The sequence below is a fragment of the Collimonas humicola genome (assembly GCF_018304945.1).
Taxonomy (GTDB): Bacteria; Pseudomonadota; Gammaproteobacteria; order Burkholderiales; family Burkholderiaceae_D; genus Collimonas; species Collimonas humicola.
This window is the reverse complement of the sequence record NZ_JAGQEE010000002.1, coordinates 341,394-572,079: the sequence shown is the minus strand read 5'-3', so window position 1 is coordinate 572,079 and position 230,686 is coordinate 341,394. Positions and strand designations below refer to the sequence as shown.

General features: G+C 58.9%; 196 protein-coding genes, 3 tRNA genes and 5 pseudogenes (2 of these 204 only partly in view). 125 read left to right on the top strand and 79 right to left on the bottom strand.

What is annotated here, in order from left to right:
• The 6 genes from KHU30_RS11255 to KHU30_RS11230 all read left to right on the top strand — a co-directional run.
• Window positions 1–1,507: the 3' portion of a vWA domain-containing protein gene (locus KHU30_RS11255; protein ID WP_211442719.1), read on the top strand. 47 nt of this gene lie to the left of the window's left edge; 1,507 of the gene's 1,554 nt are visible here — the last part of the coding sequence; its start codon lies beyond the left edge, outside the window; the stop codon is at window positions 1,505–1,507.
• A gap of 600 nt (window positions 1,508–2,107) precedes the next feature.
• The gene (locus tag KHU30_RS11250; RefSeq protein ID WP_211442718.1) at window positions 2,108–3,343 is read left to right on the top strand and encodes an RtcB family protein; all 1,236 of its coding nucleotides are present in this window, start codon (window positions 2,108–2,110) and stop codon (window positions 3,341–3,343) included.
• 80 nt (window positions 3,344–3,423) lie between these two features.
• Window positions 3,424–4,443: an RNA 3'-terminal phosphate cyclase gene (gene rtcA, locus KHU30_RS11245; protein WP_211442717.1), complete on the top strand. Its 1,020-nt coding sequence runs from the start codon at window positions 3,424–3,426 to the stop codon at window positions 4,441–4,443.
• Window positions 4,444–4,723: 280 nt separating this feature from the next.
• Window positions 4,724–5,296: an HNH endonuclease gene (locus KHU30_RS11240; protein ID WP_211442716.1), complete on the top strand. Its 573-nt coding sequence runs from the start codon at window positions 4,724–4,726 to the stop codon at window positions 5,294–5,296.
• 361 nt (window positions 5,297–5,657) lie between these two features.
• Window positions 5,658–6,866: an RtcB family protein gene (locus tag KHU30_RS11235; RefSeq protein WP_211442715.1), complete on the top strand. Its 1,209-nt coding sequence runs from the start codon at window positions 5,658–5,660 to the stop codon at window positions 6,864–6,866.
• Between the two features lie 2 nt (window positions 6,867–6,868).
• Window positions 6,869–7,045 carry a hypothetical protein gene (locus tag KHU30_RS11230; RefSeq protein WP_230427321.1) on the top strand — a complete coding sequence of 59 codons (177 nt, stop codon included), beginning with the start codon at window positions 6,869–6,871 and terminating at the stop codon, window positions 7,043–7,045.
• Between the two features lie 90 nt (window positions 7,046–7,135).
• Here KHU30_RS11230 and KHU30_RS11225 read toward each other — a convergent pair whose 3' ends face one another.
• The 3 genes from KHU30_RS11225 to KHU30_RS11215 form a co-directional block, all read right to left on the bottom strand.
• The gene (locus KHU30_RS11225; protein WP_211442713.1) at window positions 7,136–10,132 is read right to left on the bottom strand and encodes an FAD-binding and (Fe-S)-binding domain-containing protein; all 2,997 of its coding nucleotides are present in this window, start codon (window positions 10,130–10,132) and stop codon (window positions 7,136–7,138) included.
• 47 nt (window positions 10,133–10,179) lie between these two features.
• Window positions 10,180–11,463 (bottom strand): MFS transporter, encoded by a 1,284-nt coding sequence (locus KHU30_RS11220; protein WP_211442712.1) that lies wholly within the window; start codon window positions 11,461–11,463, stop codon window positions 10,180–10,182.
• A 105-nt stretch (window positions 11,464–11,568) separates the two neighbouring features.
• A complete protein-coding gene (locus KHU30_RS11215) occupies window positions 11,569–12,786 on the bottom strand; it encodes a pyridoxal-phosphate-dependent aminotransferase family protein (RefSeq protein WP_211442711.1) in 1,218 nt (405 codons plus the stop codon).
• A gap of 262 nt (window positions 12,787–13,048) precedes the next feature.
• Here KHU30_RS11215 and KHU30_RS11210 point away from each other — a divergent pair, with 262 nt between their 5' ends.
• Together KHU30_RS11210 and KHU30_RS11205 are read left to right on the top strand one after the other, a co-directional pair.
• Window positions 13,049–13,774, top strand: coding sequence for a GntR family transcriptional regulator (locus KHU30_RS11210; protein ID WP_211442710.1), 726 nt, complete (start codon window positions 13,049–13,051; stop codon window positions 13,772–13,774).
• 49 nt (window positions 13,775–13,823) lie between these two features.
• Entirely contained in the window at window positions 13,824–14,192 is a 369-nt protein-coding gene (locus tag KHU30_RS11205; protein WP_407928058.1) for a 2OG-Fe(II) oxygenase family protein, read from the top strand.
• Window positions 14,193–14,226: 34 nt separating this feature from the next.
• Here the strand turns inward: KHU30_RS11205 and KHU30_RS11200 are convergent, their stop codons facing one another.
• The 6 genes from KHU30_RS11200 to KHU30_RS11175 form a co-directional block, all read right to left on the bottom strand.
• Window positions 14,227–14,823, bottom strand: coding sequence for an SIS domain-containing protein (locus KHU30_RS11200; protein ID WP_211442709.1), 597 nt, complete (start codon window positions 14,821–14,823; stop codon window positions 14,227–14,229).
• A 35-nt stretch (window positions 14,824–14,858) separates the two neighbouring features.
• Entirely contained in the window at window positions 14,859–15,017 is a 159-nt protein-coding gene (locus KHU30_RS11195) for a hypothetical protein (protein WP_211442708.1), read from the bottom strand.
• A 172-nt stretch (window positions 15,018–15,189) separates the two neighbouring features.
• The gene (locus KHU30_RS11190) at window positions 15,190–15,918 is read right to left on the bottom strand and encodes an alpha/beta fold hydrolase (RefSeq protein WP_211442707.1); all 729 of its coding nucleotides are present in this window, start codon (window positions 15,916–15,918) and stop codon (window positions 15,190–15,192) included.
• Window positions 15,919–16,350: 432 nt separating this feature from the next.
• Window positions 16,351–16,545: a hypothetical protein gene (locus KHU30_RS11185; RefSeq protein ID WP_061935368.1), complete on the bottom strand. Its 195-nt coding sequence runs from the start codon at window positions 16,543–16,545 to the stop codon at window positions 16,351–16,353.
• A gap of 164 nt (window positions 16,546–16,709) precedes the next feature.
• Entirely contained in the window at window positions 16,710–17,060 is a 351-nt protein-coding gene (locus KHU30_RS11180) for a hypothetical protein (RefSeq protein ID WP_211442706.1), read from the bottom strand.
• Between the two features lie 421 nt (window positions 17,061–17,481).
• The gene (locus KHU30_RS11175) at window positions 17,482–17,718 is read right to left on the bottom strand and encodes a hypothetical protein (RefSeq protein ID WP_211442705.1); all 237 of its coding nucleotides are present in this window, start codon (window positions 17,716–17,718) and stop codon (window positions 17,482–17,484) included.
• A 759-nt stretch (window positions 17,719–18,477) separates the two neighbouring features.
• On the opposite strand from KHU30_RS11175, the pseudogene KHU30_RS25385 reads away from it, so the two are divergent.
• From KHU30_RS25385 to KHU30_RS11165, 4 genes and pseudogenes are all read left to right on the top strand, one after another.
• Window positions 18,478–18,609, top strand: a pseudogene (locus KHU30_RS25385) (ESPR domain-containing protein); the annotation flags it as partial.
• A gap of 156 nt (window positions 18,610–18,765) precedes the next feature.
• Window positions 18,766–25,710: pseudogene (locus KHU30_RS25730) on the top strand (ESPR-type extended signal peptide-containing protein); the annotation flags it as partial.
• 675 nt (window positions 25,711–26,385) lie between these two features.
• Window positions 26,386–27,342 (top strand): YadA family autotransporter adhesin, encoded by a 957-nt coding sequence (locus KHU30_RS25165; RefSeq protein WP_230427343.1) that lies wholly within the window; start codon window positions 26,386–26,388, stop codon window positions 27,340–27,342.
• 312 nt (window positions 27,343–27,654) lie between these two features.
• A complete protein-coding gene (locus KHU30_RS11165) occupies window positions 27,655–28,683 on the top strand; it encodes an aldo/keto reductase (protein WP_211442704.1) in 1,029 nt (342 codons plus the stop codon).
• Window positions 28,684–28,707: 24 nt separating this feature from the next.
• On the opposite strand, the gene KHU30_RS11160 is transcribed toward KHU30_RS11165, so the two are convergent.
• Window positions 28,708–30,156 (bottom strand): aldehyde dehydrogenase family protein, encoded by a 1,449-nt coding sequence (locus KHU30_RS11160; RefSeq protein ID WP_211442703.1) that lies wholly within the window; start codon window positions 30,154–30,156, stop codon window positions 28,708–28,710.
• Window positions 30,157–30,445: 289 nt separating this feature from the next.
• Between KHU30_RS11160 and KHU30_RS11155 the strand changes: the two genes are divergently transcribed.
• The 8 genes from KHU30_RS11155 (at window position 30,446) to KHU30_RS11120 (ending at window position 40,618) form a co-directional block, all read left to right on the top strand.
• A complete protein-coding gene (locus tag KHU30_RS11155; RefSeq protein WP_211442702.1) occupies window positions 30,446–31,894 on the top strand; it encodes a phytoene desaturase family protein in 1,449 nt (482 codons plus the stop codon).
• 392 nt (window positions 31,895–32,286) lie between these two features.
• Entirely contained in the window at window positions 32,287–35,067 is a 2,781-nt protein-coding gene (locus KHU30_RS11150; protein WP_211442701.1) for a type VI secretion system Vgr family protein, read from the top strand.
• Between the two features lie 124 nt (window positions 35,068–35,191).
• Window positions 35,192–37,159, top strand: coding sequence for a phospholipase D-like domain-containing protein (locus KHU30_RS11145; RefSeq protein ID WP_230427320.1), 1,968 nt, complete (start codon window positions 35,192–35,194; stop codon window positions 37,157–37,159).
• 179 nt (window positions 37,160–37,338) lie between these two features.
• Window positions 37,339–38,190: an SEL1-like repeat protein gene (locus KHU30_RS11140; RefSeq protein ID WP_230427319.1), complete on the top strand. Its 852-nt coding sequence runs from the start codon at window positions 37,339–37,341 to the stop codon at window positions 38,188–38,190.
• A 191-nt stretch (window positions 38,191–38,381) separates the two neighbouring features.
• Complete coding sequence (locus KHU30_RS11135; RefSeq protein ID WP_211442699.1) at window positions 38,382–39,413, top strand: SEL1-like repeat protein; 1,032 nt, start codon at window positions 38,382–38,384, stop codon at window positions 39,411–39,413.
• Window positions 39,414–39,453: 40 nt separating this feature from the next.
• Window positions 39,454–39,669 (top strand): DUF6396 domain-containing protein, encoded by a 216-nt coding sequence (locus tag KHU30_RS11130; protein WP_211442818.1) that lies wholly within the window; start codon window positions 39,454–39,456, stop codon window positions 39,667–39,669.
• A gap of 2 nt (window positions 39,670–39,671) precedes the next feature.
• Window positions 39,672–39,950, top strand: coding sequence for a PAAR domain-containing protein (locus KHU30_RS11125; RefSeq protein WP_211442698.1), 279 nt, complete (start codon window positions 39,672–39,674; stop codon window positions 39,948–39,950).
• Between the two features lie 35 nt (window positions 39,951–39,985).
• Window positions 39,986–40,618, top strand: a complete 633-nt coding sequence (locus KHU30_RS11120) for an ABC transporter ATP-binding protein (protein ID WP_211442697.1) — start codon at window positions 39,986–39,988, stop codon at window positions 40,616–40,618.
• Window positions 40,619–40,713: 95 nt separating this feature from the next.
• Here KHU30_RS11120 and KHU30_RS11115 read toward each other — a convergent pair whose 3' ends face one another.
• Both KHU30_RS11115 and KHU30_RS11110 read right to left on the bottom strand, forming a co-directional pair.
• Entirely contained in the window at window positions 40,714–41,424 is a 711-nt protein-coding gene (locus KHU30_RS11115) for a phosphoribosyltransferase (RefSeq protein ID WP_230427318.1), read from the bottom strand.
• Window positions 41,425–41,963: 539 nt separating this feature from the next.
• Window positions 41,964–42,707 (bottom strand): SDR family oxidoreductase, encoded by a 744-nt coding sequence (locus KHU30_RS11110; protein ID WP_211442696.1) that lies wholly within the window; start codon window positions 42,705–42,707, stop codon window positions 41,964–41,966.
• Between the two features lie 99 nt (window positions 42,708–42,806).
• Between KHU30_RS11110 and KHU30_RS11105 the strand changes: the two genes are divergently transcribed.
• Both KHU30_RS11105 and KHU30_RS11100 read left to right on the top strand, forming a co-directional pair.
• Window positions 42,807–43,742: an AraC family transcriptional regulator gene (locus tag KHU30_RS11105; protein WP_211442695.1), complete on the top strand. Its 936-nt coding sequence runs from the start codon at window positions 42,807–42,809 to the stop codon at window positions 43,740–43,742.
• Between the two features lie 194 nt (window positions 43,743–43,936).
• A complete protein-coding gene (locus KHU30_RS11100; protein ID WP_211442694.1) occupies window positions 43,937–45,778 on the top strand; it encodes a 3'-5' exonuclease in 1,842 nt (613 codons plus the stop codon).
• A 191-nt stretch (window positions 45,779–45,969) separates the two neighbouring features.
• Here the strand turns inward: KHU30_RS11100 and KHU30_RS11095 are convergent, their stop codons facing one another.
• The 8 genes from KHU30_RS11095 to dnaA all read right to left on the bottom strand — a co-directional run bounded on the left by KHU30_RS11095 (window position 45,970) and on the right by dnaA (window position 60,872).
• Complete coding sequence (locus KHU30_RS11095) at window positions 45,970–46,896, bottom strand: DUF5655 domain-containing protein (protein WP_211442693.1); 927 nt, start codon at window positions 46,894–46,896, stop codon at window positions 45,970–45,972.
• 37 nt (window positions 46,897–46,933) lie between these two features.
• Entirely contained in the window at window positions 46,934–50,185 is a 3,252-nt protein-coding gene (locus KHU30_RS11090) for a type I restriction endonuclease subunit R (protein ID WP_211442692.1), read from the bottom strand.
• Window positions 50,186–50,221: 36 nt separating this feature from the next.
• On the bottom strand, window positions 50,222–51,595 hold the full coding sequence (locus KHU30_RS11085) for a restriction endonuclease subunit S (protein WP_211442691.1): 1,374 nt from the start codon (window positions 51,593–51,595) through the stop codon (window positions 50,222–50,224).
• Window positions 51,592–52,617, bottom strand: a complete 1,026-nt coding sequence (locus KHU30_RS11080) for a PDDEXK nuclease domain-containing protein (protein ID WP_211442690.1) — start codon at window positions 52,615–52,617, stop codon at window positions 51,592–51,594. Before KHU30_RS11080 ends, KHU30_RS11085 begins: the two co-directional genes overlap by 4 nt.
• Window positions 52,614–54,947 (bottom strand): type I restriction-modification system subunit M, encoded by a 2,334-nt coding sequence (locus KHU30_RS11075; RefSeq protein WP_211442689.1) that lies wholly within the window; start codon window positions 54,945–54,947, stop codon window positions 52,614–52,616. The genes KHU30_RS11080 and KHU30_RS11075 overlap by 4 nt, the downstream gene beginning before the upstream one ends.
• Window positions 54,948–55,281: 334 nt before the next feature.
• On the bottom strand, window positions 55,282–57,765 hold the full coding sequence (gene gyrB, locus KHU30_RS11070) for a DNA topoisomerase (ATP-hydrolyzing) subunit B (protein ID WP_211442688.1): 2,484 nt from the start codon (window positions 57,763–57,765) through the stop codon (window positions 55,282–55,284).
• 214 nt (window positions 57,766–57,979) lie between these two features.
• Window positions 57,980–59,086 carry a DNA polymerase III subunit beta gene (gene dnaN / locus KHU30_RS11065; RefSeq protein WP_038483788.1) on the bottom strand — a complete coding sequence of 369 codons (1,107 nt, stop codon included), beginning with the start codon at window positions 59,084–59,086 and terminating at the stop codon, window positions 57,980–57,982.
• Between the two features lie 346 nt (window positions 59,087–59,432).
• Window positions 59,433–60,872: a chromosomal replication initiator protein DnaA gene (gene dnaA, locus KHU30_RS11060; protein ID WP_211442687.1), complete on the bottom strand. Its 1,440-nt coding sequence runs from the start codon at window positions 60,870–60,872 to the stop codon at window positions 59,433–59,435.
• Between the two features lie 468 nt (window positions 60,873–61,340).
• Here dnaA and rpmH point away from each other — a divergent pair, with 468 nt between their 5' ends.
• The 5 genes from rpmH (at window position 61,341) to mnmE (ending at window position 65,503) form a co-directional block, all read left to right on the top strand.
• The gene (gene rpmH / locus KHU30_RS11055; RefSeq protein ID WP_061535510.1) at window positions 61,341–61,475 is read left to right on the top strand and encodes a 50S ribosomal protein L34; all 135 of its coding nucleotides are present in this window, start codon (window positions 61,341–61,343) and stop codon (window positions 61,473–61,475) included.
• Window positions 61,476–61,503: 28 nt separating this feature from the next.
• A complete protein-coding gene (rnpA, locus tag KHU30_RS25160; RefSeq protein ID WP_082793270.1) occupies window positions 61,504–61,911 on the top strand; it encodes a ribonuclease P protein component in 408 nt (135 codons plus the stop codon).
• Window positions 61,912–61,993: 82 nt separating this feature from the next.
• A complete protein-coding gene (yidD, locus tag KHU30_RS11045) occupies window positions 61,994–62,278 on the top strand; it encodes a membrane protein insertion efficiency factor YidD (protein WP_211442686.1) in 285 nt (94 codons plus the stop codon).
• A 19-nt stretch (window positions 62,279–62,297) separates the two neighbouring features.
• Complete coding sequence (yidC, locus tag KHU30_RS11040; RefSeq protein ID WP_211442685.1) at window positions 62,298–63,980, top strand: membrane protein insertase YidC; 1,683 nt, start codon at window positions 62,298–62,300, stop codon at window positions 63,978–63,980.
• 125 nt (window positions 63,981–64,105) lie between these two features.
• Entirely contained in the window at window positions 64,106–65,503 is a 1,398-nt protein-coding gene (gene mnmE / locus KHU30_RS11035; RefSeq protein WP_211442684.1) for a tRNA uridine-5-carboxymethylaminomethyl(34) synthesis GTPase MnmE, read from the top strand.
• Window positions 65,504–66,010: 507 nt separating this feature from the next.
• On the opposite strand, the gene KHU30_RS11030 is transcribed toward mnmE, so the two are convergent.
• The gene (locus tag KHU30_RS11030) at window positions 66,011–66,997 is read right to left on the bottom strand and encodes a Kelch repeat-containing protein (RefSeq protein ID WP_230427317.1); all 987 of its coding nucleotides are present in this window, start codon (window positions 66,995–66,997) and stop codon (window positions 66,011–66,013) included.
• 75 nt (window positions 66,998–67,072) lie between these two features.
• Window positions 67,073–67,348 (bottom strand): annotated as a pseudogene (locus KHU30_RS25725) (Ig-like domain-containing protein); the annotation flags it as partial.
• A gap of 913 nt (window positions 67,349–68,261) precedes the next feature.
• Between KHU30_RS25725 and KHU30_RS25155 the strand changes: the two are divergent.
• Window positions 68,262–68,378, top strand: a pseudogene (locus KHU30_RS25155) (cold shock domain-containing protein); the annotation flags it as partial.
• 36 nt (window positions 68,379–68,414) lie between these two features.
• The gene (locus KHU30_RS11025; RefSeq protein ID WP_230427342.1) at window positions 68,415–68,873 is read left to right on the top strand and encodes a DUF1294 domain-containing protein; all 459 of its coding nucleotides are present in this window, start codon (window positions 68,415–68,417) and stop codon (window positions 68,871–68,873) included.
• A gap of 28 nt (window positions 68,874–68,901) precedes the next feature.
• On the opposite strand, the gene KHU30_RS11020 is transcribed toward KHU30_RS11025, so the two are convergent.
• The 3 genes from KHU30_RS11020 to KHU30_RS11010 all read right to left on the bottom strand — a co-directional run bounded on the left by KHU30_RS11020 (window position 68,902) and on the right by KHU30_RS11010 (window position 71,715).
• Window positions 68,902–69,975 (bottom strand): AI-2E family transporter, encoded by a 1,074-nt coding sequence (locus tag KHU30_RS11020; protein WP_211442681.1) that lies wholly within the window; start codon window positions 69,973–69,975, stop codon window positions 68,902–68,904.
• Window positions 69,976–69,992: 17 nt separating this feature from the next.
• Entirely contained in the window at window positions 69,993–70,622 is a 630-nt protein-coding gene (locus KHU30_RS11015; RefSeq protein WP_211442680.1) for a histidine phosphatase family protein, read from the bottom strand.
• 517 nt (window positions 70,623–71,139) lie between these two features.
• The gene (locus KHU30_RS11010; RefSeq protein ID WP_211442679.1) at window positions 71,140–71,715 is read right to left on the bottom strand and encodes a TMEM175 family protein; all 576 of its coding nucleotides are present in this window, start codon (window positions 71,713–71,715) and stop codon (window positions 71,140–71,142) included.
• Between the two features lie 275 nt (window positions 71,716–71,990).
• Here KHU30_RS11010 and KHU30_RS11005 point away from each other — a divergent pair, with 275 nt between their 5' ends.
• Window positions 71,991–72,308, top strand: a complete 318-nt coding sequence (locus KHU30_RS11005) for a hypothetical protein (RefSeq protein WP_211442678.1) — start codon at window positions 71,991–71,993, stop codon at window positions 72,306–72,308.
• A gap of 80 nt (window positions 72,309–72,388) precedes the next feature.
• On the opposite strand, the gene KHU30_RS11000 is transcribed toward KHU30_RS11005, so the two are convergent.
• The 6 genes from KHU30_RS11000 to KHU30_RS10975 form a co-directional block, all read right to left on the bottom strand.
• Complete coding sequence (locus KHU30_RS11000; protein ID WP_211442677.1) at window positions 72,389–74,230, bottom strand: pilus assembly protein; 1,842 nt, start codon at window positions 74,228–74,230, stop codon at window positions 72,389–72,391.
• A gap of 11 nt (window positions 74,231–74,241) precedes the next feature.
• Window positions 74,242–74,754 carry a pilus assembly PilX family protein gene (locus KHU30_RS10995; protein ID WP_211442676.1) on the bottom strand — a complete coding sequence of 171 codons (513 nt, stop codon included), beginning with the start codon at window positions 74,752–74,754 and terminating at the stop codon, window positions 74,242–74,244.
• A complete protein-coding gene (gene pilV / locus KHU30_RS10990) occupies window positions 74,751–75,290 on the bottom strand; it encodes a type IV pilus modification protein PilV (RefSeq protein WP_211442675.1) in 540 nt (179 codons plus the stop codon). The genes KHU30_RS10995 and pilV overlap by 4 nt, the downstream gene beginning before the upstream one ends.
• Window positions 75,291–75,403: 113 nt before the next feature.
• A complete protein-coding gene (locus tag KHU30_RS10985) occupies window positions 75,404–75,715 on the bottom strand; it encodes a metal-sensitive transcriptional regulator (RefSeq protein WP_211442674.1) in 312 nt (103 codons plus the stop codon).
• A 66-nt stretch (window positions 75,716–75,781) separates the two neighbouring features.
• Window positions 75,782–77,275, bottom strand: a complete 1,494-nt coding sequence (locus tag KHU30_RS10980) for a sensor histidine kinase (protein WP_211442673.1) — start codon at window positions 77,273–77,275, stop codon at window positions 75,782–75,784.
• Window positions 77,272–77,955 carry a response regulator gene (locus tag KHU30_RS10975; protein ID WP_211442672.1) on the bottom strand — a complete coding sequence of 228 codons (684 nt, stop codon included), beginning with the start codon at window positions 77,953–77,955 and terminating at the stop codon, window positions 77,272–77,274. Before KHU30_RS10975 ends, KHU30_RS10980 begins: the two co-directional genes overlap by 4 nt.
• A gap of 192 nt (window positions 77,956–78,147) precedes the next feature.
• Here KHU30_RS10975 and KHU30_RS10970 point away from each other — a divergent pair, with 192 nt between their 5' ends.
• The 6 genes from KHU30_RS10970 to KHU30_RS10945 all read left to right on the top strand — a co-directional run bounded on the left by KHU30_RS10970 (window position 78,148) and on the right by KHU30_RS10945 (window position 86,954).
• Window positions 78,148–79,128 (top strand): Bug family tripartite tricarboxylate transporter substrate binding protein, encoded by a 981-nt coding sequence (locus tag KHU30_RS10970; protein WP_211442671.1) that lies wholly within the window; start codon window positions 78,148–78,150, stop codon window positions 79,126–79,128.
• Window positions 79,129–79,285: 157 nt separating this feature from the next.
• The gene (locus KHU30_RS10965) at window positions 79,286–80,395 is read left to right on the top strand and encodes an ABC transporter substrate-binding protein (RefSeq protein WP_211442670.1); all 1,110 of its coding nucleotides are present in this window, start codon (window positions 79,286–79,288) and stop codon (window positions 80,393–80,395) included.
• An 84-nt stretch (window positions 80,396–80,479) separates the two neighbouring features.
• Window positions 80,480–82,285 (top strand): ABC transporter permease, encoded by a 1,806-nt coding sequence (locus tag KHU30_RS10960; RefSeq protein WP_211442669.1) that lies wholly within the window; start codon window positions 80,480–80,482, stop codon window positions 82,283–82,285.
• Between the two features lie 49 nt (window positions 82,286–82,334).
• Window positions 82,335–83,414, top strand: coding sequence for an ABC transporter ATP-binding protein (locus KHU30_RS10955; protein ID WP_211442668.1), 1,080 nt, complete (start codon window positions 82,335–82,337; stop codon window positions 83,412–83,414).
• Window positions 83,415–83,520: 106 nt separating this feature from the next.
• Window positions 83,521–84,597: a porin gene (locus KHU30_RS10950; protein WP_211442667.1), complete on the top strand. Its 1,077-nt coding sequence runs from the start codon at window positions 83,521–83,523 to the stop codon at window positions 84,595–84,597.
• Between the two features lie 170 nt (window positions 84,598–84,767).
• Complete coding sequence (locus KHU30_RS10945; protein ID WP_230427316.1) at window positions 84,768–86,954, top strand: M3 family metallopeptidase; 2,187 nt, start codon at window positions 84,768–84,770, stop codon at window positions 86,952–86,954.
• 88 nt (window positions 86,955–87,042) lie between these two features.
• Here KHU30_RS10945 and darG read toward each other — a convergent pair whose 3' ends face one another.
• The 6 genes from darG to KHU30_RS10915 all read right to left on the bottom strand — a co-directional run bounded on the left by darG (window position 87,043) and on the right by KHU30_RS10915 (window position 93,004).
• Window positions 87,043–88,119: a type II toxin-antitoxin system antitoxin DNA ADP-ribosyl glycohydrolase DarG gene (gene darG, locus KHU30_RS10940; protein WP_211442666.1), complete on the bottom strand. Its 1,077-nt coding sequence runs from the start codon at window positions 88,117–88,119 to the stop codon at window positions 87,043–87,045.
• The gene (gene darT / locus KHU30_RS10935; protein WP_211442665.1) at window positions 88,119–88,760 is read right to left on the bottom strand and encodes a type II toxin-antitoxin system toxin DNA ADP-ribosyl transferase DarT; all 642 of its coding nucleotides are present in this window, start codon (window positions 88,758–88,760) and stop codon (window positions 88,119–88,121) included. Before darT ends, darG begins: the two co-directional genes overlap by 1 nt.
• A gap of 102 nt (window positions 88,761–88,862) precedes the next feature.
• Window positions 88,863–89,348, bottom strand: coding sequence for an asparaginase domain-containing protein (locus KHU30_RS10930; RefSeq protein ID WP_211442664.1), 486 nt, complete (start codon window positions 89,346–89,348; stop codon window positions 88,863–88,865).
• A gap of 34 nt (window positions 89,349–89,382) precedes the next feature.
• A complete protein-coding gene (locus KHU30_RS10925; protein ID WP_211442663.1) occupies window positions 89,383–90,789 on the bottom strand; it encodes a c-type cytochrome in 1,407 nt (468 codons plus the stop codon).
• Window positions 90,786–92,387, bottom strand: coding sequence for a GMC family oxidoreductase (locus KHU30_RS10920; RefSeq protein ID WP_211442662.1), 1,602 nt, complete (start codon window positions 92,385–92,387; stop codon window positions 90,786–90,788). The genes KHU30_RS10925 and KHU30_RS10920 overlap by 4 nt, the downstream gene beginning before the upstream one ends.
• A gap of 2 nt (window positions 92,388–92,389) precedes the next feature.
• Window positions 92,390–93,004, bottom strand: coding sequence for a sorbitol dehydrogenase family protein (locus tag KHU30_RS10915; protein WP_211442661.1), 615 nt, complete (start codon window positions 93,002–93,004; stop codon window positions 92,390–92,392).
• 154 nt (window positions 93,005–93,158) lie between these two features.
• On the opposite strand from KHU30_RS10915, the gene KHU30_RS10910 reads away from it, so the two are divergent.
• On the top strand, window positions 93,159–93,917 hold the full coding sequence (locus KHU30_RS10910; protein WP_211442660.1) for an L-asparaginase: 759 nt from the start codon (window positions 93,159–93,161) through the stop codon (window positions 93,915–93,917).
• On the opposite strand, the gene KHU30_RS10905 is transcribed toward KHU30_RS10910, so the two are convergent.
• Window positions 93,914–94,906: a D-2-hydroxyacid dehydrogenase family protein gene (locus KHU30_RS10905; RefSeq protein WP_211442659.1), complete on the bottom strand. Its 993-nt coding sequence runs from the start codon at window positions 94,904–94,906 to the stop codon at window positions 93,914–93,916. The two genes, KHU30_RS10910 and KHU30_RS10905, sit on opposite strands and share 4 nt — an antisense overlap.
• Before the next feature lie 361 nt (window positions 94,907–95,267).
• Here KHU30_RS10905 and KHU30_RS10900 point away from each other — a divergent pair, with 361 nt between their 5' ends.
• Window positions 95,268–97,139 carry a phosphoenolpyruvate carboxykinase (GTP) gene (locus KHU30_RS10900; RefSeq protein WP_211442658.1) on the top strand — a complete coding sequence of 624 codons (1,872 nt, stop codon included), beginning with the start codon at window positions 95,268–95,270 and terminating at the stop codon, window positions 97,137–97,139.
• Between the two features lie 303 nt (window positions 97,140–97,442).
• On the opposite strand, the gene KHU30_RS10895 is transcribed toward KHU30_RS10900, so the two are convergent.
• Window positions 97,443–97,760: a hypothetical protein gene (locus KHU30_RS10895; RefSeq protein WP_211442657.1), complete on the bottom strand. Its 318-nt coding sequence runs from the start codon at window positions 97,758–97,760 to the stop codon at window positions 97,443–97,445.
• A 404-nt stretch (window positions 97,761–98,164) separates the two neighbouring features.
• Here KHU30_RS10895 and KHU30_RS10890 point away from each other — a divergent pair, with 404 nt between their 5' ends.
• Window positions 98,165–99,130, top strand: a complete 966-nt coding sequence (locus tag KHU30_RS10890) for a LysR family transcriptional regulator (protein ID WP_211442656.1) — start codon at window positions 98,165–98,167, stop codon at window positions 99,128–99,130.
• A 68-nt stretch (window positions 99,131–99,198) separates the two neighbouring features.
• On the opposite strand, the gene gntK is transcribed toward KHU30_RS10890, so the two are convergent.
• Window positions 99,199–100,755: a gluconokinase gene (gene gntK, locus KHU30_RS10885; RefSeq protein WP_211442655.1), complete on the bottom strand. Its 1,557-nt coding sequence runs from the start codon at window positions 100,753–100,755 to the stop codon at window positions 99,199–99,201.
• A gap of 394 nt (window positions 100,756–101,149) precedes the next feature.
• Here gntK and gntR point away from each other — a divergent pair, with 394 nt between their 5' ends.
• Window positions 101,150–102,184, top strand: coding sequence for an HTH-type transcriptional regulator GntR (gntR, locus tag KHU30_RS10880; RefSeq protein ID WP_211442654.1), 1,035 nt, complete (start codon window positions 101,150–101,152; stop codon window positions 102,182–102,184).
• A gap of 18 nt (window positions 102,185–102,202) precedes the next feature.
• Here the strand turns inward: gntR and KHU30_RS10875 are convergent, their stop codons facing one another.
• From KHU30_RS10875 to KHU30_RS10865, 3 genes are all read right to left on the bottom strand, one after another.
• Complete coding sequence (locus tag KHU30_RS10875) at window positions 102,203–103,924, bottom strand: alkaline phosphatase family protein (protein ID WP_230427315.1); 1,722 nt, start codon at window positions 103,922–103,924, stop codon at window positions 102,203–102,205.
• Window positions 103,925–104,218: 294 nt separating this feature from the next.
• Entirely contained in the window at window positions 104,219–104,530 is a 312-nt protein-coding gene (locus KHU30_RS10870) for a hypothetical protein (RefSeq protein ID WP_230427314.1), read from the bottom strand.
• Between the two features lie 44 nt (window positions 104,531–104,574).
• Window positions 104,575–105,033 (bottom strand): Lrp/AsnC ligand binding domain-containing protein, encoded by a 459-nt coding sequence (locus KHU30_RS10865; protein ID WP_014008389.1) that lies wholly within the window; start codon window positions 105,031–105,033, stop codon window positions 104,575–104,577.
• Between the two features lie 291 nt (window positions 105,034–105,324).
• On the opposite strand from KHU30_RS10865, the pseudogene putA reads away from it, so the two are divergent.
• A pseudogene (gene putA, locus KHU30_RS10860) lies at window positions 105,325–109,074 on the top strand (trifunctional transcriptional regulator/proline dehydrogenase/L-glutamate gamma-semialdehyde dehydrogenase); the annotation flags it as partial.
• A 129-nt stretch (window positions 109,075–109,203) separates the two neighbouring features.
• On the opposite strand, the gene KHU30_RS25150 reads toward putA, so the two are convergent.
• Window positions 109,204–111,180, bottom strand: coding sequence for a DUF3300 domain-containing protein (locus tag KHU30_RS25150; RefSeq protein ID WP_230427313.1), 1,977 nt, complete (start codon window positions 111,178–111,180; stop codon window positions 109,204–109,206).
• A 282-nt stretch (window positions 111,181–111,462) separates the two neighbouring features.
• Between KHU30_RS25150 and KHU30_RS10850 the strand changes: the two genes are divergently transcribed.
• Entirely contained in the window at window positions 111,463–113,490 is a 2,028-nt protein-coding gene (locus KHU30_RS10850) for an AsmA family protein (RefSeq protein ID WP_211442651.1), read from the top strand.
• A 180-nt stretch (window positions 113,491–113,670) separates the two neighbouring features.
• On the opposite strand, the gene KHU30_RS10845 is transcribed toward KHU30_RS10850, so the two are convergent.
• Both KHU30_RS10845 and KHU30_RS10840 read right to left on the bottom strand, forming a co-directional pair.
• Window positions 113,671–114,972 (bottom strand): aspartate carbamoyltransferase, encoded by a 1,302-nt coding sequence (locus KHU30_RS10845; protein ID WP_211442650.1) that lies wholly within the window; start codon window positions 114,970–114,972, stop codon window positions 113,671–113,673.
• 846 nt (window positions 114,973–115,818) lie between these two features.
• Window positions 115,819–116,706 carry a LysR family transcriptional regulator gene (locus tag KHU30_RS10840; protein ID WP_211442649.1) on the bottom strand — a complete coding sequence of 296 codons (888 nt, stop codon included), beginning with the start codon at window positions 116,704–116,706 and terminating at the stop codon, window positions 115,819–115,821.
• A 151-nt stretch (window positions 116,707–116,857) separates the two neighbouring features.
• Here KHU30_RS10840 and KHU30_RS10835 point away from each other — a divergent pair, with 151 nt between their 5' ends.
• The 27 genes from KHU30_RS10835 to KHU30_RS10705 all read left to right on the top strand — a co-directional run bounded on the left by KHU30_RS10835 (window position 116,858) and on the right by KHU30_RS10705 (window position 143,082).
• Entirely contained in the window at window positions 116,858–118,384 is a 1,527-nt protein-coding gene (locus KHU30_RS10835; RefSeq protein WP_211442648.1) for a CoA-acylating methylmalonate-semialdehyde dehydrogenase, read from the top strand.
• Between the two features lie 158 nt (window positions 118,385–118,542).
• The gene (locus tag KHU30_RS10830; protein WP_211442647.1) at window positions 118,543–120,168 is read left to right on the top strand and encodes a GMC family oxidoreductase; all 1,626 of its coding nucleotides are present in this window, start codon (window positions 118,543–118,545) and stop codon (window positions 120,166–120,168) included.
• 201 nt (window positions 120,169–120,369) lie between these two features.
• On the top strand, window positions 120,370–121,140 hold the full coding sequence (locus tag KHU30_RS10825) for an ABC transporter ATP-binding protein (protein ID WP_211442646.1): 771 nt from the start codon (window positions 120,370–120,372) through the stop codon (window positions 121,138–121,140).
• The gene (locus tag KHU30_RS10820; protein ID WP_211442645.1) at window positions 121,140–121,895 is read left to right on the top strand and encodes an ABC transporter ATP-binding protein; all 756 of its coding nucleotides are present in this window, start codon (window positions 121,140–121,142) and stop codon (window positions 121,893–121,895) included. Before KHU30_RS10825 ends, KHU30_RS10820 begins: the two co-directional genes overlap by 1 nt.
• A 74-nt stretch (window positions 121,896–121,969) precedes the next feature.
• A complete protein-coding gene (locus KHU30_RS10815) occupies window positions 121,970–123,178 on the top strand; it encodes an ABC transporter substrate-binding protein (RefSeq protein ID WP_211442806.1) in 1,209 nt (402 codons plus the stop codon).
• Between the two features lie 135 nt (window positions 123,179–123,313).
• A complete protein-coding gene (locus KHU30_RS10810; RefSeq protein ID WP_211442644.1) occupies window positions 123,314–124,198 on the top strand; it encodes a branched-chain amino acid ABC transporter permease in 885 nt (294 codons plus the stop codon).
• A gap of 17 nt (window positions 124,199–124,215) precedes the next feature.
• Window positions 124,216–125,196 carry a branched-chain amino acid ABC transporter permease gene (locus tag KHU30_RS10805; protein WP_211442643.1) on the top strand — a complete coding sequence of 327 codons (981 nt, stop codon included), beginning with the start codon at window positions 124,216–124,218 and terminating at the stop codon, window positions 125,194–125,196.
• Window positions 125,197–125,501: 305 nt separating this feature from the next.
• Window positions 125,502–126,275: a sulfite exporter TauE/SafE family protein gene (locus KHU30_RS10800; protein WP_211442805.1), complete on the top strand. Its 774-nt coding sequence runs from the start codon at window positions 125,502–125,504 to the stop codon at window positions 126,273–126,275.
• 191 nt (window positions 126,276–126,466) lie between these two features.
• Complete coding sequence (gene mnmG, locus KHU30_RS10795) at window positions 126,467–128,389, top strand: tRNA uridine-5-carboxymethylaminomethyl(34) synthesis enzyme MnmG (protein WP_211442642.1); 1,923 nt, start codon at window positions 126,467–126,469, stop codon at window positions 128,387–128,389.
• 67 nt (window positions 128,390–128,456) lie between these two features.
• On the top strand, window positions 128,457–129,116 hold the full coding sequence (rsmG, locus tag KHU30_RS10790; RefSeq protein ID WP_211442641.1) for a 16S rRNA (guanine(527)-N(7))-methyltransferase RsmG: 660 nt from the start codon (window positions 128,457–128,459) through the stop codon (window positions 129,114–129,116).
• A gap of 23 nt (window positions 129,117–129,139) precedes the next feature.
• Entirely contained in the window at window positions 129,140–129,781 is a 642-nt protein-coding gene (gene leuE / locus KHU30_RS10785; protein ID WP_211442640.1) for a leucine efflux protein LeuE, read from the top strand.
• Window positions 129,782–129,798: 17 nt separating this feature from the next.
• The gene (locus tag KHU30_RS10780; protein ID WP_211442639.1) at window positions 129,799–130,569 is read left to right on the top strand and encodes a ParA family protein; all 771 of its coding nucleotides are present in this window, start codon (window positions 129,799–129,801) and stop codon (window positions 130,567–130,569) included.
• 150 nt (window positions 130,570–130,719) lie between these two features.
• A complete protein-coding gene (locus KHU30_RS10775; protein WP_211442638.1) occupies window positions 130,720–131,616 on the top strand; it encodes a ParB/RepB/Spo0J family partition protein in 897 nt (298 codons plus the stop codon).
• A 324-nt stretch (window positions 131,617–131,940) separates the two neighbouring features.
• Entirely contained in the window at window positions 131,941–132,285 is a 345-nt protein-coding gene (locus tag KHU30_RS10770; protein WP_211442637.1) for an ATP synthase subunit I, read from the top strand.
• Window positions 132,282–133,106, top strand: coding sequence for a F0F1 ATP synthase subunit A (atpB, locus tag KHU30_RS10765; protein WP_211442636.1), 825 nt, complete (start codon window positions 132,282–132,284; stop codon window positions 133,104–133,106). Before KHU30_RS10770 ends, atpB begins: the two co-directional genes overlap by 4 nt.
• Window positions 133,107–133,219: 113 nt before the next feature.
• Window positions 133,220–133,465 carry a F0F1 ATP synthase subunit C gene (gene atpE, locus KHU30_RS10760; protein WP_011872763.1) on the top strand — a complete coding sequence of 82 codons (246 nt, stop codon included), beginning with the start codon at window positions 133,220–133,222 and terminating at the stop codon, window positions 133,463–133,465.
• Between the two features lie 67 nt (window positions 133,466–133,532).
• Entirely contained in the window at window positions 133,533–134,003 is a 471-nt protein-coding gene (locus KHU30_RS10755; protein WP_211442635.1) for a F0F1 ATP synthase subunit B, read from the top strand.
• Between the two features lie 2 nt (window positions 134,004–134,005).
• Window positions 134,006–134,545 (top strand): F0F1 ATP synthase subunit delta, encoded by a 540-nt coding sequence (locus KHU30_RS10750; protein WP_211442634.1) that lies wholly within the window; start codon window positions 134,006–134,008, stop codon window positions 134,543–134,545.
• 51 nt (window positions 134,546–134,596) lie between these two features.
• On the top strand, window positions 134,597–136,138 hold the full coding sequence (gene atpA / locus KHU30_RS10745) for a F0F1 ATP synthase subunit alpha (RefSeq protein ID WP_211442633.1): 1,542 nt from the start codon (window positions 134,597–134,599) through the stop codon (window positions 136,136–136,138).
• 17 nt (window positions 136,139–136,155) lie between these two features.
• The gene (gene atpG / locus KHU30_RS10740) at window positions 136,156–137,028 is read left to right on the top strand and encodes a F0F1 ATP synthase subunit gamma (RefSeq protein ID WP_211442632.1); all 873 of its coding nucleotides are present in this window, start codon (window positions 136,156–136,158) and stop codon (window positions 137,026–137,028) included.
• Window positions 137,029–137,077: 49 nt separating this feature from the next.
• Window positions 137,078–138,478 (top strand): F0F1 ATP synthase subunit beta, encoded by a 1,401-nt coding sequence (gene atpD / locus KHU30_RS10735; RefSeq protein ID WP_061535033.1) that lies wholly within the window; start codon window positions 137,078–137,080, stop codon window positions 138,476–138,478.
• 80 nt (window positions 138,479–138,558) lie between these two features.
• Window positions 138,559–138,984 carry a F0F1 ATP synthase subunit epsilon gene (locus KHU30_RS10730; RefSeq protein WP_211442631.1) on the top strand — a complete coding sequence of 142 codons (426 nt, stop codon included), beginning with the start codon at window positions 138,559–138,561 and terminating at the stop codon, window positions 138,982–138,984.
• Window positions 138,985–139,225: 241 nt separating this feature from the next.
• The gene (locus tag KHU30_RS10725) at window positions 139,226–139,996 is read left to right on the top strand and encodes a basic amino acid ABC transporter substrate-binding protein (RefSeq protein WP_211442630.1); all 771 of its coding nucleotides are present in this window, start codon (window positions 139,226–139,228) and stop codon (window positions 139,994–139,996) included.
• A 140-nt stretch (window positions 139,997–140,136) separates the two neighbouring features.
• On the top strand, window positions 140,137–140,577 hold the full coding sequence (locus KHU30_RS10720; protein WP_211442629.1) for a CoA-binding protein: 441 nt from the start codon (window positions 140,137–140,139) through the stop codon (window positions 140,575–140,577).
• Window positions 140,578–140,634: 57 nt separating this feature from the next.
• Window positions 140,635–141,441, top strand: a complete 807-nt coding sequence (locus tag KHU30_RS10715; protein WP_211442628.1) for a PPK2 family polyphosphate kinase — start codon at window positions 140,635–140,637, stop codon at window positions 141,439–141,441.
• A gap of 92 nt (window positions 141,442–141,533) precedes the next feature.
• The gene (locus tag KHU30_RS10710; RefSeq protein WP_211442627.1) at window positions 141,534–142,352 is read left to right on the top strand and encodes an SGNH/GDSL hydrolase family protein; all 819 of its coding nucleotides are present in this window, start codon (window positions 141,534–141,536) and stop codon (window positions 142,350–142,352) included.
• Window positions 142,353–142,434: 82 nt separating this feature from the next.
• Complete coding sequence (locus KHU30_RS10705; RefSeq protein ID WP_211442626.1) at window positions 142,435–143,082, top strand: LysE family translocator; 648 nt, start codon at window positions 142,435–142,437, stop codon at window positions 143,080–143,082.
• Between the two features lie 9 nt (window positions 143,083–143,091).
• Here the strand turns inward: KHU30_RS10705 and KHU30_RS10700 are convergent, their stop codons facing one another.
• Both KHU30_RS10700 and pdxR read right to left on the bottom strand, forming a co-directional pair.
• Window positions 143,092–143,865, bottom strand: coding sequence for a transporter substrate-binding domain-containing protein (locus tag KHU30_RS10700; protein WP_211442625.1), 774 nt, complete (start codon window positions 143,863–143,865; stop codon window positions 143,092–143,094).
• Window positions 143,866–143,915: 50 nt separating this feature from the next.
• Window positions 143,916–145,427 carry a MocR-like pyridoxine biosynthesis transcription factor PdxR gene (pdxR, locus tag KHU30_RS10695; RefSeq protein WP_407928056.1) on the bottom strand — a complete coding sequence of 504 codons (1,512 nt, stop codon included), beginning with the start codon at window positions 145,425–145,427 and terminating at the stop codon, window positions 143,916–143,918.
• Between the two features lie 104 nt (window positions 145,428–145,531).
• Between pdxR and gabT the strand changes: the two genes are divergently transcribed.
• The 7 genes from gabT to KHU30_RS10660 all read left to right on the top strand — a co-directional run bounded on the left by gabT (window position 145,532) and on the right by KHU30_RS10660 (window position 155,687).
• Window positions 145,532–146,869 (top strand): 4-aminobutyrate--2-oxoglutarate transaminase, encoded by a 1,338-nt coding sequence (gene gabT / locus KHU30_RS10690; protein WP_211442624.1) that lies wholly within the window; start codon window positions 145,532–145,534, stop codon window positions 146,867–146,869.
• A gap of 35 nt (window positions 146,870–146,904) precedes the next feature.
• Window positions 146,905–148,032, top strand: coding sequence for an ABC transporter ATP-binding protein (locus KHU30_RS10685; RefSeq protein ID WP_211442803.1), 1,128 nt, complete (start codon window positions 146,905–146,907; stop codon window positions 148,030–148,032).
• Between the two features lie 52 nt (window positions 148,033–148,084).
• On the top strand, window positions 148,085–149,125 hold the full coding sequence (locus KHU30_RS10680) for an ABC transporter substrate-binding protein (protein WP_211442623.1): 1,041 nt from the start codon (window positions 148,085–148,087) through the stop codon (window positions 149,123–149,125).
• A 96-nt stretch (window positions 149,126–149,221) separates the two neighbouring features.
• Window positions 149,222–150,505, top strand: a complete 1,284-nt coding sequence (locus tag KHU30_RS10675; RefSeq protein ID WP_211442622.1) for an ABC transporter permease — start codon at window positions 149,222–149,224, stop codon at window positions 150,503–150,505.
• Between the two features lie 4 nt (window positions 150,506–150,509).
• Complete coding sequence (locus tag KHU30_RS10670) at window positions 150,510–151,349, top strand: ABC transporter permease (protein ID WP_211442621.1); 840 nt, start codon at window positions 150,510–150,512, stop codon at window positions 151,347–151,349.
• A 78-nt stretch (window positions 151,350–151,427) separates the two neighbouring features.
• Window positions 151,428–152,882 (top strand): NADP-dependent succinate-semialdehyde dehydrogenase, encoded by a 1,455-nt coding sequence (gene gabD / locus KHU30_RS10665; protein ID WP_329956669.1) that lies wholly within the window; start codon window positions 151,428–151,430, stop codon window positions 152,880–152,882.
• 918 nt (window positions 152,883–153,800) lie between these two features.
• Window positions 153,801–155,687, top strand: a complete 1,887-nt coding sequence (locus KHU30_RS10660; RefSeq protein ID WP_211442620.1) for a S53 family peptidase — start codon at window positions 153,801–153,803, stop codon at window positions 155,685–155,687.
• Between the two features lie 59 nt (window positions 155,688–155,746).
• Here the strand turns inward: KHU30_RS10660 and KHU30_RS10655 are convergent, their stop codons facing one another.
• The gene (locus KHU30_RS10655) at window positions 155,747–156,055 is read right to left on the bottom strand and encodes a hypothetical protein (RefSeq protein WP_211442619.1); all 309 of its coding nucleotides are present in this window, start codon (window positions 156,053–156,055) and stop codon (window positions 155,747–155,749) included.
• Window position 156,056: 1 nt separating this feature from the next.
• On the opposite strand from KHU30_RS10655, the gene KHU30_RS10650 reads away from it, so the two are divergent.
• The gene (locus KHU30_RS10650; RefSeq protein ID WP_211442801.1) at window positions 156,057–157,226 is read left to right on the top strand and encodes an MFS transporter; all 1,170 of its coding nucleotides are present in this window, start codon (window positions 156,057–156,059) and stop codon (window positions 157,224–157,226) included.
• Between the two features lie 399 nt (window positions 157,227–157,625).
• Window positions 157,626–159,014, top strand: coding sequence for a sensor histidine kinase (locus KHU30_RS10645; RefSeq protein WP_211442618.1), 1,389 nt, complete (start codon window positions 157,626–157,628; stop codon window positions 159,012–159,014).
• A gap of 43 nt (window positions 159,015–159,057) precedes the next feature.
• On the opposite strand, the gene KHU30_RS10640 is transcribed toward KHU30_RS10645, so the two are convergent.
• Both KHU30_RS10640 and KHU30_RS10635 read right to left on the bottom strand, forming a co-directional pair.
• On the bottom strand, window positions 159,058–159,525 hold the full coding sequence (locus KHU30_RS10640) for an acyl-CoA thioesterase (RefSeq protein WP_211442800.1): 468 nt from the start codon (window positions 159,523–159,525) through the stop codon (window positions 159,058–159,060).
• 164 nt (window positions 159,526–159,689) lie between these two features.
• On the bottom strand, window positions 159,690–160,676 hold the full coding sequence (locus tag KHU30_RS10635; RefSeq protein WP_211442617.1) for a phytanoyl-CoA dioxygenase family protein: 987 nt from the start codon (window positions 160,674–160,676) through the stop codon (window positions 159,690–159,692).
• Between the two features lie 125 nt (window positions 160,677–160,801).
• Between KHU30_RS10635 and KHU30_RS10630 the strand changes: the two genes are divergently transcribed.
• A complete protein-coding gene (locus KHU30_RS10630; protein WP_211442616.1) occupies window positions 160,802–161,656 on the top strand; it encodes an AraC family transcriptional regulator in 855 nt (284 codons plus the stop codon).
• 49 nt (window positions 161,657–161,705) lie between these two features.
• Here the strand turns inward: KHU30_RS10630 and speB are convergent, their stop codons facing one another.
• A complete protein-coding gene (speB, locus tag KHU30_RS10625; RefSeq protein WP_211442615.1) occupies window positions 161,706–162,659 on the bottom strand; it encodes an agmatinase in 954 nt (317 codons plus the stop codon).
• A gap of 157 nt (window positions 162,660–162,816) precedes the next feature.
• Between speB and KHU30_RS10620 the strand changes: the two genes are divergently transcribed.
• Together KHU30_RS10620 and hemE are read left to right on the top strand one after the other, a co-directional pair.
• Window positions 162,817–163,746: a LysR family transcriptional regulator gene (locus KHU30_RS10620; protein WP_211442614.1), complete on the top strand. Its 930-nt coding sequence runs from the start codon at window positions 162,817–162,819 to the stop codon at window positions 163,744–163,746.
• 86 nt (window positions 163,747–163,832) lie between these two features.
• Window positions 163,833–164,912: a uroporphyrinogen decarboxylase gene (gene hemE, locus KHU30_RS10615; protein WP_211442613.1), complete on the top strand. Its 1,080-nt coding sequence runs from the start codon at window positions 163,833–163,835 to the stop codon at window positions 164,910–164,912.
• Window positions 164,913–165,014: 102 nt separating this feature from the next.
• Here the strand turns inward: hemE and KHU30_RS10610 are convergent, their stop codons facing one another.
• Complete coding sequence (locus KHU30_RS10610; protein ID WP_211442612.1) at window positions 165,015–165,197, bottom strand: hypothetical protein; 183 nt, start codon at window positions 165,195–165,197, stop codon at window positions 165,015–165,017.
• A 530-nt stretch (window positions 165,198–165,727) separates the two neighbouring features.
• Between KHU30_RS10610 and KHU30_RS10605 the strand changes: the two genes are divergently transcribed.
• Complete coding sequence (locus tag KHU30_RS10605) at window positions 165,728–167,770, top strand: primosomal protein N' (RefSeq protein ID WP_211442611.1); 2,043 nt, start codon at window positions 165,728–165,730, stop codon at window positions 167,768–167,770.
• On the opposite strand, the gene KHU30_RS10600 is transcribed toward KHU30_RS10605, so the two are convergent.
• Entirely contained in the window at window positions 167,721–168,557 is an 837-nt protein-coding gene (locus tag KHU30_RS10600) for a FadR/GntR family transcriptional regulator (protein WP_211442610.1), read from the bottom strand. The two genes, KHU30_RS10605 and KHU30_RS10600, sit on opposite strands and share 50 nt — an antisense overlap.
• A 247-nt stretch (window positions 168,558–168,804) precedes the next feature.
• Between KHU30_RS10600 and KHU30_RS10595 the strand changes: the two genes are divergently transcribed.
• Entirely contained in the window at window positions 168,805–169,146 is a 342-nt protein-coding gene (locus KHU30_RS10595) for an L-rhamnose mutarotase (protein WP_211442609.1), read from the top strand.
• 3 nt (window positions 169,147–169,149) lie between these two features.
• On the opposite strand, the gene KHU30_RS10590 is transcribed toward KHU30_RS10595, so the two are convergent.
• Complete coding sequence (locus KHU30_RS10590) at window positions 169,150–169,848, bottom strand: response regulator (RefSeq protein ID WP_211442608.1); 699 nt, start codon at window positions 169,846–169,848, stop codon at window positions 169,150–169,152.
• 248 nt (window positions 169,849–170,096) lie between these two features.
• Between KHU30_RS10590 and KHU30_RS10585 the strand changes: the two genes are divergently transcribed.
• From KHU30_RS10585 to KHU30_RS10575, 3 genes are all read left to right on the top strand, one after another.
• Window positions 170,097–170,729, top strand: coding sequence for a response regulator transcription factor (locus tag KHU30_RS10585; RefSeq protein ID WP_211442607.1), 633 nt, complete (start codon window positions 170,097–170,099; stop codon window positions 170,727–170,729).
• Window positions 170,730–170,827: 98 nt separating this feature from the next.
• The gene (locus tag KHU30_RS10580) at window positions 170,828–171,697 is read left to right on the top strand and encodes a class I SAM-dependent methyltransferase (protein WP_211442606.1); all 870 of its coding nucleotides are present in this window, start codon (window positions 170,828–170,830) and stop codon (window positions 171,695–171,697) included.
• A 109-nt stretch (window positions 171,698–171,806) separates the two neighbouring features.
• Entirely contained in the window at window positions 171,807–172,166 is a 360-nt protein-coding gene (locus tag KHU30_RS10575; RefSeq protein WP_211442605.1) for a hypothetical protein, read from the top strand.
• On the opposite strand, the gene KHU30_RS10570 is transcribed toward KHU30_RS10575, so the two are convergent.
• Window positions 172,140–172,457 carry a hypothetical protein gene (locus KHU30_RS10570; RefSeq protein ID WP_211442604.1) on the bottom strand — a complete coding sequence of 106 codons (318 nt, stop codon included), beginning with the start codon at window positions 172,455–172,457 and terminating at the stop codon, window positions 172,140–172,142. The two genes, KHU30_RS10575 and KHU30_RS10570, sit on opposite strands and share 27 nt — an antisense overlap.
• Before the next feature lie 54 nt (window positions 172,458–172,511).
• On the opposite strand from KHU30_RS10570, the gene KHU30_RS10565 reads away from it, so the two are divergent.
• Together KHU30_RS10565 and KHU30_RS10560 are read left to right on the top strand one after the other, a co-directional pair.
• Window positions 172,512–173,990 (top strand): AlkA N-terminal domain-containing protein, encoded by a 1,479-nt coding sequence (locus KHU30_RS10565; RefSeq protein WP_211442603.1) that lies wholly within the window; start codon window positions 172,512–172,514, stop codon window positions 173,988–173,990.
• A gap of 191 nt (window positions 173,991–174,181) precedes the next feature.
• Window positions 174,182–174,664, top strand: coding sequence for a nuclear transport factor 2 family protein (locus tag KHU30_RS10560; RefSeq protein ID WP_211442602.1), 483 nt, complete (start codon window positions 174,182–174,184; stop codon window positions 174,662–174,664).
• Window positions 174,665–174,800: 136 nt separating this feature from the next.
• On the opposite strand, the gene KHU30_RS10555 is transcribed toward KHU30_RS10560, so the two are convergent.
• A tRNA-Arg gene (locus KHU30_RS10555) sits at window positions 174,801–174,876 on the bottom strand.
• A gap of 200 nt (window positions 174,877–175,076) precedes the next feature.
• Here KHU30_RS10555 and KHU30_RS10550 point away from each other — a divergent pair.
• Complete coding sequence (locus tag KHU30_RS10550) at window positions 175,077–175,673, top strand: c-type cytochrome (protein ID WP_211442601.1); 597 nt, start codon at window positions 175,077–175,079, stop codon at window positions 175,671–175,673.
• Between the two features lie 74 nt (window positions 175,674–175,747).
• On the opposite strand, the gene KHU30_RS10545 is transcribed toward KHU30_RS10550, so the two are convergent.
• The 9 genes from KHU30_RS10545 to KHU30_RS10505 all read right to left on the bottom strand — a co-directional run bounded on the left by KHU30_RS10545 (window position 175,748) and on the right by KHU30_RS10505 (window position 180,865).
• Complete coding sequence (locus KHU30_RS10545; RefSeq protein ID WP_211442600.1) at window positions 175,748–176,437, bottom strand: OmpA family protein; 690 nt, start codon at window positions 176,435–176,437, stop codon at window positions 175,748–175,750.
• 59 nt (window positions 176,438–176,496) lie between these two features.
• Entirely contained in the window at window positions 176,497–176,880 is a 384-nt protein-coding gene (locus tag KHU30_RS10540; protein WP_211442599.1) for a hypothetical protein, read from the bottom strand.
• A gap of 14 nt (window positions 176,881–176,894) precedes the next feature.
• Window positions 176,895–177,281, bottom strand: a complete 387-nt coding sequence (locus tag KHU30_RS10535) for a phage holin family protein (RefSeq protein ID WP_211442598.1) — start codon at window positions 177,279–177,281, stop codon at window positions 176,895–176,897.
• A gap of 24 nt (window positions 177,282–177,305) precedes the next feature.
• Window positions 177,306–177,608, bottom strand: a complete 303-nt coding sequence (locus KHU30_RS10530; protein ID WP_211442597.1) for a DUF883 family protein — start codon at window positions 177,606–177,608, stop codon at window positions 177,306–177,308.
• Between the two features lie 202 nt (window positions 177,609–177,810).
• Window positions 177,811–178,320 carry a hypothetical protein gene (locus KHU30_RS10525; RefSeq protein WP_211442596.1) on the bottom strand — a complete coding sequence of 170 codons (510 nt, stop codon included), beginning with the start codon at window positions 178,318–178,320 and terminating at the stop codon, window positions 177,811–177,813.
• A gap of 107 nt (window positions 178,321–178,427) precedes the next feature.
• Window positions 178,428–178,838: a nucleoside diphosphate kinase regulator gene (gene rnk / locus KHU30_RS10520; RefSeq protein WP_211442595.1), complete on the bottom strand. Its 411-nt coding sequence runs from the start codon at window positions 178,836–178,838 to the stop codon at window positions 178,428–178,430.
• A gap of 175 nt (window positions 178,839–179,013) precedes the next feature.
• Entirely contained in the window at window positions 179,014–179,487 is a 474-nt protein-coding gene (locus KHU30_RS10515; RefSeq protein ID WP_211442594.1) for an energy transducer TonB family protein, read from the bottom strand.
• A 128-nt stretch (window positions 179,488–179,615) separates the two neighbouring features.
• Window positions 179,616–180,125: a carboxymuconolactone decarboxylase family protein gene (locus KHU30_RS10510; RefSeq protein WP_211442593.1), complete on the bottom strand. Its 510-nt coding sequence runs from the start codon at window positions 180,123–180,125 to the stop codon at window positions 179,616–179,618.
• A 194-nt stretch (window positions 180,126–180,319) separates the two neighbouring features.
• Window positions 180,320–180,865, bottom strand: coding sequence for a peroxiredoxin (locus KHU30_RS10505; protein WP_211442592.1), 546 nt, complete (start codon window positions 180,863–180,865; stop codon window positions 180,320–180,322).
• A 433-nt stretch (window positions 180,866–181,298) separates the two neighbouring features.
• Between KHU30_RS10505 and KHU30_RS10500 the strand changes: the two genes are divergently transcribed.
• Both KHU30_RS10500 and KHU30_RS10495 read left to right on the top strand, forming a co-directional pair.
• Window positions 181,299–181,374 (top strand) — tRNA-Val (locus tag KHU30_RS10500).
• 34 nt (window positions 181,375–181,408) lie between these two features.
• Window positions 181,409–181,485: transfer RNA gene (locus tag KHU30_RS10495), tRNA-Asp, on the top strand.
• Window positions 181,486–181,643: 158 nt separating this feature from the next.
• Here the strand turns inward: KHU30_RS10495 and KHU30_RS10490 are convergent.
• On the bottom strand, window positions 181,644–182,156 hold the full coding sequence (locus KHU30_RS10490) for a hypothetical protein (protein WP_211442591.1): 513 nt from the start codon (window positions 182,154–182,156) through the stop codon (window positions 181,644–181,646).
• 331 nt (window positions 182,157–182,487) lie between these two features.
• Here KHU30_RS10490 and KHU30_RS10485 point away from each other — a divergent pair, with 331 nt between their 5' ends.
• On the top strand, window positions 182,488–183,618 hold the full coding sequence (locus KHU30_RS10485) for a GGDEF domain-containing protein (RefSeq protein ID WP_211442590.1): 1,131 nt from the start codon (window positions 182,488–182,490) through the stop codon (window positions 183,616–183,618).
• A gap of 63 nt (window positions 183,619–183,681) precedes the next feature.
• Here KHU30_RS10485 and KHU30_RS10480 read toward each other — a convergent pair whose 3' ends face one another.
• The 3 genes from KHU30_RS10480 to KHU30_RS10470 all read right to left on the bottom strand — a co-directional run bounded on the left by KHU30_RS10480 (window position 183,682) and on the right by KHU30_RS10470 (window position 187,136).
• Complete coding sequence (locus tag KHU30_RS10480) at window positions 183,682–184,581, bottom strand: recombination-associated protein RdgC (RefSeq protein ID WP_211442589.1); 900 nt, start codon at window positions 184,579–184,581, stop codon at window positions 183,682–183,684.
• A 164-nt stretch (window positions 184,582–184,745) separates the two neighbouring features.
• Window positions 184,746–185,033 (bottom strand): DUF4404 family protein, encoded by a 288-nt coding sequence (locus KHU30_RS10475; RefSeq protein ID WP_230427310.1) that lies wholly within the window; start codon window positions 185,031–185,033, stop codon window positions 184,746–184,748.
• Between the two features lie 39 nt (window positions 185,034–185,072).
• On the bottom strand, window positions 185,073–187,136 hold the full coding sequence (locus tag KHU30_RS10470) for a UvrD-helicase domain-containing protein (RefSeq protein WP_211442588.1): 2,064 nt from the start codon (window positions 187,134–187,136) through the stop codon (window positions 185,073–185,075).
• Window positions 187,137–187,270: 134 nt separating this feature from the next.
• On the opposite strand from KHU30_RS10470, the gene KHU30_RS10465 reads away from it, so the two are divergent.
• On the top strand, window positions 187,271–187,750 hold the full coding sequence (locus KHU30_RS10465; RefSeq protein ID WP_211442587.1) for an SRPBCC family protein: 480 nt from the start codon (window positions 187,271–187,273) through the stop codon (window positions 187,748–187,750).
• Window positions 187,751–187,787: 37 nt separating this feature from the next.
• On the opposite strand, the gene KHU30_RS10460 is transcribed toward KHU30_RS10465, so the two are convergent.
• Both KHU30_RS10460 and KHU30_RS10455 read right to left on the bottom strand, forming a co-directional pair.
• On the bottom strand, window positions 187,788–188,426 hold the full coding sequence (locus KHU30_RS10460) for a response regulator (RefSeq protein WP_211442586.1): 639 nt from the start codon (window positions 188,424–188,426) through the stop codon (window positions 187,788–187,790).
• Window positions 188,427–188,428: 2 nt separating this feature from the next.
• On the bottom strand, window positions 188,429–189,793 hold the full coding sequence (locus tag KHU30_RS10455; protein ID WP_211442585.1) for a cache domain-containing protein: 1,365 nt from the start codon (window positions 189,791–189,793) through the stop codon (window positions 188,429–188,431).
• Window positions 189,794–190,024: 231 nt separating this feature from the next.
• Here KHU30_RS10455 and KHU30_RS10450 point away from each other — a divergent pair, with 231 nt between their 5' ends.
• Together KHU30_RS10450 and KHU30_RS10445 are read left to right on the top strand one after the other, a co-directional pair.
• The gene (locus KHU30_RS10450; protein ID WP_211442584.1) at window positions 190,025–192,097 is read left to right on the top strand and encodes a carbon starvation CstA family protein; all 2,073 of its coding nucleotides are present in this window, start codon (window positions 190,025–190,027) and stop codon (window positions 192,095–192,097) included.
• 10 nt (window positions 192,098–192,107) lie between these two features.
• Entirely contained in the window at window positions 192,108–192,308 is a 201-nt protein-coding gene (locus KHU30_RS10445) for a YbdD/YjiX family protein (RefSeq protein ID WP_041742732.1), read from the top strand.
• 84 nt (window positions 192,309–192,392) lie between these two features.
• On the opposite strand, the gene KHU30_RS10440 is transcribed toward KHU30_RS10445, so the two are convergent.
• The 4 genes from KHU30_RS10440 to KHU30_RS10425 all read right to left on the bottom strand — a co-directional run bounded on the left by KHU30_RS10440 (window position 192,393) and on the right by KHU30_RS10425 (window position 195,656).
• Window positions 192,393–192,920, bottom strand: a complete 528-nt coding sequence (locus tag KHU30_RS10440) for a DUF6622 family protein (RefSeq protein WP_211442583.1) — start codon at window positions 192,918–192,920, stop codon at window positions 192,393–192,395.
• Between the two features lie 148 nt (window positions 192,921–193,068).
• Window positions 193,069–193,938 carry a GntR family transcriptional regulator gene (locus KHU30_RS10435; RefSeq protein WP_268907177.1) on the bottom strand — a complete coding sequence of 290 codons (870 nt, stop codon included), beginning with the start codon at window positions 193,936–193,938 and terminating at the stop codon, window positions 193,069–193,071.
• A gap of 111 nt (window positions 193,939–194,049) precedes the next feature.
• A complete protein-coding gene (locus KHU30_RS10430) occupies window positions 194,050–194,556 on the bottom strand; it encodes a hypothetical protein (RefSeq protein ID WP_211442581.1) in 507 nt (168 codons plus the stop codon).
• Window positions 194,553–195,656, bottom strand: coding sequence for an MGDG synthase family glycosyltransferase (locus tag KHU30_RS10425; protein ID WP_211442580.1), 1,104 nt, complete (start codon window positions 195,654–195,656; stop codon window positions 194,553–194,555). The genes KHU30_RS10430 and KHU30_RS10425 overlap by 4 nt, the downstream gene beginning before the upstream one ends.
• 320 nt (window positions 195,657–195,976) lie before the next feature.
• Between KHU30_RS10425 and KHU30_RS10420 the strand changes: the two genes are divergently transcribed.
• From KHU30_RS10420 to KHU30_RS10380, 9 genes are all read left to right on the top strand, one after another.
• Window positions 195,977–196,876, top strand: coding sequence for a DMT family transporter (locus KHU30_RS10420; RefSeq protein ID WP_211442579.1), 900 nt, complete (start codon window positions 195,977–195,979; stop codon window positions 196,874–196,876).
• Window positions 196,877–196,903: 27 nt separating this feature from the next.
• Window positions 196,904–197,209, top strand: coding sequence for an NIPSNAP family protein (locus tag KHU30_RS10415; RefSeq protein WP_211442578.1), 306 nt, complete (start codon window positions 196,904–196,906; stop codon window positions 197,207–197,209).
• Between the two features lie 179 nt (window positions 197,210–197,388).
• A complete protein-coding gene (locus KHU30_RS10410; RefSeq protein ID WP_230427309.1) occupies window positions 197,389–200,235 on the top strand; it encodes a type VI secretion system Vgr family protein in 2,847 nt (948 codons plus the stop codon).
• Window positions 200,177–200,767, top strand: a complete 591-nt coding sequence (locus tag KHU30_RS10405; RefSeq protein WP_230427308.1) for a hypothetical protein — start codon at window positions 200,177–200,179, stop codon at window positions 200,765–200,767. Before KHU30_RS10410 ends, KHU30_RS10405 begins: the two co-directional genes overlap by 59 nt.
• Complete coding sequence (locus tag KHU30_RS10400) at window positions 200,757–201,266, top strand: hypothetical protein (protein ID WP_211442577.1); 510 nt, start codon at window positions 200,757–200,759, stop codon at window positions 201,264–201,266. The genes KHU30_RS10405 and KHU30_RS10400 overlap by 11 nt, the downstream gene beginning before the upstream one ends.
• Window positions 201,267–201,363: 97 nt before the next feature.
• Window positions 201,364–202,368 (top strand): hypothetical protein, encoded by a 1,005-nt coding sequence (locus tag KHU30_RS10395; protein ID WP_211442576.1) that lies wholly within the window; start codon window positions 201,364–201,366, stop codon window positions 202,366–202,368.
• A gap of 76 nt (window positions 202,369–202,444) precedes the next feature.
• Complete coding sequence (locus tag KHU30_RS10390) at window positions 202,445–202,966, top strand: hypothetical protein (protein WP_211442575.1); 522 nt, start codon at window positions 202,445–202,447, stop codon at window positions 202,964–202,966.
• Entirely contained in the window at window positions 202,966–203,535 is a 570-nt protein-coding gene (locus KHU30_RS10385; RefSeq protein WP_211442574.1) for a hypothetical protein, read from the top strand. Before KHU30_RS10390 ends, KHU30_RS10385 begins: the two co-directional genes overlap by 1 nt.
• 178 nt (window positions 203,536–203,713) lie before the next feature.
• The gene (locus KHU30_RS10380; protein ID WP_211442573.1) at window positions 203,714–204,304 is read left to right on the top strand and encodes a hypothetical protein; all 591 of its coding nucleotides are present in this window, start codon (window positions 203,714–203,716) and stop codon (window positions 204,302–204,304) included.
• Window positions 204,305–204,440: 136 nt separating this feature from the next.
• Here the strand turns inward: KHU30_RS10380 and KHU30_RS10375 are convergent, their stop codons facing one another.
• Entirely contained in the window at window positions 204,441–205,037 is a 597-nt protein-coding gene (locus KHU30_RS10375; RefSeq protein ID WP_211442572.1) for a nitroreductase family protein, read from the bottom strand.
• 309 nt (window positions 205,038–205,346) lie between these two features.
• Here KHU30_RS10375 and argS point away from each other — a divergent pair, with 309 nt between their 5' ends.
• From argS to KHU30_RS10350, 5 genes are all read left to right on the top strand, one after another.
• On the top strand, window positions 205,347–207,089 hold the full coding sequence (gene argS / locus KHU30_RS10370; RefSeq protein WP_211442571.1) for an arginine--tRNA ligase: 1,743 nt from the start codon (window positions 205,347–205,349) through the stop codon (window positions 207,087–207,089).
• 102 nt (window positions 207,090–207,191) lie between these two features.
• Window positions 207,192–207,911: an SPOR domain-containing protein gene (locus KHU30_RS10365; protein WP_211442570.1), complete on the top strand. Its 720-nt coding sequence runs from the start codon at window positions 207,192–207,194 to the stop codon at window positions 207,909–207,911.
• A 104-nt stretch (window positions 207,912–208,015) separates the two neighbouring features.
• On the top strand, window positions 208,016–208,729 hold the full coding sequence (locus KHU30_RS10360) for a thiol:disulfide interchange protein DsbA/DsbL (protein ID WP_211442569.1): 714 nt from the start codon (window positions 208,016–208,018) through the stop codon (window positions 208,727–208,729).
• 147 nt (window positions 208,730–208,876) lie between these two features.
• Entirely contained in the window at window positions 208,877–209,662 is a 786-nt protein-coding gene (locus KHU30_RS10355; protein ID WP_211442568.1) for an SDR family oxidoreductase, read from the top strand.
• 27 nt (window positions 209,663–209,689) lie between these two features.
• Window positions 209,690–210,313, top strand: a complete 624-nt coding sequence (locus tag KHU30_RS10350) for a LysE family translocator (RefSeq protein WP_211442567.1) — start codon at window positions 209,690–209,692, stop codon at window positions 210,311–210,313.
• 20 nt (window positions 210,314–210,333) lie between these two features.
• Here the strand turns inward: KHU30_RS10350 and KHU30_RS10345 are convergent, their stop codons facing one another.
• Window positions 210,334–211,401: an MBL fold metallo-hydrolase gene (locus tag KHU30_RS10345; RefSeq protein ID WP_211442566.1), complete on the bottom strand. Its 1,068-nt coding sequence runs from the start codon at window positions 211,399–211,401 to the stop codon at window positions 210,334–210,336.
• 167 nt (window positions 211,402–211,568) lie between these two features.
• Between KHU30_RS10345 and KHU30_RS10340 the strand changes: the two genes are divergently transcribed.
• The 4 genes from KHU30_RS10340 (at window position 211,569) to KHU30_RS10325 (ending at window position 216,063) form a co-directional block, all read left to right on the top strand.
• The gene (locus KHU30_RS10340) at window positions 211,569–211,724 is read left to right on the top strand and encodes a hypothetical protein (protein ID WP_211442565.1); all 156 of its coding nucleotides are present in this window, start codon (window positions 211,569–211,571) and stop codon (window positions 211,722–211,724) included.
• Between the two features lie 456 nt (window positions 211,725–212,180).
• Window positions 212,181–214,256 (top strand): ferritin-like protein, encoded by a 2,076-nt coding sequence (locus KHU30_RS10335; RefSeq protein ID WP_211442564.1) that lies wholly within the window; start codon window positions 212,181–212,183, stop codon window positions 214,254–214,256.
• A 44-nt stretch (window positions 214,257–214,300) separates the two neighbouring features.
• Window positions 214,301–215,227: an MNIO family bufferin maturase gene (bufB, locus tag KHU30_RS10330; RefSeq protein ID WP_211442563.1), complete on the top strand. Its 927-nt coding sequence runs from the start codon at window positions 214,301–214,303 to the stop codon at window positions 215,225–215,227.
• Complete coding sequence (locus KHU30_RS10325) at window positions 215,224–216,063, top strand: HvfC/BufC N-terminal domain-containing protein (RefSeq protein WP_211442562.1); 840 nt, start codon at window positions 215,224–215,226, stop codon at window positions 216,061–216,063. Before bufB ends, KHU30_RS10325 begins: the two co-directional genes overlap by 4 nt.
• Before the next feature lie 56 nt (window positions 216,064–216,119).
• Here KHU30_RS10325 and KHU30_RS10320 read toward each other — a convergent pair whose 3' ends face one another.
• Window positions 216,120–217,532 carry a heme-binding protein gene (locus KHU30_RS10320; RefSeq protein WP_211442561.1) on the bottom strand — a complete coding sequence of 471 codons (1,413 nt, stop codon included), beginning with the start codon at window positions 217,530–217,532 and terminating at the stop codon, window positions 216,120–216,122.
• 426 nt (window positions 217,533–217,958) lie between these two features.
• Between KHU30_RS10320 and KHU30_RS10315 the strand changes: the two genes are divergently transcribed.
• The 12 genes from KHU30_RS10315 to KHU30_RS10260 form a co-directional block, all read left to right on the top strand.
• Window positions 217,959–218,384: a MerR family transcriptional regulator gene (locus KHU30_RS10315; protein ID WP_211442797.1), complete on the top strand. Its 426-nt coding sequence runs from the start codon at window positions 217,959–217,961 to the stop codon at window positions 218,382–218,384.
• Window positions 218,385–218,451: 67 nt separating this feature from the next.
• Window positions 218,452–219,636: an isovaleryl-CoA dehydrogenase gene (locus tag KHU30_RS10310; RefSeq protein ID WP_211442560.1), complete on the top strand. Its 1,185-nt coding sequence runs from the start codon at window positions 218,452–218,454 to the stop codon at window positions 219,634–219,636.
• A gap of 285 nt (window positions 219,637–219,921) precedes the next feature.
• Window positions 219,922–220,863 carry a pyridoxal-phosphate dependent enzyme gene (locus KHU30_RS10305; RefSeq protein WP_211442559.1) on the top strand — a complete coding sequence of 314 codons (942 nt, stop codon included), beginning with the start codon at window positions 219,922–219,924 and terminating at the stop codon, window positions 220,861–220,863.
• The gene (gene aceK, locus KHU30_RS10300) at window positions 220,863–222,680 is read left to right on the top strand and encodes a bifunctional isocitrate dehydrogenase kinase/phosphatase (RefSeq protein ID WP_211442796.1); all 1,818 of its coding nucleotides are present in this window, start codon (window positions 220,863–220,865) and stop codon (window positions 222,678–222,680) included. Before KHU30_RS10305 ends, aceK begins: the two co-directional genes overlap by 1 nt.
• Before the next feature lie 108 nt (window positions 222,681–222,788).
• A complete protein-coding gene (locus KHU30_RS10295) occupies window positions 222,789–223,985 on the top strand; it encodes an acetyl-CoA C-acetyltransferase (RefSeq protein WP_211442558.1) in 1,197 nt (398 codons plus the stop codon).
• Between the two features lie 155 nt (window positions 223,986–224,140).
• A complete protein-coding gene (locus KHU30_RS10290) occupies window positions 224,141–224,746 on the top strand; it encodes a 2-hydroxychromene-2-carboxylate isomerase (RefSeq protein WP_211442557.1) in 606 nt (201 codons plus the stop codon).
• On the top strand, window positions 224,743–225,144 hold the full coding sequence (locus tag KHU30_RS10285) for a YchJ family protein (RefSeq protein WP_230427307.1): 402 nt from the start codon (window positions 224,743–224,745) through the stop codon (window positions 225,142–225,144). Before KHU30_RS10290 ends, KHU30_RS10285 begins: the two co-directional genes overlap by 4 nt.
• A 46-nt stretch (window positions 225,145–225,190) precedes the next feature.
• Window positions 225,191–226,885, top strand: coding sequence for an AMP-binding protein (locus KHU30_RS10280; RefSeq protein ID WP_211442556.1), 1,695 nt, complete (start codon window positions 225,191–225,193; stop codon window positions 226,883–226,885).
• A 65-nt stretch (window positions 226,886–226,950) separates the two neighbouring features.
• Window positions 226,951–228,573 (top strand): carboxyl transferase domain-containing protein, encoded by a 1,623-nt coding sequence (locus tag KHU30_RS10275; protein WP_211442555.1) that lies wholly within the window; start codon window positions 226,951–226,953, stop codon window positions 228,571–228,573.
• Window positions 228,574–228,619: 46 nt separating this feature from the next.
• Window positions 228,620–229,477, top strand: coding sequence for a hypothetical protein (locus KHU30_RS10270; RefSeq protein WP_211442554.1), 858 nt, complete (start codon window positions 228,620–228,622; stop codon window positions 229,475–229,477).
• Between the two features lie 21 nt (window positions 229,478–229,498).
• Entirely contained in the window at window positions 229,499–230,422 is a 924-nt protein-coding gene (locus KHU30_RS10265) for an alpha/beta hydrolase family protein (protein WP_211442553.1), read from the top strand.
• A gap of 97 nt (window positions 230,423–230,519) precedes the next feature.
• Window positions 230,520–230,686, top strand: partial view of an enoyl-CoA hydratase/isomerase family protein gene (locus tag KHU30_RS10260; RefSeq protein WP_211442552.1) — the beginning only. Its footprint extends 619 nt past the window's final position; 167 of the gene's 786 nt are visible here — the first part of the coding sequence; its start codon is at window positions 230,520–230,522; the stop codon falls past the right edge of the window.

The following is a 230,686-nucleotide window of genomic DNA, read 5'->3' as shown; positions in this document are numbered from 1 at the left end:
GCCAGCGAATGCAATCAATGCTGCTGGCGCTGCGGCCTATGCAATGTCGCCGCGCCACCGGCTGGCGCAGTACGCCGCTACCGGCTGCCTGAATACTACCTTTTACACCAGCGCCGAAGCACAGCTGGAAACGGTCTTGGACCTGTGCCAGGACATCGATGCATGCTTCATTGCGCAGACCGCCGTGTATTGCCGCGAACGCGGCTACATGAAGGACATGCCAGCGCTGTTGACGGCCATCCTGGCCGCCAAAGGAGCGCCCGAGCTGCCGCGCACTTTCAAGCGCGTCATCGATAACGGCAAGATGCTGCGGAATTTTGTGCAGATCCTGCGCTCCGGCGCGGTCGGCCGCAAATCGCTGGGCACCCGTCCGAAGAAACTGGTGCAGACGTGGCTGAACCAGGCCTCGGAAAAGGAATTGCTGGCGGCCGCAGTCGGTAACGCGCCGTCGCTGGCCGACGTGGTGAAGATGGTCCATCCCAAGCCGGTGGAAGCCTGGCGCGAAGCATTTTTTGCATGGCTGATCGGCAAGGCCTATGACGCTGAAGCGCTGCCGCCTTTATTGAAAGCGTTCGAAGCCTACAAAGCCGACCGCACGCAAGCTTTGCCGAATGTGCCGTTCCAGATGCTGACAGCGCTGGAACTGACAGATGTTGAATGGGCACAGATAGCGCGCCAGGCCGGATGGCAGATGTTGCGCATGAACCTGAATACGTTTGCACGCCACGGCGTGTATGCGCTGCCGGGCATGACAGCAGTCATCGCGGAAAAGCTGCGCGACGCCGAAGCGATAGCCAAGGCCCGAGTGTTTCCGTATCAGTTGATGGCCGCCTGCGGAGCGGCGAATGAAGAGGTCCCCGTGGAAATTATTGAAGCATTGCAGGACGCGATGGAAATTGCGCTGAACAACGTTCCGGAAATTGCTGGAAAAGTAGTAGTTTGTCCTGACGTATCGGGTTCCATGCAGTCGCCAGCGACCGGTTACCGTGGTTCTGCCACATCGGCCATCCGCTGCATCGATATTGCGGCATTGATGGCTGCTGCGATGTTGCGCAAGAATCCGGGCAGCGTCGTGCTGCCGTTTGAGGTTGATGTAGTCGCCTGCAAACTGAATCCGCGCGATTCGGTGATGACAAATGCCAGCAAGCTGGCGGCCATCCGCGGCGGCGGCACCAATTGCAGCGCACCGCTGGCAAGGCTGAACAAGGACAAGGCGAAGGCGGATCTGGTGATTTTTGTGTCGGACAACGAATCCTGGGTCGATGCGGCGCGGCGCGGTGCAACGGCAACGATGCGCGAATGGGAAACATTCAAGCAGCGCAACCCGAACGCCAGACTGGTGTGCATCGATGTCATGCCTTACGGCACGACGCAGGCGGCGGAACGGGAAGACATCTTGAACATCGGCGGCTTTTCTGACGATGTATTCCGGATTGTCGCCGACTTTGCCGCCGGTCAGCTGAGTGCTGCACAGTGGGTGGGTGAAATTCAATCCATCTCTATTTAATAGTTTGATACGCTCTCTCTTGATACAGAGAGCGCTGATAAAGGAGCTCGCCGTGAGCTGGATCATCAGGATCAGCAGTACAGGTTTTGAGCGCAGTATGAATACCGGTGTGATTACATCCGATAAATGTCTCGTCACATCGACCTCTTGTCATACTGTCGCTCAATGGTGCGCATCCCCGAATGCAGGCAAGACTACATTCAGAATAGCCGGTGCGAATCCGGCCTGCCAGGCTGAACAGCTTTGGCAGAATGTCTTGTCAACTCTTGTCGGGATTTAAATACGCGCAGCAGCAGGTTTTAGGCGAATGCTGGTGGAACTACATCATTCAAACTGGGGAGATACGGGTTCAAATCCCGTCGGCGGCAAAGCAGCGTCGCCGTAGCTCAACCGAAAGAGCGCCGTGCGGGCAACCGCACACCGTTTCACCACCCCTTGTCGCCGACTTTTTTTGATGAATGCCGATGGAATTACATGGATAGAGCAGCGAAGCTTGCTTCGAAGGTCCCCGGTTCAAGTCCCGGGTCGGCGCCAGCCGATAGCTCAGTAAAACATTTCATCATCACTTGTCATCCCCTTAATTTTTAAAAGAAGAAAATCATGAAACACGAAGAATACGATGTAATGAATGTCGAAGGCGGAAGCCACGTCAAGATGTGGACCCGCGGCGTACCGGTGGAAGCGGAGGCGCGCAAGCAGCTGAGCAACACCGCGAAGATGCCGTTCATCTACAAGCACCTGGCTGTGATGCCTGACGTCCACGTCGGCAAGGGTTCGACCATCGGCAGCGTGATTCCTACCCTGGGAGCGGTGATACCTGCCGCGGTGGGAGTGGATATCGGCTGCGGCATGATGGCGGCCAAGACCACCTTGAATGCGCGCGACCTGCCTGACAATCTCCACCCTTTGCGCAGCGCGATCGAAAAAGCCATTCCGCACGGGATGTCTCCGAAGACGCGCGGTTTCAAGGGACGCGACAAAGGTTCGTGGGAAACCCCGCCGACGCCGGTGGACGCCGCCTGGGCGCAGCTGAAGGACGAATTCGACCTGGTTTGCCTGAAGACGCCAAAGTTGAAGAATACGAATAACTACCGGCACCTTGGAACGTTGGGATCCGGCAACCACTTCGTTGAAATCTGCCTGGACGAGAGCAACGCCGTCTGGTTCATGCTGCACTCCGGTTCGCGCGGCGTGGGCAACGCCATCGGCTCGCATTTCATCGAACTGGCCAAACAGGACATGCGCACCCATTTCATCAACCTGCCGGACCAGGACCTGGCGTATTTGCCGGAAGGCACGCAGCACTATGACGACTATATCGAGGCAGTGAGCTGGGCGCAGAAATTCGCGCGCATGAACCGGGAAGTGATGATGCAGAACCTGATTGCAGCAGTGCGGTCGGTGATCAGCAAGCCTTTCGAAACACACGTGGAAGCGGTGAATTGCCACCACAACTATGTGCAGAAGGAAAACCACTTCGGCAAGGATGTGCTGGTGACCCGCAAAGGCGCGGTATCGGCGCGGGCAGGCGAACTGGGGATCATTCCGGGTTCGATGGGGGCGAAAAGCTTCATCGTCCGCGGTAAAGGCGATGCCGACAGCTTCCACAGCTGCAGCCACGGCGCCGGCCGCACCATGAGCCGGACCGAGGCCAAGAAGCGTTTCACGCTGGACGACCAGATCAAGGCGACGCAGGGCGTGGAATGCCGTAAGGATGCCGACGTCATCGACGAAATCCCGATGGCTTACAAGGATATCGATGCGGTGATGGAAGCGCAGCGCGCCCTGGTGGAAGTGGTGCATACCCTGAAACAAGTGGTGTGCGTGAAAGGCTAAGCGCTGGCTTTTCCTGGAGCAGGCCATGGTTCCGGCGGGACCATGGCCGTAACGACGATAACAATAAAGAATAGAAGAACATGATTGAACTAGATGGAGCAACAGGGGAAGGCGGCGGCCAGGTTTTGCGGACCGCGCTGACCTTGTCGATGATTACCGGACAGCCGTTCCGGATTGTGAATATCCGGGCTAACCGCCCCAAGCCTGGATTGATGCGGCAGCATCTGGTGGCGGTGCAAGCCGCCGCCGGGATCAGCAATGCCGATATCGGTTCGGCGGCGGTCGGCGCGCAAACGCTGCAATTCACGCCGGGCAAGATCAAAGGCGGCGCCTACCAGTTTGCCATCGGCACCGCCGGCAGCTGCACCCTGGTGCTGCAAACCCTGCTGCCGGCCTTGCTGTATGCGGATGCGCCATCGGTGGTGAAGATCACCGGCGGCACGCATAACGCGATGGCGCCGCCAGCCCATTTCCTGCAGCGCGCGTACGGCCGCGTGCTGGCGGCCATGGGCGCGGACCTGGAAATCGAACTGAAACGTTTTGGCTTTTATCCCGCCGGCGGCGGCGAGATCGAGGCGAAAGTGTCGCCATGCCGGCAGCTGCAGCCGCTGGAACTGATGAGCCGCGGCGAGCGCGTCGCCGGTTATGCCGAGAGTTTCATCGCCGGCGTGCCGGCCGACGTCGCCAAGCGCGAGCTGGCTTGCGTCAAGACCGCGATGGGCTGGGACGATGCGCAACTGGCGATCCGCGGCTTGCCGCATGACCAGGGGCCGGGCAACGCCTTGCTGGTGACGCTGGAATCGCAGCATGTGACGGAAGTGTTTTGCGCGTTCGGCGAGAAGATGGTGCGCTCCGAAGTGGTTGCAAAAAAGGCAATTTCGCAGGTACGGCAATATATCGCCTCCGGCGCCGCGGTCGGCGAACACTTGGCCGATCAGATCATGTTGCCGCTGGCGTTGGCGGGCAGCGGCCGGTTTACGGTCGATTGCGTGTCACAGCATGCGCTCACCAACGCCGAAGTCATCGAACAATTCTTGCCGGTAAGGATCACGTTTGCAGAACAAGGGCTGTCCAGCGTCTGCGAAATTGCAACAAAATGAAACAGGAATAAAACGGCGCAGGGGCGAGTCCCTGCGCCGGCTGCGGCAATACTTACCAGCCGCCTCTTTCCAAACAGGCCGGCGCACCCAATATAGATCTCAATGGCGGCTTTAGCTTAGCCGTAGCTGGCGCGCTGAAGCGCGCGGCTGCGACCCCGACGATATCGCATCATTCCCGATAGGCCACCCCGCCAGCACCGCCAGTCTTCACGCCAAAAAGCAACAAACGAAGGACGAAACACAAAAATGCTGGTTATAATCAACCGCAAAGGTGATGCAAATGATCTCCCATATCCTGACCCTCGATATCGCGGGTAATCCGTTTGACTGGATTTCGCCGCAAGACGCTGTGCTCTATTACGCGAGCGGGAAGGTGGCTTGGGAAATCGGCGACGGCGACATCGTTTTCCGCGGCGGTTATTCCCGCGCCGGCATCCAGTCCCGCATCGCCGTCAAACCCATCATCGCCATCGCCGGCAGCGCCATCATGGCGCGCATGCTGCACATGGAACTGCCGCTGGGCCATCACAACGATCTGCTGTTCCGCCGCGACCGCTACACCTGCGCCTACTGCGGCGGCCGTTTCCCGCACAATGAACTGTCGCGCGACCACGTGCTGGCGCGCTCGCGCGGCGGCAAGGATACCTGGACCAATTGCGTCACGGCGTGCAAGGACTGCAATCAGGAAAAAGGCAGCAAAGCGCTGGAAAGTTTCCGTCCGCTGCTGTATGTGCCGTACGTGCCATGCCGCGCCGAACACTATCTGCTGAGCGGCCGCAACGTCCTGGCCGACCAGCACGACTACCTGGCGGCGCGCTTGCCCAAGCACAGCCGCATGCGCGAACTCAACTAGTCCCGCCAGATATTTGAGCGCCGGGTTCGCCCCTTCGTTTCGCGCCAAAAACAACAGAATCGCGCCGCGCGGCGGCGAAGTGTTTGACACTGCGATTTCATCGGGTGCAGAATCGCAGCTCGGTATTTTCGACTAACGCATTTTTACAGGAAAGGAACGGCCATGCCACGGACGGCTATCAACAATTCAAACGATAAATAGCCCCGCGCATGACTGCTCGGGGTCTGCGGCGATATTGCCGACCCGAGCCGGTCGTTCCAACCAGAACCCCGGTGAGGAAACTCGCCGGGGTTTTTGTTTTCTTGCGGGCACGGCATGGCCGGCCCGCGGCAAAGACGCCGGCATCACGAAGAAAAACGTTATGCCAATCAAACAGAGCTTGCACAAGGGCCTGGTGCCCGTGCACATATTTACCGACGATATCGACCACAGCGCGCTTCAGCAATTGCTGAACATCGCCAGCCTCCCTATCGTCCATCCGCACGTAGCGGCCATGCCGGATGTCCACGCCGGCATCGGCGCCACCGTCGGCAGCGTGATTCCGACGCGCGCCGCCATCATCCCGGCCGCGGTCGGCGTCGATATCGGCTGCGGCATGAACGCGGTGCGCACCACGCTCACCGCCAGCCAGCTGCCGGACAACCTGGCGCGCCTGCGCAGCGCTATCGAAGCATCGATCCCGGTCGGCTTCGAGCAGCACGAATGGGACAAGGTGCGCGGTTCGGCCCATGCGCGCGTCGGCCGTCCGCTGAACGACCGCCTGGACCGCATCGTCGCCAGGCACAAGGGCATCATGAAGATGCAGCACAAGTTCGCCCAGACCTGGATCTGCCAGATCGGCACGCTGGGCGGCGGCAACCACTTCATCGAAATCTGCCTGGATGAAGAACAACGGGTCTGGATCATGCTGCACTCCGGCTCGCGCGGCATCGGCAATGTGATCGGCCGCTATTTCATCTCGGCTGCAAAAAAGGATATGGCGCGCAACCGCATCAACCTGCCGGACAAGGACCTGTCCTACTTCAGCGAAGGATCGGCACTGTTCGACGATTATGTCGACGCCGTGGACTGGGCGCAGGACTATGCCCTGATCAACCGCCGCGAAATGATGCGGCGCGCTGTCGACGTCCTGGTCCAGCAGCTGCCGCCGTTCAAGCTGGACGGCGAAGCGATCAACTGCCATCACAACTATGTGACGCAGGAAATGCACGGCAATGAAAAGCTGTTCATCACCCGCAAGGGTGCGATCTCGGCGCGCGAGGGTGAGCTGGGCATCATTCCCGGCAGCATGGGCGCCAAGAGCTATATCGTGCGCGGCAAGGGCAATCCGGATTCGTTCTGCTCCTGCTCCCACGGCGCCGGACGGCGCATGAGCCGCAGCGAAGCCAAGCGCCGCTTCAACCGCTTCGACCTGGCCGACCAGACCCAGGGCATCGAATGCCGCAAGGACGGCGGCGTGGTCGACGAGATCCCGGCGGCCTACAAGGATATCGACCAGGTGATGGCGCACCAGACCGACCTGGTCGAGGTGGTGCACACGCTGCGCCAGGTCATTTGCGTGAAAGGATGATCATGAAAGTAACGATTAAATTGCCGAAGCCGCGCAATCCGCTGGTGGCGCCAGCCAGGGCCAGGAAAGCCGGAGCGCATGCTTCGCACAACCCGGCGCGCAGGGTGCGGCGGCTGGAAAAACAGAAGCTGAACCAGGTGCTGTCCGTCCGCAAGACCGACAGCGATTGCGATGTGTGAGGAACAGCGTTCGCACAGAGCGTCGGTAACCAGCACTTGAACCAACACAAAAGACCTTTGCGGGTCTTTTGTTTTTTGTCGCAGTCCGATCTATCCGCCGGCTGCCAAAGACATGGCCAAAACGCGCGCCACATGCAGTGCCGCTGCATCCGCGCCGTCCCGGATCTGATGCCGGCAGCTGGTACCGTCGGCGACCACGATGCTGTCCTTGCCAGCCTTGCGCACCGCCGGCAACAGCGCGAGTTCGGCCATCGCCATCGATGCCTCATAGTGCTCGGCCTCGTAACCGAAGCTGCCAGCCATGCCGCAGCAGGAAGATTCAACCGTGGACAACTCGATCTGCGGGATCCATTCCAGCACAACTTGCACCGGACGCAAGGCATCGAAGGCTTTTTGGTGGCAATGCCCGTGCAGCAAGACCTTGTTGCCCGGCAGCGGCTTCAGATCCAGCTGCAGACGGCCCGCTTTTTTTTCCCGCACAAGGAATTCTTCAAGCAGATAGGCCGACTGCGCCAGTTTTTTGGCCTCGTCGCCGTAGCCGTAATCGAGGAATTCATCGCGCAAGGACAGCAGGCAGGACGGTTCCAGTCCGACGATGGCGATGCCGCGCTCGACATAGGGCAGCAAGGCGTCCAGCGTCCTGCGCGCCTCGGCTTTTGCCTGGCCCACCAGGCCGGCGGACAGATAGGTGCGGCCGCAGCACAGGGGCCGGTCGCCGGCGGCCGTGTTGAAATGCACTTTGTAGCCGGCGGCTTCGAGCACTTGCTGGGCAGCGCGTGCATTTTCCGGTTCCATGTAATTGTTGAAAGTGTCGACGAACAACAGCACTTCGCGTTCGCTCGTCACAGCCGATTGTGCGCTAGCCAGGAAAGAGCGCTTGAACTGCGGGAAAGCGCGTTGCGGCGCCAAACCGATGCGCCGCTTGACCCAGTTCGACAGCAGCGGGAGCTTGTCGGCCACGGCGATCAGGCCACTCAGCCTGCTTGCGTAAGGCGCGTATTTCGGCATGAAGCCGACCATGCGCTCGCGCAGGCCGAGGCCGTGCTTGCCGACCCAGGCGGCGCGTGCTTCGATCTTGATCTTGGCCATGTCGACGCCGGTCGGGCAATCGCGCTTGCAACCCTTGCAGGAGACGCACAGGTCCAGCACTTCCTTGACTTCCACGCTGGCCAGGCCCTCGCTGCCTAGCTGGCCCGAAAGCGCCAGGCGCAAGGTGTTGGCGCGGCCGCGCGTGACGTGCTTTTCATCCTTGGTGATGCGGTAGCTGGGGCACATGGTGCCGGCGTCGAACTTGCGGCAGTGGCCGTTGTTGTTGCACATTTCCACCAGCTTGGCGAGGCCGCCGCTGCGGTCGCCGCCGCTGCCGGCCGCGCTTTCCTCGCCGCTGAGTGGATCGCGTTTGACGTTCCAGGCGGACCAGTCCAGCAAGGGCTGGTGCGGCAGTTCGGCATAGCCGGGTTTAAAGCGGAAATTGGCAGCGTCGTCCATCTTGGGCGGGCGCACGATCTTGTCCGGATTGAAGCGGTTGTCGGGATCGAACAAGGTCTTGATTTCGCTGAAGGCGGCGTTGATCTTCGGACCGTACTGCCAGGCCACCCATTCGCCGCGGCACAGGCCGTCGCCGTGTTCGCCGGAGTAGGCGCCCTTGTATCTGCGCACCAGCGCCGAGGCGGCTTCGGCGATTTCCCGCATGTCCTTGGCGCCGCCGCGGCGCATGTCGAGTATCGGCCGCACGTGCAGGGTGCCGACGCTGGCGTGGGCGTACCAGGTGCCTTCGGTGCCGTATTGGTGGAATACCTCGGTCAGCTGGCTGGTGTATTCCGCCAGATGTTCGAGCGGCACCGCGCAATCCTCGATGAAGGACACCGGCTTGCCGTCGCCCTTCATGCTCATCATGATGTTGAGGCCGGCCTTGCGCACATCCCACAGGGCTTTCTGCTCGGCGGCGCCGGACATCTGCACCACCGCGCCGGGCAGCTGCAGGTCGGCCATCAGTTCATCCAGGCTGGCCAGCTTTTGCAGCAGCGCAGCTAGCTGTTCGCCGGCGAACTCGACCAGCAGGATCGCTTGCGGCTGGCCTCTCAGGGCCTTTTCGATGACCGGCTTGAAAGCCGGATTGCTCATCGACAGGTCGATCATGGTGCGGTCGACCAGTTCGACCGCGGTCGGGCCGAGTTTGACGATGTGCTGGGTCAGGTCCATCGCCTGGTAGAAGGTCGGGAAATTCACCACGCCCAGCACCTTGTGCGCCGGCAGCGGCGCCAGCGCCAGGGTGATCTGGCGGCTGTAGGCCAGCGTGCCTTCCGAACCGACCAGGATGTGCGCCAGGTTGGCCGTGCCGTCGTCGGTATAGGCGCGCGGATTCTGGCAATCGAAGAGATCGATGTTGTAGCCCCCGACGCGGCGCAAGACCTTGGGCACGCGCTCGGCAATCTCGCTCCGTTCGCGCGCGGCGATGTGCTGCAATCCTGCGACGATATCGCCGATGCGGCCGCCGCTTGCCATCTGCTGCAGGCGCCCGAAGCGCCCCTGCGTGCCATCCGCCATCACCGCGTCGATGGCAACGACGTTGTGCACCATGTTGCCGTATTCGATAGAGCGCGAGCCGCAGGAATTGTTGCCGGCCATGCCGCCTATGGTGCACTGGGCCGCGGTCGAGACGTCCACCGGGAACCACAAGCCGTGCGGCTTGAGCCAGGCGTTGAGATGGTCGAGCACCATGCCGGGCTCCACCGTCACGGTGCGTGCCGCGGCATCGAAATCGATGACTTGATTCAGCCATTTACTGTTGTCGAGCACCAGCGCCTCACCCACGGTCTGGCCGCACTGGCTGGTGCCGGCGCCGCGCGCCAGCACCGGAATGCGGTGGTTGCGGGCGATGTCCAGCGCCAGCAGCAGGTCGTCCTGGTCGTGCGGCACCACTACGCCGAGCGGCATGATCTGGTAGATCGAAGCATCGGTGGCGTAGCGGCCGCGGTCGGCCCGGCCAAACAGTACTTCGCCTTTCAGTTCGCGCCGCAGCTGCGCGGCCAGCGGCGTCACCAGTGTCGGGCTGCGGGGAACCAGGTGGATGGGCTTGAGCAGCATGATGGAGTCCTGTCAAAAACTTGGAAAATTGCCGATGCATGGCGCAATTAAGCGCCGGCTTTCATCGGACTGGCTGCGCCATCCGCCACGCCATGCTCGAACTTGCTGTCGGGCTGCATGCGGAACGCCAGCAGCACGCCGAATCCCATCAGGATCATGCTGCCGACGAACGGCAGTTCCCAGCTGCCGAAGCGGTCGATCAGGTAGCCGGACAGCACCGGCGAGATGATCGCCGCCAGCGCCGAGCCGGTGTTCATCATGCCGCTGGCGGTGCCCGAGTACTGCGGCGCGATATCCATCGGGATCGCCCACATCGGACCTATCGTCATTTCGGCAAAGAAGAAGCCGGCGCTCAGGCAAAGTATCGAGATATAGACATTGTGGGTGACGAGCAATGGCAGCAGCGACAACAGCGTCAGCAGCATGCAGACCGACACCATCTGGCTGCGCGCCCGCTTCAGGTTGCCGGTGCGTTTCAGGATTTTGTCGCTGACGATGCCGCCCATGGTATCGCCGACCACGCCGGCGAAGAACACGCTGGAAGCGAACAAAGCCGATTTCTTGATATCGAGGTCGTAGCTGTGCAGGAAATATTGCGGAATCCAGCTCAGGAACAGCCACAAGGTCCAGCCGTAGCAGAAATAGACGATGGTCACCGGCAGCATGCGCTTGAACAGCGGTCCCCATGGGATCTTCGGCGTGTTTTTCTTGACTGCCGGCAGTATCGCCAGCTCTTCCTTGGTGATGCGCGGGTGTTGCTCCGGATGTTCGGTAAACACAAATGCCCACACCAGTACCCAGACCAGGCTGATCACCCCGCAGATATAGAAGGATTCGCGCCAGCCGTGGGTGGCCATGACGAACACCACCAGGGCGGGTGCGACCGCATTGCCAATGCGGGCGAAAGCATGGGTGACGCCCTGCGCGAAGCCGCGGTTTTCCTTGGTCACCCAGCGCGACATGGCGCTGGTGGCGGCGGGGAAAGTGGCGCCTTCGCCCAGGCCCAGCAGCAGGCGCGCCATCAGCAGCGAAAACAGGCCGCCGGCGAAACCGGTCAGGATGGTGGCGATGCCCCACAGGATGCCGCAATAGATCAGGGTGCGCTTGGCGCCGAACTTGTCGCTGACCCAGCCGCCGATGATCTGGAACACCAGGTAGGGATAGGCGAAAGCGGAAAACACCAGGCCGATCTGGGTTTTCGACAGATCGAATTCTTTGGCGAATCCCGCCGCGGCGGTGCTGACGTTGACGCGGTCCAGATAGGTAATGAAGTACATCAGGCATAACATGATCAGCACGACCGTGGTCGCGCGCAAACGCAGGTATTTCATTGTTGTCTCCAATATTATGGTGATCAGGCGCCGCAGGACGTCTTTATCCTTGCTCCGCCCATCCTCTGAGGGACGGTGCCGGAGCGGTTTCCGCTGTTTCGCTTGCTATGCTGCTTTCAATGCCGGTTTGCTCTTTTGCGCGGCCAGGTTGTCCATCGCCGCCGCCACGCCGCTGCCGGCCAGCGGCACGCCCGCCAGCTTCAGTCCCATCTCGCAGCCGGCCAGCGTCGCCATCAGGGTCAGGTCGTTGGCTTCGCCCAGGTGGCCGATGCGGAACATGCCGCCCTTCATTTTTCCCAGGCCGGTGCCGAGCGACATGTTGAAGTTTTCATAGATGGTCTTGCGGATCGCATCGGCGTCGAAGCCGGGCGGCGTCATGACGCCGGTCAGCACCGGCGAGTAAAGGGCTGGATCGGCGCACTGGATTTCCAGGCCCCAGGCGCGCACCGCATCGCGGCAGGCGCCCGCCAGACGCTGGTGGCGCGCGAATACATTGTCCAGGCCTTCGCCCAGGATCATCTCCAGTGCTTCCGACAAGCCATACAGCAGATTGGTGTTGGGGGTATAAGGCCAGTAGCCGCCGGCGTTCATTTCAATGATTTCGGTCCAGCCCCAGAACGCGCGCGGCAGCGTCGCGCGCTTGCTGGCTTCGACGGCCTTCTTCGACACCGCGTTGAAGCTGATGCCGGGCGGCAGCATCAAGCCTTTCTGCGAACCGGAGACGGTGACGTCGACGCCCCATTCGTCATGGCGGTAATCGGCCGACGCCAGGCCGGAAATGGTATCGACGATCAGCAAGGCCGGATGGCCGGCGGCGTCGATCGCCCGGCGTACAGCTGCGATATCGGAGGTGACGCCGGTCGACGTTTCGTTATGTACCACGCACACCGCCTTGATCTGGTGCTCGCGGTCCAGGCGCAGGCGCGCTTCGATGCGATCCGCCTGGACGCCGTGGCGCCAGCCTTCGATGCCCGGCAAGCCTAGGAACTCCGGCTTCAGGCCCAGCGCTTCCGCCATCTTTTTCCAGAGCGTGGCGAAATGGCCGGTTTCGTACATCAGCACCGTATCGCCCGCGCTCAAGGTATTGGTCAGCGCCGCTTCCCAGGCGCCGGTGCCGGAGGCCGGGTAGATCACCACCGGCTGCTCGGTCTTGAAAATCTGCTTGATACCGGCCAGCACCCGCAGGCCGAGCGCACCGAATTCCGGGCCGCGGTGGTCGATGGTGGGATAGCTCATGGCCCGCAAAATCCGGTCCGGCACCGGGCTGGGACCCGGGATCTGCAGGAAATGACGGCCGGCCGGATGGAAGTCTAGTGTCAACATTTAGGTCTCCTTTTTGAACGAATTGTATTTTGCATTCAAAATACTTTAGCAGTCGACATTCCGGCCGTAAAGTACTTTTTGCGATTACCCGACTCCATCGAATGGCTTCAAAGCGATCAAAACCCATGAAAAATGGCGTTATTTGCTAAAATATTGGCCGTTTTTGCATATTTACATTCAGATTAAGACGTATAGACAGACGGATTCTTAGGCGCCATGTTTGATGTTAAAATAGAGAAAAATGCGTAAAAAAGGATTTTGAATGCAAAATGCGATAACTGGCGAAGAGACGAAAACCGCGCCGCTGGTGCCGAAACTGGAACGTCAGCGTTTGCATGACACGGTGGTGGATCACTTGCGCAACCTGATCGTCGAAGCGGTGCTGACGCCGGGCACCAAGCTGAATGAACGGGAGTTGTGCGAAACCCTGGGCATTTCACGGACGCCGCTGCGCGAAGCCCTGAAAGTGCTGGCAGCCGAAGGCCTGATAGAGATCTCGCCGAACCGCGGCGCTTCGGTGTCGAAGATGTCGGAAACGGAAATCTGGGAAACCTTTGAACTGATGAGCGGGCTGGAAGCCATGTCGGGCGAACTGGCCTGCGACCGCATCACGCCGGTCGAACTGGCCGAGATCAAGGCCTTGCACTATGCGATGCTGGCCTGCAAGGCGCAAAACGATTTGCCCGGCTACTACAGCCGCAACCAGGCGATCCACGACAAGATCAATGACGCTGCCCGCAACTCGGTGCTGCGCCAGACTTACCTGACCCTCAACCGGCGCCTGCAAGCCTTGCGCTTCAAGTCCAACTTCCAGCCGCACAAATGGGACAGCGCGGCGCACGACCATGACGAAATGGTGAAAGCGCTGGAAGCGCGCGACGGCAAGCGCCTGGCAGCGGTGCTGCGCCAGCATTTGCTGGACAAGCGCGACGCCGTGCTGAGTGCGGCGGCCTTGCCGAGCGCCGGCAAAGCGGAAACGCTGCCTTGACATAGAATGCCAGGCAAGGGCCGAGCGGCCACACAGGATACGGGGAAACATGCTGAACAACTTGCGCGACTATCTTGCAATCGCATTCAAATGGCAACGGGGGAGGCAGGGCACCGGCTACGACAAGATGCTGTTGCTGACGGCGCGCTGGCCGCTGCCTTTCGACAGCTACCTGATCCGCTATCCGGCCGGCGCGGAGATTCCGCCGCATACCGACGCGGTCGCACACGGCAGGCATTACCGCCTGAACCTGGTGCTCAAACGCTCCCCGCGCGGCGGCGAGTTTGTCTGCAGTGCACCCATCCTGTCGACTTCACGCATCAAGCTGTTCCGTCCCGATCAATGCGAGCACAGCGTGACCCGGGTGGAAGGCGGCAGCCGCTATGTGCTGTCGATAGGCTGGATTCGCGGGAAGTAGAAAGCGGGCTATAGCAACGATCAGCGGCCAGGAACTATTGGCCGTCTGCGTAATTCTCCGGGAAGAAATGACGCTCGACCAGTTCGATCAGGATGTGCAGCACCTTGATGTGCAGCTCCTGCACGCGGTCCGCAAACTTGCCGCCTGGAGTACAGATGTAGACACTGCTGAGCGCCTCCAAGGTTGCGCTCCGTTTGCCGGACAGGATGATCACGCTCATGCCCTGCGCCTGCGCCGCCTGTGCTGCGCGGATGATGTTCTTGCTGGTGCCGCTGGTGCTGAGCGCCAGCAGGCAGTCGCCGGCGCGGCCGTGGCCTTCGATGTAGCGCGAGAATACTTGTTCGTAGCCATGATCGTTGCCGACGCAAGTCAGGTGGCCTGCATCGCTGATGGCGGTGGCGCCCAGGGCGGCGCGGTCGAGCCGGTAACGGCCGGTCAGTTCCTCGGCAAAATGCATGGCGTCGCACATCGAGCCGCCGTTGCCGCATGAGTACACCCGGCCCTTGCGCCGGAACACATCGATCAAGAGCTGGCCCGCCTGTTCAATCGCGTCCAGCGCCGTCGGATTGGCGAGCAAGGCATTCAGTGATTGCTGTGCTTCGACCAGGCTTGCGTTGATGTGTTGCTTCACTTTGAAAACTCCGTTCGCGTATTGGCGTTTGATGATTAGCGGTTGATGGTGCGGGTAACGCCGGTATCGATCACGCCGTAGGGCGTGACGCTGCTGCCGCTGATGTTGCCATTGCTGCCGCCGTCGCTGTTCGGCGACACGTGGCCGCAGGCAACAAGGAGGAAGCTGGCGGTAACGAAAAAGAATAGGCGCATCGTGGTCTCAAGAATTGAATGGGTACCCTGACTGACAGGCTGGCGGGCGAAACGTTCCGGACCGGCCGGTGCGCCTGCTTGCCTGAATCATACTATTTATTGATATTTTCTTAGATCATGACAAATCCTGCTTATCCGCCGCTCTCGCGGAGCGGGCATCCGCGGATAGACCTCAGTGCTGCCGGCCGCAATCAGCCAACAGCGTCATCAGCTCTTCGAATTCCGCCGGGCGTTCTGCCGCCAGCAAGGGAAACAAATGATGATGGTCGGTGTCCGCCACCACCCGCAGCCGGCGCGAACGCGCCTGGCGCGCGGACAGCACCAGCCGCTCCGGTATCTCCAAAGGGATGACGGCATCGCGCTCGGCGGCGATCACCAGCAGGTCGCCCTTGAATTGCCGGAGGATTTCCCAGGCGTCGCTGCCGGCCCAGCTGCGATGGCGGCGGATAACCTCTGAAAACAGCGGTCCGAACGGCAAGTCGTAGGCGGCGGGTGTATAGACCCCAGGCACGATCAGAATCAACCCGGCGACCTGCTGCGTCTGCGTCAGCCGGATGGCGTTGTAGGCGCCCATGCTGGCGCCGCATATCACCAGCGGGCCGGCCGGCGGGTCGACCAGTTTCCTGGCGGCGATCACAGCCTCGGCCTGGCGCGTGCGGCTGTGCAGCGAAGACGTAGAGAGGGCGCCGCCGGTGTCGCCATGGCCGATGCAGTCGAAGGAGGTGGTGGCGATCCCGCGCTGCTGCAACGCCGGCCGCAGGCCGGAACGGCTAGCGGTCGCCCGCGAACTGACGCCGGCGCCGTGCAGCAGCAGGATGTGCTGCGATGAAGCGGCGGGCTGGAAATCGCCCTTCAGGATGGCATTTTCGTAAGAGACGTCAAAGGACTCGGTGGCTTGCATGATCGGGTAGGGAACGAGGATGGACAGGTCGCGCTGCGCTACCTTACCTCAACTCGGATCGTCTGCGTTATTTTTTGCTTGACCTCAAGTTAACTTGAGATTTTACACTCATCTCCGGTATCTGAAATCCTCTCGCCGCACTCTCACCAGACGCAGTGCGTCGCTACCCCAGCCCGTCGGAGAGACAGCTCCGACTTCCATCCGCAGGAAATGTGCAACCAGCTTGGCATCCAGGCCGATCTTGGCAACTGCCGGGCGATCGATCTCGCCGCCTGAGTCCAGGCAGGCGCGCCGTGGAGCGACAGGCTGGCTAAGGGAAGAGAAATGGGAAAGCGCAATACGGGAGATGAATGCGAAAAATGGAATTTTCCCGGGCGGGAAAATTCCATCCTTTTAGATTTGCCGCAATTCGTTCAGCGGCCAATCAGCCGCTCAGGCAGGCTGATCAGGGACATCGCCCTCTTTGTTTTCTGCTTCCTTGTTTTCCAGGTGTTCGGTAACCGCTTCCACACCTTTGTAGCCGGCGACGGCTGCAATGCCTTCCGTCAGGATGGATGCGTTCGGATCCAATTTCTTGACACCTTCAACGGCCACCACAGCGCCAATGACTTCTTCCAGAATACCCATGACCAACTCCTTGAAAAATATCGAACAACGGAATTTTTAACTGCGCAATCAATTGCGCAAAACAGCTTCGCCCCACGCCGGAACGCACCATGGCGGCACGACTGCGTTACCGCAATCATGCCGCCATGCTCATCATAGTCGTGGAGCGCACGACATGCCGTACTTTATTTAGCGGCGGGAGCGACAGGGGCAACTGCCTTGGCTTCTACCTTGGTGTCTGCCTTTGCCTCTGTCTTTGCTTCTGCCTTCGCTGCAGGCGCCTTGGCTTTTACCTTGGCCGCTTTACGGGCAACCTTGGTTTTTTCAGCTTTTGCAGTCTTGACTTTGGCTGCTGCTGGAGCTGCCTTGGTTTCGGTCTTGGCATCCGCCTTGACATCGGCCTTCACATCAGCCTTTACAGCCTGGGTGGTCGTTGCGGCGGCAGCAGGTGCAGCTGGAGCAGCAGGTGCGGCGGCTTGCGCGAAAACGGAAGTAGCGAACAGGCCAGCGATCAGAGTAGCGATTAATTTGTTCATTTGTGCACCTTAAAGTTATCTTGATTAACTCAGGTAATTCCCGAGGTCCTGAGCAATTAACGAGTGGTGCCGGCGGGATGTTGACGGCTATTACATGCCGTTACAACTTCGGACATTTGCGAAGTATTGCAGAGCACGGCATCGATTCCGGCACAAAAAGATTTTCAGAATACCGCTTCGCAAAAACAGAACGCTCCCGGCCGGTTCATTTTTGTTGAGGCGGAAGCGGAAGAACCTCGATCGCGAAACCAAGGTAGCAATGCAGGGTAGGGGAAGAGAAATTCCGGCTGTAGCGCAGGCCGCTCTGCGGAAAAAACCAATTCGTCGCGCCAAATGCCAGAAGGCCATGAATGCGGTGTATCCGCGTTCATGGCCTTCTGTGGTTTATGCGCGTGCCAGGCACGGCATAAGGTACTGCGATTTACTTAGGAGCGGCTTCTGTAGCAGCGTCCTTGGCTTCAGCGGCTTTCGCCTTGGCTTTAGCAGCCTTGTGGTGAGCCTTGGCCTTCACGTGCTTGGCTGGAGCAGCGGCAGCTTCGACAGCAGTGCGGTCATTGCGTGCGTCCGGATGGCTAGCCAGGACACCGCTGGAGTCTTGAGCTTGGGCGAATGGGGCAAATGCGATGAGGAGTGCGGCAACACCTAGCAGCTTTTTCATTTTTCAATCCTTTAAATGGTTGAGGTTAACATCCGCGTTTGCTGCGGCATAAGCTTAAAAACGCGGCTGGCGGAATTTGGTTGACCGCTTTCTTGCTTATCTCCCCGATCCGCCGCTTTCTTCGACTACGCCGGTCGATGCCCTTGCGCCGCCGGCCGGCTCCTGCGCTCCTCGAAATGCTAAGTGGCTGAGCGCAAGTCCTTGATTTCGCAAGGCATCTATCTGCAATGCGATTTTTACAAACACAAGGTTTTGCCGCAAGCAAACAGCTTTCCCGAAGGCATCCGTGTGGACACGGAACAACAAAAGTTTCCCCACGTCATCGCTATAAAGGCCCCCGGTGTCATCAAATGTTAATTATTGTCACAATTCCAAAAAGTTATCAGTCAATTATTGTTTCAGTGTACAAAACCCAATAGAGTCTGCTGAAAAATTCAGCACCTTCTAGGCGTTACCTGATTTATCGGCTGCACATTGGGCTAAACGCGTCACTTTATTGCCCCGCACCAGGGTCCTTGGAGATGCCGGATTTTCAGGGGAAATTGAATACATCGCATACGGCAGGCCATACCGCCAAATGCCGATGCTGTCACCAGCGCCTCATTCAGAGAGCGCTCATTTCACCAATCCTGCCTTACCGTTTTCACGCAAGAGAAGTTTTACCGCGCTGCCTCGTTTAGTACCGTGTGTTTGTTGTTTTCAGCGCGATCCGTTTGATTTGATGCCTCAAGCCCTACTCAATTTTTATTAGAGCCAACCATGAATAAAATTTATCGCACGGTCTACAACGAGGCCCTCGGCACCTGGATCGCCGTCTCTGAAAACACCAAGGCACGCGGCAAGCGCAGCAGCGCGAAAGCAGCGGCGATAGCAACGGCGTCGCTGCTTGCGGCGGGCGGGCTGCTGCCCGGCGCCGCCTACGCCGGCGGCGGCATCTACGTCAATGATAATAACGACACCTCCTGCAGCCAGGTTGCGGATGGGGGAACAGTCCAGGTCACCAATGCGAACTGCAGTATCAGCAACGCGGCGACGCAAACCAACCGCGTGCTGTTCTACACTCCGGGTGCGTCCGCCACTGCTACCGACCCTACAAGCGTGTCGGTTGGCGGACAGATCAACGTCAATGGCACAGGGTCTGTCATCAATGGCCTGAGCCTGAATACTCAAAAGCTGACCAATGTACTGGCGGGCACGGCCAGCACTGATGGCGTCAATGTCGGCCAGTTGAATTCATTGTCGACTTCCACTTCGACAGGTTTGAGCACGGTCACCAGCAATGTCACTTCACTGTCCAGCGGTCTCAGCACGACCAACAGCAATGTGACGTCGTTATCGACTTCAACCTCGACCGGGTTGAGCACGGTCACCAGCAACGTCACTTCGCTGTCCAGCGGCCTCAGTACTACCAACAGCAATGTGACGTCGCTATCGACTTCAACCTCGACCGGGTTGAGCACAGTCACCAGCAACGTTACTTCGCTGTCCAGCGGACTCAGTACTACCAACAGCAATGTGACATCGTTGTCGACTTCAACCTCGACCGGGCTGAGCACGGTCACCAGCAACGTTACTTCGCTATCCAGCGGCCTCAGTACTACCAACAGCAATGTGACGTCGCTATCGACTTCAACCTCGACCGGTTTGAGCACGGTCACCAGCAACGTCACTTCGCTGTCTAGCGGTGTCAGCACGACCAACAGCAATGTTTCTTCGCTATCGACTTCAGCCTCGACCGGGTTGAGCACGACTAACAGCAGCGTTTCGTCCTTGTCGACTTCGACTTCAACCGGTTTATCCAGCCACACCAGCAGCATCAATTCTTTATCGACTGGTTTGAGTACGACCAACAGCAATGTTTCTTCGTTATCGACTTCAGCTTCGACCGGGTTGAGCACCGCCAACAGCAATGTGACATCACTGTCGACCTCCACGTCAACCGGCCTGAGTACAGTCACCAGCAACGTCACTTCACTGTCCAGCGGTCTCAGCACGACTAACAGCAATGTGTCGTCACTGTCGACGTCAACCTCGACCGGGTTGAGCACAGTCACCAACAACGTTACTTCGCTGTCCAGCGGACTCAGTACTACCAACAGCAATGTGTCTTCACTGTCGACATCAACCTCGACCGGTCTAAGTACGACGAACAGCAGCGTGTCTTCGCTGTCGACCTCGACTTCCACAGGCATCAGCACTAACACCAGCAACATCGGTTCGCTTTCCACCGGCCTGAGCACGACCAACAGCAACGTCACTTCGCTGTCTAGTGGTCTCAGCACCACTAACAGCAATGTATCTTCGTTGTCGACTTCCGCATCGACTGGCCTGAGCACAACTAACAGCAGTGTTTCATCACTGTCGACGTCGACCTCGACCGGCTTGAGCACAACAAACAGCAGCGTGAGTTCTTTGTCGACTTCGACTTCCACGGGCATCAGCAGCAACACCAGCAACATCGGTTCGCTGTCTACTGGCCTGAGTACAACAAATAGCAACGTCACTTCGCTGTCCAGCGGACTCAGCACGACTAACAGTAATGTATCTTCGCTGTCGACTTCTGCATCCACTGGCCTGAGTACAACGAATAGCAGCGTGTCGTCACTGTCGACATCGACCTCGACTGGCCTGAGTTCGACTAACAGCAACGTTACTTCGCTGTCCAGCGGACTGAGCACCACCAACAGCAATGTGTCGTCGCTGTCGACTTCGACCTCGACCGGCTTGAGCAGCACGAACAGTAACGTCACGTCGTTGTCCAGCGGCCTCAGCACGACAAACAGCAATGTGTCGTCATTGTCGACTTCGACATCGACTGGCCTGAGCAGCGCCAACAGCAACATCACATCGTTGTCCAGTGGACTGAGCACGGCAAATAGCAACGTGTCGTCGTTGTCGACCTCGACCTCGACGGGTCTAAGCACAACAAATAGCAATGTCACCTCACTGTCCAGCGGACTCAGTACCACAAACAGCAGCGTGTCCTCGCTATCGACATCCACTTCGACCGGTCTGAGTACGACGAACAGCAATGTGTCTTCACTGTCGACCTCGACTTCTACTGGGATCAGCACCAACACCAGCAACATCGGTTCGCTGTCTACCGGCCTAAGCACGACCAACAGCAGTGTCTCCTCGCTGTCGACGTCGACCTCGACTGGCTTGAGCAGCACGAACAGTAACGTCACTTCATTATCCAGCGGCCTCAGCACGACAAACAGTAATGTGTCGTCATTGTCGACTTCGACCTCTACTGGTCTGAGCAGCGCCAACAGCAACATCACATCGTTGTCCAGCGGTCTCAGTACCACAAACAGCAGTGTGTCCTCGCTATCGACATCAACTTCGACCGGTCTGAGTACGACGAACAGCAATGTGTCTTCACTGTCGACCTCGACTTCCACTGGAATCAGCACTAACACCAGCAACGTTGGCTCGCTGTCTACCGGCCTGAGCACCACCAACAGCAGTGTCTCTTCGCTGTCGACGTCGACCTCCACTGGTCTGAGCACAACGAACAGCAGCGTGTCGTCACTGTCGACCTCGACTTCCACTGGGATCAGCACTAACACCAGTAACATTGGTTCGCTGTCTACCGGCTTGAGCACAACAAATAGCAGTGTGAGCTCCTTGTCGACCTCGACCTCAACAGGCATCAGCACCAACACCAGCAACATCGGTTCGCTGTCTACCGGTCTGAGCACCACCAACAGCAGTGTGTCCTCGTTGTCGACGTCCACCTCGACCGGCTTGAGCACAACGAATAGCAGTGTGAGCTCTTTGTCGACTTCGACCTCAACGGGCATCAGCACCAACACCAGCAATATCGGTTCGCTGTCCACCGGCCTGAGTACAACCAACAGCAACGTCTCCTCGCTGTCGACGTCGACCTCCACAGGTCTGAGCACAACGAACAGCAGCGTGTCGTCACTGTCGACATCAGCCTCGACTGGTTTGAGTACGACGAACAGCAATGTGTCTTCGTTGTCGACTTCCGCATCGACTGGCCTGAGCACAACTAACAGCAACGTCACTTCACTGTCCAGCGGACTTAGTACCACCAACAGCAGTGTGTCGTCGCTGTCGACTTCGACTTCCACAGGTATCAGCACCAATACCAGCAACATCAGTTCGCTGTCTACCGGCCTGAGCACCACCAACAGCAGTGTATCCTCGTTGTCGACGTCCACCTCGACCGGTCTGAGCACAACGAACAGCAGCGTGTCGTCACTGTCGACCTCGACTTCCACTGGGATCAGCACTAACACCAGTAACATTGGTTCGCTGTCTACCGGCTTGAGCACAACAAATAGCAGTGTGAGCTCCTTGTCGACCTCGACCTCAACAGGCATCAGCACCAACACCAGCAACATCGGTTCGCTGTCTACCGGTCTGAGCACCACCAACAGCAGTGTGTCCTCGTTGTCGACGTCCACCTCGACCGGCTTGAGCACAACGAATAGCAGTGTGAGCTCTCTGTCGACTTCGACCTCAACGGGCATCAGCACCAACACCAGCAATATCGATTCGCTGTCCACCGGCCTGAGCACCACCAACAGCAGTGTGTCCTCGTTGTCGACGTCCACCTCGACCGGTCTGAGCACAACGAATAGCAGTGTGAGCTCTTTGTCGACTTCGACCTCAACGGGCATCAGCACTAACATCAGCAATATCGGTTCGCTGTCCACCGGCCTGAGCACCACCAACAGCAGTGTGTCCTCGTTGTCGACGTCCACCTCGACCGGCTTGAGCACAACGAATAGTAGTGTGAGTTCCTTGTCGACTTCGACTTCCACAGGTATCAGCACCAACACCAGCAACATCGGTTCGCTGTCTACCGGCCTGAGTACGACCAACAGCAGTGTGTCTTCGCTGTCGACGTCGGCCTCGACCGGCATCAGCACGGCGCAAAGCGGCGTGAGTTCGCTTTCTACCGGCCTGAGCTCGACCATCAGCTCGCTCTCGACCGGCATCACTACCGGCGGCTTGGTCGTTACCGGATCAACTATTACCAACGGCATCGATAACAGCGGGCAAAAAATTACCAATCTGGCTGCCGGCACGGCCGCAACGGACGCCGTCAACTACGGCCAATTGACGTCGCTGTCGACTGCAACCTCAAGCGGCTTGAGCTCCTTGTCGACGTCGACTTCTACAGGCATCAGCACCAACGCCAGCAATATCGGTTCGCTGTCCACCGGCCTGAGCACCACCAATAGCAGCGTGTCGTCCTTGTCTACCTCGACTTCCACAGGGATCAGCACCAACACCAGCAACATCGGTTCGCTGTCTACCGGCCTGAGCACCACCAACAGCAGCGTCTCATCGCTGTCGACGTCGACCTCGACAGGACTGAGCACAACAAACAGTAACGTCACTTCACTGTCCACCGGACTCAGTACGACCAACAGCAGTGTCTCCTCGCTGTCGACGTCGACCTCCACAGGTCTGAGCACAACCAACAGCAACGTCACTTCGCTGTCCAGCGGCCTCAGTACGACCAATAGCAATGTCTCCTCGCTGTCGACGTCGACCTCCACAGGTCTGAGTACAACAAACAGTAACGTCACTTCACTGTCCAGCGGACTCAGTACGACCAACAGCAGTGTCTCTTCGCTGTCGACGTCGACATCCACAGGTCTGAGCACAACGAATAGCAACGTGTCGTCACTATCGACCTCGACTTCGACGGGATTGAGCACAACAAACAGCAACGTCACTTCACTGTCCAGCGGACTCAGTACGACCAACAGCAATGTGTCTTCACTGTCGACCTCAACTTCCACAGGGATCAGCACTAACACCAGTAGCATTGGTTCGTTGTCTACCGGCTTGAGCACAACAAATAGCAGTGTGAGCTCCTTGTCGACTTCGACCTCAACAGGCATCAGCACCAACGCCAGCAACATCAGTACGCTGTCCACCGGCCTGAGTACAACCAACAGCAGCGTCTCCTCGCTGTCGACCTCGACTTCCACAGGGATCAGCACCAACACCAGCAATATCGGTTCGCTGTCTACTGGTCTGAGCACAACAAACAGCAACGTCACTTCACTATCCAGCGGTCTGAGCACCACCAACAGCAGTGTGAGTTCCTTGTCGACTTCGACTTCAACAGGCATCAGCACCAACACCAGCAATATCGGTTCGCTGTCCACCGGCCTGAGTACAACCAACAGCAGCGTCTCCTCGCTGTCGATCTCGACCTCGACAGGTCTGAGCACAACAAACAGCAACGTTACTTCGCTGTCCAGCGGACTCAGTACCACCAACAGCAATGTGTCTTCACTGTCGACCTCGACTTCCACTGGGATCAGCACTAACACCAGCAACATTGGTTCGCTGTCTACCGGCCTGAGTACGACCAACAGCAATGTCGATTCCTTGTCGACGTCCACGTCCACCGGGCTGAGCACAACCAATAGCACCGTGAACTCCCTGTCGACCTCCACCTCGACCGGCTTGAGCACCGCCAACAGCAGCGTGAGCTCCTTGTCGACCTCGACTTCGACCGGCCTGAGCACGACGAACAGCAGCGTGTCGTCGCTCTCTACGTCCACCTCGACGGGCATCAGCACCAACGCCAGCAATATCGGCTCGCTGTCCACCGGTCTCAGCACCACCAACAGCAATGTGGATTCCTTGTCGACTTCCACCTCAACCGGGCTGAGCACGACCAACAGCACCGTATCGTCGCTATCGACATCAACCTCAACCGGCTTGAGCACAACCAACAGCAACGTATCTTCGCTGTCGACGTCGACTTCGACCGGCTTGAGCACGACGAACAGCAGTGTGTCTTCACTGTCGACCTCGACTTCCACAGGCATCAGCACCAACGCCAGCAACATCAGTACGCTGTCTACCGGCCTAAGCACCACCAATAGCAGCGTGTCGTCCTTGTCTACATCGACTTCCACAGGGATCAGCACCAACACCAGCAACATCGGTTCGCTGTCTACCGGTCTGAGCACGACCAACAGCAGCGTGTCGTCCTTATCGACCTCAACTTCTACTGGTCTGAGCACAACAAACAGCAACGTCACTTCACTGTCCAGCGGTCTGAGTACCACCAACAGCAGTGTGTCTTCGCTGTCGACGTCGGCCTCTACCGGCATCAGCACGGCGCAAAGCGGCGTGAGTTCGCTTTCTACCGGCCTGAGCTCGACCATCAGCTCGCTCTCGACCGGCATTACTACCGGCGGCCTGGTCGTTACCGGATCAACGATTACCAACGGCATCGACAACAGCGGGCAAAAAATTACCAATCTGGCTGCCGGCACGGCCGCGACGGATGCTGTCAACTACGGCCAATTGACGTCGCTGTCGACTGCAACCTCAAGCGGCTTGAGCTCCTTGTCGACGTCGACTTCTACAGGCATCAGCACCAACGCCAGCAATATCGGCTCGCTGTCCACCGGTCTCAGCACCACCAACAGCAATGTGGATTCCTTGTCGACTTCCACCTCAACCGGACTGAGCACGACCAACAGCACCGTATCATCGCTGTCGACATCAACCTCAACCGGCTTGAGCACGACCAACAGCACCGTATCGTCGCTGTCGACGTCGACCTCAACCGGCTTGAGTACAACCAACAGCACCGTATCTTCGCTGTCGACGTCAACCTCGACCGGCTTGAGCACGACGAACAGCAGTGTGTCGTCACTCTCGACGTCGACCTCGACCGGACTGAGTACAACGAACAGCAGCGTATCGTCGTTGTCGACCTCAACCTCGACTGGCTTGAGCACGACCAACAGCAGCGTGAGCTCCTTGTCGACTTCAACCTCGACCGGGCTGAGCACCACCAACAGCAGTGTGTCGTCGCTTTCGACATCGACATCGACCGGCATCAGCACCAACGCCAGCAACATCGGCTCGCTGTCCACCGGTCTCAGCACCACCAACAGCAATGTCGATTCCCTGTCGACTTCCACGTCCACCGGACTGAGCACCACCAATAGCACCGTGAACTCCCTGTCGACCTCCACCTCGACCGGCTTGAGCACTACCAACAGCAGCGTAAGCTCCTTGTCGACCTCGACTTCGACCGGCCTGAGCACGACGAACAGCAGCGTGTCGTCGCTCTCGACATCCACCTCGACGGGCATCAGCACCAACGCCAGCAATATCGGCTCGCTGTCCACCGGCCTCAGCACCACCAACAGCAACGTCGCTTCCTTGTCGAGCGGCCTGAGTTCAACCACCAGCGGCATCGCTTCGCTGTCGACCTCGGCCTCGACCGGCCTGAGCACGGTCAACAGCAGCGTGAATTCACTGTCGGCGTCAACTTCAACCGGCCTGAGCACCACCAACAGCAGCGTGCATTCGCTGTCGACCTCGACTTCGACCGGGCTGAGCACTACCAACAGCAGCGTGAGCTCCTTGTCGACTTCAACCTCGACCGGCCTGAGCACCACCAACAGCAACGTAAGTTCGCTGTCGACCTCGACTTCAACCGGCTTGAGCACCACCAACAGCAGCGTAAGTTCGCTGTCGACGTCAACGTCAACCGGCCTGAGCACCGCCAACAGCAGTGTCAACTCGCTGTCGACTTCCACTTCGACCGGCCTGAGCAGCACCAACAGCAACGTCAATTCGCTGTCGACCGGCATTTCCAGCAACACTTCGAACATCACCTCGCTGTCGACCGGGATCTCGTCCTTGTCCACCGGCCTGAGCCAGATCACCTCGCTGTCTACCGGCATCACCAATATCGTCAACGGCGCCAATTCCTTGTCGACCTCGCTGAAGCCGCTGGTGGATGCTTCCAATGCAGCGGCGGCCAACGGCGCCACGGTGGGCGCGACAACGATAGGCGGCGCCAATAGCGACGGCACGGTGCAAACCCGCGGCACCAGCGGCACGGTCATCAAGAACGTGAACGCGGCCACCTGCACCACCGCCAACGGCGTCGACGCCACCGCCAACGGCTTGTGCACCCAGGCGACCAAGGACGGCGCCACCGCGCTGGGTTCGAATGCGCAGGCGACCGACACCAACACCACCGCGGTCGGCTTCCGCGCCCTGGCTTCGCAAGCCGGCTCGGTCGCCATCGGTAACGATGCCCAGGCCACCGGCGATCCTACCGTGGCCATCGGCCAGAGTTCGCGCGCTACCGGCAACCAGGCGGTAGCCGTGGGCGCCACCGCGCAGGCGACCGCGAACAACTCGACGGCGATCGGCACCAACGCCCAGGCCACCGCGGATAATTCCGTGGCGGTGGGCGCCAATTCGGTGGCCAACCAGGCCAACACGCTGTCGGTCGGTTCCGCCGGCAGCGAGCGCAGGATCACGAACGTGGCGCCAGGCATCAATCCGACCGATGCGGTCAACGTCTCGCAGCTGAACAACTCGATCGGCAACCTGAACAATTCGATCAACCAGGTCAGCCAGAAAGCCAACCAGGGGATTGCCGCAGCGACCGCGATCACGATGATTCCGCAAATGCCGGACAACAAGCACTATTCGGTCGGCCTGGGCGTCGCCAACTACGCCAACCAGGCCGCGATTGCAGCGGCGGTGCAAGGGCGCGCCAACGACAACCTGACCTTCAAGATCGGGGTCGGCGTCAGCGGCAACCAGGTCACCTACGGCGCAGGCGGCAACTTCTCGTGGTAAGCACTATGCAGTAGCGCGTCCGGCCGGCAGCCGGCGCCTTGCAATGAAGAGCGTGTCGATGGCTTTGCGGCTGCCGGCACGCTCTTTTCTTTGGCCCGTCCATGTCCCTTCGGCCCGCGCTTTACTGCTGGCTTGCTGCTGGCTTGCTGCCGACTGCGGCTGCAAGATACAGCCCGAAAACCCGTCCGCGCGCCCGCCGGTGCCGCGGGCGAGAATGTCGTACAATCTTCGAAAGTTTCCCAAGAGATACTTTCACCTGTCCTTCTTGCCGTTTGTCGCAGCCCACTTCATTCGTCTGTCAGGAGACCCACCATGCAATACACCATGCTCGGCCAGACCGGCCTGTTGATTTCCCGCCTGGCGTTCGGCGCCATGACTTTCACTTCCGGCAATAAAGACATAGGCGCCATCTACAAGGTCGGCGCGCAGCTGGCCGACGAGCTGGTCGGCCATGCCCTGAGCGCCGGCGTCAACCTGTTCGACACCGCGGATGGCTATGCCGGCGGCGAATCGGAGACCCTGCTCGGGCAGGCGCTGAAATCGCGCCGCAACGACGTCCTGATCGCCACCAAGGTCGGCTTCCGCACCGGGCCGGCGCTGATGCAATCGGGGCTGTCGCGGCGGCATATCTTGTGGTCTATCGACCAGAGCCTGAAGCGCCTGAATACCGACTGGGTGGATATCTACATCGCCCACCGGGAAGACCCGCACACGCCGCTGGAAGAAACGCTGTGGGCGCTGGACGCCGTGGTGCGTTCCGGCAAGGCGCGCTATATCGGTTTCTCTAACTGGTCGGCCTGGAAGGTGGCGGCGGCGCTGGAAATCCAGAAGGCCAACGGCCTGGCGCCGTTCACCCACGGCCAGATGCACTATTCGCTGCTGGGCCGCGATGTCGAGCGCGACGTGGCGCCGATGATGCGCCGCTACGGTCTCGGCATGACGGTGTGGAGTCCGCTGTCTTCCGGTTTCCTGAGCGGCAAATACACCCCGCAAACCTTGTCCAGCCCGGACAACCGCTTCTCCGGCTTCGACCTGCTGCCGTTCGACAAGGAACACGGCTTCGCGGTGGTCGAGCGCATGCGCGGCATCGCCCGCCGCCACAACGCCAGCGTGGCGCAGGTTGCGCTGGCCTGGCTGCTGGCCAAGGATGCAGTCAGCAGCGTTTTGATCGGCGCTTCGAAACTGCCGCAGCTGGAAGATAACCTCGGCGCCGCCGGCATCAAGCTGAGCGCCGAAGAAGTCGCCGAACTGGACGCCGCCACGCCGTTGGCGCCGGTGTATCCGAACTGGTTCATCGACAACCTGGCCGACCGGCCGGCGGTGGAAGCCCTGGGCCGCTAGGCAGGCAGCGGCCCAGGTTGCGGATCAGACGGTCTTGATGAACAGCGAAATCAGCTTGCGCGTGGTGGCGGTGTAGGGCGGGTAAAACATCTTGGCCAGCATGATGCGGCCGCGCACCACCGCGCGCTCGTGAGAAAACGCCAGGAAGCCGTGGTGGCCATGGCCGCTGCCGATGCCGGAATTATTGACGCCGCCGAAGGGCAGGTTCCCGTGCAGGAACTGCACCACGCAATGGTTGATGCAGGCGCCGCCGGAAGTAGTCTGCTGCATCACCTTGTCGATGTTTGCCTGCTTGCGGCTCCAGACGTACAGCGCCAGCGGCTTGGGATCAGCATTGATGCGCGCGATCACCGCACTGAGCTCGGTGAAGCTGATGATAGGCAGCAGCGGTCCGAAGATTTCTTCGCTCATGATCTTGGCGTCATCCGGAATGCCATCGATCAGGGTCGGCGCGATGTAGCGCTGGCCGGCATCGGCCTGGCCGCCGGTCACCACCCGCGCGCCGCGCGCCTTGGCGTCGTCGAGCAGGGCCTTGACGCGCTCGGCGTGGCGCTCATTGACGATGCGCGCCAGGAACGGACTCTCGGCTTGCTGCACATCCTTGCCATAAGCCTGTTCCAGGGCGGCGATGCAATGCTGCAGGAAGGCGTCCTTGACGCTGGCATGCACATACACGTGATCGGGTGCGATGCAGGTCTGGCCGTTGTTGGTGAATTTGGCCCAGAGGATATTCTGGGCAGCCATCGCCAGGTCGGCGCTCTCGTCGACGATGGTCGGCGATTTGCCGCCCAGTTCCAGCGTGACGCTGGTCAGGTGTTTGGCCGCCGCCGCCATGACGATCTTGCCGACTGCCGGCGAACCGGTGAAGAAGATGTGGTCGAAGGGCAGTTCCAGCAGCGCCTGCGCCACCGGCGCCGGGCCCTCGAACAGCGCCACTTCGTCTTCCACGAACACTTCGCGCAGGATCTTGCCGATCACGGCGGAAGCGTGCGGCGTCATTTCCGAAGGCTTGACGATGGCCGTATTGCCGGCCGCCAGCGCCGACACCAGCGGCCCCAGGCTGAGGTTGACCGGATAGTTCCAGGGCGCCACGATCAGCACCCGGCCCTTGGGTTCGTACTGCATATAGCCTTGGGTACCGACCGACAGCCGCGACGGCCATACCTTCTTCGGCTTCATCCAGCTGCCCAGCTTGCGGATGGCGTCATTGGCTTCGGCGATCACAGGCAGGATTTCCGTCAGCTCGACCTCGGCCGCAGGCTTGCCGAAATCGGCAAAACCGGCAGCGATGATCGCCTCGCGGTTGGCCAGCACCGCCGCTTTCAATTTGCGGATCTTGGCGATGCGTTCGGCCTTGCCGGATTGCCGCAGGCGCAGCGCAGTAGCGCGCTGGCGTTCAAACACGCGCAGGATTTCACTCTTGATCTGGCCGAGCTCCAGCTCGGCGCCGGCTTCGTTCACGATGGTGTTCATAGTCTGCCTCTGATGTTTATTTTTATATACGTCAGCGAGGATTCCGCTGTCTCGGCCAGGCGCCGCAACGATAAGTGCAGTTTCCCGGCTACGTCGTTCTCATACGTGCCAATAACCCTTGCCGCCCCATCATATGCAACAAATGTGCGCTTGTAAAAACTAATCTCTAGAGGATTCATAGACAAATCTGAGCAGGGATCCAGCCGCGGCAGGCAAAAGCCTGGCGTGAAAAATTACGCTACCATGGCCGTCGAAAAGACAGCTCCCATCCATCTAAAAAAAGCACACGATGAATCCAAAACATGTCGCCATCATAGGCGGTGGCGTGTCCGGCCTTGCGGCCGGCATCCACCTGGCCCGCCAGGGCGCCCGCGTCAGTCTGTTCGAGGCCAACGAGGCCCTCGGCGGATGCTGTTCCACCACCGAGATGGACGGCTACACCTTCAACAACGGCGCCATGTTCATCGCCGTGCCGCGCCTGCTGGACCATGCCTTCGCCCGCCTCGGCCTGGACCGCGCCGCGCAACTGCCGCTGCGCCGCATCGCCGTACCGCAGGCGTCGCAGTTGCCGAGCGGCGCCCTGATCACCCTGGGCGACCGCCGCCACATCCGCATCGACGGCAAAGACAGCGCCGCCCGCACGGCGACGCTGCAGGCAGAGCTGGAACGCTGCATGGACAAATGGCTGCCGCTGCTGGATATTTTCACCGACCAGCTGCTGCCGCAGCCGCTGTCGCTGCCGCGCGTGATCGCCAAAGCCTGGCGCCATCTGCCCAAGCTGCGCGGCAGCCTGGCCGATGAACTCAAACGCAGCTTCAGCGACCCGGAAGCACGCGCCGCACTGGCCGCGGTGACGCTCTACGCCGGCCTGCCGATAGAACGCACGCCGGTATCCCTGATCGTCGGCCTGATCTCCATGCTGGAAGACGGCCTGCACCTGCCCGAAGGCGGCATGGGCAGCATCGGCGCGCTGCTCGCCGCCACCCTGCGCCAGCTTGGCGGCCAGATACATACCGGCGCCAAAGTCGCCAAGATCGCCATCAAGGACAAGCGCGCGCAAGGCCTGCTCCTGGCCGGCGGCGAACAGATCGCCTGCGACGCCGTGATCTCGACGGTCGGGGGCATGAACACCTTCAGCCACCTGGCCGACAGCGACCAGGTGCCGCGCGCCATGCGGCGGCGCGTGCAAGGCGCGCCGCTATCGCACCGCACGCTCAGCATCCAGCTCGGCCTTGCCAACCGCCTGCAGCCCGCCGCCCATTCCGTCAACCACATCCCGCTGATGGAAGAACAGAAGCGCATGCTGGCGCCGCAGGCGGGCGGCATCAAGTGGTTCAGCTACACCGTGCCGACCCTGCCCATGCCCGAACTGGCGCCGCCCGGCGGCAGCATCGTCGAGATGTTCGCCGCGGTCGATGAAAACCTGCCGCTGGAGGCCTGGACCGAACAAGCCAAGACAGCAGCCGCCGACGCCGCCATCGCTGCATTGGCGCAGCAGCAGCCGCTCGAAATCGTCACCAGGCGCATCACCAGCCCGAAAAACTACGCCGAGCGCATGCACCTGTTCGGCGGCGCCGTCTATGGCCTGTCGCCAGCGGCACGGCCGGACCAGCAGTTTCCGCACAAGACGCCGATAGACGGCTTGTACCTGGCAGGGCAGACCACTTATCCCGGATTCGGGGTGGCGACGGCGATGTTTTCAGGGGTGTTTGCGGCTGAGGCGCTGAACGGCAGATAAGGCTGGAACGAGGCCCAATATCGTTCAAGTTTTGAATCACACGGCACGGGCAGCCCGCACCGCAGCTCCGTCATCCCCGCGAACGCGGGGATCCACGTTGCTTAATAAGCTATTGAAAATGGATTCCCGCATTCGCGGGAATGACGGCTGCAACAAGCTCAAGCGCCCATTCCACGGCGCCGCCCGGCCAGCCTCACAACCGCCCGCCGCGTCTCAAAACGCCCACAACAGTGTTAATTCTTGCAAAATTCGCCTGCCATGGGCATTTCCTTTTGGCAATTAAAGCCGCCAGCGGGTATGATTGAATGAGATTTTACCAACTAGTACATCAGCAAAAAATATTGTTGAAATGATATTTTGCTGCTGGCAGTTCAATTCCCGGGGGCCCCCGCATGAGTAGCTTGTTTCAATCCCTGTCCGCCTTGATCCAAGGCCGGCAGAACAACCGTATTCTTCGGCTGTCCTTCCCCCACGACGACGGCCCGCACGCCCAGCTGCTGGTGAACAAGCTCAACGCCGTCGAAAGCCTGTCGCGCGATTTTGACTACACCGTGGAATTGCTGTCCGATGACGCCGAGCTGGCCCTGAAGGATCTGCAAGGTAAGCTGTTCTGCGTGGAGCTGGTGCGTGGCGATGGCAGCCTGCGTTATTTCACCGGCTACTGCTTCGAATTCCGCCTCGCGCGCACCGACGGCAATATCGCCTTCTACCAGGCCAAACTAGGACCCTGGACCCACTACCTGCGCCTGCGCAAGGACAACTACATCTTCCACGGCAAGACCCTGCGCGAGCAGATCGACAGCATCTGCGCCGACTACGGCACCTTGCCCGACTGGGATTTCCGCGTCAGCGGCGCAGACCCGGTCATGACGGACGCCATCCAGTTCGACGAAAGCGACCATAACTATCTCCATCGCCGGCTGGAAGCGGCCGGCCTGCTGTACTACTACGAACATACCGACAAGGGCCACAAGCTCATCATCACCGACGATTCCACCCAGGCCGCGCCCATCGACGGCGCAGAGGAAATCCGCTTCCAGCGCCATGGCGGCGCGATAGAGGAAGACGGCATCGGCGAATTCTCCCCGGTGCGCCAGATCGTTCCCGGTTCCGTGTCGCTGTCTGGCTTCAACTTCAAGAGCCCGGTGCCGATCCATGCCGGCGTGCCGACCCTGAACAAGCAGGGCAATGTGCTCGATGTCGAATCCTACGAATATGCCGGCGCCTATGGCGTCAAGGGCGTCCAGGATGCGGACAAGCTGTCGCGCTTGCGCATGGAAGAGATCGAAGCGGCAGGCAAGCACTTTACAGCGGCGGGCAACAACCGCTACGTGCTGCCGGGGCGCTGGTACCGCCTGAGCGGCCATTTTGCTTCCAGCCCGTTTGCCAGCCATGAAGACGCCGGCAAGAATGAATTCCTGATCATTTCCGTCCACCACATCGCCAGCAACAACTACCTGCAGCAGGCAAACGAGAAGGCCGAGTACCGTAATGAATTGACCTGCCTGCGCAAGACCATCCCCTGGCGTCCGGGCCGCAATTACCATAGCGTCAACACCAGGATCCTGTCGCCGCAAACGGTGACGGTGGTCGGCCCATCCGGCCAGGGCAGCATCCACACCGACGAATACGGCCGCATCCGCGTCCAGTTCCACTGGGACCGCATCGGCAACAACGATGAGCGCAGCTCGGCCTGGGTGCGCGTGGCTAGCTCCTGGGCCGGCGGCGAGCTGGGCGCGAAATCCATTCCGCGCGTCGGTTCGGAATGCCTGGTGCAATGGCTAGACGGCAATCCCGATCGCCCCATCGTCACCGGCAGCGTCTACAACCAGCGCAACATGCCGCCGTGGAAGCTGGCGACCCAGCAGTCCTTGATGGGTTTCAGGAGCCGAGAGCTCACGCCCAACGGCGGCAACCAGCCCGGCGGCAGGAGCAACCACCTGGTGCTGGACGACACCAACGGCAAGATCCAGGCACAGCTCAAAAGCGACCACCAGCACAGCCAGCTGAGCCTGGGCAGCATCAGCCGCATCGAAGACAATGCGGGGCGCAAGGATGCGCGCGGCGAGGGCTGGGAATTGCGCACGGATGGCCACGGCGTGGCGCGTGCGGCCAAGGGGATGCTGATCACCACCGAGGCAAGGAACAACGCTGCTGCGCATATCAAGGATATGGGCGAGACGGTCAGTCGCCTGACCTCTGCACGGGACCAGCATGAGTCGCTGGCCGATGCGGCGCAGCAGGCGGGGGCGCAGGAGAAGCAGGGGCAGCAGAGTGATGTCGCGCAAACCTTGAAGGCGCAGAATGATGCGATCAAGGGAGGTAGTGCAAGCGAGGAGGGCAGTTTCCCGGAGCTGTCGCAACCGCATCTTGTGCTGGCCAGTCCTGCCGGGATTGAGACTACGACCAGCGGCAGTACCCATATTGCCAGCACCCAGCATACGGCACTGACTACCGGCAAATCCCTGTCGATTGCCAATGGCGACAGCCTGTTTGCCAGCATTGCAAAAACCTTCCGCTTGTTTGTACAAAAGGCCGGGATGAAATGGACTGCAGGATCAGGCGACATTGACATGCAGGCACTGTCGGACAGCATCAACCTGCTGGCCAAATTGAATATTACGCATACCGCCAACCGCATCACGATCGCCGCCAAAGAGGAGTTGGTGATCAACGGCGGCGGCAGTTACGTCAAGCTCAATGCAGGCGGCATCGAGCACGGCACGAACGGCGCATATGTGGCGCATGCCGCTACGCACAGCATGCCTGGACCGCAGAACTTGAACATGAAGATAGCGATGCCGCCTAAAGGCGAACTCACCGGGAAAGGTGCTTTCCATCTCGGCAGTCACGCAGCCGCCAGCGGACGCGCGAGCGCCGGTTTGCCAGTCAAGCTTTATAAGGATGGCGCGCTGGTGGACCAGGCACCGCTGGATAAGCAGGGCAACGTAGTGTTCAAGCACGATATGGATTCGCAGGCCAAGTACAAACTTGAATTGCCGAACGGCCAGCACTACAACATCGATCCCAACGCACAATCCGAGCAGCACAAGACCAGCGCCGGCATGGGTTATCACGGTTACAGCAATCCGGGCGGCTCCCTGACTGACGATCATCAGCAGCTGGAGCAGGACAGATTGCAGGCAAATCCCGCCACACGTAAAGAACAGTAGAACGATAGCGTGATCCTCAATTTCATCCAATATGTCAGCGGCTCCTTGGGTTAGGGCTATCTGCAATGGGAAAAGCAGTGTCGACCAATAACTTTAATTCTTCTTATAGAAGCAAAATATAGCCATGTCCAATATGAATGACAACGCGCCGCTGTATGGCCTTGGGTCGTACTACGATGCCAACTCCAGTCCTTACCAGTGCATGGCTATCCCTTGGTGGGTACAGACTCCGCATCCGACCTATTATCCTCGGCATGGTTGTAAGATCGAACCATTGATTTGTGGCGAGAGAGTGTTCAGCCATATTTCGAGAGATATTAAAAAAGCCAAGCAAACCGTCGATATCATTACCTGGGGCTTCGATCCAGGCATGGTACTGGTGCGCGGTGCAGCGGGAGAGGTCGGGCAACGTTACGGAGAGTTACTGGAGGAAATCGCAACCCGCAAAGATAATCCGGTCATCGTCAGGCTGCTGGTATGGCACGACGACGTGATGTCCATGAAGCTCATGAAGAATATCCCTGGCTACTATGGATTACGACATCCGAGCGTAGGTTCTGCGGAAGGCGGTTATTACAGCGAGAGTCACCAAAACTACAATGCCAACTGGTTCGAAAGAGTCTGCCGTGGAGATATTCCCAATATCATTTTCCACGTACGCTCTGTTCCAAGCAGCCTGCTCAACCAGTCGCTATCAGGCGAGCCGTCAGTCCCGATAGGAGTAAAGGGTGCTCTGGCCGAGCTGTACGCGGCGCATCATCAGAAAATGGTGCTGATCGACTATGAAGTTCCAGCCAAGGCAGTTGGCTATGTGATGGGACATAACTCCATCACCGATTTCTGGGATAGCGACAAGCACGTATTCCGCGATCCTCGCCGCGAGACTTTTTACAAGGCCGATCCTGCGCGTGCCTGGGATCAAGGCCCCAGCCTGGATCCGGCCGGGGGGCTTTATGTGCCCGGCTATCAGCCTTCACAGAACGATCTGGATGCAAAGGCGCGTGCGGTACAAGCCTATTTGGATAGGAACAGCTACGTTACCAAACCCTATCAAGATGTATCCAGCCGTCTGCAGGGACCGATACTGTGCGACGTCAATCACAATTTCTGTGAAGCCTGGAAAGAATCAGAACGCCCTAGCTCACATTTCATGGACTGCTACTGGCTGGTGCAAGGGTTTTCATCAAGATTGAGCAGAACGCCCAACATGTTTCGCGGTGTGCTAAGCGACGTAAGTGATTTAGTGCACAGCGAGCTCGATTCAAAATTTATCGAACGCCGTAAAAAAATTCTCTCGAATGCCTTCAGCCTGCCCGGTGAAGACCATAGCGTGCAACTGCTTCGGACCCAGCCTATACACGGCGAAAAGGCGATCAAGGAATGCTACGCAAATCTGACACGGCAGATACACCACTACATTTTCATCCAGAATCAGTATATTCAGTATGATTCCTGGGCCGACCATCTCAAGGAATGTGTCCAGCGCTTGCGTACGACCGGCTATCAAGAGCAAATCTACGTATTCCTGCTGACCTCGACGCCTGAACGGGACGGCATGGATTTGCCGACCTATAGTGTGGTCAGCAAGCTTGGCACCAGTGAGACTATGACTGTAGAACATACGGAGGCTGTAACGAAAGCCAAGGAAGGCAAAGGAAAAATGCCGGTCAGTGTCAAAGAGATGCAGGATATGGGCATCAATGTTGTTATGGGTTCGCTGTGGACATGCGCCGAGACGCCGGCAAAAGAAACCGACTACGAGGAAATCTATATCCACGCCAAGGTTGCAGTTGTGGACGACGCAGCGTTCACGCTGGGTTCAGCCAACCTCAACCTACGAAGCATGGCAATCGACAGCGAACTCAATATACTCAGCCAAGCTATGGATGTCGCTTATCGGTTGCGCTCTGATTTGTTTGTGCAGTGTACTGGGGACCTTGGGCCTATGCAGTTTGGGGATATGGATAAAACATTTCAAAGTTGGGGGGATATGATGAAAAGCAACGTCAATCATAAAAAAAATATTGAGCCGTTGAAAAGTCAATTGCTTTCCTTTCATGTCGACCGTCCTTATGGTTCACCTGTTGTCTGACCATGAACCATACAAGTCGCCGTTGGTTAGTTATTTTCGTCTTGCTAGCTGCAGTCGCAGCTGGTGTTTTCTTCGCCGTTCACCATATACGTTATAAAGCCATGCACGCCATACCTCCTGGACTCACCCGATTTGATGTCAGCGCACCTCCTCCTGCTTGTGGACGCTGGAAGGACCACATGCCTGCTACACGCGATCCCGAGATTTATCGCTCTTATATCGAAGCACGAAAGATTTGGCGCAGCAAGATTGGATGGAAACTGACCCACGAGGAAGCGCTGCGAATTCTGAACGATGTGACTCAGGCGTCGCAGAAAGGCGACTGGGGTGCTCGTGCCCTATTAGCGTCTTTCTATCGTGAGGGACTCGGTGTCCTGCCGTCCAATCATGTTCTAGACCCCGATCCTGTCAAAGCGGTGGGGCTAACCCGCTTAGGTGTTGAAGCTGGCCAGCCTTGGGCCTTCTACGATATGGGTGTTGCGTATGAACATGGTGATGGCGGCGTTCCTTACGATGTGGATATCGCTTGGGCCTATTATCTGAAGGCAGCGGAACTCGGCAGCCCAGAAGCACAGATGGCTCTTGCTGATGCCTATAGCAACGTCAAGCGTTTTGATGCCGAAAAAATAATGTTGCAATGCGCTTATAAGCAAGGATATGGGGCAGCGGCTGATGCTCTTGCTGTCAAAGCACGGGGGAGCCGACTATATCAGGAGGCTATACAGCTATATCAAGATGGAGTGAAATTTGGTGGCTATGCCAGCGCGTCCTCCCTTTACCTATTGTTTGATGACGGCAATTGGTCTACTTCCGACAAAGATGAAAAAGAGGCTCTTAAAGCCTTGGGGATTACTGCGGACCCTGAGCGATCCCTGCGTTACAAAGCCATTGCGGAGGCATTAAAAATTAACCCTGACCTCAAACTGATCCGCCTTGACCAGGTGCTGCCATTACCTCCAGTCAAGCTGCCAAGCTGGAACGGTATTGAAGATGCGGTTGAGCCAACGTCTACAACGTCGCCTACTTATTGATTTCAATGTGACAGCATGAATACCCATCCATCTGCCACAGATGCATATCGTCGATGTACGAAAAAAATCGGCCTCGCGCTGTTTGGGGGTATGGAGAAGCAATGTAAATCATACGAAAACTCTGAGCCCATTCAAAGCCAATTGCAGCCCTTTAATGTGAATCGCCTACACAGTGCGTCCGTCATCTGACCATGCGCTATACAAGTCGCCACTGGGGAGCTATTTTCGTCTTGCTGGCTGCAATCGCAGCTGGCGCTTTCTTCGCCGTTCATCATTTACGTTATAAAGCCTTGCACGTCATACCTCCTGGATTTACTCGTTTTGACGTTAATGCTCCACCACCGGCCTGCGGGCGCTGGAAAGAACATATGCAAACCACCCGTGATCCCGAAACATATCGTCTTTATATCGAGGCACGTAAGGTTTGGCGCAGCAAGATTGGGGGGAAACTGAGCCACGACGAAGCACTGCGAATTCTGACCGATGTGACTCAGGCGTCCCAGAAGGGTGACTGGGGTGCCGTTGCCCTGCTAGCGTCTTTCTATCGTGAGGGATTAGGTGTCTTGCCGTCCAACCACGTACTGGACCCCGATCCGGTTAAAGCAATAGAGTTAACTCGGCGAGGTGTTGAAGCCGGTCAGCCTTGGGCCTTTTACGATATGGGTGTCGCTTATGAACATGGGGATGGCGGTGTTCCTTACGATGTAGATATCGCTTGGGCGTATTACCTCAAGGCGGCTGAACTTGGCAGCCCAGAAGCACAAATGGCATTAGCTGATGCTTATGGCAATGCAAAGCGGTTTGACTCACAAGAAATGATGGAGCAATGCGCCTACAAACAAGGAAGCGGAGCGGCAGCTCTGGCACTTGGCGTGGATAGACGAGCCTCGAAAAAAGACTTCAAGGAAGCTATAAAATATTTTCAAGACGGAGTGAAATTTGGAAATAAAGATTGTGCTGATGCTCTTTCCCAGCTATTTGAAGAGGGCTATTGGGTGACTTCCAATATGGAAGCGAAAACAATCCTTAGAGATCTGGGCATTGCGGCAGATACCGAGCGATTTCAGCGTTATGAAGCAATTGCCGATGCATTAGCGATCAATCCGGATCTCAAGCTGACACGTCTAGATCAAGTACTACCACTTCCTCCCGCAAAACTACCAAGCTGGAACGGATTTGAAGATGCCATAGAGCCGGCTTCAACAGCACCGCCGACTTATTGATGTCTCCTTAACTATAGGAAATGGGTTAGATGCAAACTATTTGCGTAGCGAATTTCGAGAGGTTGACGGCCTCGCTCCTAATGGCATAGACAATGCGCCCGCAGATGGCTATGAAGTATTTACCGATGCCTTGCAACACAACCCAGATCTGCGCTTCCCGAACCTGGATAAAGTCTTGCCGCTCCCACCTGCTAAACTGCCTCACTGGAACGGCAACAAGATTGATTTACTCAACGCCGCTAAACCGGCCTTATAACCATGCCCCTCACAATTATTACAGTCGGCGACGATACCGACCACGGCGGTAAAGTCATCAGTGGCTCGCCTACACACGACATCGGCGGCAAACCCATCGCACGCCTTGGCGATGAAGTTAACTGCCCGCAGCATTATCCGGACGGACGGCCGCATGGCGTCAATAAAATCATCACCGCGCATCCTACCTTTACGGTCGGCGGCGTTCCTGTCGCTGTCCAGGACTGCGTGACGGAGTGTGGCTGCAAGCTGATCGGCAATGCACACGCGTCTGTCGGCTAGCAGATAACGACCCCGTAAATCAGTAAACCCACGCCATGAATCAAGATCAACCAGCCATCCTGCAAGCCGCCAACCTGACTTTCCACTACCCCGGCCAGGAGCTGTTCAGCAACTGGTCAGCCGCCATCCCTGCCGGCGTCACGCTGGTGCGCGGCGGCGATGGGCGGGGCAAGAGTAGTTTGCTGCGTTTGCTGGCTGGCGATCTGGCGGCGCAGGGCGGCCGCCTGGAAATCGGCGGCGTGCGCCTGGATGAACAGCCGGATGCCTATCGGCGGCAGGTATTCTGGGTGGATCCGCGTTCGGAAGCGTTCGACCAGATGACGGCGCGCGAGTATTTTGCGTCCTTGCATGCCGCGTATCCCGTGTTTGACGATGCGCGGCTGCCGGCGCTGACGGAAGGGCTGTCGCTGACGCCGCACCTGGACAAGAAGCTTTACATGCTGTCTACCGGCAGCAAGCGCAAGATATGGCTGGCGGCGGCGTTCGCCGCCGGCGCCGCGGTCAATCTGCTGGATGATGCGTTTGCCGGGCTGGACAAGGCGTCTATCAATTTTGTCGTGAAAATGCTCAACCAGGTTGCCGGCGATCCGGCGCGGGCCTGGGTGATTGCGCTGTATGAGGCGCCGGAGGCGGTGGACTTGGCGGCTACGGTGGACTTGGGAGACTGAGGCGATCGTGGCGCCGGTGGCGCTGATCGTGAGCGGGATCGCCTGGCGCAGCAATTTACGATTTCAGGTTTGCACCGGCGTATGCGTTCGGCGGTCTACAGATGCCGGGCATGGTCCCGCAGCTTGCGTTGCGCCTGCAGCTTTGCAGCTTTGTCGAGCAGCCCTACTACTTCATCATCACCGGTTTGACGGAAGTCGTCATACCATACGCCGACCGCATAAAAGGGCTCGGGAGTCATCAGAAAAACGGCTTCGTCGGCCTGCGATTCAATCTGCCGCACTCCTTCCGACGCGGCGACGGGAACCGCAACGACAAGGCGCGCCGCTTTGGCCTGGCGCGCGGCATGGAGGGCGGCAAGCATGGTCGAGCCGGTCGCCAGGCCATCGTCAACGATGATGGCGACCCGGCCCGCCAATTGCGGTGCGGGACGGCTGGCCCGATACAGCTTTTCGCGCTCAGCCAATTCCTGGAGTTTGCGCTGCACCGTTGCTTCGACTACCTCCATCGAGATATCAAAATGCTTCAGTATGTCGGGCTGCATTACGCACAGGCCGCCGCTGGCAACAGCCCCCATCGCACACTCTTCGTTTCCGGGGACGCCGAGCTTGCGTACGAGCAGGACATCGAGCGGGATTCCCAATGCCTTGGCAATCGCAAAACCGACAGGAACGCCGCCGCGCGGCAGCGCCAGCACAATCGCATCCGCACGTCCGGAATAAGCACCCAGTTGCCGCGCCAAGCGCGCCCCGGCTTCCGTGCGATTCTTGAAACGCCTCGCTTCAAACATATGCGCTCCCGGTTTCATGGGCGACGCCGACGCCATCTTCCTCAACCACGCCCGGCTTGCATCCAACGACAACGCCGACCTGCGATTCGTTGTCAATCCGGCCTGCTCCAATGCTCAGACGGGATATCGTTGTGGATTGCCCCGCATTGATATTGAACGTAAGAACCCGCTGTCGCAGCAACGATCAAGGCGACTGCTATCACGTTCCAAAGTATCGATTTCATCTCCGCCACGCTTCGTCCTACTGGAAGCTTCATATTACGCCGCCCGGATCAATTGTTCGACAAGCGGCCACTAAGCGACGCCTGCCATCCGCCGGCGCCAGTCTGTTGCACCGGTAAACTCGATGTGGCGCCGATGTTTTTTTGGCAACATGTGTCGTCTGTTGCCATCTATTTCTCCACACCGGTTGCCCCCCCCCCCCAGCTTCTCATTTACTTGAGAATAAAGATTTGACCACCTGTTTTAAATTAAGAGGTGTAAGAACCTGTCGCCGCTGAGGGCGTTCGCGGCGAGTCATCGTCCGCCGCGTCCCGGTTAAGGCGCGGACGTTGAGTTCAACATGATTCGGCCAGCGCCACGGCGTCGGCGCCGGCAGCAATGCGGACAGGGCTCGACGGGTCATTCGCCGCCTGCCACACCGCTTCCGCCACATCCTGCGCCCGCGTAACTGCAGACGATTGCCCCCATCCCGCAAACACGCTCTTTGCCAAATCAGCATACGCCTCGGGGATGCCGTTCTGTATCCGGGGCTGGGCGTTTTCACCGAAGCGTGTCTCTGGCGCCCGTCCCGGCAGCACCAGGTTTACCCGCACATTGAATTGCTGCAGTTCCAGCGCCAGCGACTCGGTGAAGGCGTTGATGGCCACCTTGCTCGCGGTGTACACGGAGAGCAGGGGCAGCGGCCTTAGTGTCACGGTCGATGTGACGTTGACGATGACGCCAGCCTGGCGTTGCCGGAACTGCGGCAGCACCGCCTGGATCATCGCCATCGTACCGAGGGTGTTGGTCTCGAAGACGTCGCGGGCGGTTTCCATCGTGGTGCCTTCGAGAGCGCCCAGCATGCCGATGCCGGCGTTGTTGACCAGGACATCGATAGGTCCGGCGTCCGCCACGGCCCGGCGGATGCTGTCGGCATCGGTGACATCAAGGGCGAGCACGCGCAAACGCTCGGAGCACAGCAGCAGGTCCTCGCGTGGGGTGCGCATGGTGGCGATGACTTGCCAGTCGCGGGCCAGGAAGTATTGAGCGGTTGCAAGGCCGAAACCGGATGAGCAGCCGGTGATGAGGACGGTTTTCATGGGGACTCCTGTAGGTGGTTTGGTGTATTGAGACTGTAGCCCAGCGTATCCGGACGTACTACAATCAGGAGTCCAGGTTTCATTAGCAGGAGTCCAGTCATGGTCGATCCCCTCGCAGAAGTTGTCACGCTGCTGCAACCGCAAGCCCGGTTCTCGAAATACGTCAGCGCCGCCGGCCCCTGGCGGGTGCGCCGCTCGGAAGCCGGGCAACCGTTCTACGGCGTCATCCTCGGCGGCGGCTGCCGCCTGGCGACCGACGGCCAAGAGCCGATCCACCTGCAGCAGGGCGACTTTGTCCTGATCCCCGCGGCGTATGGCTTCACCATGTCCAGCCTCACGCCGGTAGCGGAGGACTGCGATAGCGCACCCATCATGCTACCCCACGGCGAATTCAGGCTTGGCGCGCAGAGCGGACCACCAGATGCGCAGATGCTGATCGGCTACTGCGTCTTCGGCTCGCCGGACGCGGCCTTGCTGGTGTCGCTGCTGCCGCAGCTGTTGCACGTGCGCGGCGAAGATAAACTTAGCAACAGACTAACCACATTGGTGCAGCTGGTAGGAGACGAATCCCGCGCGCAGCGGCCCGGGCGAGAAGTCATCCTGGCGCGCCTGCTGGAGGTGCTGCTCATCGAAGCCCTGCGCTCCGCGGCGGGGACGGGAGCCTCGCCCAGCCTGTTGCGCGGGCTGGCCGACGAGCGCCTCGCGGTGGCGATACGGCGCATGCACGAAAGCATGACCCGGCCCTGGACGGTGGCGCAGCTGGCGAAAGAGGCGGCGCTGTCGCGCTCGGCGTTCTTCGAGCGCTTCAGCCGCGCGGTAGGTATCGCGCCGATGGCCTATCTGCTGGCCTGGCGCATGGCGATGGCCAAGGATCTGCTGCGGCGGAAAGAGGGCGGCGTTGCTGAGGTGGCTGAGCGGGTTGGGTATGGTTCTGCGAGCGCGTTCAGCGTTGCGTTTACCCGGCATGTGGGATTGGCGCCGACGCGTTATGCGCGGGAGGTTGATGGAATCGTGGAGCCTGTTGCCGCGATATAACGAGTCGCGTTTTGCCAATCCAAGAATGCTGACAACGCGTTGCGGCTCACGAAATGGGCAGAAAATTGCAATCCCTGCACTAACAAACGACTAAATAAGGTGGATAAATCCTCCTTGTCTAAATAATATCGACCCGACGTGTCAATACTGCAATAACACGAGTAATATAGACGTTACCAAAAGGAAACGTTTATATGGCGACACTTATCCCCGCAATAGGCTCCTGTTCTTCCAGAATGACTTCAGGCGAAAGGCGCTTTGCGCGTCGGCTGGAGGAAAAGCTGGAGGCCGATTATCTGTGCTGGTATGACGTCTCCATCGGCGAGAAGACCAAACACCCGGATTTTGTCATCGTCCACCCCAGCCGCGGCTTGCTGGTGCTCGAAGTCAAAGACTGGAAACTCGACACCATTCAAAGCATCGACAAACAAACCACCTGCATCCTCACCGACCAGGGCACCAAGCATGTATTGAATCCGTTAAAGCAGGCGCGCGATTACATGTTCGCCGTCACCAATCGGCTTGAGCGCGATCCGCAACTCATATTTCCAAGCGGATCGCAAAAGGGCAAGCCAGCCTTCCCCTACGGCCATGGCGTAGTGCTGACCAACATCAGCCGCAGACAATTCGACGGCACCGACATCGGCGAAGTGATTCCGCCGCATCTGGTCATTTGCCAGGACGAGATGCTGGAAAACGTCGACGCCGAATCGTTTCAAAAACGCCTGTGGGATATGTTCCCGCTCAAATTCACCCGGCTTTTGTCCGTGCCGCAGCTTGACCGCATTCGCTGGCACATGTTTCCAGAAATCCGCATCCCGGCGCAGCAAGACATGTTTGAGGATGCCGGACAAAAGATGACTGAAATTCCGGACTTGTTGCAAGTCATGGATCTCCAACAGGAGCAGTTGGCCCGCAGCCTAGGCGAAGGTCATCGCGTCATTCATGGCGTCGCCGGATCAGGGAAGACACTGATATTGGGCTATCGCGCGGAACATCTTGCCAAGCTATGCCAACGTCCGATTCTGGTGCTTTGCTACAACAAGACTCTGGCGACAAAACTTGGCAGCATGATTGAAGCTAAAGGGCTGCAAGACAAAGTGCATGTCGTCAATTTTCACGCCTGGTGTGCTCGCCAAATAAAAACCTACAACGTCGGAATGCCGCCTCAGAATTTCAACAAGAACAGTTTCTTCGAGGCTTGCGTTGAGAAGGTCATTCAGTCCGTCGACAACAAACTCATCCCGTCTGCGCAATATGACGCTGTGTTGATCGATGAAGGGCACGATTTCAAACCTGAGTGGTTCAAGCTGGTGGTGCAGATGATTCATCCGGATTCCAACTCATTGTTGGTGCTTTACGATGATGCGCAGTCGATTTATGGGGGCAAGAGGAAGCTGCGGTTTTCATTCTCCAGCGTTGGTGTGCAAGCGCAGGGGCGCACCACCATTCTTAAACTGAATTATCGAAACACCGCTGAGATTTTATCGGTGGCACGTGCATTTGCCGACGATCTGCTATCGCAAAACGATGCTGAAGACGATCAGGCGCCAACTCTTCTTCCCATGAGCACTGGGCGCAGGGGACCCAAACCGCTGCTGGTCAAATTCCCGACTTTGAAAGACGAAGCAGACTATCTCGCCGAGAGGCTACTTGAAGCTAACAAGACAGGCACTGCCTGGAATGATATTGCGATCATCTGCAGGCACTATGCGACCGGCAGCACACTTGCAGATAGCCTGAAACGAAGAAGCATTCCATTTGAATCGCAAATGGATAAAAAGCATTCTTACAATCCCGCGGACAACAGCGTCAAGATCGTCACTATGCACAGCAGCAAAGGGCTCGAATTTCCGATGGTCTGCATTCCCGCTCTCGGCGCAGAGGCCATTGCGGATGAGGATCTTCATGACGAGGCGCGCTTAGTCTATGTTGCGATGACTCGGGCGACGCATGAATTAATCATGACGCATGGGGAGCAGACTTTGTTTGTTGAAAAAATGCGGAAAGCTATGCAGACGTTGCAATCTTTATGATTCATCAGGGTTTTCTGTGGGGCATTGAAACTGGATACAGGTCAAGTCCGCCGCAGTGGAAGTAGACAACGACCTTGAATTTGGTCCCGGTTCGATTTATACCTATAGCCACCTGCGATTGTGCAGACAGTGTCCGCACAATCTCCACTAGCCATTGCTGTTATTTCTCGTTTCGAAAATCAACAGTATCACTATGACGACCGCCCTTCGTAGGCCATTTGAATCAATGACTTTGCCAAATCGAACTCGCGAGAATTAGCAATACTCAACTCGATATCTCCTGTACCCCAGTGCCCGGTCTCACGTACATTCCGGGCGTTTTCGGGCAAGACACCTAGCTGATCAGGATCCAGATGTAGAAAGAGTAAGAAGCGATTTTTTTGGATGACTATCGTCGCAAAGTTTTTCAAACGAGTGAATGCAAGGTAAAGCTTAAGCTCTTTGCGTTGTACGTCATCACCAAGCGAGAGAACATAGTCCTCCATCGAAGCCAAGAGCTCGGCCATTTCGCGAGAAAGCTCCTGCAAAGATTCAGCCACATGCTTATCGGAGCTACGCGCTCTTATCGCTGTTGTAACTGGGGGTCGATCCGAGCCAGTCGTTGTACGCGTTGAGATTGGTGTATTGGCCGATTCAAGCAACAATAACTCAGAGCCGAACAAGCGATAACGCACCAACTCGATCTGACGATTGATCTGCTGTACCGCATGCCCGTCATATTTTGTGAAATCTGAAGCAACGCAAATCAGGCGTGGGGCACTCCAATCAATAAGATCCGCAGCTGGCTTCCCGAGCTTATCCATGACAAGTAATTTAAACTCAGCTTGGTGATCCATCAGCCAGTCCAGGTAGAACAACCCCTGGTTAATCACATTCTCTGAACTTGACCTTTTGTATTCAAGAATCACCGGACAGTGGTTCTCATCTAGACCAAGCGTATCGATGCGCCCAGCGTGGGTTTTACCGGTCGAATATTCAGTTGCCAGGAAGCGAATACCGAGCAAAGGTTCCAGATTGTTCTCTATCAGGATTTGCAATGGCTTTTCAAGACCAGAAGCATCTCCTTGGAACTCTTTGGCTTTACCATTTTGCAGACGAAAGAGCTTGATGTCGCTCATAGGCACAATAATTTACGTTTTTTTTCAGCACTCAAAATTAATTCTCCGATCTCCGAGTCAAAATATCAAAAATAACCTTAGAAAACATCTTCGCCTTACTAGGATCAGACAAGAGCTGCATCATCTGATTCTGATGTGCGGCGCTGCTGTCCATCACAGCATCGTCCACTGCCTTAGGGAAATCACCCAGCATCGCCTGCTCCGGACTGTTGGAAAGTAGCTGACGCATCACCAGTTCGTTCTCACGCACCTTGTCGCTGATAGTAGTGGCGTAATTCACCATATCCGCTTCTGTCAGTTGATCGGTGATGAATAGTTCGTTGAGGCGGTGCACGATCTGCGATAAAAATTCGACTTGCTTGTCTTTGGCCTTGGCCGTACCTACTGCATCGCCTGGTTCCAGCTTGTACTCATCCGACTCTTGCATGATTAAATGTTGCTGGCGAATTTTCGATACGCGGTAGTGGCTCAACACGATACTGCTGAGATCGATCTCATCTTCATCCATGATGGTTTCGCGCAGCATGGGGCGTAGATTGCGAGCGTAGAGGCTTAATTTTTCCAGGTCTTTGTCGTCGTAATCGACAATCTGCGACATGAATTCATAAAAGCGCACGAAGGTAGCTAGATCTTTTTTGAAAATTTCCAGCGCGTCCTTTTCTTTCTTGCATTCTTTCAAACTGCTCTCAGCGTTGGCAATCAACACTGCATCGGCGGTTTTCTTGGTGCGCTCAAACATATCGCGGGCGTGTTTGTAGGCCTCTACTGCTGATTTATAACGCTTCTGCCAGCGTTCGACGGCGGGTTTGCAGATATTCGCGATCGCCGCATTGCTCTTGCTCTTGACGAAGAAGGCGTCGCAAAACTGCTCTACCTCTGTCCAAGTAAAGATGCCGGAAGCACGCAGCTTGTCGTTCAGATCAAAAATCAAATCTGGATCAGACACATCGGCCAGCTCTGCTGTCTGGAAGTAAGGTTGGAAGGCGGTGAGGATATCTTCTGGCGCGTTAAAGAAATCCAGTATGAAAGTGCCGGTTTCCTTCTTGCTTGGGTAAATACGATTCAGGCGTGATAAGGTCTGCACACACTCCACCCCAGCTAGCTTTTTATCGACATACATGGCGCATAGTTTGGGTTGATCAAAGCCGGTCTGAAATTTATTCGCCACGATCATTACTTGATAATCATCGGTGTCAAAGGCTTTGCGCATGTCGCGCCCTTTTAACCGCGGGTTCATATTCATTTCAGTGTATTTATTACCTAGTACCGCTTCTGAATTTGGATCTTTGTCGCTAAATTCCACTTCGCCCGAGAACGCCACCATCGCATGGATCTTTTGATAGCCCTGCGTTGTGATGTAGTTGTCGAAAGCCAGCTTATAACGCACGGCCTCTTTGCGTGAGCTGGTCACCACCATCGCCTTGGCTTGGCCATTGAGCAAACCCATCACATGGGTTTTAAAATGCTCGACGATAACTTGTACCTTTTGGCTGACGTTGTAGTCGTGCAGGCGTACCCATTGGTTCAGCTTGACCTTGGCGCGCTTGCTCTCGACCTCTTGATCGGCATCCTTCATCTTCATCGCCAGGTTATAGGCGACTTTGTAATTGGTGTAGTTCTTCAGCACATCCAGAATAAAACCTTCCTCAATCGCCTGGCGCATGCTGTACACATGGAAGGCTGCGGGCTTATTGGTCTTGGACGGTGCTTCCTCCGGGCGCGGCAAGCGGCCGAATAGCTCTAAAGTCTTGGTTTTCGGCGTGGCGGTGAAGGCTAGATAACTCAGATTTTTCGAGGCGCGACGCGAAGCTACTGCGGCATCCAGAATATCGTCGGTGGTCAATTCGGCTTCATCATCGCCAGTGGCTTCCACCATCAGCACTTCTTTAAGCTGTCTTGCTGTAGAGCCGGTTTGTGAAGAATGCGCCTCGTCGGCAATTACAACGTAGTTACGTTCTTTCAGGCTGACGCTGTTTTCTATCGCCTTCAGCACAAATGGAAAGGTTTGTATCGTGACGATAATAATCGGCTGCGAGTTTTCTAAAGCCTTGGCGAGTTTTTCTGATTTAGAACCATCACCTTCCTGATTATTAATCCGCCCAACCACACCGTCGGTATGCTCAAACTGGGCGATGGTGTCCTGCAACTGCTCATCCAGCACGGTGCGGTCTGTGACCACAATCACGGAATGAAACTGCTTATTGCCGTTGCCGTCATACAAGGACGAAAGTTGATGTGCGGCCCAGGCGATGGAATTCGATTTGCCCGAGCCGGCGCTGTGCTGTATCAGATACTTCTGCCCCGGCCCTTCGGCACGCGTCGCCGCCAGCAGCTTGTTCACCACATCCCACTGGTGATAACGCGGGAAGATCAGGCTTTCTTTCTTATATTTTCGGCCTTCCCAGTCTTCTTTTTCTTCTATCTGCAAATGCACATAACGCGCCAGAATCATCAGCAGGTTTTTCGGCAATAAGACTTCATTCCACAGATAATCCGTCGCGTATTGCGTCAGTACTTCCGGCACATCATTGCCTGCGCCGCCCTCAGCCGTACCCTTATTAAACGGTAAGAAATAAGTGTCATCACCCTCCAGGCGCGTCGCCATGTACACCTCGTACTGGCTCACGGCAAAATGTACCAATGCACCGCGCTTAAAGCTAAGTAATGGTTCTGGCTTTTTGGCGATGGGGTCGATCGGCAAGCGTGTAGTGCGATACTGCTTCATTGCACTATGTACTGCCTGCTTGAACTCTGACTTCAGCTCCAGCGTAGCGACCGGAATGCCATTCACAAACAACACCAGATCAATCCGCCATGCCTTCGCTTTGGTACCCGTCTCAGCCAATTGCGCTGGTGTCGCCCGCGGGCTATACACCAGCTCAGGCACCACCCGCAGGCGGTTTTGCTGATAGCGTGCTAAGGTGTCCGGGTTCAAGTCATGCTCCGGTGCAAACTGACACATGGAGAAGCGCGTACCGCGATCCCGCAGCTCGTGGCGCAATACGCCCAGCGTGCCGAAGGTACGCATTTCTTTATTCGCTGCATTCGGGTCGGCTTTATTCAGTTGCGTAGCCAACCGTTCCAGAAATTTTTGTTCGGGGTTATTGGGGTAAAGCGCACAAAACTTTTGCCATTGCTCGTCTTGCGTGTCTTTGACAAAGCCAAGCGCATCTTCCGGATACAAGGCCAGTTCACGGTTGTAGTGTTCGGCCTTGCCGAGCAGCCAGCCATTGGCCAGCAGCTGCCGAACCATGTCGTTTTGAAAGGTGAGTTCGTTTGCTTTACTCATAGACTTTGTTTTTCTTGGTTTATCCGGGCAATCGCATCAAGCGCATGCAGGTTCTGCTGCTACGTCCTCTAATTCAGAAACCGGCACTGGCTGCCAGTCACGTACATCGATTTTTCCAGTGACTGCGGCGGAGATTAAAGCTGTGCGGCGTTCTTTAGAGAATTCAATCTGCCTATTTGCACAATCAATTGCTTTATCAAAGCCAGCACACTTTTCTAGCAATATTTTAGCAATTAACTTCGCCTCGCTAATCGGAGGTCTCGTCACATGAAGATTCTCTATCACACCCATACCTATATTTTGCTGAGTTCCGAAACTCCAATTGAGTTCAACGGCCTCCTTAAAATTTACGGATTTCAAAAAATTCAGAATAAAATATGGATCAGATGTTTTGTCGCATCGAATTACAGCTAATGGCGACCAAATATTGAATTGAGCATCAGTTTCATTAATTGCGGTTACACCCGTTGTGGCACCAGATTTCACCATATAAATGTCAAATTTTTTTGGTGAATATTTTTGTGAATATCTTTCGTTATCTTTTTGAGATATATGTGCCCTGATCTTTTCGAAATCAATTCGACCAGACGACACAGCTTCAGCCGAAATAAACGGCACACCACTATCCAAAAAATTCGGCGTTTCGTGTGGACCGTCTGTCACAGGAATGGCTACCATATGCTTTATAGCTAGAACGTCCCAATGCGCCGGTACTTCACCTAACCACTCCACACCTGAGTCCCGCATGGGGGCGTTGGGATTGAGGCCTTTGGTAACGGCATGACTAATCACTGCCTGCTGCTTTTCTTTGAGCAGTTTGATCAGCCCTTGCTGCTTCGCTATCAGGGCATCGATCTTGGCGGTTTCGTGATCGAGAAATTGAAATATTTTTATTTGTTCGCCTTTTTCCGGCAATAGTAATTCGATCCGCTGGAACTCTTCAGGATCTAAGTCCCATTGATTGACCCGAATACCTTTTGATTGTCGAAGATATTGAGCAATGTATATTGGATGCCGTAGTAAATAGTGAATGTATTTCGGATACGCAAACTCGAAAAGCTGTGGCGTTGGTTTGTATACGAAATATGCAGGGCTAACAATTCCTTCAAATTCTGATATTGCTATTGATCCTTGCCACGTCTTCATTTTATTCATCACCAGATCATTACGTTCAACCAATTGATACGGTGTTAGATCCTCTGACGGCTTATTGTTATTATCATCACGACTTGACGTTGGAATAACGCCATAATCTCTATAAACAGAGAGCATTTCTTTATCAATATGGTTTGTTCTCTTTATTCGTTTAAATAACCTCCCGACTGGAACTGTTTTCCAATGTTCAGGTGCGTCACCCAACCAATCTGTCGGGGTCTTTTTATATTTCTCATAAGCCTTATACCGACTCATAACCCGTCCCCCTGCGCAATATTCAACAGATAAAATTCATGCAGTTTCGCTTGCAGCAGTTTTTTATCTGGCAATTGGGTTTGGTATTCGGCGATCATGGCCGGTGACAGGCTGCGGCTTAGTGCATACTCAACCACTTCATCATCTTTGCTGGCGCACAGCAGCACGCCGATGGTGGGATTTTCATGCGGTTTGCGGTGATCACGATCCAGCGCTTCCAGGTAAAAATTGAGTTTGCCTAAATGCTCCGGCTCGAACCGATCTACTTTCAGCTCAATCGCTACCAAGGCATTTAAGCCACGATGAAAGAACAACAGATCTAGCGCAAAATCTTGTGTGCCGACCTGAATGGGGAATTCACTGCCGACAAAACAAAAGTCACGACCGAGTTCTAACAAAAAATGCTTCAACTTGGCCAACAGACTGTGATGCAAATCGGCTTCGCTATGATGTTCTTGCAAGTTTAAAAAATCGACAACATAACTGTCTTTAAATACGCTCAGTGCTTCAGGATGCGTTTGTGTCAGCACTGCTGACACTTTTGCCGGATTAAGTACCATCCGTTCAAACAATGCAGCCTTAAACTGGCGTTCGAGTTCACGACTAGACCACTTCTCCTTAATTGCCATCTTGATATAAAACTCGCGCTCCTCAGGATGTTTGCTACGGCTGAGGATGGTGAGATTGTGCGTCCAAGGCAATTGTGTCAGCAGCGCTGACACAATTTGATCGTGTTGATAGGCGTCATAAAACTGGCGCATACGGAATAGATTGCGACGGGTGAATCCCGTTAAATTTGGTTGCGTGGCGGCAAGATGATTGGCCAGCGCATCAACAACACCATCACCCCATTCTGCGGCTTGCAATTTACGACTGATATACGCGCCTATTTGCCAATATAGTTCAATGAGCGCGGTATTGACGGCCTGATACGCATGCTGGCGTGCCGCATCAATGAGTTGCACAACTTCAGCAAACTCTAGATGTTCCGCACTTTCCTGGACCTTGCTTACTTTCGTCATGAATGCACCTCTTGCAGCAACTTCATGATCTCGGCACTGACCGCATCGAGATCGGCATCAATTTCAGCCAGATCTCGCGGTGGCTGGTATTGGTAAAAATGGCGATTGAACGGAATCTCGTAACCGACGATACCGATTTGCTGGTCTTTGCTGTCCTTCTTGCTGGCGTCTATCCAGGCGTCTTGCACATGCGGTTGCACTTCTTTTTTGAAATAGGCCTCATTGATCTCGTTGACATTTTTACTCGGATCGAGCGCGACGTTTTCTGCATCACGTAGATCGCCGTCGGCCTTGTATTCGACAGTTTTACCAACGTTATCGCCTTCGCCGGCAAACAAACCGTAAATCGGGTCGGTTTTGCTTTTGTGGATTTTCTTGATGACTTTTTGCGCGTCGGGGTTCTTCCAGCTGACGGCCGCTTCGATGGCTTTTTTCTCTTTGGCATCCAGGCCGATACCTTGTTTTTTCGCAGCCTTGGCGAGTACATCGTCAAAGGCATTCATGTCATCAAACTGGGCGCTGCCAATGGTCACTTGCAATCTGTGTGTTTTGAGCATGATGACTAATTGATCGCACCATGTATGGCGATCCAGAAGGTCTTTGATTTGCTTCTCTTTGAGATCGGCAAAGTGCAGTTTGATGTAACGGCGTATGGCGTCCTGGTGGCTGCTGAGGTCGCCATAGTTTGCAGAGAGTTCTGCATCTATCCATGCCGCGCCGTATTCTGCATACGTCCATTGCATCACCGCATTGAGCGCACCCGACTCAAAACGTAAACTGGCTATGCGTTCATCGCTGAATTGGTAAGACATACGCAGCGGGCGTTCTATGGTGATACGCCGATAGCCAAACTCGTGGGTCTTAAAGATTTTGGCAGCAAAGGTTTTGGCTGCTTCAGTTTTGGGATTGGCAGATTGGCGGCCCCGACTGCTCTTTTGTTCGGCAGGTTTATCCAGCTCACGCGCATCGACCACTTCAAAATCGCCGAAGCATTTGGTGATGGTGGCGATGTCGCTGTCATCCATGACATTGCGCTTGCTGCCCAGCGATTTGCGCATTTTGCCACACAGGTTCACGCCATTGATCAATTGCACCAGCCCTTTGCGTGCCTTGGCTTTTTTATTCGATAGCACCCAGACATAGGTGGAGATGCCCGTGTTGTAGAACATGTCGGTAGGCAGCGCGACAATGGCTTCGAGTAAATCGGCTTCCAGAATATAGCGGCGGATTTCTGACTCGCCCGAACCGGCGCCGCCAGTAAACAAGGGCGAGCCATTGAGAATAATGCCGATACGCGCTCCGCCATCAGCTGAATCACGCAACTTGCTGATCAGATGCAGCAGAAACAGCAGCGAGCCGTCCGAAACCCGTGGCAAACCTGCGCCAAAGCGGCCGTCAAAACCTTTTTGACTATGTTCATCATTGATCTCTTGCTCGATCTTTTTCCAATCGACGCCAAATGGCGGATTCGACAGCATGTAATCAAACTTGTCGGCATACAACTGATCATTCGAGAGAGTATTGCCGAGTTTGATATTACTGACATCCTGCCCTTTGATGAGCATGTCGGCTTTACAAATGGCATAGCTTTCTGGATTCAGTTCTTGCCCATAGGCGCGCATGACAGCTTCGGGGTTGAGCTCATGGACGTATTCCATGCCTGATGACAAGAAGCCACCAGTCCCGGCCGTAGGGTCGTAAATGGTGCGAATAATACCGAGCTTGGTCAGCGCTTCATCATCTTCCATGAACACCAGTGAGGTGGTCAGGCGCACAATGTCGCGCGGGGTGAAGTGTTCGCCGGCAGTCTCGTTCGAGCCTTCAGCAAAGCGGCGGATGAGCTCTTCAAACACCAAACCCATATCGTGATTCGATACTGCCTTGGGGCTGAGATCAATGGTGCGCACTTTTTGCACAACCTTATAGAGCAAATTGGCGTCGTTCAACTGGCCGATGAATTCGGCGAAGTTAAAGTATTCAAATATCTGACGGGCGTCTTTGGAAAAGCTTTGGATATAACTTTCCAGATTGGCCTTGATGCCAGCTTCGCCCAACTTCGACAAATCCATCTTTGACGTATTGAAAAACGACAGACCACCCGCAGCACGCAAGATCATTTTCTCTTGCGCTTCTTCCGGCAGATTCATCGCCTGTATTTTTTGTTGCTCGGCGAGTACCGCCTCTTTAGTGGGTTCAAGCACACATTCCAGACGGCGTAATAGGCAAAACGGCAGAATAATGCGGCCATATTGGCTTTGCTTGAAGTCACCACGCAGAAGATCAGCGATTGCCCAAGAATCTGAGGCCAGGTTGTTGGTGGTTTGAGTCATGGATTATTGTTTGAGACAAATAGGGTGGATAAAGCAGGGCAGTAGTGGGTTTGCGGCGGTACATGCTGAATACGACTGGCAAACCCCGTATCACTGTCATTTTATGGTGAGGAATATATTACCCTATGGGCAACATAGAACATAAAGAATTGAAATAACGATTAGCCCGTTTATGTCGATACGCCCGGCGCGGAAGCGAATATGCGCAAAAAAATTGCCAATGCATCCCGAAAAAAAATTTAAGGTCAAATTCCAAAAATGAAAAAGGCCAATCCGAAGATTGGCCTAGGTCATTGATTCAATTGGTCGAGGCGAGAGAGAACAACATCGCAAATCAGACGTCAATATTCCCAGCCTGCAGCGCATTCAACTCAATAAACGCCCTACGCGGCTCAACATCATCCCCCATCAGTGTCATAAAGATCTGATCTGCGGCAATAGCATCCTCAATCTGCACCTTCAACAGCCGGCGTACAGTCGGATCCATCGTGGTTTCCCACAACTGCGAAGGATTCATCTCGCCCAGACCTTTATAGCGCTGCTTGCTGACGCCGCGTTCGGCTTCGTCGCGCAGCCAGGCCATGGCTTGGTGGAAGTCGATGATGGCTGATTCTTTGACTTTTTCGCCGGCGCCGCGGCGGATCAGGGCGCCTGGGCCGATCAGGCCTTTGAAGGTTTCTGCGGCGTTGACCAGCACTGTGTAATCCGGGCTGGCGACGAAGTCGCTGTCGATGGCGCTGACCTTGATGTTGCCGTGGTAGCGGCGCTGGATGCGCAGGGCGTGCTTGTCGGAGAGTTCGTCGGATTTGACGACGACCTGGACCGATGGCTCGTTGATCGATGCTTGCAGGGCCTGGGCCGAGGCTTCGGCGTCGGCCAGGGTGTCCAGCTTGAGGGTGACGCCGGTCATGATGGAGGTGAGGGCGGCGCCGTCGATCGCGCGCGTCAGGCGCGTGATGATGGAGTTGGCCATGTTGTACTGGCGCACCAGTTCGGCCAAGGCCGGGCCACTGATCGGCAGCGCGCCTTCGCTTGGCACCAGGGCGGCGTCGTTGAGGGCGACCTGCATCATGTAGGAGACTTCTTCGGCGTCGTCCTTGAGGTAGCGTTCGTCCTTGCCGTGCTTGACCTTGTACAGCGGCGGCTGGGCGATGTAGATGTGACCGCGCTCTACCAGTTGCGGCATCTGGCGGTAGAACAGGGTCAGCAGCAGGGTGCGGATGTGGGCGCCGTCGACGTCCGCATCGGTCATGATGATGATGCGGTGGTAGCGCAGCTTGTCGGCGTTGAACTCGTCGGCGCCGATGCTGGTGCCGAGGGTGGCGATCAGGGTGGTGATCTGTTCCGACGACAGCATCTTTTCGAAGCGGGCTTTTTCGACGTTGAGCACTTTACCGCGCAACGGCAGGATGGCCTGGAATTTACGGTCGCGGCCCTGCTTGGCGGAACCGCCCGCGGAGTCACCCTCGACGATGTAGAGTTCGCACAGGGCGGGGTCTTTTTCCTGGCAGTCGGCCAGCTTGGATGAGAGGCCGAGGCCGTCCATCACGCCTTTGCGGCGCGTCAGTTCGCGCGCCTTGCGGGCGGCGTCGCGGGCGCGGGCGGCTTCGACGATCTTGCCGCAGATGATCTTGGCGTCGTTCGGGCGTTCTTGCAGGTAGTCGTTGAGTGTCTTGGCGACGATTTCTTCGACCGGCAGGCGCACTTCGCTGGAGACCAGCTTGTCTTTGGTTTGCGAGCTGAATTTCGGCTCTGGCACTTTCACGGACAGCACGCAGGTCAGGCCTTCGCGCATGTCGTCGCCGCTGGTTTCTACCTTGGCTTTCTTGGCGAAATCATGTTCTTCGATGTACTTGTTGAGCACCCGGGTCATGGCGGCGCGCAGGCCGGTGAGGTGGGTGCCGCCGTCGCGTTGCGGGATGTTGTTGGTGAAGCAGAGTACTTGTTCGTTGTAGGCGTCGTTCCATTGCATGGAGACGTCGACGCTGACGCCGTCTTTTTCGCCGGTGGCCTGGAAAATCGTCGGGTGCAAAACGCTCTTGGCTTTGTTGATGTATTCGACGAAGCCGCGGGTGCCGCCTTCGAAGGCAAAACTTTCTTCCTTGCCGGTGCGCTGGTCGGTCAGCTTGATGTGCACGCCGTTGTTGAGGAAGGACAGTTCGCGGATGCGCTTGGCCAGGATTTCGTAGTGGAATTCGACGTGCGTGAAAATCTCTTCGTCGGCCCAGAAGTGGACTTCGGTGCCGCGCTTGTCGGTGTCGCCGGTGACTTTGATCGGGGAGACCAGCACGCCGTCCTGCATTTCGGTTTCGCGGTTTTGCGGTACGCCGCGGACGAATTCCATGTAATGCACTTTGCCGTCGCGGCGGATGGTCAGCTTGAGCAGCTTGGACAGGCCGTTAACGCAAGAGACGCCGACGCCGTGCAGGCCGCCGGATACTTTATAGGAGTTCTGGTCGAACTTGCCGCCGGCGTGCAGCTCGGTCATGACGATTTCGGCTGCGCTGCGCTTGGGTTCGTGCTTGTCGTCGAACTTGATGCCGGTCGGCACGCCGCGGCCGTTGTCGGTGATCGAGATCGAGTTGTCGGAATGGATGGTGACGTGGATTTCGGTGCAGTGGCCGGCCAGCGATTCATCGATGGAGTTGTCCAGCACTTCGAACACCAGGTGATGCAGGCCGGTGCCGTCAGAGGTGTCGCCGATGTACATCCCGGGGCGTTTGCGTACCGCTTCCAGGCCTTCGAGAATTTGGATCGAGGACGCTCCGTATGCATTGGGTTGCGGCTGATTGGTGTTGTCTTGAGGGGCTGATGACATGGCTACCTTCTGAAAAGCTTACTTCGGAACTACACATATTGGGGCTGATGCTACTTTTGCAAGCAAGCAGGGTGGGTGCGCACGGGCAAAGAAGCTTGCCCACCCTACGGCTTTTTCCGGTTGCCTGGTCCATAAAATGGATCCCCGCGTGCGCGGGGATGACCGGGGCGCGCAGCTGGGGTCGCCTGGACGACGCAACCGGCGGTGTGCTGGCTTAAATACGCATTGGCATTACTACGTACTTGAAATCGGCGTTTTCCGGCACGGTGATCAGTGCAGAGGAATTGGCGTCGCCGAGGGCGATGTTGACGTTGTCGCCCTTCAGGTTGTTGAGGACGTCGAGCAGGTAGGTAACGTTGAAACCGATGTCGACGCTATCGCCGCCGTAGTCGATTTCCAGTTCTTCGATCGCTTCTTCCTGGTCGGCATTGGTGGAGCTAATTTTCAGGCTGCCTGGCGTGACTACCCAGCGCACGCCCTTGAACTTGTCGCTGGTCATGATGGCGGCGCGCTGCAGCGAGCGCAGCAGCTGGTCGCGGCTGATGGTGAAGTCGTTCTTGTAGCCCTTCGGCACCACGCGGGTGTAGTCGGGGAACTTGCCTTCGACCAGCTTGGAGATCAGTTCGATATCGGCGAACGACAGCTTGACCTGGTTGTTGGCGATTTCAAGCTGGACCGGTTCGTCGGTTTCTTCCAGCAGGCGCTGCAGTTCGATGATGGTCTTGCGCGGGATGATGACTTCCTGGCGCGCGAACTCTTGCTCGGTGGCGACCTGGCAAAACGCCAGGCGGTGGCCGTCGGTCGCGACCGCGATGACGTTCTTGCCGTCGAGGACCAGCAGCAGGCCGTTCAGGTAGTAACGGATATCCTGTTGCGCCATCGAGAAGTGCACCATGTTGAACAGGTGCTTGAGCGTCTTTTGCGGCAGGGTGACGGTGGCGTTGTAGTGGTCTGCCTGGGCGACTGTAGGGAACTCTTCGGCGGCCAGGGTTTGCAGCGCAAAGCGCGACTTGCCGGACTGCACAGTCATGCGCTTGTTGCTCAGGGTCAGCGAGACTTCGCCGGTGTCCGGCAGGGCGCGCAGGATGTCCAGCAGCTTGCGCGCGGCCACCGTGGTTGCCGCAACTTCGCTGCCGCTGCCGACCTTGGCGTTGGTGGTGATTTGCACTTCGATGTCGGTCGACAGGAAAGAGACCTTTTCGCCGTCTTTGCGAATGAGGATATTGGCCAGAATCGGCAATGTGTGCCGACGCTCGACAATACCGCTCACGATCTGCAGTGGCCGGAGAAGGGTATCTCGGTTGGTTTTGACCAATTGCATAGCTATATCCTTGTTATTTAAAAATCAAATATTGCTGCTTGCTGTATGCCTAAGTATGCCTAAATGCGTACGGTTTAAATGCTTGGTAAGCAGTCTGTAAATGTAACTTAAATCGCCCCTCTACGGACCGGTCCGGGGCGGAAATCTGCGCCGCTTTGCGGATTTTTTCCGATTATTGGTTAATAAATCAACAAGCAGCCTGATTTAACCAAATCAGCAAAAAAACCACAGTTTCCGCACCAGGCCAAACTTACCCGAACTTACTTTATACAAACTTATCCACAGGCTGACAGGCAAAGTGCACAATCGCCCGAAATGTCAAAATCAAGCTGGAATCAACCCCGGATCAACCCTTGAGCGTCTGTTCCAGCACATGCAATTCGTGGTTGCATTCCGGATTCTTGGTGCGGTCGGCGGCGATCTTGCGGACGGCGTGCAGCACCGTGGTATGGTCGCGGCCGCCGAACAATTCACCGATTTCCGGCAAGCTTTTCTGGGTTAATTCTTTGGCAAGGTACATCGCAATCTGGCGCGGGCGGGCGATATTCGCCGGGCGCTTTTTCGAGTACATATCGGCAACTTTAATGTTAAAGAAGTCCGCCACCGTCTTCTGAATATTCTCTACCGAGATCTGGCGGTTCTGTACCGACAGCAAATCTTTCAATGCATCCTTGACAACATCGATGCTGATGTCTTTGCCATGGAAACGGGAGTAAGCAAGAATCTTGCGCAGGGCGCCTTCCAGTTCGCGGACGTTGGAACGTAGGTGTTTGGCAACAAAAAACGCCACATCATCGGAGAAAGTCACGCCTTCGGATGCCGCTTTTTTGAGCAGGATCGCGACCCGCATTTCCAGTTCCGGCGGTTCGATGGCGACCGTCAGGCCGGAATCGAAACGCGAAATCAGGCGGTCATCCATGCCGGTGATTTCTTTGGGATAGGTATCGCTGGTGATGATGATTTGTTTCTTTGCCGCAATCAATGCTTCGAATGCGTAAAAGAATTCTTCCTGGGTGCGGCTCTTGCCGCCGAAGAACTGGATGTCGTCAATCAGCAACAGATCGAGCGAATGGTAATAGCGCTTGAAATCGTCGAAACCCTTGCGTTGGTAAGCAGTCACTACGTCGCGAACGTACTGTTCTGCGTGGATGTAGCGGATCTTGGAGTTCGGATTGTCGGCCAGCAGCTGGTTGCCGATGGCGTGGATCAAGTGGGTCTTGCCGAGGCCGACGCCGCCGTACAGGAACAGCGGATTGTAGGAAACGCCCGGATTATTGGCGACCTGGATCGCTGCCGCGCGTGCCAATTGATTGGCTTTTCCGGTAACGAAACTGTCGAAACTCAGTGCCGTATTGATACGCGATTGATCGCGCCGGGCGGTGACGGCGCTGTTCTCGGTCTGCACTTCCGGCAGGCGGTCGAAGTTGCTGTTGCCATAAGTTCCACCGCCGGCAGCGGACGACATCGCGCCCGACTGCTCGCTACTATTATTAGTACTGGCGTGCGCCACCGGCATGCTGGACATGGACGGAGCGGGGGCTGCCTTGCGCGGGTCGAGCACGAACACCACTTCGATCGGCGCTTCCCAATATTGGTGCGCCAGCGTGGTGATGCGGCTGGCAAACTGCGTTTTGACCCAATCCAGCTTGAAGCGATTTGGCGCCGCTATGCGCAAGCGGCCATCCTCGTAGTCGAGGGGCGTCAGCGGTTTTATCCACGCGCTAAATTGTTGAGGCGTCAATTCCTGCTCCAACTGGGTAGAGCAGCTCTGCCAGAAATTTTCCATGAATCGTTCTAAGTGAAGGTGTGCGGGATGAGGTTCTTTACGCCCTGGGCTGATGTTTTTATTGCACGCTGATTCAGTATTACCCCCGGCGCCAAACAAGTAGCCGGGTTGGATAACTGCGCAATGCTTAACTGGCGGGCGTGCCACACATAAGTCGCTATTCTACCCTTGCCGGCGCAAGTTATCCACAGGCACGGCCAATTATTGCTGGCGGCCGGGAGAAAAGGACCTTGTGGAAAAGAGCCCTAAGTGATTGACAAACAAGCAGAAAATGCGGTTTAATTCAAGGTTCACTGTCCGCTGAATTGCTCGTTTGCGCGTTGACTGTCGCCAGATCCTGTCCCGATTACCTAGCTGTACGCTGGTTATATATCGGGCACCCGGCTCCAGCTCAAGTAGCGAAAGGGTAAAAACCCAGCGCTCTGAGTGTGAAGATCCGATTTATTTTTGCTGATTAGCGAGACCAACATGAAACGTACTTACCAACCTTCCGTCGTGCGCCGTAAGCGTACTCACGGCTTCCGCGCCCGTATGGCAACCCGCGGTGGCCGCGCTGTGCTCAATGCACGTCGCGCTAAAGGCCGCAAACGTCTGGCAGCTTAATCAAGCCGGACGCCAAGGCGTTGCTTGCGTGACTGATACCGACCGTTGTTCCGCTGAGAACTGCGCTCAAGACTTTTCACGCGACCGGCGCATCGTTAAAACGGATGAGTTTTCATCCGTTTTTCGTTTGCGCCCTGTCTATAGAACAGCGCACTTCGTCTTGTACACCCGCCGCAACACGCTGCCGCATGCCCGTCTGGGCGTGGTGGCGGCGAAGCGGCTGGCGCCGCGCGCTGTTACGCGTAACACCGTCAAACGCGTTACGCGCGAGCTGTTTCGCCTGACACCATTGCCGCCAATCGACTGCATTGTGCGTTTATCCAAACCGGTAAACACCAAGGCAGGTCCGGCTACCACCGCGCGCCTGAAGCGGGAATTGCTGAGCGAGCTCAAGCAGCTGTTCGCGTCGCAACGCCTGGCGGCCGGCAAGCCGTAGTTACAGCTACGGCATGGGGCTTGTATTGTTCCAGCCTGGCTATATATACGGCGGGCCGGAAGAAGAAGGGAAAAAAGCTGTCATGAAAATGCCTCTACTGTTCCTGTTGCGACTCTACAAACTGGGCATCAGCCCGTTTCTGGGACAGAATTGCCGTTTTTATCCCAGCTGCTCCGATTACGCAGCCGAAGCAATCCGCACGCATGGCGCCTTCAAAGGCAGCATGCTGGCCGGACGTCGCCTGTGCAAATGCCATCCCTGGCACGCCGGCGGACTCGATCCGGTGCCGCCGCATCCGTCATCCGCATCTCCATCTGCAGTCAAACCCGCAGCGCCTTCCCGGTCTTGCGGTTGCAGCCATTCCTGAATCATAGATAAATACTCTTATGGATATCAAACGTACCGTCCTGTGGGTTGTATTTTCGGTGTCGCTATTGTTCCTCTGGGACCAGTGGCAGCGCCATAACGGCCAACCGTCGCTGTTCTTCCCGGGCACCGCTCAAACCGCACCTGCCGCGCCAGCCGCCACCGGTCCTGCCAGTGCAGCTGCCGGCGCCAGCACCGATGTGCCGCAAGCTTCGGCCAGCGCAGCGGGCGCAGCAACGCCGTCCGCCAGCGCCGTGCCGGCTACCGCGGCCGACGCCAAGGGCGAAGTCATCACCATCACTACCGATGTGGTCAAGGCAGACATCGATACGGTTGGCGGCGAACTGAAGCGCCTGGAACTGCTGAAGCACAAGGATACGGTCGATCCGACCAAGAACCTGGTGCTGTTCGACTCCAGCGCAACCCGCACCTACCTGGCTGAAACCGGCCTGATCGGCGGTCCTTTCCCTAACCACAAGTCGCCGTTCACGGCCTTGCCTGGCGTCCGTACGCTGGGCAATGGCAACCAGGTGCAACTGGTGCTGGAATCGACTGAAGGCGGCGTCAAGCTGACCAAGACTTTCACCTTCAAGCGCGGCGACTACACGATCGACGTCAAGCACACCGTCACCAACGACAGCGGCGCTCCGGTATCGCCTTCGCTGTACCTGCAGCTGGTGCGCGACGGCAATGCACCTGAAGGCGAACAGCGTTTCGTGCACACTTTCACCGGCGCATCGGTCTACACCGAAGGCAGCAAGTTCCAGAAATTCCCCTTCGACAAGATCGAAAGCGGCAAGGCAGAACACGCCACCAAGTCTGACGACGGCTGGTTTGCCCTGATCCAGCACTACTTTGTTTCCGCGTTCATTCCGCAAGACAAGGCGCCGCGCGAAATCTTCACCAAGAAGATCGCCACCAACCTGTACGCCGTCGGCAACATCCTGCCGCTGGGCACGATCGCACCGGGCGCCAGCGTGAGCATGGATGCGCGCCTGTATTCCGGTCCGGAAATCCAGAGCGACCTGGAAGCGGTTGCTCCTGGCCTGGAACTGGTCAAGGACTATGGCTGGCTGACCATCATCGCCAAGCCGATTTTCTGGCTGATGACGCAGATCCATAAAGTACTGGGCAACTGGGGCTTCACCATCATCGCCCTGACCGTGCTGATCAAGCTGGCCTTCTTCCCATTGTCGGCGGCGAGCTATCGCAGCATGGCCAAGATGAAACTGGTGACGCCGAAGATGACCGCGATCCGCGAGCGCTTCAAGTCCGAGCCGCAAAAGATGAACCAGGCCATGATGGAGCTGTACAAGACCGAAAAGATCAACCCGCTCGGCGGCTGCCTGCCGATCGTGATCCAGATCCCGGTCTTCATCTCGCTGTACTGGGTGCTACTGGCCAGCGTGGAAATCCGCAATGCGCCGTGGATCGGCTGGATCCACGACCTGGCCGCACCGGATCCGTTCTACATCTTGCCGGTGCTGATGGCGGTCTCGATGTTCATCCAGACCAAGCTGAACCCGACGCCGCCTGATCCGATGCAAGCCAAGGTGATGATGTTCATGCCGCTGATTTTCTCGGTCATGTTCTTCTTCTTCCCGTCGGGCCTGGTGCTGTACTGGGTCACCAACAACGTGCTGTCGATTGCGCAGCAATGGGTGATTACCCGCAAGATGGGTGCTGGTCCTGCGAAAGCCTGAATCGACTGAAATCGATTTATATCGATTGTCGTAAAAAAGCCCGTGAATCAAGAATTCACGGGCTTTTTTGTTGGCTTCTGCTTGTCGCTGTTTCTATTATTTAACAACCCTCGTAGAATAATTCCATGTCTTTCGATTCCTCCCCCATCGCCGCCATCGCTACCGCACCAGGACGCGGCGGCATCGGCGTAGTCCGCATCTCCGGCAAGCATCTCGGTCCCGTCATTGAAGCCGTTTGCGGCGTCGCGGAAAACAAGCTGGTCCCGCGCCACGCCACCTACCTGCCGTTCAAGAACGTCGACGGCAGCGTCATCGACCAGGGCCTGGCGATCTATTTCAAGGCGCCGCATTCCTACACTGGCGAAGACGTACTGGAACTGCAGGGCCATGGCGGTCCGGTGGTGCTGCAGATGCTGCTCAGCCGCTGCTTGGCGGCCGGTGCGGAACTCGGCTTGCGCATGGCCGAACCGGGCGAATTCACCCAGCGCGCCTTCATCAACGACAAGCTCGACCTGGCGCAGGCGGAAGCGGTGGCCGACCTGATCGAAGCTTCTACCGAGGCGGCGGCGAAGTCGGCCTCGGAATCCTTGTCCGGCGCGTTTTCCAAGGTGATCCACGCGCTGGTAGAGCAAGTCACCAATTTGCGCATGCTGGTCGAAGCCACTTTGGATTTTCCGGAAGAAGAAATCGACTTCCTGGAAAAATCCGACGCACGCGGCCAGCTGGCGACCATCCGCAGCACACTGGACAATGTGTTCAGCCAGGCCGCGCAAGGCGCCTTGCTGCGCGACGGCCTGAACATCGTGCTGGCCGGACAGCCGAACGTCGGCAAATCATCCCTGCTCAACGTGCTGGCCGGCGCCGACGTCGCCATCGTCACGCCGATCGCCGGCACCACCCGCGATAAAGTCACGGAAACGATCCAGCTGGAAGGCATCCCGCTCAACATCATCGACACCGCCGGCATCCGCGATGCCGAAGACGCCAACGACGAAGTCGAACGCATCGGCATCGAGCGCACCTGGGCCGCGGTGGCCAAGGCCGACGTCATCCTGCACATGCTGGACGCCAACCACGGCCCGTCGCTGGCCGATGAAAAAATCGTCGCCCGCTTTCCGGGCAACGCGCCGGTGATCCGCATCTGGAACAAGATCGACCAGTCCGGCCATAAACCCGCGGTCGATGTGATGGGCGAAGTCACCCATATCTACCTGTCCGCCACCGACCACCTCGGCATCGACCTGCTGCGCACCGAACTGCTGCGCATCGCCGGCTGGCAGCAAACAGGCGAATCGCGCTACCTGGCGCGCGAGCGGCACCTGATAGCGCTCAAGGCGGCGCGTGATCATCTGGAGATTGCCGACCAGCACGCCGCTATCGACAACCGCGTCAATGATCAGTCGCTGGATTTGTTTGCGGAAGAGTTGCGGCTGGCGCAGGATCGGCTGAGCAGCATCACCGGGGCGTTTACGCCGGATGATTTGCTCGGGGTGATTTTTTCGCGGTTTTGTATTGGGAAATAAGTAGTAGCATCCAGTTCAAGGTGCTATGACGCGAAATCGATTAGATTTGAAATCATCGGGATTGCACCGGCAAAGACGCTCGATGTTGATACAGCCGATAAAAAGGCCGGCGCGGTAATTGCAAAGCAGTTCAATCTCTCAGACGACTGGCGGCTTCCGACTGGAAACATAGCATTCGCTGGCGATGGCATGGTTAGGAAATCTCTACCTGTAAATCTGGAATCTGCCTCAGGATCACTCGATGCGCTCGGAAAGTGCATCGATGGAAATTCATTAGAATGCCCGCTACTTGTAGTCAATAGCTGAAGCAGCAATGGAACTGTGGCCTGGACCGTCAACGCTCATCGTCTTGGGAGAGATCGCGTCAATGATCGCTTCGCCATATAACGCGACTTATTTTGATATGGGTTAAGTAGTACCTGCCACCGTTTGGCTTCCCTACGTGTTGAGGACAGGCTATGGCGCCGACGTCTTGAGCGTCAGGCCCCAGCCTGTCGAGCTATGTCTTCACCAGTAAAACTCGCAGCTTGTACCCGTGCCTAAATTTCCGCCGCAAACCAAGACTGCACCAGTCTTTAACAATACCGCCGTTGGCGTAGCACGCGGAATGGCCATACTTGCGGCGGACGACCAGGTGTTCGTTCCTGGGTCGTAAATTTCAGCACTTGCAAGTGCCCCATTCAAAGTGGCCGAACCGCCAAATACCAGTACTTTTCCATCGGGTAAAACTATTGCTGCATGTCCAGTGCGTGGAGATGCCATATTTCCAGCTGACGACCAGGCATTCGTATTCGGGTCATATATTTCTGCGCTTGAGAGGGGAGCGTATGGGTTCCCCGTAGTGGATTGACCGCCCGCAACCAGCACTTTTCCATTCGGTAATAATGTTGCCGTGTGCTGATTCCGAGCGATAGCCATACTCGACGCTGGCGACCATGTATTGCTGCCTGGATCATAGGTTTCGGCGCTTGAAATCGTATTATTCGGTGCGATATACCCGCCTGCGACAAACACTTTGCCGTTTGGCAGCAATGTTGCGGTATGCCAGGTTCTGGCAGATGTCATGACCGCGGCGGCTGACCAAGCGTTGGCAGTCGGGTCGTAGAGTTCTTCGGATGGCGTGGCGGCCAAGGGGAAAGTAGCTCCCCCAGCGACTAGTACCTGCCCGCTTGGCAAAAGCGTGGCTGTATGCCCAATTCGCCCGGACAGCATTGGCGCCACCGTCGTCGACCAACTGTTTGAAGTAGGGTCATAGGTAACGCTATCCGGTAGACTTTGACGATGGTCGCCTCCGCCCGCGACCAACACTTTGCCACTGAGCAATAACGTTGCGGTTTGCCCAATTCTCCCAATTCGTTGAGCATCAGTGGCTGACCATGTATCTTTATCCGGGTCGTAGATTTCGGCGTCACTGCTCAGTCCGTCACTACCGGAAGAGAGGACTTTCCCACTTGTTAACAGCGTCATTGTGAATGACGACACCTGCTGAAGCATGGTACCGGCTGGAGACCAGGTGTTTGTCGTCACGTTCAGCGCGATGCTCGCCGATACGCCCGCTGAGGATACACTGATTGTCGCTGCCCCTGGCGCCACCCCTGTGACTAATCCGGCGGACACCGTTGCAGCTGACGGCGTAAGAGAAGTCCATACTGCGTTTGCTCCAAGATCTGCTGTGCTGCCATCGGAAAAGGTACCGGTGGCAGTTAAGCGACGAGTAACCCCGACACCGGTGGTAAACGGGCTTGGTGTGACAGAAATCGATTGAAGTGTTACTGGAGTTATGGGGGTAACGGGTGTTGAACCCCCTCCTGGCCCGGCATCGCTACCGCCGCCGCAGGAACTCATTAGTATCGCGATTGCAAGCATCCCTAGTGGGCGTAACTTTCGACTTGCTGTCAAAATGGGAATCATTTTCTCTCCTTGCTTGACCTATGGCCTGGACCTTGCTCGAGTAGGGAATCGGTCGGTAAAGTTATGGCCGACTGCGGACTGCGGGACGGTTTTAATTTTAAGTTATCGGGAAACTTGGGTAGCAGATGCTTATGGTGACAGCAACTTGAATATCAGGGTGCCAAATACGAACTCTATTGCGTGAGTGATAATCAGCCTGGCCAAGGGTGTAATGCGGATTTTACTTCGGTTCCAGTTGTGTCCAGGGAAGCCTTCTTTGACACTGGCTACGGGTTGCAAATATAGCATTAATGGAACGCCACCGTACTTGGTATTCTGAGATCCCCCCTTAAATAATAAGGTAAACAGGCTGCTAGTAGAGCTGTGCGCAAATGGAGGAGGAGCCGAGTTATCTTTGATATTAAGGGACCATACAGAAAAACCGAACCCAGCCGTTTCGACGCTTGGGTCGATTTTTTCGCGCTCATTGGCACCGTCGTAAGTGCGATTACGGCGCTGTTTTCCTTGTTTGGGTGAGTTTTCGTGAGCCTGTAGATAACTCGGCTCACCTTATGTTTCAAGTACACAAATTTTCAGAAAAGCTCTGTGACACCGTGCAGTAAGGACTCTTCCAACGACTCTTCGAACGTTGTTTGGTTTCTGTATTGGAAGAAATATCAAAATGATAATATTGATTAGCTATTTTTCCAGAAACAGGACTAGCCGGCATTCCTAAAACCGCCTCTTGAATTTCGGTCAGATGTCACAACATTGATTTGGTCTCCTCCAACACTCCCTAAGTTTTGGATTCAGCCCGCCGCCGCAAGGCAGGCGGGCTTTTTTTTACACATTCAGCTATCGGCTCCCCATGCGCTACCAAGGAAAAATCACCAGCTGGAAAGATGGCAAGGGCTTTGGCTTTGTCGCCACCAATGGGAAAAGCGAAAAGGCCTTCGTCCATATCAAGGCATTTGCCGACCGCGAGCGGCGGCCAGTTGAAGGTGATCTCATCAGCTACGAATTGATCCTGGAACAAAACGGCCGTTTTCGTGCCGACAAGATCAGGTTTGCTGGCGGTGCTGCCGTTGCTCCGAGGCCTGCCCAATCCGCTTCGCTTACGATTATTTTCACCGCCGCGTTTTGCTGTTTGCTGCTGCTGGCCGCGTTCATGGGCAGGCTGCCTCTGGCGTTTGCCGGTCTCTATCTTGTCGCCAGCGTGGTTGCCTTTGTCGCCTACGCCATCGATAAATCGGCGGCGCAAAGCAGGCAATGGCGCATCCAGGAGAACACCTTGCACATGCTGGCATTGATCGGCGGCTGGCCGGGGGCTTTGCTGGCGCAGAAGACGCTGCGCCACAAGTCGAGGAAGGAACAGTTTCAGACGGTCTTCTGGCTGACCGTGCTGCTCAATTGCTGTGCAGTTGGCTGGCTTTTTACCGAGAGCGGAGCGGCTTTCATCAAGCCTCTGATCCATAGTTAAGCAGGTCCGGGACGGCCCCGTTACCGGCTCAGTCTTGTCCCACCCAGTCACGCCACAATACCGTCAGCACCGTCATCAGCGCCGGGCCGATGAACAGGCCAAGCAGGCCGAAGGTCTGGGCGCCGCCGAGGATGCCGAACAGGACCAGCAGGAAGGGCAGGCGGGTCGAGCTGCCGATCAGCAGCGGCCGCACGAAGTGCTCGGCGATCAGGACCACGACAAAACCGAATACGGCAACGCTGATTGCAGCGACAGTGGCGCCCTGCGCAAGCAACCAGAGCGCGGCGCCGCAGAAAACGATCGGCGCGCAGAACGGCAGCATTGCGGCAATCGCCGTCAGCAAGCCAAGCAAAGTGGCATGCGGCACGCCGGTGATGGCATAGGCGATGCCCAGCAGCGCCCCTTCGCCGATCCCCACCACTACCAGCCCGGCGACGGTGCCGCGCACGGCCGCCGTCATCTGGTGCGCCAGCAGGGCGCCGTCGACGCCGAAGGCGCGGCGGGTGGCTTTAACCAGGTTGCCGCTCATCCTGGAACCGGCCTGGAACATCACGAACAGCGTCATCAGCATGAAGCCGAACAGGATCAGGCCGTGCGCCGCCAGCGCGCCGAAATGCCGGCCGGCGGTGACTGCCGCTTCGACATGCAATCCCTTGATGAAAGGCGAATCGTGCAAAGGCCGGGCCAGGTTTTCCTGCCACCAGCCGCTGATTTGCGGCGAACTGAAAGGCAAATGCTCGACCAGGCCGGGCAGCGGCAGGCCATTCGCTTCCGCCTGCTTGAACCATTCGATGAAATCGTGCGATTCGTGCGCCGCCTGGCTGATCACCAGCACGAAGGGCAGCACCACGAACAAGGCCACTGCCGCGGTCAGCAGCAGCGCCACGCCGACCGTCCGCGCGCGCGATCCGTGCGGGATCTCCAGGCGCAGCAGCAGCGGCCATAAAGCGATGGCGATGACGCCGGCCCACACTACCGCCGGAATGAAATCGCGCATGACCCACAGCGCCAGCAACACCAGCAGGGCGTAAAGCCCGACGGCGGCGGCGTTCTGGATTTTCTTGCTGCTTGTTTCAATTTCACCTGGTTTGCGTTGGATCATGGAGTCTCTTTTCTGGTTTAGCCGGCGGGGCAGGTCAAGGGACGGTCGTTCAGTCCTTCCTTGTCGACGCTGAAATTGATTTTGGTGGCGCCGCCGTCGCGCACGATGCGCAGCAGGTAGATGCTGTCGAAGTCATTGTCTTCCCAGTGCGGCACGCTGGCGCGGTCGCCGCCGTATTCCACCACGATCTGGCGCGCCAGTTCCTCGATGATCTTGTGCTCCCAGCCGACCACCAGCAGGCTGCGGCGGTATTGCGCCGCCAGCAGCGCGTTGCGCAGGTCGTCGGTCTTGGAAAAATCGATCGATGCATTCACCGGCATACCGAAGTAAATGGCGCTGGGCTCGACCGTCGCCAGCGGACGCACATAGTCGTAGCTAGTGCCATGGTCTTGCTTTTGCGTGGCGGGATCGGGGGCGAAAATGACATCGGGCTTGCCGTACTTCGCTTCGAGTACGCGCGGCAAGGCCAGTGCGCGGTTGAGGCCCTGGCAATTCAGCTGCCCAAGGCCGGCTTCGGGTTTTTCGCCGTGGCGCAGCAGGACGATGGTTTGAACGTCAGGGTTTGCCGCAGCAGCGCTTGCCTGCAAGCCGCCGAAAAGGGAAACGCCGGCCAATAGCAAAGCTGCGCGTGACGCGAGAAGATTCATGGATATCCAGATAATGGTGCACGCCGATGCATGCGATCGGAAAATTATCCCGCATCTCAGCGGAGTAAAGTGTATTAATTTGCACCACGTGCCGAACGCTTTTGTCCGCGGCGCCGGCAATAATGTTACCGGCAAGCCTTGAATGTCAAACTCCTGTCATATTCTCTCGTTAAGATACCTACATCTGCCTGTCGCAGCTTATCGGATATGTGAGTAGATTCATTCATAGCCTTGTCACTTTGCAGATAGCACTGGATGGCTAGAATCTCCTCACATATCGGTAATTCCAAAGCCTCGCCAACCGCGAGGCTTTTTTACATCCCAGCCCGGCAATCACTGCCGCCAGCCATTCCGACCGTTGCGGCAGCTGATATTTACGAGCACCGTGCCGATAATAAAATGCCATCGCTAATCCAAAAGCCGCACCAGTGATTTTCCAGGGCTTGGTTGACTGCTTGCGGATGCGGTATTTCAGCTACTCCCTTCAAGGCATGCGATCACAACAGGGCTGCCGGTTTCAGCTGTTGATCACTTTTTCAATACGGCGGTCCGGAATCAGCCACATGACGGCGACAAGCACATAGAGTCCCAGTCCGATCCAGCGGTTCAGGAAACTGAGCGGTATCGCAAAAGCATAGCCGGCCACCGAGATCTTGCCCTTGAAATCGCTGCCGACGGCCTTGGCCAGGGCGGAGTCCTTGCCATGCAGCCTGATCAGCATGCGGCTCAGGATGTAATAGGCGACGCCGGCCATCATCAGCACCACGCCATACAGGGCGACCGGCACTTCCGAAAAATGGTTTTCACCCATCCAGCCAGTGGCGAAGGGAATCAGGGACAGCCAGAACAGCAGGTGCAGATTGGCCCACAAGACCGGGCCGTTGATCTTTTGCACGGCATGCAGCATGTGATGGTGGTTGTTCCAATAGATGCCGGTGTAGATGAAACTCAGTACATAGCTGATAAACACCGGGTAGATCAGCCACAGCGCCGACAGGCTGGCTTCGTGCGGCACTTTCATTTCCAGCACCATGATGGTGATGATGATGGCGATGACGCCATCGCTGAAGGCTTCCAGGCGGCCCTTGCCCATGCGTGCTTCCTTTATTGTTCTGGTTGGTCAGGCTGCCGAGGCAGCGGGCGTCTCGCGGCGATTGTGCAGCGATAAGCTTCACTGTGGATCGCGTCAAATAAGGCGGATCAGGAAAATGACATGCTAACCCGCATTAATTTTTGCCACAATAAATTACTTAACGTTACACTTGTTGCCTCTCGGAATAACATTGACGCGCGCTAGCCCGTAAACTGAGGCTGTGAAATGGCGAAATCGCTGCAGATAGATTGGCAAACAGGAAATCAGATAATCAAATGAAAAAACTTTTAGCATGTCTGGCGTTTGGCGCCATCGCCGCGGGTGCATGCGGCAGTGCGGCTGCCGGCGTGAATGTCGGTGTCGGCATTTATGTGCAGCCGCCGCCGCAACCTTACTATCCACCGGTAGTGCAGTACGAGCCGCGCTATGTGCCGGCGCCGGTATATTACCCGCCGCCGCAGCCGGTCTATGTGGAACCGGGCTGGCGCGAACACCGTGAATGGCGCGAGCGGCGCGACGAAGATTGGCGTCGCGAAGAATGGCGCCGCCGGGAAGGATGGCATGAGCATCGTCGCCACCATGACGACGATTGAGTTTCAATCCAGCTAACGAGGCCCAAGATCCGGCTCAGACTAGCCCGCGTTCAGCGGGCTTTTTAACGTCCCCCGCACGGCTAGTCGGGATCGACAACAGCCGCTGGCACCGGCAATTGGCGCCAGGTCCGCACCGGGGGCCGGGTTCGCGGATTGATATCGACCGCATGCGGCAGGCCGTCGCGGCCGGCGATCACCAGCTGTTTGCGGCCATCCGGCAGCTTGATGAAAATCGGCGTGACAATGGAAGCGGGCACTTCGACCAGCGCGGCATTTTTCAGGTGCCCGATGAATGCGCCATCGCTGCTGGCGCCGCCGCTGTTGTAGTCGAGCGCAAGCAGGTAGGACTTGTCGCGCGCGGGAGCATAGGTCAGCAGCCACAAGAGGCCGTCGACGATTTGCAGCTTACCGACGACATAGCCGATCTTTTCCGGCAGGTCGACATACCAGCCGCGCGACACGCCCCAATTGACGCCATTGTTGCTTAGCTGCCATGTGCCGTCGCTGCCTTCGCTCAGCACTTGCTGCTGCAACTGTTCTCTGCCGCCGACGGCGCCGCTCCCGGCCTTGTCCCAGACGCCATACAGGCTTTGTCTTTGGGCCTTGCCTGGAATCCGGCCATCGCTGGGCTTGCCGCCGCTGAACATGACCAGGGCGCCGCCCTTGGCATGCTGTTCAAGCAAGGGCTGTTGCGCGATCGATTGCGGTTTGCCGCTCTTGTCGGCAGCGATGAACAGGGGCGTCTTGCTGAACGCTACTTGCCAGCGCTGAGGCTCATCCGAGCTCAGATCGACTTTCCAAAGCCGGCCTTGCAAATCGCCGGCGTAGATTGCGCTGACAGCGCGCTGCGGGTTGAATACCAGCGCCGGTGCCGCCAGGCCGTTCGGCGATTCAGCGTCTCCTGCAGCGATGGCGATTTTTTTGATCAAGCCTCCACCGGACAACTCGACCAGGTACAGCACGGCACGCAGGTTTTCGCTTTGATAGCCGTTGCCATAGATTGCCGCCCAGGCGCCGTTCGCCAGCCGAACGGCGAACGCTTCTCCGATCAGGTGCCCCATGTCGTCATCGCTCGCTCCTGCGCCGTCGTCTTCGGCGCTCCGTTGCCACAGCAGCGGCGCAGGGGCCGGCGGCGTGCTGACATCGAGCGCAAACAGACTCCTGGCGCCGCCGCCGGTTGCGCCCAGCAGGATGCTTTTCCATGCGGCGTTGCCGTCCGCGCCCAGGTAGGCGTCGCCAACGCTGAGCAAGCCATCGACGAAGGGACGATGGAGATAGCCGGCTTCGCTCAATCGAGGCAAGGCGTCGAATACCGCGCTTGGCACAAAGGCGCTGGTTTCAACGCCGCCGAGGGCATCGAACGCATGCAGCATGCCGTCGTTGGCGCCGACGTAAAGCATGGTCTGGCGCTGCTTCTTGCTTTTGACATATTCCCGATAGGCGCTGCCGCCGGCGCCGCCTGGGAGGAACTGATAGGCAGAATCGGACAGGCCCACATACAGCGGTACGGAATACATGATGTCGCCCAGCTTGCCTTGGCGATTGCGGAAACCGCCGACGCCATGCCTTGCTTCCAGCGCATCGTTGCCTCTCAAATACTCCAGCAAATCTTCGGAAGACAATACGGCTCTTTGCGCATCGTCCAGCTGCAGCCATTCAAATGCTATCGCGTTGGCGTTGCCTGAGGCCGTACCGATACGGCGCGACTGCCATGGCGGAATCAGATCGGCGGCATCCCACCGGGCGACTTTGGCAACGCCGTCTGCGCCAACCGGATAGGCTTTTACATGTCCCAGCCATGACCCCGCCTCATAGCTGCCGACATAGACGAAGGGCGGTTCATCCGGCGTCTCCGCAGCAGGAACAGAGAAAGAGGACAAGACCAGAACGATGGCGCAGATGCAGGGAAGCAGAGGGCTCATGAGACCCCGGCTTAAAGCAGCAGATAACTCTGCAACAGCACCACCGCCGCATTGCCGGCGCCGACGCCGCGCGCGGTAATCCGGAAGGCTGGCCGCGGCTGGGGCGCGTGCAGCTGAAATTGCAGGTCGGCATCCAGCTCCAGGCGCTCGGCCAGGCAGCGGGCCGGCGCTGCCGGGGCAAGGCCTTCAGCGCCGATGCGAGGCACCGGGATGGATACCTTATCGTTGCGCCAGCTATCGGCCATTTCCCAGTAGTGCATGCTGTTTGCGCCATCCACCGCAACCGGTCCTTGCCTGAGCAGCGGAATCGCAACCGGCGTCAGCTGCAGTTGATTCTCGCAAAAGCGCAAGGCGTGCTCGGCGGCCTGGAATGCCAGTTGCCGGCTACCGGCATTGGCAGCCATCTTTTCTTCCAGCAGCGCAGTGGTCAGGGCGCTGAAGCCCAGAAAAGCCATGACCAGCAGGCTGATCAGCAGCATCGGCAACACCGCGCCGTGTTGCCGGCAATGGTTAACGCGCTTCATGGCAGGAACGCGGTAGCGAAGCAGGCGACATCTTTATGGCTTGCGGGATCGGCGGCGAGCGGCCGGCAATTTTCAGCGAACAGGCCATCCGGGACGCTGGCATCGCGGAAGTACACCCGTATCGTGAAACCGCTGCTGACCGAGCCGCTGATTTCGCCCCAGCCTCCCGTCAGCGCAGCGCTGAGGCGGCTGCGCCAGTCATGGATATCTTGTGCCGCCAGTTCCCGCGCCGTGCAGCGGCCGGGATCGAAGCAAGCCGGCGCCAGCGCATCCAGTACCGGATAGACCTGCCGCGGCAGATTGTAAGCCCCCTCGTGCGCGCCGCGGATATTGGCGCGCACCCGCTCGGCAAGATCGGCGCCGAACTGGCCGGCCGTGGCGCGCAAATGCGCCGTCTTTTGATAGCGCAGGGCCGTGGTCTGCATGTCGATCAGGGCAAACATGGCGAAGGCGGCGATGACCATCGCCACCAGCACTTCTATCATGCCGATCCCGGACTGCACAGCGGGGCGATTATCTATGCCGGCCACGATCATGCCTTACTCCTTTTCAGCGCCACATTTCGTGAAAGGAATTATAAAAATGGCACGGGATTAAAGAAATAAGGGATGCGCCTAAAGCCTGTCAGCAGCGCCGTGAAGAAAAAACGTCAGCCGAACTTGTCCAGCAGCGCCGCCAGGTTTTGCGCGCTCTGCAAGGCCTGCTCCGGCGTGGCGGCGGCTGCGCTGTGGGTGACGATGGCATCGGTCAGCAAGGTGATGAAGGCGCGGTCCAGCGCCTTGCGCGCCGCCGCCAGCTGCTGGGCGACGCTGTCGCAATCAGCCGGCACGGCGGCATTGGCGATCAGTTTCTGCACGCCGCGGATCTGGCCCTCGACCCGCGCCAGCCGGTTCAGCAAATCCTTCTTCTGCGCATCAGTCAGCGCCGTGCCGTGCACCATCTTGATGGATGTATCGCTCAAAGCCAGTCTCCTTCACCAGGAACATCGTGCCGGGTAGCTTACCAAGGCCGAGGCAAAACGCAAACCCTAAGCCGAATGCGCCAATGACGACAAGGGAAAACTCAGCGTGACCTTTAGCCCGGCGGCGCCATCCGTGCCGTTGCCGGCGTCGCCCAGCACGATCTGCGCGCCATGCGAGCTGGCGATATCGCGCACGATAGCCAAGCCGAGGCCAGCGCCGCTGGGATTTTGCTGCTGCGCCGACGGCGCCCGGTAAAAAGCCGAGAATACCCGCTCGCGATCTTCGGCAGCGATGCCGATGCCGCTGTCTTCCACTTCCAGCAGAGCGCGCCGCGCCACGCTGTCGCAACGCACGCGCAGGACGACCTTGCCGCCGGCCGGCGTATAGTGAATCGCATTGTCGAGCAGATTGCTGACCAGCTCGTGCAACAGCAAGGTGCTGCCGTCCACCATCAGGTCCTCGTCGGCATCGAAGGACAAGTCGATCTGCTTCTTGACAGCCATGAGCGCGTATTCGAGCCCGACCTGGCGTGTGATGCCGGTCAGCGACACCGGCGCCGCGCCGCTCTCGGCCACGCCATGCTCGGCGCGCGCCAGCGTCAGCAAGCGGTTCGCCAGATGCACCGTGGCGTCGGTAGTGCCGGCGATGCTGGCGACGATCTCGCGCATATCCTGCCAGGCGCGCGGGTCATCGGGATGACGGTCAAGCTCACGCATGGCCAGCTCAGCCTGTGTCTTCAATACCGTCAACGGCGTGCGCAGCTGGTGCGAGGCGTCGGCGATGAAGCGGCGCTGGCCGCTGATCAGCGTCTGCAAGCGCCCCATATAGCCGTTCATGGCGACCACCAGGGGCCGCACTTCCTTGTGCACCTGGTCGGCGTCGAAATCGGCCAGGTCGGTGCTGGCGCGCGCCTCCACCGTCGCTTTCAGCTGCATCAGCGGGCGCAGCACGAAGCGCACCGCAAACCATACCAGCAGCGCCGCCACGCACACCAGCAAGCCTTGCCGCCACAAGGTGCTGAACAGGATCTTGCGGGTCAGGTCGCTGCGCGCATCCATGGTTTCGCCGACCTGGATCAGGGCGATGCCGCGCATCGAGTCGTCATAGACCGGCTGATACAGGGCGGCGATGCGCACCGGCTGGTTGTGATAGCTGGCGTGATAGAAGCGCACCAGCGCCGGATAGATTTCCGAGCGCGGCACATCGGGCGGCAGCACCGGCAAGTCTTCGTAGCCGGAGACGAATTCGCCCTTGGTGCCGGTGACCTTGTAGTAGATGCGCCCCAGGGTGTCGGTTTCAAAGCTGTCCAGCGCGACGTAGGGGACATCTGCAACGACTTTACCGTCTACCACCGAGACGCGCTCCGCCAGCGCGCGGGTAGAAGCGAGCAGGGCGCGGTCGTACGCCAGGTCGGCCACATCGAGCGCATTGCGGTAGACCGAGAAGGCATCCAGCGCCACCAGCAGCAGCAATGGGATCAACAGCCAGCTCAACAGCTGGCTGCGCAAGCTTCCCAAGGATTTTGCGGGTTTGGCGGCGGCGGGACTGGCGGCATTCATTTTTCAGCGGCAACTTCCAGCAGATAGCCGAGGCCGCGCAAGGTCGTGATGGCGACCGCTTCGGCGCCGTTGCGGATCAATTTTTTGCGCAGCCGGTGGATATAGATTTCTATCGCATCGGGATTGGCGTCGTCGACCAGCGAAAACACTTCATCGAACAATTTTTCCTTGGACACCACGCGGCCGGCGCGGCTGATCAGCACCTCCAGCACCGCATGTTCGCGCGGCGTCAGCGCCAGCGCCGCGCCGCCGTAGCTGAACATGCGCGTGACGGTATCGAACTGCAGCGCGCCGCAGCTGTAGACCGGGGCCTCGCCGCCTTGCGCCCGCCGCAGCAAGGCCTTGACGCGCGCTTCCAGTTCGACCAGCTCGAAGGGTTTGGCCAGGTAGTCGTCAGCGCCCAGGTTCAAGCCTTGCACGCGGTCCTGCAAGCCGCCGCGCGCGGTCAGGATCAGCACCGGCGTCTTGCTGCCGCGCGCGCGCAGGCGCTTCAAGACTTCCAGGCCATCCATCTTCGGCAGGCTGAGGTCGAGTATCACTAGTGCATACTGCTGGGTGTGCAGCAGGCTGTCGGCGTCGGCGCCGTTCATCGCGCATTCGACCGACCAGTGGGCATCCTGCAATGCCTTGGTCAGCCAGCGCGACAGCTCGACATGGTCTTCAATCAGCAAAATCCGCATGGCTTCGGGCAGTTGGGATTAAAAAAGAGGACGTTAATACTCACACAGAAAACCGCTGTTGGCAAAATGCGAGTGAAAGGAAAATGAAAGACTGAGGCCGCTATGATGCAAAAAAACGTATAAAAGCCCGGTTTCACCCCTGCCGCCGCCACGGCGCAGCAGGAGGCATAACAACAGAATGGGTAGGAGACAATGAATTCCGCAATCGCCTGGATTTGTGCACTCGGTGCATTCGTCACGTCCGTCACGCTCAGCGCGCAGGCAGCGCCGCTGCAATGCCTCGCCCCGGCCAAGCCGGGCGGCGGCATGGCTGTCACCTGCAAGCTGATCCAGAAAGGCTTGCAGATACCGGCCGTCGCCGAAGCGCAGGACGGTCCGCTGAAGATCAGTTATTTGCCGGGCGGCATCGGCGCCGTCGCCTGGAATTCCATCGTCAGCCAGCGCCGCGCCGAGGCCGACACGCTGGTGGCGTTTTCCGGCGGTTCGCTGATGAACCTGGCGCAGGGAAAATACGGCGATGCCGACGTCAGCAATGTGCGCTGGGTGGCGGCTATCGGCGTCGACTACGGCATGATTGCGGTGCGCCACGATTCTCCCTATAAGACGCTGCGCGACCTGCTGGCCGCGCTCAAGAAAAATCCGGCCCAGGTCACGATAGGCGCCGCCGGCACCGTCGGCAGCCAGGACTGGCTGAAAATCTCGATGCTGGCCAAGCAAAGCCAGATCGATCCCAAAACCTTGCGCTTCGTTGCGCTGGAGGGCGGCGGCGAAGCCTTCACCGCCTTGCGCGCCGGCCATGTGCAGGTCGTCTCGGGCGACGCCTCGGAAGCCACCCTGCATTCGCTCGATGGCGAGATCCGCATTCTTGCCGTGCTGTCCGAACAGCGCTTGCCGGGCGCGCTGGCGCAAGTGCCGACCGCACGCGAACAGGGCCTGGCGGTGAGCTGGCCGATCATCCGCGGCGTCTATGTCGGACCGGAAGTCAGTGATGCCGCCTACCGGCATTGGGTCAAGCGCTTCGACGCCATGATGGCGACGCCTGAATTCGCGCAGCTGCGCGCCGCTACCGGGCTTTCACCATTCGCCATGAGCGGCGACAAACTGACTGCCTATATCAAAACGACCGTTGCGGATTACCGCAAGCAATCGGACCAGCTCGGCTTGATCAGATAAACCTCGGATAAACCCGCCGCAGCCTCAGGCCAGGCAAGACTCCCGCAAGCGACAGCAAGTGGCCGCCACGCCTTGGCAGGCCGGTGCTCGACTGTTGCCTGCACTTTTTAACCCCGGATTCATCAGCAGCACCCATAACCATCAGGAGACGACACCCATGTTGATCAAAAAACCTTTAAAACCATTGGCCGCAGCGCTCGCCGCTCTCTCATTCAGCCTGCCGCTGAACGCTTCCGCACAGGCGCCGGCAGGCTATCCGGCGGATTACGCCAAGGTCGTCGACGGCGCCAAAAAAGAAGGCAAGCTGGTGATCTACAGCGCCACCGATTCCAAGGCGGCGGAACCGTTGATCAAGGATTTCAGCGCGCTCTATCCCGGCGTCAAGGTCGAGTTCAACGACATGAATTCGACCGAGGTCTATAACCGCTTCATCTCCGAAGCCGCTGCCGGCGGCGCCACCGCAGATGTGCTGTGGTCGTCGGCGATGGACCTGCAGTTCAAGCTGGTCAGCGAAGGCTACGGCGCGGTCTACAAGTCGCAGGAAGCGGCCGCCATTCCTGCCTGGGCCAACTACAAGGACAGCGCCTACGGCACCACTTTCGAGCCGCTGGCGATTGTCTATAACAAGCGCCTGGTCAGCGCCGACGAAGTGCCGTCCACCCATGCCGACCTGGTCAAGCTGCTGGGCAGCAAGGCCGATAAATTCCGCAACAAGGTCACCACCTACGATATCGAAAAATCCGGCGTCGGCTTTTCCTTCATCACCGAAGATGCGCAAATCAATCCGCAGTTCTGGGACCTTGCCAGGGCTTTCGGCGACGTCAGCATCCGCGTGCAGTCCTCCACCGGCACCATGCTGGAACGGATTTCCTCGGGCGAGAACCTGATCGGCTACAACGTCATCGGTTCCTATGCACAGGCGCGCGCCGCCAAGGATCCATCGCTCGGCGTTGCCTTCACCAAGGATTACAACCTGGTGCTGTCGCGCGTGGTGTTCATCAACAAGTCGGCCAAGAACATGAACGCAGCCAAGCTGTGGGTCGACTACCTGTTGTCCAAGCGCGGCCAGACCATCATATCGACTGAATCGCAGCTGTATTCGCTGCGCTCTGATGTCAGCGGCGCCTCCACCGTGGCCGGCCTGACCACGCAACTGGGCAGCGCGCTCAAGCCGATTCCGCTGACCCCGGCGTTGCTGCAATACCTGGACCAGACCAAGCGCCTGGCTTTCCTCAAGCAATGGAAGGCTGCCGCGGGCAAGAAGTAAGGGCGGCAATAGCAGGATTCCGGCCGGCTACCTCAAGTGCAGCCGGCCGCAGTTTTCAAGCAGGTTTTCAGCAAGGTACACACTATGACTTCAATTTCTCCTCCCCATCCGCTGGCCAGCCGCTCTCGGCTGGCGCGCATCAACTGGCCGCGCGGACTGGTGGTCACGCTGGCAGCGGTGGCGATTTTCCTGCCGCTGCTGCTGATTTTCTATCAAAGCTTTTTGTCCGCGCCTTTTTTCGCGCCGATCAAGACCCTGAGCCTGGAACCGTACCGCTTCATCTTCGACGATCCGGATTTCCGCCAGGCTTTCATCAACGGCTTGCTGCTGGCCAGCGGCCTGGCATTGATCGCGGTGCCGCTGGGCGGCATGCTGGCGTTCCTGATGGTGCGCACCGACCTGCCGGGCCGCACCTGGATCGCGCCCATGCTGCTGGTGCCGATTTTCGTTTCGCCGATGGTGATCGCCTTCGGCTATGTGGTCTCGATGGGGCCGGTCGGCTTCTATACCGTGTGGATGCAAGACCTGCTGCGCCTGGTCGGCATTGAGGCGACGCCGTGGAATGTATATGCCTTCCCCAGCATTGTCATCATCGCCGGCCTGACTCACGTGCCGCACGTTTATCTGTACGCCTCGGCCGCGCTGAAGAGCCTCGGCGCCGACGTCGAAGAAGCGGCGCGCGTGGCCGGCGCTTCGCCGTTGCAAGTGGCGCTGAACGTATCGTTGCCGATGATCATGCCGGCGCTGGCATATGCCGGCGTGCTGGTGTTCTTCCTCGGCTTCGAGGTGTTCGGCCTGGTGCTGGTGCTGGGCGATCCGGAAGGCCACCTGGTGCTGCCGACGTATCTTTACAAGCTGACCAACAAGCTCGGCACGCCTTCCTATCACCTGATGGCGGCGGTAGCGGTGTGCCTGGTGGCGGTGACATTGCCGCTGGTGATGATACAGCGCTGGCTGCTGCGTTCGGCCAACAAGTATGTCTCGATCAAAGGCAAGGGCGCGCGCCAGAAGGCGCTGCCGCTGGGCAAGTGGAAATGGCTGGCGTTCAGTCTGATCGCAGCCTGGCTGATTTTCACCATCGTGATTCCTTTGTCCGGCATCGCCTTGCGCGCCTTCGTTTCGCACTGGGGCTACGGCGTGTCGCTGCTGGACGCGCTGACTTTCCAGCACTTCCGCGACATCTGGGAACAGCCGGCGCTGGTGCGCGGCATCGTCAACACCATCCTCATCGGCGTCATCGGCGGCGCGATTGCCGTGGCCTGCTATTGCTGCATCGCGCTGGCGATGCACCGCAAGCCCGATGGCATCACCCGCTTCCTCGACTACAGCGTGCTGATTCCGCGTGCAGTACCTGGATTGCTGGCCGGCCTGTCGTTCCTGTGGGTGTTCCTGTTCGTGCCGTCTTTCCTCGACGGTTTCCTGAAGGGCTTCGACAACGCGGCCGCCAGCTGGCTGGTCGAAAACTTTATCCCGCAATTGCGCGAACTGCGTTCCACCATTTTCTCGGTGTGGCTGGCGTATTCGGTGGTGTGGCTGGCCTATGGCTTGCGCCTGATCACGACGGCGCTGCTGCAGGTCGGGCCGGAGCTGGAAGAAGCCGCCCGTGCAGTCGGCGCACGCCGTTCGCAAGTGACGCGCGACGTCACCTTGCCGCTGGTGCGCTACGGCGTGCTGGGGGCCTGGCTGATGGTGTTCCTGATCTTCGAACGCGAATACTCCACCGGCGTGTACCTGCTGTCGCCCGGTACCGAAGTCATCGGCGCGCTCATCGTCTCGCTGTGGGCTTCCGGCTCGGTCGACCTGGTGGCGACGCTGTCCTTTATCAACATCACGCTGGTGGCCATCGGCCTCGGCATCGCGCTGCGCTTCGGCATCAAGCTGCACGACTGAACTGGCCACTGAGCTGCACCACCAAGCACAACGAAAACAGGAAATCATCATGAGCGAATTAAGTGTCAACAACCTGCATCTCGACTACGGCAGCGGCGCCAGCGCCAATCCGATTCTCAAAGGCGTATCGATGCAATTGCAGCGCGGCGAAGTGGTCGCCCTGCTGGGGCCATCCGGCAGCGGCAAGACCACCTTGCTGCGCGCGGTAGCGGGCCTGGAATCGCCGAAATCCGGCAGCATCCAGATCGGCGAACGCGTCATGTTCGACGGCCAGCGCAAGCTGGAAATCCCGGCCGAAGAACGCAATCTCGGGCTGGTGTTCCAGTCGTATGCCTTGTGGCCGCACAAGACCGTGTCCGACAATGTCGGCTACGGCCTCAAGCTGCGCAAGATGAACGGCAGCGATATCGCCGAGAGGGTCAAGACCGTGCTCGGCCAGCTCGGCCTCGGCCACCTCGGCGAGCGCTTTCCGCACCAGCTGTCGGGCGGCCAGCAGCAGCGGGTGGCGATCGCCCGCGCGCTGGTGTACAACCCGCCGGTGATCTTGCTCGATGAGCCGCTCTCCAACCTCGACGCCAAGCTGCGCGAAGAAGCGCGCGCCTTCCTGCGCGAGCTGATCGTGCGGCTGGGCCTGTCGGCGCTGATGGTGACCCACGACCAGGCCGAGGCGATGGCGATCTCGGACCGCATCCTGCTGCTCAACAACGGCAAGATCGAGCAGCAGGGCACGCCGCAAAGCATGTATGAAACGCCGGATACCTTGTTCACGGCGGAATTCATGGGCAGCAATAACCGCTTGCCGGCCAGGCTGTTGCAGCGCGACGGCGCCCAGGCCTTGCTGCAGGTCGATGGCGGCAACGTCAGCGCCACCTTGCGCGGCGGGGCCGCTGCCGGCGACGCCAAGGAAGCGGTCGCCATCATTCGCGTCGAGCAGGTCAACATTGCCGACACCCCGGTCGAGAACAGCATCAGGCTGCCGCTGGCCACCTGCATGTATCTGGGCGACCGCTGGGAATGCGTCTTCCGCAACGGCGACGACAGCAGCGTCTTGCGCGCTTACGCGCGGCAGCGCCTGGCGCCGGGGGAGTACTGGCTGCAGTTGCCGCAAGAGGCGCTATGGGCCTTCTGATTGCAGACTAAAGAAGAAGAAAGGAGGAGAGGTCACACAACAGCCTTTGTGCAGCTGCTCGGCAATCGCACAACCAACAAAAAAATACCACAACGGAGGAAGCAAGATGAACAGAAAATACCTGGCGGCCGCAACCCTGGCCGCGCTCGGGGCAACCACGTCCGGCGCTTACGCGCAAACCAATGTCAGCATCTACGGCCTCATCGATACCGGCATCGAGTACGTCAACCATGCCAATGCCGGCAAGGACAGCCTGCTGCGCCTGAGTTCCGGCGCCATGAACACCTCGCGCATCGGCTTTCGCGGCAGCGAGGACCTGGGCGGCGGCCTGAAAGCCGTGTTCCAGCTGGAAAACGGCTTCAAGACCGATACCGGCGAATTCGACAGCGCCGGCGTGCTGTTCAACCGGCAAGCCAATGTCGGCCTGGAAGGCGGCTTTGGCCGGGTAGTCCTGGGCCGCTCCTTTACCACCACCTATGACTTCATCCTGCCGTTCGACCCCATGGGTTATTCGGCCCAGTATTCCTGGGTGACTTCGGCCGGCGCCACCGGCGGGCGCAAGGACGGCATGCCGACCAACCTGCAGAACATCGTCAAGTACCAGGGCAAGTTCGGCGACTTCAAATTGGGCGCCACCTACGGCTTTGGCGAGACTGCCGGCAGCGCCAGCGACAGCGCGAAATACGATCTGGGCGTGGGCTACGAAAGCGGTCCTTTCCGTATCGCCTTGACCTATGACCGGGTCAACGGCGCTGCCGCCAGCGCTGCCAGCAGCGCTTACGACAAGGCTACCAGCATCCACCTGGCCGGCAACTACCAGCTCGGCAGCAACCTGAGCATGAGCCTGGGTTATCGCAACTACAAGAAGACGCTGGCATCGAACGCGCCCGACCTGCGCAGCGATTTCTTCTGGGGCGGCGCCAGCTACAAGGCGACGCCGGCAGTGACGCTGATCGGCGCTATCTACTATCAAAATATCAAGAACGTCGCCAGCGGCAAGGACGCCGATCCGATCATGTATTCGGTGCGCGGCAAGTACGCGCTGTCGAAACGCACCGACCTGTACTTGAGCGCGGCCTATGCCAAGGCCAAGAACCAGCAGCTGGTCGGCCTGTCGCGTGACGATATCGCCTACGGCAGCAGCCAGACCGGCGTGATCGGCGGGATCCAGCACCGCTTCTAAACCTGCAGCAAGCGGGCCGGGGTGGCGCTGGAACATGCAGCGCCGCTCCGGCCTGCAATTTACCTGGCCTTAGCTCGAAAAAGCCGGGACAAGCCTCATCCACTCTTCATGAATGCGGCGTAAAATGTTTCGTCAAAAAAACAATTGCCGTACTCACTCCAGGAGAATAGATGCAAGTTTCGACGAAACGTATCGCGGTATGCGGGTTGATGGTGACTGCCGCCGTAAGCCTGATGGCTTGCGACGTGCCCACCAAGGCCTCACAGAACGCCGCCACGGCCAGCGCGGCCTATGCCGCATCTTCGCCTTTCGCGCAGATCAGCTCCTTGCCTTACAACCTGCCGCCCTTCGACAAGATCAAGGATTCCGACTACCAGCCTTCGTTCGAAGCCGGCATGGCGCAGCAGCGCCAGGAAGTCAGCGCCATCGCGGCCAATCCGGCGGCGCCCACCTTCGACAATACGATCGTAGCGCTGGAGCGTTCCGGCCAGATGCTGGGACGGGTCAAGGATGTCTTCTTCAACCTGATCAGCGCCAACACCAGCCCGGTGCTGGACCAGACCCAGCAGGATATCGCCCCCAAGCTGGCCGAGCATGAAGACGCGATTTTCCTCGATCCTGCCTTGTTCGCCCGTATCGAACAGCTGTACCAGCAGCGCGCCGGCCTTGGCCTCGATCCTGAATCGCTGCGTTTGCTGGAGCGTTACCGGACTGACTTCGTCAGGGCCGGCGCGCGCCTGTCCCCGGCGGACAAGGATCAGCTGCGCAAGATGAACCAGCAGCTTTCTTCGCTGACCACGCAATTCCAGCAAAACCTGCTGAAATCCAGCAATGAAGGCGCGATAGTGATCGACAAGGTCGCCGACCTGGACGGCTTGTCGGCAGAGGGCATCGCCGCCGCCGCGCAAGCCGCCGCCAGCCGCAAGCTGGAAGGCAAGTGGCTGATCACGCTGCAAAACACCACCGACCAGCCGGTGCTGGCGCAACTCAAGAACCGCCAGCTGCGCGAGCGCATCTATAAAGCCTCGATCAACCGCGGCGACGGCGGCGCCGGCGACAACGTCGGCAATGTCGCACAGATCGTCAAGCTGCGGGCGCAGCGCGCTGCATTGCTGGGTTATCCGAACCACGCTGCCTATGTGCTGGAAGAGGAAACCGCCGGCACTCCGGCCGCGGTCAACAAGATGCTGGCGCAGCTGGCGCCGCCCGCCAACGCCATCGCACGCAGGGACGCGGCCGCCATGCAGCAGCTGATCGAGCGCCAGGCCAAGGCTAGCCATACCAAGCCGTTCAAGCTGCAGCCGTGGGACTGGGGCTTTTATTCCGAACAGGTGCGCAAGGCGCGCTACAGCTTCGATGAATCCCAGATCAAGCCTTACTTCGAACTCAACAACGTGCTGCAGGAAGGCGTGTTCTACGCCGCCCACGAACTGTACGGCGTAACGTTCAAGGAACGCACCGACCTGCCGGTATATCAGCAGGATGTGCGCGTCTTCGAGGTGTTCAATGAAGACGGTTCGGCGCTGGGCCTGTTCCTGTTCGATCCGTTCGCGCGCGACAACAAGCAGGGCGGCGCCTGGATGAACAGCTATGTCTCGCAGTCGCGCCTGTTCGGCACCAAGCCGGTGGTGTCGAACAATATCAACATCGCCAAGCCGCCCGCAGGCAAGCCGGTGCTGCTCAGTTTCGACGAAGTCAACACCATGTTCCACGAGTTCGGCCATGGCTTGCACGGCTTGTTCTCGAACGTCGAATATCCGATGTTCTCCGGCGCCTCGGTGCCGCCTGACTTTGTCGAGTATCCGTCGCAGTTCAACGAAATGTGGTCGCACGATCCGAAGGTGCTGGCGCACTACGCCAAGCACTACGAGACCGGCAAGCCGATGCCGCGGGCGCTGCTCAACAAGCTGCTGGCGGCGCGCAAATTCAGCGCCGGATACGATACTTCCGAGTACCTCGCGGCGGCGATGCTGGACCAGTCCTGGCACCAGCTGTCGACCAACCAGACGCCGGACGTCACCGATGTGATGGCGTTTGAAACCAAGGCGCTGGGCAACGCCAAGGGCTACGTGGTGCCGCCGCGCTATCACACGACGTACTTCTCGCACGTCTTCGCCAACGGCTACTCAGCCGGTTACTACGCCTATATCTGGAGCGACGTGCTGGCCAAGGACACCGAGCACTGGATGAATACCCACGGCGGCCTGAAGCGCGCCAATGGCGACCTGCTGCGCGCCAAGGTGCTGTCGCGCGGCTTCAGCGGCGATCCCGGCGCCCTGTTCAAGGATTTCTACGGACGCGGCCCGGATGTCGGGCCTTTGCTGGAAGCGCGCGGCCTGAGCGGCGCCGCCAAATAGTTGCAGGAAAAATGTGAAACGGGGCAGAAATTCTGCCCCGTTTTTTTACGCCTGAAGAAAGGGCGTCAATAATGCAAAATATCTGTCTTCAAACCATGGCGACTTGATTGTCCCGCATAGTAAGACGTTCCAATGCAATACCAATCGCCCGTTCATCGAACAAGCGACTCTTGCGCTCCGCAGCTCCTGCCGGCCAACTTTGCAAACCTTCACGCACGCCTGCAATCGTTGCGGGAACGCTCTCTTTGATCAACAACCAGTCAACGGTAGCCAGCAGTTCCATCCCAAACGGCGATTCAAAGCCGTCAATCAAGGCCGTCGTGCGTTCCAGTGCCTGTACATAAGGCTTGGCTTCGCTTTTCAGGTAAGTGTCCAGAAATGTTTTGCGCTCGTCATCAAACCAAATGACGTCGAGTGGATCAGCATCGCTGATGCGTTTGTCGCAATGCAGATAACTGCCATCTAAGTTGTTCAGCAGATGATCCAACCGGTTAGCGTAAGGGCCATATTTGTGCGCGACAAATTGCAGGTCTAACGGGTTATCAGGTGCATAGCGTTTGATCGAACGCTCTAAGAACCATGCCAATTTTTGGATTTCCAACAGGCTGCATTCCATGCCCAGCACCCAATAACGCCGCACCAGTTCGGCAATCAATGCACGTGCAGGAGTGAGTTTTTCCACCCCGCTACGTTTGGCGACATTTTGGTATTGATTGGTTGGTTCGAACACTGTGATATCAACGTCCTGCAGATCAGCAAATGCCAACTCGATCTGTTCACGAACCAGGGGCCAATCCAACCCACCATTGCCTGCGCCGAGCGGTGGAATGGCAATCGACTTGACCTTATTTTCAAGCAAAAAACGACGCAAATCCTGTAATCCGTCCACTATCCAGCTCATTTGCGACGGTGCACGCCAATGCTGCTTGGTAGGAAAGTTCACAATCCAGCGCGGACCGTCGAGCTCGCGCACTTCAGTCACGAACATCTGGCCGGTATGGACTTGTTTGGCTTTACACGCGGCGGCATAGCGCTGGAAGTTGTCGGCGAAGCGCTCTTTGAACATGAGCGCAATGCCTTTACCCATTACCCCCACAGTATTGACGGTATTGACCAGCGCTTCTACCTTGGCTTCCAGTAAATTGCCTTGAGCAAATGTGATCATTAGAAGTACCATCCCGTTCTTGCATGAACCGGCAAGGTAAGGCCGCGTGCCCGTACCTGTTGCCCAATGCTTTGTTTCAAATTCTCAGTATAACAAACGATACCGAGCACACCTTGAATTGGCAAGCGCTGATAGATTAACGCCTCAGCTTGATAGCGCTCCATCTTACGAGGATCATCCGCATCACGCTTGAAATCCCGCCGCTGCAAGAGGGGCCAGTCGATCTCAGAGAGCTCGGTCAAATCGCTATAGTAATTAGTCCAGTCCGGGTAAGCATGGGCATTGGTAAATACTAGGGGTAAATCCAACGACTGCACATGATGCAGACTCGACACAATAATCACGATTTCGTCATTAGGGCGTTGTTGTACACCCCATCCGGAATGGATGCTCTTCATCATCACCGAGAACGGAGTGAAGTAAAAAGGCACGTAATCTGCCAATGTGCCACCTGGCGCGATCGGCACCGCGCGATGACGACGTTTATCGATCAATTCGGGATTACCGATATTGATGTAATTCGGTGCCAGTAAATTTGAATTTGCACAATGCAAGCCATTGTCCAAAATCCACGGCAGGTTGTTGCGGTGAGTAATACGCCAGATCAGTGCCTTGTCTGGATTGAGATTGGAATAAATCATTGTGAGAACATTGACGCATTTATCCTAATTTCTGCCTGCACACCATTACGCTTCTTTTCCTCCTCAACATCTTGTATGACGAGTATCAACAAGATAGCAGTACTACAGCGGCTCGAAAACCCCTGCAGTGCGGTTCTTCGCGACCTTGTCCCAGGCAAAGATCTTGCCGTTCATCGCCACGTACACGCCGTGCGGCAAGACTTGCGCAACGCCGCAGGCAAAGCCGAAATTGAACAGGGCGTCGGAGTTGGCGATGGCATAGGGAATCATCGCGCCCGTCACCACGATGGTCTTGTCCAGCGTAGCCGCGCCGAGCACTGCAGCGGTCTCGCGCATGGTGTCGGTGCCGTGGATGATGACGATCGCTTCTTCCTTGGCATGGCTGCAGGACGCCAGCACGCGCCGGCGGTCGATGTCCTGCATGTCGAGCGAATCGAGCAGCGGCAGCTCTTCCAGGGCGATTTCGGTAGTGATGCGGGCGCGCTGGATCACTTGCGGCAGGTGGCTGGCGGCAAAGGTCAGCTTGCCGGCGATCTCGTCGTAGTGTTTATCGAAGGTGCCGCCGGTGGCGATGATGCGTAAAGCCATGAGAATCCGTTTCCTTTTCTATAATGTGGCCGTATCAGGATTGCCTGGACTGGCGACGGCCGCCGCGCCTGAAGATTGAAAACAGTATAAATACCACGATCAGCGCCAATCCCGCCAGCCCCGCCGGCATCAAAGTTGTCAGCGGCGAGGGCGGTCCGCCCTGGCGCTGGATTTTCACCTGTTCGGGCGTGATCGGCGGCGTATCGGCATGGCCGTACCGCTTGACCACGTAGTTGGCCAGCACGGCGACCTGAGCGTCATCCAGGTGGCCGGCAAAGCCGGGCATGAAAGTTTCTTCCTTGGCGCCGCGGCGTTGCACGCCATCCAGGATCACCATCAGCAGGTTGCCTGGATCGCGGGCGCCGACCACGCTGTTGTTGAACAGCGAAGGATAGTAGCCATCGACCACGCCGCTGCCGCTGGCAGAATGGCAACTGGCGCAATTGCCGCTGAACAGTTCCGCGCCGCCGGAAGCATTGCTGCTGACCGATACCGCGGCAATCCCGCGGATCTCGGCATCGTCGTCGGCCGGCTGGCCCCAGGCATAGCGCGGCTTCTTGTCGGCTGCATCGTTGACTGCCGGTACACTGCGCAGATAGGTGACGATCGCCTTCAGGTCGTCATCGGTCAGATACTGCAAGCTGTGCTCGATGGCTTCCGCCATGCCGCCCGCGGCCGAAGCCTTGCCTGGCGCCATGCCGGTTTTCAGGTACTGCAGCAGTTCTTCGTCTTTCCAGCCGCCGACGCCGCTGACCGGATCGGGCGTGATGTTGAACGCGGTCCAGCCGCCCAGCTGGGCGCCGCCAAAGGAACGCTTGAGGTCCAGCCCCATGGTGAGGTTGCGCGGCGTGTGGCATTCCTGGCAATGCGCCAGGCCGTTGACCAGATAATTGCCGCGGTTCCATTCCGGGCTCTTGGCAGCATCCGCCTTCAGCTCGCCCGGCGTGAAATTGAACAGGTTCCAGCCGGCCATCAGCCAGCGCTGGCTGAACGGGAAGGGCAGTTTGTTTTCCGGGGTCTTTTGCTGTATCGGCGGCAGGCTGAACAGATAGGCCTTGATCGCCAGCACGTCGTCGCGCGACAGCTTGGTGAAGGAGGCGTAGGGGAAGGCCGGGTAGAGGCGCTTGCCTTCATCGTCGATCCCTTCATGCAGCGCGCGGACGAAATCCTCGTCGCTCCAGTCGCCGATGCCGGTTTCCTTGTCAGCCGTGATATTCGGGCCGTAGATGGTGCCGAACGGGGTCGCCAGCGGATAGCCGCCGGCGAAAGGCTTGGCCGGATCGACCGTATGGCAGGCGATGCAGTCGGCGGCCTTGGCCAGGTATTCGCCGCGCTTGATCTGGTCGGCGCTGGGCGCAGCGGCGGCAACAGCGCCATGCGCCAGGCCGGCCGCCAGCGCCAGGCCGCCGCACCATGCGGAAATTTGCGAGCGGGCCGTCATAGCACTGTCCTCAAGGTGTCGGCGATGCGCAGCGACAGGGCGGCAATCGTCAGCGTGCAGTTGACCGTGCCGGCGACCGGCATCACCGCGCTGCTGGCGATGAACAGGTTTTCGTGGTCATGCGAGCGGCAATGGGCGTCGACCACCGAATCGCGCGGATCGCCGCCCATGATGACGGCGCCCATGATGTGGTTGTTGGGGGCGAAATCGTCGTCGAACCTGACTTCGGTGCCGCCGAACATGGCGGCGATGCTGGCATAGGTTTCATGCGTCAGCACCGCGCTCTTCTTCACATAATCGTCGATGGAGTAGGTGATTTCCGGTTGCGGAATGCCGAGCGCATCGCGCTTCTCGCTGCTTGGCCGTATGCGGTTTTCTGGATTCGGCAAGATGTCGTGGAAGCTGTTGATGTTGACCGTGCGCGCGGCGCGGCGGCGGATTTCCTGGTTCAGCTTGAGGCCGACCAGGCCATCCTTCAAGGCGCTCTGGGTCGCGTGGTTGGTCTGCGCCATATTGTTCAGGTGCAGTTTCTTGGCGGCGTATTCGGAACGGAAAGCGCCGTCGCGCATGTCCACCATGGACGTCATTTCGATCGGTCCGCGCCCCGGCCACAAGTCTTCATTGGCGAGGAAGGTGACGCCGGTGCCGGGATGATCCATCAGGTTGCGGCCGACCTGGTCCGAGCTGTTGCCGATGCCGTTCTTGTGCTTGTCGTCGGTCGAAATCAGCATCAGCTTGGGGATCTCGATGCCGTTCGCCGCCAGCACGAAATACTTGCCGGCGACGCGGTGCGTGACGCCCTCCGGATCCTTGTAATGGACCGCGCTGATGCGCTCCTTGGCGTCCACCTCGATGCGGTAGACCACGGCGTCGGGCAGCACCCTGGCGCCGGCTTTTTCGGCCTTTTCGACATGGATGATGCCGCTGTACATCGCGGCGATCGGGCAGATCGGCATGCAGTTGTTGTTGCCGCAGCAGTTGGGCCGCTCATCGTAGGCGCGGCTGTTGCGCGCCACCGGTTCCGACACCACCTTGTGGCCGTTGGCGTTGACCACGGCGCTGAAGCGCTGGTCGTTCCACGACAGCGGCAGATGATCCATCGGATAGGGCTGCTTGCGCGGCGAGCCGAGATCGGTGCCGTCGTTGGGGCCGGATACGCCGAGTTCGACTTCCGCGCGATAGTAATAAGGTTCCAGTTCGTCGTAGCTGATCGGCCAGTCGCGGCCGACGCCGTACAGGGTTTTCATGCGGAAGTCGTTGGGCAGGAAACGCCATGCGGCGGCAGCCCAGTGCCAGGTGGTGCCGCCGACCGCGCGGATGTATTGCGAGTTGTACTTGTGCGTCCCTTTAAGGATCAGGTAATTGTTTTCCGGCGTGTATTCGGGATGCGGCGCATATTTGGTGGACGGATAGGGCACCATGAAATCGTCTTTGCTGGGCGTGTTGCGATAGTTTTCGACGATGCGCCAGCGCTCCAGCCGCGGCCCGGCTTCCAGCACCAGCACCGAAGCCCCGGACGCTGCCAGCTGGTGCGCCACCAGGGCGCCGGCGACGCCGGAACCGACAATCACTACGTCTGCAGACAAGTTGTCAGCCATGGTCAAACCCTCGCTTTCAATACCGCCGGCTGGGTCACCCAGTAGCCGGGAGCGGCGCGGCAATAAGTCGGCACGACGACGGCATCGCGCACCTGGTCGAACATCAGCGCCTGCTCGAAAGCGATCACCTTGGCGCCGCCGGTAACTCCGCCGTCGCCCACCACGCCCAGGTACCAGGCGCTGACGATACGGTGCAGCACCAGCGACAATGCGCTGTCGCTGCCGACAGCCGAAGCCAGGTTATCGACATCCTGGATCTTATGGTCCTGGCTGTATTGCCACAGCGCTGCCGCCTGTTTTTCAAACTCGATGGCTTGCACGCTTAGCGCGTTGTAAATCCTGGCGCCGATGCGCGCGTTCAGTTTCGGCGTAGCAGTCAGCAGTGCCGACAGGGCCATGAAATCGCTTTGCTGCCGGGTGTTAGCGCCGGCGGAAGGGGCGGCTGGAGCGCTGCTCTGGGCCGCGGCTTGCTGCAGCCAATGGGGGATGCTCATCATGGCGAAACTTGCACCGGCCAGCAACATGAGCTTGCGCCTGCCGGCGGAGAACCCGCCGGAAGCCTGGTCGATGGACTGCTTGCCTGATTGCTCGTCGGGTACCGATGGACCTTGCTTCATATGGCTAGTCCTTTCTGCCTTGGGGTAGGCTGATTATACTCAGCTAAGCAAATCGATGTTGCGCCTTTCGACTACCCTAGGAAAACGCGGCGCAGCGGCTACACTGGTAACATTTGATTTTTGCATGTGCGCTTTTTAAAAGAATTTTCAGATCATGAAACCCATCGCTCCCGGCACCGTTATCTTCCACCGCTTCCGCGGCTACGGCGTCATCACGTCGGTCAATCTGCTGACCGGCTGGATCTCCGCGCGTTTCGGCAGCGAGATGCGGACCCTCGATCTGAACCTGTCGTCGGATGAAGTGCAGCATGCGGACGGCGAAGCGATCCTGTTCCGCCACGCGCCGCCGGACCGCATGCCGCATGCGCGCCTGATGGCGCTGGTGCGCGAGCTGCATCGCGCCGGCTATCAGCGCCTGTACCTGTACAGCTGGCCCAAGCCGTCCGGCCTGCACTGGCGCTGGCATTTGTTTTGCGGCCGGCGCAGCTGGATGGAAAGACCGCGGCGCGAAGGCTGGTACGGCTCCGGCGCCGACTACAACTTCAATCCCATCATGGGCTGGGGCGACCAGCCAGGCGCCAGCGTGCCCGAGCTGGCCAGCGCGCTGGCCCAGTTCGATCCGCACGGGCTGGCGCAGGCGCTCGGGCGCGACGAAGACCACAGCAGCTGGTTTGCCAAGGTATGCGAGGCCTTGCTGCCCGATTACGCCTTCAGCCTGGGCTGGAGCGAAGGCCCGATGCCGGATAGCCTGCCGGTGATCCCGGTGCGCAAGAACCTGGCGGAATACAGCGGCCCGCCCTTGCCGTGGCCGCCCGGCTGGCAAGGAATGTGGCGCGACACCACGCTGGCGATGCCGGCGGCCAGGCTGAACAAGCTGATCCTGCCGAACGGCGCCAGCGCCGACGACGACTAATTGGGCCGCAGCGCGTCCGGATTCAAGACATTCTTCGGCGTGCCGTTGGCGAACTCGACCACATTCTGGAACGCAGCGCGGAAGTACAGCTCATAGCTGTCCTTTTCCACATAGCCCAGATGCGGCGAAGCCAGCACGTTTTCCATCCGCAGCAGCGGCGAATCCGGCGCCAGCGGCTCGGTTTCATACACATCCAGCGCGGCATAGCCCGGCCGCCCTTGCTGCAAGGCGGGCAACAGGGCGCCTGCCGCCACCAGTTCAGCGCGGCTGGTGTTGACGAAAATCGCACTGGCTTTCATCTGCGCCAGATCGGCAGCCTCGACGATGCCGCGGGTGGCGTCGTTCAAGCGCAGATGCAGCGTCAGCACATCCGCCTCGGCAAAGAACTGCTGTTTCGATTCCGCCGCCTGATAACCGTCCGCCAGCGCTGCGGCACGGCTGCCGTCGCGGCCCCAGACCAGCACTCGCATGCCGAAGGCCTTGCCGTAACCGGCAACCATGCGGCCAATTTTTCCATAACCCCAGACCGCCAGCGTGCGCCCCTTGAGCACGGTGCCGAGCACATTGTTTTGCGGCAGCGCCGAAACCGACTGCCATTGCCCTTCCTGCAGATTGCTGACATAGCGCGGAATGCGGCGGCTGGCGGCCATGATCAGGGCCCAGGTCAGCTCAGCCGGCGCGGTCGGATCACCGACGCCTTCGACGATCGCAATGCCGGCCGCGGTGGCGGCCTCGACATCGATATGGCCGCTCACCTTGCCGGTTTGCGAGATCAGTTTCAGCTTCGGCAATTTTTGCAGCAGGGCCTTGGAAAAACTGCTGCGTTCGCGTATCAACACCAGCGCATCGAAATCGGCCAGGCGTATCGCCAGCTGACCCAGGCCGCGGGCAGAATTGTTGAACACTTTGACCTCATGGCCCTCCAACAGCTTGAAGCTGTCGAGATGGCGCACGCAATCCTGATAATCATCCAGTACGGCAATTTTCATGGGGCTTTTCAATCAAAAACGGTGAAAAAACGGCTGCCGCGTAATAAAGCAACAGCATCCGGAAAATGGGAAATACCTTACTACAATAGTTGGTCATTTTCACTACAAATCGGGTGTACAATCGGCCGACTTTTCCACCACAATGTACATAAAATAAACAACTTCAGCCTGCGGTGTGCGGCCTTTGGCAGCAGTAAAACCGGGTGCTGGTTGTTATCTGAAACCTGAGCATTATTTCATTTTTTGCCGCTCGCAGTGAGCGCAACAACATTCCGCCCGCCGGCCATGTTCCGCGACTTCTTCCGCGGCTCCCCGGGCAGGCAACAGCAGATTTCTTTATTGGTATTGGAGGTAAATAGTCATGAATCAACCCCGTATGGGTGGCATCGCCACACTGAATGCGCCGGTGTATGTCAAACAGCAAAAGCTGATCAACTGGGTCGCTGAAATCGCGGCTCTGACCAAGCCGGAGCGCATCTACTGGTGCGACGGCTCGCAAGCCGAGTACGACCGCCTGTGCAGCGAAATGGTGGCCGCCGGCACCATGAAAAAACTCAACCAGGAAAAACGTCCGAACAGCTACCTGGCGTGCTCCGATCCATCCGACGTGGCGCGGGTGGAAGACCGCACCTTCATTTGCTCGGCCAAGAAAGAGGACGCCGGCCCGACCAACAACTGGACCGATCCGGCGGAAATGCGCAACACCCTGCACGGCCTGTTCGACGGCTGCATGCAAGGCCGCACCATGTATGTGGTGCCGTTCTCGATGGGCCCGCTGGGTTCGCCGATTGCGCACATCGGCGTCGAGCTGTCCGACTCGCCTTACGTCGCGGTCAACATGCGCATCATGACGCGCATGGGCAAGGCAGTCTACGACGTGCTCGGCAGCGACGGCGAATTCGTCCCTTGCGTGCATAGCGTCGGCGCGCCGCTGGCCGCCGGCCAGAAAGACGTGGCATGGCCATGCAATCCGACCAAGTACATTGTTCACTATCCGGAAACCCGCGAAATCTGGTCCTACGGTTCCGGCTACGGCGGCAATGCCCTGCTCGGCAAGAAGTGCTTCGCCTTGCGCATCGCTTCCACCATGGGCCGCGACCAGGGCTGGCTGGCGGAACACATGCTGATCCTCGGCGTCGAATCCCCCGCCGGCAAGAAGCATTACGTGGCGGCGGCTTTCCCGTCGGCTTGCGGCAAGACCAATTTCGCCATGCTGATCCCGCCTGCCGGTTTCGAAGGCTGGAAAGTCACCACCATCGGCGACGACATCGCCTGGATCAAGCCGGGCGCCGACGGCCGCCTGTATGCGATCAATCCGGAAGCCGGCTATTTCGGCGTCGCTCCCGGCACCAACGACAAGACCAACCACAACTGCATGGCGTCGATGCGCGAAAACACCATCTTCACCAACGTCGCCCTGACCGACGATGGCGATGTCTGGTGGGAAGGCATGAGCAAGGAAGCGCCGGCGCATCTGATCGACTGGCAAGGCAAGGACTGGACGCCGGCGAGCGCCAAGGAAACCGGCGCCAAGGCGGCCCATCCGAATGCCCGCTTTACCGTTGCCGCCACCCAGAATCCGGTGATCGACGCTGCCTGGGACGATCCTGCCGGCGTGCCGATCTCGGCCTTCATTTTCGGCGGCCGCCGCTCCACTACCGTGCCACTGGTAACGGAGGCGCGCAACTGGGTCGAAGGCGTCTACATGGCTGCCACCATGGGTTCGGAAACCACCGCCGCTGCAGCCGGCCAGCAAGGCATCGTGCGGCGCGATCCGTTCGCCATGCTGCCGTTCATCGGCTACAACATGAGCGACTACTTCCAGCACTGGCTGACCCTGGGCGAAAAACTTGCAGCGCAAGGCAAGGCCGAATTACCGAAGATTTTCTGCGTCAACTGGTTCCGCACCGACGCCGACGGCAAGTTCGTCTGGCCTGGCTTCGGCGACAACATGCGTGTGCTGAAGTGGATGCTGGAACGCCTGGACGGCGCCAGCGCAGCCAGCGTCGGCGGTGTCGAACATCTGTTTGGCGTCACGCCGCGCTATGCCGACCTGAGCTGGGAAGGACTGGACTTCAGCGAACAGCAGTTCAACACCATCACCGCGATCGACAAGGCTGCCTGGCAGGCCGAGACCGCGCTGCACACGGAACTGTTCGAGAAGCTGAAATACCATCTGCCGCAACAGCTGGCCGATGTGAAGCAGACGCTGGAAAAGCGCCTGGCTGAATAACGCTGCCATCGCGCAAAACAAAAACGCCCGCATGTCGCGGGCGTTTTTTTATGCTGCATCCTGATTCAATCGAAGTCAAAAAAATCCCTGCTGTCAGGTTGGCAGCAGGGTGAATCCTTCCCTCGCAGGAAAGAGGAGACGTCAGAAAAAACCGTGCAGCGGAATATTGCTTGTTACAGACCGTTGAGGCCCATCCAGGCCAGCACGCGGCTTACCTGCGCGCGCAGCCACTGCATGACTGCAAAAGTCGGGAAACCGTCTTCGTCGTGATAGATGTATTGGTGCATGGAAAACTCCTTATGGTTAATCGCGGCCAGCCAGCATGCGCAGTTCGGCGGCCAGGAGGGGCTGGCTGACGGCCTGGTCGTTAGCCAGGCGGCGCATCAATTGCTGCCCTTTGAACTTACTGCGGGCTATCCGCTGTTCCAGCGATTTGCGCGGCTTGATCAATATCAAGGCGGCACGCAAGATCCCCATCCAAAGCGGCTTGAAAACCACCATCAAGGTCGCCAGTGCGCCCAATCCCAGCGCCGGCCGGAGCGCGGCTGCAGCGGCTGCGAGCAGCGCCGATGCGTCGAACAGGGCCATTTCAGCTGGCAGGGCAAAAGCGAATAAAGACATACCGACTACTTTTCAATGATGTTGTTGCATTGCAGTATATTGATTGCGGAGGAAGCTCGCCAATTCTGATTTTGGATATCAGTTATGTGTTCGACGAATAATGGCTGGATTCCAGAGAAAATCCGCGCCCCCTCATCATCCATCCAATGTGTGTAATATAAAGGCTGCGGAAGGGAATTCGATTTCCCTTGAATTTCCTTGTGGAAACCATTTTATATATCAGACATAATCCAGCCTGATATGCGACTTATGCGGCGATGCAATATTCTGGTGCATCTTGAATTCTGTCATTGCGCTTTCATATAACAGTTATAGAATCTGTGAATATTTCTTGCGGGTCAAATAATTTCCGCGGCCCTGCCGGCCAAAAAATTAACCAAAAATAATCAACCTTATATCCAGACATGAGTTTTTTAACGCTTGACTTGAACCTGCTGCGCGTCTTCGATGCTGTCATGACCGAGCAAAACCTGACGCGCGCCGCCAGCCGCCTGGCGATGACGCAGCCGGCGGTATCGAATGCCCTGAAGCGGCTGCGCGATACGCTCAACGATGAGCTGCTGATCCGCACCGCGCACGGCGTCAAGCCGACCCAGCATGCGGAGGAACTGTGGCCGGTGGTGCGGCGCGCCCTGACCGACCTGGAAACCGCGATCACGCCCGAAACCTTCGACGTTTCTCGCGCCCACACCACCTTCCAGATGGCGATGGCGGACGCCACCGCCGCGCTGTGGCTGCCCGCGCTGGTGCGCACCATCGAGCGCAATGCACCGCAAATGAACATCCGCATGGTGCCGCTGACCACCCGCGATCCGCGCCAGATGCTGTTGCGCGGCGATGTCGACCTGGCGGTCGGCTTCTTCCCGGGCGTGGCGGCGCAGCTGGCCGGCGGCCAGACCACCAGCGCGTCGCCGATACACCACGAGCGCCTGTACACCGGCGAATACGTGTGCGTGATGCACAAGAACCATCCGCTGGCGAACCAGGTGCTGACGCTGGATAACTACTGCGCCTCGCATCACTTGCTGGTAAGTTTTTCCGGCCGCGCGCATGGCTTGATCGATGAGACCCTGGCGGCAATGGGACGTGAGCGGCGCATCCTGCTGACCGTGAACCAGTTCTTCACCGCCGGCCGCGTGGTCGCCAGTTCCGATCTGCTGACCGTGCTGCCGCGCCACCTGATCGGCGCGACCGGCATGACCGACGTGCTGGTGGCGCGCGAGCTGCCGTTTCCAACGCCCGCCGTACACGTCGACATGCTGTGGCACGAACGCGATGCACGCAACCCGGCGCATAAATGGCTACGCAGCCACCTGAGCGAAACCGCGCATGAGAAATTCAGCCTGATCGATCCGGAAGACGAAGATTAAAAAATAAGACGGAAGATGCCGTCATTCGCAACCTGGTCGCCTAGACGTGGCCGGCCGGGTGGGGTCGCCTAGCCAGGATCGCTAATTGCCGTCTCGCGCTGGAACTGCGACAGTTGCCGGTACTGCTGCTCCAGCAGTTTCGGGATGGCGGCGTAGATCGGCCACAGGCGGCGGTACAACGCCACGTTCTCCGGCTTGGGCAAATGCCGATGGGTAGCGCCCACCATGCCGCCGATCGCCTCCAGCGTATCGATTTTCCCCAGCGCATACAGACCCAGCACCGCCGCGCCGAGACAGGACGATTCGACGCTTTCCGGCACCACTACTTCGCGCTCGAAAATATCCGCCATCATTTGCCGCCACAAGGCCGAACGGGCGAAGCCGCCGGTGGCCATCATGCGGGTGGTCGGCCCGATCAGGTCTTCCACCGCCGGCAAAATGCTGTACAGGCTGAAAATCACGCCTTCCAGCGCCGCCCGTATCATGTGCTCTTTTCCATGGTGCATCGCCAGCCCGATGTAGGAACCGCGCGCATCGGCATTCCACAGCGGCGCCCGCTCGCCCGCCAGGTAAGGATGGAACAGCAAGCCTTCGGCGCCGGCAGGCACCGCTTCGGCAATCTTGGTGAGCGCCTCGTAGGCGTCGGTTCCCGCCTGCGTGGCGGCGCCCGCTTCGGCAGTGGCCAGCTCATCGCGCACCCAGCGGAAAATGCTGCCGCCGTTGTTGGTGGGGCCGCCCACCACCCAGTGCTTTGCCGTCAGCGCGTAGCAAAAGGTGCGGCCGGCCGGATCCGTCTTCGGCGTGTCGATCACGGTCCGCATCGCGCCCGAGGTGCCGATGGTGACCGCCACCTGGCCGGGGCCGATGGCGTTGACGCCGAGATTGGACAAGACGCCGTCGTTGGCGCCGATCACGAACGGCGTCGCCCGCGCCAGTCCCAGCTGCTGCGCCACGGCGGGCGCCAGGCCGCTCAGGTGATGGGTAGTCGGCACCAGCGCCGACAACTGCGCCGGACCGATGCCGAGCATGCTCAGCGCGCCTTGGTCCCAGTCCAGCTGCTGCAGGTTGAACATGCCGGTGGCGGAGGCGATCGAATGGTCGACCAGCCATGCGCCGAACAGGCGGTACAGCACGTATTCCTTCATGCCGACGAAACGCGCGGTGCGCGCAAACAATTCCGGCTGCTCGTGCCGCAGCCACATGATCTTGCACAGCGGCGACATCGGATGAATCGGCGTGCCGGTGCGCAGGTAGATCGCGTGGCCGTCCAGTTCGTCGCGGATGCGGTTGGCCCAGGCGCCGGCGCGGTTGTCGGCCCAGGTGATGCTGTTGCTGAGCAGCTGGCCGTCATCGCCCACTGCAATCACGCTGTGCATGGCGGCGCTGAAGGAGACCAGCGCGATCCGGGCGGGGTCGACGCGGCTGGCGCCGACCGCGTTGCGGATCGTGCCCAGCACCGCTTCATAGATCTGCAAGGGATCCTGCTCCGCCATGCCCGGCGTCGTGCACAGCAGCGGATATTCCACCGCGTGCTGCGCCACGATCTGCCCCTGGGTGGTGAACAGCACCGCCTTGGTGCTGGTGGTGCCGATATCTACGCCGAGCATGTATTCTGGCTGCTGCATGAACGTCCTCTTGATCGATGGATAGTGGCGGCGGGGCCGGCCTGACGCCGGCCTTAGCGCCCAATTGTAGTACTTGTGCAGCGCTTGCCGAAGGCAGCGATGATACAGCATATGTTAGCGCTAACATCGCGCCTCCGGGCAAATCCGCAAGAAGAGCGCCTGCGCAGGTAGTATCATTACTCCAGGGAAACAGCAACAATGCATAACAATGCGGCTCGGCTTGCGTGTAACATTGGACGCGCTGGTAAACAAGATACATAGACAAGACCTGCGGACACAATTCGCAGGCCAGATCCGTAGCCCGGCGCAGATCAAGCAGGCAGGCCCGCAGACAATAAACAAAAACCACTGGCAATGAGCCAGATGCACAGAGACCTTAACCTTCCCATCAACCATGAACAGCCCGGAACTCAAGCAACAACGCCATAGCCGCGCCAGCGGCAGAGTCACAATCGTGGACGTCGCGCGGGTGGCGCGCGTCAGTCCGATGACGGTATCGCGCGCGCTGAAGACACCTGCCCTGGTGCAGCTGGAAGCGCGCGAACGGATTACTGCTGCGATCAAGCAGCTCGGCTACGTGCCGAACCAGGCCGCCAGCACGCTGGCCTCGGCCAAATCGCAGGTAATCGGCGTGATCGTGCCGTCGCTCAGCAACTCGGTATTCGTAGAGACCTTGACGGGGATTCGCGACAGCCTGAACCAGCACGGCTATAAATTCCTGATCGGCGAAAGCGGTTATTCCTCGGACAAGGAAAGCCAGCTGATCAGCACTTACCTGGCGCATGCGCCGGACGGCTTTTTGTTAAGCGGCATAGAACAGCAGGATGCACTGCGCGAACAGCTGGCGGCGCACAATGTGCCGGCGGTGCGCATGTTCGACATCAACCCGCAAGGCAACGAGATCGCGGTCGGCTTTTCGCATGAAGAAGCGGGCTACAGCATCGCCCGCCACCTGATCGAACGCGGCTACCGCCATCCCGGCTTCCTCGGCGCCCAGCTCGATCCGCGCATGATGAAACGGCGCCACGGCTATCGCCGCGCGCTGGCCGAAGCCGGCCTGGCAACCGACATCGAAGTCCTGACGCCGGCGCCGTCGACGGTGGAACTCGGCACCAGGATGCTGGGCCAGATCCTGCAGCAGACGCCGTCATGCGACGCCGTATTCTGCTGCAACGACGACCTGGCGCTGGGCGTACTGTTCGAATGCCAGCGCCGCGGCCTCTCGGTGCCAGGCCAGATGGCGATCGCCGGTTTCAACGACCTGCCCTGGTCGGCCCACGCCAATCCCGGCATCACCACCATCGTCACGCCGCGCTACGACATCGGCTTTACCGCGGCGCAGCTGCTGATCAAAATGCTCAAGCGCGAGCCTGTGGAAAAAACCAGCGTCGATCTTGGTTTCAGGCTGGCGATACGCGCCAGTACCTGAAACCGAAGGCATTGCCGATCAATGCAAATCCGGCAAAGCCTTGGTACGCTCAATCTGCACGGCCCGCAATTGCCTCGGATCGAGTGCCAGCAATGAGAGGATTGTCGGGGCGATCTGCGTAGTCTCGACATGATCGTCATTCGATTGGTGTGCGATGCCGGCGCCCCATACGACGATAGGCACATGCCTGTCCTGATGCGCGTTGCCGCCGTGTTCGGCGATCTTAGACAGCTTGCCGCCGGCCCAGACGACGCCTTGCTGGGCGATGCCGACCACATCGGGAACGCGTTCGTCGCCACGCTTGGTGCCGAATAAATCTTCAGCCTCTTCGCCCGCATAGATTTTTGCGGCGCCGGCTTGCGTAAATGGTTTGGAGATGCGGTTGCCCAACGCATCCGAGCCGATGCCGGTCCCCGAATAAGCAAGCAGGAACTTCTTCGCAAAGCGAGTTGCTTTCGTCGAGCGGTCGGTGAGCCACATCAAAATGCCGTCGTCGTCAATTGCATGGGCCACCAAATGGGTTTGGGCGGGATCTTTGCAGCTTGCACTATTGTTTTCCCAAGCGCAGTTCAACGCGTCAATCATGTTGCCGTCATTGATTATCGTCAGCGCCGCGCGGTTTTGCGGGGACTGGCCATGTTTTGCGGAGAGGATCACCACCGTGTTTTTGAGATCAAGCGCGCCGACCATCGTCTTGAGCTGGTCGTCCACGAAAGTCAGTGCGCTTTGCAATACCAGCCCCGGCACCGCGCCATTCAGGGTGTAGCCGCCCAAGCCGTTGGCTACGATGGTGCTGGGATTGCTCGGGTCGATGTAGTAGCTTGACTTGTTGAGTTTCTGTGCGGTGGAGACCGCCTGGAAATTCATGCCGAAAATGGCGGGCACGCCCAATGAATTATTGCCGGCGTGATCGAAACCCTTGGCCCAGTTCACGACGGCCTTTACTTTGAAGGCATCGTATTTTTGGGTATTGGTGTTGTCCTTGGTCCAGTCGTCGCCGGGACCCGCGGGTGCTGACGGATCGGTGACTGAACTGTTGATTTCAGGTGCGAACAAGTCATCGATTCCCTTGCCGGACGGGCCGTTGAGAATTTCATACGCTGCGTGCTTGTCCGCCCATGCCGTACGCAGATGATGCTGCTTCGCCACCTCAAAAATCGTATTCACCTGGAGATACTGATGCGGATACACCGGCGAACATGTCTTTGGATCTACTGGCAATGTTTTCGGATCGATCAAATCTTGCGCATGGCCAGTCAACTGAGAAATCTTTGTAAAGTCGGTATATAAGCCGGGAATCTGCTGGCCGCTGTCCAAGCGGTTCATGTCCTTTGCGTCAACTTCGGCGTAGTAGACCTCCGCCCCCGGTTTCGCTCCTGCGCAGCTGGTCGTTCCGGCAGGCAGCAGCCCCCGGCTGTAGGCATCATCGTAATAAATGCCTGTGGTTTTTGGATTGCCGCCAGTGACCTGGCCGACCATGCCTGGGAATGAATCCGACGGAAAAGGGGTTCTGGCGTTGGTGTAGTTGACGCCTTCACGCACCATGCGCGCGAGGGTCGATTGCGGATACGCGGTAACAAACCAGTCAAGATCAGCCTGGTGCATGCCATCGACTGAAATAAGCAGAATATGCTTGGCCGGCTGTTTTTTAGCATCCATCTCTTCGGCATGGATAAACTTTGTTGCACATGCGAGGAAAGGCAGCATCAGCGCCAAGGCGATTTTTTTCGGGATTTGCATAGTTATTTTCCTATAGGGGGATAGTGAAAAAAACTGGAACGAAGAAAGTCGACGTCAAAAGTCGACGTCAAGAATAAGCTTCATATATGACTGGGCAATTACTTGCGGCAATGTTTTGAATGCGTGTTAAAAGCGCATGCCGCAGGCTGCAGATGTGTTTTTGGAACAAAAAAAAGGGCAGAGTCGAATCTCCACTTGGGAAAATTCAACTCTGACCCTATTTATTCTCAACTCTGACCCTATTTATTCTCTGACCCTATTTATTCTTAGGCAGACTTCTTTGCTTAATTTTGCTTAACCGCGCCGCACCCACGTCACCTTGCCCGCGGCAATCCCCAATGTGCGCCGCTCTTCCCGGTAATCCATGGTGCCGGCAAACTGCTCGCCGTCGCGCTCGCCGATGCGCCAGACGCAGCCGGACAGCAGGGCGGTGGCTTCCTGTTCGGTCTTGCCGACCAGCGCATTGTCTTCCTGCTTGTCGGCAGGGCAGCCCGCTGCGGAATCAGCCGCATGTGTTCCAGCTTGCGGGGATACAACCGGTTCATCCATGGCGGTACATCCTTGCAGGGCGGCGAAACATGCCGCCGCTAATATCAATCGGTTCATGGTCATTTTCTATCGTCTGGATTCAGGGGCATTTCAGCGCATTTTCAGCGTATCGGCAGCTTGGTGGTGTGCTTGACCTCTTCCATCACGGCATAGGTGTGCGTCTCGCGCACGCCCTTGAGCTGCAACAGCGATTTGCCGAGGAACTCGCGGTAGGCGTTCATGTCCTTGACGCGCGCCTTGACCAGGTAATCGAAGCCGCCAGCCACCATATGGCACTCCAGGACCTCGGGAATGATCTGCACGCTCTGGCTGAAGGCTTCGAACACTTCCGGCGTCGTGCGGTCCAGGACGACTTCGATGAAGACCAGCAGGGCGACGTCGAGCAGCTGTGGATTGAGCTGGGCGGTGTAGTGCAGGATATAACCGGCTTCCTGCAGTTTGCGCACGCGTTCCAGGCAAGCCGCGGGGGACAAGTTGACGCGGGCTGACAGGTCGACATTGCTGATGCGACCATCGTTTTGCAGTTCCGCCAGGATTTTCTTACTGATCTTGTCAAGCATGCACTATCTTCCGAAAAATTTTATTCGGTTAAATTTTCGCACCAATAACAAAATTTTGATAGCAGCCATTATTACCAGAATTAATCCATGCCGATGCCGCCTACAATCGAACAACTTGGCTTTCCCGGAAAGCTGACAGAGTCATTCAACACAACGCTCCCCGGCAAACCGGGCGCAGCGCTGCGATGCCGGATTTCCCGTTCCCCGAAGCGCGGCGATCCGTCACTGCGGCATGGCGCCTGCTTGCCCGCTGCCTGTTTGAAAACATAGCAAGTTGACAAAACAAATACCCTTACAGAGACAATCGCCATGCCGCCGCTACAGCCGTCATCCCAGCCGTCCAGCATTACCCCTTCCGCCATTCCCAGCACCGCCTTCGCTGCCTTCCACGCCGAGATGATGGCCGACGCCACGCCGCTGCGCGCCGCCATTACTGCCGCCTATCGGCGCGATGAAACGCTGGCCGTCCAGTGGCTGCTGGCGCAGGTGCAAACCAGCGCCGATTCACATGCCGCCAGCCAGGCGCTGGCGCGCAAGCTGGTGCAGGCCGTGCGCGAAAAGCGCACGCGCGCCTCCGGCGTCGACGCCTTGATGCATGAATTCTCGCTGTCCTCGGAAGAGGGCGTGGCCCTGATGTGCCTGGCGGAAGCGCTGTTGCGCATTCCCGATCACCAGACTGCCGACCGCCTGATCGCCGACAAGATCAGCAAGGGCGACTGGCGCAGCCATCTGGGCGAATCGCCGTCGCTGTTCGTCAATGCCGCCACCTGGGGCTTGCTGATTACCGGCAAGCTGGTCGGCACCAGCAGCGAAAGCGGCCTCGGCTCGGCGCTGACCAAGCTGATCGGCCGCGGCGGCGAACCGCTGATCCGCAAGGGCGTGGATGTCGCCATGCGCATGCTGGGCAACCAGTTCGTCACCGGCCAGACCATCGCCGAAGCCCTGAGCAACAGCCGCGACAATGAAAAGCGCGGCTACCGCTACTCCTACGACATGCTGGGCGAAGCGGCGCTGACCGAGGAAGACGCGGCTGCCTATTACCGTTCGTATGAAGATGCGATCCACGCCATCGGCAAGGCTTCGGCCGGACGCGGCATCAAGCAGGGTCCTGGCATTTCGGTCAAATTGTCGGCGCTGCATCCGCGCTATTCGCGCGCCCAGCGCCAGCGCACCATGCAAGAACTGCTGCCGCGCCTGAAGCAGCTGGTGGTGCTGGCCAAGCAATACGACATCGGCCTCAACATCGATGCGGAAGAAGCGGATCGCCTGGAACTGTCGCTGGACCTGATGGAAGCGCTGGCTTTCGACGCTGACCTGGCCGGCTTCGACGGCATCGGCTTCGTGGTGCAGGGCTACCAGAAACGCTGTCCTTTCGTGATCGACTACCTGGTCGACCTGGCGCGCCGCAGCGGCCGCAAATTCATGGTGCGGCTGGTCAAGGGCGCCTATTGGGACTCCGAAATCAAGCGCGCCCAGGTCGACGGCTTGCCGGGCTTCCCGGTGTACACCCGCAAGGTTTATACGGACGTTTCCTACCTGGCCTGCGCACAAAAACTGCTGGCGGCGACCGACGTCATCTATCCTCAGTTTGCAACGCATAACGCGCACACGCTGGCCACCATCTACAGCTGGGCCAAGGAAAAGAACGTCACCGACTACGAATTCCAGTGCCTGCACGGCATGGGCGAAACGCTGTACGACCAGGTGGTCGGCAAAGACATGCTGGACAAGCCTTGCCGCATCTACGCACCGGTCGGTTCGCACCAGACCTTGCTCGCGTACCTGGTGCGGCGCTTGCTGGAGAACGGCGCCAACTCGTCCTTCGTCAACCAGATCGTCGATGAGAACGTCTCTATCGATTCGCTCATCGCCGATCCGCTGCAGGCCGCCCAGCAGCTGGGCGGCGAGCCGCACCCGCAGATTGCTTTGCCGCCGGCCATGTTCGGCGCCGAGCGCAAGAATTCGGCCGGCCTCGATCTGAGCAATGAAGAAGTGCTGCGCCAGATCGACAGCGCCTTCAAGATTTTCGGCCAGCAGCAATGGCATGCCACACCTATGCTGGGAGAGCTGCAAGCCTACAGCCAGGCCGCGCGTCCGGTGCTGAACCCGGCCAACCATCGCGATGTGGTCGGCAGCGTGATCGAAGCCAGCGTGGCCGATGTCGACAAGGCGCTGCATGCCGCCAGCGTCTACGCCATGGACTGGCAAACCCTGCCGCCGGCGGAACGCGCCGACAAGCTGGACCGCTCGGCGGTCCTGTTTGAAGAAAACCAGATGGAACTGATCGCGCTGGCGATCCGCGAAGCCGGCAAATCGCTGCCGAACGCCATCGCCGAGGTGCGCGAAGCGGTCGATTTCCTACGCTACTATGCGGCGCAGATCCGCCACACCCAGAACGCGCTGGCGCTCGGTCCCGTGGTGTGCATCAGCCCGTGGAATTTCCCGCTGGCGATTTTTGTCGGCGAAGTCAGCGCCGCGCTGGCAGCCGGCAATGTGGTGCTGGCCAAGCCGGCCGAACAGACGCCGCTGATCGCCGCGCGCGCAGTGCAGCTGATGCATGACGCCGGCGTGCCGCACGCGGCCTTGCAATTCCTGCCGGGGCAGGGCGATACCGTCGGTGCCACGCTGACCGCAGACCCGCGCGTCAAGGGCGTCATTTTCACCGGCTCGACCGAAGTCGCGCAGATCATCAGCCGCACGCTGGCGAAACGCTCGCTGGAAGAATCGGTCGACTTGCCGCTGATCGCAGAAACCGGCGGCCAGAACGCCTTGATCATGGATTCCAGCGCCTTGCCGGAACAAGTCGTGCAAGATGTGCTGAACTCGGCCTTCGACAGCGCCGGCCAGCGCTGCTCGGCATTGCGCGTGCTGTGCCTGCAAAGCGATATCGCCGACCGCACCTTGCATATGCTCAAGGGCGCCATGCAGGAATTGCGGGTCGGCAGCCCGGACCGGCTGGTGACCGATATCGGCCCGGTGATCGATGCCGACGCCCAGGGCCAGTTGCTGGCGCATATTGAAAAGATGCGCGGCACGGCCAAGGATTTCTTCCAGCTGCCGCTGCCGGCGGAACAAGCCAATGGCACTTTCGTGGCGCCGACTCTGATCGAGATCGGCTCCATGTCGGAACTGAAACGCGAAGTGTTCGGACCGGTATTGCACGTGCTGCGCTACGCCCGCAATGAGCTGCCGCAGCTGATCGAAGCGATCAACGGAAGCGGCTACGGCCTGACCTTGGGGATCCATTCGCGCATCGATGAAACCATCGACTACATCGTCGGCCATGCGCATGTCGGCAATATCTACGTCAACCGCAATATCGTCGGCGCCGTGGTCGGCGTACAGCCGTTCGGCGGCGAAGGGAAATCAGGCACCGGACCAAAAGCCGGCGGCCCTTTGTACCTGAAGCGGCTGCAACGCAATCCCGTGGTATCGCTGGGTGCGCATACGATCCATGCGCCGAATGCCGACGCGGCGATCGATACGCCTGTGCTGCAAGCCTTGCTGGGCTGGGCAAAGACCCACGGCCATCAACGCATTGCCGCGCTGGGCGAGGAATACATGCACGCCAGCTGGCTCGGCACTTCGCTGGTGCTGCCCGGCCCGACCGGCGAACGCAACAGCCTGTCGTTTGCACCGCGCGGCGCCATCCTGTGCAGCGCGGATAATGTCGGCGCGATGCTGAACCAGCTGGCGGCGGTGTTCGCCACCGGCAACTCTCCGGTGGTGGAAGCGACCGCGGCGGCGATGATTCCGGAAGGGTTGCCGAAAGCGGTGCACGCTGCCATCCGGGTGATCGACAAGCTCGATGCCGACAACAATGGCGCGCGCCTGCAGCTGGCGCTGGTGGATGGCGCCGGCACCTGGCGCCTGCGTCCGATGCTGACGGCATTGAGCGAAAAATCCGGCGCGCTGGTGCCGCTGCTGGAAACCTCCGAGTACGCCTCGATTCCGCTGTGGCGCCTGCTGGCCGAGCGCGCGGTGTGCGTCAATACCACCGCTGCGGGGGGCAACGCCAGCCTGATGACCTTGCAGGCTTGAGTGATGTAATGCAAGTCTATTGCCTGCAATAAAAAAGCTGGCTGAACAAAAGTTCAGCCAGCTTTTTTTGTTGGACGGCTGCTTTTAAAACCTGCGCCGCCCCCTGATCAGCGCTTTCAGACAGGCATATTATTTATGCTCATCCGCGCGCTTGTCCGGATGAAGGTTTCCGCCGTCATGATGCACCTCGTGGTTTTGCGGTGGCGGCGGCGCCGGATGTGGCGCTTGCATCTGTGGCTGTGGTTGAGGGCGCGGTTCCGGTCTTGCCATCGGCTGAGGCTGCGGCTGAGGACGCGGCTCCGGCCTTGACATCGGTTGCGGTTGCGGCTGCGGGCGCGGTTCCGGACGGTTGAATACCGGCGCCGGTGCAGGCGCAGGGCGGCTCATTTCCTGATGCATCTGGCCGCCGTTAGGGCGGTTTTCGAACTGCTGAGGCGGCCGGTTTTGCACGTTTTGCGGCACAGGCATAGGCTGGGGCTGCGGCCTGGCCGCCTCGGCCGGCCGGTTGAAATTCGGCCGCTGCGGATTGCCGCCGAAAGGATGCTGGTTCAGGTTCACCGGCGGCCTTTCACCCTGAAGATTTTTCGGCATGGCCGGCGGGTGGTTCAAGGCGTTTTGCTGCAGCTGGTTAGGCACCGGCCGGCCGTTCTGTACCGGCGGCTGGCCAAAGCCGGGATGTTGCGGCACTGCGCCAGGCTGAACCTGATTCGGCGCCGGATGCACGAATCCAGGCTTTGCCAGCTGGTTGGCGCTGGCGGCAGCCGACGGTCCGGCTCCTGGCGGGACCCGACCGAAGTTCGGCTGCGTCATGTGGCTGAAATCCGGCTGTCCGTGGTTCGGCCTTGGCGCCGCGGCGAACGGCGCGGCATTCGGAACGGGACGTGCTTGCTGCGGATTGCCCGGCGGGGCGAAATTCGGTCGCGCCGCGTCAGGCCGGGCAACGTTAGGCTGCACCGCATTCGGCCGCACTCCGGCGAAACTAGCCGCGCCGCCGCCCGGCTGGCCGGCCGGCCCGCCGTTGGGGAAGGGCTGGTTGTTTGCCTGGCCCGGCCCGAAATTATTCCGGGTGTTGTTGTTGATAACAGTGCTGTTGTTGTAGTTGTTGGTTACACGGTTGATGATGGTAGTGGAACGCGATACATAGGTATTGTTGTTGTACACCACCGCCGGCCGGTGCCAGCCGCCGTGGTCGCGGTCGCCATCGCCGCGCCAGTTGCCGCCGCCGCCTTCGCCGCCCCAATGCACGCCCCAGGAATTCCAGCCCCAGTGCTGATGTTCGATCAGGGCGCCGACGGCAATCCCGACGCCGAAGGTCAGCACGCCGGCGGTGACGATTTCGCCGGGCGGATAGTAGGCCGGCGGCGGTTCATAGGTGTAGCCCGGATAAACCGGCAGCGGCTCGCCGTAGACCACGCCGGGATTGTAGGCCGGCACGTAAACCACATCCGGCTCGGCCGGCTCGATCACGATGGTTTCCGGCGGCGGCGGAATCACTTCCGGTCCTTCATAGATAGGCGGTTCGTCGGGCGGCGGCGCATAGCCGACAGGCGGTGCTGCCTGCACCCGCGGCGCCCTGGCGATCCGCTGCTGCTTGCTGTCTTTCAGGTTGCCGCTGGCGGCGGCGCGCTGGCGCATCACCTGGATCGCGTTCATGACATCGGTCGGGTCGTTGACATAAGCGTCGCCGAGCGCCGAGGTCCAGGGAAGATTGTGCGCCATCTGGTCCAGCACGCTTGGAAACTGCGTCAAGCCCTTGACGCTGACGTCCCATGGCTGCTGGTTGGCGGCGTCCTGCAGCTGCGTGCCTTTCAGGTTCTTGTTCTGCCCCAGCCAGTTGTCGGCGGCGGTGACTTGCTCAGGATAGCTGGATGCGGCCAGCACTTGCGCCACCAGTTTGTCCGGGAACAGGGCGATCGGCCCCACCAGCTGGTACAGCTGATCGGCAGTTGGCGGCACATATGCCGGCGCGGCTTGCGCCTGCGGCGCGACCGGCGCGGCGGCGGGTGCGCTGGCATCCGGTTTTTTATCGCAGCCGGCGAGCGACAGCAGCGCCACGCAGACAGAAGCGCCGAGCATTAACGACACCGGCTTTTTATTGTTAGTCATTTTTTACTCCATACAACGGGAATGGGTTGTGTTTACAAGCTAGCACGTCGATTTGCATTAGCTACAGTGGGTTACAAACACTTGCATGTCTAACAAAGTGCACACCTGGACCTGCCAATGTCACAGGTTAACGTCTGCCGCGCGGATCCCGATGACAGTCCTGGCGCCAGGTGCACAATGGCGACTGTTGCCGGAAATTTTGCATTTGTTAAAGCACCGGCGGCGGGATCAGGTGGATACTTGTCGAATGAAACTTTTCAGCGACGCCTACCTCATAAATCTATGACTACAACTAAATTTCGTCCGGCGAGACTTTTTTTATGGTCTTTGGCCTCGCTGGCGGGGCTGATCGCCGTATGCGCGGCATTGCTGCTTACTTTCGACTGGAACCGCGCCAAGCCCTGGCTCAACCAGCGCGTCAGCGAGGCCGCAGGCCGACCGTTTGCGATTCGCGGCGATCTGGCGCTGACCTGGCAAAAATCGCAGAGCGACCTGGATAGCTGGCGGCGCTGGGTCCCGTGGCCGCGCCTGAGTGCGAAAGACATTGTGCTGGATAATCCGGAGTGGGCCAAAACCGGGCCGCATATGGCGGAAATCGGCCAGCTGACGTTTTCGCTGAGTCCCTTGCCCTTGCTGGCGCACCGCATCGTGCTGCCGTCGCTGGAGCTGGACGCGCCGGTGCTGGCGCTGGAACGCAAGCCGGACGGCGACAACAACTGGACTTTCACATCAAGCGGACCGTCCGCCTGGCAGCTGGAATTGCAGAAGCTGGTGCTGGCCAAAGGCACTGTGCGTTTGCTGGATCCGGTCAGCAAGCTGGATATCAGGGCGGACATCGACAGCTTGCCCGCCGCTAGCGCGGAAGGCTACGGCATCGGCTGGAAAGTCAGCGGCAGTTTCAACAAGGCGGCGGTCAGCGGCGACGGCAAGGCGGGCGCCGTGCTGTCTCTGCAGAACTCCAGCACGCCCTATCCGCTGCTAGCCAACGTCCGCGTCGGCAAGACAACAATCGGCGTGCAAGGAACGCTGACCAAGCCCAGCGACCTGGCCGCGCTCGACCTGCGCCTGAAATTGTCCGGCGCGAGCATGTCCAACCTCTATCCGCTGACCGGCATCGTGCTGCCGGCGACGCCGCCGTTTTCCACGGAGGGCCGCCTGGTCGGCAAGCTCAACAGCGCCGGCGGCGACTGGATTTACGACAAGTTCAGCGGCCGCGTCGGCTCTAGCGATTTGTCCGGCACGCTGGAATATGTCGCGCAGAAGCCGCGGCCCCTGTTGAAAGGCACGCTGCTGTCCAACCAGCTCCGGCTGGCAGACCTGGCGCCGCTGATCGGCGCCGACTCCAACGCCAGCAAGGCCAACCGCGGCGATGGCGTGGCCCAGCCGGGCAACAAGGTGCTGCCGGTCGAGCAGTTCGACACCAGCCGCTGGGGCAGCATCGATGCCGACGTCAAGTTCACCGGGCGCAAGATCGTGCGCGACAAGGAATTGCCGATCCAGGACCTGGTCGCCGACCTTCACCTGAAAGACAGCGTGCTGTCGCTGACGCCCCTGAATTTCGGCGTCGCCGGCGGCAATATGGTGTCCGACATCAAGCTGGACGGCAGCGGCAAGGCGATCAAGGCGGAAATGAAAATTTCTGCGCGCCACCTGAAAATCAAGCAACTGTTTCCGACTTTCGAATCGGCCCAGGCCAGCCTCGGCGAAATCAACGGCGACGCTTCCCTGTCGGCGGTGGGCAACTCTGTCGCCAGCCTGCTGGGAAGTTCCAATGGCGAGCTGAAAACCCTGGTCAACCAAGGCACCGTCAGCAAGTTCCTGCTGGAAGCCGCCGGCTTGAACATCGGCAACGTTGTCATTTCCAAGCTGTTCGGCGACAAGCAGGTCAAGCTGAACTGCCTGGCCAGCGATTTTGCCGTGACCAAGGGCGTGATGGACGCCCGCACCTTCGTGATGGATACCGACGACGCCGTCATCAATGTCCAGGGCCAGATCAACCTGGCGCAGGAAACGCTGGCGCTGACGGTCAAGCCGGAAAGCAAGGGCATGCGGATTTTTTCGCTCAGGTCGCCTCTGCATGTCAATGGCAGCTTCAAGAATCCGGATGTCGGAGTGGACAAGGGAATCCTGGCGCTGAAGGCTGGCGGCGCGATTGCGCTCGGCGTGCTGGCGCCGGTAGCGGCGGTGATCCCATTGATCAATGTCACCCCGGCACAGGAAAACGATTGCGCCGCCTTGCTGGCGCAAGCCAGGCAAAAGCCGGTGGCGCCGCCGCCGGGCAAGACCCTGAAGCAGAAAAAGACGAAATAGATTTCTCGTTTTAAAAATTGCGCAATCCGCGCTGGCGTACTAGAGATGTATAGAACTACAGAACTGCCGCGGATGTATGCGCGGCAGTTTAAGTGCGCTTGCCTTGCAGTTCAGCGGCGCCGCCCGGAAGGCCTGGCAAGGCTTGGCCGCCGGGGCCGGCGTTGACAGCTGGCGCCGGCCTCAGTCCAGGCCGTCGAAAGCTGCGTCATCCGGTCCTACGTGGTGCGGCGAGCGCCAGCTGACGTCGCGCATCGAATGCTGCACCTGGTTTTCCACTCCCAGCAAAGTTGCGAAGATCGCCATCCTAACCGGGATGCCATTGTCGGTCTGGCGGAATATCGCCAGGCGCGGATCGTGATTCAGATCGGTGCTGAGATCGTTGGCGCCGGGCCGGCCGTCGCGCGGCAACGGATGCATGACAATGGTGTCGGCGCTGCAGGCGGCGTTGATCAGGGCCTGATTGATCTGGAAATCCGGCGTATAGCCCTCGATCGCCTCGTCGGCGAAACGTTCTTTCTGGATCCGGGTGGCGTACACGATGTCTGCGCCTCGCAAACCTTGCTGCAGCGATGTCGATTGTTCCACCACATGGCCGGCGCGGGCGATGCGCTCCAGGATGTGGGCCGGCATCTCCAGGGCCGGCGGCGCGATCAGGGTGAACCTGAGATTGCGGTACAGGGCCAGCAGCTTGATCAGCGAATGCACCGTGCGGCCGTACTTGAGATCGCCCGCCATGACGATATGGGCGCCGTCTATCAGTTTCCCCAGCCGCGAGAATTCGCGTTGGATCGTGTACAGGTCGAGAATCGCCTGGCTGGGATGCTCGCCCGGCCCGTCGCCGCCATTGATCACCGGAATGTTGGTGGCGCGGGCGAATTCATCGACTGCGCCTTGTTCCGGGTGCCGCACGACCAGGGCGTCGACATAACCGCTGATGACGCGGCTGGTGTCGTAGATCGACTCGCCCTTGGTCATGGAAGAGAAAGTAAACCCGGTGGTGTCGCAAACCGATCCCCCCAGCCGGCAAAACGCCGCGCCAAAGCTGATACGCGTGCGCGTGCTGGCTTCAAAGAACAAATTGGCTAGTACGGCACCCTCGAGGATGCGCGAGACCTTCTGGCGCCTTGCAATGGGCTGCATGATGTCGGCGATGCGGAACAGCTCTTCCAGCGAATCGCGCGAAAACTGGTCCACCGACAGCAGCTGCGGCTTGCCGTTGTAGCCGATGCGCGTGTGCAGCGGGGCATTGGGGTCGGGGATATATACGCTCTGCGTAGTACCTTGGGCGACGATGTTTCCGCTCAGGATTTCACTGACAAATTTCGTCACAATATCCGGCATTACCCTGTATTCACCAGATGTTTCCGGCAGCAGCCAGGTATCCAATGCGCGCTTCCGGATGCCGATCCGCTCTGAAAAACTTTCCCGGGTAAGGTTCAAGCGACGCATTGCATCGCGCAAAAAAGTCTGCTGATCGAGCATTCGCTTCTCCAAATATACGCTTTGCGTACATTAAAGCTTTCGATTCAGCTTGTCTAGGAATTTTTCTAAAAGCGATGCTGCCTACCGTTTAAGCAGTCAGGAAAATTCTTGGCAAAACGGCTCTGCAGTGCCAAAAAAACATCGAAATCAGTCTATTTTCACGATTTTGTGGATAAAGCTGTGGATATCCTGTTTTTGAATTGTGGATATCTGGGCCGGTTTTCCACAGCGGCTTTTTTATCCAAGAATTATTCTGCCGCGATACACCGATTACCAAGCTTTTATCCAAGCTGCAAGTGCTTGAATGAATGGTCAAATTTGCGGTTATCCACAGAAAAGCAGGGTGTTAACTATTACTACTATTTTTATATATAAACCTTTAAATACAAAACCGAAAAGCCTTTTCTTTTGAAGTTGCTTTTAAAAAATCAATTCATAAAAAGAAGCTAAGAAAACAACTTTTCAAAAAAAATTGTTCTTTTTCGGTGTTTGGTTTTTATGAAAAGGAAAGAAAAAATCTACACGGAAGGTAGAAATGGAAAGGATGAAAATTTATAACTGTGGATAAGTCTTTGGATAACTACAGGAATCTAATGTGCATAAGCGAAGCAGCTATCCACAGCCTCATTTTTATCCAAGAAATGTTCTTTCCAGATACAAGGTTTACTCAGCCCTTATCCAAGTCGTAAGTGCTTGAATGAATAGTCAAATTTATAGTTATCCACAGAAAAGCAGGGCGTTAACTACTACTACTATTCATATATATAAACCTATAAATGTAAACACGACGGACGGTGAAATCCAAAAAAAGGGGATTTAACCCCTTTAAAAACCGCTTTCAGAAAGTCAGTTTCGCCAAATTGTTTCCAATATGGCAAACACGGCTGCAATTACCGGCTCTTCTTTACGTTTTTCCAGCGTAATAAACGATAGTTCAGTGGATAAATTGACCGTGTCGGAAATCACCAGGCCATGCGCATGTGCTTCACGCAAGGCAATTGATTCTCTGACAAGAGAAAGTCCGACGCCTGATTTCACCAGGTCCAGCATTGACGGTTCCTGGTCGACAAGAGCCACTTTATTTGGCGTAACTTTATATTGTGCAAACGTTTTGCTGAGTAAACGATGATGCGCCGATTCCGGCGGCGTCCAGATCCAGGGCAATTTCGCCAGCGCCGGCCAGTCTTTTCCGGAAACCCGGCTTTTCCATCCCGACGGTGCAAGCACGCAGTAAGTAAATTGTGTCAATGTGAGCCGGTGAAAACTCTTGTTCGGGGTCCCGAGGTAGTAGCCGACATCGAGATGGCCTGACTTGATTTGCTGCAAAACATCACCTGACATACTGTGCTGCAACTGTGTAGAAAGCTGTGGATAACTTTCCACCAAGCGCTGCAGAAAGGCGCCGAGACGGATGAATTCCGGATCGAGAATCGTGCCGATCGCGAGTTTTCCGCTGAGTATTTTTGAGTTGCCTGGATGCAAACTGGCAGCTTGCTGGCGCAGTTCCGACATGACGGCAATGGCGCGTTCGGCAAAAGGCAGTAATTTGATGCCTTCGTCGGTCAACATCATGCCGCTGGGGATGCGGTTGAATAATTGCAGGTTCAAGCTGGCCTGCAGCGATTTGATTTGCAGGCTGACGGCCGGCTGGGTGACGTGCAGCAATTCTGCTGCGCGCGTCAGGTTGCCTTCACGGGCGACCGTGACGAAGGCGCGGAGTTGGATGAGGTCCATGTGCTTAAATTTTCATCATGAGTGTTTCATTATTAGTGTTTCTTATAATGCCATTGATCATAACTCATTGGATTGTTGGCATGGCTAACGATATTCTGGGCAAAAAATAATACGAAACAAATTCAACCCAGCCCTAATAAAAGGAATCCTTATGACTACTTCATCAAGCGCCACCCCTTTGATCCAGCATTACATCAACGGCAAGGTGACGGAATCTTCCAGCGGCCGCCAGCAGGATGTGTTCAATCCAGCGACCGGCGCGGTTGCTGCCAAAGTCGTGCTGGGCAGCGTGGAGGAAGTTAACGCTGCGGTAGCGGCGGCATCGGCAGCGGCGCCGGCCTGGGCGGAGACTGCGCCGCTGAAGCGCGCGCGGGTGATGTTCAAGTTCAAGGAGTTGATGGAGCAACATCATGAGGCGCTGGCTGCGGCGATTACGCGCGAACACGGCAAGGTGCTGTCCGACGCCAGGGGAGAAGTCACGCGCGGCCTGGAGATTGTCGAATTCGCCTGCGGCGTTCCGCAGCTGCTGAAGACGCAATTTACCGACAATATCGGCGGCGGCATCGATAACTGGAATCTGCGCCAGCCGCTTGGCGTGACCGCTGGCATCACGCCTTTCAATTTTCCGGTGATGGTGCCGCTGTGGATGGCGCCGATGGCGATTGCGACCGGCAATACTTTCATCCTGAAGCCGTCGGAGCGCGATCCTTCGCCATCGCTGATGATGGCTGAGTTGTTCAAGAAAGCTGGTTTGCCGGATGGCGTGTTCAACGTGGTGCAGGGCGACAAGCTGGCGGTGGATACCTTGCTGCAGCATCCGGATGTGAAAGCGGTGTCGTTTGTCGGTTCGACGCCGATTGCAGAATATATCTACCAGGAAGGCGCCAAGCGCAAAGGCGCATATCCGTTGCGGGTGCAGGCGCTGGGCGGCGCCAAGAACCATCTGGTGGTGATGCCCGATGCGGATCTCGACCAGGCAGTGGATGCCTTGATGGGGGCGGCTTACGGTTCTGCCGGCGAGCGTTGCATGGCGATCTCGGTGGCGGTCGCGGTGGGTAATGTCGCCGACAAGCTGATCGAAGCATTGATCCCGCGCGTGAAGGCGTTGAAGATCAAGAACGGCATGGAAGCCCATGCCGAAATGGGACCGGTGGTCACGGCAGTGCACAAGGAAAAGATCGAAGGCTACATCGAGAGCGGCGTGGCTGCCGGCGCCAAGCTGCTGGTCGATGGGCGCGGCTTGAAAGTGGCTGGATTGGAAAACGGGTTCTTCCTTGGCGGATCCCTGTTCGACCAGGTGACGCCCGAGATGAAGATCTATCGGGAAGAAATTTTCGGGCCGGTTTTGTGCATCGTGCGCGTGCCTGATTTTGCTGCCGCGGTGAACCTGATCAATGCCCACGAATTCGGCAACGGCGTGGCCTTGTTTACGTCGGACGGCAATACTGCGCGCGAGTTTTCGCGGCGTGTCGAGGTCGGCATGGTGGGCGTCAACGTGCCGATTCCGGTGCCGATGGCATGGCATTCCTTTGGCGGCTGGAAGCGCTCGCTGTTCGGCGATACGCATGCTTACGGCGAAGAAGGATTGCGGTTCTATACACGCTACAAATCGATCATGCAGCGCTGGCCGCAGACGATTTCCAAGGGTGCGGAATTCACCATGCCGGTGGCGAAATAAATGGTGTAAACAATAAATTTTAATTAATGGTATAAATTATATAAATCATATTATTGTTTATTTTGTGGCTGCATGCGGCGTACTTCATCGCTGCCTGCGGCCATGGTCGCATGAGCGGAAAAATTTTTTGCAACGATCGGAAAAATAGAAAGAGGCGCATGGAATCAGCAGGCAAGTACGACTACATCATCATCGGTGCGGGAACCGCCGGCTGCGTGCTGGCGAATCGTTTGACACAGGATAGTTCAGTCAAGGTGCTGCTGATTGAAGCGGGCGCAAAAGACGATTACATCTGGATCCATATTCCAGTCGGCTATCTGTATTGCATCAATAATCCGCGCACCGACTGGCTGTACCGGACCGAGCCGGATGCAGGCCTGAATGGCCGCAGCCTGCTGTATCCGCGCGGGAAAGTGCTGGGTGGCAGTTCCTCGATCAACGGCATGATCTACATGCGCGGCCAGGCCCGCGATTATGAGCAATGGGCGCAGTTGAGCGGCGATGAATCGTGGCGCTGGGAGCATGTGCTGCCGTTGTTCAAGAAGAGCGAGGACCACTACAACGGCGCCAGCGAATTCCATGGCGCGGGCGGTGAATGGCGGGTGGAAAAGCAGCGCCTGTCATGGAAAATCCTGGATGCGTTCCGCGAGGCGGCGGCGCAAACAGGCATTCCTAAAACCGATGATTTCAACCGCGGCGATAATGAAGGTTGCGGCTATTTCGACGTCAATCAAAAGCGCGGCATCCGCTGGAATGCATCCAAGGCTTTCCTGCGCGCGGCGACCGGGCGCGGCAACCTGGAGATCATGACCGGTTGCCAGGTGAAGCGCCTGCTGCTTGAGCGCGGCGAGCAGGGATTGGTGTGCAAGGGCGTGGAATTTTCCGGCGGCGGCAAACAGTGGAGCGCCGAGGCCAGCCGCGAAACCCTGCTGAGCGCCGGTGCTGTCGGTTCACCGCAGATCCTGCAACTGTCCGGCATCGGCCCGGCCGCTTTATTGCAACAGCATCAGATCCCGGTGCTGCAGGATACCCCGGGCGTTGGCGAGAATCTGCAAGATCATTTGCAGATCCGCATGGCGTTCAAGGTCAGCGGCGTGCAGACGCTGAATACGATGAGCAGCAGCTGGCTTGGCAAGGCGAAGATCGGCGTGCAATACCTGCTGACGCAAAGCGGGCCGATGTCGATGGCGCCTTCGCAGCTGGGGGCATTCGCCAAGTCGGATGCGGCGCAAGCCAGCGCCAATCTGGAGTATCACGTGCAGCCCTTGTCGCTGGAAAAATTCGGCGATCCTTTACACGATTTTCCGGCCTTTACCGCCAGCGTCTGCAACCTGCGGCCGAGCTCGCGCGGCCATGTGCGGATTGCTTCCGGCGATGCAGAAAGCGCGCCCAGGATCGCCTTGAATTACCTGGCGACGGCAGAGGACCGCAAAGTTGCGGCGGCGTCGGTGCTGCTGACCCGCAAGATCGCCGCAGCGCCGGCCTTGCGGCCCTTTGCGCCTGAGGAATTCAAGCCCGGCTTGCAGTATCGTACCGAGGAGGATTTGATCAAAGCCGCCGGCGAAGTCGGCACCACGATCTTCCATCCGGTAGGAACCTGCAAGATGGGACGCGCGGACGATGCGATGGCGGTGGTCGACAGCAAATTGCGGGTCAAGGGAGTAGGGGGCTTGCGCGTGGTCGACGCCTCCGTGATGCCGACCATTACTTCCGGCAATACCAATTCGCCGACCTTGATGATCGCCGAGATGGCGGCAAAATTCATCAAGGAAAGCCGCTCTTGATCTGTGGTTTATTGTGTGTTTTAAATTATTTTGTTAGGCATGGCTGATTTTCTGCTCGGTTTTTGTATAGTATTTCTACGTATTGCCCCGTCAGAGCGGCACCGGTAGTATCCGTAAAAAAATATAAGGCTGATAAGGTGGTTGCCATATCATCTATCAGCGCGGGATGTTCCGAATAAAGCAACATCAATGGGAGACCAGATGACCGACATCATCTTGGAGACAAAAAACCTGACGAAGGAGTTCAGGGGGTTTACGGCCGTCAATGCCGTCAACCTGCAGGTGGAACGTGGCCATATCCATGCCTTGATCGGCCCCAACGGCGCCGGCAAGACGACCTGCTTCAATCTGCTGACCAAATTCCTGATTCCTACTTCCGGCCAGATCCTTTTCAATGGCCGCGACATCACGCCCGATGCGCCGGCCCAGATCGCGCGCCAGGGCATTATCCGTTCCTTCCAGATATCGGCAGTGTTTCCGCACCTGAGCGTGATGGAGAACGTCCGTATCGGCTTGCAGCGCACGCTCGGCACGTCTTACCACTTCTGGAAAAGCGGCAAGTCGCTGGCGCAGCTGAACCAGCGCGCCATGGAGCTGCTGGCGGAAGTCGACCTGACCGAGTTCGCCGACACCCTGACCGTTGATCTGCCATACGGCCGCAAGCGGGCGCTGGAAATCGCCACTACGCTGGGCATGGAGCCGGAGCTGATGCTGCTCGATGAACCGACTCAGGGCATGGGCCACGAAGACGTCGATCGCGTTACGGCGCTGATCAAGAAGGTGTCGGCCGGCCGCACTATCCTGATGGTGGAGCACAACATGAATGTGGTGTCCGGCATCTGCGACAAGATCAGCGTGCTGCAGCGCGGCGCCATGCTGGCCGAAGGGCGCTATGAAGAGGTATCGAAGAATCCGCTGGTGATGGAAGCCTATATGGGCACCACCACCGACGCACTGGTGGGAGCGCATTGATGTCCGCTGTTCATTCCTCATCGCCGGCCGCAGCACCGACCGCGCAGGGCGCCATCGCGCTCAGTATCGAGAACCTGCAAGCCTGGTACGGCGAATCGCACATCCTGCATAACGTCAACCTGAGCGTGCACAAGGGCGAGGTGGTGACGCTGCTGGGCCGCAACGGCGCCGGCCGCACTACCACCATGCGGGCGATCATGGGCCTCACCGGCGCGCGCAAGGGCTCGATCAAGATCGGCGGCGTCGAAACCATCGCGCTGCCGACCTACAAGATCGCCCACCATGGCGTTGGTTATTGCCCCGAAGAGCGGGGCATTTTTTCGTCCCTGTCGACGGAAGAGAACCTGCTGTTGCCGCCATCCTTGTCGAGCACAGAAAAAGGCATGTCGGTGGAAGAAATCTATGACATGTTCCCCAATCTGAAAGAACGCAGGAACAGCCAGGGCACGCGCCTTTCGGGCGGCGAGCAGCAGATGCTGGCGGTGGCGCGCATCCTGCGCACAGGCGCGCGGCTGCTGCTGCTGGACGAGATTTCCGAAGGCCTGGCGCCGGTGATCGTGCAGGCGCTGGCGCGCATGATCACGACCCTGAAAGCGAAGGGGTATACGATCGTGATGGTGGAGCAGAACTTCCGTTTCGCGGCGCCGCTGGCGGACCGTTTTTATGTGATGGAGCATGGCCAGATCGTCGAGTCGTTTGCCTCATCTCAGCTGGAAGAAAAAATGCCGGTGTTGAATGCTTTGCTAGGTGTGTAGGTCTGGGTAAGGGAGGTCCTGCGGGCAGCTTGCGGGATAACTGGTCGTTTAAAAATGGAGAAGAGACAATGAATATCAAATTAAAGACCTTGGCTGTTGCAGTGGGCAGCACAATCGCTTTCGGCGCGGCGCTGCCGGCGTCGGCGCAGATTTCGGGCGACGTGGTCAAGATCGGTTTCATCACCGACATGTCGAGCGTATATTCGGACATCGACGGTCCTGGCGGCGCGGAAGCGATCAAGATGGCGATCGCCGACATGGGCGGCAGCATCAACGGCAAGAAGATCGAGCTGATCGTGGCCGACCATCAGAACAAGGCGGACATCGCCTCAAGCAAGGCGCGCGAATGGTTCGACCAGCAAGGGCTGGACATGCTGATCGGCGGCACCAACTCCGGCACTGCGCTGGCGATGGCGAAGATTGCGGCGGAAAAGAAAAAGCCGTTCTTTGAAATCGGCGCCGGCAGCACCCGCCTGACAAACGAGGAATGCACGCCGTACACCGTGCACTATGCCTACGATACCTACGCGCTGGCGCACGGCACCGGCTCGCAGGTGGTGAAGCAGGGCGGCAAGAGCTGGTATTTCATCACCGCCGATTATGCCTTCGGCGCATCGCTGGAAAAAGACACCACCGCAGTGGTGAAGTCTTCCGGCGGCACCGTCCTCGGTTCGGTGAAGCATCCGCTCAATGCCTCTGATTTCTCTTCGTTCATGCTGCAGGCGCAATCGTCCAAGGCGCAGATCATCGGCCTGGCCAATGCCGGCGGCGACCTGATCAATGCGGTCAAGGCGGCCAATGAATTCGGCGTCACCAAGAACGCCAAGCTGGCCGGCCTGCTGGTGTTCATCAACGATATCCATTCGCTGACCTTGAAGCAGACGCAGGGCATGTACCTGACCGACAGCTGGTACTGGGATCAGAATGCGGAATCGCGCGCCTGGGCCAAGCGTTATTTTGAAAAGATGAAAAAAGAACCTTCCAGCCTGCAGGCAGGGGACTACTCGGCGGCGATGCAATACCTGACTGCCGTCAAGGCGATCGGCAGCGACGACGGCGACAAGGTCATGGCGCAGCTGCGCAAGAGCAAGTTCAGCGACATGTATGCGAAGAACGGCTATCTGCGTCCCGACGGCCGCGTGGTGCACGACATGATGCTGTACCAGGTCAAGGCGCCGGCCGATTCGAAATATCCTTGGGACTATCTGAACAAGATAGAGACCATTCCGGGCGAGCAGGCTTTCACGCAGAAGGCCGAGAGCAAGTGCGCGTTGTGGAAGTGATGGCGCGCTGATTTTTTGAGCACTGTGCCTGGCCTAGCCAGTTCTAAGCGTGCGTGGATCTTTGCGAAGATCCGCGCGCCCTTGCGCTGTTTGATTGTTCTTCACTCGCACGAGTGATTTTTAGATGATATTGCCATGGAAATTTTCGGCATTCCCTTGCAAGCCTTGATGAGCCAGCTGCTGCTGGGACTGGTCAACGGCTCCTTCTATGCGATGCTGTCGCTGGGCCTGGCGGTGATCTTCGGCCTGCTCAACGTGATCAACTTCGCCCATGGCGCGCTGTACATGATGGGCGCCTTCCTGGCCTGGATCGGGCTGACCTATTTCAACCTCAACTACTGGGTGATGCTGGCCCTGGCGCCGCTGCTGGTGGGCCTGTTCGGCGTCGTCATCGAGAAGACCATGCTGCGCTGGCTGTACAAGCTGGATCACCTGTATGGCTTGCTGCTGACCTTCGGCATCACCTTGATGGTGGAGGGCATCTTCCGCTCGTTCTACGGTGTCTCAGGGCAGCCGTATTCGGTGCCTGATGCACTGAGCGGCGCCACCGACCTCGGCTTCATGGTGCTGCCGAACTACCGCGCCTGGGTGGTGCTGGCCTCGCTGACGGTGTGCTTCGTCACCTGGTTCGTGATCGAGAAGACCAAGCTTGGCGCTTACCTGCGCGCCGGCACAGAGAACCCGAAGCTGGTGGAAGCGTTCGGCGTCAATGTGCCGCTGATGGTGACCCTGACCTATGGCTTCGGCGTCGCTTTGGCGGCCTTTGCCGGGGTGCTGGCGGCGCCGGTGATCCAGGTCTCGCCGCTGATGGGTTCCAACCTGATTATCGTCGTCTTCGCGGTTGTGGTGATCGGCGGCATGGGCTCCATCATGGGCTCCATCGTCACCGGCCTGGCGCTGGGCGTGATCGAGGGATTGACCCGGGTGTTCTATCCGGAAGCGTCGGCCACGGTGGTGTTTATCGTCATGGCGATCGTGCTGATGATCCGGCCTGCCGGCCTGTTCGGCAAAGAGAAATGAGAGACGGAGCACGCACAATGAATAAGAAAATTGGTTACGGCTTGCTGCTGGCCGCTGCGCTGGCGGCGCCGTTCGGCATCTATCCGGTGTTCCTGATGAAGATCATTTGCTTCGCGCTGTTCGCCTGCGCGTTCAACCTGCTGATCGGCTTTACCGGATTGTTGTCGTTTGGACATGCCGCATTCTTCGGCGGCGCCGGCTATGTGACTGGCTACGCCTTGCAAACCTTGGGCTTGCCAACCGAGCTTGGATTGCTGGCCGGCACCGCTGCCGGTGCGCTGATCGGCCTGGTGATGGGTAGCCTGGCGATCCGCCGGCAGGGGATCTATTTCACCATGATCACCCTGGCGCTGGCGCAGATGCTGTATTTCGTTTGCCTGCAGATGCATTTCACTGGCGGCGAGGACGGCTTGCAGGGCGTTCCGCGCGGCCGCTTGCTGGGCTTCATCGACCTCGGCAACGACCTCACTTTGTACTACGTGGTGCTGGCAATTGCGGTGGCCGGCTTCGCACTGATCATGCGCACCGTCAGTTCTCCCTTCGGCCAGGTGTTGAAAGCCATCAAGGAAAACGAGCCGCGCGCTATTTCCCTGGGCTATGACGTCAACCGCTACAAGCTGCTGGCCTTCGTGTTGTCGGCTGCATTGTCGGGCCTGGCCGGTTCCACCAAGACCCTGGTGCTGGGTTTTGAAACGCTGACCGATGTCCACTGGACCATGTCCGGACTGGTGGTGCTGATGACGTTGGTGGGTGGGTTGGGCACCATCATCGGGCCGATTGTCGGCGCGATCATCATCATCGTGCTGGAAAACAAGCTGGGCGATATCGGCAACTGGCTGGCCGGGGTGACGCATATCGAATGGTTTAGCGGACTGGGCGAATCGGTGACTATTGTCACCGGTTTCATCTTCATCGTGTGCGTGCTGGCTTTCCGGCGCGGGATAGTCGGCGAGATTTCCGCCGCATTGAACAGGCGATCATCGTCCGGCGGCAGCTGACCCTGATTGTCCCGTTAGCAGGTGGCCAACGGCCCGCACATAGCTTGTCTTGTGCGGGCTTTTTCTTTTGGCAGGCGGCTTGTTCGATCTGCTCAAATAATAGGCAACTGATGTTTTGTACGGCTTGTTGCTTGCCTGAACTTATCTTCACATGCCATGCGAGATAACGGAATTACTTGGATAGCTATGATGAAATAACATAGCCGCCGGGTAAGCCGGCGCGGCCCATGAGACGTAGAATTGCTGTCTTTATTCCAACGAACGATGCCCCTCCGGCTGCTTTCCATTTTTTGCTGATACATCCCATGCCTGAATTATTCCCTGATTTTCTTATCCTGGCGTTTGCCAGTTTCCTTGCCGGTTTGATTGATGCGGTAGTGGGAGGAGGGGGGCTGATCCAGATTCCCGCCTTGTTTGCGATGCTGCCGAATGCCGCACCTGCAACCATATTCGGCACCAACAAGCTGGCGGGCATCTTCGGTACCGGCGCCGCTGCCGCGAATTTTGCGCGACGGGTGAGGATCGCCTGGAACTCCGCACTGCCGGCGGCGGGGGCGGCATTCCTGTTCGCCTTCCTTGGCGCTTATACCGTTACCCACATCCCGACCGAAGCAATCCGCAAGTCTTTGCCCTTCATCCTGCTGGCGGTCGCCATCTACACGGTGAAGAAGAAAGATTTCGGCAGTATCCATGCACCGTTGCATACCGGTTCAAAAGAGAAGCTGCTGGCGATGCTGATTGGCGGCGGCATCGGATTTTACGACGGTGTTTTCGGTCCTGGCACAGGTAGCTTCCTGATTTTCCTGTTTGTGCGGTTTTTCGGCTTCGATTTCCTTGCGGCCTCGGCGGTATCCAAGGTCATCAATGTTGCAACCAACCTGGCAGCCTTGCTGTGGTTTGGATACAGTGGGCATATCATCTGGCAGCTTGGATTGATTATGGCTATCTGTAATGTGGGCGGTTCGCTGGTCGGCACCAGGCTGGCGCTCAAACACGGCAGTGGTTTTGTCAGGAAGCTGTTCTTGTTCGTGGTATCGGTATTGATCCTGAAAACCGGGTACGACGCATTCCTTAAGTAAGGTATCCAGCTTCTGTCAAAAACGGCGATTGTTCCACGTGAAACAATCGCCGTTTTGTTTTTATCGTGCAATATATAAATGTTCCACGTGAAACATCTGTTGTATGTCCGGCATAGGAATGTCTGCGACCTCTGCATGCTTTATAATCACCCCTCTGCTCATCGTTATTCATCGTCTCCAAGAGGCGCACTATGCTTTTTCCTACACATTTTGATGTAATCGTCGTTGGCGGCGGTCATGCCGGCACCGAAGCCGCGCTGGCATCCGCCCGCATGGGCCAAAAAACGCTGTTGTTGACACACAATATCGAGACACTGGGCCAGATGTCGTGCAACCCGTCGATTGGTGGGATAGGCAAGGGCCATCTCGTGAAAGAAGTCGACGCCATGGGCGGCGCGATGGCAATCGCCACAGATGAAGCCGGTATCCAGTTCCGTATCCTGAATTCTTCCAAAGGTCCGGCAGTAAGAGCGACCCGGGCGCAAGCCGACCGTATCCTGTACAAGCAAGCTATCCGCTCGCGCCTGGAAAACCAGGAAAACCTTTGGCTGTTCCAGCAGGCCGTGGATGATCTGCTGGTGGAAGGCGACCGCGTCGTCGGCGCCGTGACCCAGGTCGGCATCCAGTTCCGCAGCCGGGCAGTGGTGCTGACTGCCGGTACTTTTCTGGATGGGAAGATCCACGTCGGCCTCAACAACTATTCAGCCGGCCGCGCCGGCGATCCGCCTGCGATTTCCCTGTCGGCGCGCCTGAAAGAATTGAAGTTGCCGCAAGGGCGTCTCAAGACTGGGACGCCGCCGCGCATCGACGGCCGCACCATCGATTTTTCCGTGATGGAGCCGCAACCGGGCGATCTCGATCCGGTGCCGGTGTTTTCGGTCATGGGTAATGCCGCCATGCATCCTCAGCAATTGTCATGCTGGGTCACCCATACCAACCAGCAAACGCACGATATCATCCGCGCCGGCCTGGACCGCAGCCCGATGTATACCGGCGTCATCGAAGGAGTGGGGCCGCGTTACTGCCCATCGATCGAAGACAAGATCCATCGTTTCGCCGGCAAGGATTCGCACCAGATCTTCCTTGAGCCGGAAGGCCTGACCACCAACGAGTTTTACCCCAATGGTATTTCGACAAGCCTGCCGTTCGACGTGCAGCTGGCGCTGGTGCACTCGATGCGGGGCCTGGAGAATGCGCACATCCTGCGTCCCGGCTACGCCATCGAATACGATTACTTCGATCCGCGCGGCCTCAAGGCTTCGCTGGAAACCAAGCAGATCCAGGGCTTGTACTTCGCCGGCCAGATCAACGGCACCACCGGTTACGAAGAAGCCGCTGCGCAGGGCATGCTGGCAGGCTTGAACGCCGCCTTGCAGACACAGGAGCGCGATGCCTGGACCCCGCGCCGCGATGAGGCTTATCTCGGCGTGCTGGTCGACGACCTGATCACCCAGGGCGTGCAGGAACCGTACCGCATGTTCACCAGCCGCGCCGAGTATCGCCTGAGCCTGCGCGAAGACAATGCCGACCTGCGCCTGACGGAAATCGGCCGCGAGCTTGGCTGTGTCGGCGATGTCCAATGGGTGCAGTTCGAGAAGAAGCGCGAAGCGGTCGCCGTCGAGATGGAGCGCCTGCGCTCGACCTGGGTGAATCCGCGCCTCGTAGCCGATGCCGAAGCCGAGCGCCTGCTGGGCAAGTCCATGGAGCGCGAATATGCATTGGCCGATCTGCTGCGCCGGCCAAATGTTACTTATGATCAATTAATGACGCTGAAAGGCGTTGATGGCCAGGATCTTGGCGGTCCGGGCGTGCAGGACGACAGCGTCCGGGAACAGGTCGAAATCCAGGTCAAATACGCTGGCTATATCGACCGCCAGGCACGCGAAGTCGAGCGCCACGAGCACAACGAAAACCTGAAGCTGCCGGCCGACCTCGACTACATGGAGGTGCAAGCCTTGTCGATCGAAGTGCGGCAGAAGCTCAACCTGCACCGGCCGGAAACCTTCGGCCAGGCTTCGCGTATTTCCGGCGTCACGCCGGCGGCCTTGTCGCTGCTGCTGGTACATCTGAAAAAAGGCATGAAGCGCCTGAATGCAGACGACCAGGCCGCCTGATAAAACCGCATTGCATGAAAAACAACGACCGCCCAGGTAATTGCCGGGATAATCAAGGAGTGGCAGCATGAGTTCAACGCAGACCGCATCGCTGGAAGCGAGCCTGCAGCAGGGTGCACAAACATTAGGCATTACGCTGGATCAGCAGCAGCAGCAGCAATTGCTGGCCTATCTGAATTTGCTGGCGAAATGGAACAAGGTTTATAACCTGACCTCGATCCGCGAACCGGCGCAGATGATGACCCATCATCTGCTCGATTCGCTGGCGGTGGTGCCGGCTTTTGCCGCGGCCGAGAACGTGCTGGATGTCGGCGCCGGCGGCGGCTTGCCGGGAATGATCCTGGCGATCTGGGCCGGCAAGGCCAAGCCGGCGATGCGGGTGTCGATGATCGACACCGTGCACAAGAAAACGGCATTCCTGACCCAGGTCAAGGCAGAATTGGGGTTGAGCAACGTCAGCGTCCATACGGCTAGGGTAGAGCAGCTGCAGGTAGCGCAGAAGTTCGACGTGATTACCTCGCGCGCTTTTGCCGAGTTGGCCGATTTTATCAACTGGTCGGCGCATTTGCTGACAGATGACGGCCAGTTCATCGCGCTCAAGGGCGTCAAGCCGGATGAGGAAATCGCCCGCTTGCCGGCTGGCTGGCAAGTGACGGACATAAAGCCGCTGGCGGTGCCGGGGCTAGATGCGGAACGGCATCTGATTTTTATCAAACGCAGCAAGTAACAACTGGAACGGATTTAATTGATATGAGCGCCTTTTTTCACATCCTCGGCATTACCGACGTCTGGCAGCTGATTGCAGCCACCGTGGTGTTCCTGGTGCTGCCCGGGGCAGGAACCTTTTGCATCCTGACCTGCGCCGGCAAGGCCGGACTGCGCGGCGGTTTTGCCTCCGTGCTTGGCGTCATGCTGGGGGATGCGGTGCTGATGTTCCTGGCCGCGATCGGCGTGGCGGCATTGCTGACGGCTAACCCCTTGGTGTTCAAGGGCGTGCAGTACCTGGGCGCGGCCTACCTGGCTTTCCTCGGCTGCAAATTGCTGTTTGCCAAGCAGAAGGGCGGCGCTAGCACCGACAGCGACGGCGGCTTCGTCAGCGGCGGCAATTTCACCCGCGGTTTCCTGGTGACGCTGGTCAATCCGAAATCGATCATCTTCTACATGGCGTTTTTCCCTCTGTTCATCGATCCGGCGGCGCATCGCGGCAGCCTGACTTTCCTGGCCATGGCTGCAATCATTTCCAGTTGCACATTGATTTACGGTAGTCTGCTGGTACTGCTCGGGAATACCGCCGCCAAGCGCCTGGGACAAAATCGCCGTATCGCCGCATTCGCCTCCAGGGCCGCAGGGATGTTCCTGATCGGCTTTGGCATCAAGTTAACAACCAATTAAGACGACCAGACCACTACATGGCAAAAATATTTTGTGTCGCCAATCAAAAGGGCGGAGTCGGTAAAACCACCACCGCCGTGAACCTGGCAGCCGGCCTGGCGCAACTGAATCAGCGCGTATTGCTGGCCGATCTCGACCCGCAAGGCAACGCCACCATGGGCGCCGGGATCAACAAGGGCGCATTGACTGCCTCGATTTATGAAGTGCTGCTGGGCATGTCGGATATCAAATCGGTGCGCAAGACTTCGGAAACCGGCGGCTTCGATGTCTTGCCGGCGAATCGCGAACTGGCCGGCGCCGAAGTGGAAATGGTCGAACTGGAGAATCGCGAGAAGCGCCTGAAAGACGCCTTCGCCACGGTTGCCGAGGAATACGACTTCATCCTGATCGACTGTCCGCCGGCCTTGTCGATGCTGACCCTGAACGGCCTGTGCGCGGCCAACGGCGTCATCATCCCGATGCAGTGCGAGTACTACGCGCTGGAAGGGCTGTCGGACCTGGTCAACACCATCAAGAAGGTGCACGCCAACCTGAATCCGGACCTGAAGATCATCGGCCTGCTGCGTGTCATGTTCGATCCGCGCATGACTTTATCGCAACAAGTGTCGGAAGAACTGGAAAAGCATTTTGGCGACAAGGTGTTCAAGACGGTGATCCCGCGCAACGTGCGGCTGGCGGAAGCGCCGTCGTACGGCATGCCGGGCGTGAGTTTCGATGCGGCTTCCAAAGGTGCGCAAGCGTATATCGCCTTTGGTGCCGAGATGGTGGAACGCATCAAGAGCATGTAGTTAATCACAGCTAATACACCGGTAATACACGGTTAATACAGAAGTTATCCATGGGCTTGGTCACAGCTTATTCCCGGCTTGCCCACATGGTTGTCCACTGAGTTATCCACAGGCTGCCAGCCTGTGGCCAGCAATCTACGGTAGGAAAAGATGGTCACGAAAAAATCAAAGGGTCTGGGTCGCGGTCTCGAAGCCTTGCTGGGCGGATCGACAGATATCACTGAAGCGGTGCCGACAGTGGTCGGCGCGCCGTCGGTATTGGCGGTGACCGTCATGCAGGCTGGTAAATACCAGCCGCGCACCCGCATGGATGAAGGCGCGCTGGCGGAACTGGCGTCGTCGATCAAGGAGCAGGGCTTGCTGCAGCCTATCCTGGTGCGGCCGATCGCCTTGCACAACGGCGCCCAGCACTATGAAATCATCGCCGGCGAGCGGCGCTTCCGCGCTGCGCAACTGGCCGGCCTGATCGAGGTGCCGGTGCTGGTCAAGGATGTGGACGACCAGACCACGGCGGCGATGGCGCTGATCGAAAACATGCAGCGCGAAGACCTGAATCCGCTGGAAGAAGCGCAGGGCATCCATCGCCTGATCACCGATTTCAGTTTCACCCATGAGCAGGCGGCGGTGTCGGTAGGGCGCTCGCGCAGCGCGGTGTCCAACCTGCTGCGCCTGCTGAACCTGGCCAAGCCGGTGCAGACCATGCTGATGGCCGGCGATATCGACATGGGCCACGCGCGGGCGCTGCTGGCGGTCGATGCCGCCACCCAGATCACGCTGGCGAACCAGGTGGTGGCCAAGCGCATGTCGGTGCGCGATACCGAAAAGCTGGTGGTGCGCGCCACGACAGAAGCGGAAGCGGCGAACCGTCCAGCCAGGAACAAGGAAAAATCGCGCGATATCGCCAGGCTGGAAGAGGAGTTGTCGGATCTGCTGGCGACCCAGGTAACAATCAAGACGGCGGCAAAAAATCGCGGCCAGCTGATCATCGACTTTGCCGACCTGGATACGTTGGACGGTCTGATTACGCGTCTCAAGGGCGTAGAGTAAGGTAAGTTACAAAGGATGTGGCGGCAGGCAGGCCGAGGGATTTTCCGGATTCACGAATTTGGTGCATCGTAGTAAATTCGCGCCGCCGGCGAACGTCTGGATCGGTCCCAAAGATCCGCTGCGCCGCAGCGATCGGATCCCTCGCCGCCTGTTGTATAAGCTTATGATTCGGCAGCAAAAGTTTGACGAAAGCCGCGCCCAGCCTTTATAATCCTCGGGCTTCTAAATCAGCCGTAGACTGGTCGTTGCGTATAACTGCGCTGCATCACCACACTGCAACCGCGTTCTGTCAAGCGAGTCTTTTTCGCACATTATTGGGTCAGTATGCTGCGCATCGTGCTTATGCAATTTGTTACTACGGCCGTGCTGGCATGTATAGCAGGTTTACTAGCCGGCGTACCCGGATTCTGTTCCGCGCTTTTAGGTGGTGTGTGCTGCGCGGTTCCCAATGGACTGTTTGCTCTCCGTCTTTACATCAGCGCGCGCAAACCAGGTGGCGCCAACCCGATGTCTTTTTTCATCGGCGAGTTTGTCAAAATTGCTACAACGATTGCGCTGATTGGCGCGGTCGTATGGTTGTACCACGGTTTGAATTGGCCGGCATTTATCGTCAGCTTCATCGTGGTACTTAAAAGTTACATAATCTTACTTTTTAGACATCGATCATGACCGTAGCTCCAAGCGAAGCACTAACCCCCTCAGAATATATCGTCCATCACCTTGGACATTTTTCAACCGGCCATCAAAGCAAGATCGTCGATTTTTCGATCATCAATATCGACACGATTTTCTGGTCGCTGTTCGCTGGCGTGATCGGCTGCCTGCTGATGTACGTCGCCGCGCGCAAGGCGACCGCTGGCGTGCCGGGCCGTTTCCAGGCTTTCGTTGAAATGGTGGTCGAGATGGTCGACGACCAGGCCAAGGGCATCGTCCACGGCGACCGCAGCTTCATCGCACCGCTGGCGTTGACCGTGTTCATCTGGGTCGCCCTGATGAACTCGCTGGACTTCCTGCCGGTCGACATGTTCTCTTCCCTCTTCAAATTCGTCGGCCTGGACGGCGTGATTTCGCATCACCGCGTGGTGCCAACCGCCGACCTGAACGGCACCATGGGCATCGCCCTCGGCGTGCTGGTGCTGATGCTGTACTACAGCTTCAAGATCAAGGGCGTCGGCGGTTTCCTGCACGAACTGGTGGCGGCGCCTTTCGGCATCTGGCTGGCGCCAGCCAACCTGCTGCTGAACCTGATTGAATTTGCTGCCAAGACTGTATCGCTGGCAATGCGGCTGTTCGGCAACATGTATGCCGGCGAACTGTTGTTCCTGTTGATTGCGCTGCTGGGCTCCACCGCGACGGCGTTTGGCTTTGTGGGCCACGTGGTCGCCGGTTCGATCTGGGCGATCTTCCATATCCTGATCGTGTTGCTGCAAGCGTTTATTTTCATGATGCTGACCCTGGTGTATATCGGCCAGGCACATGAGGCTCACTAACAAGCGGCACTTGTCGGCAGCGGATGTGAATTTGTAGTTTTGGTTTTAGATCTGTTTTTTGTATTAATTTTTTGTATTAATTTTTGTATTCACTTAACTTTGAAGGAATTGTCATGACTGATCTGTCTTTTGTTGCTTTGGCTTGTGGTTTGATCATCGGTTTGGGCGCTATCGGTGCTTGTATCGGTATCGCGATCATGGGCGGTAAGTACCTGGAAGCATCGGCACGTCAACCAGAACTGATGAACACCCTGCAAACCAAGATGTTCCTGCTGGCTGGTCTGATCGACGCTGCGTTCCTGATCGGTGTTGGTATCGCTATGTTGTTCGCATTCGCAAATCCGTTCATCGCTAAGTAATTTAATCGAGCGTAACCGAATCGGCTGAAAGCATTTCAGCCCACGTTATTCTGAGAAGGAAATTACTATGAACTTAAATGCAACATTGTTTGCGCAGTTCGTAGTCTTCTTTATCCTCGCGTTGTTCACGATGAAATTCATCTGGCCGCCGTTGATAAAAGCGCTCGATGAGCGCGCCAAGAAGATTGCGGACGGCCTGGCAGCCGCTGATCGCGGCAAGGCAGATCTGGCAGCCGCTGAAAAGCGTGCTTCGGCAGAACTGGCAACCGCACGCGACGAAGGTCAAAAGCGTATTGGCGAAGCTGAAAAGCGCGGCCAGCAGATCGTCGACGAAGCCAAGAAAACGGCTGCCGAAGAAGCTGCTCGCATCATCGCCAACGCCAAGGCCGAAGCGGAACAGCAAATGACTAAAGCGCGCGAAGCTCTGCGTGGCGACGTTGCGACCCTCGCGGTCAAAGGCGCCGAACAGATCCTCAAGCGTGAAGTCGATTCTGCTGCTCATGCCGATTTGCTGAACCAACTGAAAACAGAGCTGTAATCATGGCAGAACTTGCAACGATTGCTCGCCCTTATGCAGAAGCGCTGTTCCGTGTAGCCAAATCGCAAGATCTGACAGCCTGGGCCAATCTGGTTTCGGAAATGGGGCAAGTCGTGTCCCATCCTGAAGTCAAGGCGCTGGCGCAAAATCCTGCCGTCTCGCATCAGCAAGTAGCTGATACGTTTCTGGCGCTGTTGAAATCGCCGCAGCCGGCCAGCGTTGAAGTCAAGAACTTCATCGCGACGCTGGTTGATAACGGCCGTTTGATGGCGTTGCCGGAAATCGCCGAGCAGTTTCAAGTGCTGAAGAACGCACAAGAAGGCGCTGCCGATGCTGAGATCACCAGTGCTTTTGAAATGACTGAAGCGCAGGTGAAGGATCTGATCGCCGCGCTGGAAAAGAAATTCGGCCGCAAGCTGAACCCGTCGGTAACGGTGGATAACTCCCTGATCGGCGGTGTGCGCGTAGTAGTCGGTGACGAAGTGCTCGACACCTCGGTACGTGCCAAGCTGCAGGAACTGCACGCTGCCCTGGCTGCCTGAGGCCCCTGCGTATTTGCGTAACGAGCAACGAGAAAAATTTTAGGAGTTTATATGCAACTCAACGCGTCTGAAATCAGCGAACTGATCAAGAGCCGGATTCAAGGCCTTGGCGATACCGCTGAAATTCGCAATCAAGGCACGGTTATTTCCGTGTCCGACGGTATCTGCCGTATCCATGGTCTGTCTGACGTGATGCAAGGTGAGATGCTGGAATTCCCAGGCAATACATTCGGCCTCGCGCTGAACCTCGAGCGCGACTCTGTCGGCGCCGTTATTCTGGGCGACTACGAGCACATTTCCGAAGGCGATACAGTCAAATGTACCGGCCGCATCCTGGAAGTGCCGGTTGGTCCTGAGCTGCGCGGCCGTGTTGTCAACGCGCTGGGCCAGCCGATCGACGGCAAGGGCGCTATCGACGCCAAGCTGTCGGCGCCGATCGAAAAGATCGCACCAGGCGTTATCGCCCGTCAATCCGTTTCGCAGCCAATGCAGACCGGCATCAAGTCGATCGACTCGATGGTGCCTATCGGCCGCGGCCAGCGCGAACTGATCATCGGCGACCGCCAGACCGGCAAGACTGCTGTTGCGATTGATGCCATCATCAATCAAAAGGGCCAGGACGTGACATGTATCTATGTTGCGATCGGTCAAAAAGCATCGTCGATCAAGAACATCGTGCGTTCGCTGGAAGCGCACGGCGCCATGGAATACACCATCGTGGTTGCTGCGTCGGCTTCCGAGTCGGCTGCGATGCAATACGTGTCGGCCTATTCCGGCTGCGCAATGGGCGAATACTTCCGCGACCGCGGTGAAGATGCGCTGATCGTGTACGACGATCTGTCCAAGCAAGCCGTTGCATATCGTCAGGTATCGCTGCTGCTGCGCCGTCCGCCAGGCCGCGAAGCTTACCCTGGCGACGTGTTCTACCTGCACAGCCGCCTGCTGGAACGCGCAGCACGCGTCAATCCTGACTACGTCGAAGCTTTCACCAAGGGCGCAGTCAAGGGCAAGACCGGTTCGCTGACAGCTCTGCCTATCATCGAAACGCAAGCAGGCGACGTTTCCGCTTTCGTTCCGACCAACGTGATTTCGATTACCGACGGTCAGATCTTCCTGGAAACTTCGCTGTTCAACGCCGGTATCCGTCCAGCGATCAACGCTGGTATTTCGGTGTCGCGCGTTGGTGGCGCCGCTCAGACCAAAGTCATCAAGAACCTGTCCGGCGGTATCCGTACCGACCTGGCGCAGTATCGTGAACTGGCAGCGTTTGCGCAGTTTGCTTCCGACCTCGACGAAGCGACCCGCAAGCAGCTGGACCGCGGTGCACGCGTGACCGAGCTGTTGAAGCAGGCGCAATACTCGCCGCTGTCGATTTCGCTGATGGCTGTGACTTTGTTCGCGGTCAACAAGGGTTTCCTGGACAGCATCGACGTCAAGCAAGTACTGCCGTTCGAAAGCGGCCTGCACAGCTTCATGAAGTCCAGCCATGCGCCTTTGCTGCAAAAGATCGAAGAAACCAAGCAACTCGATAAAGATGGCGAAGCTGCATTGTCCGCTGCCGTTGCTGATTTCAAAAAATCGTTCGTGGCTTAATTTAACTGGAGCACGGAATGGCTACAGGTAAAGAGATACGTGGCAAGATCAAGAGCGTAGAAAATACGAAGAAGATCACGAAGGCGATGGAAATGGTCGCTGCCTCCAAAATGCGCAAGGCGCAGGACCGGATGCATGCGGCACGTCCTTACAGTGACAAGATTCGTAATATCGCTTCCAACTTGTCACAAGCCAATCCAGAGTACACGCACCCGTTCATGGTGAAGCAAGACAGCTCCAAGAACATTGGTTTCATCGTTGTGACGACCGACAAAGGTCTGTGCGGCGGCATGAACACCAATTCCTTGCGTCTGCTGACCGCGAAGCTGCGTGAGCTGGAAGGACAAGGCAACAAGGTTCAGGCAGTAGCGATCGGCAACAAGGGTCTGGGTTTCCTTAACCGGATCGGCGCCAAGGTTGTGGCGCATGCCGTGCAACTGGGCGATACGCCGCATCTGGACAAGCTGATCGGGCCAGTCAAGGTGCTGCTCGACGCTTACCAGGAAGGTCGCCTGGACGCGGTTTATCTGGTGTACACCAAGTTCATCAACACGATGAAGCAAGAGCCGATGCTGCAGCAATTGCTGCCGCTGTCGTCTGATCGTCTTGAGGCTGATAAAGAAGGTTCGCATGCATGGGACTACATTTATGAGCCGGATGTTCAAAGCGTCATCGATGAATTGCTGGTGCGTTACGTGGAAGCGCTGATTTATCAGGCTGTCGCAGAAAACATGGCGTCCGAGCAGTCGGCGCGCATGGTGGCGATGAAGTCGGCCAGCGACAACGCGGGTAACGTGATCGGCGAATTGAAACTGGTCTACAACAAGACGCGTCAAGCTGCGATCACCAAGGAATTGTCTGAGATCGTCGCCGGTGCTGCTGCGGTGTAACGCAAATTGCGTTTAACAGAAATTAATTTTATATATTGAAGGAACGAAAATGGCTGATGGCAAAATCGTTCAGTGTATCGGCGCTGTGGTGGACGTTGAATTCCCACGTGACGCGATGCCTAAGATTTACGACGCCTTGAAGATGGATGGCTCGGAACTGACGCTGGAAGTACAACAACAGCTGGGTGACGGCGTTGTCCGCACCATTGCGCTGGGTACATCCGACGGTTTGCGCCGCGGCATGACAATCAAGAACACAGGCCAGCCAATCATGGTGCCGACCGGTAAAGCAACACTGGGCCGCATCATGGACGTGCTGGGCAACCCGATCGACGAATGCGGTCCGGTAAGCCACGAAACCACTGCCTCTATCCACCGCAAGGCTCCTGCGTACGACGAACTGTCGCCGTCGCAAGAACTGCTGGAAACCGGCATCAAGGTTATCGACCTGGTCTGCCCGTTCGCCAAGGGCGGTAAAGTCGGTCTGTTCGGCGGTGCGGGCGTGGGCAAGACCGTGAACATGATGGAACTGATCAACAACATCGCCAAGGCGCACAGCGGCTTGTCCGTGTTTGCCGGCGTCGGCGAGCGTACTCGTGAAGGTAACGACTTCTATCACGAAATGGCTGACGCTAAAGTGGTCGATCTGGAACATCCGGAAAAATCCAAGGTAGCCATGGTGTACGGTCAGATGAACGAACCGCCAGGCAACCGTCTGCGCGTTGCGCTGACCGGCCTGACGATCGCTGAAGGCTTCCGTGACGAAGGTAAGGACGTGCTGTTCTTCGTCGATAACATCTACCGTTACACACTGGCCGGTACCGAAGTTTCCGCGCTGCTGGGCCGTATGCCTTCCGCCGTGGGTTACCAGCCTACGCTGGCTTCGGAAATGGGCCAGTTGCAAGAGCGTATTACCTCGACAAAAACCGGTTCGATCACATCGATCCAGGCCGTCTACGTTCCTGCGGATGACTTGACCGACCCGTCGCCTGCAACTACGTTTGCTCACTTGGACTCCACCGTTGTGTTGTCGCGCGATATCGCTTCGCTGGGTATCTATCCTGCGGTTGACCCGCTCGATTCGACTTCGCGCCAGCTGGATCCGCAAGTGGTCGGCCAGGAGCACTACGAAACCGCCCGCGCTGTGCAAGGTACTTTGCAGCGCTACAAGGAATTGCGCGACATTATCGCGATTCTGGGCATGGACGAACTGGCTCCGGAAGACAAGCTGCTGGTCGCGCGCGCACGTAAGATGCAGCGTTTCCTGTCGCAACCTTTCCACGTTGCTGAAGTATTTACCGGTTCGCCGGGTAAATACGTTTCGCTGAAGGACACGATCAAGGGCTTCAAGATGATCGCCAGCGGCGAACTCGATCACCTGCCGGAACAAGCGTTCTACATGGTCGGCACGATCGAAGAAGCAATCGAAAAGGCCAAGAAGATCGGCTAAGCGGCATGCATCGGAGCTGCTGCAGCTGAGCGGCTCCGGCGCTTCCGGTTAGTGACTTCATGGACAACAAAGGGTTTAAGATGGCAAACACTATTCACGTAGACGTTGTTTCCGCGGAAGAGATGATCTTCTCCGGCGAAGCTGAATTCGTCGCGTTGCCGGGTGAGTCGGGCGAGCTGGGGATTTATCCCCGCCACACGCCGCTGATCACGCGCATCAAGCCAGGTGCCGTGCGCATCAAGGTGCCAGGCCAGGCAAACGACGAGTTCGTATTCGTTGCCGGCGGTTTGCTGGAAGTGCAGCCGCACCACGTTACCGTGCTGGCCGACACCGCGATCCGCGGCGCCGACCTGGACGAAGCGAAGGCTAGCGAAGCCAAGCGTCGTGCTGAAGAAGCACTGGCCAACAAGGAATCCCTGATCGATTACGCAAAAGCGCAGTCCGAATTGTCGGCGGCGATTGCGCAGTTGGCGGCGATCCAGAAGTTGCGTCAAAAAGGACGTTGAGTTGCGCATTCACTGGTAATTCGGATGGCAATATGAAAAAGCAGCTTCGGCTGCTTTTTTGTTGCCTGTTCACTTTGTTAGGGGCAGAGTGATGCTCTGGATAGCAGCAGCGAACAAGTGCTAATTCGACACTAATTGTCAATTTTTTAATGACATTGCCGTTGTTCTTCCACTATGATGTTTTGGCTCATCGCGACGCGCCGTACTGCAAGCGCACGCGGCCACAACAAGGAGGAATGCTATGAAATCCCGGCTATTACACATGGTGGCGGTCAGCCTGCTGGCCATCGGCCTCAGCGCTTGCGAAAAGCCGATCGACACCGCACCTACCCCAAAAGTCTACAAGGTCGGCATGAACGCCGCCTTTGCACCGTTCGGCTCGGTCGATACGGCTGGCAAGATCGTCGGTTTCGATGTCGATATCATGCAGGCGATTGCCGACCAGGCAGGGATCAAGATCGTCTGGGTGAATACGCCGTGGGAAGGCATCTTCACCACGCTGGCGAATGCCGATATCGACATCATCGCCTCGGCCGTGACGATTACCGATGAGCGCAAGCAAAGCATGATGTTTTCCGATCCGTATTTCGAGGCCAAGCAGGTGATCCTGGTGTCGCCGGGCAAGGGGATCGCCAGTCCTGACGATCTGAAACAGGCCAAGCGCGTGGGCGTCACCGGCGGCACCAGCGCCGACACCATCATGCAGAAAATGCTCGGCAAGAACAGCAATGCGATTGTCCGCTTTGAGAGCCTGCCGTTGCTGCTGAAGGAAGTGGACGACGGCGGAGTCGATGCGGCGGTCGGCGACAACGGCGCCGTCGCCAATCACATGAAGTACAACAAGGATAAAGGCTTCAAGCTGATCGAAAGCGACCAGTTCGAAAAAGAGTATTACGGCATTGCGGTGCGTCCCGGCGATGCCGCCTTGCTGGCCAAGATCAATGCGGGATTGAAGGCGCTGCATGCGAATGGCGGCTACGACAAGATTTACGCAGCCTATTTCGCCAAATAACCGGAATCCGGTCCGGACGGGCGGGGCGCAAGCACCCTGCGTTTCAGCAATACATCATGTTCTCGCGGTAAGATCACGAACAGCGTCCCGGAACTGCCGGGATTTTCCCTTATGCTGACAGCCGGACCATTCCATCTCCCATGCCCATTACTTCCGCCCCAGTTCCCAATCCTGCCTATCCCGTGATTGCCATCGTCGGCCTGTCCACCAAACCGGACCGTCCCAGTTTCGGCGTGGCGCGCTATATGCAGGAGCGCGGTTACCGGATCATCCCGGTCAATCCGATGCATGTTGGTACTCACATCCTTGGAGAGCACTGCCACGCCAATCTGTTCGACGCTGCGAAAGCATTGGCCGCGGAGGGACAGAAGATCGATATCGTCAATTGTTTTCGCAAGGCCGAGGATATTCCGCCGGTTGTCGGGGAAGCGATCATGATCGATGCCCGCTGTGTCTGGATGCAGCTCGGCATCGTCAACGAAGCGGCTGCCGCAAAGGCGCGGGCCAATGGCATGCAGGTGGTGATGGATCGCTGCCTGAAGATCGAGCATGCGCTGGGCAACCTGCACGGCATTTTGTAAACGGCAAGCAGCTCGCTAAACACCGGGAAGCGCGATATTGATCGACAGGAGAAAGCAATGAAAGCAACCAAGCAGTTCCGTGCCGGCAAACAGACCAAGATCGAGGATGCCGGCGCTGATGAGAAACCGTTATCCAGCGGCGACAAGATCAAGGACAAGGAACAAGTGGTCGCCATGGCGGCGGAAATCGCCGCGCTGCAGGAAATGCTGTACGCCGGCCAGCAGCACAAGGTATTGGTGGTATTGCAAGGCATAGACACCAGCGGCAAGGACGGCACCGTCAAAGGGGTGTTCAACCTGGTCAACCCGCAGGGCATACAGATCGCCGATTTCAAGGCGCCCAGCACCATCGAGCGCGCCCACGATTATCTGTGGCGGGTGCACCAGCAAGTGCCGCGGCAGGGCGAGATCGTGGTCTTCAACCGCAGCCACTATGAAGACGTCCTGGTGACCGTGGTGCATGACTGGATCGACGAGGCCGAATGCGAGCGCCGCTATGCCCAGATCCGCGATTTCGAAAGAATGCTGGCGGAAACCGGCACCACCATCATCAAGTGCCTGTTGCATATTTCAAAAGACGAGCAGCGCGCCCGCCTGCAGGAACGCATCGACGATCCCGCCAAGCACTGGAAATTCGATATGCAGGACCTGGAGGAGCGCAAAAGCTGGGACAAATATCAGGACCTGTTCGGCAAGGCGATCCGCGCCACCGATGCCGACCACGCGCCCTGGTATGTGATCCCGGCCAACTCCAAGACGCATCGCAACCTGGCGATCGCCAGCATCCTGCTGGAAACCCTGGCCGACCTGAAACTGAAGCCGCCGGCCGCCAAGCCGGAATTAAAAGGTTTGAAGATCGAGTAATTCGGCGCAAGTAATTCTATAATTGCTTGCTGCTGAGAAAAAAGCATAGAAGCAGTTTTATCCCTGACGGGGTCTACCCAAGGAGACACGAAGTGCGCCGCTGGTTGCCGGAACTGATTGCATTACCGCTCTTGCCATGGCTGATCATACAAGGCCGTCGCACGCGCCGTATCACGCCACGCTTGCCGGAAGCGATGGGACCGACCATCGGCCAGGCGCAGATCCCGACCGGCATCGGCCCCGAGCCGCAGCAGCGGCCGCTGGCATTGCTGACCATCGGCGAATCGCCGGTGGCGGGGGTCGGTGTCGCCACCCACTACGAAGCCATCACCGGCCAGTTCGCCGCGGCGCTGTCGCTGCGCTTGCAACGTACGGTGACCTGGCAGGCGGTCGGGCAGAACGGCGCCACCCTGAGCGATGCACTCAAGACCATGCTGCCGCAGGTCGCTTCGCAACAGGTCGATATCGTGCTGATCGCCTTCGGCGTCAACGACACCACGGCGTTCCGCTCCTGCAATCGCTATCGCGCGGAGCTGCTGCAACTGATGCGCGCTCTGCAAAGCCACCTGGCGCCGCGCCTGATCGTGATTTCCGGCATTCCGCCCATCCACGCCTTCCCGGCGCTGCCGGAACCCTTGCGCTATGTGCTTGGTTTGAAAGCCAAGGCGCTCGATGAAACCGTGGAACAATTGATTTTCAACCTGCCGGCCGATCTCAACCACATGCGTGTAACGCGGGTGCCGATGCTGATCGACATCAACGACCACGCCCTGATGGCGTCCGACGGCTTTCACCCTTCGGCCAGCGGTGTTTCCCTGTGGGCGCGCCAGCTGGCTACCGCGGTGGCGGCGCATCTGAAATCCATCAAGAAAAGCAAAGCCGCCCAGAAGTCGGTCAGCAAGCAAGGCTAGCGCGGCTGGGCTTGCTGAAGATAGTTGGCGGATCTGCTAAGGTAAACAACCCAATTCAAAAATCCATCAATCGGTGCACGCTATGTCGCTGCAAAATTTCTGGCTCTTCCTGCCCGCCTGTTTCGCCCTGAACATGGCCTTCGGTCCGAACAATGTATTGTCGCTGTCGAATGGTGCGCGTGACGGCGTCAGTTGTTCGATCATCGCCGCCTTTGGCCGCCTGCTGGCTTTTGCGATCATGATCGCCATCGCCGGTCTTGGCATGGGAGCATTGCTGCTGGCGTCGGAGGCGCTGTTCACGGCCCTCAAGTTTGCCGGCGCGGCTTACCTGGTATGGCTGGGTATCAAGCTGTTTCGCTCCGGACCGGCGCAATTCTCGGCCAGCGCAGGCAATGCCGGCGCCGATGCCGAGGCGGCTGCGGACAAGCTGCGCCGCCTGGCAAAACAGGAATTCCTGGTAGCGGCCGGCAATCCCAAGGCGATCCTGATTTTCACTGCGTTTTTCCCGCAGTTTGTCGACCGCTCCGCGTATGCCGCCAGCTTCATCGTGCTTGGGGCCACCTTCCTGCTGCTGGAACTGGCGGCGATCGCCATCTACGCCATGCTAGGGGCCAGGCTAGGCGCCTTGAGCGGCGGCGCCAGCCGCTTCCGCTGGCTCAACCGCATCAGCGGCGCCATGATGGTCGGTTTCGGCCTGGCCCTGGCTTTCCTGCGGCGTCCCCAGAGTTAAGCGATGTGACTATTTCAGCCACTGGTTGAACACGCGGTCATAATCGCCGGTGGCCTTCAGCTGGTGCATCCAGGTATCGACGAATTCCTTGAACGGCACATCGCCGCGCGGCAGCATGAAAGCCTTTTCCGAGAACTGCAAGGGCTGCTCCGGATGGATCGCGCAGAGCTGCGGATGCAGCTTGGCCTGCCACAGGGTTTCGCTGGCGTCGGTCACCATGACATCCGCCTTGCCTTGCACGATCTGGTCGAAGATGGTGACATTGTCCGGATGCAGGATCAGCTGCGCCTGCTTGTAGTTGGCGCGGGCGAAGCGTTCGTTGGTGCCGCCCGGATTGACGATGGCGCGCGTGCCGGGCTGGTCGATCGCCGCCAGCGACTGGAATTTGGCGGCATCGGCGCAGCGGGCGATGGCGGATTTGCCGTCCACCATGTGCGGCGCCGAAAACGAGACCAGCTTCTGCCGCTCCAGCGTCACCGAGACGCCGCCCATGGCGATATCGCATTTTTCCAGGAAGTCGCTGCTCAGCTTGCTCCAGCTGGTTTTGACAAAGCGCGCTTCCACCCCGAGCGCCTTGGCCAGCGACCTGGCGAGGTCGACATCGATGCCTTCGAAGCTGTTGTCGGCTTTCTGGAAGGTGAAAGGCTTGTAGTCGCCGGTCATGCAGACGCGCAGGCTGCCCGATCTGATGACTTCATCCAGCCGCGAAGGCGTGACCTGGGCGGCTGCCGGCAAGGCTTGCGCGCCGCATCCCAGCAACAAGCAAAACATTAGTTTCTTCATGAAATCCCCTGGTTGATAAGTGATGGAATGTCGGTTCGACGGATGGCCTTCTACTTCCAATGGGCCTTGATGATCGCCGCCAGCTTGTCGAACGCCGGCGCGATCTGTTCATTCGGCACGCAGGCATAACCCAGCAGCAAGCCGTTGCGCGCCGCCTCGCTGCTCATGTAATAGCGCGACAAAGGCCGCGCCACGATGCCGGCGGCGCGCGCGGCGCGGCTGATGGCCAGGTCGTCGCATTGCGCCGGCAAGCCCAGCGCCAGGTGCAGGCCGGCTTCGCCGCCGGTGAGCGTGACGCCGTCGCCGAAATGGCGTTCGATGGCGGCCTGCAGCAATTGCAGCCGTTCCGCATACAGCAGGCGCATGCGCCGGATATGCGAAGCAAAATGGCCCTCGGTCATGAAGTCGGCCATGATCGCCTGCATGAATACCTGGCTGCCGCGATACAGCTCGGAAACGCCGACGGCGAAGGCGGCCGCCAGCGCTTCCGGCACCACCATGAAGCCGATGCGCAGGCTGGGGAACATCGTCTTGCTGAATGTGCCCATGTAGAGCACGCGGCCGTCGGTATCCATGCCTTGCAGCGAAGCCAGCGGCCGGCTGCCGTAGCGGAACTCGCTGTCGTAGTCGTCCTCGATGATCCATACCTTGCGCTGGGCCGCATACTCCAGCAGCATGCGCCGCCGCGACAGGCTCATCACCATGCCCAGGGGATATTGATGCGAGGGGGTGGCGCAGATGAAGCGCGGCGGCTGCCGCAGATTGGCCAGCCGCATGCGCATGCCCTCGGCGTCGACCGGAATCGCCACCGGCTTGATGCCCAGCGAGTTGAGCACGCTGCGGGTGCCCCAGTAGCAAGGCTCCTCGACCCAGGCGCTGTCGCCATGCTCGCCCAGCAGTTTGACCACGATATCAAGCGATTGATGGATGCCGGTGGTGATGATGACCTGGCTGGCGTTGCAATTGACCGAGCGCGCCATGCGCAGGTATTCGGCGATGGCTTCGCGCAGCGGCAGGTAGCCGCCGGCGTCGCCGTAAGTCAGCAGGTCGGCGCGCGAACGGCGCCAGTGCTTGTTTTGCAGGCGGCTCCAGATCTTGTTCGGAAACAGCGTCACATCCGGCACGCCGGGCATGAAGGCGCCCCATTGCAGATCGCTGACGCCGGCCTGCTGTATCAGTTGCGCGCCGTGCGCCGACAGTTCCGACTGCCCGCTGGGATCGGTCAGCGGCGGCGTGTTGAGGCGGGTTTCGGGAATCTGGTCGGGCGTGGTGTCGGCGATGTAGGTGCCGGAGCCGGCGCGGGTTTCCAGGTAGCCTTCGGCGATCAGCTGTTCGTAGGCGTAGGTCACAGTGTTGCGCGAGATGCCTAGTTCACGCGCCAGGTCGCGCGATGACGGCAGCTGCATGGCCGATGGCAGCAGCTGCGACAGGATCGCCTCGCGGATGGCCTGGTAGATCTGCCGGTTGAGCGGCGCGCCAGCGGCGGCGGCCTTGGCGATGGCGCCGTCGGCTCCGCGCTCGACACGCATCAGCAAGAAATCGGTAAGCGAGGCGATGCGCAAAGTGGCTCCATTAGAAAACTCAAAGTGGCACTATATTATAGAGCCAGCCCGGCCTTAGTATGCATCAAAGCCTTTCACAAAAAACGCATAACTCAGGAGCCAGCATGAAAAACGACGGATATCACGCAGCTGCAGCCATCGCCAGCGTCAGCACCAAGCCGGCAGCCAGCAATGCCGAGTTGCATCAACGTAAGAATGCCGCGACACCGCGCGGCGTCGGCGTCATGTGCGATTTCTACGCCTCGCATGCTCTCAATGCCGAGATCTGGGATGTGGAAAACCGCCGCTTCATCGACTTCGCCGCCGGCATCGCCGTGCTGAACACCGGCCACCGCCATCCCAAGCTGATCGCCGCCATGCAGGAACAGCTCGGCAAATTCACCCACACCGCGTATCAGATCGTCCCTTACGCCAGCTACATCGAACTGGCCGAGCGCATCAATGCCATTACCCCTGGCGCCCATGCCAAGAAGACCACTTTCTTTTCCACCGGCGCCGAAGCCGTGGAAAACGCCGTCAAGATCGCTCGCGCCGCCACCGGCCGCAGCGCCGTGATTGCATTTTCGGGCGCGTTCCATGGCCGCACCATGATGGGCATGGCGCTGACCGGCAAAGTGGTGCCGTACAAGGTCGGCTTCGGGCCGTTCCCGGCCGAGGTCTACCACGTGCCGTTCCCGGTCGAATTGCATGGCGTCGGCATCGAACAGTCGCTGGCAGCCTTGCAATCGCTGTTCAAGGCCGATGTCGATCCCAAGCGCGTCGCCGCCATCATCCTCGAACCGGTGCAAGGCGAGGGTGGCTTCTACGCCGCGCCGCCGGCTTTCATGCAAGCCCTGCGCAGGCTGTGCGATGAACATGGCATCCTGCTGATCGTTGACGAAGTGCAAACCGGTTTCGCCCGTACCGGAAAATTGTTTGCAGTAGAGCATTCCGGCGTGATTCCCGACCTGATGACGATGGCCAAGAGCCTGGCCGGCGGCATGCCGCTCTCGGCTGTCTGCGGCAAGGCGGAGATCATGGACGCGGCGGCGCCCGGCGGCCTCGGCGGCACCTACGCCGGCAACCCGCTGGCGGTGGCATCGGCGCTGGCGGTGCTGGAAGTGATCGAAGAAGAGCAGCTGGTCGAACGCGCCAATCTGCTGGGCGGCAAGCTGAAGCAGGTATTGGAAGGCTTGCGCGCAGAGATTCCGCAGATTGCCGACATCCGCGGCCTGGGAGCGATGGTGGCGGTGGAGTTCCTGCAGCCGGGCACGCGCCAGCCGGATCCCGAGTTCACCAGGAAGGTACAGGCCGAAGCCCTCAAAAACGGCTTGCTGTTGCTGAGCTGCGGGGTCTACAGTAATGCGATCCGCTTCTTGTTTCCGCTGACCATAGAGGATGAGTTGATGGATGAAGCGCTGGCCATCCTGAGCGCCGCGATGCGCACCGTCGCGGCCGCTTGATCACCTGGCAGGAGAACGAGTTGAAACAAGAAAATATCGCCCCTCACCTGGCCTCGCCGGCACAGGCCAGCCCGGCAGCCGCGCAGGATACGCTGGTGCAGTTCTCCGGCGTCAAGAAAACCTATGACGGCGAAAACCTGGTGGTCAAGAACCTCAACCTGGATATCCAGCGGGGCGAATTCCTGACCCTGCTGGGGCCGTCCGGTTCCGGCAAGACCACCTGCCTGATGATGCTGGCCGGCTTCGAGTTTCCCACCGGCGGCGAAATCCGCCTGGATGGCCAGCTGCTCAACAAGGTGCCGCCGCACAAGCGCAATATCGGCATGGTGTTCCAGAACTATGCGCTGTTTCCGCACATGACCGTGGCGCAGAACGTTGCCTACCCGCTAAGAGTGCGCAATATCAGCGGCAGCGAGCGCGCCGGCAAGGTCAAGAAGGCGCTGGACATGGTGCAGATGGGCAAATTCGGCGACCGCTATCCGGCCCAGCTGTCCGGCGGCCAGCAGCAGCGCATCGCGCTGGCGCGGGCGCTGGTGTTCGACCCCAAGCTGGTGCTGATGGATGAACCGCTGGGGGCGCTCGACAAGCAGCTGCGCGAGCACATGCAGCTGGAGCTGAAAGCCTTGCACAAGCGGCTCGGCGTCACCTTTGTCTACGTCACCCACGACCAGAGCGAAGCGCTGACCATGTCGGATCGCGTGGCCGTATTCGACCAAGGCATCATCCAGCAGCTGGCAGTGGTCGACCGTCTTTACGAATATCCGGAAAACCTGTTCGTGGCCGGCTTCATCGGCGACAACAACCGCTTCCACGGCATCCTGAACGCGGCCGAAGGCAGCGGCGGCAGCGTGCGCCTGCCGCATGGCGGCGTGCTGCACGGCGTCAACGCCAACCAGGCTGAAATCGGCCAGCCGGTGGTGGCCTGCATCCGGCCCGAGCGCATCCATCTGCTGCCGCTCGCCAGCGCCACCGCCAATGCCTTCCCGGTGAATGTCAGCAGCCTGATCTATTTTGGCGATCACGTGCGGGTGCGCTGTGCGATTCCGCAGCAGGAAGATTGCTTCGTCAAACTGTCGCTGAACGACCCGGCGCTGGTCGGACTGAACGAAGGTACGGTAGTTGCATTGGACATAGATCCCAAGCATCTGCGCATCTTCATTTGACGATGCTCGCAATTAAATTCGGCAATTGTTTTTCAAACCACGAGGAGACGTGATGAAAGTGTTTTTAAAACCTGTTCTGAGCAGCATGGTATTGGCGCTGGCCGCCATCGGCATGGCGCAAGCTGCAGCCCTGACCCTGGTCAATTTCGGCGGCGCCAACGGCGCGGCGCAGAAGGTTGCCTACATCGATCCCTACGCCAAGGCCAGCGGCGACAAGATCACGGTGGTTGAATTCAACGGCGAGCTGGCCAAGGTCAAGGCCATGGTCGAAGCAAAGAAAGTCAGCTGGGATGTGGTCGAGGTGGACGCCGGCGATATCGGCCGTGCCTGCGAAGAAGGCTTGCTGGAAAAAATCGACTTCAGCAAGATCGGCAACAAGGCCGATTTCAGCCCGGCCGCTATCCATGAATGCGGCGTCGGCGCTTTCGTCTGGTCCACCGTGCTGGCCTACGATGCCGACAAGCTCAAGACTGCGCCCAAGACCTGGGCTGACTTCTGGGATACCAAGAAATTTCCCGGCAAGCGCGCCATGAAGAAGGGCGCCGAATACACCCTGGAATTTGCGCTGATGGCGGACGGCGTGGCGCCGAAAGACGTCTACAAGCTGCTCGGCACCAAAGCCGGCGTCGATCGCGCTTTCAAGAAGCTGGATGAACTGAAGCCGAATATCCAGTGGTGGGAAGCCGGCGCGCAGCCGCCGCAATTCCTGGTGGCCGGCGACGTGGTGATGTCGACCGCGTTCAACGGCCGCATCGACGCCGCCCAGCGCGAAGGCAAGAACCTGAAAGTCAGCTGGATCGGCAGCATCTACACGCTCGATTTCTGGGTGATTCCAAAGGGTACGCCGAACAAGGCCGATGCCGAGAAGTTCATCGCCTTCGCCAGCAAGCCGGATTCGCAAAAGGCCTACGCCAGCAATATTTCTTACGGCCCGGTGAACAACCAGGCGCTCAAGCTGCTGGATGCGAAAACGCTGGCCAATCTGCCGACCTCGCCGACCAACGCCAAGGATGCCTTGCAACTGAGCCTGTCGTTCTGGACCGATCATGGCGAAGAACTGGAACAGCGTTTCACTGCCTGGGCCGCCAAGTAAGCAGGCCGCCGCCGCGGGCCATGGAGGAGCTGTGACGGTTTCCCCTTGGCTTGCGGCCGTTCTTTGCATTCATCTTTTTGCTAAAGCCGGATCATCATGACTTCCATTGCATCCTCCGCCGGCATCAACTCCGTGCCGACGGCTCCGCAGAATTCGCAGCTCAAGCGCGAACTGCGCCAGGCACAATTTCGCAAGCGCGCGGCGGCGCTGGCGCTGATCGCGCCGCTGGCGATTTTCCTGCTGCTGACTTTCCTGGTGCCGATCGCCATGCTGCTCAAGCGCGCCGTGGAAAATCCGGAGATCGCCGCTACCTTGCCGCATACGGTCGCGGCCCTGAGCAACTGGGACCGCAAGAGCGCGCCGCCCGATGCCGCTTATGCCGGGCTGGCGGGCGACCTGCTGCAAGCCAAGGAAAACAGCGCCGCCGGCTCGCTCGCGCGCCGTCTCAATTCAGAAATCTCCGGCGCCCGTTCGATCATCATGAAAACCGCGCGCGCCTTGCCTTTGCTGGATGCGGACGGCAAGCCGCTGCCGTCGGGACAAATCAGGCAGGCGCTGATCGATATCGATGAACAATGGGCCCAGCTGCCGTACTGGCAGGCCATCGCCAAGAACGGTTCAACGTATTCTCCCTACTATCTGCTGGCGGCGCTGGACCTGAAGCAGGATGCGTTCGGCCATATTGAAAAAGCCGACACCAGCGCCTCGGTGTACCAAAAGATTTTCGGCCGCACCTTCTGGATGGGCCTGGTCGCCACGCTGGCTTGCCTGGCGCTCGGCTATCCGCTGGCCTACTGGCTGTCGACCATGCCGGAACGGCGCGCCAACCTGTTCATGATCCTGGTGCTGATTCCATTCTGGACCTCGATCCTGGTGCGGGTGGCGGCCTGGATCGTGCTGCTGCAGTCGGAAGGCCTGGTCAACAAGGCCCTGATGGCGGCCGGCCTGACGCAGGCGCCGCTGGAATTGCTGTTCAACCGCATCGGCGTCTACATCGCCATGACGCACATCCTGCTGCCGTTCATGATCCTGCCGCTGTACAGCGTGATGAAGGCGATTCCTCCAACTTATATGCGGGCCGCGGTGTCGCTCGGCAGTCATCCGTTCGCCGCCTTCTGGCGCGTGTATGTGCCGCAGACGTATCCGGGCATCGGCGCCGGCGCCTTGCTGGTGTTTATCCTCTCGGTCGGCTATTACATCACGCCGGCCTTGCTGGGCGGACCGAACGAACAGATGGTCAGCTATTACATCGCCTATTTCACCAATGTCACCATCAACTGGGGCATGGCTTGCGCGCTCGGCGCCTTGCTGTTTGCCGCAACACTGGTGCTGTACGGCGTGTATCGCCGCTTCACTAAAAACGACGTGGCGATGGGATAAGAAAATGAAAAAGAAATTATTTCCGCAATTCCCGCCCTATGTTTCCTTGACCGAGCGCATCTGGTTTTTCTTTTCGCGCGGCTTCAACCTGCTGGTGCTGCTGTTCCTGCTGCTGCCGATACTGGTGATCATTCCATTGTCGTTCAGCGACAGTACTTTCCTGGTATATCCGATCCACGGTTTTTCCCTGCGCTGGTACCAGAACCTGGTGCATTCGGATGAATGGGTCAGCGCTGCCAAGAACAGTTTCATTGTCGCGCCTCTGGCGACCGTGCTGGCGACCATCCTCGGCACGCTGGCGGCGGTCGGTTTGAACAAGGCCGATTTCCGCGGCAAGGGTTTGCTGATGGCGGTGCTGATCTCGCCTATGGTGGTGCCGGTAGTGGTGGTCGGCGTCGGCGTCTATCTGTTCTTTGCGCAGATCGGCCTGTCCGACAGCTATGCCGGCCTGATCCTGGCGCATGCCGCGCTGGGCGCGCCGTTCGTCGTGACGACGGTGCTGGCGACCCTGCAGGGTTTCAACCAGAACCTGGTGCGCGCCAGCCTCAGCCTGGGCGCCAATCCGCTCTCGACCTTCTTCCGCATCACCTTGCCGGTGATCGCGCCGGGTTTGATCTCCGGCGCCTTGTTTGCCTTCGCCACTTCGTTCGACGATGTGGTGGTAACCTTGTTTGTCGCCGGTCCCGGACAAGCCACGCTGCCGCGCCAGATGTTTACCGGCATCAAGGAAAACATCAGTCCGACCATCGCTGCGCTGGCCACCATCCTGATCGTGTTTTCCACTTGCCTGCTGCTGGTGCTGGAGTGGATACGCGGACGCAACAAGGCGCTCGCCAAGTTCTAGCGCTTTCGTCCAGGCCATTTTCCAACCGGCATATCGCAGCCTGATATGCCGGTCTTCACCGCTCATAGGAGTTACCTCGTGATGAATTTAAAAGATCCTTCATTGTTCCGCCAGCAAGCCTATTTGAATGGCGAATGGTGCAATGCCGATGGCGGCGGCACCCATGCGGTGAGCAATCCGGCCACCGGCGAAACCATCGGCAGCGTGCCGCTGATGGGCGCCGCCGAGACCCGGCGCGCGATCGCCGCCGCCGATGAAGCCTGGCGCCTGTGGCGGCGCAAGACTGCCAAGGAACGCAGCATCATCCTGCGCAAATGGAACGACCTGATGCTGGCCAACCTGGACGACCTGGCGCTGATCATGACCACCGAGCAAGGCAAGCCGCTGGCCGAGTCGCGCGGCGAAATCGCCTACGCGGCCTCGTTCATCGAATGGTTTGCGGAAGAAGGCAAGCGCGCCGGCGGCGACACCATTCCATCGCCGACCCCGGGCACGCGCATCGTGGTGGTGAAGGAGCCTATCGGCGTGTGCGCGGCCATCACGCCGTGGAATTTTCCGGCGGCGATGATTACCCGCAAGGCCGGCCCGGCGCTGGCCGCCGGCTGCACCATGGTGCTCAAGCCGGCGGAGTCGACGCCGTTCTCGGCGCTGGCGCTGGCGGTGCTGGCCGAACGCGCCGGCATCCCGGCCGGCGTGTTCAGCGTGGTGACCGGCGCCGCGCGTGAAATCGGCGCGGAAATGACCGGCAATCCGACCGTGCGCAAGCTGACTTTCACCGGCTCGACCGGCGTCGGCCGCCTGCTGATGGAGCAGTGCGCCGCCACCGTCAAGAAGCTGTCGCTGGAACTGGGGGGCAACGCGCCCTTCATCGTGTTTGACGACGCTGACCTGGATGCCGCGGTAGAGGGCGCGATGGCGTCCAAGTACCGCAACGCCGGACAAACCTGTGTCTGCGCCAATCGCCTGTATGTGCAGGATGGCGTCTACGATGCTTTCGCCGCCAAGCTGGTGGCTGCCGTAGCGCGGCTGAAAGTCGGCAACGGCTTGCAGGAAGGCGTCACCCAGGGCCCGCTGATCGACGAAAAGGCGGTGCTCAAGGTTGAGCAGCACATCGCCGATGCGCTGGCGAAAGGCGCGCGCCTGCTGGCCGGCGGCAAGCGCCATGCGCTCGGCCACAGCTTCTTCGAGCCGACCGTGCTGGCCGGCGTGACGGCCGACATGATGGTGGCGCGCGAGGAAACCTTCGGCCCGATGGCGCCGCTGTTCCGCTTCAAGACCGACGAGGAAGCGGTGGCGCTGGCCAACGATACCGAATTCGGACTGGCCAGTTATTTCTACTCGCGCGACATCGGCCGCATCTGGCGCGTCGCCGAAGGCCTGGAGAGCGGCATGGTGGGCATCAACACCGGCCTGATTTCCAATGAAGTCGCACCATTCGGGGGCGTCAAGCAATCCGGTTTGGGGCGCGAGGGGTCGAAGTATGGGATAGAGGATTACCAGGTGATCAAATACCTGTGCATGGGCGGCATCTGATCAGGATCGAAGACGCATTGCATCTGCGGCGGTTGCGGTCTTGCCCGGCTGCCGCAGTTTGATTTTCACTGGCCAGAGCGCTGTCTTTTGCGTGAAAACAATTGCTCTGACAAGCAGTTTTATACGGCCTGAATATTGTGCCTGGCATGTCTCGGCAGAGGAAAATTCTGTTCCGCACCATTCAATTCATATGGCATTTTTTGATCTGAAAATGCACCATGATGCAGCAACTTGAAAATCTCCGCGAGCCTGTATCCATGCGGATTTCCAGCCGAATTTCCTGTGTAAATCCAAGTATTTAAATATATCTTTTTGTATCTTTCGCGGAGACAAGATTTTTTCTCTTTTTTAAGGTGAAACAAATTGTAAAAACGGGTAAGTAAATATTGCGGTGTGGAAATTTAAGACTTATGCTGGGGCCGTAATGTGCATCGGCAAACAGGTGAAAAAGCAGATTTTCTTATAGCGACACTTACCCCACAAGCGTAATGCTGTCGTATCGATGGTCCTTAAAAGGGAATAGTGATGACCGGCATGAAGTCTTTGGAACTGACAGTGTTTCTGCAGTCGCAACCCGAACATTCTCTGGATGCTTTTCATCCGCTCTTCTTCCCAATTCCGGCACAGCTTGCGCGATCGCCAAAGATCACGCAGCGGCCGTCCCAGTAACGAGCTCGCAGTTCGTTAACTCCGCGTCGCAAAAAACGGCGCAAATCAGACGCTAGGCATACCCAAGCTGCTTTTTACAAGCCGATGGTTCCGCACATCTGTCGCTTGTGCCTGTCCATGGTTCCAGGCTGCAGGGAGGCCGCATCGCACATGCATCGCAATCCGGGTGTATGGCGAGGTGCGCCCAAGCGTTGCCGCAAGCTGTTTCCACGTTGTTTCCATGTTGCTTACTTTAAGAGGGATAAGAAGATGAAATCGAAGGCATCAGCAGCAAAAGCAGGGGACTTTGCGCTCCCGCGCGTTTCAGCACTGGCAGTGGCGCTCTCCCTGGCATGTATCGGCATGGCGGCGCAGGCCGCCGCCGATACCTCTACCTGGGTATCGACCAAGACCGAGGCGTTCCTGCCGCGGGTGCAGACGCACGACAGCACCGGCCTTGCCGTCACCGCTGACAAGATCGCGGTCGACATGGCGCAAGGCGAAGAGAAGAGCGTCACCGTCAGTCTGCAGCTGCGCAACAAGGCACAGCTGGACAACTTCGTCAAAGAACTCTACACGCCAGGCAGTCCGGTGTATCACAAGTTCCTGACGCCGGCGCAGTTCGCCGAACAGTATTCGCCTACCCAGGCGCAAGTGGACGCCGTCACCGCCCACTTGAGCAAAGCCGGCTTCAAGAATATCAGCGTCAGCTCGAATCGCTTGCTGGTGAGCGCCGACGGCACCGCCGCCACCATCAAGCAAGCGTTCAACACTTCCCTGAAACGCTTTACGCATGAAGGCCGCGATGTGTACGCCAATGAAACGGCCGCCCAGGTGCCGCCGGAACTGGGGACCATCATCGGCTCGGTGCTGGGCTTGCAAAATGCGGCGATCCACCACGTGACGCACAGTGGCGTGCATGGTGCGCAGAAGAGCATCGTGCAAGCTGCCGCCGGCACGCAGACATCGCATACGCCGGTGCAATATCCGGGGATCTATAACGCCGTCACTACGCCAGCCGCTTCCAACGCGGTGGTCGGCACGATCGCCGAAGGCGACATGACGTATACCCTGAACGATTTCCAGACCTTCCTCAACAATAACCCGAGCCTGCCGAAGCTGACGCCTACCGTGGTCTACGTCGGCGGCCAGACGTCCGACGAATCCGGCGAAGTCGAATGGGCGCTGGACAGCCAGGTGATCTACGGCGCCGCGGGCGGCGTCAAGCAATTGATTTTCTATACCGCCAGCTCGATGCAAGATGCGCCGCTGAACGCGGCCTATAACGCTGCTGTGACCGCCAACGTCGCCAGCGTGGTCAACGTGTCGCTGGGCGAATGCGAGGCTTCGGCCAAGGCGTCCGGCGCGCAAGCGGCGGATGACGCGGTGTTTGAACAAGGCGTAGCGCAAGGGATCACCTTCTCGGTCGCCTCCGGCGACGCCGGTCCTTACAACTGCGATACCGATTCGCAAGGTAATCCCGGCGTGGCAAACACCACCACCAAGAAAAAGACCTATGACGTCAGCGAGCCTGCCAGCTCACCGTATGTGGTTGCGGTGGGCGGCACGGCGTTGTTCACTACCTCGGCCGGCGCCTATAACGGCCAGGCGGTGTGGAATGAAGGCACCGCTGCCACGGGCGTTGGCAGCGCCGTGCGTATCTGGTCTTCCGGCGGCGGCTTTAGCAAGTATGAGACCGCGCCAAGCTGGCAGACTGCAAGCATCGTCGGTGCCGGCCACACTACGCGCGGCCTGCCTGACATCGTATTCGATGCGGCTTCGGCCAGCGGCACCTACATCTACATCACGGCGTCGAACAACGGCGGCACCGCAGCCGGCGTGGTAGGCGGCACCAGCATGGCGGCGCCGATGTTCGCCGGCTTCTGGTCGCGCCTGGAATCGGCGCACGGCAATAACCTGGGCTTCCCTAGCTCGGCCTTGTACGCGGCGATTCCATCGAACGCGAATCTGGTGTTCCCTGTGACCAGCGCCACGGTGGACGGCGACGCAATCGAATACAACGGCTGGAGCGCGACTTATCCAGGGATGAAAGCCGCTGCATCCGGATGGAGCGCCGCGACCGGCTTCGGCAGCTTGAACGTCGATAACCTGAACGCCTACATCACGGCCAACCCGACAGTTTTCCCGGCCAAATAAGGGAAACGCCAGGCGGCCCTGCCGGGATCTTGCAGGGGCAACAGGGCCGCGATCCGATGTCATCGCATATGCGCTACAGCGTATAGCGCAGCAATAGCATCTTTATGGGTCAATGCCTCTCTGGTTTGCAAAAGCCGGGGAGGCATTTTTTTATTCCTGGCAGCGCCGCTGCCCGCCGCCCGCTTTTTATCGCAAAAATCCAACACTTTCCGCGTTCGCTGCCAGATTTCATCGCACAAATCTGGTAGCGCTAACACAAACAAACCGCGATTGCTATAATGTTGCTTCGCACCATGGTTCCCGGTGCGCGCCTTTGACTGCCGCGCAGTTCCTGCAATTCGGCGGTTCCATTTCCGGACGATCATCATGCTGTCTTTGCCCCTATTTGCCCTTGCTGTTGCCGCTTTCGGCATCGGTACGACGGAGTTCGTCATCATGGGCCTGCTGCCCGACGTCGCGCGCGATCTGGGGGTGACCATTCCGGCGGCAGGGATGCTGGTGACGGGCTACGCGCTGGGCGTGACCATCGGCGCGCCCATCGTCGCCATCGCCACCGCCAACATGCCGCGCCGCACGGCGCTGCTGAGCCTGATCGGCCTGTTCATCATCGGCAACGTGCTGTGCGCCTTGTCGCCGAACTATGCGGTGCTGATGCTGGCGCGGGTGGTGACGGCGTTTTGCCACGGCGCGTTTTTCGGCATCGGCTCGGTGGTGGCTGCCGGCCTGGTGCCGCCGAACCGGCGCGCGCAGGCGATCGCCCTGATGTTTGCCGGCCTGACCCTGGCCAATGTGCTGGGCGTGCCGTTCGGCACCGCTCTCGGCCAGCAGCTGGGCTGGCGTTCGACTTTCTGGGCGGTGACGGTGATCGGCGTGCTGGCTGCGATTGCGCTGGCATTGTGGCTGCCGAAGAAGATCGACATGCAAAAGACCAGCCTGCTCCAGGAATTTGCCGTGCTCAAGGACCGGCAAGTGGTGATGGTGCTGGCAATCAGCGCGCTGGCCTCTGCCAGCCTGTTTTCAGTATTCACCTACATCACGCCGATCCTGGAAGACGTCACCGGGCTGACCCCGCATGCGGTGACCCTGGTGCTGCTGGTGTTCGGCCTTGGCCTGACCGTGGGCAGCGCGCTCGGCGGCAAGCTGGCCGACTGGCGCCTGCTGCCGTCGCTGATCGGCTTCCTGCTAGCGCTGGCGTTGGTCCTGACGGTGTTTACCCTGACCATGCGCACGCCCTTGCCGGCAGTGGTCACGATTTTTGTCTGGGGCGTGCTGGCCTTTGCGATTGTGCCGCCGTTGCAGGTGCTGGTGGTGGAACGCGCCAGCGCGGCGCCGAACCTGGCGTCGACCCTGAACCAGGGCGCCTTCAACCTGGGCAACGCCGGCGGCGCCTGGTTTGGCGGCATGGCGATCGGCGCCGGTTTCCAGCTGACCACCTTGCCCTATGTCGGCGTGGCGCTGGCGGTGCTGGCGCTCGGCCTGACCCTGTGGTCGGCATCGATAGAGCGCAGCAACGGTCTGGCAATGACGCCTAGCGAATAGGCAGGACAGCCTCGCCGCCGCTTTTTATTGTTTTTCTGATATTCTTCCAGGTTGCTTCAACTGCCTGGCGCGCCGGGCTCCTTGCCGGCGGATAATCCCGCCGCGCCCCGAATCCCGGGGCGCAATCGATCGGATCACCCCTATACCGATTTTGCATTATTATTATTTTTTATCCATTGCTACCATACGCCTTGCTGTCCGCTGGCGGCCCCGGTAAAGCGATCCTGGATAATGGTTTGCGCCAAAATCTTGCTTCAAAGCAAGAACGGCTGTAAATTTACTGATTTGAGCAAAGAAGGACCCAGTTGTCGCAGCGTATGCGCCGAGCCACGCCAGGCAGCCGTCATTGCACGGCATCGGCGCACTTTATAGCCTAAGCATTCATCCTGATCGTCGTCCATGTATTCGATACTGCCCGCAGTCGTTGCTTCGATCTTCCTGGCCTACGGCCTGTACGTGGTATGCACCAAGGGATTCACGCGCATCGGCATCAGCTTCCTGGTGCTGTGCATTACTTCGGCGTTTTGGCAAGGCACCTGGGCTTTCCTGTTTACCTTGCGCGATCCGCATATGGCGATGTTCGTGGTGAAGTTCGGCTATCTGCTGATCCTGTTCCTGCCGACCAGCCTCTACCATTTCCTCACCGAGATCTGCGAACGCACGACGGAGCGCAAGTACGTCTATGCCTCCTACGCGTTCGCCGCCATCCTGGCGATTTTCCTGCTGGGATCGGATCTGCTGGTATCCGGCTACTACCAGTATTTCTGGGGCTACTATCCGAAGGCCGGGCTGCTGCATCCGCTGCATGTGCTGCAAACGGTCATCGTGGTGAACCGCGGGCTGTACATCACCTATCGCGAGCAGCAGGTGGCTGAACTCGGCAAACGCATCAAGATGCGCCTGTGCATAGGCGCGATACTGATTTATTTCTTCGCCGCCGTCGATTACCTATGCAACTACGGCATTGAATTCTATCCGCCCGGCGTCCTGTTCATCGCGGTCAGCCTGGGCGTCATGTCGGTCGCCATCGTCCGCCATCACTTGCTGGACCCGATGACTGTCGCCAGCACGGTCGGCCATGAAATGCGCACGCCGCTGACGTCGATCCGCATGCTGGCGAAGGGCATGGAGCAGTCCCTGCCGACTTTGCTGGAGGGCTACCGGCTGGCGGTGGAACACGGCCTGCTGGCGCCGTCGATCAGGCCGGATACGGTCAACCAGCTATCGAAGGCCACCAATTCGATTACACAGGAAGTCGACCGCACGACGGTGGTGATCGACATGATGCTGGCCTCGGCCAAGCTGGATCGCATCGATACCGACGCCTTTGCCAACTACTCGGTGGTGCAGCTGGTCGACGAGGCGCTGGAGCGCTATCCCTTCGAGCGGGGTGAACGCGCCAAGATCTACCTGGCTGTCATGGAGGATTACGCATTCTTCGGTTCGGACCGGCTGTTCGTGTTTGTCCTGTTCAACCTGCTGAAGAATTCCCTGTACGCGCTGAAGGCGGCGTCCAAGGGTGAGATCAGCATCTCTACCACGCGCGCGGGGAAATTCAATGTCCTCTGTTTTACCGACACCGGCGCCGGCATCGCGTCCAATGTCCTGCCGCATATTTTCGATGCCCACTATACGACCAAGAAGGGCGCCGGTTCCGGCATCGGGCTGGCGTTCTGCCATCAGGTGATGGCGGTGTTCGGCGGCAGCATCCGCTGCGAATCGGCAGCCGGAGAATATACGCGCTTCACGCTGGAATTCCCCGCGGTTGCGGCGGTCGCGCAGGCCTAGCCCGGCAAGCCGCCCGGACGAACCGGACGGCTGCGTTCCGGTCCTAGTTAGAGAGCGTTGCTATGTTTCTAGGATTTTCATACTGCCGTATCTTTTCCAGGATATGCTCCGGCAAACGGCTGATCTTCTTGTCCTTGTTGGCGAAGACGATCTGCTGATGGCCGGTGGACACCAGCCTTCCTTCCACAAAAAACTGGAACAATAAGGAAAACGAGCATTGCTTGATGGCGGCCGTGCTGACTTCGCACTCCACCTTCTGGAAGGCAAAGGTCTCGTGGATATATTTCTGCTGTGCGTCCTTGGTGATGAATACGCCCAGCGGCGCCAGCATGTCGGCGGAAATGCATTCGAAGAACCAACGCTCGCGGCAGATGCCTTGCCATTCAAAGTAGCGGGCAAAGTAGATATTGCCGGTGGCGTTGGAATCCTTCAGGTAAATGTCAATCGAGTGCCGGAAGATCTTAGGTGAAAGGGGCGATGAGGCACCGTGGGAAAACATGGTCGATGTCATCCCGGCTTCTTGAAACAGCGATGTTTTTTGTAGCGTGGTAGTCATAGAAGCTCCATAAGTATCAAAACGTTAACAAATGAACAATGACCGCCTCCGACCATTCAGAGGACAATCGTTTCATTGTTAGTTTTTTTTTATGAGAGCTGCAACGAACGGTATCGCTATCAGCCGCGCCATTTGCTACCGTGGCCGCGCATGGCTTGCCAGTCGCGCAGGCCGAGGATTTTTTCACCCAGTTCGCTCAGCTGCGCCAGCTCATAGCGCGTCTTTTCCCATTCGCGCGGATCGCCGGGAAAGGCATAGCTGTCCGGCCGCGTGCGCTGGCGCCAGCTGTCGATCCGCCATTTCCGCAAGTCGGCCTGCTCTTCGCGCGCGGGCGTGAACGCGATGTACTGCGCCAGCCGCACCTGGCTGGCCGACGTGTTCGGCCGGATGCCGTGCGCCAGCAGGCTGTTGAAGATCAGCAGGTCGCCGGCTTTCATCGGAATGAATTTCACTTCCCACGGCAGTGACGCCAGCTCCGGGCGCCAGGGATTGCGGTCCTTGGGCGCGCTCTTGCGCCATGCGCTGAAGTGCTGGAACAGCTCCGGGATGCATTGGAAGCCGCCGCTTTCCGGCGTGGTGTCGGACAGCGCCAGCACGCCCTGGACGTTGACCGGCAGCGGCTCGGCCGAGGTATCGGCATCCCAGTGGATGAAGCCGCCGAAGCGCCGCGCACCCTGGTTCGGCGTATTCAGGTTGGCGCGGTCTATGGTCACCCACAGGTCTTCGCGGTCCCAGATGTCGACGAAGGCATCGACTACGCGCGGCGTCTGGCGATTGTCCCAGAAGGTCTGGTGATGATAGGCCTCGACCATGCCGGAACCGTTCAGCTCGGTCATTTCATGATCGCGCAGCTGCGCCCGGTTCCAGGTCTCGGGCGCATGCGGATCGAGCTCCTGGAACTCCCACAGGAAATCGGCGGTGCGCTGCACCTGCGCGGCGCTGACGGCATTCCTGACAATCACATAGCCGTAGGTTTGCCAGTGATAGAAATCGGAAGCGGTCAGCACCCGCAGCGGCAGAGTCTTCTTGATATCGCGCAGTTGCGCCTGGTCGGGATACAGCACGGAAGGATTGCTGAGGCGTTGCTCCGTCTGGGACTGGTTCATGGGATCTCCGTATTGGTTTTTCAGGCTAGGGCAGTTCGATTCTGCGCCCGCCCTCCAAGGGAGATTTCGCTGCAAATGCCGCTTATTGATACTATTCTGATGTTATTGCTCAACTAAAGGTCAGTATGCGACCGCAATACGAACATCTCAGCCTGTCCCCCGGACAGTCCTGGCGGCTGCTGTGGCGTGAGCTGCCCGAACTGCCGTTCCTATGGCACTACCATCCGGAATTCGAGCTGACCCTGACCTTGAACGCGCGCGGGCAGCGCTATGTCGGCGACCACCTGGCCGATTTTGCGGATGGCGACCTGGTCTTGCTCGGTCCGAACCTGCCGCACACCTGGTCGGCCGGTGAACGCATTGCTCCCGAGCGGCAGATGCTGGCGGTGGTGGTGTGGTTTTCGAAGGACTGGCTGGTGCAGCTGCAAACCAGCCTGCCGGAACTGGCCGGGCTGCTGCAGCTGGGCAAGCGCGCCGACCGCGGCTTGCAGTTTTCGGCGGAGGTAGCGAGCAGCGCCAGGCCCTTGATGCTGCGCATGGAGAAACTGGCGCCGGCCCAGCGCTTGCCCTTGTTGCTGGAACTATTGCTGCTGCTGGCGCAAGACCAGCAGGCGCGGCCGCTGGCGTCGGTGGCGTCGGCTTCGATCGCGGTCGATGCGCAGCGCCAGCGCATGGGCAAGGTGCTGGACTATCTGCACGACAATTTCCAGACGACGATTCCGCTGGAACTGCTGGCCGCAAGGGCCGCGCTGTCGGTGGGGGCGTTTCATCGCTTTTTCAAACGCCATACCCAGCTCACCGTGACCGCTTACCTGGCCCAGCTGAGGATCGGCAGCGCCTGCCAGCAACTGATCCAGACCGACAAGGCAATAGGGGTGATAGCGCAGGAAGCCGGCTACCGCAACCTGGCCCATTTCAACCGCCAGTTTCGCGCGGCCAAGGGCGCCAGCCCGCGCGATTTCAAGAAGAGATATCGATAAATACTCGCTTAAACCGAGTGCCAGCACTTACTTTTTCTTGGAAAAATTTTCAGCGGCGCGGCACGCCCGGCAGCACGCACAGCATCTCGTACGCCAGGTTCGCGCCCAGCAAAGCGGTGCTGCCGAGCGGATCATACGGCGGCGATACCTCCACCAGATCGGCGCCGACGATGTCCAGGCCCCAGGCGCCGCGGATGATTTCCAGCGCCTGCGGCACGGTCAGGCCGGCGATTTCCGGGGTGCCGGTGCCGGGGGCGTAAGCCGGATCGATACCGTCGATATCGAAACTCAGGTACACCGGACCGCCGGCCACGCGGGCCCGCACTTCTTCCATCAGCGGCGCCAGCGACTTGTTCCAGCACTCTTCCACCGGCACCACCTTGAAACCCTGGTCGCGGCACCAGTCGAAATCTTCCGCGGTATAGCCGGTGCCGCGCAGGCCGATCTGCACCACCCGCCGGCAATCCAGCAAACCTTCTTCGACAGCGCGGCGGAATGGCGTGCCATGCGCAATCTTTTCGCCGAACATGGTGTCGTTGACATCGGCATGGGCGTCGACATGGATCAGGCCGATCTTGCCGTATTTGCGATGCAGCGCGCGCAGGATGGGCAGCGCGATGGTGTGGTCGCCGCCCAGCGAAATCGGACGGCAGCCGGAGGCGACGATGCCGTCGTAGGCATTTTCGACCAGCCGGATCGAATCCAGCAGGTTATACGGATTGATGGCGACATCGCCCAGGTCGGCCACGCGCAAGGCATCGAAGGGCGCCGCCCGGGTCGCCATGTTATAGGGACGCAGCAGCACCGATTCGCTGCGGATCTGGCGCGGGCCGAAACGGGCGCCGGAGCGGTTCGAGGTGCCGAGGTCGAACGGCACGCCGATGAAGCAGGCGTCCAGTCCGGCGCTGCTGGCCACATGCGGCAAGCGCATCATGGTGGCGATGCCGCCGAAACGCGGCATGTCGTTGCCGCCTAGCGGTTGGTAAAGTGGGGTTTCTGACATGATGGTCTCCGGGGCCGGGAAGGCGCAGCGTTAAGAGTGGCGTATTGCAGTTACTCTAACGGCAAATTACTTCGGAAAAAATACGTGTAGTTATGTACTTACATTGATATTGATAGATGTATTATCGGTCTGATCCCCGACCCTTCCGCCGTCAAGCATGCTCAACCAGCTATCCGATCTCGACCTGCGCCTGATCCGTGTTTTTCTGTCGATGCTGGACGCCGGCGGCATTTCAGCTGCCCAGACGACGTTGAATGTCAGCCAGTCCACCATCAGCACCCAGCTGGCGACGCTGGAAACACGGCTTGGCTTTCGCCTGTGCGAGCGCGGCCGCGCCGGTTTCCGCCTGACCCCGCGCGGCGAGCAGTTCGCGCTGAGCAGCCGCCGCCTGATCGAAAATATCGACCACTTTTGCCTGAACGCGCGGCAGATCGGCTGCAAGCTGGCCGGCAAGCTTCAACTGGGCCTGATCGGCCACGCCGCCATCAGCGCCAATGCCCGCCTGAGCCAGGCCATCGCCAGGTTCCGCGCCAGGGACGAGGCGGTGACCTTGTCGCTGGCGGTGCTGGCGCCGGGCCAGCTTGAGGAAGAAGTGATCAACGGCCGGCTCGATCTCGGCATCGGCTACTTCTGGCATCGTTTGCCGAACCTGGAATATGTGCCGCTGTATTCAGAGCATCAGGTAGCGTATTGCGCCGCCGGCCATCCGCTGTTCGGGCAGGCCGGCAATCTGAGCCGGGCCGCGGTGGCCGAATACGACTGGGTCTGGCGCAGCTATCCTTTGCCGGAAGCCGATGGTGCGGACGGCGGGTTTGCGCCGGCGCGCGTGACCGCCCTGGCCGACAATATGGAAGCGGTCGCGGTGCTGCTGCTGTCGGGCCGGCATCTCGGTTTCCTACCGGAGCATTTTGCCGCGCCGCTGGTGGAGCAGGGATTGCTGGCGCCGCTGCATCCCGCAGTGCTGTGCTATGACGTCACCCTGCATATGGTGCTGCGGCGCCAGTCCAGCCGCGGCGAAGTGCTGCAAGCCTTCCTCGATGACCTGGTCGCGGCGCACCAGGGCGGCGCTCAGCTTGACCGGCCCTAATACCGACCATATGGCAAAGCGTTGCCGCAGCAGGGGCTTAGGATGAGATAATGAGCCCGTTATCACCTGCATTCATACTGCCTCATATGTCACAATTCGCCCCCCTGAAGAACGATGCCTTCCTGCGCGCGCTGCTGCGCCAGCCGACCGAATACACGCCTCTGTGGCTGATGCGTCAGGCTGGCCGCTACCTGCCGGAATATCGTAAAACCCGCAGCCGCGCCGGGTCTTTCATGGGCCTGGCGACCAATCCCGATTACGCCACCGAAGTCACGCTGCAACCGCTGGACCGCTTTCCGCTGGATGCCGCCATCCTGTTTTCCGACATCCTGACAGTGCCGGACGCCATGGGGCTGGGTTTGTATTTCGCCGATGGCGAAGGGCCCAAGTTCCAACGCCCGCTGCGCGATGAAAAAGACGTAATGGCGCTGCAGGCGCCGGATCTGGCCAAGCTGGACTACGTTTTCAAGGCCGTTACGCAAATCCGCACTGAACTGGACGGACGGGTGCCGCTGATCGGGTTTGCCGGCAGCCCCTGGACTCTGGCCTGTTATATGGTGGAAGGCGAGGGTTCGCGCGAGTTCCATACCGTCAAGACCATGTTGTACAACCGCCCGGACCTGATGCATCACGTGCTCAGCACCAACGCGGCAGCGGTGGCGGCCTACCTGAATGCGCAAATCGATGCCGGCGCGCAGGCCGTGATGATTTTCGATTCGTGGGGCGGGGCGCTGGCCGATGGCGCCTACCAGGAATTTTCGCTGGACTACATGCGCCAGGTGATGTCCCAGCTCAAGCGCGAGAAAGACGGCGTGCCGATTCCTGCGATCGTCTTTACCAAGGGCGGCGGCCTCTGGCTGGAGGAGATCGCCGACATCGGCACCGATGCCGTCGGCCTCGACTGGAGCGTCAACCTGGCGCAAGCGCGCGCCCGCGTCGGCGACCGCGTCGCGCTGCAGGGCAATCTCGATCCTGCCGTGCTGTTTGCCAATCCTGAACAGATCCGCAGCGAAGTCAGCCGCTTGCTGGACGCCTATGGCACCCCGCAAGCCGGCCACGGCCACGTTTTCAACCTCGGCCACGGCATTTCGCAATTTACGCCGCCGGAATCGGTGGCGGTGATGGTGGATGCGGTCCACGAAATCAGCCGCAAGTTGCGCGCATAGGGCTGGCAAAGCGGCTTTTAGATTTCCTTGCGGAAAATTTTACTGTCACATAGCGTCACGCATAACACATTCAGCACGGCTGCGGACATCCATAGCCGCTAGTTATGCACAAAATAAATCTGCTGCACCACGGTAATTATTTATATCGATATTTTTATTTTGCAGACGGATTGTGTTTTGTAAGTATTTGATTTTTAAGGATATATTTTCTGCTTTTAGTTTAGGCAATGTATTGAAACCCGCATCAAATATGAGGCTGCAGCCTGTCAAGAGCAGGTTACCCACAAAGTTATCCACAGACATTGTGGATAATTTGAAAAGCGCTTATGAAACCGATGCTTAGGGCGTTTCCTCATGTTTTACTTTAAGTGGAATCTTACGAATTTGAAATCTTGATGATTTCACCACAGTTGACGCGCCGCTAATTTTTCCGGAACAAAATGGGATGGATTCTACGAAAAAAGTCACATGATGGTGCATCGTGCCGGTTTCGGATGCCGACATGAATGTTACCTTTTGTGCTCCATTTTGGAACATTCGAAATTTAGTTATGCACATAATTTAGTTTCCGCAAGGCCATTTTTTAAATACGCCGGAAATTTTTTCCCTCCGTAGCGTATAAATTAAGTCTTTGATTTAAAAAGATATTAATTTTTATTTCAGTATTGGCAAAAGCCAGAATCAGATGTAAACACGCTGTTTTTGAATGTGTAGCTGACGTTGTCCACAAAGTTATCCACAGATAATGCGGGCACTTTCAAAAGCACTTATGAAACCGACAGTTAGCCTATTTCTTCGGGAATCACATTAAGTTCGTGAAACAAAGCATTCTTCAAATCGTCCTCGATACCCCCCTCGATAGCAGCTTCGATTATCGCTGGCAGGCCAGCGACGACAGCGAGCCTGCGCCGCAGGTCGGCCAGCTGGTGCAACTGTCGTTCGGCAGGCGCGAAGTGGTGGGCATGATCGTCGGCCTCAGCGACGAGAGCGACGTTCCTGTCGAAAAATTAAAAAATGTACAAGCCGTACGCCATCAGCTGCCGCCCTTGTCGACGCAATGGCTGGCGCTGTGCCGCTTTGCCGCCGACTACTATCAGCGGCCGCTGGGCGAGGTGGCCTTGCCGGGCTTGCCGAAGAATTTGCGGGCGCAAAAGCCGGTCGCCCTGGACCGTGGATTGAAGAAATTGCAGCAGGCCGGCAGCGCGCACGACGCCACGCCGATCGACGTGGCGCGGCTCAATCCGGCGCAGCAGCAGGCGGCCGATGCGATCGCCGGCGCCACCGGTTTTGCGCCTACCCTTTTATATGGCGTCACTGGCAGCGGCAAGACCGAGGTCTATTTACAAGCGGCAGCGCAGATTCTGGCGCACAACGAGAACGGCGCCGACAACCTCTCGCAAATCCTGATCCTGGTGCCGGAAATTAACCTGACGCCGCAGCTGGAAGGGAATATCCGCGCCCGTTTCCCCGGTGTCACGGTGGCCACCCTGCACAGCGGCCTGGCCGAAGGCGAGCGCATGCGCCACTGGCTGGCGGCGCACCTGGGACAGGCGCGCATCATCCTGGGTACGCGGCTGGCGGTGCTGGCTTCCTTGCCACATTTGAAGCTCATCGTCATCGACGAGGAACACGATCCCTCCTACAAACAGCAAGAAGGCTTGCGCTATTCGGCGCGCGATCTGGCGGTATGGCGCGCCCATCAGCTGAGCATCCCGATCGTGCTGGGCTCCGCCACGCCGTCGCTGGAAACCTGGCATCACGCGCAGTCCGGCCGCTACAAGAAACTGGAACTGCGCGAGCGCGCGGTCAAGGATGCGGTGTTGCCGAAGGTGCGCCGGATCGACATGGAGCGCGACAAACCCAGCGAAGGCCTGACCTCGACCCTGGTCAGCGCACTGAAGCAAAGGCTGGAACGCGGCGAGCAGTCGCTGCTGTTCCTGAACCGGCGCGGCTATGCGCCGGTGATTGCTTGCGACGCCTGCGGCTGGGTCAGCAACTGCACCCGCTGCACTTCTTTCATGGTGCTGCACAAACCCGAGCATCGGCTGCGCTGCCATCACTGCAGCCTGGAGTTGCGCATCCCGAAATCCTGCCCGACCTGCGGCAATATCGATTTGCAGCCGCTTGGCCGCGGCACGCAAAGACTGGAAGAAGGGCTGCAAGCCATGTTTCCGGAAGCGCGGGTGCTGCGCATCGATGCCGATTCGACCCGCCGCAAGGGCAGCGCGCAAGCCGCATTCGACAGTGTCCACAATGGCGAGGTGGATATCTTGATCGGCACCCAGATGGTGGCCAAGGGACATGACTTCAAAAACCTGACGCTGGTAGGCATCCTGAATCCGGATACAGCGCTGTTTTCCCACGACTACCGCGCCAGCGAACGGCTGTTTGCGCAGCTGATGCAGGTGGCCGGCCGCGCCGGCCGCGCCGCCCAGAAAGAGGGCGGCAGTCCCAGCGAAGTGCTGATCCAGACGCGCTATCCGCAGCATCCGCTGTATGCCGCCGTGATCGCCCACGATTATGACCACTTCGCCACGTCCTTGCTGGAAGAGCGCGCACAAGCCTGCTTGCCGCCTTACATCTACCAGGCTTTATTGCGTGCAGAAGCGAAAGAGCTGGAAACTGCGATTGAATTCCTGCAGCAGGCGGCCCATTGCATCGAGCACGAGGGCATCACCATGCATGATCCGATTCCGATGACCATGACCCGGGTCGCCAACGTCGACCGCGCGCAATTGCTGATCGAGTGCCCGTCGCGTCCCGGCCTGCAGGCTTTCCTGGGCGACTGGATGGCCGAACTGCGGCAGATCAAGACGCGCGCGAAGTGGTCTTTGGAAGTGGATCCGGTTGATATTTGACGCTGTGCTCCGGCACCGAACGGGAAAAAATCTTCACCACCGAATCCATGTGGGCGCGCATCGCCTTGCGCGCAGCCACCGGATCGCGCGCCTGCAGCGCTTCCAGGATCAGCTGGTGTTCATGCTCTGAACGGTTCGGCATGTCTTTCGAGGTGTACAGCGTTTGCAGGCGCTGGAACATCATGCCGTACTTGCGGCCCAGCAGATGGCTGACCAGCAGCAGATAGGCTGGGTTGCCGCTGGCTTCGGCGATGCGGATATGGAACAGGCGGTCGCCGGGATGGGTATGCGAACCGTTGCGGTTGTCTTCGACATTGCGCGCATACGCTGCGGCGATGCTGCGCAGCTGCTCGTCGGTGGCGTTGACTGCGGCGAGGGCGGCGGTTTCCGGCTCAACCAGACGGCGCGCCTGCAGCAGCTTGAACGGCGGGATTTCATCGTCGAGCTCGTGGCTGATTTCCAGGTCGAGTTCCGGATCGATTTCCCAGCCGCTGCGGCGCGCGGCCTGCTGCAGCGCCGATGGCTTGGCTTCATCCTTGGCTGCGGCCTGCTCCTCGGGCGGCAGCACCGTCACGCCATTGCCGACCCGCACGCTGACAATCCCGATGACTTCCAGCGCAATCAAGGCTTCCCTCACGGAAGTGCGGCTGACGCCGAACTGCTTGGCCAGCTCCCGTTCGGGCGGCAGGTTGTCGCCGGGACCGTATTCGCCGCGGTCAATCATGTCGCGCAGCTGATCGGCGATTTGTTGATACAGGCGACGGTTATGGATGACGTGTATGGGCATGGCAGCATTGAAAGATATTTTTCATATTGTGCCATGCCGGAGCTGCCGGCAGTCGAAACAGATGCGGGGGAAACTCGTCCCAGGCAAGATAGACAGCGGGATTCAGGCGTTGCCGCCGGGATTTTTGGCGTGCTATTATTGGTCCAGCCAATAGACCTGTAAAAATGACATCGATCCGGTCCGACGCTATTCATCTGATCGGCGGCGGCTGGCCGAACCAGGGACTGGACTGCAAGGAGCTGCCGATATGCGCTACTGCCTGGCGCTGGATCTGCAAGACGATCCGGCTCTGATTCAAGAATACGAACAATATCATCGCGAGATCTGGCCCGAGATCGCCGCGCATCTGCGGCAGCAGGGCGTGCTCGCCATGGAAATCTATCGCCTCGGCACGCGGCTGGTGATGGTGATGGACACCGACGACGCCGTCTACAGCGCAGAGCGGATGGCGCAGGCCGCCCGCGGCAATCCCTGGGTGCTGGAATGGGAAACCTTGATGTGGCGGTTCCAGGCTGCCACGCCATGGACTCCGGCGGGCGAAAAATGGACGCCGATGACGCAGATCTTCAATCTCGGCCGGCAGCGTTGAGCCTCACGCCGTGCGCGGCCGCTCGCGGCTTTCGAGCTCCGGCAGACACCAGTCTTCCTGGCCTTCCGGCTGGATATTGTCGCCGCTGACCGTGGCGCAGTAGCGGCCCAGCTCGATATCGTTGCGCAAACCCAGTTTTTTCATTGCTGATGCTTTTTGCAGGCTGACCGTCTTCACGCTTTTGCTGAAGCGCCTGGCAATATCGCGCAAGCTGTTGCCCGCCACGTACAGGCGCAGCACCTCGGTCTCGCGCGGGCTGGGGATCGGATACCTGACTTGTTCCTCCATGCCGTTGCGCAGCAAAGCCTCAAACGAAGGGCCCACGTAAGGCGTGCTGTTACCCAGATGCCGGATGGTCTTGCCGATCTCGGGAATGGCGTCGCTCTTGTGCAGCAAGCCGTTCACGCCGCTGTTGATGATCTGGTGCAGCACCACCGGAAAATCATTCGTGGTCAGCACTACCAGCCATGTATGCGGGTGATGGCGCCGTATGTACGAGAGCAGGTGCAAGCCATCGCTGACGCGCGTCATCGGCATCGAAAACTCGGTGATGACCAGATCGCACGGGGTTGATTGAAGGCACTCGACCAGCGCATCGGCGCTGGAAACGCTGGCCACTACCCGGCAATCCGGCAGGTGATTCAGATAAACGCGCACCCCAGCGGTAAATACGGGGTGATCGTCTGCAAGAATGATTTTCACTGTGCGTACTCCTTGGTAAAACCAAACCGGACTGGCTTGGTCCAGCAAGATCGGTATTCCGTAAGTCCCAACAACCTGCGACTGCTGGTTAAATATTAACTATTTTGCATCTAAGTTATCAATTCAAGTGCACATTTAAGAAATTTGCATATATATTTAATAACATGTAAGCCGGATACTTTCTATTCCTTAACAATAAGTAAATCCCTAGCGCGCTACTTCAATCATTTATTTTCGGGAGGAACTCCATGATCAAAATCATCCTGGCCGACGATCACCCAGCCGTTATTTCGGGTGTCCGGCAATATATAGACCTGACGCCCGGCTATGCGGTGGTGGCCACGGCGACCTCGACTGCGGAACTGTCGGCGCGGCTGCAAGATACGCCCTGCGACATGCTGATTTCCGAGTTTTCGCTGCCGAACAACCGGATCGGCGACGGCTGCACCCTGTTTAACCAGCTGAAGTGCGAATACCCGGAGATAGCGCTGATCGTGCTGACCACCATCGACATTCCGGCCGTGCTGTATCAGATTACGAATAGCGGCGTGAGCGGCGTGGTGCACAAGAGCGACGATATGAACGAGCTGGGGCGCGCTGTCGTGGAGGGCTCTCGCCGCGTGCCATACGTGAGCAAGGCGGCGCGGCTGCTGCTCAAGAAGGGCCCGAGCGGCAAAGCGCCGACCAGGCGTGAAGTCGAGGTGCTGAAGATGTATGTGGTAGGCAACAGCCTGCGGGAAATCGCCGCCAGCCTCCAAAAGAGCGTCAAGACCGTGGGCTTGCAAAAAGCCTCTGCCATGAGAAAAATGGGCTTGCGCAACGATATCGAGCTGGGCCGTTACTCTTGCACGATCGGTCGCGTGAACCTGATGCGGCGCTAGCATTTTTGGCCGGTCGCTGGTGTTTCAAGACCTCTGGTCCTTGAAGCCGTTATACTTGGGGGATAACGGGCCAGCCTGGCCGACAGAAAGCAAGCTCCATGAACGGCATCAAAGCAGAATCCAGCACCTCCGGCCAGCAGGCGGCCAAGCATGAAATTCGTCCCGGCCAATCGATAGAACTGCTCAAAGAGCTGCATATCCTGACGCGCGACGGCAAATTGAACCAGGACAGCCGCCGCAAGCTCAAGCAGGTATATCATCTATATCAATTCATCGAACCCTTGCTGCAGGAAATCCAGCGGGAACAAAGCGGCGTGCAGCTGGTCGACCATGGAGCGGGCAAGTCCTACCTGGGCTTCATTCTGTACGACCTGTTCTTCAAGACGCTCAAGGACAATTCGCACATCTTCGGTATCGAGACGCGCGAAGAGCTGGTGAAGAAATCGCAGGAGCTGGCGCAGCGGCTGGAATTTCCAGGCATGTCGTTCCTGAATTTGTCGGTGGCGGAATCGATAGAGTCCACCTTGCTGCCGAACCGGATCGATGTTGTCACGGCATTGCATGCGTGTAATACCGCGACGGACGATGCGATCCAATTCGGCCTGAAGAAACAGGCGCGCTTCATGGTGCTGGTGCCTTGCTGCCAGGCCGAAGTGGCTTCTGTGCTGAAAAAGAACAAGGGTAAGTCGCTGGGTAAGGATGCATTGACCGAAATCTGGCGCCATCCCCTGCATACCCGGGAATTCGGCAGCCAGGTCACTAATGTGCTGCGCTGTCTGCAGCTGGAAGCGCATGGCTATCAAGTCAGCGTGACCGAACTGGTCGGCTGGGAGCATTCGATGAAGAATGAATTGATTATCGCCAATTACAAAAATCTGCCGCGCAAACGACCGACCGAGCGTCTGCACGAAGTGCTGCACACGCTCGGGCTGGAAGAAATGCAGGAACGCTTTTTCACCTCGCACTGATTTTCTCCGCGAAAAAGTCCTGGCAAATCCAAACAATACCGAGTCTGCAACATCCGCCCGCGGCAAGCGGGTCGTCCACCATCACACCACTTAACCCAAGGAGAGTGACATGAGTAAGACGAGTGGCTCACATGCCGTTAAAGAATTCACCAAGGCGCCGCTGACCGAAGAGGGATTGACTGAAACGTTGCAGCGGATTACGGCAGGCGTCGATGAATTCAGCGTATTGAACCATTCCGCGCGCGCGGTGCTGGTGGCCAAGGTGACCGAGCAGTGGCAGCAGGAGTTCGTCAGCAGCTTCCATATCCCCGACGACCTTGCCAAGGCCGGCGAAGCCTATGCCGCCATCGAGCAGGGCGATAAATATCCGAGCTTGAGCGACGCCACGCGCGAAGCGGTATTGAAACGCTTTGACGACCGCTACGGCGACGGCGGTCCGCGCCTATGGCCGGCCCTCAACGGCAAATAGAGCTTCAGCCTGGTGGAAGCCATAGAAACTGCGCTGCATGGCTTCCCGGCTGCCGCTGGCGCGCACTTCCAAGGCAATATCCCGGATCGTGCCCATCGCCGCCAGCATCGGACAGGCACCCAGGCTGATGCGTTGCGCGCCGGCGGTAAACAGCGCGGTCGTTGCACGGCGCCCAATCTGCATCAGCACGCGCGTCTCCGATGGGTTGTGAACGGCGCCGATTATTGCGTGCCGTAATATCGCGTACTGGTGCTTTTCGGACCTCAACATTTTCATGATAATTGCCGTCATGTCCATGTCCGAAAACCGCTAGACAGTGCAAAACAATGGCGCGATCATGCCGCCATGGAACTCGATCACGACACCTGCTACCGGGCGCTGGCCAGCCGCGACGCGCGCTTCGACGGCCGCTTCTTCGTCGCCGTCAAGACCACTGGCATCTATTGCCGGCCGATCTGTCCTGCGCGCACCGCCAAATCGGAAAATGTCCTTTTTTTCCGCACTGCCGCCGCCGCCCAGGAAGCCGGTTTCCGCCCCTGCCTGCGCTGCCGGCCCGAAGCCGCGCCCGATTCGGGCGCCTGGCGCGGCGTTTCCAATACCGGCGTGTCGCACACCGTGGCGCGTGCGCTGGCATTGATAGAAATGGGCGCCCTCGATGACGCCGGCATGGACGCGCTGGCTGGCCGGCTTGGCGTCGGCGAACGCCAGCTGCGCCGCTTGTTCGTGCTGCATGTAGGCGCCTCGCCGGTGACGGTAGCCCAGACCCGTCGCGTGCTGCTGGCCAAGCAGCTGATCCACGAAACCCGCATGCCGCTGACTGAAATCGCCTTCGCCGCCGGTTTCGGAAGCGTACGGCGCTTTAACGAAGTATTCCACGGCCTCTACGAACGTCCGCCGGGCGCCTTGCGGCGCAGCAGCCAGCCCGATCAATCGGCCGGAAAGCACGGCGAAGTCACGCTATTGTTGCGCTACCACCCGCCTTACGACTGGCCGGCCATGCTGGCGTTTTTGCAGGCGCGCGCGATCACCGGCGTGGAACTGGTGGCCGACGGCTGCTATTCCCGCAGCATCAGCCTTGATGGCGCACAGGGCACGGTGCTGGTGCGGCAAGGCGCCGGCCACGCCTTGCAAGTCACCATCCGTTTTCCGCGCCTGGCATCGCTGGCGGGCATCATCGCCCGTCTGAGAAGAATGTTCGATCTCGCCGCCGACCCGCAAATCATCAACAGCCAGCTTGGTGAAGACCCCTTGATGGCGCGGTTGACTGCCGCACGGCCGGGGCTGCGCGTACCGGGCGCCTGGGATGGCTTTGAACAAGCCATGCGCGCGGTGCTGGGACAGCAGATTACGGTCAGCGGCGCCATCAGGCTGGCCGGAAAGCTGACGGCGCAGCATGGTGTCGCGTTAAAGGAAACCTGTCCGGACCGCCCCGGGCTCACCCATGTATTCCCTCAGCCGGCGAGCGTGGCCGCAGCCGACCTGGCGGCGCTCGGCATGCCGAAATCGCGCGCAGCTACCTTGTCGGCCCTGGCCGCCGCGCTGGTGGCCGATCCGCAATTGCTGGACAGCCGCGCCAGCCTGGCCGAAGCCGTGCAAAAATTGTGCGAATTGCCCGGCATCGGCGACTGGACCGCGCAATACTTTGCGCTGCGGCATCTGCGCGAACCGGATGCATTTCCTGCGGCAAATGTGGCGCTGATGAATGCGATTGCGCTGCATGAAGGAGGAGCCAGGCCGAACGCCAAGGAGCTCAGCGCGCGGGCGGAAGCCTGGCGGCCGTGGCGTGCCTACGCGGCGCAGCATCTCTGGGCGTCCCTGGTCTGAACCGGCGCCAGCCGGTTGCCACAGGAGCAGCAAAGGCTGCCAAGTCCATTTCCGCACGAAGCGGTTAGCTATCTTATTGATGTGTGCATGCCAAATATTGCCCAAAAGCATCGTTTGGCATGATAAATTGGGCTCTCGCAACCCAATGCACGGCATTGGGCAGGATTCCACCACACCTCAAGGAGTAGCCAATGAAGATCACCGGTGTTTTCGTATTGACTCTTGCGCTAGCTGGTTGTGCAATGCATCAAACCGCATCGGATAATCCGATTGCATTCAGGACCGAGAGCTGCAGGGCGATATCGGAGCAAGAAGTTGCCGGACTCTTTGATCGCTGGAATCAATCGCTGCAGACTGGCGATGCCCGCAAGGTGGTCGCTAATTACGCCGTGCGCTCCATCCTCCTGCCGACGGTTTCAAACAAGCCGCGGCTGACGCCGGCCGAGAAGGAGGATTATTTCCAGCACTTCCTTGAGAACCGTCCATCCGGGAAGATTGATTTTCGCTTCATTGAGCTAGGCTGCAATTCCGCCGTTGACGCCGGCTTGTACACGTTTACCTTCGGCAAAACCGGGGCGGTGGTCCAAGCGCGCTACACCTATACCTACCGATGGGACGGCGCCCAATGGCTCATCACCAGCCACCATTCATCCGCCATGCCGGAAAAAAAATAAGCGTCGTGCTGGGGCAAGCATCAACCGCGGAAAAGTTGATGCTGTCCACACGCAACGAGCCGCCAGACCGGCTGTCCGAGGATCATGTCGCGGTCTGCAAGAGATCGATCAAGTTTTTGATTTTATTGAGAAAAACTGGTGCGGCTGGCTGGAATCGAACCAGCGACCCTTGGCTTCGGAGGCCAATACTCTATCCACTGAGCTACAGCCGCATGAGAGGAACGGTGAAGAGGCATGAAGGATACCGTTTTTCTGCGCGCGCGTCCATTTAAAGCAACTGTTGTTCGTTCCAAATAGTATTTATTGCGACTATAATCAAGGGTTTGGCGAGGGATCGTGGACTGTTCAGGCAGTTGGGACGGTTTTTTGGCGCGTATCCGGCTATGGCTTTGAAAATTGCACTGAGGGAATTATGAGCGACGCACAAAACGAAGAACATCAATCCGCGATCAAGACGCCTAAGCAACTGATCATTGCTGTTGCAGCCGGTTTTCTAGTACCTATCATCTGTATTGTGCTGCTGGTGCAATACGTCACCGCCGGCAAGAAAGTCGGCGCCGGTTCGGAAGGACAGACGCCGGAAGCGATTGCGGCCCGTATCCAGCCGGTCGCCGATGCCGGTTTCACCTTCAAGGACGTCAACGCGCCCAAGCAGCTGCTTTCCGGCGAAGAAGTCTTCAAGTCGACCTGCGCCGCCTGCCATGCGGCTGGCGTTGCCGGCGCTCCCAAGGTCGGCGATGCCGGCGCCTGGGGGCCGCGTCTGGCTGACGGCTATGACAAGGTAGTCGGCTACGCGCTGCACGGTTTGCGGGCGATGCCGGCCAAGGGCGGCAATCCGGATCTCGACGATATCGAAGTGGCGCGCGCGGTGGTCTACATGGCTAACCAGTCCGGCGGCAAGTTCAAGGAACCTGAAGTCCCGGCGGCGCCAGCCGCTGCTGCCGGTGCCTCGGCAAGCACTGCCGCTACTGCCGCAGCCAGCGCTGCTTCGGAGCCGGTCGCAAAGTAATGCTGAGTAGCCGGTCGTAAAAAAAACCAGTCGATGCATTGACTGGTTTTTTTTGCCCAAGACTTCTGCTTGGATCAATAGGCTTGTGCCTGCGGCTGGCCCTGAGCAGGAGCCGGTTCGCGGACAAACAATTCAACACGGCGATTGATCGCGCGGTTGGCGACCGTATCGTTGGCGACCAGAGGCTGGGTGGAACCGAGGCCATCCATGGTGATGCGGTTCGGCGCGACGCCGCGGCTGCTCAGGTAGCTGCTGACATTCTGCGCGCGCTGGCGTGACAGCGGACCATTGATGGCGTCAGTGCCGGTGTTGTCCGTATGGCCATAGACTTCCACCAGTGATGCCGGGTTCTGCACCAGCGTTGTCGCCAATTGGTCCAGGATCGGGCGCAGGGCTGGATTGAGGTCGGCGCGGCCGGTAGCAAAGCCGGTATCGGCCGGAACGTTGACCTTCAGGCGGTTATCGGCAGTCTGGGTGACCTGGACATTGGTGCCGGCAGTAGCTCTTTCCATCGCCAGTTTCTGATCCTGCTGGTGCTTGCCCCAGATATTGCCGCCAACCGCGCCAATCGCAGCACCGATCGCTGCACCGGCGGCTGTCCGCTTGGCGCCGCCAGGGCCGGCAATGCCGCCCACCAGGCCGCCCAGAACGGCGCCTGCACCGGCGCCATAAGCGGTGCCTTTTTGCGTTTCCGACATGTCGGCGCAGCCTGCAGTGGCCATGGTCACTGCCAGAACCAGGGCGCCTATCTTGAATTTATTCATGGTTTTTCCTCTCGAAGGTTGAGACAGCTTCAGCAAAAAACCGTGTCCCCGGCCGGGGATTACGGCAATTCGTCATCCGTTGTTTCTTTACTATTCCTACTGCTGACAAAAATGGCGCCGCCGATCGCTGCGATCACGGCGGCGCCGATTAAAAGGGGTTTGCGCGTGCCGCGCTTGGACAGCCACGATGCGCCGGTCACCAGCAGCGGCAGCATGGCCGGCAGGTTGCTGCCCTTGAGGCTGCGGGAAGTGCTGAACAGTGACGAAGCGATGCCGCTGGCGCGGCCCAGCAGTACGGTGGCCAGCGATTTGGTGTTCAGGTTGGCGCGCACGATATCGCGCGAATGCAGCATCTCGGTACGGAATTTCGCGCCTTCCGCCAGCAGTTTCTGCTTGCGCTCGGCGGGCGACAGATGATTATCCAGTCCTGCGTGTCGGCTCATGTCTGTTTCCCCGCTCAAAGTATGGCGTCGCGATCTTTGCGCAGCTCAGCCATGGTGACCGGCAAGCCGAGCCGGCCGTTGCGCAGTACGCTGCGCACATACAAGGCCGAGCCGAGCGCCAGCAGGGTGAAGAAGGCGCCCAGGATCACCAGTATCTTCCAGCCCATCGATTCCCACGCCAGCACTACCACCAGCGCGCTCCAGAACGCCAGCGCGAACCACAGCGCGACGATGCTGAGGGCGCACACCAGCAACAGCTTCAGCAGATGGGCGCCGATTTCGGAAAACTCCAGGGCGGCCAGCTCGATGCGGCTGATCACCAGGGCAAACATGTTCTTGGCGGTGCTGACCAGGCCGGACACCAGGCCTGGACTGCTGTGCTTGGCTTGTTGTGGGTTCATGCGTGCCTGACGGTTATGCTGCGTTTACTTGCGGGAAATTGCCAGTCCGACCAGCAAGCCGATGCCGGCGGAAATGGCGATTGCGCGCCATGGGTTTTCCTGGACATAGTCATCAGTGGTGGCGGCGAGATCCTTGCCGGCCTCGATCGCTGCCGCCTGCACGTCTTGTGCTTTAGATACAGCGGCGTCAAGTAGTTCCAAACCTTTTTGGCGCAGATCCTCGGCTTTTTCACCGGTAGTGGCCGCGGCTTCGCGGAACAGTTCTTGCGCATCCTTGACCAGGCTACGGACATCGCTGCGAGTGGTTTTCAAAGTGGATCTGTGCATTGTGAGACTCCTCGATTCGTGATTTTTTCAGTATAGCCAATACAAGCCATGACGGCTGCAGCCGAGCCGGCTTAGGCAATATCGCCGATGATACAGGCTACTGTGCCTATCTGCCAACGTGGTGTTTTTGTCCGCAAATGTGCACCGGATGGCGCCGGTTGCAGGCAATTTCCGGCCCGGCGGCAGTGCTGGCGCACCCGGGTTATTTACGGTCGCGCAGTTCCGCAATCTTTTCGATATTGCCGATCTGGATCACGATCGGCCGCAGCGCGATGGTGGCCTGCGCCGGGCGCCAGGCAAACAGCCATTCGTGCTGGGCGGCGTCGCGCTTCGGCTTGGTAAACGTAGCCCCGAGCGGGCTCGGCTGGCCGTAGCTGATGGCGGCGTCGATGCCGGCCCAGTTGGGCAGCAGGCGCTGGGCGGCGCGATGCACCAGTTCGCCGAACTGCTCGGTGTCGTGGATCACCAGGCAGCAGTCGGACGGCGCGAAGGCGTTGAACAGGCTGGCGTCGTCGCTGCTGCTCAGGCTCAGGGTCAGCAGTTGTGGCAAGGCCTTGCTGCCGGAATTGCGCGGATGGTGGAGATTGCTGATCTGCAGGCTTTCGGCCGGCGGACGCAGGCGGAATTCGCCGAGCGTCAGGGAGCGTTCCAGCCATTGCCGCTCCGAATAGCGATAGAGTTTGGGAGGGCGTTGATAATCTGCGCTTAACATGGTGACCTGTCTTTACTTTTTGCCTAACAGACGCGCTGATTCGGCGTCTTGAAAACCTGCGGCAGCAGCGTTGCCCCTGCCGCATACGAATGCGATTGCAGAGGGAGTTAAAGGTGAAACTCGCCGTTGGCTTCCGGCTGGTACGTCACGTCCAGGATGCGCAGCTGCAGCGGGCGGCCTCCCGGACCCTGCCAGGAAATCGACTGTCCTACCGACAGGCCGAGCAGGGCGCTGCCGACCGGCGCCAGGATCGATACCGCATCGGGCGGATTGGACGGGCCGGGATAGGCCAGCGTCATGTCGTATTCGACCTTGCTGACATCGTCAATGAAGCGCACGGCGGAATTCATGGTGATCAGGCCCGGCGGAATCTGTTCCGGATCGACCACCGTGGCGCGTTGCAGCTCCTGTTCCAGAGCATCGATTCCTGGCAGGTTGCGGTAGGCGGCCGATGCCAGCAGTTGTTCAATGCGTTCCAGGTCGAAGCTGGAAATGGTGATTGGCGGCTTGATATCCATGACTGTGCGGTCTCGTAGAAAAAGGGGAGTAGGTGCGGACGCGGCGCGATGAAGAGTCGCGCGAGTGCTTCCTTGCGTCCTGGCTGGTAGCTCGATGGTAGGCGAGAAGTGCGCGCGAAGCAAGTTTCGCCGGCCGCGCCGGCGCCAGGGCGCGACCGCCAGCATGTACAGCGCGCTACTGGTCCATCTGCTGTTCGGCGACCGAGCGCAGCTGGAAGCGGCCGTCGTCGTTGAACAGCCAGCTTTCCGCGATCTCGACCTCGCCGCGGCGCAGGAATTTGCTGTCCGGTTTAGGGAAGGGCGCAGCGCGGCGCACCGCCGCCAGGGCGCTGGCCTCGGCCGTGCGGTCCTTGTTGCTGCGCAGGATTTCAGCGCGCAGCAGCTGGCCGTCGGCGTTCACATAATATTTCACCACGATCACCGCGCGCAGCAGCGCCTGCGGCCGGCCGACATACACTTCGGTGGAGTTGACGGCGACGATTCTTTGCGCCAGCCCGCGCTTGTAGTCGTCCAGCGTGGTGGCAGTCGAGGTGGCATTGGGTGTGGTGGCAGGCACTGGCGGTGGCGGCGCCTGCCCCGGTATGAGATTACAGGCTGCCAGCAAGAGCGCCGCGCCGCAGTACAAGCCTAGATGGATCCTGGCGTTCATCGCGCTCTCCTCGACTGGACAGATTAAGACAAGCTGTAAACCATTTTAGGACGAGAGCAAGCGCTGGTCCAAATAAAAAAGCCATCGGCTGCTGCGGATGGCTTTTGAGCGGCATGACGGATGCCGGATCAGTTCAGCTTGATCAGTTTGCTGGTGGCGTTGACGGCTGCCGCCAGCTTGCCGATGTCGCGCAGTTCGGCCGGCGTGATGCCCAGCTTTTTCAGCTCGGCGATATGGCCGCTGACGCAACCGCGGCATTTGCCGACGATCGATGCCGCCAGCGTGTAGATCTCGAAGTGCTTCTTGTCGACGCCGCCGTGGGTGGCGTAGCCTTGCATGCGGATTTGCGGCGGCTGGGTTTTCAGTTCCGCGTCCTCTGCCAGGTCCAGGTAGCTGTACCAGATGTTGGTCATGCCCATGATGGCGGCCGCGGTCTTGGCGGCGGTGGCTTCCACTTCCGTGGTCAAACCCTGGAACGCTTTAACCAGTTGCGGACTGCCGGCCGAGATCGCTGCCGCAATGCCTGCAGCCGCCGCGACTTCGGGCGCCAGGCCAGACTTGTTCAAAGCGCCGTCCAGGGTGATCCAGACGTCCTTGGCATACGATGGGATGGCGTCTCGTAGTTGAAGCATATCCATGGTTTCTCCTTAAATACTGAATACTGAAATACTGAAATACTGAAATACTGAATACTGAAATACGGAATTCAAATCGCGTCCGTGCGCGGGGCAGGCCGTCTGGGCCGACCCCGCTGCGGACGTTTGCTGCATGGCAGAATTGCTTGCTGTAACAAGCGGATCAGGCGCGCCACGCCTGACCGGATCCGGATGGATTACAGGGTTTCGCCGCCAGGAGCGCGGTTGCAGGCGCACAGTTCGCCGGTTTGCAGAGCGTCAAGGACGCGCAGTGTTTCTTCCGGGTTGCGGCCGACATCCAGGTTGTTGACGGTAACGTGCTGGATGACGTTGTTCGGATCGATGATGAAAGTCGCGCGCAGTGCAACGCCGGCTTCATGACGGATACCCAGCTGGTCGATCAGGGCGCCGGTCGTGTCGGCGAACTGCCAGTGGCCCAGCTTGCTCAGGTCGGAGTGCTCGCGACGCCATGCCAGCTTGACGAATTCATTATCGGACGAGCCGCCCAGCAAGACTGCATCGCGGTCATCGAAGTCGCGCGCCAGCTTGTTGTAGGCAACGATTTCAGTCGGGCAGACGAATGTGAAATCTTTCGGGTAGAAGTACAAGACTTTCCATTTGCCAGGAAACGAAGTTTCGGTGACGGTTTCAAACGCCGACACGCCGTTTTCTTCAGGCAGGTTGAAGCCAGGTTTTACGCCTTCGACCTTGAATGGTGCGAGAGATTGTCCGATTGTTTTCATCTGATTCCTTTCGATAGTAAAAGTTAATTATATACAATCTGTTGATAGCATTAATTGTATATTTCTATGGGGACGATAGTCCGTCACGGCGGCGCCGTAATGAAACCGCGCCGCGCGCATCGGTCTGCGTCAGGGTGATAAGCTGCGCAACATTCCGGCAGTTACGACAGTCGAGGTGAACCCGGCGTTCCATTGTTCCGGAAAACCAATTCACCCGAAAGAATAGCAGAGTGCGCCGTACCGCGTGGCCGCCGGGCTGCGATTTTGCGGGCGGAATCCGCGATGCTTGCAGAGGGAAATGCAGAGCCGCTAAAAACTTTTTAAACAATTTTTAGCGAAGCGCTGGTTTTTTTAAAAAAACCGTTGTACAATCTGCCCCCTTCAGGCGTAGTGACATACGCACCGAAAGATAGTCTGACTAAGTGTGCAATTCGGGTGCTTAGCTCAGTTGGTAGAGCGGCGCCCTTACAAGGCGTAGGTCGGGAGTTCGAGCCTCTCAGCACCCACCAAGCAGATTATCTGGCGGCACTGAAGAGCAGTTTAGGAGTGGTAGTTCAGTTGGTTAGAATACCGGCCTGTCACGCCGGGGGTCGCGGGTTCGAGTCCCGTCCACTCCGCCAAGAATACAAATGCCCGCGCAAGCGGGCGTTTTTATTTGTGGTCCAAATTTTGCAGGTCCAAATTTATATCCCCGTTTGCGGGAATATCGCTCTTCGTGCTTGAAATGAAAAAGACGACCTCGCAGCCGTCTTATTTTCCTAAAGCATTCCTGTCCGTCTCAGAACCGATCGCCGATAGTCCTGGTAATCGCCGTCCCCTCGGATTTCTGCAGCATCACCTTGCCATTGCGTATCACCAGCGTCTCCACGCTCTTGTCCCGGGTCTCGGCGACCCTGCCGACCGGCCCGATCGCCATGCTGACGTTGGTCGCCAGCTTCACTTCGGCGCTGCGCTTGTCCTTGCTGACCTCGATATGCTCGATGTAGACCTGGTAGTTGGTCGACATCATGCCGCCGGTGCGCGCCATGGCATCGAACATCTTGGTGTATTTGTCGCAGGTTTCCTGCTTGTCGGCGTTTTCCTGGATCCGTCCCTGGCTGGTCGAGTTGATCCCGCTGCGCGTAAAATCCTTGGTCAGCATGGCGCACAGTTCCTGGCCGCGGCCGTTCAGGACATGCTCGGTGGCGGTGTCGTAAAAGCGCGTGACGCTGGCTTCATCGATAGTATTTTGACGATTCCAGTACCAACCGCCTATCCCGACAGCAACTAATAACAAAATAATGACTCTCATACTCCCCTGACCCCTTTTTTAACACGCAAGACATTCCACTGTGACGGTCCCATTTGCGCCGATCTGCTTCTACACCTTCGCCAGGATGGACAGATGCGGCTTAAATTTCCGATAAGCTATAGAATATCTGTTGTGCAACAATTTTGATACATTACTCAATCCCGCATTCGTGCGATGGCCAAAACATGGCATTATTGTTCCCCTTTAGTGCCATGCCCTGCATCCATTTCTCCCAAAAAAATGAATTGCTGTCTGTCATGCGTGGCTGCTTATTGCCAGTCGGGCTGAAGAAACCAGTGACAACCAAGGCGTTCAAAGGGAATTCGGGTACATGAAAGCGCAACGACGGAAAGAAATGAATGCGATGGCGCTGGGCATGCTGGGGCGGGTCGCCCTGAGCGGGCTGCTGGACGCCTTGCTGCTATCGGGATTTGTCCTTGCCGGCGTGATTCCGGCCGATATCGCGCTGTTCTACGGCGTGGCGGTGGCCTTGGTGACCCTGCTCTTCTATCTGCTGATCAGAGGCGGCTACCGGCGCCGCTCCAAGGATCCCGGCCTGACTTTCCCGCAAGTGGTGACGGCGTTGCTGATGCAGACCGGGTTCTTGATCCTGGCGCCGCAGGTCGGCTATCTGTTCCTGATCAATTTTTTCGTGATCTATGCTTTCGGCGCGCTCGGCCTGAGCACCTTCTGGAATGCGGTGAGCTGGCTGATCGGATCGCTTGCACTGGTGCTGGCGTTCAGCGTGTCCGGATCGCATTTGCGGTTCCCGGTAGCCAGCAACCTGAGCCAGCTGCTGGTGTGCCTGTCCTTCATCATGACCCTGGGCCGCTGTATCTACCTGGCCAACATGATGAGCCGCATGCAGCGCAAGATCACCGAACAGAACCAGCAACTGGTGAAAGCCATGAAACGGGTGCAGGAACTGGCTACCCGCGACGAGCTGACCAATATCGAAAACCGCCGTTCGCTGATGGAAATCCTGGCGGTCGAGCAAAAACGCTTCCAGCGCGGCGGCACGCCGTTCTGCATCGCCATCCTCGATCTGGACGGCTTCAAGTCGGTGAATGACAATTTCGGCCACGCCGCCGGCGACATGGTGCTCAAGACCTTCGTCGAGATCGTGCGCAACGAGATGCGCCTGAGCGACCATTTCGCCCGCTACGGCGGCGACGAGTTCGTGCTGGTGCTGACCGGCACCACGGTGCAGGAAGGCGTGACAGCGCTCGACCGCATCTGCGCCGAGACGGAAATGTACGACTGGAGCAAGTTCGGCAAGGATATTATCCTGACGGCGTCGATCGGGATTACCGACTTCCGCCCCGGCGAGAGCATAGACGAAGCCTTCCAGCGCGCCGACATGGCCCTCTACGGCGCCAAGGCCGCCGGCCGCAACCGCGTCATGATCAGCCCGGATAGCTTCGAGTCTTCCGACGGCGGCACCACCATCCGGGCGTTTTAAGGATCGGCGCTGCTTCAGCAGACCTGAAGCAGCGCCATAAGGCCGCTAGCGGTAAGCCAAGCCTCAGACCGCCGGTTCGCCGCCCAGCGCAAACACCAGGTCGCCCAGCATCTTGTTGAGCTCGCCGGTCATCAGCATCATGTCGGAATCGAAACGTTCGTCGTCATTCTTGCTGCTGGTGTCGTTGCCTTCCTTCAGGACGTCGAGCGGCGCGATGCGCTTGATCGCCAGTGATTCGGTCAGCACGAAGGAGATATGGTCGGCCCAGGTCATCGCCAGCCGCGTGCATTGCTTGCCGGAGGCAATATGGCGCCGCACGTCGTCCGCTTCGATAGTGTGGCGCACGTAGCGCACGGTGGCCTTGCTTTCGCCGGCGGCGCGCAGTTCGGTGTCCTGGTCGACGGTAAAGCCGTGCGGCGCTTCGTCCGAGGCCAGCCAGTTGGTCATCGAAGTCAGCGGCGAATGGGCCGTGCGCAGGCCGGAAATCTGCAGTTTGTCGACCGAACCCAGCAGCAGCTTGAGGATTTCCTCGGCCTTGGTCGGGCTGGCCGCATCGATCACCAGCCAGCCGTTGACCGGATCGATCCAGACCCAGGTATTGCGCTGGATGCTGAAGGCGCGCGGCAGCAATTCGTCGGTAACCTGCTCCTTGAGGTCTTTCAGCTGCTTGCGGCCGGGCGCATAGCCTTGCTGTTCTTCGATCTCGGCGGCGCGCGCCTTGGTCACCTGGTTGACCACGGTAGCTGGCAGCAGCTTCTTTTCCGTGCCCAGCAAGATCATCATCTGGCGGTTCACGCTGTGCACCAGCATGCCGTTGTCGCGCGGCGACAGCCAGCCCTGGCTTTGCAGTTCCAGGCTGCTGCACTTGGCGAAGGCCTGCGGCGCCAGGAAGGCTTCCAGCTGCTCGGCCGAAATGGCCCATGGTGCGGGGATACGGAAGATCTGAAGATTTTTAAACCACATGGTGTTCCAATAAAATAAAGCAATCGCAGACACGGCTGCCGCCCCATGGGCGGCAATGACGCGGTGTCGTATCGATTAATGGGTTAAGCGGGAAGTTTCAAGCTGCAGTTGCGGGCAAGGCCGCGCCAGGCGACCCCACCCTGCAATGTCGGATTGGCTGGGTATCAGATACCCATATTGGTCAGCGTATCGGCGATTTCGCGCAATACCGGCTCCAGATGCGGGTGTTTCACCGCCAGCCGCGCCGAAATGCCCTGGGCGCGCTCCACCAGCTCGGAGCGGATGCCGGTCGCCGGCGCCGCTGCCGGCGTCGTATCGGCGGATTTCAGCAGCTGCTGGATGTCGGTATCCAGGGTTTGCAGCAAAGTCTTCAATTCGTTGTCTACGGCGCCGTTGCTCTCGAGCGTGCTGCGCAGTTTTTCCAGCGATGTCTTGATGTTGTCTATGCTCATGTATTACTCCAGAATGGAAACGCTGTGATGCTTATCATCTCATGCCGCTCTCGGCTTCTGCAACAAAGCCTTCAAATTGGCCAGACGGTTCTGCGGGGTGATCTGTTCGGCCTCGGTCGGCGGCGCGTCGCCCTCGTCCAGCTTCATTTCCTTGACGAAGCGGGAGATTTCGCAGACGACCGCTTCGCCGGCGCGCTTGCGCCGCTTGCACCAGCTGACATGCAGGCTGCGCTGGGCGCGCGTGATGCCGACATACATCAGCCGCCGCTCTTCTTCGATGCGGGCGGCGATGGTTTCCGGCGGTGCATCGGGATCGCCCTTGTGCGGCAGGATGCCCTCCTCGACGCCGATCAGGAACACATGCGGATATTCTAGTCCCTTGGAGGCGTGCAGGGTCGACATGCGCACCGCATCCGGCTCTTCGTCGCGCCCTTCCAGCATCGACATCAGCGCCACCATCTGCGTCAGTTCCAGCAGATTGCGCTCGTCGCCGGCGCCATCCTTGCCGCCGGTGCCCTTTTCTTTCAGCCAGTTGGTGAAATCCAGCACATTCTGCCACTTGCCCTGGGCCGCGCGGTCGTCGAAGCTGTCGTACAGATAATGCTCGTAATTGATTTCCTTCATCATGTCGTCCAGCACGGCGGCGGCGTTTTCACCGCTGCCGGCCGGGCCGACGCGGCTGGCGCGGGCTTCCAGCTGGTTGATGAAGTGGCAGAATTCGCGCAGCGGATAGAGCTGGCGGTCGGTCAGCTTGGCTTCGATGCCGCCCTTGAACACCGCTTCGAACAGCGAACACTGCCACTGGCCGGCCACCGTGCCCAGCACCTCCAGCGTGGCCTGGCCGACGCCGCGCTTGGGCGTGGTGATGGCGCGGATGAAGGCCGGATCGTCGTCTTCGTTGGCGATCAGGCGCAGGTAGCTGATGATGTCCTTGATTTCGGCGCGGTCGAAAAAACTCTGGCCGCCCGACATCGTGTACGGGATGCGTTCGCGCCGCAGGGCTTTTTCGAAGGTGCGCGCCTGATGGTTGCCGCGGTACAGGATGGCGTAGTCGGAAAACTTGGCGCGCCGCTCGAAACGGTGCGCCGACAGCATGATCGCCACCTGCTCCGCTTCTTTTTCGTCATCCTCCATGCCCATCACCTTGATCGGATCGCCCAGCCCGTGTTCCGACCACAGTTTCTTGTCGAACAGCTTGGGATTGTTGCCGATCACCGCGTTGGCGGCTTGCAGGATGCGCGTGGAGGACCGGTAATTCTGTTCCAGCTTGATCACTTTCAGGTCAGGAAAATCGACCTGCAGGGTTTTCAGGTTTTCGATGGTCGCGCCGCGCCAGGCGTAGATCGCCTGGTCGTCGTCGCCCACCGCGGTGAACATCGGCTTCTTGCCGAGTCCGGTCACCAGCAGCTTGACCAGTTCGTACTGGCAGGTGTTGGTATCCTGATATTCATCGACCAGCAGATAGCGCAGACGGCGCTGCCATTTATCGCGCACCGCTTCATTGCTGCGGAACAGTTCCACCGGCAGGCGGATCAGGTCGTCGAAATCGACCGCCTGATAGGCCGCCAGCGTCGCCACATAGCTGCGGTAGATGCGCGCCGACTGCGCTTCATCCTCGGTCACGGCCTGCTTGATGGCTTGCTCGGGATCGACCAGGCCGTTCTTCCACAGCGACATGGCGGTCTGGATGCGGCGCACCAGCTGCTTGTCGGTGGTGATCGCGAGGTCTTGCACGATAGAAAAGCAATCGTCGCTGTCCATGATCGAAAAGCGGTCCTTCAGGCCCAGCTCGCGCGCTTCCTGGCGCAGGATCTTGACGCCCAGCGAATGGAAGGTGCTGACCGTGATGTGCTTGGCCTGTTTCGGATCCTTCAGCAGCTTGGCGATGCGCTCCTGCATTTCGGTGGCCGCCTTGTTGGTGAAGGTCAGCGCCGCGATATGCCTGGCGTCGTAGCCGCAATCTTCGATCAGGTGCTGGATCTTCTGGGTGATCACGCGCGTCTTGCCCGAACCGGCGCCGGCCAGCACCAGGCAGGGGCCGTCCAGATACTTGACGGCTTCCCGTTGGGGAGCGTTCAGGCCGAAATTGGGGGTAGACGACATAGATGACAAGAAAGCGGCAGGCCGGAAGGAGCAAAGCGCTGTATTTTAACAGCGCGGGCGCTGCGGCAGACGCCGCATGAGTTCCTGTGCCGAATATGGGACAATCGCTCATCAACCATTTTGCCGGACATGCCATGAAATTCAGTCATCTGATCGAAATCAACGATCCTCTCAACCCGCTGATCGACACCCTGACCCGCGAACAGCTATGGCGCGGGCTGGTGATGCGGGCCGAGCAGCCGCTGTTGTTCGTTGAACATCTGGACGATTGCCGGCTGTCGGACAAGTCGGTGCAGTCGGTGGCGCGCGAATTGCGTTACGGCAAAGTGATCGTCAAGGACGTGGTCAGCTACCTGCCGCAGCTGCAGGTGCGCTACCAGGTGCCGAAACAGCAAGATATCGCCGGTTCCAGCCTGATCATGACGATTGAAGAGCCGGAACAGGAAATGCTGTTCGTGCGCTTTGAATATGAAGACGACGCCGTCGAGCGACAGCCGGCGGCGCAGGCCGAGCAAGAGTTTTACGACGAATTCCGCCGTTCTGCCTACCAGGAAGCCGACATCGACACCATCCGCGTGATCCGCGAGCTGGCGGCCGAGGGCAAGCTAGGGTAACAATCGGCGCTGCCCTGCCGCCTGGCTATGCCGGCTGTCAGCGGAAATTATTTTCCACCGCGAACTTGATCAGTTCCGCCTGCCCTTCGATCTCCAGCTTGCGCTTGATGTTCAGCCGGTGGGTCTCCACCGTGCGCACGCTCAAGTCCAGCTCGCGGGCGATCTGCTTGTTCGATGCGCCGTTGGCGATGTGCTGCAGCACCTGCCGTTCGCGCGCCGTCAGCAGCTGGCCGGGAGTCATCGGCCGCGCCAGCTTCTGCGCCAGCGCCGCGCTGTAATACATGCCGCCGGAAATCACGGTTTCTATCGCATGCACGATATCCTTGCCCGGCGCATCCTTGAGCACGTAGCCGCGGGCGCCGGCCTGCACCGACTGCATCAGGTATTCGGTCTTGTCGTGCATGCTCAGGATCAGCACCGCGATCTCCGGGAAACTGGCGTGGAAACGCGCCGTCAGGTCGATGCCGTTGCTGCTGCTGTTGCAATTGCCGCGCAGGTTGATATCCATCAGGATCAGGTCCATAGGCTGTTCCTCGGCGCGCTGCAAGGCTTCTTCGGCGCTGCCCGCCTCGGCCACGATGGCGAAGCCCGGCACCGCTTCCAGGCGCGCGCGCAAGCCGTCGCGCACCAGCGGATGGTCGTCGACCAGCATGATTCTGGTATTTTTTTCAGACATATTCAAATATAAGCGGCATGAGGAATGGTGGCCAGCACGCGGGTGCCCGCCGGCGATGAACTGATGTTGAGATGGCCGCCTACCGCTTCCAGCCGCTCGACCATGTTGCGCAAGCCGATGCCGCGCTTGGGGTTGCTGTCGATCTTGCCGACGTCGAAACCGACGCCGTTGTCGTGTACGGCGAGCGAAACGGCCTGGCTGTCGCCTAGCAGCAGCACTTCGATCTGCGTCGCCTGCGAGTGGCGCGCGATGTTGGTCAAGGCTTCCTGGGCAATGCGGAACAGCACCGTATTGGCGACCGCCGGCAAGCCGTCGCTGTTGCCGCTGTGCTTGAAGGCGATCGGAATGCCGGCGTGTTCCAGCCATTCCTGGGTCAGGTGTTCGAGCGCCGCCGCCAGGCCGAGATCGTCCAGGATGGCCGGCCGCAAATCGTGGGAAATGCGGCGCACCTCGCCCAGCACGTCGTTCAGCTGGCCGGCGGTGCGCTCGAAATTGCTGCGCGCGGCGGCTGCCTGCTGCGGGCCGCGGTCGAGCTTGGCGATGCCGGCCTCGATCTGCAGCTTGATCGAGACCAGCCACTGGCTGATGCCGTCGTGCAGGTCGCGCGAGAGCCGCGCGCGTTCCTCTTCCTGCGATCGCACCACGCGCTGCGCCAGCACTTTCAGCTTGGCGTCGGCGACCCTGTGCTCGCTGATATTCAGCACCAGTCCGGAGGCTCCCACCACCAGTGCGCTCAGAGTCGCGATTGCGGCGATCCACCACATGGTGTTGCGGATATTGCCGGAAACCTGGGTATCGATCTTGCTGAGCGCGGCGTCGACGTCGTCCATATAAATGCCGGTGCCCAGCATCCAGCCCCAGTTGGGCAGCGCCACCACGTAGCCGAGCTTGGTCGCCACATGGTGGCTGGATGGCTTCTCCCACTGGTAGCGTTCAAAGCCGCCGCCGCTGCGGGCGCGTTCTATGAGGTGCTGGATGGTGAAGTTGCCGTCGGCGTCTTTCATGTCCCACAGGTCGCGCCCGACCAGTTCCGGCTGGCGCGGATGCATCAGGCTCTTGCCCTGCATGTCGTAGATGAAGAAATAACCGTCGTCGCCATAGGACAGCTTGGACAGGATGGCCATGGCCTCGTCCCGCGTGGCCTGGTCCTTGCGGCCGGAATCGTAGAGATGTGCAATCGACCAGGTGGCCAGCTCGACATAGTGCTTGAGTTCGGCTTCCTTGCTGGCCAGGTAGGCGGCCTGGATAGTGGCGCGCTGCTGCTGGCCGAGCGCAATCGCCTGGTGCCGCACCGCCAGCGCGATCGCGCAGAGCGCCAGGATCAGGGGGACGATCGCCAGGAAGATGATTTTTTGCCGTAATTTCATGGCGCTACTTTACTCGGAATCAGGTCCGGTTCCACCAAAACCTGCGCCGGCATTGCAGCGCTGCCAACTCTCTCTACGTAGTACTACGCAGGCATGTTGCGTAGTACCTCGCTTGTCCTCATGCCCCATATGCCAAATACTTTGGCGGCGGCCCTGTTGCTCGGCGAGTGCTTGCCGCGATCCAATAAAAACAATATTTCACAACATTCATTCCCGCCTGGGAGGAGAACAATGAATCGTCTATCTTCAAAGATGGGCTGGCTTGCGCTGGCCCTGCTCGGTGCATTCGCGTTTGGCTACATCGGCCTGCAGCGCGGCGAATCCATCAGCGCCATCTGGATCGTGATTGCCGCTATCTGCGTCTATCTGATCGCCTACCGTTTCTACAGCCTCTATATTTCCGACAAGGTGCTGGGCCTGGACGCCACCCGCATGACGCCTGCCTACAAGTACAACGACGGGCTGGACTACGTGCCGACCAACAAGAATGTCTTGTTCGGCCACCATTTTGCCGCGATTGCCGGCGCCGGTCCGCTGGTCGGTCCGGTGCTGGCGGCGCAGATGGGCTACTTGCCCGGCATGCTGTGGATACTGGCCGGGGTGGTGTTTGCCGGCGCCGTGCAGGACTTGATGGTGCTGTTCATCTCCACCCGGCGCGACGGCCGCTCGCTCGGTGACCTCATTAAATCGGAGCTGGGCCCGGTGCCAGGCGTGATCGCCCTGTTCGGTACCTTCATGATCATGGTGATCATCCTGGCGGTGCTGGCGCTGATCGTGGTCAAGGCGCTGGCGGAATCGCCCTGGGGCACCTTTACCGTGGCGGTGACGATTCCGATCGCGCTGTTCATGGGCGTCTACACCCGCTACATAAGGCCGGGACGCATTGGCGAAATTTCCATGATCGGCTTTGTGCTGCTGATGTTGGCGATTGTCGGCGGCCAGTATGTGCAGGAGCATCCTGTGCTGGGCGCGATGTTCACCTTCACCGGCAAGGAACTGACCTGGATGCTGATCGGCTACGGCTTCATCGCCTCGGTGCTGCCGGTCTGGCTGCTGCTGGCGCCACGCGACTACCTGTCTACTTTCCTGAAGATCGGCACCATCGTCGGCCTGGCGCTGGGTATCGTGTTTGTCGCGCCGGAACTGAAGATGCCGGCTTTCACGCAGTTCATGGACGGCTCCGGCCCGGTCTGGTCGGGCAGCCTGTTCCCCTTCCTGTTCATCACCATTGCTTGCGGCGCGGTCTCCGGCTTCCATGCGCTGATTGCGTCCGGCACCACGCCCAAGCTGCTGGAAAACGAACGCCATGCGCGTTTCATCGGCTACGGCGCGATGCTGATGGAATCGTTTGTCGCCATCATGGCGCTGATCGCGGCGTCCTGCATCGAGCCGGGCGTGTATTTTGCGATGAACAGTCCGGCGGCGCTGATCGGCACGACCGTCGATACGGCCGCGCACGCGGTCTCGCAATGGGGCTTTTACGTGACGCCGGAAATGCTGGCCCAGGTGGCCAAGGATGTCGGCGAGCACAGCATCATTTCACGCGCCGGCGGCGCGCCGACGCTGGCGGTCGGCATGGCCCACATCCTGTCCAGCATCGGCGGCGGCAAGGCCATGATGGCGTTCTGGTACCACTTCGCGATCCTGTTCGAAGCTTTGTTCATCCTCACCGCGGTGGATGCCGGCACGCGCGCCGGCCGCTTCATGCTGCAGGACTTGCTCGGCACCTTCGTGCCCTCCATGCGCAAGATCGATTCGCTGCCGGCCAGCCTGATCGCCACCGCCCTGTGCGTGGCCGGCTGGGGCTACTTCCTGTACCAGGGCGTGGTCGATCCGCTCGGCGGCATCAATACCTTGTGGCCGCTGTTTGGCATTTCCAACCAGATGCTGGCGGGGATAGCGTTGATCCTGGCGACCTGCGTGCTGTTCAAGATGAAGCGCGACCGCTTTGCCTGGGTCACTATCGTGCCGACCGTCTGGATCTTGATCTGTACCCTGACCGCCGGCTGGCAAAAGATTTTCGACGCCAATCCGCGCGTCGGTTTCCTGACCCACGCCGGCAAGTACCAGGCCGCGCTGGCGGAAGGAAAATTGCTGGCGCCGGCCAAGTCGGTGGCGCAAATGCAGCAGATCATTTTCAACGATTACCTGGATGCAGGGCTGGCGGCCTTCTTCATCCTGGTGCTGCTGAGCATACTCGGTTTCGGCATCAAAACCGTACTGGCAGCGCGAGCCGCCAGCAAGCCGAGCACCAGCGAAACGCCGTTTGAAGCGCTGCCTGCCAGCGCCTTGCCCTCAACCTGAAAGGCCGGCCATGCTGGAAGAACTGTCGAAAGCCGGACGTTATCTCGGTCAGACCATGCGCCTGATGGTGGGTTTGCCCGAGTACGGCACTTACGTGACGCACATGGAAAACACCCATCCGGGTGAACCGATGATGAGCTACGAAGAGTTTTTCAAGGAGCGCCAGGAAGCGCGCTACGGCGGCAACGGCCGGGTTGGGCGCTGCTGCTAGCTGCTTGAAAGTTAAGCGTCCTATGGGGATGTTGATGCCGACCGGTTCGCCGGCCGGCATTTTTTTGCCCCTGCTTTCAACGGCTCAATTCAATTGACCGTTATAGGCGCCCGGCGCCGGCTGCGGACTGTAGTAAAGGTTGACGATGCGCAGCAGGCGACCGAGGAACATGCCGTTGAAGATACCGTAGAGCGTGCAGACAACGACGGTAAATACAGTGTCCTGCGCCAGCGCCGGATGCATGGCCAGCGTCACACCCACCGCATATTTGGTCAGGAAAACCCCCATCATCAGCATCAATGGCAGCCAGCTGCCGCGCTGGAACACCACGCCGCGCTCCGGATAGGCCATCACGCGATCCTTGCGGAACAGGCGCCAGTTCAGCGTCGCCGCCACGGCTGCCGCCAGCAGCCAGCACAGCATCGGCAGCGCGGTAATGCCGAACACGGTGGATACGCCCTGCCAGGACAGCGCCAGCATCACCAACGGGATGATGGCCAGTCTTTTGAGCGCCACTTCGCTGTCGACGCTGGCGACGATGCCGCGGTAAACCAGGAATGCCAGCAGCGCCCAGACCCAGATTGGTGTGTGTGAAATGATTTGTGCAAGCATGTGGTTCTCCCGTTAAGTAAGTGATCTGCGGCGATTATCTGGTCGCCGCAGAGGCGGGAGAAGCGGAAAGCGACGAAATGCAGGAATACGTCGCGAATCGACTGCCAGGGAGGACGGCATGCAACCGCTTTGTCCCCTGCCCCTGCCGCTAGCGGACTTCCGCCGAGTACTGGAAGCGTTCCGCCGGCACAAAAGAAGTGCGCCATTCGACCGGTTCGCCGGCGTGATCCAGCATCAGCCGCTCGACGCAGATCGCCACGGTCTTGGTTTTCAGCTTGAACACCGAAGCGTTGGCGCGGTTCAGCGGTTTTGCCGTCAGGTCATCGATGGCGCGCGAGACCAGTACATCGCATTCGCTCTCATAGACCGGATACAGGGACGATGGAGAGTTGTTTTTCAGGTATTTCTGCAGCTTCCTGAAGCGCGCCAGCGGCAGCCAGATATGTTCGGACAGCACGATTTCATCGTCCAGCGAACGGGTGCGATGCAAGTACAGCGCCTTGTCGCGCGGCTTGAGCTTGAGCTTTTCCGCCACCGCGGCGGGAGGTATGGCGCTCGTCATCGAACGGATCTCGGCAATCGGCAACTGGTTCTTGGCCTTGCCCTGCCGGCGCACGAAACGCAGCATCGAAGAGCGCTCGGCAGCGCGCGCGACGAATGTGCCGCGTCCCCGCACGCGATCGACGACGCCATCGGTGACCAGCGCGTCCAGCACCTTGCGCATGGTGCCGACGGCGATTTCATATTCGGCGGCTAGTTTGTCTTCGGACGGCAGCGCTTCATCGGCGGCCCAGCTGCGCAAAGCGATCCTTTGCAGCAAATCGTCACGGACTTGCAGGTAGCGCGGCAAGCGCGGATCGGAGCTATTTTCTGGCGGGAGAGGCGTAATTTTTTTCGAGAGAGGCGCGTTTTTTTTGGAAAGAGACGCGTTTTTTTTCAGGAGAGGCGCGTTTTTTTTCGAGAGAGACGCGTTTTTTTGGGAGAGAGACGCGTTTTTTGCACTTTTTTTGATCAGCATTTACAACATTTCAAACTTGGAACGGGTCCGCAATTTACCAAGTTCCAGTTGTTTTTACAATACATATGTGCATCTCTACTTCTATACAGAACCAGAGATTCACATATCGGTTCAGCTCCGGCTGAGCGCGACGCCCACCGGGCGCGGCTTGCGCTCGGCCAGCCACAACAGCATGATCGCCACTGCCGAATAAATCCAGTAGTCGACCGGCACGCCGCCCAGCCAGTGCTTGTGCCACGGCACGTCGATCGGATTGAAGCGCGCCAGCCCGTAAGCCGGGTTGAGCACAAACCAGAGCCAGTCTTCGCTGATCCAGAACACCATGATGGAAGCCATGATGCGGCACTCGCCGCGCCAGTCCCAGCTGCCGTTGAACCAGATCGGATAGTGGAACATCAGGGCGATAAAAGGGAAAATCCAGGCGTGATAACCGGTCATGGCGCGCCCGCCCCAGAAGATGTCGAGCAGCCAGTGATGCTCGATGCGCCAGGTCGGCAGGTTGGCGGCCCAGCCGGCGGCGCCCTCGATCTGGATTTCGACATTGGCGAAAAAGAAGGCGGTCAGCACCGCCCAGAACAGCATGCCGAACACGCGGCGAAAAGGTGTGGAGGCAGTCATGGCGAGAGCGTAGTGAATGGAGAGTCGAGTTTGCTAAGCACGGTTTGCAGCACCGCGCGCGCTGCGCGCGGCCGGCCCAGTTCCAGGCTGCGCTGGCGCAGGCGCTGCAGCAGTTGCGGCTGCTGCAGCAATTGCTGGACCCGGTATTCCAGCGCGATGAGGTCGATGGCTTTCAGCGCCGCGCCTTGTTCCAGCAGGTAGTCGGCGTTGCGTTCCTCCTGTCCCGGGATCGGCGAGTGGATGATCATCGGCACTCCCATCGCCAGGCATTCCGAAGTGGTCAGGCCGCCCGGCTTGGTGATCGCCAGGTCGGCGCAGGCCATCAGTTCATCGACCTGGCTGGTGAAGCCGAACGGGAACAGCCGGCCCGGATGCGCCGCCGCCAGCTGCTGCAGGTCGGCCAGCATGGCGGCATTCTTGCCGGCCAGCGCCACCAGCTGGAAATCGTCCGGCAGCGCCAGCAGCCGCTGCACAGTCTTGTCGAGATCGCCGATGCCGGCGCCGCCTGACATCATGAGGATGATCTTGCGCTGCGGATCAAGCCCGAACTGGCGCGCACATGATTCGCGCTCCAGGATCCGGCCGAAGCCGGGCATGATCGGGATGCCGGTGACGTGCACCGCATCGGCCGCCAGCCCGCGCGTGCGCATGCGGTAGGCGATTTCCTCGGTGGCGGCGAAATAGCCTTGCATCAGCGGCTGCAGCCACATGCTGTGCAGGTCGAAATCCGTGACCTGCACCCACACCGGACAGACCATGCGCTGCTTGCCGATTTCGCGCGCCAGCAATTCGGCCGGCAGGAAATGGGTGCAGATGATGGCGTCCGGCGCTGCTGCCTGTATCGCCTTGCGCAAGGGACGGGTGCTGATGCGCTCGATTGCGCGCCGCAGTTTTTGCGTCGGCGAGCTGCTGAGCGCCTTGTCGCTCTTCTGGTAGACATAACCCCACAGCGCCGGATGGCGGTTCACCAGGTGCAGGTAGAAATCGGTGTAGACGGCGCGGAAGCCGGCAGGCACGAAATCCATGGCATCCAGGTGGATCGCTTCGGCGCCCGGGAATTCGGCGGCGGCATAAGCCCTGAGCGCTTCCGCAGCGCGCATGTGGCCGGCGCCGGCGGAAACGCTTAACAGCAATAGCTTGCGGGGGCGTGGTGGTTTGGCGGCGGCGCCCAGATGGGGCGCATGGTCTGGCTTATGAATGATGGACTCCGGCGATGTGGTTTGCTGCCGGCAATGCAAAAGTGACTACTTTCAAGCATACTCCTTGCAATCTGCATTTTGACGGAGGCGCCGAAACGGGGGCGCCGAGACTGGGCCACCGCGGTGGCCGATGACGTTGATGATAGGGATAAATCAACGCTGAGTAAAATGACATTTATGACAAACCATCCCTGCCTGCAACCGTTCCAGAAAGACGTACTATGCCTACCACCCGCAAGCCGCTAGACGGCTTGGCCATGAGCCTGATGTTAATCCTTTGCATGTGCTGGGGGCTGCAGCAGGTGGCGATCAAAGTGGCGGCGCCGAGCATCTCGCCGATCCTGCAGAACGGCCTGCGTTCCGCTGTCGCCGCGCTGCTGGTGAGCGGCCTGATGTGGTGGCGCGGCAGCAAATTCTCGCTGACCGACGGCAGCTTCTGGCCGGGGCTGGCCACCGGCCTGCTGTTCGCCGGCGAATTCCTGTGCGTTTCCGTCGGTTTGAACTACACCACTGCGTCGCACATGTCGGTCTTCGTTTACACCGCGCCGATTTTCACCGTGCTGGGTTTGCACTGGCTGGTGCCGGGCGAGCGTTTCGGCCTGACCCAGTGGCTGGGCGTGATCGCTGCGTTTGCCGGCATCGCGGTGGCGTTCGCCGGCGGCTTCGAAGCCGGCGCCGGTTTCAGCCGCATGCTGATCGGCGATGCATTGGGCGTGCTGGCCGCGGTCTTCTGGGCCGCAACCACCATCATGATCAAGCGCAGCGTCCTCACCAATGCCTCGCCCAGCATGACCCTGTGGTACCAGCTGGTGGTGGCGGCGCTGTCGCTGCCGCTGCTGGCGCTGGTTTCCGGCCAGGCCGGGGTCGCGCCGCTGAGCGGCATCATGTGGGTCAGCCTGGCGTTCCAGTCGCTGATCGTCGCCTTCGGCAGTTTCCTCGCCTGGTTCTGGATGCTGCGCCGTTACCTGGCTTCGCGGCTGACGGTATTTTCATTCCTGACGCCGCTGTTCGGCGTCAGTTTCGGCGTGCTGCTGCTGGACGATCCCATCGGCTTGCCGTTCGTGTTTGGCGCCTTGCTGGTGCTGAGCGGCATCGTGCTGGTGAACTGGCAGCGTAATTAAAGTTTGATTCGAAATCAGGGAGAAAAAATGGTCACTTGCTATCTGCGCTACATCATCGACGCCGGCAAACTCAAGGAGTTTGAGCACTATGGAAAATTGTGGATTCCGCTGGTGGAAAAATTCGGCGGCGCCCACCACGGCTACTTCCTGCCGTCCGAGGGCGCAAACAACGTCGCCCTGGCCCTGTTTACCTTCCCCAGCCTCGCCGCCTATGAGCAGTACCGCATCAGGATGGCGGATGACGCAGAGTGCCAGGCCGCCTTCAGGTATGCGGAGCAGACCAAGTGCATTTTCAGTTACGAGAGAAGCTTCTTTCGACCGGTATTCGAATAGGAGTTCAAAGCTAAACGCCGATGTACAGCCGGGGTGTTGGTTTCCAGCGCGGCATGCGCAAGTGTTGTTTTTGCAACTAGACAGACAGTTCCAAGCATTATTTGCTTGTATGTTTGGTACTATCTCGTTCTCAATTATTCCCGCACGACAATATTTATCGGTAACGACAGGATCACGGCATGAGCAACATACTTCAAAGCCTGCAAAGCCTTATCAACGGCCGCCAGAACAAGCGTATCCTCCGCCTCTCCTTCCCCCACGACGACGGCCCGCACGCTCAGCTGCTGGTGAACAAGCTCAACGCCGTCGAAAGCCTGTCGCGCGATTTTGACTACACCGTGGAATTGCTGTCCGATGACGCCGAGCTGGCCCTGAAGGATTTGCAAGGCAAGCTGTTCTGCGTGGAGCTGGTGCGTGGCGACGGCAGCCTGCGTTACTTCTCCGGCTACTGCTTCGAATTCCGCCTCGCGCGCACCGACGGCAATATCGCCTTCTACCAGGCCAAGCTGGGACCCTGGACCCAATACCTGCGCCTGCGCAAGGACAACTACATCTTCCACGGCAAGACCCTGCGCGAGCAGATCGACAGCATCTGCGCCGACTACGGCACCTTGCCCGACTGGGATTTCCGCGTCAGCGGCGCAGACCCGATCATGACGGACGCCATCCAGTTCGACGAAAGCGACCATAACTATCTCCATCGCCGGCTGGAAGCGGCCGGCCTGCTGTACTACTACGAACATACCGACCAGGGCCACAAGCTCATCATCACCGATGACTCGACCCAGGCCGCGCCCATCGACGGCGGGGAGGAAATCCGCTTCCAGCGCCATGGCGGGGCGATAGAAGAAGACGGCATCGGCGAATTCTCCCCGGTGCGCCAGATCGTGCCCGGTTCCGTGTCGCTGTCCGGCTTCAACTTCAAGAGCCCGGTGCCGATCCATGCCGGCGTGCCGACCCTGAACAAGCAAGGCAATGTGCTCGATGTCGAATCCTACGAATATGCCGGCGCCTATGGCGTCAAGGGCGTCCAGGATGCGGACAAGCTGTCGCGGCTGCGCATGGAAGAGATCGAAGCGGCAGGCAAGCACTTTGAAGCAACAGGCAACAACCGCTACGTGCTGCCGGGACGCTGGTACCGCCTGAGTGGCCATTTTGCTTCCAGCCCGTTTGCCAGCCATGAAGACGCCGGCAAGAACGAATTCCTGATCATCTCGGTGCACCACATCGCCAGCAACAACTACCTGCAGCAGGCAAGCGAGAAGGCCGAATACCGTAATGAGCTGACCTGCCTGCGCAAGACCATCCCCTGGCGTCCGGGCCGCAATTACCATAGCGTCGCCACCAAGATCCTGTCGCCGCAAACGGTGACAGTGGTCGGCCCATCCGGCCAAGGCAGCGTCCATACCGACGAATACGGCCGCATCCGGGTCCAGTTCCACTGGGACCGCATCGGCAACAACGACGAGCGCAGCTCGGCCTGGGTGCGGGTCGCCAGTGCCTGGGCCGGCGGAGAACTGGGCGCCAAATCGATTCCGCGCGTTGGTTCGGAATGCCTGGTGCAATGGCTAGACGGCAATCCCGACCGCCCCATCGTCACCGGCAGCGTCTACAACCAGCGCAACATGCCGCCGTGGAAACTGGCGACCCAGCAGTCCTTGATGGGCTTCAGGAGCCGAGAGCTCACGCCCAACGGCGGCAACCAGCCCGGCGGCAGGAGCAACCACCTGGTGCTGGACGACACCAACGGCAAGATCCAGGCGCAGCTCAAAAGCGATCACCAGCACAGCCAGCTGAGCCTGGGCAGCATCAGCCGCATCGAAGACAATGCGGGGCGCAAGGATGCGCGCGGCGAGGGCTGGGAGTTGCGCACTGATGGTCATGGTGTGGCGCGTGCGGCCAAGGGGATGCTGATCACCACCGAGGCACGCAGCAATGCGAGCTCGCATATCAAGGATATGGGCGAGACGGTCAGCCGGCTGACGGCTGCACGGGATCAGCATGAGTCGCTGGCCGATGCGGCGCAGCAGGCGGGGGCGCAGGAGAAGCAGGGGCAGCAGGCTGATGTCGCGCAAACCTTGAAGGCGCAGAACGATGCGATCAAGGGAGGTGGCGCAAGCGAGGAGGGCAGTTTCCCGGAGCTGTCGCAACCGCATCTCGTGCTGGCCAGTCCTGCCGGGATCGAGACTACCACCAGCGGCAGTACCCACGTTGTCAGCACCCAGCATACGGCACTGACTACCGGCAAATCCCTGTCGATTGCCAATGGCGACAGCCTGTTTGCCAGCATCCGCCGGACCTTCCGGCTGTTCGTGCATAAAGCCGGTATGAAGATGATCGCGGCAGCGGGTGACATCGACGTACAAGCATTGACCAACAACGTTAACTTGCTGGCCAAGCTCAATATTACGCACACAGCTAACCGCATCACGATCACGGCCAAGGAAGAAGTGGTGATCAACGGCGGCGGCAGTTATGCCAAGTTCAATGCCGGTGGGATTGAGCATGGGACGAATGGCTCGTATGTGGCCCATGCCGCAGTGCACAGTCTGCCAGCGGAAAAGAATCTGCCCGTACCGCCAATGAATTTGCCGGTCGTCGATGGTTTTGACGAGCAATTCAGGCTGGTGGACGAACATGACACCGCACTCCCGAATACGCCATATATCATCCGCAGCTCCTGCGGGAAAATATGGGAAGGCGTAAGTGACGTCGACGGTTTTACCCAACGAGTATTCACCGAAAAGCCGACAGCTCTATCCCTTGAGTTATCCCAGAAAAAGGCAGCTACTCACGACATTTTTTTCCTGGTAAATGATATTAAAACGGGCAATCCGCTTGCCAACACCAAATACAAAATTGCTCTTGCATCAGGCGCTGTGTTTTTCGGCACCACCGATGCCAAAGGCCATACCGAATTAGTCCATTCCGATCAACCAGAAGTAGCCACTATAGAGGTTCCGTACCATGGCGACAGCGCAAGCAACACTAACTCCAACTGCGGATCAGACGCCTGCAGTTGTTAGTGTTCCGGCAAAGGAGTTAAGCGGTGCACAGTGGGTCGCGAGATTTCCGACCAGTGCGAGCGTTGACGACTTGACGCCGGATTTTCGAACCAAGGTGAATAATTTTATCGCCGCGATCACAACTGCCGGAGGCAGTGTCCGGATATCTGCAACTTACAGGCCTAAAGAGAGAGCCTATCTGATGCACTATTCAGCGGCAATTTCCAACGGAACCATTGCCCCGGCAAGCGTGCCGGCAATGGATGGCGTAAATATAGAGTGGGTGCACGATACTCCTGCGGAGTCGATCAGCGCTGCAACCAGCATGAAGACAGCTTACGCAATCGTCTTTCCTCCTGCGCTCGTAAGTCGTCACTCGGACAAGACCGCTATCGATATGACGATCACAGGCATGTCCGGGAAATCCATTGTGGATGCTGCAGGAACCGCCGTTTCAATTACCAACCTAAGCGATTTGAATCCGGTAGGCGCTACCTACGGCGTTAACAAACTCGTTTCCGATCCCCCACACTGGTCAGCCGATGGACATTAAAAAACTCCTGCCGATTATTTTAGTAACCCTTTCATGTTCATCGTTTGCAAGCGATATCGGAGAGGGCTTCGTTCAGAGAAATGCAGAAGGGGAAACGTATCTGTATACAACTCAAACGATCAAAAAAAATGAAAAGATCCTGGTTCAATATCCAAAAGAAAATGGCGATATCGGATGTTGCAAGGTAACGTCATCTGACGGGAAGCTATTGCCACAGGGTGAAGTGACCGATGAGTTGAATGGAAGCGACGTACACGTCTACAAGCTGAAACTGCGCTATACGAAGCCTTTTGTCGGGATCGCGGTAATTGGAGCGGGTGCTTCTGTTACGGGAAGCGCCACCGGATTGGAAATTAAAAATCGAAACACATCAGTTAAAACGTGTTTGAGCCAGGAAGGTGTGCATCTATTCTCAACAAAGACAGGTGATCTGAAAACGCACCTGTATTTACCGCTTGGTTACGATGTAGAGCCTACATGCGACTCGCCAGGTAAATGAATAGCAAATTATCGATGACGCCAGAAGTCCATGCTGAACTAGGCGATCAGCACCTGAAAGTTTTTAATTTTAGTTAGCCTTCTTACAGGAATATCACATGTCCAAACATAAAAAGGGACACAAGGCGGCAGGTACAACTAACAAGACCAAAAAATCGCTAGTCAAAGTTGTTGTTAAACCTGATGACGCTGGCGAGTGGATTAAGCCGAATACTCTTGATAAATTTTATATCGATGATGAGGCTAAATTTCCTACCATCGAATTTGAAATAAAAACGGATTCGCCGGGGCCCTACAAGTGGAGTTGGGCCATATCATGGGACGCGAATGTAAGCGGATTGAGAGAACGTGCGCGCGGGAAAAAGGTTGCGAATTTTTCAGAAAAGGGTGGATTCACTCAGGATGGTAAAAGCTGGGACTTTAAAACTGTTAACAAGGTAATTGGTGGAAGGCTAACCGTGACAGTTGACGTTGCCGAAATAAAATTTAGGCGGACTGTACTCATTTTAGGGAAGTCACCAAGCAAGGAAAAAATTGATGCCTACGTCGAGCAGAAAGTTGCGGCTGGTTCGAATAGCAACGCCCGAGATGGAGCGCAGGACAGGGTAACTGCAATTGCAACAATGAAAAAAATACTTCAACAGGAATCGCAATATAAGCATTTTCTGAATCTTGATTCTGAGCCGATTGTCGCGTTTGATAAAGGATACGGATTGACGCAACTAACAAGCGGCGATCCAACTTATGTCCAAATTTGGAACTGGAAAGCTCACATAGATGAGGCACTTAGGCGAATGGTCGGTTTCAGAGCACAAGCCCTGAAATTTTTTAACCGGCATAAAGAGTGGCATCAGGACGACGATATGATAGAAGTAGATGCAATTTCATTGTGGAATGGCGGACATTATTATGTCGAATCTTCCGATCATACTCAATGGATTAGAAATCCGCAGATGATATGCGTGCCCCGTGAGGGAAATAAAGGTTACAAAGTATCTGAAGCAGAAGTGGGAAAGATAACGCTTCCGGAGCTGCAAAAAGATAAAACGAGATCACCATCATATACAGGAGTTTGTTATGCAGATACGATCGAGCATCAATAGGATATGGCCTGCAGTGTTCTTTTTTTTGTGCCTGAACTCGTATGCTCAATTATCTAATGGACAAACGTCTTACGACTTGATTGATTACAAAGGAATTTCTTTTTCTGCAGCCTATGCTGATGAAGGAAGAGGGGTCTTTATTCGTCGTACCCTTCAAGATGGTGGTGTTTCAAAATTTCGCTTGCCTGAGTTTGATCAGATGGCGAAGCAGCATAACTTTGCATATGATTTTCTGGATGACTCTCTTATTTCAACGCCGGAAGGAGATTATTTCGTAATTGAATCAATGCGGCCAATTGCATCTAATCCGGAAGAAGACGTCGACTATAGAAAGCATCCACAATGGTGGACACATAGGTGTGCGCATGCTGTACATCTGACATATCTGGTTGGCGTGGTGAAGGAGAAAATAAAAATAATCAAAAACAATTTCACGCAATGTACGTCGGAGTCCCGAGTGTTTAAGAGCAATGGACAGATTGGCTATGAGGTCAAAGATTACAGCAAAGGTGGAGATCAGCCTCAGTCCGTGCTGTATCTTTTACAAAACGGAAAATTCATACGAAAAGAAAATGGTCCGTACAAGGAAGAACGCTAATGAATGCGACTGCTGAGCTTGTTCACGACAGTACTCAAGATGATTTCGTACGGGCTGTTTTGTATTCGTTTGCGATCAGCGATTATGAGGGTAACGAGACAATTACTTTAAAGAGTATCGTTTCTTCCGATATTTTTGACGGCATGGAAATTGAGATAGTGAACGAAGCTGTTAGTACAGTTCAACAGGCCGGCCTAATTGAATGGGATGACACAAAAATTGGAGCGATCCGTTTGACTCCGGTTGGTCGGGCAAAATTTCTTCTTGTCCGTAACGATTTTTTTGACGGAGATGAAATCGAAGCACTGAGAGATTGGTTTGCTGATCTGAATATCCATGATCTTCTGGCCTCGCCAGAGTACCGCTCAATGAAGAAAAATTTTGTCGGCCTTGCCGCCTTGTCTGGACAGCTATGCCCGCTATCCGGTCAGTGGCGAGCTCAGAGACTGTCCAACAAAACAGTCTTTACTCGCATTGGGGAGCTACTTCCTGTACCAGAAACCGATGGTGTTGGAAATCAGGTGATATGGCATTTACTTAAGTCTGAGAATACCGTCAGCGGTGCTTGAATTGAGTTCCCGCTCTGTACTCTAGAACAGCAATCGACTGGCACATGCGTAGTGACGTATAAAAATGCGCTGATCAGATTCCAGAAAATGAGAAAAGTTGAGGCGTAGAACATCCATGGACAACCACAGAAGTTTGCTAGGCAGAATATATTCTCGGCAATTATGCTTGCTTCTAACAATGACGCTTTTCGTCGGAGTAGTTCATGCCGCATCTGTTGCCAGCGTCCAGATGCTGGAAAACTATAGGGAGAATTTCAAAAATTCGACTCCTCCAACTAAATACATTTTTGTAGATGCGGATGGGGGAGATCAGCCAAGTGATGGCCCGGGGAAAATCTATATTCTGGACATTACTGCCAGGGAACCAGCCAGTTTTATCTATTCCTCTGAAATAGATCGCTTGTTTAAGGATCATTTTTCGGTGATGGTCGATAACGAATCGCTCATTTCCACGCCAACAGCAGATTATCTTGTCTTAGTAATGACAAGGCCGCACGAATACAATCCCAAATCGGGTCATTGCGCTGCTGGCATGGGTGAGGACAGAGCTTATCTGATTGCGATCACGGATAGTGGCGTCAAGGTGCTTAACCGAAATTTCTTCAACTGCGCTGGCTCCTACAGGATGGTCCATGTCAATGAACAACCTGGCTACGAAATCCGAGATTATAAAAAGGGCATCGATCAAGCTCAGTCCGTGCGGTACTTGCTACAGGACGGAAAACTGATGCGAAAAGAAAATGGCCCATACAAGGAAGAACCGCAATAACGGTTCTCATGGAATTTGATCTGTCGGCTGGCTGCAGGTCAGTACCAATAAAAATGCGGATGAACGGCACAAACCGTTCATCCGCATTTTTTCAGGGCTCATGCACGTCGAGCCCGTCATGCAAGATTCAAGACTCTTAAGCCTTGAAAGTACCTTCCGAAACCAGCGCCTGCAAAGGCAAACGCGGGCTGGGTTCTTCCTTGGAACGCAGGCCTTCCGGCAGCATGGCCTTGTCGCCGATCTTGCCGATGGCTACTGCGGCTTCGATGGCGAAGTTGGCAGGAACGCCCAGTTCGGTGCGTGTCTTTTCCTTGTCGAAACCAGCCATGCCGTGGGCATGCCAGCCGGACAGGCTGGCTTGCAGCGCCAGGTAGCCCCAGGCTGAACCGGCGTCGAAGGAATGGGTTGGGGCCGGCCGTTCTTCGCTGCTGCCCGGCGGGGCGAAGGTGGTTTTCGACAGCACGATCACCAGCGCTGCGGCGTTTTCGGCCCAGCTGCGGTTGAATTCGTTGAGCAGGCCCAGCAGGCGGGTCCAGTGCGGGGTTCCGCGGCGGGCGAAGACGAAGCGCCATGGCTGCGAGTTGTAGGACGACGGCGCCCAGCGCGCGGCTTCCAGGATGGTCAGCAATTCCTGCTCGGACATCTCGTCATTGGCATAGGCGCGCGGCGACCAGCGGCTGAGGAATTGCGGGTGGGCCGGGTGATCGGCAACGCGTGGCGTGGACTGGGTCATAAGGTTTCCTGTTGTAAACTAGATAATGGGTGCAAAGACGAAAATGCGCTGTGGCCGGATCCAGCCTGGCCAAGACGCCGCATCTTAGCAGCAGTTTTTGATGCTTGCAGAGGCTGCCTGAGTTTATGGCATCGCTTCGACGTACCGGGCAAGCAGGGTGAAGATTGCTGCGCCAAGCCGGTATAATCGGAAATAACCAAGACTGGCCGGGCGCTGTCCAGATGACAGCAAACCCGGCAGGCTTTCGCATAATCCCGTGCGGCGCCCGTGTTTCTGCGCCGCATCTTTGTTCTACTGACTGTCAATCCTATGCTAGCACCACAAAAACAACAGATCATCGACCTTTTCAACGCTGCCCTGCAGCCCGTCATCGCCGGCAGCGAGCTGACGCCGACCGTGACGCTGGAGCGCCCGCGCGATCCTTCGCATGGCGATGTCGCCTGCAATATCGCCATGCAGCTGGCCAAGCCCTTGAAAAAGAATCCGCGTGAACTGGCGCAGGCCCTGGTGGCGGCCGTCATGGCCGGCGCTGCCGGCAAGGGTTTGATCGAGGCGGCTGAAATCGCCGGTCCCGGCTTCATCAACCTGCGCCTGACCGCCGCCGCCAAGCAGCAAGTAGTCCAAACCGTCTTGCAGCAGGGCGCGGAATTCGGCAAGAGCCAGCTCGGCGCCGGTAAAAAAGTGCTGGTCGAGTTCGTCTCGGCCAATCCGACCGGCCCGCTGCACGTCGGCCACGGCCGCCAGGGCGCGCTGGGCGACGCCTTGTCGGCATTATTCGAAGTGCAAGGTTTCGACGTCACCCGCGAGTTCTACTATAACGACGCCGGCGTCCAGATCGCCACCTTGGCGACTTCGGTGCAGGCGCGCGCCAACGGCTTTAAGCCGGGTGACGCCGAATGGCCGGAAAGCGCCTACAACGGCGATTACATCGCCGACATCGCCCAGGATTTCCTGGCGCGCAAGACGGTTGCCGCCAGCGACGGCGAACCGGCGACCGCCAGCGGCGACGTCAACGATATCGAATCGATCCGCAAATTTGCCGTGGCCTACCTGCGCCGCGAGCAGGACCTGGACTTGCTGGCCTTCGGCGTCAAGTTCGACAATTACTACTTGGAATCCTCGCTGTACAAGGATGGCAAGGTCAACGCCGCCGTCGAGGCCCTGATCGCCGCCGGCGTCACCTATGAGCTGGACGACGCCTTGTGGCTGCGCACCACCGATTACGGCGACGACAAGGACCGCGTCATGCGCAAGAAAGATGGCACTTATACCTACTTCGTGCCGGACGTCGCCTATCACATCGTCAAATGGCAGCGCGGCTTCGGCAAGGTCATCAATGTCCAGGGCAGCGACCACCACGGCACGATCGCGCGGGTGCGCGCCGGCCTGCAGGCGGTCAACATGGGCATTCCGCAGGGCTATCCGGATTACATCCTGCACAAGATGGTGACCGTGATGAAGAACGGCGAGGAAGTGAAGATTTCCAAGCGCGCCGGCTCCTATGTCACCGTGCGCGACCTGATCGAATGGTCGTCGGGCGAAGACGGCGCTGAAGCTGCGGCGGATGCGCCGCGCGACCTGACCCGCGGCCGCGATGCCGTGCGCTTCTTCCTGATTTCGCGCAAGGCCGATACCGAGTTCGTCTTCGACGTCGACCTGGCGCTGGCCAAGTCCGACGAAAACCCGGTGTATTACGTGCAGTACGCGCACGCCCGCATCTGCTCGGTGCTGGCGCAATGGACCGGCGACGAAGCTAGCCTCGGCAGCATCGACCTCAGCCCGCTGACCGCGCCGCGCGAAGCCAGCCTGCTGGCCAAGCTGGCCGAATATCCCGACATGCTGCAGCATGCGCTGGAAGAGCTGGGGCCGCACCAGGTGGCGTTCTATCTGCGCGATTTGGCGGGCGAGCTGCATAGCTACTACAATGCGGAGCGGGTTCTGGTCGACGATGAGGCGCTCAAGCTGGCGCGTCTGGCGCTGATGCACGCCACCCGCCAGGTGCTGCGCAACGGCCTGGCGCTGATCGGCGTATCGGCGCCCGCACGCATGTGATTTGAATCTACAATAGGCGACTCGGTCTGACACTTTCCGGCGTTGATGCCGGCGAAGCGGATGGACCGGGATAGCCTGTAACCAGTATGTCATTGGGGAAGTATGAGCAAATTTATCAACAAGCAAGCTGGCGGTACTTTACTGGGCCTGATTTTCGGCCTGATCATCGGTCTGGCGATCGCCGTCGTGGTGGCGATCATGATCACCAAGACGCCGACGCCGTTCACCAACAAGACAGCCAAGGCCGACAAGCCGCCGGAAGCCATCACGGCGCCGGCTGCGCCAACCGCACCGGCTGCCGGCGGCGACCAGCTGCCGGATCCGAACAAAGCGCTGTACGGCAACCAGAGCGCGGCCAAGGAAGCAGCCAAGGCATTCACGCCGCCGGCCACGCCAGCGGTGCCGCCAACCGACAACACGCCGGCTGCCGTCAGCCAGGCTGCCGAGAAGAAGCTCGATGCGCTGGTAGCCAAGTCCCAGCAGGACAAGCCGGCCCCGGTGGTCGATAAATCGACTGCCGACAAAGCCAAGAAGGTCGCCGGCGACATCGCCGAAGCCAAGACCAAGGCCGCCGCCGCGGACGACAACTGGATCTATTTCCTGCAGGTCGGCGCTTTCCGTGAACAGAATGAAGCTGAAAGCGCCAAGGCCAGGCTGGCGCTGATGGGTTTCGAGGCCAAGATCAGCGAGCGCCAGGCCGATACCGGTTCCCTGTACCGGGTGCGCGTGGGGCCATTCAATCAGCTGGAAACAATGAACCGGATTCGCGGGAAGTTGTCAGATAACGGCGTCAATGCGGCTGTGGTGCGGGCTGCGAAATAAAGAGCTGGTTTGTCAGCGTCATCAATGTTTTGTCTAATCGGTTGAAGGCAGGGCGACTCCAGCGGAATCGTCTCTGCCTCACAATTTAATAATAAGGATATTTCATGCGTTTTTTTCAAAAAGCCCTGGCAGTCGCTGGTCTTAGCCTGAGTCTCGGCCTGGTTGCCGTCAGCGCCGGCGCATCGCCGGCCAATCCGGTGGCCGGCACCGACTACAAAGTTCTCGACAATCCGCAGCCGACCGACAGCGGCCTCGGCAAGAAAGTGGAAGTGACGGAATTCTTCGGTTACTTCTGCCCGCATTGCAACGCGCTCGAGCCGACGCTGGAAGACTGGGTCGCCAAGCAGGGCGACAAGATTTCCTTCAAGCGCGTGCCGGTCGATTTCGGCGATCCGAATGGCGACCCGAAGAAATCGCCTTACGTAACGCAGAAAAAGCTGTACTACACGCTGGAAGCGATGGCCAAGCTGCCTGAGATGCACAAGAAGGTCTTCAACGCCATCCACGTGCAGCGCCAGAACCTGAACAACGACGCCGCCGTCGCCGATTTCGCCGCCAAGAGCGGTTTCGACAAAGCCAAATTCATGGACGTCTACAATTCCTTCGCGGTGCAGACCAAGGTGACCCGCGCCACCCAGCTGCAGAACGCCTACAAGGTCGACGGCGTGCCGATGCTGGTGGTTGACGGCCGCTTCGTCACCTCGCCATCGATCGTCGGCGCAACGCCTGGCGCCGGCGCTACCGAAGCAGCCTTGTTCAAGACCACCCTGCAAGTGATGGACAGCCTGGTGGCCAAGGCCGCGGCTACCAAGAAGTAACAAGCGTAATAAGCAGGCCGGCCGGCACGTTTAGTATGGCTGGCAGTCGTTGTTGAAAAGTCCGCCTCTCGCAAGAGGGCGGGCTTTTTTATCGAGATTTGTCTAGCGCCCTGGCTCAGGGCATTGATTCCCAGATTGGTCGTTCTCATGAAACGTGTATTCATCACCGGCGCATCCAGCGGCATCGGCGCCGCCCTGGCGCAATACTATGCAGGACAGGGCGCGGCGCTGGGGCTGGCGGCGCGGCGCCAGCCGGTGCTGGAACAGCTGCTGGCCGGCCTGCCGCATCCGGAGCGGCATAGGCTGTACGCGCTGGATGTCAACGATCATGCGGCCTTGAGCGCGGCGGCGGCGGACTTCATCGCCGCCGGCAATGGCGTCGACGTGGTGATTGCCAGCGCCGGCATTTCCCAGGGCACGCTGACCGAGCATGCCGAAGACCAGGAAGTGTTCAACCAGGTGTTCGCCACCAATGTGCTGGCCACGGTGGCGACCTTCACGCCATTCATCGCCAGCATGAAGCGCCAGGCCCGGGAAGGCCAGCGCGATTTGCGCCTGGTCGGAGTCGGCAGCGTCGCCGGCATCCGCGGCTTGCCGGGCGCCGGCGCCTATAGCGGCTCGAAGGCGGCGCTGATCAGTTATTGCGAGTCGTTGCGGGTGGAGTTGCGCGCCAGCGGCATCAAGGTGGTCACCATCGTCCCCGGTTATATCGATACGCCGATGACCCAGGTCAACGAATATGCGATGCCGTTCCTGATGCCGGCCGAGCGCTTTGCCGCCAAGACCGGCGCGGCGGTGGCGCGCGGCAGCAGCTACCAGGTGATTCCGTGGCAGATGGGCGTGGTGGCCAAGCTGTTGCGGCTGTTGCCCAACTGGCTATACGATCTGGTGTTTTCCAAGGCGCCGCACAAGGCGCGCAAGGGCGGCGACTAATTCGCCGACTGATTTACGGACTGATCCATGGACTTTCATAGTTTCTTCTTATTCGTGCTGACCGAGCTGGCGCTGTCGGCCTCGCCAGGACCGGCGGTGATGCTGGTGGTGGCCTATGGCCTTACCGCCGGCTGGAAAAAATCGATCTTTGCGACGCTCGGCATACTTACCGCCAATGCGATCTATTTCACCATTTCGGCGACCGGCCTGGGCGCCTTGATTGTCGCATCGCACGCCTTGTTCACCGTGGTGAAGTGGCTGGGCGTCGCATACCTGGCCTATCTCGGCCTGTCCGCCATCTTCGGCCGGCCGTCGCCGATCACCGCTTCCAAGCTGAACGGCAAGGATTCGTCCGGCTGGAAAATCTGGCTCAGCGGCCTGACCCTGCAGCTGGCCAACCCCAAGGCGCTGATCTTTTTCATCGCCATCCTGCCGCAATTCCTGAACCCGGCCGCGAATGTACCGCTGCAGATGATCTGGCTGGCGGCCGGTTCGATGATTCCGGAATTCTTTATCCTGCTCGGCTATGCCGTGCTGGCGGGACGGATGCAGAGCATCGCCACCCGTCCGAGCTTTGCCCGGATTACCGACCGCGTCGCCGGCAGCCTGATGCTGGCGGTGGCGATGATCGTCGCGGCGATACAGCAGTAGGGCGGTTGCGGTTATTTCATTCAGACCGCGCTGAAGCGGTAAACCTGGTCCGCATCCAGCCGCCGCTTCAGCACGCCGTCGAACCACAGCTTGTGCAGGTGCGCCAAAGCCTCGCCCAACGCGAAGGTCATCTGGTGGGCGTCTAGCGGCCGGCGGAACATGATGGGGACGATGTCGCTGGCCGATTGCGGCGCCGTCGTGCAAGCACTCACTACCTCTGCCAGCCTATCTTTATGATGCTGTTGCAACTGGTCGATGCGGATCTGCAGGCCGCGGAAGGGTTTGCCGTGGGACGGCAGCACCAGCGTTTCCGTGGGCAGGGCGCGGTATTTTTCCAATGAATCCATGTATTGCTGGACCGGATTGGATTCCGGTTCGATGGCAAATACCGAGACATTGGTGGAAATCCGCGGCAACACCATATCGCCGGAAACCAGCAATTCCAGGTCGCCGCAGTACAGCGACACATGCTCCGGCGCGTGGCCGAAACCGGTGATCACCTGCCATTGATGCTGGCCGATGCGCAAGCTTTGGCGGTCGGCCAGGCGGTGGTAGGCCTGCGGCACCGACGGCACCATGGACGGATAATAGGATTTGCGCTGGGACACCTTGGCGACGACTTCGGGATCGCACATGCCGTGCCGCTGGAAATGCGGCAAGGCGGCGCTGCCGTCGGCGCCAGGCAGGGCAGCCGACATGATGCGCGCTGAAAAATATTCGCCGCCGCTCATCCAGAGAGGCGCTTGCCAGCGCGTGCACAGCCAGTCGGCCAGGCCGACGTGGTCAGGATGGCAATGGGTCACCAGCACCCGCAGCACCGGCAGGCCGCGCAATTCCTTGATGAAAATCTCTTCCCAGGCGGCGCGCGTGGCGTCGCTGGCGATCCCGCAATCGATGATGGTCCAGCCATGGCGCACGCCGTCTTCGGTCGCTATGCTGTCTTCCAGCAGCCACAGATTGATGTGATCCAGGGCGAACGGCAAGCCCATGCGCAGCCAGCGTACGCCAGGCGCGACTTCCAGGGTGGCGCCGCTGGCCGGCAGCGTGTCGCCGAAGGCGTAGCTGAGCTGGGCTTCAAGTGGGTTCATGGGGTTTTCTTTCTGTTTTGGCAATGCCGTAAAGAGTTATAGAAAATGATTCTGGAAACAGGGGGGAATCAACAAGTTACAAACGGATGTGCCGTACATATCGGGATTATTTGCCGCAGAAGATGAGATTTTCTGTTTATCTCGTTATTGTAGGGACTTCCTGAGACTTGACGCCAGTTTTCAGCGGCAGCCCACCCGCGCCAGTCAATGCTGACTGTTCCGTGCGGGCTTTTTCACGTCTGAAGCATCAAGTGCGTCAAGAAATCAAACTGCCGCTCATCGGCGCCGCGATCAAAATCGCGACAACGGTGATCGGCGGTTGATCCTGCATTGCCTCCCTTAACCGCATCCCTCGCTTCGTCCCAGCTGTTGCAAGCAGATACCTGACTGACTTTTGCGATGCAAAGTCAATCAGGCATCTGCACGCCCCTTTACTCTTGATAAAGGTTTTTATCAAAAGCGAAAAGATGCATGAGACAACATTAAATAGTTGCCATGTTTAAATATTTGTATATATTTAAATAGTTTCTGGCGCGCAATTATTATTAATGCCTATTTGTCATCACGCTTGCAGTTCGCCGGCCTGAATGAAACATAAACTCAGATAGGTACATCGTGCATCTCAGCAATGGCAGCACCCGGTTGCAATACTCGCAGACCAGTTTGATTAACTTGTCGATCCAAGATCAATTGCTGCCTTTCCGGCACATCGACGCCAATTCCCAGGTCAAGGCTCAGTAACACCATTATCGCGATTCACGTACAAGAGGAGATCGATCATGACGAATACGGCCACTGCATTGCCGAGGCTCACTCCAGCGGAAAAAGCGCTGGTTCACAAATTCAATACGAACCCTGAGTGGACTCACGATACCTTGCTGGCGAAGCTGCAGTCGCTGTTGCAGGTGGCGATCAAGGTCGAATTGTCGACCATTCCAATTTATCTCTATAGCTATTATTCGCTCGACCGGACAGCCGGCAACGCGAATCCGCCGTCGGTGACGAATTATTCTGCGGCGGCATTGTTCGCCAATCAGGCGGGCGGGCGCATCATGAGCGTTGCGGTCGAAGAAATGCTGCATATGTCGCTGTCGAGCAATATTCTGTATTCGGTGGGGGGCTGTCCTCAGCTTTACCTGAATGCGCCCGGCAGTTATCCGACAAACTTGCTCGATCACGCCACAGATGGCCCCGATGGCAATCCCCTCCTCATCCCGTTGGCGCCATTCTCATTCGCGCAGCTTTGGCAATTTTTGGAGATCGAGTATCCCGAAACCTCCGACGCCATTCCCGAGGATGACAATTGGCAGACTCTGGGTCAGGTATACGCCTACATTCGCTGTCTGATCGCGTGCGATAAATTGGTCGATGCTGATTTCAACCACGGCGCCCGCGCGCAACAGATTCAGCCGAGCAATTACGCTTCCGGCAATATCGACGCCGTCTTTCCCGCGGCGAACTTCAACGCGTCCAACCCTCCTGCACAGGCGGGCTCGGCGGCAAGCCAGGCACGGTATGCCAATGCCTCGGACAGCCACGCAGGTCGCACCGAACTCTTGACGATTCAAGACAAGAAGAGCGCCCTGCACGCCATCGATACCGTGACTGAGCAAGGAGAAGGCAGCAACAGTACGCAGTGGGACGACTCGAAAAAGATGGAACTGTCGCACTACTACAAATTCCTCACTCTGCAATCGCAATTGCAGGGCTACCCCTCGGCTTCGCAGCCGCTGGCCGCACAGCCGGCCCCCCCAGCGGCGGCAGCGACGCAGTTTTCGGCCAGCGATCTGTCCGCCGTTGTCTTCCATTTCCCGAGCAATCCCAAGACGGCCGACTACCCAGCCTGCCTTCTGAAAAAGAACATCCATTACCCTGCCAACCCGCAGGACATCTCGAATTTTTGCAATGGCCTGTTCCAGTACATGTTGATCCTGAGCGAGACCATTTTTCTGGTACCTAGCCAGGAACAGAAGCGCTATTTCAACCAGGCGCTGCACCTCTCCATGATCTGGATTCTCGATAAGCTGGTCCAGCAAATGGCGAAGTTGTCGATCGATGGCGGTCAGTTCGCCGGAAAGAATCTTGCGCCGACATTCGAGAATTACAATTTAGGCACCCGCGACCAAGCGTATGCAAATCTGGTCGCGCTCGGCAATAAGATGGCTAGCAGCAGTCCCGGTTTCGCTTGGTTGTCGCAAGACTACATTACCAACAGCAAGGGAGTGTCCCTGCCTGACGTGAGCAGCTATTGGTCAAACGCGATACCCAACACCCCGCCGACGAACAACCCCTACGCCAATGTTCCCAAGTTTCCGGCCAGTCCGCCGGTGGGCGCCTTCGACCCCCACACGTGCATGGGGCTCAATAGCTGTAGGGGCCAGGACCGATTCGGCCCGGCGGGACACCCGAATCAGCAGGGCCAAATGGTGCAAAACGCTTGCGCCGGACAAGGTTATTGCTCCAGCACAGCCGACCACTCCTGTCGTGTGTTGAACAATTGCAAATACCAAGGCGGTTGCGGCCTTTATGGAGACGCCGAAGAACAGAATAACCCCGGTGGCAACGCCTGCCGGTCATTGGGTTCCTGTGCGACGCCGATCAACGCAGAACGCTTCAGCACTGACGGCCCGAACAAGGGGCAGGGCGTATGGTTGCGCGCGCGCCAAGTGTTCCTGGAAAAACGTTGGCCGGCGATCGCCAAGGCGAATGGGCTTGACCCCACCGCATTGCCGGCTCCGCCGCACCCGGAGCTGTTTGCCAACGGACCGACCTTTGCCTGGTTCACGGAGAGCGGTGTCGGCGTGACGGCATGTGGCTCCAGCGGCATGAGCGGAGCGGGTAGTTGCGCGGCCTAGCCCCACAACCGGCAAAGGGGGAAGACGCCGGCGCGTTGTCGCCCATGCCGCGACTTGGTCTTGGCCTCGGACTACGCAACGTCCACTTCGACCACATCCTCGCTGAGTGGCCGAAGGTCGATTGGTTCGAGGCCATCTCGGAGAATTTCATGGATTCCGGCGGACGACCGCGCGCTGTCCTGCGCCGGATCGCCGAACGCTATCCGATCGCGCTGCACGGCGTGTCGCTGTCGATAGGCAGCACCGATCCGCTGAACCGATCCTATCTCGCGCGCCTGCGCCAGCTGGCCGACGAAGTGTCGCCGCGCTGGGTCAGCGACCACTTGTGCTGGAGCGGCATGCAAGGCATCAACAGCCACGACCTGCTGCCGCTGCCTTTGAACCAGGACACGCTGGCGCACGTCATTGCGCGCGTGGCCCAGGCGCAGGAGTTGCTGGGCCGCCCCCTGGTTCTGGAAAATCCCAGCACCTATATGCGCTTTCGCGACTCGAGCATCGACGAGCCCGCGTTTCTCGGCGAACTGTGCCGCGCCACGGGTTGCTGGCTGCTGCTCGACGTCAACAACGTCTACGTCAGCTGTTTCAATGCCGGCACCGACCCATGGGACTACCTGGAGCGCTTTCCCTTCAAGCGCGTCGTGCAACTGCACCTGGCCGGCCATCAGCACTGCGGCACGCACATCGTCGACACCCACGACAGGCCGGTCTGCGACGCCGTATGGCAGCTGTTTCGCAAGGCTTGGCAGCGCAGCGGCGGCGCCGCCACTCTGCTCGAATGGGACGGCGACGTTCCGCCGTTCGAGCGTGTGCACGCGGAATTGATGCTGGCGCAAAAGGTGCTCCACGGCGACACCTCCACCTCGGCCATGCCGCCCTCGCAGTCGCAATCCGACACCGCGGAGGCCCTGTCCACGCCGGTGGATTTTCTCGTGCCCAGGATTATGGGCAGTAGCGCCCTGTACCCGCCATGACCCCAGCCCCGGACCGCCTGCAGCGGCTGCAGCACTGGATGCTCGATGCGCTGATTACCCCCGGCGACGTGGACGCCGCCGCCCTCGCCGCAGCCGTCTTGCCGGGCCCCAAGCTGTCGGCCTCGGGCTGCCTGGCGATCTATCAGCGCAGCTACATCCAGCGTCTGCGGACATGTCTGAAAGAGCAGTTTCCCGCAAGCTGCCATGCGATCGGGGCGCAGCTGTTCGCCGATTTCGCCGACGAGTACCTGCGCGACTGCCCATCCGAAAGCCATACGCTGTACGAACTGGGCAAGCGCTTCCCGCAATGGATCGAAGACAACCGCCCGGATCGCGGCGAGCCGGCCGAGCGGCGCGAGACCTGGATCGACTTCATGGTCGACCTGGCCGGGTACGAACGCGAGCTATACCGCCTGTTCGACGCCCCCGGCCATGAAGGGAAACTGTGGCCGGACACAACCGCCGACGACGAGGCCCTGGTCCTCCAGCCCTGTCTGGCCCTGGTCCGTCATGGCTACCCGGTCGCTTGGTACTACCACGAGGTGCGCGCGGAACGATCGCCGCCTTTTCCCGCCGCCCGGCCCTCCAATGCCGTGATCTTGCGCCGCGATTTCCTGACCCACACTTACCCCATCACACCCCAGCACCATCGTTTCCTCTCGCTGATGCAGCAGACGATGCACGTGCCGACTGCCCTGGAGCAGGTTGCCGCCGAAACCGGGCGCGATTTGGAAGAAGTCAAACGCTCGTGGCGCGATCAAGTGCGCGGGCCCTGGCTGGAAGCGGGATTCTTCGTCGAACGGTGGACGCTGGATGCGTCACATTCGGTGGTCTGACAATGCCTTAGGCCGCGCACCCGGTCCCCCGCGCAGGCGAGGACCGGGCTGCCGCATCAACTGCCCTTCACCTTGGTCAAGGTGTTGGCCGTCACGTGCGGGAAGGAAACGGTCTTACCGTTGATCGGAATCTGCAGCGTGATGGTCTGGCTGTATTGCAGCTGCGTGTAATTGTCGCTGCCGTCGAACGATTCGAGCCAATAGTTGAAATCATAGCGGCTGACGTTCGCATGCTGCTGCTCGTAGCCGATATTGGTGACCGCGCCAGTGCCGTTGGCCGTGCTCATGCTCAAGTGCAGGAAGTTGGTGCAAGGCCGCAGCAGGAGCGCATTGACCAGCACCTGGTTCGGATTGGCGGTCAGGCCGGGTTGCGGGTTGGTCACCGGATCATCCACCGTATACTGCACGGTGGGAATGCCTTGGGGCAAGGGCGAGACCGACGGAATCGGCGGTACCCCGAGTCCTGCATTGGCTTGGCTATATGCGCCCAAGGCCAGGATGGAATTGCCATGGGGTACCGACACCTGCTTGACCAGGTTGTATTGCTGGGTGGGCGGGACGCTATTCTTCACGAGCTGATTGCCCAAGCCGTCGCGGTCGCCGTTGCCGTAAGGGCCGAGCGGCTGGGCGGAATCGAGCAGCAAGAGCAGCGAACCGTTTTCGGCGTGGATCAACGCATCCTTGTTCGGCCCCTCGGCGAAATACACGCGCTGCTCATAGAACAGCGCATAGGCTACCTGCTGGCCGATTCCGCCGCGATTGGGCGCATTGCCGTGGATCGCGGTGAAGCTCAGTTCCTCATAGTAAGTGAAGTTCTTGAGAATGTAGCCGGTGGGCGAGCTTGGATCGACCTGGGGCAGGGGCATGACGTTGTAGGAAAACGGCGCTTGCGGGCCGCCCTGGTTCGAGCCTCCCAGATTCTGGTTGGTCCAAGTGCCGATCAGCTGGCTCAGCCCGCCGAGCTGGCTGGCGGGTACGGCGGGAGAGGTCTGCGCTGGATCGCGCGCGAGCGGCGTGCCGGTGTCCGGCGGTGTGTTCGTCGGATAGATGAATACATTCACGCTTCCTCTGTTGTCCCTCAAGCCGGCGCCGTATCGGCCGGTGAGATCATCGTTGATGCACAGGTCAAGCGCTCCGCCCGCTGCCGAAATGATCGCGTAAGGCCCGTTGCCGATCAGGAAAGGCGCCCCGCCGTTGAGGCGCCCGACCAGCGCACCCATTTGCACGCCCGTAATCGGATAGTTGGTCTGATCGTTCGGAACCAGCAAGTTGGGGCAGCCCGCCGCATCATACGGCTTGCCGCCATTGGTATCCGGATCCGCTGTCCACAAGCCGTTCTGGTAAGCGATCATGACCTCCACGAAGGGCGGTATCGTCACGCCCGTGCTCTGCCATGGCTGATTGGACAGAATCGTGAAGGCCTCGCTCTGGATGCTTGATGCACCTGCTTGTAACGCTGTGGTCGTCATGCGAGTCTCCCAGTGTTGAGCGTGGACAATCAAATGCTTGAATGCTCGCATGCTTGTTGAGTTATATCTACCTGTCATTCTTCACAGGGGGGGCAGCCACTCCCTGTTTCTATATTTCGGGGGCTGGGCAAAATTGGCGATTTTTGCAACTATGTGCACACTGTCCCGATTGCGAATGCCGCGTTCGGGCCAGTCGGTTTAGGACCGTCAACTCGCCGCGTTGCGTCAATTCCGGCCCGCCGCAATTTATCTCGGCAAAAATCTCGCCTTCTATGACAGTAATGCCAACTTCTGCGTCACTTTAGGAAAGCCAGTAGTTTTTCGGTGTTTTCATTTTCCGTCAGCGCGCCTACAATGTGCTTTACGTTAACGTTAACTGCCACTGTATCTAAACCAGTATTTTTGTTCCCTGATGACTTTCTGACCATGCCGACCTACACCATCACCGAACTAGCGCGCGAATTCGATATTACCCCGCGGGCGATCCGTTTCTATGAGGACCAGGGTTTGCTGAGCCCGAAGCGGGATGGCGCCGGCGGCCGCAACCGGGTGTATGCCGGGCGCGAGCGCACCCGCCTGAAACTGACCCTGCGCGGCAAGCGCCTGGGCCTGACGCTGTCGGAAATCAAGAGCCTGGTCGACATGTACGATTCGCCCAAGGATTCGGCGCCGCAGCTGGAATTGTTCCTGCAGGTGCTGGCCCGTCATCGCGAACACCTGGAGCAGCAGCGCGAAGACATCGAAGTCACGCTGGAAGAAATCACCGCCCATGAGGATGAATGCCGGCGCTTGCTGGACAGCGGCCAGTTGAGCGATCACGCTGTGCTGGCGGCTGCCGGCCACAAGGACTGAAATTGCTATTCCGTCATTACCACCGATTCCCGATTACACAACTTGCAAGAATAACGAAGGAGACAACATGATCCATTTACCAGGTTTGACGTTCGATCACGGCGAAGACATCGACGCTTTACGCAGCGCTATCCAGGAATTCGCCGCCGTGGAAATCGCCCCGCGCGCCGCCGAGATCGACCGCAGCGACCAGTTTCCCATGGACCTGTGGAAGAAAATGGGCGGCCTCGGCGTGCTCGGCATCACCGCGGAAGAAGAATACGGCGGCAGCGGCATGGGCTACCTGGCGCACATCATCGCCATGGAAGAAATCTCGCGCGCTTCGGCCTCGATCGGCTTGTCCTACGGCGCCCATTCGAACCTGTGCGTGAACCAGATCAAGCGCAATGGCAGTCCCGAGCAAAAAGCCAAATACCTGCCGAAGCTGATCTCCGGCGAACATGTCGGCGCGTTGGCGATGTCCGAGCCGAACGCCGGCTCCGATGTCGTCAGCATGAAGCTGCGCGCCGAACTCAAAGGCGACCACTATATCCTCAACGGCAGCAAGATGTGGATCACCAACGGCCCCGACGCCGATGTGCTGGTGGTGTACGCCAAGACCGATCTGGAAGCCGGCGCGCGCGGCATGACCGCTTTCCTGATCGAAAAGGGTTTCAAGGGCTTCAGCGTTGCGCAAAAGCTGGACAAGCTGGGCATGCGCGGTTCGCACACCGGCGAGCTGGTGTTCCAGGATTGCGAAGTGCCAGCCGAAAACGTGATGGGCGGCCTCGGCAAGGGCGTCAACGTCCTGATGTCCGGCCTGGATTACGAGCGCACCGTTCTGTCCGGCGGCCCGCTTGGCATCATGCAGGCGTGCCTGGATGTGGTGGTCCCTTACGTGCATGATCGCAAGCAGTTCGGCCAATCCATCGGCGAATTCCAGCTGATGCAGGGCAAGCTGGCCGATATGTATTCGACCATGATGGCTTGCAAGGCCTATGTATACGCGGTGGGCCAGGCCTGCGACCGCGCCACGTCGCCGGCTGCGGCCCGCGCCCTGCGCAAGGATGCCGCCGGCGCGATCCTGTATTCGGCGGAAAAAGCCACCTGGATGGCAGGCGAAGCGATCCAGGCGCTGGGCGGCAACGGCTACATCAACGAATATCCGGTGGGACGCCTGTGGCGCGACGCCAAGCTGTATGAAATCGGCGCCGGCACCAGCGAAATCCGCCGCATGCTGATCGGCCGGGAGTTGTTTGCGGAGACAATGTAACCAATTACGGGTTAAGTTTCAGTGAGCTCTAAGGATGCCGTCCAGGCGACCCCGCCTCGTCAGCCCGTCATCCCCGCGAACGCGGGGATCCAGGTTACGGATTTAAAATGGATTCCCGCGTTCGCGGGAATGATGGGGACGCCTAGTCGGGGACGCCTAGTTGGGGACGCCTAGTCCGGTTCGCCTGGACGGCGCAGGGATTCTCAATTTGCTCGTAAGCATATACCTTATGCAACTCCCGCTGATTGATGGCACAATTGAAAAAAAGGCAACAGCGTCAAGAACATGACTTCACTGCATATTCACACCGCATTACTGCGACATCCGCAACTCTCCGTCGCACTCGATAAGCAGGTGTTGCTGAAGATGGAAAACACCCAGCCGGCCGGCTCCTTCAAGCTGCGCGGCATCGGCCTGCTGTGCCAGCGCGCGGTTGCCGCCGGCGCCAGCTGCCTGGTGTGCCCGTCCGGCGGCAATGCCGGCTTTGCCGCTGCCTTCGCCGGCGCCGCGCTCGGCGTCAAGACCACCATCGTCGTCCCTGAAACCACTGCCGCCGCGGTCTGCCAGCGCATCCGCGACATCGGCGCCGAGGTGATCGTGCACGGCGCGGTCTGGGACGAAGCCAACCAGCTGGCGCTGCAACTGTGCGAGCAGCCCGGCAGTGTCTACATCCCGCCTTTCGACCATCCCGATATCTGGGACGGCAACGCCACCATGATAGACGAAGCGGTGCAGCAGGCGCGCGAGCAGGGCGTCGACTTCGACGTCGTCGTGTGCTCGGTGGGCGGCGGCGGCCTGATGAGCGGCGTGCTGAGCGGCCTGCATTGCAACGGTCTGGCGCACATCCCGCTGATTGCGGCGGAAACCGATGGCGCCGCCTCGCTCAACGCCGCGGTGCGCGCGGGCGAACTGGTGAGCCTGCCGGCGATTACCTCGATTGCATCGACCCTGGCCGCCAAGCGCGTAGCCGCCGAATGTTTCGCCTGGACCCAGCGCCATGAAGTCCACAGCGTGGTGGTCAGCGATGCCCAGGCAGTTTCGGCCGCGCTGCAGTTCGCCGACCAGATGCGCATCCTGGTGGAGCCGGCTTGCGGCGCGGCGCTGGCGGTGGCGTATGAGAACCTGCCGGTGCTGGCGCCTTACAAAAGGCCGCTGATCGTGGTCTGCGGCGGCATCGGCGTCAGCCTGGCGATGCTGGCTGGCTGGAAGGAACGGTTCTCGCTGTGATCACGTCTGGAAACTTTCCGAAATTATTGTCGTCGCAGATCGCTTTCGATACTGCGCGCATGATTTTGGACGGTTTCGACAAGCATTACCGTTTGTTCCGCGCGGCCAGCCAATTAGCCAAGCAGCATTTTGAAGACGCCGACTGGAAAACCGCCCAGCTGGCGGCGCGCGAACGCATCGGTTTCTACGATGCGCGGGTGCGCGAATGCGTGCAGGCGCTGGAAGACGAATACGACCAGGGCGACCTGACCGACGAAGTCTGGCGCGAAGTAAAGCTGCACTATATCGGCATGCTGACTTATCACAAGCAGCCCGAGCTGGCGGAAACCTTCTTCAATTCGGTCTGCTGCAACATCCTGCACCGCACCTATTTCCACAACGATTTCATCTTCGTGCGGCCGGCAGTGTCGACCGAATACATCGACACCGACGAAGCGCTGCCGACCTACCGCGTGTATTACCCGGCCAAGGACGGCCTGCACTATACGCTCAAGCGTTTAATTACCAATTTGCAGCTGCAGCGGCCGTTCGCCGACCTCGACCGCGACGTCGCGCTGGCCGAAGAGCGCATCCGCCAGGCCTTCGGCGACACGCCGCTGGAGCCGAACCACCAGATCCAGGTCTTGTCGAACGCGTTCTACCGCAACAAGGGCGCCTATGTGGTCGGCAAGATGATCAACGGCCCGCGCGAATATCCCTTCGTGGTGCCCATCCTGCACGACCGCGACGGCAAGCTGGCGCTGGACGCGGTGCTGTTCGACAGCAAGATCCTGACCATCCTGTTTTCCTTCACGCGCGCCTATTTCATGGTCGACATGGAAGTGCCGTCAGCCTACGTGCAGTTCCTGCGCAGCCTGCTGCCGAACAAGCCGCGCAGCGAGATCTACACCATCCTGGGTTTGCAAAAGCTCGGCAAGGCGCTGTTCTACCGCGATTTCCTGCGCCATCTGCGCCATTCCTCGGACCATTTCGAGATCGCTCCCGGCATCCGCGGACTGGTGATGGTGGTGTTCGCCTTGCCTTCGTTTCCCTATGTGTTCAAGGTCATCAAAGACTTTTTCCCGGCGCCGAAGGAAACCACCAATGCCCTGGTCAAGGAAAAATACCTGCTGGTCAAACATCATGACCGCGTCGGCCGCATGGCCGATACCCTGGAATACTCCAGCGTGGCCTTCCCGCGCGCGCGCTTCGCCGACGAACTGCTGGCCGAGCTGAAGCAGGTGGCGCCCTCGGTGGTGGAAGAAGACGGCGACGAGATCATCATCAAGCACCTGTATATAGAGCGGCGCATGGTGCCGCTGAATATCTACCTCAGCAACGCCGAGCAGAACGACGACCAGGCGGCGCTGGAACATGGCATTACCGAGTACGGCAACGCCATCAAGGAACTGGTCGCCGCGAATATCTTTCCGGGCGACATGCTGTACAAAAATTTTGGCGTGACGCGTCACAACCGTGTCGTGTTTTACGACTATGATGAGATTGAATACATTACCGACTGCAATTTCCGCGTGATCCCGCAGCCGCGCAATGAAGAAGATGAAATGTCGGCCGAACCCTGGTATGCGATCGCCAAAAACGATGTCTTTCCAGAACAGTTCGGAGTATTTCTTCTCGGAAATCCAAACGTGAAGAAGTACTTTATCAAGCATCATGCCGATTTGCTAACCCAGCAATATTGGCAGCAACGCAAGCAGCACATACAGGAAGGGCATTTCGACGATGTCTTTCCTTATCCGCAGGAATGCCGTTTCACCTATAAGCCCGGTAATCAGGCAACGCAAGCAGCAATACAGGCAGCAATACAGACACCGTAGTCAATCGCATTATTTTTAACCAACCAGGCAGCAAGGCCGTAAGCGGACAACGCGGATCAAAGTGGCAGCCGCAGCGGCCGACAAGTTGTCGTAATCTGGAGAAGCAACATGAATGACCCAATCGTTATCGTCGGTGCAGCACGTACTCCAATGGGTGCGTTTCAGGGTGATTTTGCGGCGTTGACCGCCAGCGACTTGGGCGCCGTGGCGATCAAGGCCGCGGTAGAGCGCGCCGGCCTGAAGCCGGAACAAGTCGACGCCGTGTTGTTCGGCAATGTGCTGCAGGCGGGCCAGGGCCAGGCGCCGGCGCGCCAGGCAACCATCAAGGCCGGCCTGCCGGTCGGCACCAATGCCGCCACCATCTCCAAGGTATGCGGTTCAGCCATGCAAGCGACCATGTTCGGTGTCGATTCCCTGCTGGCAGGGACTAACGAAGTCGTGGTCGCGGGCGGCATGGAATCGATGACCAATGCGCCTTACCTGATCCCGAAAGCGCGCGGCGGCTATCGCATCGGCCACGGCATGATTTTCGACCACATGATGCTGGACGGCCTGGAAGATGCCTATTCCAAGGGCGAAACCGGCGGCGGCCGTTCGATGGGTACTTTCGGCGAAGAATGCGCCGCCAAATACCATTTCAGCCGCGCCGACCAGGACGCCTTCGCCATCGCTTCGGTGCAGCGCGCCCAGGCCGCTACCGCCGACGGTTCCTTCAAATGGGAAATCGCCCCGGTGACAGTCGCCAGCCGTGCCGGCGAAGTGGTGATCGACAAGGATGAAGGCCCGCAAAAGGCCAAGATCGACAAGATCCCGTCGCTGCGCGCGGCGTTCAAGAAAGACGGCACCATCACCGCCGCTTCCTCGTCCTCGATCAACGATGGCGCCGCGGCGCTGGTGCTGATGCGCGAATCGACCGCCAAGAAACTCGGCTGCACGCCGATTGCCCGCATCCTCGGCCACGCCAGCCACTCGCAGGAACCGGAATGGTTCACCACCGCACCGGTCGGCGCGATTGAAAAGCTGTACAAGAAAGTCGGCTGGAAGAACAGCGACGTCGATCTGTATGAAGTCAATGAAGCGTTCGCCGTGGTGCCGATGGCCGCCATGAAAGAACACGACATCCCGCACGACAAGATCAACGTCCACGGCGGCGCTTGCGCCCTCGGCCATCCTATCGGCGCTTCCGGCGCGCGCATCATCGTCACGCTGCTGGGCGCGCTGAAGGCCAAGGGCCTCAAGCGCGGCGTCGCGTCGCTGTGCATCGGCGGCGGCGAAGGCACCGCGATTGCCGTTGAACTGGTCTGATAGTTCGCGCACGCAGGATGTAGTTCACGCAGCACGGTAGCAAGCAGCAAAAGATCAGCGTTTATTCGTGGCATTGCGTGGCATTGCCGCAGATTCACGCTGATCTTTGTTATTCGACTTCATGAATTGCGATTTAAACAATGAAGGTATAAAAGATGGCCGCAGCAATCGATTTCTACTTTGATTTTTCATCCCCCTACGGTTACTTCGCTGCCACCCGCATCGATGAACTGGCGGCGAAATACAAGCGCGATGTCGAATGGCATCCGATCCTGCTCGGCCCGGTGTTCAAGACCACCGGTTCGGTGCCTTTGCCGCAGGTGCCGATCAAGGGCGATTACTCGTTCCACGATTTCGAGCGCAGCGCGCGTTTCCATGGCATTCCCTACAGCCGCCCGAGCGCTTTCCCGATCTCGACCCAGGCTGCGGCGCGCGCCGTGCTGTGGGTGCGCGGCAAGCAAGGGGAGGACAAGGCCAGCAAATTCGCCAAGCAGATTTACCAGGCGTATTTTGTCGACGGCATCAATATCGGCGAACCGATGCACCTGCTGGAAGTCGGCCATCGCAGCGGCATCGACACCACCGGCCTGATGGACGGCATCAACAGCCTGCCGATCAAGAACCAGCTGAAAGCCGAAGTCGACCTGGCCATGGCGCGCGGCGTGTTCGGCTCGCCGTTCGTGATCGTCGACGGCGAAGCGTTCTGGGGTTTCGACCGTTTCGATCAGCTCGAAGCATTCATGCGGGATGGCAAGATTTGACAGCTGCAATCGTAGACTGCCCTTGCGGCGGCGGCAAATACGCGCAATGCTGCGGCCGCTATCACGCGGGCAAGGAAGCGGCGCCGACGGCGCTGGCGCTGATGCGCTCGCGCTATAGCGCCTATGTGATGGACAACGGCGCTTATCTGCAAGCGACCTGGCATGCCAGCAGCAGGCCGCAGGAGCCGGTCGCGGCGGAAGCCGGCTTGAAATGGCTGGGATTGGATGTGCGCAGGCACGAGGCGGAGGGCAACAGCGCAACGGTTGAATTTGTGGCGCGCTACAAGATCGATGGCCGCGCCCATCGCCTGCACGAGGTCAGCCGTTTTGTGCGTGAGCCTGATGCGGCGGGCGTATCGCGCTGGTTTTATGTCGATGGCAGTTTTCCCGAGAAATAATAAAACAAGCCCGGGAAATATAAGCAAGGCAAACAGGAGACAGATCATGACGCAATTGAATTCGAGCATGGCTCGCGGCAGCCAGGATACGCCGCTGATCGAGCAGACCATAGGCGCGTTTTTCGACGGCATGGCAGCGCAGGTTCCGGACAACGACGCGCTGGTGTCGCGCCATCAGAACATCCGTTTCAGCTACCGCCAGCTGCAGCATGAAGCGCGGCGCCTGGCCAGCGCCATGCTCAAGCTCGGCCTGCAGCCGGGCGACCGCGTCGGCATCTGGTCGCACAACAACGCCGAGTGGCTGCTGACGCAGCTGGCGACCGCCTATGCCGGCATCGTCCTGGTGAATATCAATCCGGCCTACCGCGTCAGCGAGCTGGAATATGCGCTCAACAATGTCGGCTGCAAAGCATTGATCTCGATGACCAGCTTCAAGACCAGCGACTACCTGGAAATGATACGCACCGTGGCGCCGGAGCTGGCGGCTGCACAACCGGGCGCTTTGCAGGCCGCGCGGCTGCCGACCCTGAAAACCGTGATCCAGCTCGGCAGCGATGCCGTGCCCGGCATGCTGCGTTTCGCCGACCTGATCGCCGGCGGCGATGCGGCCGACCCGCAGCTGGCGGCAATCGGCGCCGGCTTGCGCGCAACCGATCCGATCAATATCCAGTTCACCAGCGGCACCACAGGCTTTCCCAAGGGCGCGACGCTGACCCACCGCAATATCCTGAACAACGGCTTTTTCATCGGCGAAGCGATGAAGCTGACCGCCGCCGACCGCCTGTGCATCCCGGTGCCGCTGTATCACTGCTTCGGCATGGTGCTGGGCAATTTGGCCTGCCTGACGCACGGCGCAGCCATCGTCTATCCGAATGACGGTTTCGAGCCGCTCGCGGTGCTGCAGGCGGTGCAGGAAGAGCGCTGCACCGGCTTGCACGGCGTGCCGACCATGTTCATTGCCGAGCTCGACCATCCGCGCTTTGCCGAATTCGACTTGTCGACCTTGCGCACCGGGATCATGGCCGGCTCGCCCTGTCCGATCGAAGTGATGAAACGGGTGGTGCGCGACATGCACCTGGCGCAGATCACGATTGCCTACGGCATGACCGAAACCAGCCCTGTCAGCTGTCAAAGCATGACCGATACGCCGCTGGAGAAGCGGGTGTCGACGGTCGGCACGGTGCAGCCGCATCTGCAGGTAAAGATCATCGATCCGGAATCCGGCGCCATCATGCCTATCGGCAGTTCCGGCGAACTCTGCACGCACGGCTATTCGGTGATGCACGGCTACTGGGGCGATGCCGACAAGACGCGCGAAGCGATCGACGCCGAAGGCTGGATGCACACCGGCGACCTGGCCGTGATGGATGCGGAAGGCTACGTCAACATCGTCGGCCGCATGAAGGACATGGTGATACGCGGCGGCGAGAACATCTACCCGCGCGAGATAGAAGAATTCCTGTACCGCCACCCGGCTGTGCAGGATGTGCAGGTGGTCGGCGTGCCGGACCCGAAATACGGCGAGGAATTGTGCGCCTGGATCATCCTGCGTCCCGGCCAGAGTGCGGATGAACAAGCCATACGCGATTTTTGCCAGGGACAGATCGCTTACTACAAGGTGCCGCGCTACATCCGCTTCGTCGCGGCTTTCCCAATGACCGTCACCGGCAAGATACAGAAATTCAAGATCCGCGAAGCGATGAAGGACGAGCTGCATCTCAACGATATCCGCACCGCATGAGCACAGCCTGAGCACCGTATTCCACGACAACATCAGAGACACCAGATTTATAAAAGGACATTGCAATGCCCCAGTTAGAAAGCAAGCTGAATCCACGCAGCGAAGAATTCCAGCAAAACGCCAGCGCCCTCAACCTGCTGGTCGACGACCTGCGCCAGAAAGTCGCGCAGATCGCTGAAGGCGGCGGCGAGGCGGCGCGCAGCAAGCATGTGGCGCGCGGCAAATTGCTGCCGCGCGACCGGGTGCAGATGCTGCTCGATCCCGGCACGCCCTTCATGGAGTTTTCCCAGCTGGCCGCCTACCACGTCTACAAGGACAAGGACGGCAGCGACGCCGCGCCGGCCGCCGGCGTGATCACCGGCATCGGCCGCATCGCCGGCCAGGAATGCGTGGTGGTGTGCAATGACGCCACGGTCAAGGGGGGCACTTACTATCCGCTCAGCGTCAAGAAGCACTTGCGGGCGCAGGAAATCGCCGAGCAGAACAACCTGCCTTGCATCTACCTGGTCGACAGCGGCGGCGCCAACCTGCCCAACCAGGACGAAGTCTTCCCCGACCGCGACCATTTCGGCCGCATCTTCTACAACCAGGCCAACCTGTCAGCCAAAGGGATTCCGCAGATCGCCGTGGTGATGGGTTCGTGCACCGCCGGCGGCGCCTATGTGCCGGCGATGAGCGACGAATCGATCATCGTCAAGAACCAGGGCACGATTTTCCTGGCCGGACCGCCGCTGGTGAAAGCGGCCACCGGTGAAGTCGTCAGCGCCGAAGACCTGGGCGGCGGCGATGTCCACACCCGCCTGTCCGGCGTGGCCGATCACCTGGCGCAGAACGATATGCACGCGCTGTCGCTGGCGCGCACCATCGTCTCCAACCTGAACCGGCAAAAGCCGCAGGGCCCGCTGCTGCGCCCGGTGGTGGAGCCGAAATATCCGGCGCACGAACTGTACGGCGTGATTCCGGTCGACACCCGCAAGCCTTTCGACGTGCGCGAAGTGATCGCGCGCGTGGTCGACGGCAGCGAATTCGATGAATTCAAGGCGCGCTACGGCACTACGCTGATCTGCGGCTTCGCGCACATCTACGGCATGCCGGTCGGCATCATCGCCAACAACGGCATCCTGTTTTCCGAAGCGGCCCTGAAGGGCACGCACTTCATCGAACTCTGCTCCCAGCGCAAGATTCCGCTGGTGTTCCTGCAAAACATCACCGGCTTCATGGTCGGCCGCCGCTACGAAAACGAAGGCATCGCCCGCAACGGCGCCAAGATGGTGACCGCGGTGGCGACCACTTCCGTGCCGAAGCTGACCGTGATCATCGGCGGCAGCTTCGGCGCCGGCAACTACGGCATGTGCGGCCGCGCCTACTCGCCGCGCTTCCTGTGGATGTGGCCTAACGCCCGCATTTCAGTGATGGGCGGCGAGCAGGCCGCTGGCGTGCTGGCTACCGTCAAGCGCGACGGCATCGAAGGCAAGGGCGGCAGCTGGAGCGCCGAGGAGGAAGAAGCATTCAAGAAGCCGATCCGCGACCAGTACGAGCACCAGGGCCATCCGTATTACGCTTCGGCGCGCCTGTGGGACGACGGCGTGATCGATCCGGCCGATACGCGCCGGGTATTGGGCCTGGGTTTGAGCGCCGCTTTGAATGCGCCGATCGCAGACACCAGGTTCGGTGTGTTCCGGATGTAAATGGCCGGCAAATTAGTCAGCAAATAAAACAGGGATAAAAATAAACATGCGCAAAATTGTCAAGAAGCCTTATCTGGTTCCGGCACTCGTCTGCCTGCTGGCAAATGCCTTTGTGCCGACGGCAGCACAGGCGCGCAATACCAAGATGCTGATGCCGCTGAGCGAGGCCGTTTCGCAGCGCGCGGTGCAGCAGGCGCTCGGCAGCGATCTGTCGATCGGTTTCGGCTCTGCCGTGCCGGACGGCGCGGCCGTGCTGTCGCAAGAGGTTTTCGCCAGGGGAGAGGCCAAGCCCAACTACCGCACCATCTCCACCGACGATGCCGCGGTCTGCAGAATGGCTTTGCAAAATGCCGTGATCGATCTGGCCAAGCAGGCACGCAGCAACGGCGCCAATGCCGTGGTCGGGATCGTCAGTTTCTACGACCATCTGACGGTCATGGATAGCACCACCCAGTATGAATGTCATGCCGGCATGACGCGCTCGGTGGTCGATCTCAAGGCCAAGCTGGCCAAGGTTGAGCGCGGTTACGGTGGCAATGCGGTAGCGGCGCCGCCGCGGCTGATGCCGCCGGCGTCCGGCTACGCTGATATCAACGACGTGCAGCAAGTGCCGTTCCTGGACCAGCGTGGCCGCGAGGTATACCAGCTGTGGCTGACCAGGACCGGTCCGCGCGCTTTTGTGGTGGCGGAGGACGGCTTCGTGTGGCAATCCTGGGGCACGCCGCCTGACCCGAGCGTGTCACGGGATCCGGCCCTGCGGGCTTTGCAGAACTGCTATAACCACGGTGCTAAAAACTGCCAGTTGTACGCGGTCGATAACGCCGTGGTGTATCACCCTGGCGCGGCGGCAAGCCAGTTGCAGCAACCGAACGCGCCGGCCAGCCGCGCTCTGCAAGGCGAATGACAGGCAAACGATTGAATGATCATGGATAAATCCATACGCTCACAAAGCCGGCGGACCGCGTCTTTTGCCGCGGTTTGCGCGGGCCTGTGCCTGTGCGTCTGGTTTAGCCACGCTGCGGGACAGCCGCTGGCGCAGGATCTGAATGAAACCGTCGCCAGGCTGCCGGTGACGGTCAAGAATTTCTACGGCCGCAGCGTCAGCGGCGACATCATCGTCACGCAATTCAAGCCGGCCGGCGCCGGGCCTTTCCCGCTGGCGATCATCAATCACGGCCGCAGCGCTACCGACCGCTCCAAGCCGCCTCGTTTCCGCTATACGCAGCAGGTGCGTTTCTTCACCGAGCGCGGCTTTGCCGTGTTCGTGCCGACCCGGCTTGGCTATGGCGATACCGGCGTCGACCCTGATCCGGAGGAAAGCGGCGGCTGCAACCAGAAGGACTATGCGCCGATGGCCGCGGCAGCCAGTGAGGAAGTGCTGGCAGTACTCGACTACGCCAGGCGCCAGCCATACGTCAATCCCGAGCGCGTGCTGCTGGTCGGTCAATCGGTAGGCGGTTTTACCACCACCGCGACGGCTGCCCGCATGCCGCCGGGCCTGGTGGCGGCGATCAATTTTGCCGGCGGCGCCGGCGGCGACCCGGACAAGCATCCCGGCGTGCCTTGCCAGGGAGGCAAGCTGGAGAGCATGTATGCCGAATTCGGCAAGACCAGCAAGGCGCCGATGCTGTGGGTCTACACCGAGAACGACTTGTTCTTCGGGCCGCAATACAGCCAGCAGTGGCATACGGCCTTCGTCAAGGCGGGCGGCCAGGCCGAATACAAATTGCTGCCGCCATTCGGCAAGAACGGACATTTCCTGTTCTCCTCCGGGACCAAGGTCTGGGCGCCGGTGGTGGCCGCCTTCCTGGACCGGGTAGGGTTTGCCGCGGAGCCGGCGGGTAAATGATGCAGAGATATTTTGCCGTACCGGTTGCTTGCGATGCAGGTCCGGAAGGCGTTTTTATTTATTGGGCTGTAGCGATTCAGCCAACGGAGATCAAACAGTGACTTATCAGACTTTAGCAGTACAACAGGCAGGGCAGGTTGCCACCATCGTGCTCAACCGGCCGGAAGTGCGTAACGCCTTCAATGAAACCATGATTGCCGAGATTACCCATGCCTTCCTGGAACTGGGGCGCAGCGAGCAGGTGCGGGCGATCATGCTGGCGGC

What these genes read in the sequence shown, in the direction of transcription:
- KHU30_RS11250 (WP_211442718.1), top strand. Translation starts at nt 2,108, where the DNA reads ATGAAACACGAAGAATACGATGTAATGAATGTCGAAGGCGGAAGCCAC.
- rtcA (WP_211442717.1), top strand. Translation starts at nt 3,424, where the DNA reads ATGATTGAACTAGATGGAGCAACAGGGGAAGGCGGCGGCCAGGTTTTG.
- KHU30_RS11240 (WP_211442716.1), top strand. Translation starts at nt 4,724, where the DNA reads ATGATCTCCCATATCCTGACCCTCGATATCGCGGGTAATCCGTTTGAC.
- KHU30_RS11235 (WP_211442715.1), top strand. Translation starts at nt 5,658, where the DNA reads ATGCCAATCAAACAGAGCTTGCACAAGGGCCTGGTGCCCGTGCACATA.
- KHU30_RS11230 (WP_230427321.1), top strand. Translation starts at nt 6,869, where the DNA reads ATGAAAGTAACGATTAAATTGCCGAAGCCGCGCAATCCGCTGGTGGCG.
- KHU30_RS11225 (WP_211442713.1), bottom strand. Translation starts at nt 10,132, where the DNA reads ATGCTGCTCAAGCCCATCCACCTGGTTCCCCGCAGCCCGACACTGGTG.
- KHU30_RS11220 (WP_211442712.1), bottom strand. Translation starts at nt 11,463, where the DNA reads ATGAAATACCTGCGTTTGCGCGCGACCACGGTCGTGCTGATCATGTTA.
- KHU30_RS11215 (WP_211442711.1), bottom strand. Translation starts at nt 12,786, where the DNA reads ATGTTGACACTAGACTTCCATCCGGCCGGCCGTCATTTCCTGCAGATC.
- KHU30_RS11210 (WP_211442710.1), top strand. Translation starts at nt 13,049, where the DNA reads ATGCAAAATGCGATAACTGGCGAAGAGACGAAAACCGCGCCGCTGGTG.
- KHU30_RS11205 (WP_407928058.1), top strand. Translation starts at nt 13,824, where the DNA reads ATGCTGAACAACTTGCGCGACTATCTTGCAATCGCATTCAAATGGCAA.
- KHU30_RS11195 (WP_211442708.1), bottom strand. Translation starts at nt 15,017, where the DNA reads ATGCGCCTATTCTTTTTCGTTACCGCCAGCTTCCTCCTTGTTGCCTGC.
- KHU30_RS11190 (WP_211442707.1), bottom strand. Translation starts at nt 15,918, where the DNA reads ATGCAAGCCACCGAGTCCTTTGACGTCTCTTACGAAAATGCCATCCTG.
- KHU30_RS11185 (WP_061935368.1), bottom strand. Translation starts at nt 16,545, where the DNA reads ATGGGTATTCTGGAAGAAGTCATTGGCGCTGTGGTGGCCGTTGAAGGT.
- KHU30_RS11180 (WP_211442706.1), bottom strand. Translation starts at nt 17,060, where the DNA reads ATGAACAAATTAATCGCTACTCTGATCGCTGGCCTGTTCGCTACTTCC.
- KHU30_RS11175 (WP_211442705.1), bottom strand. Translation starts at nt 17,718, where the DNA reads ATGAAAAAGCTGCTAGGTGTTGCCGCACTCCTCATCGCATTTGCCCCA.
- KHU30_RS11165 (WP_211442704.1), top strand. Translation starts at nt 27,655, where the DNA reads ATGCAATACACCATGCTCGGCCAGACCGGCCTGTTGATTTCCCGCCTG.
- KHU30_RS11160 (WP_211442703.1), bottom strand. Translation starts at nt 30,156, where the DNA reads ATGAACACCATCGTGAACGAAGCCGGCGCCGAGCTGGAGCTCGGCCAG.
- KHU30_RS11155 (WP_211442702.1), top strand. Translation starts at nt 30,446, where the DNA reads ATGAATCCAAAACATGTCGCCATCATAGGCGGTGGCGTGTCCGGCCTT.
- KHU30_RS11150 (WP_211442701.1), top strand. Translation starts at nt 32,287, where the DNA reads ATGAGTAGCTTGTTTCAATCCCTGTCCGCCTTGATCCAAGGCCGGCAG.
- KHU30_RS11145 (WP_230427320.1), top strand. Translation starts at nt 35,192, where the DNA reads ATGTCCAATATGAATGACAACGCGCCGCTGTATGGCCTTGGGTCGTAC.
- KHU30_RS11140 (WP_230427319.1), top strand. Translation starts at nt 37,339, where the DNA reads ATGCCTGCTACACGCGATCCCGAGATTTATCGCTCTTATATCGAAGCA.
- KHU30_RS11135 (WP_211442699.1), top strand. Translation starts at nt 38,382, where the DNA reads ATGCGCTATACAAGTCGCCACTGGGGAGCTATTTTCGTCTTGCTGGCT.
- KHU30_RS11125 (WP_211442698.1), top strand. Translation starts at nt 39,672, where the DNA reads ATGCCCCTCACAATTATTACAGTCGGCGACGATACCGACCACGGCGGT.
- KHU30_RS11120 (WP_211442697.1), top strand. Translation starts at nt 39,986, where the DNA reads ATGAATCAAGATCAACCAGCCATCCTGCAAGCCGCCAACCTGACTTTC.
- KHU30_RS11115 (WP_230427318.1), bottom strand. Translation starts at nt 41,424, where the DNA reads ATGAAACCGGGAGCGCATATGTTTGAAGCGAGGCGTTTCAAGAATCGC.
- KHU30_RS11110 (WP_211442696.1), bottom strand. Translation starts at nt 42,707, where the DNA reads ATGAAAACCGTCCTCATCACCGGCTGCTCATCCGGTTTCGGCCTTGCA.
- KHU30_RS11105 (WP_211442695.1), top strand. Translation starts at nt 42,807, where the DNA reads ATGGTCGATCCCCTCGCAGAAGTTGTCACGCTGCTGCAACCGCAAGCC.
- KHU30_RS11100 (WP_211442694.1), top strand. Translation starts at nt 43,937, where the DNA reads ATGGCGACACTTATCCCCGCAATAGGCTCCTGTTCTTCCAGAATGACT.
- KHU30_RS11095 (WP_211442693.1), bottom strand. Translation starts at nt 46,896, where the DNA reads ATGAGCGACATCAAGCTCTTTCGTCTGCAAAATGGTAAAGCCAAAGAG.
- KHU30_RS11090 (WP_211442692.1), bottom strand. Translation starts at nt 50,185, where the DNA reads ATGAGTAAAGCAAACGAACTCACCTTTCAAAACGACATGGTTCGGCAG.
- KHU30_RS11085 (WP_211442691.1), bottom strand. Translation starts at nt 51,595, where the DNA reads ATGAGTCGGTATAAGGCTTATGAGAAATATAAAAAGACCCCGACAGAT.
- KHU30_RS11080 (WP_211442690.1), bottom strand. Translation starts at nt 52,617, where the DNA reads ATGACGAAAGTAAGCAAGGTCCAGGAAAGTGCGGAACATCTAGAGTTT.
- KHU30_RS11075 (WP_211442689.1), bottom strand. Translation starts at nt 54,947, where the DNA reads ATGACTCAAACCACCAACAACCTGGCCTCAGATTCTTGGGCAATCGCT.
- gyrB (WP_211442688.1), bottom strand. Translation starts at nt 57,765, where the DNA reads ATGTCATCAGCCCCTCAAGACAACACCAATCAGCCGCAACCCAATGCA.
- dnaN (WP_038483788.1), bottom strand. Translation starts at nt 59,086, where the DNA reads ATGCAATTGGTCAAAACCAACCGAGATACCCTTCTCCGGCCACTGCAG.
- dnaA (WP_211442687.1), bottom strand. Translation starts at nt 60,872, where the DNA reads ATGGAAAATTTCTGGCAGAGCTGCTCTACCCAGTTGGAGCAGGAATTG.
- rpmH (WP_061535510.1), top strand. Translation starts at nt 61,341, where the DNA reads ATGAAACGTACTTACCAACCTTCCGTCGTGCGCCGTAAGCGTACTCAC.
- yidD (WP_211442686.1), top strand. Translation starts at nt 61,994, where the DNA reads ATGAAAATGCCTCTACTGTTCCTGTTGCGACTCTACAAACTGGGCATC.
- yidC (WP_211442685.1), top strand. Translation starts at nt 62,298, where the DNA reads ATGGATATCAAACGTACCGTCCTGTGGGTTGTATTTTCGGTGTCGCTA.
- mnmE (WP_211442684.1), top strand. Translation starts at nt 64,106, where the DNA reads ATGTCTTTCGATTCCTCCCCCATCGCCGCCATCGCTACCGCACCAGGA.
- KHU30_RS11030 (WP_230427317.1), bottom strand. Translation starts at nt 66,997, where the DNA reads ATGCTTCAGCAGGTGTCGTCATTCACAATGACGCTGTTAACAAGTGGG.
- KHU30_RS11020 (WP_211442681.1), bottom strand. Translation starts at nt 69,975, where the DNA reads ATGATCCAACGCAAACCAGGTGAAATTGAAACAAGCAGCAAGAAAATC.
- KHU30_RS11015 (WP_211442680.1), bottom strand. Translation starts at nt 70,622, where the DNA reads ATGAATCTTCTCGCGTCACGCGCAGCTTTGCTATTGGCCGGCGTTTCC.
- KHU30_RS11010 (WP_211442679.1), bottom strand. Translation starts at nt 71,715, where the DNA reads ATGGGCAAGGGCCGCCTGGAAGCCTTCAGCGATGGCGTCATCGCCATC.
- KHU30_RS11005 (WP_211442678.1), top strand. Translation starts at nt 71,991, where the DNA reads ATGAAAAAACTTTTAGCATGTCTGGCGTTTGGCGCCATCGCCGCGGGT.
- KHU30_RS11000 (WP_211442677.1), bottom strand. Translation starts at nt 74,230, where the DNA reads ATGAGCCCTCTGCTTCCCTGCATCTGCGCCATCGTTCTGGTCTTGTCC.
- KHU30_RS10995 (WP_211442676.1), bottom strand. Translation starts at nt 74,754, where the DNA reads ATGAAGCGCGTTAACCATTGCCGGCAACACGGCGCGGTGTTGCCGATG.
- pilV (WP_211442675.1), bottom strand. Translation starts at nt 75,290, where the DNA reads ATGATCGTGGCCGGCATAGATAATCGCCCCGCTGTGCAGTCCGGGATC.
- KHU30_RS10980 (WP_211442673.1), bottom strand. Translation starts at nt 77,275, where the DNA reads ATGAATGCCGCCAGTCCCGCCGCCGCCAAACCCGCAAAATCCTTGGGA.
- KHU30_RS10975 (WP_211442672.1), bottom strand. Translation starts at nt 77,955, where the DNA reads ATGCGGATTTTGCTGATTGAAGACCATGTCGAGCTGTCGCGCTGGCTG.
- KHU30_RS10970 (WP_211442671.1), top strand. Translation starts at nt 78,148, where the DNA reads ATGAATTCCGCAATCGCCTGGATTTGTGCACTCGGTGCATTCGTCACG.
- KHU30_RS10965 (WP_211442670.1), top strand. Translation starts at nt 79,286, where the DNA reads ATGTTGATCAAAAAACCTTTAAAACCATTGGCCGCAGCGCTCGCCGCT.
- KHU30_RS10960 (WP_211442669.1), top strand. Translation starts at nt 80,480, where the DNA reads ATGACTTCAATTTCTCCTCCCCATCCGCTGGCCAGCCGCTCTCGGCTG.
- KHU30_RS10955 (WP_211442668.1), top strand. Translation starts at nt 82,335, where the DNA reads ATGAGCGAATTAAGTGTCAACAACCTGCATCTCGACTACGGCAGCGGC.
- KHU30_RS10950 (WP_211442667.1), top strand. Translation starts at nt 83,521, where the DNA reads ATGAACAGAAAATACCTGGCGGCCGCAACCCTGGCCGCGCTCGGGGCA.
- KHU30_RS10945 (WP_230427316.1), top strand. Translation starts at nt 84,768, where the DNA reads ATGCAAGTTTCGACGAAACGTATCGCGGTATGCGGGTTGATGGTGACT.
- darG (WP_211442666.1), bottom strand. Translation starts at nt 88,119, where the DNA reads ATGATCACATTTGCTCAAGGCAATTTACTGGAAGCCAAGGTAGAAGCG.
- darT (WP_211442665.1), bottom strand. Translation starts at nt 88,760, where the DNA reads ATGATTTATTCCAATCTCAATCCAGACAAGGCACTGATCTGGCGTATT.
- KHU30_RS10930 (WP_211442664.1), bottom strand. Translation starts at nt 89,348, where the DNA reads ATGGCTTTACGCATCATCGCCACCGGCGGCACCTTCGATAAACACTAC.
- KHU30_RS10925 (WP_211442663.1), bottom strand. Translation starts at nt 90,789, where the DNA reads ATGACGGCCCGCTCGCAAATTTCCGCATGGTGCGGCGGCCTGGCGCTG.
- KHU30_RS10920 (WP_211442662.1), bottom strand. Translation starts at nt 92,387, where the DNA reads ATGGCTGACAACTTGTCTGCAGACGTAGTGATTGTCGGTTCCGGCGTC.
- KHU30_RS10915 (WP_211442661.1), bottom strand. Translation starts at nt 93,004, where the DNA reads ATGAAGCAAGGTCCATCGGTACCCGACGAGCAATCAGGCAAGCAGTCC.
- KHU30_RS10910 (WP_211442660.1), top strand. Translation starts at nt 93,159, where the DNA reads ATGAAACCCATCGCTCCCGGCACCGTTATCTTCCACCGCTTCCGCGGC.
- KHU30_RS10905 (WP_211442659.1), bottom strand. Translation starts at nt 94,906, where the DNA reads ATGAAAATTGCCGTACTGGATGATTATCAGGATTGCGTGCGCCATCTC.
- KHU30_RS10900 (WP_211442658.1), top strand. Translation starts at nt 95,268, where the DNA reads ATGAATCAACCCCGTATGGGTGGCATCGCCACACTGAATGCGCCGGTG.
- KHU30_RS10895 (WP_211442657.1), bottom strand. Translation starts at nt 97,760, where the DNA reads ATGTCTTTATTCGCTTTTGCCCTGCCAGCTGAAATGGCCCTGTTCGAC.
- KHU30_RS10890 (WP_211442656.1), top strand. Translation starts at nt 98,165, where the DNA reads ATGAGTTTTTTAACGCTTGACTTGAACCTGCTGCGCGTCTTCGATGCT.
- gntK (WP_211442655.1), bottom strand. Translation starts at nt 100,755, where the DNA reads ATGCAGCAGCCAGAATACATGCTCGGCGTAGATATCGGCACCACCAGC.
- gntR (WP_211442654.1), top strand. Translation starts at nt 101,150, where the DNA reads ATGAACAGCCCGGAACTCAAGCAACAACGCCATAGCCGCGCCAGCGGC.
- KHU30_RS10875 (WP_230427315.1), bottom strand. Translation starts at nt 103,924, where the DNA reads ATGCAAATCCCGAAAAAAATCGCCTTGGCGCTGATGCTGCCTTTCCTC.
- KHU30_RS10870 (WP_230427314.1), bottom strand. Translation starts at nt 104,530, where the DNA reads ATGAACCGATTGATATTAGCGGCGGCATGTTTCGCCGCCCTGCAAGGA.
- KHU30_RS10865 (WP_014008389.1), bottom strand. Translation starts at nt 105,033, where the DNA reads ATGCTTGACAAGATCAGTAAGAAAATCCTGGCGGAACTGCAAAACGAT.
- KHU30_RS25150 (WP_230427313.1), bottom strand. Translation starts at nt 111,180, where the DNA reads ATGACTAACAATAAAAAGCCGGTGTCGTTAATGCTCGGCGCTTCTGTC.
- KHU30_RS10850 (WP_211442651.1), top strand. Translation starts at nt 111,463, where the DNA reads ATGACTACAACTAAATTTCGTCCGGCGAGACTTTTTTTATGGTCTTTG.
- KHU30_RS10845 (WP_211442650.1), bottom strand. Translation starts at nt 114,972, where the DNA reads ATGCTCGATCAGCAGACTTTTTTGCGCGATGCAATGCGTCGCTTGAAC.
- KHU30_RS10840 (WP_211442649.1), bottom strand. Translation starts at nt 116,706, where the DNA reads ATGGACCTCATCCAACTCCGCGCCTTCGTCACGGTCGCCCGTGAAGGC.
- KHU30_RS10835 (WP_211442648.1), top strand. Translation starts at nt 116,858, where the DNA reads ATGACTACTTCATCAAGCGCCACCCCTTTGATCCAGCATTACATCAAC.
- KHU30_RS10830 (WP_211442647.1), top strand. Translation starts at nt 118,543, where the DNA reads ATGGAATCAGCAGGCAAGTACGACTACATCATCATCGGTGCGGGAACC.
- KHU30_RS10825 (WP_211442646.1), top strand. Translation starts at nt 120,370, where the DNA reads ATGACCGACATCATCTTGGAGACAAAAAACCTGACGAAGGAGTTCAGG.
- KHU30_RS10820 (WP_211442645.1), top strand. Translation starts at nt 121,140, where the DNA reads ATGTCCGCTGTTCATTCCTCATCGCCGGCCGCAGCACCGACCGCGCAG.
- KHU30_RS10810 (WP_211442644.1), top strand. Translation starts at nt 123,314, where the DNA reads ATGGAAATTTTCGGCATTCCCTTGCAAGCCTTGATGAGCCAGCTGCTG.
- KHU30_RS10805 (WP_211442643.1), top strand. Translation starts at nt 124,216, where the DNA reads ATGAATAAGAAAATTGGTTACGGCTTGCTGCTGGCCGCTGCGCTGGCG.
- KHU30_RS10800 (WP_211442805.1), top strand. Translation starts at nt 125,502, where the DNA reads ATGCCTGAATTATTCCCTGATTTTCTTATCCTGGCGTTTGCCAGTTTC.
- mnmG (WP_211442642.1), top strand. Translation starts at nt 126,467, where the DNA reads ATGCTTTTTCCTACACATTTTGATGTAATCGTCGTTGGCGGCGGTCAT.
- rsmG (WP_211442641.1), top strand. Translation starts at nt 128,457, where the DNA reads ATGAGTTCAACGCAGACCGCATCGCTGGAAGCGAGCCTGCAGCAGGGT.
- leuE (WP_211442640.1), top strand. Translation starts at nt 129,140, where the DNA reads ATGAGCGCCTTTTTTCACATCCTCGGCATTACCGACGTCTGGCAGCTG.
- KHU30_RS10780 (WP_211442639.1), top strand. Translation starts at nt 129,799, where the DNA reads ATGGCAAAAATATTTTGTGTCGCCAATCAAAAGGGCGGAGTCGGTAAA.
- KHU30_RS10775 (WP_211442638.1), top strand. Translation starts at nt 130,720, where the DNA reads ATGGTCACGAAAAAATCAAAGGGTCTGGGTCGCGGTCTCGAAGCCTTG.
- KHU30_RS10770 (WP_211442637.1), top strand. Translation starts at nt 131,941, where the DNA reads ATGCTGCGCATCGTGCTTATGCAATTTGTTACTACGGCCGTGCTGGCA.
- atpB (WP_211442636.1), top strand. Translation starts at nt 132,282, where the DNA reads ATGACCGTAGCTCCAAGCGAAGCACTAACCCCCTCAGAATATATCGTC.
- atpE (WP_011872763.1), top strand. Translation starts at nt 133,220, where the DNA reads ATGACTGATCTGTCTTTTGTTGCTTTGGCTTGTGGTTTGATCATCGGT.
- KHU30_RS10755 (WP_211442635.1), top strand. Translation starts at nt 133,533, where the DNA reads ATGAACTTAAATGCAACATTGTTTGCGCAGTTCGTAGTCTTCTTTATC.
- KHU30_RS10750 (WP_211442634.1), top strand. Translation starts at nt 134,006, where the DNA reads ATGGCAGAACTTGCAACGATTGCTCGCCCTTATGCAGAAGCGCTGTTC.
- atpA (WP_211442633.1), top strand. Translation starts at nt 134,597, where the DNA reads ATGCAACTCAACGCGTCTGAAATCAGCGAACTGATCAAGAGCCGGATT.
- atpG (WP_211442632.1), top strand. Translation starts at nt 136,156, where the DNA reads ATGGCTACAGGTAAAGAGATACGTGGCAAGATCAAGAGCGTAGAAAAT.
- atpD (WP_061535033.1), top strand. Translation starts at nt 137,078, where the DNA reads ATGGCTGATGGCAAAATCGTTCAGTGTATCGGCGCTGTGGTGGACGTT.
- KHU30_RS10730 (WP_211442631.1), top strand. Translation starts at nt 138,559, where the DNA reads ATGGCAAACACTATTCACGTAGACGTTGTTTCCGCGGAAGAGATGATC.
- KHU30_RS10725 (WP_211442630.1), top strand. Translation starts at nt 139,226, where the DNA reads ATGAAATCCCGGCTATTACACATGGTGGCGGTCAGCCTGCTGGCCATC.
- KHU30_RS10720 (WP_211442629.1), top strand. Translation starts at nt 140,137, where the DNA reads ATGCCCATTACTTCCGCCCCAGTTCCCAATCCTGCCTATCCCGTGATT.
- KHU30_RS10715 (WP_211442628.1), top strand. Translation starts at nt 140,635, where the DNA reads ATGAAAGCAACCAAGCAGTTCCGTGCCGGCAAACAGACCAAGATCGAG.
- KHU30_RS10705 (WP_211442626.1), top strand. Translation starts at nt 142,435, where the DNA reads ATGTCGCTGCAAAATTTCTGGCTCTTCCTGCCCGCCTGTTTCGCCCTG.
- KHU30_RS10700 (WP_211442625.1), bottom strand. Translation starts at nt 143,865, where the DNA reads ATGAAGAAACTAATGTTTTGCTTGTTGCTGGGATGCGGCGCGCAAGCC.
- gabT (WP_211442624.1), top strand. Translation starts at nt 145,532, where the DNA reads ATGAAAAACGACGGATATCACGCAGCTGCAGCCATCGCCAGCGTCAGC.
- KHU30_RS10680 (WP_211442623.1), top strand. Translation starts at nt 148,085, where the DNA reads ATGAAAGTGTTTTTAAAACCTGTTCTGAGCAGCATGGTATTGGCGCTG.
- KHU30_RS10675 (WP_211442622.1), top strand. Translation starts at nt 149,222, where the DNA reads ATGACTTCCATTGCATCCTCCGCCGGCATCAACTCCGTGCCGACGGCT.
- KHU30_RS10670 (WP_211442621.1), top strand. Translation starts at nt 150,510, where the DNA reads ATGAAAAAGAAATTATTTCCGCAATTCCCGCCCTATGTTTCCTTGACC.
- KHU30_RS10660 (WP_211442620.1), top strand. Translation starts at nt 153,801, where the DNA reads ATGAAATCGAAGGCATCAGCAGCAAAAGCAGGGGACTTTGCGCTCCCG.
- KHU30_RS10655 (WP_211442619.1), bottom strand. Translation starts at nt 156,055, where the DNA reads ATGATGATCGTCCGGAAATGGAACCGCCGAATTGCAGGAACTGCGCGG.
- KHU30_RS10645 (WP_211442618.1), top strand. Translation starts at nt 157,626, where the DNA reads ATGTATTCGATACTGCCCGCAGTCGTTGCTTCGATCTTCCTGGCCTAC.
- KHU30_RS10640 (WP_211442800.1), bottom strand. Translation starts at nt 159,525, where the DNA reads ATGACATCGACCATGTTTTCCCACGGTGCCTCATCGCCCCTTTCACCT.
- KHU30_RS10635 (WP_211442617.1), bottom strand. Translation starts at nt 160,676, where the DNA reads ATGAACCAGTCCCAGACGGAGCAACGCCTCAGCAATCCTTCCGTGCTG.
- KHU30_RS10630 (WP_211442616.1), top strand. Translation starts at nt 160,802, where the DNA reads ATGCGACCGCAATACGAACATCTCAGCCTGTCCCCCGGACAGTCCTGG.
- speB (WP_211442615.1), bottom strand. Translation starts at nt 162,659, where the DNA reads ATGTCAGAAACCCCACTTTACCAACCGCTAGGCGGCAACGACATGCCG.
- KHU30_RS10620 (WP_211442614.1), top strand. Translation starts at nt 162,817, where the DNA reads ATGCTCAACCAGCTATCCGATCTCGACCTGCGCCTGATCCGTGTTTTT.
- hemE (WP_211442613.1), top strand. Translation starts at nt 163,833, where the DNA reads ATGTCACAATTCGCCCCCCTGAAGAACGATGCCTTCCTGCGCGCGCTG.
- KHU30_RS10600 (WP_211442610.1), bottom strand. Translation starts at nt 168,557, where the DNA reads ATGCCCATACACGTCATCCATAACCGTCGCCTGTATCAACAAATCGCC.
- KHU30_RS10595 (WP_211442609.1), top strand. Translation starts at nt 168,805, where the DNA reads ATGCGCTACTGCCTGGCGCTGGATCTGCAAGACGATCCGGCTCTGATT.
- KHU30_RS10585 (WP_211442607.1), top strand. Translation starts at nt 170,097, where the DNA reads ATGATCAAAATCATCCTGGCCGACGATCACCCAGCCGTTATTTCGGGT.
- KHU30_RS10580 (WP_211442606.1), top strand. Translation starts at nt 170,828, where the DNA reads ATGAACGGCATCAAAGCAGAATCCAGCACCTCCGGCCAGCAGGCGGCC.
- KHU30_RS10575 (WP_211442605.1), top strand. Translation starts at nt 171,807, where the DNA reads ATGAGTAAGACGAGTGGCTCACATGCCGTTAAAGAATTCACCAAGGCG.
- KHU30_RS10570 (WP_211442604.1), bottom strand. Translation starts at nt 172,457, where the DNA reads ATGACGGCAATTATCATGAAAATGTTGAGGTCCGAAAAGCACCAGTAC.
- KHU30_RS10565 (WP_211442603.1), top strand. Translation starts at nt 172,512, where the DNA reads ATGGAACTCGATCACGACACCTGCTACCGGGCGCTGGCCAGCCGCGAC.
- KHU30_RS10560 (WP_211442602.1), top strand. Translation starts at nt 174,182, where the DNA reads ATGAAGATCACCGGTGTTTTCGTATTGACTCTTGCGCTAGCTGGTTGT.
- KHU30_RS10550 (WP_211442601.1), top strand. Translation starts at nt 175,077, where the DNA reads ATGAGCGACGCACAAAACGAAGAACATCAATCCGCGATCAAGACGCCT.
- KHU30_RS10545 (WP_211442600.1), bottom strand. Translation starts at nt 176,437, where the DNA reads ATGAATAAATTCAAGATAGGCGCCCTGGTTCTGGCAGTGACCATGGCC.
- KHU30_RS10540 (WP_211442599.1), bottom strand. Translation starts at nt 176,880, where the DNA reads ATGAGCCGACACGCAGGACTGGATAATCATCTGTCGCCCGCCGAGCGC.
- KHU30_RS10535 (WP_211442598.1), bottom strand. Translation starts at nt 177,281, where the DNA reads ATGAACCCACAACAAGCCAAGCACAGCAGTCCAGGCCTGGTGTCCGGC.
- KHU30_RS10530 (WP_211442597.1), bottom strand. Translation starts at nt 177,608, where the DNA reads ATGCACAGATCCACTTTGAAAACCACTCGCAGCGATGTCCGTAGCCTG.
- KHU30_RS10525 (WP_211442596.1), bottom strand. Translation starts at nt 178,320, where the DNA reads ATGTTAAGCGCAGATTATCAACGCCCTCCCAAACTCTATCGCTATTCG.
- rnk (WP_211442595.1), bottom strand. Translation starts at nt 178,838, where the DNA reads ATGGATATCAAGCCGCCAATCACCATTTCCAGCTTCGACCTGGAACGC.
- KHU30_RS10515 (WP_211442594.1), bottom strand. Translation starts at nt 179,487, where the DNA reads ATGAACGCCAGGATCCATCTAGGCTTGTACTGCGGCGCGGCGCTCTTG.
- KHU30_RS10510 (WP_211442593.1), bottom strand. Translation starts at nt 180,125, where the DNA reads ATGGATATGCTTCAACTACGAGACGCCATCCCATCGTATGCCAAGGAC.
- KHU30_RS10505 (WP_211442592.1), bottom strand. Translation starts at nt 180,865, where the DNA reads ATGAAAACAATCGGACAATCTCTCGCACCATTCAAGGTCGAAGGCGTA.
- KHU30_RS10490 (WP_211442591.1), bottom strand. Translation starts at nt 182,156, where the DNA reads ATGAGAGTCATTATTTTGTTATTAGTTGCTGTCGGGATAGGCGGTTGG.
- KHU30_RS10485 (WP_211442590.1), top strand. Translation starts at nt 182,488, where the DNA reads ATGAAAGCGCAACGACGGAAAGAAATGAATGCGATGGCGCTGGGCATG.
- KHU30_RS10480 (WP_211442589.1), bottom strand. Translation starts at nt 184,581, where the DNA reads ATGTGGTTTAAAAATCTTCAGATCTTCCGTATCCCCGCACCATGGGCC.
- KHU30_RS10475 (WP_230427310.1), bottom strand. Translation starts at nt 185,033, where the DNA reads ATGAGCATAGACAACATCAAGACATCGCTGGAAAAACTGCGCAGCACG.
- KHU30_RS10470 (WP_211442588.1), bottom strand. Translation starts at nt 187,136, where the DNA reads ATGTCGTCTACCCCCAATTTCGGCCTGAACGCTCCCCAACGGGAAGCC.
- KHU30_RS10465 (WP_211442587.1), top strand. Translation starts at nt 187,271, where the DNA reads ATGAAATTCAGTCATCTGATCGAAATCAACGATCCTCTCAACCCGCTG.
- KHU30_RS10460 (WP_211442586.1), bottom strand. Translation starts at nt 188,426, where the DNA reads ATGTCTGAAAAAAATACCAGAATCATGCTGGTCGACGACCATCCGCTG.
- KHU30_RS10455 (WP_211442585.1), bottom strand. Translation starts at nt 189,793, where the DNA reads ATGAAATTACGGCAAAAAATCATCTTCCTGGCGATCGTCCCCCTGATC.
- KHU30_RS10450 (WP_211442584.1), top strand. Translation starts at nt 190,025, where the DNA reads ATGAATCGTCTATCTTCAAAGATGGGCTGGCTTGCGCTGGCCCTGCTC.
- KHU30_RS10445 (WP_041742732.1), top strand. Translation starts at nt 192,108, where the DNA reads ATGCTGGAAGAACTGTCGAAAGCCGGACGTTATCTCGGTCAGACCATG.
- KHU30_RS10440 (WP_211442583.1), bottom strand. Translation starts at nt 192,920, where the DNA reads ATGCTTGCACAAATCATTTCACACACACCAATCTGGGTCTGGGCGCTG.
- KHU30_RS10435 (WP_268907177.1), bottom strand. Translation starts at nt 193,938, where the DNA reads ATGCTGATCAAAAAAAGTGCAAAAAACGCGTCTCTCTCCCAAAAAAAC.
- KHU30_RS10430 (WP_211442581.1), bottom strand. Translation starts at nt 194,556, where the DNA reads ATGACTGCCTCCACACCTTTTCGCCGCGTGTTCGGCATGCTGTTCTGG.
- KHU30_RS10425 (WP_211442580.1), bottom strand. Translation starts at nt 195,656, where the DNA reads ATGCGCGCTGCGGAAGCGCTCAGGGCTTATGCCGCCGCCGAATTCCCG.
- KHU30_RS10420 (WP_211442579.1), top strand. Translation starts at nt 195,977, where the DNA reads ATGCCTACCACCCGCAAGCCGCTAGACGGCTTGGCCATGAGCCTGATG.
- KHU30_RS10415 (WP_211442578.1), top strand. Translation starts at nt 196,904, where the DNA reads ATGGTCACTTGCTATCTGCGCTACATCATCGACGCCGGCAAACTCAAG.
- KHU30_RS10410 (WP_230427309.1), top strand. Translation starts at nt 197,389, where the DNA reads ATGAGCAACATACTTCAAAGCCTGCAAAGCCTTATCAACGGCCGCCAG.
- KHU30_RS10405 (WP_230427308.1), top strand. Translation starts at nt 200,177, where the DNA reads ATGGCGACAGCGCAAGCAACACTAACTCCAACTGCGGATCAGACGCCT.
- KHU30_RS10400 (WP_211442577.1), top strand. Translation starts at nt 200,757, where the DNA reads ATGGACATTAAAAAACTCCTGCCGATTATTTTAGTAACCCTTTCATGT.
- KHU30_RS10395 (WP_211442576.1), top strand. Translation starts at nt 201,364, where the DNA reads ATGTCCAAACATAAAAAGGGACACAAGGCGGCAGGTACAACTAACAAG.
- KHU30_RS10385 (WP_211442574.1), top strand. Translation starts at nt 202,966, where the DNA reads ATGAATGCGACTGCTGAGCTTGTTCACGACAGTACTCAAGATGATTTC.
- KHU30_RS10380 (WP_211442573.1), top strand. Translation starts at nt 203,714, where the DNA reads ATGACGCTTTTCGTCGGAGTAGTTCATGCCGCATCTGTTGCCAGCGTC.
- KHU30_RS10375 (WP_211442572.1), bottom strand. Translation starts at nt 205,037, where the DNA reads ATGACCCAGTCCACGCCACGCGTTGCCGATCACCCGGCCCACCCGCAA.
- argS (WP_211442571.1), top strand. Translation starts at nt 205,347, where the DNA reads ATGCTAGCACCACAAAAACAACAGATCATCGACCTTTTCAACGCTGCC.
- KHU30_RS10365 (WP_211442570.1), top strand. Translation starts at nt 207,192, where the DNA reads ATGAGCAAATTTATCAACAAGCAAGCTGGCGGTACTTTACTGGGCCTG.
- KHU30_RS10360 (WP_211442569.1), top strand. Translation starts at nt 208,016, where the DNA reads ATGCGTTTTTTTCAAAAAGCCCTGGCAGTCGCTGGTCTTAGCCTGAGT.
- KHU30_RS10355 (WP_211442568.1), top strand. Translation starts at nt 208,877, where the DNA reads ATGAAACGTGTATTCATCACCGGCGCATCCAGCGGCATCGGCGCCGCC.
- KHU30_RS10350 (WP_211442567.1), top strand. Translation starts at nt 209,690, where the DNA reads ATGGACTTTCATAGTTTCTTCTTATTCGTGCTGACCGAGCTGGCGCTG.
- KHU30_RS10345 (WP_211442566.1), bottom strand. Translation starts at nt 211,401, where the DNA reads ATGAACCCACTTGAAGCCCAGCTCAGCTACGCCTTCGGCGACACGCTG.
- KHU30_RS10335 (WP_211442564.1), top strand. Translation starts at nt 212,181, where the DNA reads ATGACGAATACGGCCACTGCATTGCCGAGGCTCACTCCAGCGGAAAAA.
- bufB (WP_211442563.1), top strand. Translation starts at nt 214,301, where the DNA reads ATGCCGCGACTTGGTCTTGGCCTCGGACTACGCAACGTCCACTTCGAC.
- KHU30_RS10325 (WP_211442562.1), top strand. Translation starts at nt 215,224, where the DNA reads ATGACCCCAGCCCCGGACCGCCTGCAGCGGCTGCAGCACTGGATGCTC.
- KHU30_RS10320 (WP_211442561.1), bottom strand. Translation starts at nt 217,532, where the DNA reads ATGACGACCACAGCGTTACAAGCAGGTGCATCAAGCATCCAGAGCGAG.
- KHU30_RS10315 (WP_211442797.1), top strand. Translation starts at nt 217,959, where the DNA reads ATGCCGACCTACACCATCACCGAACTAGCGCGCGAATTCGATATTACC.
- KHU30_RS10310 (WP_211442560.1), top strand. Translation starts at nt 218,452, where the DNA reads ATGATCCATTTACCAGGTTTGACGTTCGATCACGGCGAAGACATCGAC.
- KHU30_RS10305 (WP_211442559.1), top strand. Translation starts at nt 219,922, where the DNA reads ATGACTTCACTGCATATTCACACCGCATTACTGCGACATCCGCAACTC.
- KHU30_RS10295 (WP_211442558.1), top strand. Translation starts at nt 222,789, where the DNA reads ATGAATGACCCAATCGTTATCGTCGGTGCAGCACGTACTCCAATGGGT.
- KHU30_RS10290 (WP_211442557.1), top strand. Translation starts at nt 224,141, where the DNA reads ATGGCCGCAGCAATCGATTTCTACTTTGATTTTTCATCCCCCTACGGT.
- KHU30_RS10280 (WP_211442556.1), top strand. Translation starts at nt 225,191, where the DNA reads ATGACGCAATTGAATTCGAGCATGGCTCGCGGCAGCCAGGATACGCCG.
- KHU30_RS10275 (WP_211442555.1), top strand. Translation starts at nt 226,951, where the DNA reads ATGCCCCAGTTAGAAAGCAAGCTGAATCCACGCAGCGAAGAATTCCAG.
- KHU30_RS10270 (WP_211442554.1), top strand. Translation starts at nt 228,620, where the DNA reads ATGCGCAAAATTGTCAAGAAGCCTTATCTGGTTCCGGCACTCGTCTGC.
- KHU30_RS10265 (WP_211442553.1), top strand. Translation starts at nt 229,499, where the DNA reads ATGGATAAATCCATACGCTCACAAAGCCGGCGGACCGCGTCTTTTGCC.